We start from the raw sequence: 230,159 nt of genomic DNA, 5'->3' as shown, positions 1-230,159 counted from the left end.
CCGGTTCGGGCACTGGCGCGATCGAGTGCACCAGGTACTCGCTGCCGATCGCGCTCAGGTCGCGCTCGGTGCCGAACGACTGCTCGCCGTGAATTCCCTTGGCGCGCTCGTAGATCGTCGATCGGACCTCGCGATCGTAGGGACGTCCGTCGAAGTTGCGCTCCACGAAATACTGCTGGATCTCGGGCCGGATCTCTTCGAGCAGATACCGCAGATGGCCGAGCAGCGGATAGTTCCGCAGCAGCGAGTGTTTGCGCTGCAGCAGGTCGTAACTGCCGAGCAGCAGCAGCGCCCCGAGCAGGACGAGCACCACCGTCCAGGCCCAGCCGCCGATGACGGCGGCGAAGCCGACGATCAGCACGGCGGGCACCAGCGCGCCGAACAGGAAGAAACGCAGCATCGGCCATCCTTCGGATCGAACGCGGCTTCGGGCAGCACCCTCGACCGATCCTACTGAGCGACACCGTCCGAATGCGCGACCAAGACCAGGTCGGATTGTCGCGGCGGCGGTCGAACCGGGTGGGCGTGCTCGCGTATCCGACTGCGGGCTGATAGAAATTGCCGTAGTTCGGCCGAAAGCGGCCGAGTGTCGGCGGTTGGAGGAGGCACATTTTGTCGATGATCACGGTTACCCGCGAGATCGCCGTGCCACCGGAGCGGGTCTGGGCAGTGATCACCGATCTCGATCACACCGCCGAGGTGATCAGGGGTATCTCCCGGCTGGAACGCCTCGACGGCGGCACCGGCTTCGAGGTCGGCACCTCCTGGAAGGAAACCCGGGTCGCGTTCGGCAAGGAATCCACCGAGACGATGACCGTGACGGCCATCGTGCCCGGCCAGTCCTACACGATCGAAGCCGATTCGCACGGCACCCACTACCGTTCCCTCTTCACCCTCACGGCACAGGGTTCGAACACCCTGCTGGCCATGGGTTTCGAAGGGCGGCCACACGGCAAGGTCGGCCGCATGGCCGCCTTCATCGGCAAACTGTTCGAAGGCCCCACCCGTCGCATGCTCCGCCGCGACCTCGACGACATCGCCACCGCCGCCGAGCGCTGACCGACTACACCGCGGGCCGGATATCCAGGAGCTGCTCGAAGAAGCCGCCGATGTTGTTCGCGCGGTCCACCAGGTGGATCTCCAGAATCCAATGGCAGATCCGGCCTTTGGGATCGAGGCGCCGCATCGGCGGGGTCGAGCCCGCCGCGACATACGTGGCGACCTCGGTGCCGGAGATCTGCTTGTGCGGGAACTCGCCGACCAGATGCCCGGCGATCTCCGCGGTGACCGCCCAGCCTTGTTCGGCCGCCTGCTCGACGACCCAGGTGTAGAGCTGGTCGCCGGTGATATCGGGATGCGCCTCGAAGTGCGCCCGGCCCCGCTCCCAGAACGGCTCCAGCGCGTCCCGCAGGGCCAGCTTGGCCGGATCGTCGCCGAGCACATAGGTGCGGCCGAAGTCGGCCTCCCATTCGGCGAAGATCGGCCCGAAGTCGAGGAAGCAGATGTCGTCCGCGCCGATGATCCGGTCCGGCGGGTTCGCGCTGTACGGCTCGAGCGTATTGATGCCGGACCGCACGATCCGCTTGTGCCAGAACCGCCGCGTGCCGAACATCTCACCGGCCAGATCGCGCACCGCGTCGCTCACTACCGATTCGCGTATGCCCGGCGCGATGATTCCGCGAGCGACCACCTCATCGAACAATGCCACGGCATTGGCCTCCGCCGCCAACAGCGCGGAAACCCGCTCGGCCTCGACCACATCCAGCGTCTCCATGATTCGACCCTAGATCATTAAGACCACCTGGTCCGTACGCGATTCGCCACACGCGACAACCCTGCGGGCCCGCCCGGCGGTGGGCACGTTTCTCGCGTCGAGCGCGCCGCGAACGGGAAGAATCGACGCCATGCCCGTGTTGATGGACGACTTGGTCGCCGCCGAAATGTTCACGCAGTCAGCGCAACCGGTGCTCGCGACCGGCGATGGGTTGCTGCTCCGGCCATGGACGGTCGATGACGCACCCGAGGTCTTCGAGGTGTTCGCCGATCCCTCGATCCAGCGCTGGCATGTCCGCAGCGCGGACTCGGTCGACGAGGTGTGCGACTGGATCGAACGGTGGACGGGGACGTGGCGCGCGGGCATCGGCGCTCATTGGGCGGTCATCGCTATGGCGAGCGGGCGACTGGTCGCCCGAGCCGCGCTGAAGGACTTGCAGCTCGCCGGCGGCCAGGCCGAGGTCGCCTACTGGACCGCGCCCGCCGCACGCGGGCAGGGCGTCACGCCGCGCGCGGTCGCCACCCTGACGACCTGGGCTTTCGAGGTCGGCTTCCATCGCCTCCAGCTGAGCCACTCGGTGGCGAACCGGCAGTCGTGCCGGGTCGCCGCCAAGCTCGGCTATGCCCTGGAAGGGACCATGCGGAGCGCGGGCCTGCACGCCGACGGCTGGCATGACATGCATCTGCATGCTCGCATCGCGGACGGGTATCCGGTGGGCATGAGCGGACCAGAGAAGGACCGGACGACGGCCGAAATACAGCAGCAGGAACCCGATTTCGCGGAGGAGCACGCCAAATCGACGAACGCCGATGAGCATCCGACAGGGGCCGAGCTCGAGACCGACGAGTCGACCCCCGATGGTCACGGCGGTATGGACATTTAGCCGCGGCGGATCCGGGCAAGCCATGCCGGGACATCGATGGTGCTGCCTTCGGGCAGGCCGAGATCCGGCTTCTGCTCGAGCGCGGACGCGGTGACTCGGCCGCGATAGTGGGTGGACTGGAGATCCTCCAATTCCCAACCGTCGACAAATGATTCGCGGATCACCGAGTCACTGATCTGCGGACCGAAACCGGGCCCGGCATCGGACAGCGCGAGGATATTGACCACCCCGCCCGGCTTGCAGAGTGTGTGCAGGCTGCGCACGTAGGCGGCGCGTGGCTCGGGCTCGGTGCCGAAGACGTGGAACAGCGCGCTGTCCACGATCGTGTCGAAGGTCGGCGCGGCCGCGGCGGCGCCGAACGCGATGGCATCGGCCACCTCGAACCGCGCGCCCGGAACCCCTTGCGCGGCAGCGTTTCCGCGAGCGAACTCGACGGCGCTGGAGGACAGGTCGATACCGAGCACGTCATAACCGAGCCCGGTCAGCAGGATCGTGTGTTCGCCCGCGCCGGAACCGGGATCGAGCACTCGACCGCGAATCCAACCGTCGCGTTCCAGCGCGACGATCGCGGGCTGGGGTTCACCGATAACCCACGGTGCGATGTCGTTGTCATAGGCGGAATTCCAGAAATCGGCGGATCTCGTCATACCCGGATGGTTCACCCTGAACTGTGGTTGAGGTCAATGGGTTGGGCAGCGCGGGCGGCGTGTCGGACCGGGATCGTCGCCGGGTTTGACAGCATGCTCTGATGCGGACGGCGGTCGAGCTCACTGCGTTGCCGCTGACGCCCAACTGTGCCGAGCTCCTCGCGCGGAGAGAGCACGTCTTCTTGGGTATCAGCCCGTTCAACAGCTATTTCAAGCGGGCGCGGATCGCGGAACTGACGAGGTGGGCGGCCGCGGAGTTCGCCTACGTCCAGTTCCATCTGCCCGATGTGCCGTGCGTGTTCACGCTGCGGGCGCTCGGGTTGCCGGAGGACAAGGCGCGCAAGCGGGCCCACGAGAACGGGCTGAAGATGCGCAATCGGATCCGGGATGCGCTGGGGTCGGCGGGGCTGTCCGGGCTGGAGTCGCGGGTGATCGACTGGACCTATCTCGCGGAGAATCCGGTCTTCGCCGAATTGCACCGAGAAGCGCAGGACCTGTTCGCCACGCACCAGGAATTCCGGGACCGCTGCCTGGAGACCACCCGAAATGTCCTGCGGCACCGGCTACCTGACGGCGCCGAGCCGACCGCGGACCAGTGTCGCCTTGCGGCCCAATACTTTCTGGCCGACATACCGCTGCTCATCGATACCGCGGGCATCGTCGGCAGCGAATCCTCGCTGTACGCCTATCACCGGAACATCCCGTTCATCGACGCGCTCTTCCACCGCGAACTGCCGATGCAACCGGTTGCGCGGCAAGGATATTTGACCGTCCGCGGGCCCGGCGAGCTCGAAGGCCGGCCCAAACCGCAGGCCTGAGGGATCGAGCTCGCCGAGCGGCGCGCGGGTCAGGCGACGGCGACCAGGCGGGCGGCGTTCGCGGCCTCGTCGTCGGCGGCCCGGTTGGCGGCCAGTTCGGCCTCGACGCGGTCCCGGTAGCGGCTGAGCTCGCGCTCGGCGGTGTCGGCATCCCAGCCGAGCCGGGCGCCGATCAGGAACGCCACCTCGGGTGCGGCGATCAGGCCGCGGTCCGACGCCTCGATGGAGATGCGGGTGCGGCGGGTGAGCACGTCGTCGAGATGCAGTGCGCCCTCATGGGTTACGGCGTAGACGACCTCGGCGGCGAGGTACTCCTCGGCGCCCGCCAGCGGCTGGCCCAGTGCCGGATCCTCCGCGATCAGCTCGAACAGGTCGTGCACGGCGGAACCGTAGCGGCCGAGCAGGTGCTCGACGGTGGCCTTCGGCAGCCCGGAGCGCTGCGCGAGGCTGTCCAGATCGGCGGCCATCTCCTGGTAGCCGACCGCACCGAGCAGCGGCAGCTTGTCGGTCACCGACGGCGCGACGGCCCGACCGAGGCCGGCCACCGCGGCGTCCACCACGTCGGCCGCCATCACCCGGTAGGTGGTGTACTTGCCGCCCGCGATCACGAACAGACCCGGAACCGGTTCGGCCACCGCGTGTTCGCGCGACAGCTTCGCAGTGTCGCTGGACGCGCCGGACACCAGCGGACGCAGCCCGGCGTAGGTGCCGACGATGTCGTCGCGGGTCAGCGGGTCGCGCAGCACCGCGTTGACGTGATCGAGGATGTACTGCACGTCGGCGTTGCTGGCGGCCGGATGATCCTTGTCCAGCGACCAATCGGTGTCGGTGGTGCCGATGATCCAGTGCTGGTGCCACGGGATCACGAACAGCACGCTCTTCTCGGTGCGCATGATCAGCCCGGTGTCCAGGTCGAGCCGCTCGCGCGGCACCAGGATGTGCACGCCCTTGGACGTGCGCACGTGGAACGGGAATTCGACGCCGGTCAGCCGGTTCATCTCGTCGGTCCACACGCCGGTCGCGCTGATCACCCGGCGGGCGCGCACGGTGTATTCGCAGCCGGTCTCCAGATCGGTGACGTGCGCGCCGACGACCCGCTCGCCGTCCCGCAGCAGGCCGGTGACCTTGGTGCGGGTCAGCACGGTCGCGCCGTGCTGCGCGGCGGTACGTGCGATCGTCATGGTGTGCCGCGCGTCATCGACCTGTGCGTCGAAGTAGCGGATGGCACCGGTCATCGAGTCTGCGCGCAGCGCGGGCGCCAATTCCAGTGCGCGCGTACGGGTCAGGTGCCGGTGCATGGGCAGGGCCCGGGCGCCACCGATCGTGTCGTACAGGGCAACGCCCGCACCGATGTACGCGCGCTCCCACACCCGATGCTGCAGCGGCAACAGGAACGACACCGGGCGCACCAGGTGCGGCGCCAGCTTGTTCAGCAGCAGGCCGCGTTCCTTCAAAGCCTCACGCACCAGCCAGAAGTCGAGCTGTTCGAGGTAACGCAGCCCGCCGTGGATGAGCTTGCTGGAGCGGCTGGACGTGCCCGCCGCGAAGTCCCTGGCTTCCACCAGGGTGACGCTCAGTCCGCGCGCGGCGGCATCCAGTGCGGCGCCGGCGCCGACCACGCCGCCGCCGATCACCAGCACATCGATCTCGTCGTCGCCCAGGGCGTCGATCGCCTCCGCGCGGTAGTTGGGGTCTAATCGTGCTGACATGAATCTCTCCTTGTTCCAGTGATATTCGCGTCGGCGACTCAGTCGTCTACGTCTATCCAGTCGAGGGTGCGCGAGACGGCCTTCTGCCAGCGGGCGTAGCCGCGTTCGCGTTGCTCCTCGGACCAGGTGGGGTACCAGCGCTTGTCTTCGTGCCAGTTCTGGACGAGTTCGTCTGTGCTGCTCCAGAATCCGACGGCCAGACCGGCCGCATACGCGGCGCCGAGCGCGGTGGTCTCCGCGACCACCGGCTTCGACACCGGCACGCCGAGGAAGTCGGCCTGGATCTGCATGCACAGCTCGTTGGCGGTGACACCGCCGTCCACCCGCAGCACGTCGAGCTGCACGCCGGAGTCGGCCTGCATCGCCTCGACGACGTCGCGGGTCTGGTAGCAAATGGATTCCAGCGTCGCCCGCGCCAGATGGGCGTTGGTGCTGAACCGGGACAGCCCGACGATCGCGCCGCGCGCGTCCGAACGCCAGTAGGGCGCGAACAGGCCGGAGAACGCGGGCACGAAGTACACGCCTCCGTTGTCCTCGACCTGCCTGGCCAGCGATTCGCTTTGCGACGCACCGGAAATGATGCCCAGCTGATCGCGCAGCCACTGCACCGCCGAGCCGGTCACCGCGATCGAGCCTTCCAGCGCGTACACCGGCTTCTGGTCGCCGAACTGATAGGCGACCGTGGTGAGCAGCCCGTGCTGCGAGCGCACGATGTCCTCACCGGTGTTGAGCAGCAAGAAGTTTCCGGTGCCGTAGGTGTTCTTCGCCTCGCCGGGCCGGAAACACACCTGGCCGACCGTGGCCGCCTGCTGATCGCCGAGCACACCGGACAGCGGCACCTCGCCGCCGAACGGCCCATCGGCCCTGGTCTTTCCGAACAGCTCCGGATTCGACGACGGCGCGATGACCGGCAGCATCGAGCGCGGGATGCCGAAGATGGACAACAGTTCGTCGTCCCAGTCCAGGGTCTCCAGGTTCATCAGCATGGTGCGGCTGGCGTTGGTCGGATCGGTGACGTGCACGCCACCGTCCACCCCGCCGGTCAGGTTCCACAGCAGCCAGCTGTCGGTGTTGCCGAAGATGGCCTCGCCGCGCTCGGCCGCTTCCGCGACACCGGCGACGTTGTCCAGGATCCAGCGCAGCTTGCCGCCGGAAAAGTAAGTGGCCGGGGGCAATCCGGCCTTGTGCCGGATGGTGTCGCCGTGCCCGGCGCGCTCCAGCTCGGCGGCGATGCGGTCGGTGCGGGTGTCCTGCCAGACGATGGCATTGCAGTACGGGCGCCCGGTGTTGCGGTTCCACACCACCGTGGTCTCGCGCTGGTTGGTGACGCCGACCGCGGCGAGGTCGCTCGCCTGCAGATCGGCCTTGGTGAGCGTGCTCTGGATGACCGCGCGGGTGCGCTCCCAGATCTCGGTCGGATCGTGCTCCACCCAGCCCGGCTGCGGCAGGATCTGCTGGTGCTCGAGCTGGTGGCGGGCGACCTCGTTGCCGCTGTGATCGAACACCATGAAGCGTGTGCTGGTGGTGCCCTGGTCGATGGCGCCGACGTACTGGCTCATCGTGGTCCTTTCAAGAAAGAAAATTAGTGAGAGAGAAGGTGATTCAGAAAAGGACCTGTGCGGCCAGCCCGGCGAGGACGCCGCCCAGCAGCGGGCCGGCGATCGGCACCCAGGCATAACCCCAGTCGGAGTTCTTGCGACCCGGCAGATCGGTGGGGCCCGGATCGGCCAGCGGCGCGGCCGAGCCGCCACCAACGGTCGCGGGCTCAGCTACTCGAACCGCCGCACCCTTGTTCACCGGCAGCAGCGCGTGCGCCAGCCGAGGCCCGAGATCGCGGGCGGGGTTGATGGCGTAGCCGGTCGGCCCGCCGAGCGAAGCACCGATACCGACGACCAGCAGCGCAGCGGCCAGCGGGCCGAGCCCGGTCGCGGTGTGGCCCATGGCCAGCAGCACGATGACCAGAGCGAAGGTGGCGACCACCTCGGTGGCGAAGTTCCACGGCAGGCCGCGGATCGCGGGACCGGTGGCGAACACGCCGAGCTTCTTCGCCTCGTCGGTTTCCTCGTCGAAGTGCCGCTTGTAGGCGACATAGGCGAGGTTCGCACCAACGAACGCGCCGGCCAGCTGGCCGAGAATGTAGGCGAGGGTGGTCGCGACGGTGATCGAAACGCCGGGCGTGTACTCGTCCGCACCGCTGGCAAGCACGCCGATCGTGTACGCGGGATTCAGATGCCCACCCGTCTTATATGCGACGTACACGCCCGCGAGGACGCCGAGACCCCACCCGAAGTTGATCAACAGCCAGCCGCCGTCGAAGCCCTTGGATTTGGTCAGCAATACATTCGCGACTACGCCGACACCGAGTAAGACCAGCATCCCTGTGCCGAGTGCTTCACTCAGGAAGATCGAGCCGAAGTTCATCGTTGAGTCTCCGTTCGCCCGCGGTCGCGGACGCGACCCTGCGGAATCCGACGTTACGACGGCGACGCGAACCCGGACATAGCGTGCGTTCGACAATGCTGAACGGTGGGCCTGGCCGCCCCGAGCTGCTGCCGCTACTGTCGGGCGGCCGAGCAAGCGGGCATGACGCACGTCACACTGGACCCCGGGGGTGTTGCTCTTTGTTCACCGCATGTTCGACATTGTCGAATCCGGCGGCTAGTTTCGGGGCATGCCCGGTCCGATCCAGTCGATCGAGCGAGCGGCGGCCATCCTGCGGCTGCTGGCTCGCGGCGCAGGCCGACTCGGCGTCGGCGAAATCGCGGGCGCGCTCGGTCTCGCCAAACCGACCGCGCACGGCATCCTGCGCACCCTGCAGGGTGTCGGCTTCGTCGAGCAGGATCCGGCGACCGGCAAGTACCAGCTCGGCGCGGCCCTGGTTCACCTCGGCACCAGCTATCTCGATGGCAACGAGCTGCGCTCCCGGGCCATCAACTGGGCCGACGCGTTGGCCGCGCGCACAGGCGAATCCGTCCGCATCGGCGCTCCGGTCGACGGCATCGTCGTGGTGGTGCACCACGTGTTCCGCCCCGACAACACCGAACAGGCACTCGAGCTCGGGGAGTTGCTGCCGCCGCACGCGACCGCACTCGGCAAGGTGCTGCTGGCCTACGACGCCGACCTCATGGCCACCCTGCGCGGCGCCACGTTGCCCTCGCTCACCAGGCGCACCATCGTCGACCGCACAGTGCTCACCCGGTCCCTCGCCGCGGTCCGGCAGGTGGGCTGGGCGGGCGACACCGAGGAATACCGGCCGGGGGAGGCGGGCATCGCCGCGCCGATCCGCGCGCACGGCGGGCTCGTGGTGGGCGCCATCGGCATCAGCGGGCCGGTCGACCGGCTCTGTGATGCGCAATTACGACATCGACCCGCCCTGGTCGGGCACGTGCGTGACGCCGCCCATGCGGTCTCGCGAGATCTGGGCGCCGGACACTGACCCACTGACTGAAGGCAGGAGAGGATGCGGATGACGCAACGTTTCGTGCTGGCGATCGATCAGGGCACCACCTCGACCAGGTGCATTCTGTTCGATCAGCGCGCGCGCCTGGTCGGCGTCGCGCAACGCGAGCACAAGCAGCACTATCCGCGACCGGGCTGGCTCGAGCAGGACGCGATGGAGATCTGGCGCAATGTCGACCGGATCGTGCCGCAGGCGCTGCGCGACTCCGGCATCACCGCCGATCAGGTTGCGGCCCTTGGCATTGCGAATCAGCGGGAGACCACCGTGGTCTGGGATCGCCGGACCGGCGCGCCGATCCGGCGGGCCATCGTCTGGCAGGACACGCGCACCGAGGAGCTGGTCCGCGAGTACGAGGAAAGGCCTGGCGCGCACCGTATTCGGGAGCTGAGCGGGTTGCCGCTGGCCACCTACTTCGCCGCGCCGCGGCTGCGCTGGCTGCTCGACAATATTGCGGGACTGCGTGATCGGGCCGAACGCGGCGAGGTGCTGTTCGGCACCATGGAAACCTGGCTGATCTGGAATCTGACCGGCGGGGTCGACGGCGGCCTGCACCTCACCGACGTCACCAATGCCAGCCGCACACTGCTGATGAACATCGCCACCCTGGCCTGGGACCCGGAGCTGCTCGACTTCTTCGGCATCCCCGCCGCGATGCTGCCGCGCATCCAGCCCTCGACCGCGTCCTACGGCACGACCCGTCGCGTCGTGCCCGGTATCCCGATCGCGGCCGCGCTGGGCGATCAGCATGCCGCGCTGTTCGGCCAAACCTGTTTCGCGCGTGGGGAAACCAAGTGCACCTACGGCACCGGCGGCTTCCTCATGATGAACACCGGCCGCGAGCTGGTGCAGTCTTCGCACGGCCTGCTCACCACCATCGGCTATCAGATCGGCGACGAGAAACCGGTGTACGCGCTGGAGGGGCCGATCGCGGTGACCGGCTCGCTGGTGCAGTGGGTGCGCGACAACATCGGCTTGGTCGCCAGCGCGCCCGAGATCGAAACCCTCGCTCGCACAGTGCAGGACAACGGCGGCTGCTACATCGTGCCCGCGTTCTCCGGGCTGTACGCGCCGCATTGGCGCAGTGACGCGCGCGGCCTGATCGCCGGTCTGACGTCCTATATCACCAAGGGCCACATCGCCCGCGCGGTCCTGGAGGCCACCGCGTGGCAGACCCGCGAGGTGGTCGACGCCATGAACGCCGACTCCGGGTTACAGGCCCGCGCGCTGCGCGTGGACGGCGGCATGACCTCCGACAACCTGCTCATGCAGATCGTCTCCGACGTGCTCGACGTCCCGGTCATGCGCCCGTTCAACGCCGAAACCGTCTCGCTCGGTGCGGCTTACGCCGCCGGACTCGCCGTCGGCTACTGGCCGGACCTGGAGGGCTTGCGCAACAACTGGCGCCTGGCCGCGCAGTGGATACCGCAGATGGACCCGGTGCTTCGCGCGGACGAATACGAGAACTGGCAGCGCGCAGTGCAATTGACGTTCGGCTGGTTGCGCTCCAAGCGACGACGGGACGAGGCCGAAGTGCGCTGACGGCTAGCCGGCGACGGCGACCGGCCTGCGTAGTGAGCCCGCGATATTCGAACGCAACCGCTGCGCGGACCGGCGCAACCGGCCACCCTTGAGTCCCGCTTCCAGCTCGAGCCGCAAGCGCCCGTTGTGCAGCGCGGTGCGCAAACCCGTTGTCGCGTCGGAGAGTTCGGCGACGGCCTGAGCGGCGCTGGTCTGGAACTTGCGCTCCGACGCGGTCTCCGGCGCGTCGTCGGAGGTGGCGATCAGGAAGCGGTCGGGCACCGCCAGCTTGTGGATGGTCCGCATGGTGAGCAGGTACTGCCGCAACAGCGGCCCGCTGGTGTAGGGCAGGTCGTACTTGTCGCACAGCGCGCGAACCCGCACCGCGATCTCGGCATAGCGATTGCTCGGCAGGTCCGGGAACAAGTGGTGTTCGATCTGGTAACACAGGTTTCCGCTGGCGAAGGCGAGGGTCGGCCCGGCGTCGAAGTTCGCGGTGCCGAGCATCTGCCGCAGGTACCACTCGGATTTCGTCTCGTCCTCGAGCGCGGCGGGCGTGAACTTCTCCGCACCGTCGGGGAAGTGGCCGCAGAAGATGACCACGTACGTCCAGGCATTGCGCACGACGTTGGCGGTGAGGTTCGCGGTCAAGGCGCGGCGCCAGCGCTTGCCGCTCAGCGCGGGGAACAGCACGTAGTCCTTGAGCGCCTGGCGCGAGATCTTCTTCAGGAAAGCCATTGTCACGGCGGCCTTCTCGGACTTCGTCTCGAAACGGTCGCGGTCCGCGTACAGGCCGTGCAGGCCGATGCCCCACTCGAAGGTGGTGGCGAGCAGCAGGTTCTGCAGCGGCTGCAGCAGATGGCTGGGGTTCCACTCCTGATCCCTGGTCACCCGCATCACGCCGAAGCCGATGTCGTCGTCCATGTCGATGACATTGGTGTAGACGTGGTGGCGGAAGTTGTGCGAGTACCGCCACTGGGAAGACAGCCCGACCATGTCCCACTCCCAGGTGCTGGAGTGGATCTCCGGGTCGTTCATCCAATCCCACTGGCCGTGCGAGACGTTGTGCCCGATCTCCATGTTCTCGATGCACTTGGCCGCGGCCAGCGCCGCGGTGCCGAGCAGCCAGGTCGCCTTGTTCCGATTCACCGCGATCAGCAGCCGGGCCGCGATGTCGAGGGCCCGCTGGAAGCGAATGGTGCGCCGGATGTAGGCGGCGTCGCGGCCGCCGAGCGAGTCGCTGACGTCACGATGGATCGCGTCGAGTTCGGTGCCGAGGGCCTCGATGTCTTCCTTGCTCAGGTGCGTGTACACGGCAATATCGGTGATGGCCATTGGTCCTCTTCGGATGGATCGGTTGCGCAGGCGCAGAAGCCCGAGTCGGGCCGCCGACGCGTGTCGTGATCGGCGTTGCCCGGCTGAACCGAGCTCGATGGCCGGCCGAAGAAATGGCCGGCAATGATTCTTGCCTCGACGGTACCAGCGCCTCGGACACCGCAGCGGCAACAGCAGGGGGACGCCAGTACAACGGGACATGGCGGCACCGGATACCCGAGCCGGGACACGACAACATCCCAGTGGACCGGGATCATGCGCGGTTCCACGGGCGGACGGGGTTGAATAGGGGGGATTGGCTATTCGCGGCCGATCGGAGGAGGCTCGACGGATGAGTCAGGAAAGCGGGCAAGGGTCCGGGCTGTTCAGCCATGACACCATTCCCATTCAGGTGTATACGCCTGCCGAGAGCAGTGACGTACATCATCAGCCGGTATTCAGTAGAGCCGAAGACGGCTCCGGGGCTGTCGGGGAGGTCACTCCGCCGCACGCCTGACGCCGGACATGACGCGAGCCCCCGCATCTCTTCGAGAGATGCGGGGGCTCGCGTCGTTCTCGGGTGCCCAGCGCAGGATAAGTGAATCACCCGTAGCGTAATGCGCGTCACTGACCTGCGACTTTACCGAATGCTCTACCAGCTACCGGCGACTTGATGTTCAATAAGTGAATATCCACTAGTCACCGTTGATGGGAACGACATGAGCAGACGCGCCGTCGTCGCCGGTGTGGGAATGATTCCGTTCACCACGCCGAGCCGGAGCCAGACCTACGACATCATGGGCACCGGCGCGGCGCGGGCCGCGCTGCTCGATGCCGGGGTCGAGTACGACAAGATCCAGCAGGCCTACGCCGGCTATGTCTACGGCGATTCGACCTGCGGGCAGGCCGTGCTCTATGGACTCGGGCAGACCGGTATCCCGGTGATCAACGTCAACAACAACTGCTCGACCGGATCGTCGGCGTTGTTCCTCGCGCGCCAGGCGGTGGAATCCGGTGCCGCCGAGGCGGTTCTCGCCGTCGGCTTCGAGCAGATGCAGCGCGGCGCGCTGGCCCGCGGCTATGCCGACCGGCCCAGCCCGTTCGCCCGGTTCGACGAGGTGATGGACGAGATCCAGGAGCGCGACGAATCGCCCTTCGCGGCACAGATGTTCGGCGGGGCCGGGCGGCAGTACGCGGAAAAGTACGGCACCGCAGTCGAAACCTTCGCGAAGATCTCGGTGAAGTCGCGTCGGCACGCCGCCAACAATCCGTACGCGGTGTTCAAGGATCCGGTGACGGTGGCGGAAGTGCTTGCCTCGCCGCACATCTACGGTCCGCTCACTCGGCTGCAGTGCTGCCCGCCCACCTGCGGCGCGGCCGCCGCGGTCATCGTCAGCGAGGATTTCGCCAGGGCCAACGGCATCGATCCGTCGATCGTGATCAGGGCGCAGGCGATGACCACCGACTTCCCGTCGACCTTCACCGAGAAGGACATGACGAAGATCGTCGGCTACGACATGTCCAAGGCTGCGGCCCAACAGGTTTACGAGGCGTCGGGTGTCTCGCCCGACGACATCCGGGTGGTCGAGCTGCACGACTGCTTCACCGCCAACGAACTGCTCACCTACGAGGCGCTCGGGCTCACCCCGGAGGGCACGGCGGAGAAGTTCGTCAACGACGGCGACAACACCTACGGCGGTCGGGTGGTGACCAATCCGTCCGGCGGGCTGCTGTCCAAGGGGCATCCGCTCGGCGCGACCGGGCTGGCCCAGTGCGCCGAATTGGTGTGGCAGCTGCGCGGACAGGCCGAGGGACGTCAGGTGGCCGACAACTTGAAGGTCGCCCTGCAGCACAACATCGGGCTCGGCGGCGCGGCCGTGGTGACCCTGTACGAGAAGGTGAGCTGATCGAATGCCCTTGGACCAGAGCGTAATCGGCAAGCAGTTGGCGCCGAGCACCTTGACCGTCGACGCCGGGCGGCTGCGCTTCTTCGCCGAGGCGATCGGTGAACGGAACCCGATCTTCACCGATCTCGACGCCGCGAAGGCGGCAGGCTATGCGAATCTGCCGGTGCCGCCGACCTTCTTGTTCGGCATCGAGCTGGACAACCCCGGCTCGTTCAGCTGGCTCGCCGACCTCGGTGTCGATCTGCGCCGGATCCTGCACGGCGAACAGTCCTTCACCTATCACGCCACCGCGGTGGCAGGCGACGTGCTGACCGCGACGCCGACCATCGGCAACGTCTACAGCAAGAAGGGCGGTGCGCTGGACTTCATCGAGAAGACCTCCACCGTCACCCGCGCCGACGGCACCCTCATCGCCGAGCTGAAATCCGTGATCGTCGTGCGCAACCCGGAGGTCGCGAAATGACCGGCATCGCCTCCATCGAGGTCGGCACCGAGCTGCCGCCGCTGCGAATGAAGCCGATCTCGCGAACCACGCTGGCACTGTTCGCCGGTGCGTCCGGCGATCACAACCCGATGCACATCGACATCGATGTGGCGAAGTCCGCCGGACTGGACGACGTCTTCGCGCACGGCATGCTGTCGATGGCCTACCTCGGCCGACTGCTCACCGAATGGGTTGCCCCGCAGGCGATTCGGAGCTATCAGGTGCGATTCGCCGCGATCACGCCGGTGCACGCGCAGCCGACCGCGACCGGCACGGTCGTGGCGATCGACACTGTGGCCGGCGAACGCCGCGCCACCCTGAAACTCGCCGTCACGCTCGCCGACGGCACCGTCACACTCACCGGCGACGCCGTCGTCGCCCTCTGAAAGGACAGGCAGCACATGGGAACTCTGGATGGCAAGGTCGCCATTGTGTCCGGCTCGGGTCGTGGCATCGGCCGCGAGATCGCGCTGAAACTGGCCGGTGAAGGCGCGAAGGTCGTGGTGAACGATCTCGACGCCGAACCCGCCAAGGAGACCGTCGCCGCCGTTGAAGCGGCCGGCGGGCACGCTGTTTCGTGTGTCGGCAGCGTCACCGAGGACGGCTTCGCGGAACGCTTCGTGCAGACCGCCGTCGACGAGTTCGGCGGGCTGGACATCATCATCAACAACGCGGGCTACACCTGGGACTCGGTCATCCAGAAGATGACCGACGAACAGTGGGACGCCATCCTCGACGTGCATCTCAAGGCGCCGTTCCGGATCCTGCGGGCCGCGCAGCCGGTGATCGCGGCGGCGGTGAAGCAGGCCAAGGCGGCGGGCGAACCGGTGCCGTGCCGCAAGGTCGTCAACATCTCCTCGATGGCGGGCACCGGAGGCAATGCGGGACAGGCGAATTACTCGTCGGGCAAGGCGGGCGTGCTCGGCCTCACCAAGGCGCTCGCCAAGGAGTGGGGCCGCTACAACGTCACCGTCAACGCGGTCGCGTTCGGCCTGATCAAGACCCGGCTCACCGAGGCGCCCGCGGGCACCGGCGGCACCATCGATGTGCAGGGCAAGGAGATCAAGGTCGGCGTGAACCCGAACCTGCTGGCCGCGATGGAGCAGATGATCCCGCTCGGCCGCGGCGGCACGCCGGCCGAGGCCGCCGGTGCGGTGTATCTGCTCTGCCTGCCCGAGTCCGATTATGTCAGCGCGCAGACCCTGGTCTGTGGCGGCGGCTTCACTATCTAGGACCGGGCCGCCATGTACCTGACCCAATCCCTGCACCGCAATCTGCAGCAGAATCCGGATCGTCCGCTGACGATCTACCGTGACAGGGTGCGCGCCGTCGCCGAATCCGCCGACCGGATAGCGCGTTTCGCGGGTGCGCTGGCCGCGCTCGGCGTCCGGCCCGGCGATCGGGTCGGCATGCTGGCGCTGAATTCCGATCGCTACTACGAATATCTGTACGCGGTGCCGTGGATCGGGGCGGCGGTCAATCCGGTGAACATTCGCTGGAGTCCGGCCGAGATCGGGTACTCGTTGCGCGAATCCGATACCAGGGTGCTGCTCGTCGACGACGCCTTCGCCGCGATGATTCCCACACTGCGGCAAGACTTTCCGGAATTGTCCTCGGTGATCTTCTGCGGCGACGGCGAACCGCCCGCCGACGTGCTGCACTACGAGACGCTCGTCGCCGGGCACGCGCCCCTCGCGGACACCAGAACCGGCGGCGACACCCTGGCCGGTGTCTTCTACACCGGAGGCACCACCGGGCATCCCAAAGGCGTGATGCTCAGCCACGACAACATGATCATCTCCGCCCTCGGCAGCACCGCCGGCGGCGAATTCGTGAGCCGGGGCGGCACTGTGCTGCACACGGCGCCGATGTTCCACCTCGCGGATATCGCGATGATGACGGCGGGTAACCTGGTCAACTGCACCCACGTCATCGTGCCGATGTTCACCCCGGCCGGTGTGCTGCAGGCGATCAGCGAGCACAGCGTCACCAATGTTCTATTGGTGCCCACCATGATTCAGATGCTGGTAGACGATCCGGTCGTCGCGGACTTCGATCTCGGTACCGTCGAGACGGTGACCTACGGCGCCTCGCCGATCTCCGAAGCGGTCCTCGGCCGGGCCCGAAAGGTCTTTCCCACAGCGGGATTCACTCAGGCGTACGGCATGACCGAACTGGCGCCGGTGGCCACGCTGCTCTCGCCCGCCGACCACGACAATCCGGCGCTGCGGCGCTCGGCGGGCCGCGCCACGCCGCACGTCGAGGTGCGCATCGTCGACCCGGACGACAACGAGGTGCCGCGCGGCGAGGTCGGCGAGGTCGTCGTGCGCGGCGACAACGTCATGCTCGGCTACTGGAATCGGCCGCAGGACACCGCCGACGCCCTGCGCGGCGGCTGGATGCACACCGGCGACGGCGGCCGGATGGACGAGAACGGCTACCTGTTCATCGTCGACCGGATCAAGGACATGATCATCACCGGCGGCGAGAACGTGTACTCCGCCGAGGTGGAGAACGCCCTCGCGGCCCATGCCGCGGTGGCAACCTGCGCGGTGATCGGCGTGCCGGACGACGAATGGGGCGAGCGGGTGCACGCCGTCGTGGTGTTGCTGCCCGGCGCGCAGGCCACCGACGAGGAACTGCGCGCGCACTGCAAAACGCTGATCGCCGGCTACAAGTCGCCGCGCACGGTGGAGTTCACTGACGCGTTGCCGATGTCGGGCGCCGGTAAGATCCTCAAGCGCGAACTGCGCAAGAAGTACTGGGATCCCGGCGACAGTCAAGTTTCCTGAGGGAGCGATAGCGAATGGTGAACGGGCCGGGCGTGGTCCGTCCGGCCCGTGGCACCAGGCCGGCGAATCGGCGCGCACTGATCGTCGCGGCAGCGGCGGAGTTGTTCTGCCGCAACGGCTACGCGAATGTGGGGATGGGCGAGGTCGCCGAGGCGGTGGCCATCGGGCCGTCCGCGCTGTACCGGCATTTCCGCGGTAAGCAGAGCCTGCTGGCGACGGTGGTGGACGAGGCGTTGGCCGCGTTCGCCGCCGCGGTCGACACGGCGGCGCGCGAACCCGACGACATCGCGGGCACGCTGGCGACGACCGTGCTGGCCCGCCGCGACGTCGGGGTGCTGTGGCGGCGCGAAGCCCGGCACCTGTCCGAGGACGATCGGGTCGCCTTTCGCATCCAAGCCAGGCAGATCGGTGCCCGCCTCGCCGAGATCATCGCCGCCCGCCGTCCCGAACTGGATCCGGCTGCGGCCGACCTGCTCTCCTGGGCGACCCTGGCGGTCGCCAATAGCGTGTCGTTCCACGGGCTTTCGCTGCCCGAGCCCGAATTCAGCACGCTGCTCGGCGAATTCATCGCCGCGGTGATCTCCGCGCCCCGGCCGGTACTGGGCGAACGGCAGGACCGCCACGTGCTGCCGCCGCAGCTGGCCGCGCGCTCGCGCCGCGAAGCGCTCCTCACGGAGGCGACCGCGCTCTTCGCCGAACGCGGCTTCACGAGCGTCAGCATGGACGAAATCGGCGCCGCCGTAGGCATTGCCGGTCCGAGCGTCTACAACCACTTCCTCGGGAAAGTGGACATCCTGATGGCGGCCATCGTCCGCGGCGACGAATGGCTGCGCATCGATTTGAACCGCGCGCTCGCGCAGGCGGCCGACCCGCGCGACGGACTCGAACGCCTGCTCGCGGGCTACGGCGCGTTCGTCTTCGAGAATCCCTACCTCATGCAGACTCTCGTCTCGGAGGCCAGGTACCTCCCCGATGCGGACCGGCAGCGCACCAAGGCGGCACAGCGGGCCTACATCGCCGAATGGGTGCATCTACTGCGTAGACTGCACCCCGGCTTGGACCCGATCCCTGCCCGGATGAGAGTCCAAGCCGCGCAATCGATGCTGAACGATCTCGCGCTGATCCCGCACCTGCGCGCGTTTCCCGACCTCGTGTCCGCGTCGGCGGCGCTGGGCGCCGAGGTGCTCGGCCTTCGACTATGCGGCGCTTCGGGATAACAGCGCCACGGGCCGCACCGCGACGGCTTCGACCCCGCGCGGTCGCAATTCACAGGTGAACACGACCGGCTGGCCGGTGGTGAGCGTTTTGAAGCCGGGGGAGTCGATGCTGGAGTACTCCACGAAAACACCACCCGGATACTCCGCGGCTTCAAGAAAGCCGAAGCCCTTCTCGGTGTCGAACCAGAGCACCGTGCCACGCACCCAGGTCTCGCCCTCGGGCATCACACGGCCTCGTATGCGCCGTGCTCGCTGGAACCGGCCTGCATCACCTGTTGCCACCAGGACGCGAGCGGGCTCGGGTCGGGCCACACGACGGTGGGACCGGTTCGGACCGCACTGCCGGTAGGGACTTTGCTGCTATGTGTGAAGTTGTCTGGACGGACCACGACGGAGGATCTCCTCAGAATCGGTACGTTACGCGGGCACCCCGCGGTAGCCGGATGCCCACAACGGCGTTACCGAAACTGTAAGCAGCCGAACGAGTTTTCGTCACCGATTCATAGCCGATCGGTACTACGTCACATTCCGTCGACGACCCGGCGGCCGCAGTTCAGGCCTTAGCCGCCCAGTATCGCGATGACGAAGACGATCAGACATCCGGTCCACAGGTAGCCCAGAATCAGCGCGGCGATGGCGAGTCCGTCACCTTGCTCGCCTGTGGTTCGTATCTCGGAGCGAGCGATATGCCCCAACGGGATTGCGAGCGGGGCGATCAGGAAAACGCAGACGAACGCTGCCACCGCCCAAGAGTTGGTGCGAGTTGTCGATGGCACGACGCGGTGGATTTTGTCGGCCGGCACCGCCGTGCCGTCTCGGGTGTACCCGGCGACCGCGAATACCGGTTCGCCGTCGGCGGTGAATCCGACCGGTGCGGGCGTCGATACGAGTTCGACGGTTTGGTTCGAGGAGACGCGCTCCGCCCAGTCCGGGTCAGCCGGGTCGCCGTCTCGACCGGTTCCGCACTTCCAACAGGTGTCGAAAGCGGACGTATGACGTTCCGCACATGTTGGACAACTCCATTCGCCTACAGCCGTTTTCGCGAGCGACTTGCGGTCTGGTCGGCCGCGATCTGCACGAGTTCTGGGGCTCATCGGTTATCTCTTCTCACGACGCGCCCGACAGCCGTCAGCTGGTCGAGTTTCCGGTGTTTGTGCGTCGGCGACTAACCGGACCGCCGATGAGCAATTTTATTGCTTGCCATCCGAGCGACGCCGTCGATCGATCAACGGACAGGTTGTCAACGGCGGAATGCTCGACGTACGAGACCCGGATGGGTACTGAACAGAACTGGCCGGGCCCACGTGGGCCCGGCCAGTAATGAACTGTGCGGCTCGCTGATCGGCGGTCGATCAGGCGGACCAGGGGCCGATGCCGCCGACCTTTTCGATGCGGATGCGGGTCAGTAGGCCGGGGGGTGCGTCGGGGGGTGGGAAGGTGGCATCTGGGCTGGCCAGTGTCTTGGCCAGTTCGGTGAGGAGTTCGGGGGCGCCGCCCTCGACGATGCGGGCGGTGCCGGTGATCGAGAGGTAGGGGCGCATGACTTCGCCGCGTTCGGCGGAGAGGATGGTGACCGCTACCCGGTCGTCGCGGCGGACGTTGCGGACCTTCTTGTATTCGCCGAGGTGGGCGGTGACGAGTTCGTCGCCGTCCGGCGTCGATTGCAGGGCCACCCACACCACGCTCACCTGCGGGCTGCCGTCCGGGTTGATCGTGACCAGCGTGGCGTCGGCACCGGCCCCGATGAGTGCGCGAGCAGAGTCGTCGAGTTGCATGCTGTGTTCTACCACCGGGTCGGCGGATTCATTCCCGGCCGACATAGCCGAGGATCGTGTCGGGCCGCTGTACTAACGTCGCTGGCATGCGGCTTCACGTGGGCTGTGCGATGTGGACGCACGCGGCATGGCAGGACTGGCAACCGGCCTCGGGGGACCGGCTGGCCGCCTATGCCGAGCGGTGCAACTCGGTCGAGGGCAACACCACCTTCTATGCGATACCGGCGCGGCGCACGGTCGAGTCGTGGGCCGCGCAGACCGCGACCGACTTCCGGTTCGTGATCAAGTTGCACAAGTCGATCACGCACGAGCGCAGACTCACCGGCGTCGATGAGGAGATGCGCGCGTTCCTGTCGGCGATCGAACCGCTCGGCCCGCGGACACACGCGCTGTGGGTGCAGCTGCCCGGTTCGTTCGGTCCGAACGATCTCGGCGCGCTCGCACTCTTTCTGCGGCGGCTGCCGGAGCACTACCGCTCGGCGGTCGAGGTGCGTCATCCCGCGTTCTTCGAGAACGAGCAGGCCACTAGGCAATTGGAGAGCGTGCTCGGTCGCGTCGGCGCGGAATGGATTCCCTTCGACACCACCCTCCTTTTCGACGGGCTCCCGGTCACCGCCGCCGAGCAGGAGGCGTATTCGAAGAAGCCGCGCCTGCCGCGCCGCACCCGCGCGCTCACCGAGTTCCCGATCGTCAGATACCACGGCCGCGACTCGACCGAGCGCACGGTCGAGGGCTGGCAGCCGTGGATCGGCACGGTCGCCGACTGGCTGCGCGAAGGCCGTTCGCCCACCGTCTTCATCCACACTCCGGACAACGCCCAGGGGGTGACGCTGGCCCGCCGTTTTCACGCGGAGGTGGTGGCGGCGGTCCCAGAGTTGACGCCGCTGCCCGAACCGGCACCTACCGAGCCGATGACCCTTTTCTGACCGCCGAGGCACCGTAGGCGACGGCGAGAATCAGTGCGCAGCCGATGATTTGGACCGGCGCGGGCCGCTCGCCGAGGATCAGCGCGCCCAGCAGCAGCGAGCCGACCGGCGTCAACAGCAGCAGCGCCGCGCCGACCGAACTGGGCACGTGCGGCGAATACCGGGCGACGAGCAGCCAGCCGATCACCCCGTTGGTGAGCGCGGTGAGCGCGATCCAGCCGAGTGCCGCACCGCCGATGGACAGCGTCGACGGAAACCCGCGGAACAATGCCCAGGCGAGCGCGGCCACCGCAGGGACGGCGATCGACACCGCATAGGTCTGCAGGTTGCGCCCCTGTCTTCCGCTGCGCCGCAACAGAAACAGGAAACCGGAGTAGCAGATCCCCGCCGCGATGGCATGTACGGCACCGGCCATCGGCGCAGGCCCGGTACTGCCCTGCTGGAGCACCCCGCTGGCCGCGGTCAGCCCGACGATCATGATCGGCAGCGCCAAAAGCACACGCCTACTGGGTGTTTCGTGATCGATCAGCAACGCGAGCAGCGGAACGACCACCACCTGCACGTTCACCAGCACAGTGGTGAGCCCGGCACCAGCCTCCAAAATCGCCGCACCCCACCAGAACATATCGGCCGCGAAGAACGCCCCGCACAGCAGCGCGAGCCCCCACTCGCGCGCGTCGAGCCCGCCGCTACGCCGACTCTCCACCCACGCGAACACCGCGAGCGCAGGCAAGGCCAACGCGCAGCGATAGAACGTCGACACCTCGGTCGGCGCGCTCGCCAACGCGATGAGCACCCCCGACGTCGAAACCGCCAGCGCGCCAACGGCAATGGCGATCGTCGCGCCGGTGGTTCCCTCCGCCGCGACGATCTGCTGGACGGGTGTGTCCGTCCGCTGCCCGGTCATCCCACGACTGTGGCACGGTCGGCCAGGGATCGCGACGGATTATCGAGCGGGCTATCGGCTGCCGATGGGCTGTTGCAGTAACCCGGCGAGCAGCGTGCCCGCGCCTTGCAGCCAGATCGGCCAGCTTGCCGGGGCCAGCGCCATGGAGCCCTCGTCATGGATGGAGCAGCCAGGCTCGGCGGGGACACCGTCGAAGCGGTCCTTCATCCACAGCAGCACCCGCGCGATGCTGTCGATTTCCAGCGTGATGTGCTCGCTGAAGTGGTCGCGGGTGTAGTGGACCTGGGCGTTCGGGTCTCGGCAGTACTCGTCGACCAGGGTGTTGACCGGGCCGACCGGGGCGATCCAGTCGGGGTTGGAGTTGAAGATGAACATCGGCATCTTCGGCACCGAATGACCCATCCACAGCGCGTCGAACACCTTGGCAGGGATCGCATCGTTGAGTGCGTTGGGCACGTCGTACATGCCGTCGGTCAGGTTCATGAACGGGAGCAGCGCGGCGGAGTAGAGACACAACGAGTTCTTGACCGGAGCGAGCGCCTTGCCGATCGGTTTCATGTGCTGCTCGTTGTAGGCGGCCAATTCCGGATACTCCCGCGCGACACCGAGCAGTCCCGAAAAGATCAGTCCGGCACCCAGATTGCCGCTGGCCATCTGATACATCGCCTTGATGTCGGCCGGAACGCCGCCCTCGGACACGCCGACGATATTGAGCTCGGGCGCGTAGGACGCGGCCAGCTCGGCGGTATGCCCGGTGGTGATCGCGCCGCCGGAGTACCCGGCCAGGCCCACCTTGGTCTGCGGTTCGAGGCCCATCGGCTGGAAGTTCTCCGCCGCCCGGACACCGTCCAGGGTGATGCGCGCGCCGAGCGGACCGGCGGCGAACGCGGAGTCCGGACCCTCGTGGTCCGGCATCGCCACCGCCCAGCCCGCGCCGAGCGCGGTCAACGGCAGCACGAACTCGAACGGGATGTCGAACTGCCCGGTGATATTGCCCGGGATCGAAGCCTGTTGCAGCACATAGGATGCCGCGCAGTACTGCGCGTTCGAGTCCTGCGGGAACTGATACGACAGCAGCGGGCGGGGCGCGCCACCGTTGTCGCCGCGCGGCTTCATCAGCGTGGTGACGGCGGCGATCGGTTCGTCCCTGGTGTTGGTGGACCGGTACGACAGCTGCCAGGCGTCGATATTGAACGGAATGACCGAATAGAACGCCAGATGCACCTCGCGGGCCGCGATGATTTCGCCCGGCTTTTTCGCGGCGACGACGTCTGCGGGCGGTGCGTAGAATCCCGGATCGAGTTCCGGCGGTGCCGGCGGAATCGGGAACGGCAGCGGCGGTTGTACCGGAACCTGCTGCGCGGCAGGGTTTTGCTCGGCCGGTGCCGCAATTGCCGGTATTCCGACAGCTACCTGCAGGGAAGTCGCGATCAGAGCGATACAGGCCGCAGTGCGGAATCGCCCGATGCTTCCGGGTACGACAATATTCATTGAGCTACTTTCGCTGGTGAGCTGTGCTGATGAGATCCGAAATGGGATCTGTCGGGCGCAGAAATTATTCCGGCCACGACCGCGCGCCGTGCTACGGCGCGCCGCGCGTAACCCACCAGAATGTCTGTAAGGCTAAGTAACAGCAAATGCTAGAAGCGGTCACGGGTCCAGAGGCAAATTACTAATTTCTCCAGCCTTCGACTGTGCACATTGCACATATCGAAGATGGTCGGTCCGGTCTGTCCGAAGTCGATATCGTGCCCGCCCAATTTGCCCGATACCGGATATTGCTCGGCCGACCGGTCCCGAAAATTGGTATATCCATGGGTCTTTCGATCTCGGCGCGCCCGATCTTCCGGCCCGCGGCCGGAGCAAGGCGCGGACGGCGCGGAGTTGTGCTCGATAACAACCCAGCGTGACAGCGTTGGTGACTGGGCCAAGAGCCGCGGCCCCTGCTCTGGCACGCTCATAGGTGCGCTATCCCGGTTTTCGGTTGAGGCCATCCCCGAGGAGCCCCTCTTGTCCACGCTCGATCGCACCCATGACCAGATATCTCGCTTCGAAGCAGCGGCCGAGCCGCGGGTGGACCGGTGATGCTCTCCACGATCATCCGGACGATCGAGGTGAACGGCGCGCCGATCGGCTACACCGACACCGGCGACCTGAACGGCCGATCCGACACTCCCGTCATCGTTTTCGGGCACAGCCTCCTGTTCGGCAGCTGGATGTTCCGCGCACAGATCGCCGTGCTGCGCGAGCATTACCGCTGCATCGCCATCGACTGGCGCGGGCAGGGCGGCACCCAACCCACCCCGGACGGCTACGACATGGACACGCTGACCGCCGACGCGGTCGGGTTGATCGAGGCGCTCGGCCTCGCGCCGGTGCACTGGGTCGGCATCGGCATGGGTGGTTTCGTCGGGCAACGGGTCGCCGCCCGGCACGGCGAACTGCTGCGCTCGCTCACGCTGCTGTCCACCAGCGCGGGCCCCCAGGACCGGAGCAAGATCGGCAAATATACCCGGCTCACCTGGGCGGTGCGCCTTTTCGGCGTCGACGCGGTGCGCGGCAAGGTCGCGCGGCTGCTGTTCGGGCCCGCGTTCCTGGCCGATCCCGCCGCCGCGGCCACCATCGACGAATGGGCCGAGCGGCTCGATCGCGTCGACCGCGTCGGCACCCGCCGGGCGATCCGCGGCGCGATCGGCCGCGCGCCCGCCGATCGGGAGATCTCCGGCATCACCGCGCCGACGCTGGTCGCCGTCGGCGCCGATGACGCGGTGACCCCGATCGCCGACGCATGGCGGCTCACCGAGCTGATTCCCAAGGCGCGGTTCGAGGTGATCGAGAAAGCCGGGCACTGCTGCGTTTTGGAGCAACCCGGCGTCGTTACCGCACTGGTGCAGAGCTTTCTGGCCGATGTCGACGGATAAGGACCGGCGTGCCGCGTTTTCGTTCCTCAGGCAATTGCTCGATCCGGCTGCGGGGTAAGGATTCTGTCGCCATACGCCTGTGCGCAGCGCAGCGCCAATTCGATATAGGTCGCGCGTTCCTCGATGGAATGGCCGAGCAATTCCTCGGATTGGTTGATGCGATAGCGAACAGTGTTGGGGTGCACGTTCAATTGTTGTGCGGTGGCCGGTGCGTTGCGACCGCTGGCCAGGTAGGCGAGCAGCGTTTCGCGCAATCGAGCGGTGGTCTCGTCGGCGCTCGTCAATGCGCCCAATTCCCTGGTCGCCATGACGCGCATCGCCTCGACGCTGCCGTCACCGGTGGTGAGGCAGACCAATTCGACGTCGGCGTAACGGATCACCATCGGCACGTAATCGGTGGCGAGCGCCACCCGCTGCGCGGCGAGCGCCTCGCGGTGACTCTGCCGGAACCCGGCGATGTCCGGCGCCGACGAGCCGATGGCGGCATGCAGGCCCGGCTGCCCGACGGTGGGCAGGGTCGAGGGGTCCGGCACGCCCGTCGTGGCGATCCAGGCCCACATTCCGCGCACACCGGACGAGAGCATCAGTGGTCGCGGCGCGTCGAGCAGTGTGGCGATGTCGTTGCCGAACTTCTCCAGCGTGCGCACCGGATCCGCGGTGGTCACCGACTCGTCGGCCCACAGCACGATCGCGGTCTGGTGCCTGCGCAGCGAATGGCCGAGCTGCGTTTCGGCGTGATCGATGTCGATCGAGTCGCCGCGCAGCAGCGAACCGGCCAGCCCGAACCGGCGCGCCAGGGCGCCGCGCTGCCACTGCTCACGCTCGTCGGTATAGACGGCGACGGACGCCTCGACGCAGGTGTCGGTCCATTCGAGCACCCGATCCCAGAACAGCAGCAGGACCGCGCTGCGCAGCTGGTCGTCCTCGATCGCCTTGTTCAGGAAGTCGGTGATGAACTGCCAGAGCATGGCCTGCCCGACCCGGTAGGTGCGCATCACCACGTCGATCCCGAAGCCACGCCGGGCGACGGTCCGCGACAGCGCGAGCACCTCCGCGGGCGGGTGCACCTCGAAGACTTCCCGGCTCACCATGGCGAGGAAGCTGCGCCAGTGCGCGCGGGTCGCGGCGTGCAGCATCTCGTCGAGTTCGGCGTCGCCGGGCAGTTGCGCGTTGACCTCGTTGATCCTGCCGTCGACCAGGTCGACCAGCTGTTGGGTCTGCTCGTCGTTGCGAGCCTGCTCTCCGAACTGGACGAGCCAGTCGAGGGCTTCCTGATCCAAGGCAGTCATAGCCCACATTCTGCTGCGCTGGCTGCTCGGGCGCGGCGCATTCGTCCTATCGGTGCGACGAGATGTCAAGGAGTACTGCCTACTTGGGGCGTCGGCCGAGTTGTCGACGGCGATTACCGACTGGTCGGCATCCATGGTTGATTTTCCTGTCTGAAAAGTTCGCGACGCACACCGCGGAATGCGCCTCCGCGTACGGCGGATAGGTAATCTGAGCACGTTCCATTCAGCGCTGACCCAACATGCGGAGGGCCGTAATGAACGGATCGTCGATCAGCGAACTACCCAGCTCCGCCGAAACATATTGGTCGGTTTGTCAAGCGGACTCACGGGCATAACCCCGCCATGAAACCGGAGGAAGCCGCGCGCCGCTTGCTAGCCGACATTTTGGTGCGCTATACGTCGTTGGAAGAATTCATCGGCTTACTACGTGTCGACCCCCTTGTCGACACCACGGAACTCCCTCCGATATCTGCCTACCTCTGGACTATTCCGTCGTAGCGCGTGGCTCGAGGAAACTATCGGCGCCCGATGGATCGGGGTCGCCGCGACTCGATGTCGTGCGCGAGATCGGTCCACTGGATCGCGAGCGCGGCGAGCCGGGACCACGCGGCGTGCACCCGTTGTTCCGGCACGTTGTCGGCGGTCATCAGCAGGTGATCGGCGAGGATCTGGGCGGCGGCCATCCGGTCGACGGTGCTGCCGAGGGACTCGGCGGGCCGGTCCTTGGTGCGCCGCGGCGTCACCTGTTTGGCCACCCATTCGTCGATCACGGTGACGACTTCGCTACGGCGACAGTCGATTTCCACCAGGCGCTCGGGTTGTGCGCGGCGCGTGTGGTGCAGCTGCGCCAGGGCTCGCGCCAACTGGATGACGAGGTGGTCGCCGGGTCGGTCGCCGGTGTGTAAGCGCAACGCGGCGGACAGTTCGTGCCAGTCCGGCAGCAGCGGCGGGGTGCCGCCGTCTTCGATGGACATCGCTCGCGATCTCGGTCCCTCGGCGGTCTGCACGGTCACGTGACGGGGTCGGCGCTACCCGGTGCGTGCACCTGGCAAATGCGACCAGCTCGTGCCTCACTGCGGAGACTCTGCGTCATGGTCCGGACGCGCTGCCGCGCGTCCGCCATCTCCCGGTGGTCCAGCTGCGTGGGCAAGGTCGGCCTTCCCTAGCGACGGTCGAGGTGCATCCGACGTCGGCGACCAGCCATATTCCTCTGGGCAGACCGGCCGTTCTGCGCGTACCCGAGATAAGGGAGCAAACGCCCGGCGCCGGATGCACCTTCAAGTTTCGGCCATCGGGTGGCGTTGTGTAAGCCGAATTCAGGTCATTTCGCGCTCGGTTTGGCCTCTTTGGTTATGCCTGGGCAATCCGCGTCGAGTTGCTAAGGTAGGTTGATAAATATGCTTGATCAGGTAGCCTTAGCATGTGACCGACGATCTGGACGCCGCTGAGGTTGCCGCCGCCCTGCTGACGGGCCTCGGCGCGCTGTTGCGCAGGCTGCGTCATCTGCAACTGGAGGACGCGCTCACGATGCCCGAGCGCACCGCGTTGTCGCGGCTGGATCGGGAGGGGCCCGCCACCTCGGCGGAACTGGCGCGCAAGGAACAGATCACGCCGCAGGCCATGGGAGCGACGCTGAGCGCGCTGCAAGCTCGTGGCCTGATCGAGCGCAACTCGGACCCGGCCGATCGCAGGCGGGTCGTCCTGGCGGTGACGCCCGCCGGTGCCCAGGTACTGACTGAAAAACGCAGTGCGAAAACCGAATTGATGGCGCGCGTGCTCGCCGAGGAGTTCACGCCCGCGCAGTTGAAGCAGCTCGCCGTGGCCGCCCCGCTGATCGAGCGGCTCGCGCACAACATCTGATCCCTGACGTTCGATAGGCGCATTTGACGATGATCGATCTGCAACAGCAGCGCACCGACGATCGCGCGACCGACGGATACAAGTGGGCGGCGCTGACCAATACCACTGCGGCAGTGTTCATGTCGGCGCTGGACGGTTCGATCGTGCTGATCGCGCTGCCCGCGATCTTCCGCGGCATACATCTGGATCCGTTGGCGCCCGGCAACATTGCCTATCTGCTGTGGATGATCATGGGGTACCGGCTGGTGCAGGCGGTCCTGACGGTGACGGTCGGCAGGCTCGGCGACATGTACGGCCGGGTGCGGATCTACAACGCCGGGTTCGCGGTGTTCACCGTCGCGTCGATTCTGCTGTCGGTCGATCCGCTCGACGGCGGACACGCGGCCATGTGGCTGATCGGCTGGCGGGTGGCGCAGGCCATCGGCGGGTCGATGCTCACGGCCAACTCGGCCGCCATCCTCACCGACGCGTTTCCGGAGCGCCAGCGCGGTTTCGCGCTGGGCATCAACCAGGTGGCCGCGCTGGCCGGGATGTTCATCGGCCTGGTCGCGGGCGGACTGCTGGTCGCGTGGGACTGGCGGGCGGTGTTCTGGGTGAACGTGCCGATCGGGCTCTTCTTCACGGTCTGGGCCTACCGCACGCTGCGCGAGACCGGCCGGGCCGGCGGCGGGCGCATCGACTGGTGGGGCAATATCACCTTCGCGGTCGGGTTGAGCGCGATCCTGGTGGCGGCCACCTTCGGTTTGCAGCCGCACGGCGGGCACACCATGGGCTGGACCAGCCCGGTGGTGATCGGTCTCGGCGCGGCCGGACTCGGGCTGCTCGCGGCGTTCGTCGTCATCGAGCAGCGGGTGTGCATGCCGATGATCGATCTGAGCTTGTTCCGGGTGCGCGCCTTCACCGCGGGCAATCTCGCCAGTCTGGCCATCGCGATCGGTCGCGGTGGGCTGCAGTTCATTCTGATCATCTGGCTGCAGGGCATCTGGCTGCCGCTGCACGGCTACGACTACGCCGACACCCCGCTGTGGGCAGGCATCTTCATGCTGCCGCTGACCGCGGGATTCCTTGCGGCCGGACCCGTTTCGGGCTATCTGTCGGATCGGTTCGGCTCGCGTGGCCTGGCCAGCAGCGGCGCGTGGCTGTTCGGCGCCAGCTTCATCGGGTTGTTGCTGCTGCCGATCAACTTCAGCTACTGGATCTTCGCGGTGCTGATCGCGATCAACGGGATCGCCAGCGGCATGTTCGCCTCACCCAATTCCTCGGCGATCATGGGCAGCGTGCCCCCGGATCAGCGCGGCGTCGCCTCGGGGGTCCGCTCGACCTTCCAGAACACCGGCACCGCCGTGTCGATCGCGGTGTTCTTCGCCCTCATGATCGCCGGACTGGCGAACAGCTTGCCCAGTACGCTCGCCAATGGCCTGGAGCAGCAAGGTGTTCCGGCCGCCGTTGCCACCCAGGCCGCCACCTTGCCGCCGGTGGCCACCCTGTTCGCCGCTCAGCTCGGCGTCAATCCGATCCAGCACACGCTCGAGCCCAGCGGGGTGTTGCCCACCCTCACCAGCGCGCAGCAGCAGACCTTGACCGGGCGAGAGTTCTTCCCGCAGTTGATCTCCGGTCCCTTCCACACCGGCCTGGTCATCGTGTTCGCCTTCGGCGCGGTGCTGGCCGCCCTCGCCGCGATCGCGGTACTGCGCGGCAGCCGACGCAAACCCGAACCGCCACAGCGCGACTCGGTATCCAGCCCGGATCCCACGATTGTCTGACAACCATCTAGGAGAAATCGCCCATGGCACTCAGCACCCTCGACGCACGCACCGCGCTCGTCCTCATCGATCTGCAGCAAGGCATCACCGTGATGCCGGGCGCGCCGCACTCGATGCCCGAGGTCATCGCGCGCGCAACCGAACTCGCCGATGCTTTCCGTACCCATCAGCTGCCCGTCGTCCTGGTGCGGGTCAGCGGAGCTCCCGATGGCTCGGACTTCGCGCCGGGCCGCACCGCCGCCCCGCGCCGCACCGGCGGCATCCGCCCCGACGGCTGGGACCTCATCGTCGACGAATTGGCCGGGCACGCCGAGGATCTCGTGGTGACCAAGCGCAACGTCGGCGCGTTCTACGGCACCGACCTCGAACTGCACCTGCGCCGCCGCGGCATCACCCAGATCGTGCTGGCCGGCGTCGCCACCAGCATGGGTGTCGAATCCACCGCCCGCGCCGCGCACGACCACGGCTACCACGTCACCCTGGCCACCGACGCCAGCACCGACATGGACGAAACCATCCACCAGCACAGCATCGACCGAATCCTGCCGCGCTTCGCCGAAACCGGCACCACCGCCGAGATCCTCGAACTGCTGGAGAAAACCCGCTAGTCGACAGTGTCGGTCCGGCAGCAGCGCATTCGCGACACCGGGTGTGCTGCTGCGCGACGCAGGGCTCAGGGAGCGGTCTCGGGCAGGACCGTGAAGTGGCGGACGATGCCGGAGAGATTCGGCAGTTCGGTGGGGGCCGTCCAGGTGCGCAGGTCGGGGCTGTCGCTGTAGAAGTATCGGGGATTGTTCTCGTCGTAGTCGTCGAAGTAGATTCGCCAGCCGCCGTTGGGCATGGGGATGACGCATTGGCCCTCGCGGGGCGCGCCCCAGTTGGCCCAATCTCCGGTTGCGACAAAGACGTACGGGCCGAGCGGGTCGCGGGCTACCGCGAGTTCGATGAGTTTGCTGGTCTCGTTTTTGGTGAAGGCGAAGTAAAAGCCGTTGGTGTGCACGACGGTGGTGTCGATGTAGCCGAAGCCGTAGCCGGAGGTTTCGCAGATCTTGTGGTCGGTCGGGGTCACGTAGCCGGGGGCGGGGCCGAGCCCGGCCAGCGGGGTCAGTGGCGTCCAGGACCGCAGCGCCGGGTCGGTCGCGGTCATCAGGTGCGGCGTGAAGCGACAGCCGTCGGACAGGGACACGATGACGTTGACCCGGCCCTGCGCGTCGACCAGCCATTCCGGCGCCCAGCTCGACGTCACGTCGAACGCGCCCACCCGGGTCGGGTAGTCGTACATGTGCTGCCAGTCGACGCGGTTGGTGCTGCGCGCGAAGCCGATCGTCTGGCCCTCCCACCCGGTGGTGTAGGTGAGGTAGTAGACGCCGTCGATGTGCCGGAAGAGGCTCGGGTCGCGCAGCAGCCCGGACGGTGGGCGGTAGGCCGGGCCGCGCAGTAGCCGGAAGTTGGTCGCGTCGGTGGATTCGTAGACATACAAATCGGATTCGCTGTCATTGGTGAACGAGGTCATCGTGTACCGCACCACCGGCCCGGCGGCCGCGGCATGCTTCAGCGTCAGCAGGCTGAGGGGCAAACCTGCGGCCAACGCCAGCGCGGACCTGCGACGCATCGTCACCATTGCCACCTCCCGGATTATCCAGAGCATATTGCTATCGACCCGGCGACACGCCGCAGATGGCGTAGCGCCGAGTGGACCGACACGGCTGCCTGCGCCGTCGGCCGATCTGCGGCGAACGTCCGGGAGCGGCCCCGGCGCTGCACTGTCTGAGTCGAGCAATATCGAATGGCTGTGTCGGAGAACAAGTTACGCGGCCGATCTTGGGCGCCAGCCCAAGACAACCGGCCCACGGACCTGCGACGCTCAATGCAGGTAAGAGGTTCCGCCCGGCACATCGCGCCGATCCCCGGTCATCGACCGAGCCGAGCCCGCCACCTGCCTCGCTCGTTCGCCGAACGCCCACTGTATGGAGTCGGAACCATGCCCGAGCTCGCAGACCTACCGCCCCGCGGGGAGCGGCCATCGCCCATCTTGCCGACCGCCCGCGAACTTCTGGACGCGATGCATGACGTTGTCCCCGAACGACATCCGTCCGCGTCGATCCTGCGCGCCGCCTGCCTGCTCGCCGCGGTGGACGAGTGGATCCACCGGCACCGCGTCGAGATCGAACGCACGGCGCCCGCCTCGCGCCGGGTGAACGGTCCCGGGATCGAACGTGCGGCCCGCACGCTGCGCCGCTATCTGATCGAAGGCATCGCCGACGCAGCCCCCGGCGTCGACGGCGTCGGCAAGGCGGTGGACCAGCTGGCCGCCGCCTGGGTCGACTGGCGCAGCGTGACCGGCAACGACGACCCGTCCCGTCAGACCGACACCAGGAAGGCCCTGATCGCCGCTTGCGACGCCTACAACGACCTCACCGGGCACGGTCCACACGAGCCGTAGTGTCGGTCCTCATTCGTACTGCCTCGCGGAAAATAGGCGAAGTAACCGTGATTCGGGATCAGCACGGTTCTTGTTACTGATTTGCGTCAAGCGTTGCGTGTGTCGGTGTGTCACTTTTTGCGGAATGCAAGATTGCGTTTATCTAAGGCCGCACGGGTCAGCAGATCATTCCATCCGGAATCGCCACGCAAGAGCGACCGGCTATGTAATCTGATGGGGTCCCACGAACTTCGGGACAGCTCCGCAGAGTGAGTCGTGGTCGCCCCTGCGGCTCACTATCGCTGTACACACAGTCCAATGAGGTCCGGGAGACCCCCGGGCCTCATTGGTCGTGTATCCAGCAGTGGATATTGCGGCGCGGCCCGGTGTACTCGGGCAATTCAACGGCCCCAGCGAATATTTGTGCCGAATTCTCCGATCCATACCCGCCGTGGATCCGAATATGCCGTAGTGCCGACAAGTGTCTGACTTGCCGTCGGCCGCATGTACCGCATTCGATACGACAAGGGGTTACCTATGTTTCACAAAACCGCGACCGCCGCGGTGACCGGTCTGCTCGCCGTCGCGGCGACGCTCGCCGTTGCCACCGGCGCGGCCAGTGCCGCCCCGACGCCACCGGCATCGGGTTCATCGCCCAGCGAGACCGCACCGGGTGAGCAGAGCGGCCTGCTCGGACTCTTCGCGCCGGAAGGCGGCAAGAAGTCGGGCGAGAAGGGCGCCGAGGGGAAGAAGGGTAAAGGCAAGGACGGCAAGGCAGAGGAGGAGACACCCGCCGCCGACCCGAAGGTCGCTGCCGCGCTCGATTCCGCGCTCCGGGACTTCCTGCGCCCGCCGCACGGCGGCGCCGAGATGGGGCCGCTCGGCAAGACCTCGGACGAGTGGCTCGATTTCTTCCTCGGGCCCAAGCCGAGCCCCGACGGCGGCACACCAAAGGCCAAGCCGCTCCGGTCATGAGTTGAGCTGCACGCGTTACTGATTCAACCGCCGGCAGGCAGGTCCACTTCGCTCCCATGAGCGATCGGACCTGCCTGCTGTCGATTCAGCCGAGAAAGTCGGTGTCCCAACCCGTTCGGACGATTCGTCGACGCCCCGTGTAGAGCAGGCACGCGCTCTCCGAGAGCAGCAGTGCCCAGACGACGTGCCGGCTCGCCGCCAGTCGCTCGGTTTGTGCCTTGGCGGATTCCGGTCGAAGGTGACCGTGGGCCGGATCGGTCTTGTCCACCCGCACCGCCGTGCCCGCCCCGGTCGTGGGGGCTTTCGGCTTCGGCGAGTTGCGGTGCGGGGGTGGCGGTTCGGCGGCATTGCCGGCCGCCGGGGCTTGGGTGTTCTGGTCCGGCATCGAGGCGAGCACGCTGTCCGGCTGGGCGACAACCGGTTTGGGTTGGGTCGGCGCGGGTAGCGCGCGGGAGAGCGCGATGAACCAGTCGGCGACGAATTGCACCGACGGGCGGCCCGCGGCGACCACGGTCAGCGCGTAGGCGCCGTGCCGGGCCACCGCGTCCTGGTATCTCGACCAGACCTGAGTGTCGACGAGTTCGAGGTTGTCGCTGACCAGCCGCCCGATGGCGTTGAACGCCTGGGTGAGGACCTGGGTGAAACGCGGTGCGGCGGAACGTTTGGGCATCGCGGCGAACATCTTGGCGCCGAGGGCGGCCAGCCCGGCCAGCGGATCCTTCGCGCCGATGGTCCCGATCTGGCAGACGTCTTCTGGGCTGAGGACGACGCCGACGATGCTGGTCAGGGTGTTCAGCGTGATGGTGGCCAGCCGCACCGCGGCCGACTGCGCGGTGGGGTCGTCGATCACTGAACGCGGGTCGGAGGCCTCGGCGAGCCGCTCGCTGAGCGACTTGTCGCGGTTCAGTACGAGACTGCCCGGGGTCAGGCCGTGCAGGTCCTTGTCGACCACGTCGGTGGCGGTCTTGCTGACGGTGGCCTCCAGTGCGTCGGAGATCGAGGACAGCGCGGTCAGCGGGTCGTCCAGCGGCAGCAGTGCCTGGCCGGCGATGTTGGTGATCATGTGCAGGATCGGCGCATTCGACGGGGAGTCGCAGGCGAGATCGCCATCGATGCAGAACGACGCGACGCGACCGGTGAGCGCGCCGAAGTCCGGGGCGAGGTCGCGCAGCGGTCCGATCCCGCCACCCGAGGCGGGTGCGGGCTGGGCCTGCAGCGCGGACAAACCGGCGGCGACCGTGCCCGGTGCGGGATCGGGCGCGAGTTGGCCTGCGGCACCGGGGAACAGCGACGCGCCGGGGTAGCGGGTGGGGTCGGCGAGCAGGGCGACGCCGGCGATCCGGTCGGCCGGAATGGCGGACTGCCCGCGCCCGATCTCCTGCGCGAACAAGGAGGCGACGTGGGCGCCCTGGGAGTAGCCGACAAAGGCGAGGCGGGTGTTCTGGCATCGGTCGACGACCGATTGCGCCATCGACCGCAGTTCCGTCAACCCGCCGGTCACCGATTGCGAGTACGGGACCTGGCCGCCGGGCACGGCACCGCCGAAACCGGCTTCGTAGGGGACGTAGGCCCGATCGGTACGGTCGGGTTCGGCGGCCAGCATCGGCAGGAAGATCGATGACAGCATGCCGTGGTCGTCGGAGGGGTTCGCATCGGGGGAGGATTCGCCGGTGCCGGGTACGCCGATGGCGTAAAGGGCTGGGCAACGCAGTGATTGGCCGGGTGCCGGCTGTGCCGCGACCAGGCCGACTCCCGCGTTCATGACGAAGGCCGTACCTGCGACGAGTGTTCCTAGTCTCCGAATACCTGTTCTGGAGAACAGCATTCGACGCAACGTCCCCACCTTCACATAGATCCGCTCGGCCTGAGGCTGGTTCTGGTCAGGAAAAGTCTCCGGCGTCCGCCGGTCCGGGGTGGGCTTCGCCGCCACCCCGGACCGTGTCGAATCAGCCGCCGAGCAGCGCGGTTACGACGCTGGTGAGTCCCGAGGTGAGGGCGGTGACGACGGCGGTGAGGAGCGGTGCAAGCATGATCTCCCTTTCGTTTTCCTGTGGTTACAAGCCGTCCGGTCAGTCTTCGTGCGGTAAATCCGGCACCAAGTCTGAAATGCCGGTGGTGCTCCGCTGCGAAAACTCCAGACGGCGGGAACAACCCGGGTGGGTGTCCAACGCTGACCATGCCGGGAACCGTCAGTGGCAGGCGTCGATAGTGTCTTCGTTACCCAAGTGCGTTCGGATGGAAGAAATTTCGAATCAGTTTTGAACGGGCTGTGAGCTGGGGCAATGCCTGCCGCCGTTGGCCGGGTCGGCGAGGAACGCGCCGACGCAGGTGTTTTGTCCTTTTGGGGACCGGTGCGCTAGCCTTCCTCGGCGATCCAACTCGTGCTCTCGTTCGGCAAATGACACCGATCCGTCAATGGCGTATCACAGGAGCAAGTCATGTTGAGTGGTCTCTTCGGTCTAGTGAACAGCGTGCTCGCGGTAACGGAGAACCTGGTGGGGATTCTTACCTTCGGTATTTTGGGCTAGTCGGTACGCGCGCATTTTCGTTGGCTCCGGAGCGAATTCGGACAATCCGGAGATGCGCGCATTCCGCTTTCCGCGCTACCGCATTCGCCGGGGTTCACCGGCACCATCGTCGATCGAGGAGGTTCGCTGTGACGCGTCTGTCGAAGGAGCTGGCGGCGTTGGCGGTGCTGGCAGTCGTCATCTATTGCGCCGGAACGGATTCCCTGGCCTTCTGGAAGTCCGGCGCCGGGCCGGAGACCGCCGGTTCGGACTGGTTCGACGCGGACGACGACGCGGAGCAGCTCGACCACATCGGCGGGTTCCGTTGGTAGGCAAGGTCATTCCGCTGCTACCCGGCGGTGCCCGCGGGATCGCCGTGCTGGCGGCCGACGCCACCGGGGAACTGCTTGCCCAAGCCCATGCCAGGGCGAGCAGCGCGGCGGGCCGCGCCAGTGCCGCGGCCAAGCGAGCGGTGAACCGGGACAAGGCCGTCGACCACGTCGCGCGTGCGCACGGTGCCGCGCGGGCCGTGGCCGCCGCGGACACCACCCGTGATGCCGCGTGGCACGCCTATGTCGCCGCGAACCACGCGATCAAGGCGACCTTCTATGCGGTCGTCACCGCCGATGCGGCGGTCACCGTCCAGGAGGCGGCCGCCGCCGCGCTCGATGCCGCGAAGGCCGCCGCCTTCGCCCCCGACGACGTCACGGTCGCCGATGCCGCCGCGGCGGCCGAGGAGGCCGCAGCGGGTGCCAGCAATGGAGCATATGGCGCCCCGCCCATCGCGACGATCGCGCGGATCGGCCACCGCCTGTCCGTGAATTAGCCACCGAAGGTAGGCGTTCCTCGGTCGATACTCGCCGCAGGGACCGGAGTTGACGGGGGTTCAGCAATTAGTCGGTTAAGTTCTCGGTTTATGCGCACATGGACTCGACGTGCCGCGGTAGCGCTCGCGGCCTCGACGGCCGCGCTGCTGGTGCCCGGCGTGGGTGTTGCTGCTCCGCCGGGGCCGGTAGCGGGGGATTCCGCGCTGGGGCCCGGGTTCCTGTGGGGCGTCGCGGAGTCCGGCTTCCAGTCGGAAGGGCACGCGCCCGGCGGCGATGCGCCTAGTTCGGGCTCGCTCACCACGGGTTCGCTCGGCCCCAGTGCGCCGCCTCGGAAATCGCCGGGCAACGATGCGCCCGACAGCAATTGGGTGCGCTACATCGAGAATCACCCGGAGTACGACAGGTACCAGAGCTCGATCGACTTCTACAACCGGTACGCCGCCGATATCGATCTGGCGAAAGCGCTGGGGGTGAAGGTATTCCGGATCGGGATCGAGTGGGCGCGGCTGCAACCGACGAGCAGGCTGGAGTGGGACGCCGACGGATTCCGCTTCTACGACAAGGTGATCGCCAAGATCATCAATTCGGGGATGCGCCCGATGCTCACCCTCGATCACTGGGTGTATCCGGGCTGGGCTTACGACGGGGCGTTCCACGGGCAGCATTCGGATACCCCGGACACCGGTTGGGACAACCCGGAGATGGTGGACGCCTGGCTGACCAACATGCGCAAGGTGGTGGACCGATACGCGCCACGAAATCCGCTGTGGGTCACCATCAATGAGCCGGTCGCCTACATCATGCACGAGGTACGCAACAACGCGACCAACCAGCAGCGGATGGAGGACAAGATCGCGGACGCGCACAACCAGATCTACGACTACATCCACCAGCTTCGCTCCGATGCCCAGGTGACCAGCAATATCGGCTACGTCGCAGGCATCGATGATCAGGTCAACGGCCCGTTGTTCGCGAAGATCCGGGACCGGCTCGACTACATCGGCGTCGACTATTACTTCGCCTTCGAACCGCCGATGTCGAGCCCGCCCGCCACCGTCCGGTCCATCGCGGCCGTCGGGTCGCCCGGCATGTGGAATCTGCCGATCCGCACCGAGGGCATTTACTATGCGGTGAAACGCTATTCGGACATGTTCCCGCAGGTGCCCGGCAAGCCGCGCATTCCGATCTACGTGGTCGAGAACGGCATGCCGACGGAGAACGCCAATTCCGACGACGGCAACGTCCCCGGCACCGGAAACTACAACCGCAGCGACCATTTGCGCGACACCGTCTACTGGCTGCAACGCGCCAAGGCCGACGGCGTGAACCTCATCGGCTACAACTACTGGAGCATCACCGACAACTACGAATGGGGTAGCTACAGTCCACGATTCGGCCTCTACACGGTGAATGTGCGCGACGATCCCAAGCTGGAGCGGCATCCGACCAAGGCGGTCGCCACCTACACCGAGACCATCGCGGCGGGCGGTGTTCCGGCCGACTATCGCCCCACCCGCCCGCCGTCCGGTTGCCTCGTCGTCGACCCGACCCCCGGCTGCGTCGACCTCGCGGTGCCCTGAGCGCGGGCGCTACCGGCTGCCCGCCACCAGCACCGCGATCAGCGCGATCGCGCCGGGCAGCGCCTGCACCACCAGGATGCGGCGGCTGGCGGTGGCCGCGCCGTAGCAGCCCGCGACCACGACGCAGGCGGTGAAGAAGATCATCGCGGCGTGCCCGACCGGGTCGGCCGCGATGATGCCCCAGATCAACCCGGCCGCGAGGAACCCGTTGTACAGGCCCTGATTCGCGGCGAGCACCTTGGTCTGCTCGGCGAATTCGACCGTGCTGCCGAACGCCGCGCGCACCCGCGGCGTCGTCCACAGGAACATCTCCATCACCACGATGTAGACGTGCAGCGCCGCCACCAATCCGACCAGCACCTCGGCTACTACTCGCACGATCGACTCGCTTCCTCATGTACAGGCCGGGACCTGCCCGGATGGCCGATTTCAGGATGACCGCCCGGCGGCCGATACCGAGGCAGGCGCGCGGTGCGGGCCGGTCATCGCGGATACGGCACCTTGGACACCGCATTGTAGATGGAGACACCGCCCCAATGCGGGTACAGATCGTGGAACCACGTGGGCACCAGCACCATTCGCCCGTAGTCCGGGTGATGGTGCCAGGTCCATCCTTTCGGGGTCTCCGCGAGGCCCGCGGCCTTGTTCGCCGCCGTGAAGTCCTTGGCCCGGGTGCCGCGCAGCATGCCGATGTTCACATCCTTGATCGCCTGCTTCTCGAAGCCCTCGAACGGCGCACCGAACTTCGCCAGTTCGCGGCGCGCGTTGTTGTAAGCCTGCTTGAAGTCCAGGAAGGACCGGACTTCCTCCTCGGTGGCCGCGGCCTGGTAGACCCCCTCGGTCTTGTTGACTTCGTCGATGAGGTCGGCGGCGCGGCTCAACTCCTTCTTGTCGTAGCCGACCTTCAGCGCCCCGACCTCGTCTTTCGCGACGTCGGTCAGGGTGTGCCGCCCCGCGCCCTTGACGGCCGATTCCACGATCCCGGCCAGCGCCTTCACGTCGAGCAGCAGGAGCACCGTCGTGCCGACGCCCTTCGCGAGTTCGCCGAGGCCCTTGCCTGCCTGGCCGTGCATGTCGTACCAGATCCACCGCTGGGCATACCGTCCCGCCGTCGGCAGCGCGTTCAAGGTGTTGCGGAGCGCGGCCTCGCCGATCGCCAGCGGGGTGAGCAGGGTGGCATGCACTCGATCCTTCGTGGAACCGTGCTTCAGTTTTTCGCGCTGGTCGGTGTAGCCGTGCGGGCCGCCGTCGAAGTCCGGCACGGGCGGCGGACCCGACGCGGCGGTGGGCGGTCCCTCCGGCTCGTCCTTGGCGACGACGGTTTGTTTCACATCGATCGCGTAATCGCCGGTCTCGGTTCCCGCGGTCGGTCGCTGGTAGCTGCGCAGAATGTCCTTGATCTGCTCGCCGACGACCTCCGGGCTCGTCGGTGTCGATTGCGTCCCCTGGCTGTCCACGTTGCCGGTCGGGCAGTTCCGGCCATACGCATAGACATTCGTGCCGTCGGCCAATCCGGCCGGATCGGTACTGAGCCACCGACCGAGCCAGGGCAGCAGGTAGCGGGCGCTGTGATAACCGAACCCGGTCTCGTCGTCGCGCTCCTTGCCGGTGTAGCGATAGCGCTTCAGGCCGACCTCGGCGGCGCTGCGTCCGGCTTGGAACGCCGCGGTGCCGTACGGGTGGTAGTCCTCGTAGGCGATCAGCGCGCCGTTCTGGTCGAGCTCGACGCTCGCCGAGCCGAGGTTGTTGCCGAGCTGGTAGCGGATCCGTGGCGAACCGAGTGCGGTGGCATCGGTTTCGACCAGCGCGATGCGCTGATGATCGTCCATCACGTGCAGGGATCGGCGTTCGAGGGAGACGGTGCCGCCGCTGTGCTCGCGGTAGATCTCGAAGCCGCCCAGATATATTCGCTCGTTCTTGGGCGTGCCGTTGCGCGTCTCGGTGACCTTACGGATCCGCTCGCCGTTGGCGTCGTAGAGGTAGTAGGTGGTTTCGCGAGTGCCGCCGTTGACTACCTGCTGTGCGGTAGCGCTGAGCTGATCGCGGTAGTTCCATTGCATCAGCGGGAGGTGCGACATCTCCGCGATGTTCCCGCGGGTATCGTAGCCGTACTTTGCGGAATAGCCGCCTGTCGCAACATAATCCGGTAGATCATCCGGGTCGCCGGGGAGGCTGGTCGCGAGCAGTCGATTGCTGTCGAGCGCGTATTGATAACGGCGCTGCCACAACGTCGCGCCGGGCTGCTCGACGTTGCTTCCGGCGTGATGGGCCAGCTGAATGATGTTGCCGACGGCGTCGTAGCGGTAGCGCTCGATATAGCCGCGCAGCCCCTGTAGGTCGTTGGCGTGTACGCGGGCACCGGCGAAGGGGTAGTCGCGGCGAATGCTGTCGCTCGGGTTCAGCGCGAAATCCGTTTGGCCGCTGTGCTCGCGACCGCTCGCCGCGATGAGCTGGTAGCGGGCGTCGTACACGTAATCGCAAGTGGCACCGGCCTGTACGGTCGTCGCGAGTGCGGTGTCTTCGATACGGGTGACATTGCCGGAGGGGTCGTAGGTGTAGTGCAGGTCTTGGACCACGGCAGCGTTGGTGAACAGCAGGGAGGCGGTGGTGTCGGGGTCGGCGGGGCGGGTCGTGCGCAGCGTGGCCAGCCGGAAAGTGAACGGGTCGTGGGTGTATCGGGTGGCGGCACCGTTGCCGTAGTCGATGCCGGTCCGCTGGCCTTTGGCGTTGTAGTCGATGTTCGTCACGAATGGGGTGGCCGCCGCGCCGCCGGGCAGGGCGACCTCGACTCGTTCGATCAGGCCCGCCTCGTTGAACATCGCGCGGTAGACGCTCTCGTCCGGTGCGGTCACCGTCATCGGGCGGTTGAGTGCGTCGTACTCGGTACGGCTGGTGAGTGCTTCTGCGGCGAGCAACGGTGCTGCGGCAGCTTCGATTTCGTCGATGCCGGTCACGTGGGCGAGGGCCGACCAATCCGCGACGGTGGTGTAATCGCGGGTGAAGCGGCGGTCGCTGGTCAGCAGGTTGCCCTTGAAATCGTAGCGCGCGCTGGTCGCGACGCCGGCACTGTCGTAGATGCGAAACGGCTTGCCGCGCAGGTTGTTATCGGCGTTCGGGTGGGCTTCGCCGTAGATCCGTCGCTCGACGAGCACCTCGGCGGCAGGCAGTGCCGGATCGCGTGGTTGGCCGCCCGGCGTCGAATCGCCGGTAGCGGCGACGAATACGGCGAGTGGGCGGTGTAGTGCGTCGTAGGTCATCCGGTGGCGGAATCCCCGGCTGTTCCAGGCGAAGAATGGTTTACCCGCGGCGTCGGACAGTGTCCGGCGCTCTCCGGCGTCCATGGTGTGCCGGAACAGCTCTGCTCCGCTGATGTCGTAGCATGGCGCGAACCCTTGCAGGCTGATGTTCTGGGTGTCGTCGAACGGATGGACGCCACCCGGCAGCGGCGGGATGACGTATTGCATCACCCGGTTGCCTCGCGCATCTTGGATCCACAGCGGCTTGCCTTCGGCATCGAGTCTGGTGAAGGTGACCTGCTTTTCGTCGACGCCGTCGGTGCGATTGTGCACGACCGTCAGCACCGTGCGCGCGAGACTGTCCAGCACGGTCCGCGCGGGCGTGCCTGCGTGCGCGGCGGCGAGCTGTGCGGCGCGGCGCTCGGCGGGCACCGCGGACGTGCTCATCCGGGCGTACCAGGCGTTGCCCGGTTCCAGCACAGTGTCGTTCGCGTCGTAGGCGGCGAACTGCCACGGCGTATATTCCACCCTGGTGACGCTGCCGTCGGGGGAGTCGGTGCGGATCTGCCGTCCGATCGCGTCGTAGAAGAGTATCGGGGTCACGCCGAGGTCGACCGGTTCCTCATAGCGGTGCCCGACCTCGGGTGGGCTGAAATAGGGCTCGTATTGCTTGACCGGTTTTCCCTTGTTGTTCAGGATCGTCTTGCCATTCGCGATCCAGCGCAGCGGGCCGCCGGGTGTCGCGGGCTCGGCCTGAACCTTCGCGACGAGGACCGCCCCGGCACCGTCGGAGTATTCGAACTTCGTCTGTACCACGCTGTTCGGGGCCTGCGCGTGGTGCTGCTCGCGCATGATTCCGGCCGCGCACGGCGGGTGGGCGCCCCAGACCACGGTGCCGTTCCGCACGGTTTCGCCGAAGTAGTACAGGTGGCGGGCGGTCGCGCCACCGAGCAGCGTCTGTGCCGCTGCCGCGCGGTAGTCGTCGGTCACGAAGAATGCGAGCAGGGTGGCATTGTCGACATCCGTTGTCGCGTCGTCGAATCCGTCGAGGGTGTCGCCCTCGCCCTGCTTTCCGCTCAGTGCCGATGCGGTCGGCATGCCGAGTGCATCGAACTTCAGCCGGGAGTGGTTGCCGTTGATGTCCTTGACGTGGATCGGCGCCAGGACGCGAAAGTCGAATTCGATTGTCTCGGTGCGATTGCCGAGGGCGTCGGTGCTTGCCGACGGGAACAGATCACGCGAGTCATATTCGAGCACAGTGACATTGCCGAAAGGATCGATGTAGCGCTGCGCGAGATAGAAATGCTGCGCCGCGTCGGTACGGTAGCCCGCGACTCCGGCGCGCCGCCAATACTGGCCTGCGGCGTCCGGGCCGAGCAGCCGGACGGCTTCCGGTCCGCTCAGATAGCCGCTGACGGTTGCGTTGCCCAGTGCCGCAATCACCTCGGGTGTCAGCAGGTCGCCGAAGACCGTCGTCACGAGCGCGTCGGTCGATGCGAGGGTGTAGGTCTCATAAGGCAGGGCTCTGGCGTTCAGTGATCCGAACGGAAGTGGATCGTTCAGTACGTCGGAGCAGAACAGCGTGCGCGTGTGCTCGACCTGTCGTCGCTGAGGATGCGCGCGGTCGGGCAACTGCTGATACGGAATTGTCTCGACCGGTGTCCCGTTGCCCGGATAGTTGTCGCTGATCTCGAACCCGCGCAACTGGTCGATGTCGAAGTATCGAGCGCCCGGCGTTATCCCGGTGAGCTCGTAGGTCGTTGTCTCGCAGGATATGCGAGGCCGATACTGATCCGGGTCGGGGATCGCGTCATTGGTGAAGCGGTTCTCGACGTAGGCGAGGTGGAGCTCGTTCTGTACTGCGGCAACCAAGGTTTCGACCCCGGCGGGCAGTAGCGGGTCGTTCAGCGGTACCGCTTGCCACCGTGGGTAACCGACCGTGACGCTTTGCAGCACATTGCCGTACTCGTCGAAGCGCAGATTGAGCGTGTGGCTGATCCTGGGATCGGGCGTCAGCGTTGCCGGACGCAGGTCGAGTTCGTAGTGGTAGCTGACCGACTCGGCCTCGGTCGTGTGAAAGACCGCGTGCTGGTTATCTTTTCGTGGCTGGACCAATCGAACGTGTTGCCCGTGTGCGGTCGCGGAGAACAGCCGGATCGGTCGCTGCGTGCCGGTCGCCAGCGCCTCGACCGTCAATTCGTAAACCTCTTGGCGTACTGCCGTTCCGCGGCACGCGCGCAGTGCTTCCCGCCGCTCATCGGCGGTGAGGCCGAGTGCGTCGAGGTCCGGCTCCGGGACGGCACGCTCATGGAAGGTGCCGAGCACCTGGGTGCCGGGCTGCTGGTCTTCGAACCAGCGCGGGAAGTATTCGCGCTCGAACTGCGGCAGTGCCGGTGCACCGGTGTGGAACCAGGTGACCGTTTTGACGGGGGGTTGATAGAGCCGGTGGTCCTGAGTCAGGTACGGGCTGTCGGTGTTCGCATCGCCGAAGGTTCCGTAGTCCTCGGTATCGATCTGCTCGATGCGTCCGAAGCCGCGGAATTCGCGTTCGGGTCCGTCGAAGTAGCCGTGGTGATAGCTGTAGGTGCTCGCGAAGGTGGTGTTGCGCCAGCGATCTCGCACCGTGACCCGGTCGACGACGTGAACGGGGAAGGGAAGCTTTGTGGCCCAGGGATTTCCGGCCAGCTTGTCGGCTAGATAGAACGCGGTCGACGGTGTGTAACTGATCTCGGTTTCGGCCCCCAGGTTGTTCTTGACCGAGACGAGCAGGTGCGGCTTCTGCCCGCCCATCAGATCGAGGTAGCGCAATGGGGAGTGCGCATCACCCGCCAGCGGCGAAGACCACACCAGGCAGGCGGTGCCGTTGCCGAGCAGGTCGAGCGCCTGCACTCGAATCGGCTCGGCAACAGGCGGAAAGACCGGCAGTGCCACTGGATTTCCCCAGCTGTTGCCGGACTGGTTGCGGTAGACCCGGACGCCGTCGGCGTGCAGGTAGAGGAGATCGGTGGTGCCGGAACCGTCGATGTCGGCCACCAGGACGCGCTGGCTGTCGAACTGGTCCGGATTGTCGAACCACGGCGCGTGGTCCATGGTGATCTTCCCGCCGAAGCGACCGTAACCGAGGTTCGGCCAGTAGCAGACCTCGCCGTTGCGGATCCGGACCAGGTCGATGAGGCCGTCGCCGGTCATGTCGGCGAGCTGGACGGTCTGCTCGCCGTCGGCGAAAATCACCGCAGGACCGCGGTTTTCGTCCCCTCCGGTGGCGACGCGCTGTTCCGGGCCGAACCCGTCCTCGCCGAGCGACGGATACCAGACGAGGGCGTCCTGCTCGGCGATCAGCACATCGGAACGGCCGTCGCCGTCGAGATCGATGAAGCGCAGATTCGGGTCGTGCCAATTCTGGTTGGGCAGTTGGTCGAACAGTGTGAACGGCGACCAACTGTCGTCGGTGCGTCCGTAGAAGCCCGGATCGGGTCCGTCGAACCGTACGACGTCGGGTCGCCCGTCACCTGCCAGGTCGACGAATCGGGCGCCGGCGGCCGGCGAGGCTGCGGGCAGCGACGCGACGAGCTCAGGTGCCCCGAGGCGAGCATTTCCGGTGTGACCAACCGCGTTGGCAGGAATCAGGTTTCGCTTGTAGAACCAGCCGCCGCCCTGCTCGGTGAGGACGCCCGCGACGCCATCACCGTCGAGATCGACCCACTGATATCCGATACCGTCCAAGCCGATCGGCAAGCCCGACAGGCTGTCCCGGTCGAGTTCGCGCAGCTCGCTGTGAATCCGCGCCTCGCTGTAGCCGAATTCGACCGGCGGCAGCGCCCTGCTGCGGTATCCCTCATCCTGCCGCCGGTAACCGCGCTGGGTGACCGAAACGAGTTGGGCGTAGATCGGATTGCGCTCGTCGGCCGGGTCGGCGTCATGGGCGTAGCCGAAGTCGGTGGAACGGACCAGGCAGTCGGCGCCGACTTCGGCTTCGCCGGGAAAATGATGAAACATCAAGGCGCGCCGGCACAGTCGGTGGGTGCGCACCTCGAAACCGGAGCGGTAGGACGAGAACGGGTCCGGCCGATTACCCCAGCCCGGCCCGTCGGCGGGCAGCGGGTGCGCGAGATCGTGTTCGCCGTAATCGAAGACCAGCTCGAAATACCACTGGTCGTCGGCGGGCGGCGTCGGCCAGGCGGCTATTGGGTCGAGCGCAGGGAAGTACGGCGTGTGGTTTCCGTAGCGAATTCGCTTCGGGTATCGGTTGGCCCGGCGCTCGCGCGGCAGTTCGCTGGCCTGGCCGGCCGGGATCTGCTCGTTGTTCTCGGATTTGTACTCGTAACTGATGACGTTGCCTTTGTCGTCGTAGCTCAGGCAGATCAACCAGCTGAAGATGTGTTGCGGATGCGCAGGATCGGCGATACGTGACCGAGCGTCGCGGCCGTACCAGGTGGTGACGTTGTCCCGGGAGATCGAACGCCAGCTCACGTCGCGCGCGTCGGCGAGATTTGTCCAGCGCTCGATGCGCGCGAACAGCCCTTCGACGCGCGGCCGGTAGCGCTGAACGCGGTAGTCGTTCCCGCCTACGGTGCGGATCGGCAGCTCTTCGCGAACCCAATTCCCTTGTCGTTCAACCAGAACGGGGACCAGATCCTCCGCGCCGGACAGAATGAACACATCCGAATCGCCGGCATCGTCGTATCTCGGCAGGCCCTTGTCGGTTTTGCGGGTGATCGCGGGCAGCCCCAGACTCCAGCCCAACCCGAACGGGCCGTTGCCCGACCCCGAGTCGTAGCCGAGCGACAGTTGCGGCCCGAAACCGCCGCGGCCGGGGCTCACACTGATCGGGACGGTCAGCGAGCCGGTCCCGGTCACCGGATTCGCCGCGAACTTCTCCCCGATCCCTTTGATCGCGCCGCCGCCCTTCGGCAGAGCGATCGAGGGCGCCTTCGGTCCGCTCGGCTCGCTCGCCGCATCGGTCCGTGCCGCACCCTGCTTGCCTCGCCCGAAGTCGTCTGGCATCCCGCTACCCTCCATTGCCCACGGCCACGTCAGCAGCCCTGGCGCAATTCTGGGGAGCCGATCACCCTTGCCGGAACCCTCCGGTTCGCTGACCGGATCGGATCGATCCGCGGCGGGATCGGGCAAACAAAAACGGGATGCCCGTGCTGGGCATCCCGTTTATGCGATGAATGGAGTTACCGGATCACTCCACGACCTGGACGACATCACCGGGCTCGAGGTGGCGGTAAGTGGCCTCCGCGGCGTCCGGGTTCATCCGAATGCATCCGTGCGAGTTGGAATCGAGCGGTCCGATGTGGGTGGCGATATCGCCGTCGAAGAAGACGGCCCACTCCATCGGCGCGTTGTGCATTGTGCTCCAGAAATGTTCGCGCTTGAAAGCGACGTTGAAGACGCCGACGTGCGATTCGTATCCCGGCCTGCCGATCTCGATCGGCTGCGGACCATAGATGGTCTTGCCGTCCTCCATCAGCCACATTTCCTTGGTCGACAGCCGCATGCACGCGCGTGTCTTCGCCGCGGTGCACGGCGCGTAGACCGGTGCGGGCGGCGGCGGCTGAATGATGGCAGGAACGCCGGGAATGTCCGGTCCGCCGGGCCATAGCGGTTCGGCCTGTGCGGTTGCTGTCATTGCGAATCCGGCAATTGCGACCCCGGTGAGTACCGCGAATCTTGCCGACCACTCTCTAAAACGCTTGCTGCTCATCAATTTCAGGCCTCTCTTCGCCTTGCCGCCACGCTTGGTGCCGAATGCCAGGGTGAATAGGAGTACCTCGTCGCGAGAAACTGGAGAATGCGAGGTGATAGGGATCATCGCGGACCATGCGCGCCGGGTCAATCGCGGCGCGCAGGTGTTTCACTATCCGAACAATCCGCCGAGCGCGCCGCCGCTCTGTCCGGCCTGCTGGCCGCCGCCGGTGCCGCCGATGAGCCCGCCGGGCGGCAACTCCGAGGGCTGCACGATGACGAAGCCGCGTCCGGAGAAGGCGAGCGTGAGTCCTTCTCCGGTGCTGCGGCCGATCAACCGGCCGAGACCGAAGGAATCGTTGCGCTTGATCCCGGTCTGCAGGCTCGACGACCACGCCACCGCGGCCTGCGGATCGGCGTAGGTCGGCTGGTCGACCTGGAGCACCACCGGCGACCCGTGCGTGGTGATGGCGATCCGGCCGCGCCCGGTGAACACGCAGTTGAAAAGCCCGGCGTTGCTGGCGATGCCGGCCGCGCCCTGCACCCGGGCGATCCGGTAGGACAGGCTGGTGTCGAAGGCGAGCACGTTGGAGCCGTTGATGGTGAGACCGTCGCTGCCGTCGAGGTCGATGATGTGCACGTCGGCGGCGCTGTCGGCGAGGAACAGGTCGCCGCGGCCGGAGACGTTCATCAGCGGCACGCCCTCACCGGTGAGCCGCTGGGTGATGGCGCGGCCGATGCCGCCGGAGCCGAGCGCCTTGAACTGCATGTCACCCTGGTAGGCGACCATGGAACCGGCCCGGGCCAGCACCTCGCCGTTGACGGCGACCTTGATCATCTTGCCGCCCTGCTTCTGGATGCCGACGCCGTTGACCTCGGCGTGGTTCGGGTTGAACAGTTCGCTCTGCATCGGCAGTGCTCCTTGCTGAGGTGATGATGGTGCGGGCGGCGAGTATGCGGGGGCCGACGGGTACGACGGCGGGGGAGCGGGCGGCGGGTAGTTCTGGGCAGGCGGCGGGTAGTTCGGCGCGGCCTGCGGTGCGTAGGTGGGTGCCGAAACCGGTGCGGCGGCAGGTGGATTCGGCGCGGCGGCCGCCTCGGGCTCGTCGTCGATGTTCACGCCGAACGCCGTCGCGATGCCGGCCAGCCCGTTGTCGTAACCCTGGCCGACCGCGCGCACCTTCCAGGCGCCACCGCGGCGATAGATCTCCACGCACACCACGGCGGTTTCGGTGGTGAGCCCGTCCATCGGGAAAGTCAGTGCCCCCGAATCGGATCCGATCGTGGCGAGCAGCGTGCCCGCGGCGGCGAAGGTGGGCGGCCCGCTGCCGTCCAGGCTGGCGGTGACCACCACCTTGTCGACATCCGGTGGCAGCGCGCTGGTCTGCACGTCGACCATGTCGCCACGACCGCTGCCGTGCCGATAGGTGACGCCGGGACCGACCGGCTGATTGAAGAACACGAAGTCGGCGTCGGTCCGGACCCGGCCGTCGGCGTTGAGCAGCAGCGCGGAGACGTCGACGCCGGCCGCGCAGGTGACGGTGACGGTCATCCGGTCGGCGGGCGCGGGCCGGTTCTCGCCGCGGGCGAGGGCGGTCACCGCGGACCGGCCCGGTCGTCGGCGATCGGCCCGAATGGCATGCGATTCACGCCGTCAAGTGTGTCCCGAGTCGGGTCCGCGCGCTACCGAGTCGGCCGCACGCCACGCCGAATCGTTAGCTGGCAGCGGTTGTCGCCCGCCGTTTCTGGGCGATGGCGACGCCGACACCGAAGGTCGCCGCGACGAGGGCCAGCAGGGTGGTCGCGACGATCGCCGAGCTGCCGACCAAGGTGGTGAAATTGCCGATGACCAGGGCTGTTACCACAAATAACCCGGCCGTGCCGAGCGCCGGTGCGAGCACGGTGTGCCAGCGCCTGCGGTCCAGTCCGGTGCGGCGGAAGAAGGCGATGACCGCGACGCTGGTGAGCAGCATCAGCAGCAGGATGGCAACCGTGGCCAGGCCGGACATCCAGGTGAACAGCTGCCGCACCGGGGCCGCGCCCGCGAGGGCGAACGTGCCGACGACCAGTGCCGCCGACAGGGTTTGGGCGAGTGACGCCTTGTGCGGGGAGCCGTGGCGCGGATGGATATGGCCGAGGGCCGGGTGGCCGACGCCGTCGCGGGCCAGTGCGTAGCCGTAGCGGGAGATCGCGTTGTGGAAGGCGAGCAGGGCGGCGAACAGGCTGGTCACCAGCAGGATCGACATGAGCTCGGCGGCGGCTTCGCCGAGAAACAGCCGCGCGGCGGTGAAGGTCAGTCCTTCGGGATCGTTGCCCGCGGCCGCCGCGACGTCGTCGCTGCCGAACGCGAGCACCACCGCCCAGCTGGCCAGCGCGTACAGCGCGCCGATCGTGAGCACCGCGAGGTAGGTGGCCCGCGGGATGGTGCGGCGCGGGTCGCGGGTCTCCTCGCCGTAGATCGCGGTGGCCTCGAAGCCGATGAACGACGCGATGGCGAACATCAATGCCACGCCGGGCGAGCCGTCGAAGAACGCCGACGGACTGAAGGAGACGGTGTCGATGCCGTGCGCGCCACCGTGTATCAGCACGGCGGCGGACAACGCGACGATGATGCCGATCTCGACCACGAGCAGCACGCCGAGAACCTTCGCGCCGAGCTCGATGTTGCGATAGCCGAGCACCGCGACGACCGCCAGCAGCGCGAAAGCGTAGATATACCAAGGTAAGTCGGGCCCGCCGTAGTGCACGACGAGCTCTTCGGCAGTCGATGCCGCCAGTCCGTAGATTCCGGCTTGGATGGCGGTGTAGGTGAGCAACGCCAGCCCGGCCGCGCCGATTCCGGCGCTGACGCCGAGACCGCTGCGGACGTAGGCGTAAAACGCACCCGCCTCGTCCACATGGCCACTCATCGCGGCGTATCCGACGCTGAAGACGAGCAGGACGGCCGCCGCCACGAGGTAAGCCGTCGGCGCGCCCGCCCCGTTGCCGAGCCCGATCATCAGCGGCAGCGCGCCGCCGACGGCGGTCAGCGGGGCGGCGGCCGCGATGACGAGGAACACGATCCCCGTCACCCCGATCGAACCGCGTAATCGTGCACCGGCAGTGGCTGATTCAGTCATCGGGAGCTCCATGGCAGCAACTGGTCGATGCCGCGCCGTGGCTGGTGCGCGGCACATCGAGGGTGGGATTGCGGTCGAAGAAGCCGACCGGCTTCAGCACGAATCCGGTGTAGTCGACCGGCATGATCGGCCAGTCCTCCGGTCGCGGAAAATGGGTGAGGCCGAACGTGTGCCACACGACCAGGTCCTCGTTGTCGAGCGGTCGATCGGCGGCGACGTACTCCGGAAGACCGGCGCCGCCCGGGTGCTGGTTCACGAAATCCCCTGCGGCATAACGCTGTGCGGGATCGTAGCGGGTGACCCAGAGGCTCTTCGTCGCGAAGGCGGCCCGCTTGGCGATCGGTGCCGCGTCGTCGGCGAGCAGCGTTTCCTTGCCCTCGGGGTAAAGCGCGTAGGAGACGGGCAGGCCGAGGCGGTTGCGTACGTCGGGATTGCTGATGCGCCAGGTGCGGCCGACGCGGTTGTCCGCGAGCCGCTGCGCCGTCGATTCGCGGGCGAGCGTGGTGCGCCGCAGCGTGAAAGCGTTGCCGTGCGGGTTGTCCGGGCCGATCGGCACACGGACGCTGTCCACCTCTTCGACGCGATTGCGATGCCCGTCGACCATCATGTCCAGGCGCGCACTGAACAGATGTTGGTGATGTGGCGCGCCGAGACCGGGCGCCACCTGGGTGGAGAACGGGTGGTCGAGGCCGGGATAGGCTGCGGTGAAGACGATTCCGGTCGCCTTCACCTCGAAGCCGATGGTGCCGTCGAGGTACAGGTACCAGAAGAAGCCGTAGTCGTAGTTGCCCACCGTGGTGAAGAACGAGATCACCAGCCTGCGTTGCCTGCGCACCTCGCGCGACCCGGTCCACAGGTCGGTGTGCTTCCACAGCACGCCGAAGTCCTCCTCGTGCATGCAGATCGCGTTGCGCAGTATGCGCGGGTTGCCGGTCTCGTCGGCGATGACGGCGTCGAAATAGGTGATGTCGCCGAGGCAGTCGCAGCCGAGCTCGAGCGCGTTGGCGTAGCGTCCGACGAGGTACTCGCCGGTGTCGAAGTAGTTCTGCCAGGAGCGGATCGGCGACGGATCGGCATAGGGCACCACCATTTCCGCGATGGACGCGCGGTGGATTATCGGCCGGGTCCGGCCATGGTCGTGAAAGCCGATCTGGTGCAGCACAAGTCCCTCGCGCGCATCGAAACCCACTCGCACCGACCACTTTTCCCATTCGACGAGATTCCCGTGCACGGTGAAACTCGGTCCGTCCGGCTGGGTGATCTCGATCGGTTGCTGTGTGGTGCGCGGCGGGCCGGTGACGGCGGGGTCATCGAAGTTTCCGGATTCCTGCGGCACGTCGACCGGCCCGGTGTCGAGCACCCGCAACACCTCGCGGGTCATCACGTCGACGAACGCCACCAGCCCGTCGACCGGATGTGCCCAGGGATGGTCCTTCTCGTGCTGTTGATGGAACGCCAAGCCGCGCAGAATGCGGCGGCCTTCCTCGCCCGCGTAGTCGAACACGCCCGCCGACAGCGGGGCGACGCGCACCTGCGCGACGTCGAGCCCGCGGGCGGCCAGCGCGGCCAGCCAACCGGGGTCGGTCGACAACACCGCCTCGACCAGCTCGAACTCCTCGTCGAGCACGGGCAGTTGACCGTCGACGACCGCGTCCAGTCTGCGCTGGGACAGCACCGTTCGACGGCCGAGCGACACGAGCAGATCGATGGCGTTCGGACGGTCGATGTCGTGCAGCAGCACCCGGAAGCGGCGATCCAACGCACCGGACCACCGGTAGACCTCGTATTTGTCCGGCTCGTCCAGTCCGACGTAGACGAAACGTGTTGTCGGCGCGATCAGCCCGGCGTCCGCGACGACGGCGCGTACCTCGGCGATCTCCGTCTCGGTGGGCAGTGCGAGCGGATGATCGGCACGTCCCGGTGTGAGCGTGGGCATGGCCCCTCCATCTCATTGCTACGAATGTGGGAAACACAGGGGGTATTCGCCGAGAAAGTTGCGCCCGCTCATCATATTCAGCAACTATTCGGACAATTGGGTCGGAAATGCTACTTCCCTGTTCCTACATTTGCTGGTTAAGAATGGCGGGTATTGGTTGCGGCGTAGCGAGCCAGAAGTTACGGAGCAGCAAATCATTTCTCGCCGGTCATCGCGGTGAGGTGTGAGAACTGACCCTTGACGGTTAGCAACCGATCGGTTGCAATGTAGGAGTGAGCTACGACACGATCATCAAGGCCGGGCGCTGGTTCGACGGCGCCGGTTCGCCCTCCGGCACGCGCCACCTCGGCCTTCGCGGCGATCGGGTCGTCGCGGTATCGGCGGAGCCGCTCGACGAGACGGGCTGCCCGAATGTCATCGACGCCGCGGGCAAATGGGTGGTCCCCGGCATGATCGACATCCACACCCACTACGACGTCGAGGTGCTCAAGACGCCCGAGCTCGCCGAGTCGGTGCGGCACGGCATGACGACGGTGCTGCTCGGGTCGTGCTCGCTGTCGACCGTGCACGTCGGGGCGGTCGAGGCGGGCGATCTGTTCGGCCGGGTCGAGGCCATCCCGCGGCGGCACGTGATCGAGGCCATCGAGGAGACCAAGACCTGGCACTCGGCGCGCGAGTACATCGCGGCGCTGGAGGAGCTGCCGCTCGGTCCGAATATCGCTGCGATGCTTGGCCATTCGGATGTCCGCACGGCGCTGATGGGACTCGATCGCGCCACCCGCAAGGATGTCCGTCCCACGGCGGCCGAGCAGGCGGCCATGGAATCGGCGCTCAATGACGCGCTCGATGCCGGCTTCGTCGGAATGTCGGCCCAGCAGCTGCTTTTCGACAAGGTCGACGGTGACACCTGTCGCTCACGCACGCTGCCGTCCACCTACGCCAAGGCCCGGGAACGGCGTCGCCTCAACGCGATTCTGCGTCGGCGTCGGCGCGTTCTGCAGGCCGGTCCCGACATCGCCTCGGTGCGCAGCATCGCCGCGATGACGCTGAGCAGCTTGGGCATCTTCCGCAAAAATTTGAAGACCACGCTGCTGTCGGCCGCGGACATCAAGGCGAACCCGGCCCTGGTCTACATCATGGGGCCGATCGCGCGCGTACTGAACGCGCTGGGCGGCGACTTCCGCTGGCAGCACCTGCCGGTGCCGTTCGAGGTGTACGCCGACGGCATCGACCTGGTGATCTTCGAGGAGTTCGGCTCGGGCGCCGCGGCGCTGCACCTCGCCGACCAGGTCGAGCGCAACGCGCTGATGCAAGACGAGTCCTATCGGCGACAGTTCCGCAAGGACTACGACTCGAAGTTCGGGATGCGGGTCTGGCATCGCGACTTCTTCGACGCCGAGATCGTCGCCTGCCCGGACGATTCCGTGGTCGGCCAGACGTTCGGGCAGGTCGGTCTCGATCGTGGCGGCGTGCATCCGGTGGACGCGTTCCTCGACCTGGTGGTCGAACACGGCACCAAATTGCGGTGGCGCACCACGATTTCCAACCATCGGCCGAAGTTCCTGACCAAGCTCGGCGCGGATCCCGGTGTGCAGCTCGGCTTTTCCGACGCGGGCGCGCACCTGCGGAACATGGCGTTCTACAACTTCGGGCTCCGCTTCCTGCGCCGCGTGCGCGACGCCGAGCAGTCCGGCGCGCCGTTCATCTCGCTGGAACGCGCGGTGCACCGGCTCACCGGTGAGCTCGCCGACTGGTACGGCATCGACGCGGGTCACCTGCGCGAGGGTGACCGGGCGGATCTGGTGATCATCGACCCCGCACATCTGGATGCCTCGCTGGACGCCTATGCCGAAAGCACGGTCGCGCAGTATGACAACCTGTCCCGCATGGTGAATCGCAATGACGGGGCGGTCTCGGCCGTCTTCATCGGCGGCAAGTACGTCTTCGGCGACGGCACGCCCGCGCCGCTCCTCGGCACCGACCGCACCGGACGCTTCCTCAGGTCCCAGGTGCGGTGACCGAGCCGCGCCGCACCCAAGCCCAGCGCCGCGCCGCCACGATCGGCAAACTTGTCGAGGCCACCATCGAGGCCATCGCCGAGGTCGGCTACCACAACGCCTCGCTCGGCGAGATCAGCCGCCGGGCAGGCGTGTCCAAGGGCGGCATCTTCCGGCACTTCGACTCGCGCACCGACCTGGTCGTGGCCGCCGCCGAAGAGGTCGGCCGCAGGCACATGCGCGCGTTCGACAATATCCATCCGCGCGAAAACACCGGCCAGCCACTGGATTTGACGCATATCCTGCACCGTGCCCGCAATCAGATCCGCCAGGAAACCAACACGGTCTGGTTCGAGCTGCTCGTCGCCGCGCGCACCGAGCCGGAGCTGCGGGCCAGGCTCGCCCCGGTCGCCGAGGCGCTGCTCGATGATGTCGAGCGGGTCGCGATCGCGGCGCTGTCGCCCGCCGTCCCGCCCGATATCGCCCGCCTGCTGGCGACCTCGATTGTGCACATGTTCGACGGCGAGGCGATCTTCCGCTCCACCTACCCGCGGCCCCAGCTCGAGGACGCGCGAATCGAGTACGTCGCAAGCACCTTCCAGCGGCTGGCGGGCGAGATTCACGTCGAATCCGGTGCCTGAGCGGCCGACCTGATACTGATTATGGACTATTGCATAATTAATAGTCCTGTTGTTGACTGAGCTCATGGCCGACACCGTTACCGTCGAACGCGACGGACATGTCCTGCTCATCGGACTCAACCGCCCCGAGAAGCGCAACGCCTTCACCCTCGACATGCTCGCCGAGCTCTCCCGCGCGTACGCCCTGCTCGAGCACGACGACGAGCTGCGCGCCGGTGTCCTGTACGGGAACGGCGACCACTTCACCGCGGGCCTCGACCTGGTCGACGCCGCGCCCGCGCTGGCGACGGGCGCGATCAGCTATCCCGAGGACGGTCTCGACCCGTGGCGGCTGAACTACAACTGGACCAAGCCGGTGATCGCGGTGACCCAGGGGTGGTGCATGACGCTCGGCATCGAACTGCTGCTGGCCGCCGACATCCGGATCGCCGCCGAGGGTTCCCGATTCAGTCAGCTGGAGGTCCGGCGCGGCATCTGCCCGTTCGGCGGTGCGACACTGCGGTTTTGGCGGGAAGCGGGCTGGGGCAACGCCATGCGCTGGATCCTCACCGGCGCCGAATTCGACGCCGCCGAGGCCCACCGGATCGGCCTGATCCAGCAGGTCACGCCCGATGCCGAGTCGGCGCTGGCCGCAGCACGCACCCTCGCCACCGAAATCGCCGAGGACTCAGCACCATTGGGCGTCCGCACCATCCTCGCCTCCGCCCACCGAGCCCGCGACGAAGGCAACGCCGCCGCCGCCGAACACCTGGTCGGCGACGTCACCAAGCTGTTCGCGACCGCCGACGGCGCGGAGGGTGTCCAGTCGTTCGTCGAGCGCCGGAAGGCGAACTTCACCGGAAAGTGACGCACCGGTTGGCTTTTCGGCTGCCACGCGGAATCCGGCCGCTCAGGTCAGGCGCATGTCCATCTGAATGGTGGTGCCGTGTACGCCGGTGTGGATGCGGACCAGGTCGGTGAGGTGGTTGACGAGAAGCAGGCCGCGGCCGCCGAATTGGAAGGGTTTCGGTGGTACCCGGCCCGCCAGGGGGTTGGTGATGTGGCCCGCGTCGCGGACCTGGGCGCGCAGTTGCCTGCCGTCGATCCAGAGGGCCAGGGCGCCGCTGCCGCCGCCGTGCACCACCGAGTTGGTGATGGTTTCGGCGACGACCAGTTCCAGATCGATGATGCGGTCCTCGAGCATGCCCGCCTGGCGGGCGTATTCGCCTGCCCGGTGCCGGGTTTCGGTGAGCGAGGTGGCATCGAAGGCGAAGACGCGGGCGATCGCGGGCGGTGGGGACAGCGGTTTGTTGTACGAGGCGACGATGCGGTCGGGATCGTAGGCGCTACTCGGTCGTTCGCCGCTGCGGTCGATCAGGGTCGGGTGGGTGGCGTGCGCGTCGACCAGCACGGTCGGGTCGAGGCGTTCGGTGTCGTAGGGGCACAGGATGGTGACCGCGCGACCGGTGAACGCGGCGTTGATCAGCGCCTCGTGTTGGACGCAGGCCGGATACTCCGTCGCGGAACGGCCCGCCCAGATGGGTTCGCCGATGATCCGCACCCGTCCGGCCGGATAGGTGTCGGCGAAGGCGCGGAGCACGCCGGGAATGATCCGGCCGGGGTTGCGGCCTTCGACGGTCATGTCCATCAGCTTTACCGCGTCGGCGTCGCCCCCGAGTTCGGCGCGAATCAATTCCAGGTTCGGTCCGGGGACCGACACCGCGACAGGTTCGTTGTTGGCCAAGCCTTCTCGGATGAACCCGACGGTGCCCGCCAGGTACTCATCGGTGTCGCGGTAGAACAGAGCCGGATGCACGAAGGGATCGGTGTGGGGTGGTCCGGCGGTGGTGGCGGCGGTCATGGGCGGTCTACCTCGATTGTGGGGAGCGACGGCCAGAACAGCTCCAGGATGCGGACCAGGGTCTCGGGCGGGTTGTGCAGCACGACCCGGCGTCCCTGCGCCGCCTGGTTCGTCGCTTCCACCAGTATCAGCGTGCCGTGCGTGTCGATGAAAGTGAGCTCGGACAATTCCAGGTGGATGTCGGGGGTGCCGGGTAGCTCGGCCAGGGCCGTCTCCCACGCGTCGTGCGTCGAGAGATCGATCTGACCGACGCAGCGCAGGCCCGGCGGTCTGCTGGTCGAAAACGTCCGCAGCCTGGTCGAATCCGGCGAAATAGCGGGAACCCGATCGGCGGGTCTCGCTGACTCGGCCTGCACCCTCGCACCACCCTTCTGCCTGTTCGCGGCAGGGAAATTACCTACGCAACATACGCTCTCGCCAAGCCGGATCGATCAGGCGGCTATCCGGATGTCCGCAAGTTTATGACTTGGGCAGGATCGACGGATCGGTGCAGTACGCCCGCAGTCGGCCGAGCATGGCGGCGCGGGCCTGGGCGAACGCGGCGTCGCGATCCAGCAGCCTGGCGCGGGTGACCGCGGCGAAGCCGAGTGCGTCGAGCTCGAAGGCGAGGACGCCGGGGTCGGTGTCCGGACGCAGCTCTCCGGTGTCGAGTGCGGTGCGAATGATGGAGTGCACGAACGCATCCCACTCGTGGGCCAGGGTAACGAGCAGATCGTGTACCGGCCCGGGCTGGTCGTCGAATTCGTGCTGGATGGCCACGAAGAAGCAGCCGCCGGGCAGCACCAGGTCGGTGTAGAACGAGAGGCGCGATTGGTGCAACGCCCAGAGTTGGCCCACGCCCGCCGGGGCTTTGAGTGCGGGCGCGACGACCATTTCCGCCCACTGTGCTCGCGCCCGCTCGATGGCCGCGAGTTGCAGCTCTTCCTTGTCGCGCCACAGCGAGAACAGGCCGGACTTGCTCACGCCTGCCTCGGCGGCGACCTGTCCCATGCTCAGCGCGCCGAGTCCGGCGACCGAGGCCATCGAGACCACCGCGTCCAGCACGGCGGTTCTGGATCGTTCGCCGCGTGCTCGGCGCCCGTCGGCGGGGTGCCTGTTCGTCATGTCGACATCCTATCGCAATAAGTCCGACCGATCGGACGTAATAGCCGTGTGGGGGGCGAAGCGGCGTGCGAGTCGAGTCATGGAACGTGGCCGACGGGTTGCCCGGCCGTGTGATCCATCGGAAGGGTACGTCCCACGATGGATGGTGAAATGGGGGATTCCCCTGAGGCGGAAACGGATTCGTTTCGGATAAATTGGATATATAGCGGTTGCTGGCTGAAAACCACTGCAACCCAATGCATTAGATGCCTTGCCGCGACAGGAAAAGCTTCCGGTGGGAAGGGTTTATGTCGAATCCGAACGCGGTGTGCGCGTTCGCGGTGAACAAGAGGTCGATGGAGTCGATGGGGCGGACGGCTTCGGCAGGTTCGGCTACGACCGGCACGGCTACACGGCTCAGGGCTGCGCCCGAAACGGCGCGGACCGCCCCGACGTCGACCATGCCTTGTGGCGAGTGGCGGCGCTCGCGCCCGTCCACCGGCAGCGGCTCCTGAGGGTCAGGAGCCGTCTCCCGCGGCAGATCGGCGTTTATGGAGCAGCCGAGTTCAGTCGCGCGCGGCTACCGCTCGGGCGGCCGCCGCATCGAGCCGTCGCAGAATCGCATCGGGTACGAAACGTTCGGCGGTGCCGAGCAGTCCCTCGATGTCCATGAATCGGGCGGCCAGGCGCGCGCCGCCGGGCGAAACCCGGCCCGCCGTGCACGCCAGTCGCGCCTCGAAGGGGGTCGGCGCGACCGCGGGATTGCGCTCGGCGATCCGAACAATATTGTGCGCCACCGTTTCCGGGCTGCGGGCCACCAGGCCTGCGGCGAGCACCGAGATGTTTCTGCCGCGAATGCCCTGCTGCTCGTCCAGGCCGACGATCTGTGCGTTGGGATAGAACCCGGTGTTGATGAACGCGGGCAGTACTGCCGTGACGCCGACGCCGGTACCGGCGAACTCGAGCCGCAAGCACTCGGTGAGCATCTGTGCGGCGGCCTTGCTGGTGCAGTAGGCGGTGCTGAGTGGGATCGGCAGCACCGCCGCGGGTGAGGTCACGTTCAGGATGCGCCCGCCGCGCCCCGCATCGATCATCTGACGCCCGAACAGCTTGCTGCCGTGCACGACTCCCCAGAAGTTCACGCCCATGATCCGGTCCCAGTCCGCGACGCTGTGCCCGAGAAACGGTCCGGCCGTGGTGTAGCCCGCGTTGTTGATCAGGACATCCGGCGCACCGTGTGCGTCGTAGACCGTGGCGGCGAAGGCGGTCATAGCCGCATCGTCTGAGACGTCGACCGCGTAGGGGAGCGCGCGCCCGCCTGCCGCCTCGATCGTGGCGACCGTGTCCTGTGCGGTGTCTTTGTTCAGATCGCTGGCCACCACGCGGGCACCGTATTTCGCGAATCTGATGGCGGTGGCCCGGCCGATGCCGCTGCCCGCGCCGGTCACGATCACCAGCTTGTCATCGAACTTGGTCATCTCTTACCTCGGTTCCTGACGGCACGCCCTCGTGCTACTGTCCCAGACAACCTACACTGTGTTACACAGTGGGGACAACGGCAATGCTGCCGGGAAGAAGGAGACGCACATGCCGACCGCGCCACGGGCCCTGGCCCGGCCTCCCGCCTCGTCTGTGACGATCGAACTGCCACGCCGCGCGAGCCTCGTGCTGCGCATCGCGCACCCGCTGTCCTATGCGACGCTGCGGCTGGGGATGAATGTGATCGTGGCTCTCGTCGGCCGCGGGATTCCCTACCGCGACGTGCGTAATTTCCACCTCAGCAACCTGCTCGATCCGCTGGCCGCGCTGCTGCTGCCGCCGCGCGGAACAGTCCGGCGGTCAATGCTTTTCGACCGGTTCCGGGCGGAGTGGGTGTGGCATCGCGACATCCCGGACCCGACGCGGGTGAAGGACAGCGCCATCCTCTACTTCCACGGCGGCGGCCTGGTGGCGTGCGGCCTGAACTCGCATCGCCGGCTGGTCGCGCGGATCGGCAGGGACAGCGGCATGCCGGTGTTCAACGTCGACTATCGGCAACTGCCGAAGGCGCACCTGGCCGAGACCATCGAGGACTGCGTCGAATCCTACGAATGGCTGCTGTCGCAAGGCTTTCCGGCCGAGCGCATCGTCGTCGCCGGTGATTCCGCCGGTGGCGGACTGACTTTCGGGCTTGTGCTGGCCGCGCGCGAGCGCGGGCTGCCCATGCCGGGCGCGATCGTGGCGATCGCGCCGTGGGCCGACTACGACTCGACCCGCCGCAGCGCGCACCCCAACGACCGGCGCGATCCGATGCTCAGCGCTGCCGCGCTGGCGCTCCCGGTGCGGCTCGGCATGCTGGTGGACGGTGTGCTCGACCCGAAGTGGTCGCCGGTCAACCACCAATTCACCGGCCTGCCACCGGTATTGATCCAGGTGGGCGCCACCGAGGTGCTGCGCGCGGACGCCGAGGCGCTCACCGAACGCTGCGCCGAAGCCGGGGTGCCCTGCACGATGCAGGTCTGGGACAAGGGCATTCACGTCTTCCACGCCGCCGCCGACCTGCTGCCGGACGCCAGGCAGGCGATCGGCGAGATCGGCGCGTTCAACCAGCGCACCCTCAACGGTGCGGTGCAGCGGGCGTCGGCCAAGCGCCGGTTCACCCGCCGCACCCGCGTCGCATAACACCCCGTCGAATCGAGGACGAACATGAAACCCTTCTATCCGAGCATCGCGGTGGTCACCGGCGCGGGCAGCGGTATCGGCCGCGGCACCGCCAAGGCGCTGGCCGGCGTCGGCGCGGAAGTCGTTGTCGCCGATATCGATCTGGACTCCGCGCAGGACGCCGTCGCGGAAATCCGCCGGCTCGGCGGTCTCGCCGTGGCGTATCGGCTCGATGTGGCCGACACCGCCGCACTCGAGGACTTCGGCAAGGAGATCCGCAGCACGTACGGGGTGCCCGACGTGGTGGTCAACAACGCGGGCATCCTCGTCGGCGGGCCGTTCCTGGACGTCCCGATGGCGGACCTGCGGCGCATCATCGACATCAATCTGATGGCAATGATCCACGGCTGCCGCATCTTCGGCGCGCAGATGGTCGAACGCGGCCGCGGCGGCCACCTGGTGAACGTGGCGTCCATGGCGGCGTTCGCCGCCGCCCCGTACACCGCGCCGTACAGCATCAGCAAGTACGCGGTGAAGCATTTCAGCGAATGCCTGCGGGCCGAGTTGGCGGCGCACCAGATCGGCGTGACCGCAGTCTGTCCCGGCCTGATCGCCACCAACCTCTCGGCGACGGCCCGCATGTCGTCCGTGCTGGACGAGGAGCGATCCTCGACCACCCGCAAGACGATGCTCAAAGGACAAGCGCTGCTCGGCATGCACCCGGACAAGGCGGGCCGCATCATCGTGCGGGCCATCCGGCGCAACGTCGCCGTCGAGCCCATCCGCCTGGAGGCCCGGATCTCCTACCCGCTCGCCCGCTGGTTCCCCGGACCGGTGCGTGCGTTGATGACCGCGGCGGCCAAACCCGACATCCATGCCGCCGTCGCGGACAACGGCCTGCTCGACCGGCTCGACCGCCTCGCCGATCGGGTGCCGTTCCGGGCCGACCACGGTGTCGACCACCCGGCGGACCGTGGATGATGAATATCCCGGGCGCGATCGCTTCCAGCAACCCGTCACGAGAAAGACAACGACCGTGAGCTTTTCGACTCCTCTGTCCAATGAGACAAGCACGCCCGATCATCAGGTCGCGGTAATCGGCGCCGGGCCGGGCGGACTCGCGGCCGGCGTGAAACTGAAGCAGGCCGGGGTCGGCGACTTCGTCCTCATCGAGCGGGCCGACGAGGTCGGCGGCAGCTGGCAGGAAAACACCTATCCCGGTCTCGGCGTGGATATTCCGGCTATTGCCTACCAGTACTCGTTTGCCCGCAACTCCAAGTGGAGCCGGGTATTCCCGTACGGCGCCGAGGTCAAGCAGTACCACATGGACGTGGCTCGAAAGTTCGGGCTCTATCCACATTTGCGTTTCAACACGAACGTGCTGCGCGAAGAGTGGGACGACACCAACAGCTACTGGAAGCTGCACACCGACGACGGAAAGACCATTACCGCGCGATTTTTGATCAGCGCGGTCGGCGCTTTCGTTCGGCCCAAGGAAGATCCGGGCATCGCGGGCTGGAAGTCGTTCAAGGGCAAGATCCAGCGCCCGTCCAACTGGGACCACGACTACGACCACGCCGGTAAGAAGGTCGGCATCATCGGTACGGGCGCCAGTGCCGTGCAGATCATTCCGTCCATCGCGCCGGAGGTCGCCGAACTCGGTGTCTTCCAACGCACTCCGGTGTGGTCGCTGCCCAAGCCGGACTTCGCCATCCGTAACGTCGGCCAGCGCGTTCTGGGCGTGCCAGGGCTACAGGCGGCCGTGCACGGCGGTGTTCTCGTCGTGGCCGACCTCGTGCTGCGGGCCGCCGTCGCGGCACCGATGCGGGTGGTGCGCCCGACCGTCACCGCCTTCGACCGGTGGACCATCGCCGCCTATCGCCGATACCTGAAGATGATCATCGACGACCCGGCCACCCGGGCGCAGCTCGCGCCGAACTTCGGTGTCGTCGCCAAGCGCCCGACCATGTCCAACGGTTACCTCAAGGCGTTCAACCGCGACAACGTCACGCTGACCACCGACCCGATCGAGAAGATCACCCCGCGCGGCATCAAGACCCGCGACGGTGTCGAGCACAAGTTCGACATGATCGTGCTCGCCACGGGTTACGAGGTGTTCTCCGATCCGGAAACCTATCGGCCGGGAACCATCGTGGGGCGCAACGGATTCGATCTCGGCAAGTTCTACACCGAGAACGGCATGCAGGCGTACCAGAGCGTTGCGGTGCCGAGCCTGCCGAACCGGTGGACGCTGGTCGGGCCGTACTCGTGGACGGGCAGCGGCTGGCATGCCTTCGTCGAAATGACCGCCGACCACGCCGTGCGCGCCATCAAGGAAGGTATTCGCCGCGGCGCGACCACGGTGGAGGTGCGCCAGGACGCGCACGACGCCTACCACCGCAAGACGTTGCAGCGTGCCGAGGCGGTCCGGTTCTACTTCAACGAACTCAACGGGCACGTGCCGACCTACTACCGAAACTCGCAGGGGGACAGCACCTATCTGCGTCCGTCCGGCTTCTTCGAGGCCAGCCGCGGCAATCGCAAGTTCCCGCTCGACGACTACCGCTTCGAGCAGTCGCAGGTGGTCGCCGGGGAACTCGCGTCGGGAGCATAGGGATTCCGCCGGTGACCACGACGAGCTGGGCGGGTCGCGCGACACCGCCCGCTCGCTCGTCCGCGGCGGCCCGGGTGGCGCAGCCTCGACCGGAAGGCTGGAAGAATCCCGGCGTGGCAACACCAACGGTCGTGGACGACATCACCGAGCAGCTGGCCTATCGCATCGCGGCAGGCAGCTACCAGCCCGGTGAACTGCTGCCGTCGGTGCGCCAGGTGGCCGCCGAATTCGGCGTCAGCACGCCGACCGCGAACAGCGCCCTCGGCAGGCTGGCCGCGCTCGGTTTCGTCGAGGCGCGCCGCGGTCTCGGCTATCTCGTGCGCGACATCCAGCTCTACGGCGGCATCGACACCTGGCGTTTCATGTTCCGGTTCGCCCATCGGGTGCCCGACCGTGCCGCCACGATCTTCGCCGACATCATCGACGTCGACCACATGCTGGTCATGCAGGCCATCCGCGCGGTCGCCGCGGAGCCGCGTCGCTACGACATGTCGCGGGCCGTGCACGCGCTCGACCGGCTCGAATTGCTGGTCGGCGAGGACACATCCGAGCTGACCGAGATCATGGCCGCCGAGTTGCACATGCTGCGCTGCATGTTCGCCGCCCTCGGAAAGCCCGGATTCCTGAGCCTGTTCAACACGGTCGGCGAGATGCTGATCTCCATTCCCGAAGCGGGACAGGCCTTTTACGATCCGGTAGCGCCTGCGGGACACGTCGTGCTCTGCCGCAATCTCCTGGAGATCTGGGAGTCTGAGGTCGACATCGACCTTCCCGCGATCGGCATGATCGAGACACTGGTTCGGGAATACCATGATCAGGTCGTGCAGACTTTCGGTGAGCTCATCGGTGCGAAACCGGCGACCGATCCCGCCGACTGAGCGCTGACCGCCCGCGACAGAGAGGCTCCGCGATGAACGCTGACAAGCTCCGGTGGTGTGCGGGAAGACGCGGATTGCGGGTCGCGGTGGTCGTCGCCGCGATGGCGGCGGTGTTCAGCGGTGTCACCGCGTGCGGCGACGAGAAGGATCGACCGGCGACCGACTCGGTGGTGGTCGGGACGCAGTCCGGTCCGGTGCGCGGGAAGCTCGCGGGGGACACCCGATCGTTTTCGGGGATTCCCTATGCGGCGCCGCCGACCGGGGAGTTGCGGTGGAAACCGCCGGTGGCACCAGCCCACTGGACCCAGGAGCGGGATGCGACCACACCGGGGTCGCAGTGTATTCAGCCCCAACTGACCGGCGAGCTCGGTGGCAGTGAGGACTGCTTGTTCCTGAACGTGTCGACGCCGAGCGGTGCGGCCGCGCAGCGGCGGCCGGTGCTGGTGTGGATCCACGGCGGCGCCTTTGTCTCCGGCAGCGGTGCCGAGTACGACCCGTCGCGGCTGGTGCACACCGGCGACCTGGTGGTGGTCACGATCAACTACCGGCTGGGTGCGCTGGGATTTCTCGGGCACTCGGCGGTGGCGCACGAGGACGGGCAGGTGGGCAATTTCGGGCTGCTGGATCAGCAGGCGGCGTTGCAATGGGTGCATGACAATATCGCCGCGTTCGGCGGCGATCCGGCCAAGGTGACCATTGCCGGTGAGTCGGCAGGCGCGATGTCGGTCTGTGATCACCTGGTGTCGCCCCGGTCGGAGCGGCTGTTCCAGGGCGCGATTCTGGAGAGCGGGCCCTGCGAGCTGCAGGTCGACCGGCAGACCGCGGTCGACAAGAGCGAGCAGTACGCGACGTCGCTCGGCTGCCCCGGCACCGATGCCGCGACCGCGCAGTGCTTGCGCGCGATCCCCGCGGACAAGCTTGCCGCGACGACGTTGCAGTACACCGGATCGGACGGGAGCGGGCTGCCGAGCCCGGCCTTCGGCCAACCCTTGCTGCCCGAAGACCCGGTGACCGCTTTCCGGGAAGGTAAAGCCGCGAAAGTGCCGGTGTTGATCGGCGCGAACCACGACGAGTACACGAGTTTCGTGGCCAACCGGACGATTACCGCCGAGGAATACCCCCAGCTGTTGCAGACGTTCGGCGCACATGCCGACGCCGTGGCCGCCCGGTATTCACTGGACGCCTATCCGCAACCGGCGCTGGCCTGGTCGGCGGTCATGACGGACCACATCTTCGTCTGTCCCATCGCCGACGCGACCAAATCCCTCGTCCGCACCGGCCCCGTCTACGCCTACGAATTCGCCGACCAGAACGCGGCACCCCTGCCCGGCTTGCCATCGCCGCCGCCGTTCCCGCTCGGCGCGTCACACGCCTTCGAACTGCCCTACCTGTTCGACTTGGCGCACGCCACCCCGCCGGCAACACCGGCCCAAAAGATCCTGTCCGACAAGATGATCCGCTACTGGTCCGCCTTCATCCACACCGGCGACCCGAACTCCCGCGGCCTCCCCGACTGGCCCCGCCACACCGGCGACCAGTCCCTGGTCCTCAACCCGGAGAAGATCACCACCACCGACACCGCCCGAAACCACCACTGCGAACTCTGGTCCGGCATCCCCATTCCCTGACGGTCGGTTGCCGCAGCGACGTCCCGCTCGTCAGCCGGGGAGGGGGATGGGAGTGGTACAGGTGTTGTCGCGGAGGAGTTTTGGGGCGGTGTCGAGTGGGATGTCGTACCAGAGGTCCATTTCCAGGCGGTTGCCTGCGCCGATGGTGATCTCGTTCGGTTGGCGTTTGATTTCCATTGCGTCGACGCTGGTTTGGTGGGGGTGGTCGGCGGCGTCGTCGAGTTGGTAGTCGGTAGGGCGGGTGGTGTGGAAGGTGTTGTCGGTGTTGGTGATTGCTACCCGGATGCGGATGTACTGGCCCTTGGGGAGCCATTCGGCGTGGGTGCCGAAGATGTAGCCGATGCCGGGTTCGACGGTCAGGGCGGTGACCGTCAGCTTGCTGCAGTCCAGCGGTGTGCGGACGTACGGGGCGGCCGTGGTGGTCGTCGGGGGCGGTGCCGTCGTGGCCGGTTCGGAGCCGCAGGCGGCGAGGGACAGCAGCAAGAGGGGGAGAAGCCGGCGCACGAGATCAAGAGTAGGAGTGGTATGTCCCTGCTGTACGGCATATCAGGGACATCCAATTCGGCAGTGTCAGTTGACTTGTCGGGCCCGGCCCGCCCAGTACGGTGCGCGCAGTGCCTTCTTGTCGACTTTGCCGGACGGGTTGAGCGGGAGGGCTTCGACGAAGTCGAGGGTTTTCGGGGCCCAGACGCTGCCCTTGTCCTTGCCGGCATCGAGGTAGCCGGACATCCGGCCGGGCTGGCGGGCGCAGATTTCAACGACCTCGCCTACGGGCAGGTGCCTGTCGGCGTCGTCCTGGATGGAGATGTCGACGTGGAACAGCGGTCGGCCTGCGGAACTGAGGCGCGCCAGCGCCTCCGGGGTGTCGAGCCGATGGTCCTCTTTGCGCAAGCAGATGCGCCTCGCCTATCCGCTCGTGCCGTTGGTCATGCGGTCGCCCGCGCTGCGCCGCGCCGCGCCGCGATGCTGACCGTTGGCGAGCGCGGCGACCGGGTCAGCGCGCAGCAGGCGATTCTCGCGAGCCGGAACACGTTGCGCTGCACGGCGATCAGGGACTATCTGGCGCAGGTCATCGCAGCCGATTTCAGGGCGCAGAGAGATACCGTGCGCCGAAAGTGGTTGCTATTCGCACGGTTTGGTCGATGATCTCCTGACCATCGCAGTCGATGGTGCCCGCCTGCCACGCGCTGATCAGTTCGACGAAGCCGCCGACGCCGACGATGGCGTCCATCCGCAGCCCCATCCGGTCGACATCGGGCTTCAGAAACGGTTGTGCCGCAGCGACAACCAGTCCAGCGGTCAGCTGTAGCGCCGTGCTCCGGCACTGCTCGAGCGCGGTGCTGCCGCCGTGGTGCATCAGCAGGATGCGCGCGTAGTCCGGGTCTTCGGTCATCCGAGTGACCACCACCTCGGCCGCGATCCGCGCGATCTCCTGCGGCGTCCGATCGATGTTCTCGGCGAAGGCGACGGTGAGCCGGGACAGCATGTCGTCGCGCACCTGCTCCCAGGCCGCGACCAGCAGGCCGTCGCGGTCGGCGAACTCCTCGTAGAAGTAGCGGTCGTTGAGCGAGGCGCCCGCGCAGACAGCCCGCATGGTCACCGCGGTCCAGCCCTGCTCGCGCCAGAGCTCGATGGCCGCGCCGACCATGCGCTCGCGCCGCTCGGCGCGGCGTTGCTCGGCGGTGCGCCCGCCCCAAGTTCCTGCTCGTGCCACGTTTCCATCTTGACAAGCGGGGCGGCCGACCACAAACTGGTGGCACGCGCGGACAATGGTGTCATGCGACACCAAACTGGTGTGGGGCCTCGGTTCGCTCGACTCGGAGACGCGGGTCATCGCGGATCCGCCGTCTGCTCGAACAGGAGACTCGATGGCTGCCACCACGTACGACCACGACGCCGCGCCCGCCGATCCGCGACCGAAACCCACCGGGCACACCAGCACACTGGTCGCCACCATCGAGGCCTTGACCATCGGCCTGGACTACGAGGGCGGGATGATCGGCCGGACGAAGGGGCACGACATCCTTCGATTCCGGGCCGGCACAAGACGTTTCGTCGCCTTCACCAATCCCGACTACGTGGATCACGTACTGCACGCCGGTCGGCTGAAGTATCACAAGTCGTTCGAGTACGAGCTGCTGCGCGCGCTGCTCGGGGTCAGCCTGTTCACCGATGAGGACGAATCCTGGCAACGCCATCGGGCGATGATCACGCCGATGTTCGCCAAGCGGCACCTGCACGGGCTGATCGATCTGATGATCGAGCCGATCGAGGCCAGCGTCGCCGGCATCGACGCGCGGCACGGGCGGGTCGAGGTCGACATGGTCGGCGAGATGGTGGAACTCACCCTGAATGTCGTCGGCAACGCCCTGTTCGGCCAGCAGTTCGGGCGCATCGCGGTGGGCATGTCGCACCTGGTCACCGACGGGCTGCGGTTCGCCGAGCGGCTGGAACGGCTGTTCATCGTGGCCGCCCCGCCGAAGCAGGTCTGGCGCGCGGCCGCCGCGGTGGCGTTGACACCGATCCCGCTGCCGCCGCCGTTTCGCCGCATTCAACGCGTCGCGCAGACCCTCGACAAGGAGGTGTGGGATGTCGTCAACGAGCGGCGCGCGCACCCGACCGACAGCCCGGATCTGCTCAACCATCTGCTGAACGCGTCCGACGAAGCGGGCGGGCTGCCGGTGCGGCGCGTCCGCAACGAGGCGCTCACCTTCATGCTGGCCGGACACGAAACCACGGCGAACGCCCTGTCCTGGATGTGGTACCTGCTCGCGCTGAACCCTGATGCGCGAACCCGATTGCTGGCGGAGGTCGACACCGTGCTGCAGGGGCGCCGCCCGACGGCGGCGGATCTGCCCCGATTGCCTTGGACCGCAGCGTGTTTCCAGGAGTCGATGCGCTATTTCTCACCGGCGTGGGCGATTCCGCGGGTGGCGATCGAAGACGATGTGGTCGACGGTCACCACATTCGCAAGGGCACCACCGTGATCATCCCGACGCACCACATCCACCACGACGCGCGATGGTGGCCCAACCCTGAGGAATTCGATCCCGCGCGCTTCCTGCCCGGCGCGGGCCGGGACCGCGCGCGCTCGGCGTATCTGCCGTTCGGCGGCGGCAAACGGATCTGCATCGGTTCGAGTTTCGCGGTGATGGAGTCGGTGTTGATCACGGCGATGCTGAGCCAGAAGTTCGTCTTCGACCTGGTGCCAGGTCATCCCGTCGCGCCGGAGGCGACGCTGACGCTGCGGCCGCGCGATGGACTGCGAATGATCGCTCGGCGCAGGGTAATACGCCCGGTCGCCGAACAAACCGTTGCCGCGGCGCAGTCATGACGCGCGTCGACCCGCGCGGAGCGGTCGTCGTGATCACCGGCGCGGGCCGGGGGATCGGCGCGGCTACCGCGCGCAGATATGCCGCCCTAGGTGCCTGCGTCGTCGCCGTCGACATCGATGAGGCCGCCGCGAAGGCGACCGCGGCAGCCTGCCACGGCTCGGCTTTCGGCTGTGATGTCGCCGATGCCGCGGCGGTGGCCGACCTGGCCTACCAGATCGGTCCGGTCGACATCTTGGTCAACAACGCAGGCGTCGGCGTCGGCGGTCCATTCCTGGAGACCACCCTGGACGACTGGGCCTGGCTGCGCTCGATCAATCTCGACGGTGTCGTCAACTGCTGCCACCTTTTCGGCGCGGGGATGGTGGCGCGCAGGCACGGACACGTGGTCAATATCGCCTCCGGCGCGGGCTACCTGCCGAACCGGCGAATGGCGACCTACTGTGCCTCGAAAGCCGCGGTGATCATGCTGTCGCGGTGCCTGCGGGCCGACTGGGCGGCACGCGGAGTCGGGGTGAGCGTGATCTGTCCCGGCGTGATCAATACCTGCATTCATACCCGAAGCCGGTTGCGCGGCAGCGCGATTGCCGAACAGGACTGGATCGCCAAGGCCTTCGGATACAGCCACGACCCCGACGTCGTCGCCAAGTCGGTGGTCGCCGCGGTCGCGCACAATCGCGGGCTGGTGTCCTCGGGGTTCGAGGTGCGACTCGCCTACCAGGTGATGCGAGTGCTGCCCGGTCCGATCGTGGATTTGGTCGCGCGCGCGTGAGTCGAGCTCGGCCAGCGATCTCGCCGCGAACCATGTAGATATAGGGTGTAGACCTACGCTGTTGACACAACGCTCCGGACGGCGTGTACTCAATGAACGGCCGATTCGAGCGTTGGTTCCGGCCACCACGGCCACACCCGATCGGCACCGTTGTCCGCCGGAGCTGGCCATCGTCGACCTCAGCTGGATCCGAGGTAGCACCGTGACCGAAACGTCGACACTGACCCGCGCGCGAGCGCCTCGCACCTATCGCAGTTCGGATGACTACGCCCAGCTGGAGCCGCTGTTCGCCCGGCTCGCCACGCTGGAACCGAACGACCCGCACCGGATAACTCTGCGGGCCGACCTGATTACTCGATGTCTGCCGCTGGCCGAGCACATCGCCCGCAAGTACGCGGGCCGCGGCGAGAACTTCGACGACCTGTTGCAGACCGCCAGGGTGGGCATGGTGGCCGCGGTCGACCGATACGACCCCGACTACGGCGCGTCCTTCGTCGCCTTCGCGGTGCCGACCATCATGGGCGAGGTACGCCGCCATTTCCGCGACTACACCTGGTCGGTGCGGGTGCCGCGGCGGCTCAAGGACATCCAGCTGAGCATCGGTCCCGCGATCGACGTGCTGTTCCAGCGACTCGGACGGATGCCGAAGGCGGGCGAGATCGCGGCGGAACTCGGGGTCGACGTCGTGGACGTCACGCAGGCGATGATCGCGCACAACGGCTATCAGACCTCGTCGCTCGACGCGCCGACGGACAGTGCCGGGCCGGGCACGTCACTGCTGGACGCGCTCGGTGACGAGATGCCGGACTACCGGACCATCGAGGACGTCCTGGCCGTGCGGCCATTGATCGCCGCGCTGCCCGAGCGTGAGCGGGAGGTGCTGTTCATGCGATTCTTCGAGGCGAAACGGCAAATCCAGATCGCCGAGCAACTCGGCATCTCCCAGATGCATGTCTCCCGCATCCTGTCCAAGACCCTGGACACGTTGCGCGAAAAGGCTTTACGCGATTGACCCGTCAGTACCAGTGATGTATTTGCCAGAATTCCCAGGCGCCGATCGGGCTGCCGTAGCGCTTGTTCATGTAGTCGTAGGTCCAGCGGATCTGGGTCACCGGGTTGAACGGCCAGTCGGCCCCGTGCGTGCCCATCTTTTCCGGCGGCAGCGCCTGACCGAGGCCGTAGGCGCCGCTTTCCGGATTGACGGCGAAGACATTCCAGCCGCTTTCCCGGGTGATGATGTTGTCGAACGCCCAGAAATGATGCGGCGGCACGAGTGTCATCGCCAACGCCTTGACGGCGGCCCGCGGCATCGAGAGGACCGAGCCGGCCGGCTGGGTTTTCCAGGTGCTCGACGGCGTCGCGCAAATCGGCGGTGCGTCGGGCGCCGCGCAGTCGGTAGCGACCGCGTTTGCCGGAGCGGCGCAGAAGAAAAGGGCACAGACGGCTGCTGCGAGGGTAGGAATGAAGTACCGCATCGTCGATTCGGTCCTTTCGTATCCATGGATGAATCTCGAAGCCGGTAGTGCTAATTCAGCAAATCACTAGTGACCGTCGTTGCCGTGCAGCCGCTCCGGAGTGTCCGCCAAATGAATAGAATTCGCGCATGCGGGTATAGTCGGTGATCCGGCTCGGGTATGAAATCCACCCGCGTGCAATTGACTTGTGCGAAGCGGAATTGGTGCTTGCCGAGCGAAACCCCGACTTCTCCTGCGCTTGCCGCGGCGATGGTGGATCCGGCGGCGCGAGCCGGGCAAGCGCGTACGGCGTGTCGCAGCGCGAAGTGGAGGTGGGGAGCGGGCGACACGCCGGGGTCGCCGATCTTCCAGTGGTGCAGGTCAGCAAGTTCCGGCGTTCGCGGAAACCGTTCACTACCTGCGAAAACACTGCCGCGCGGCGGCGCGCGGCAGTGATGCTTTTCAGCTATTGTCCCTGTTCATGATGACTACCCCGGGTCGGACGCGAATTCGAAACCGTCTCGCCGCGTCGGTGGTGGGGGCGATCGTGGCAGTGCTGGTTTCGCCGTCGTCGGCAACCGCGGACGGCGCGCCGGAGCCGAGCACGGCACCGAATGCGGCACCGCCGAGTGCGAAGACGGAGGCGACACCGCCGCGCATTCGCGGCACGAACTGGGCCGGATATGTGGTCACCGGGAACTTCAAGAGTATTTCCGCGGAATGGATCGAACCGGAAGTGCAATGCTCCGATACCGGCGTGATTCAGCGCGTGGTGCCGTGGGTCGGTTTGAACGGGACACTGGTCAACGGAAAGCAGGCCTTGCCGTTGATGCAGACCGGTTCCGAGGCCATTTGCGTGAGCGCGGCGGGCGCCCTGGCGTCGCTGCCCGGGCTGGCGATCGTGAACCTGGCGAGCGCGACCGTGGCCAATAATCCCGCGTGGTTCCGCAATGCGATCCGGGCCGCCGAGAGCGTGAACACGCAAATGGGTCAGGCCGCGTCCGGCGCGTGCGCGACCACCGGCACCGGCTCGGCACCCGGCGCCGCGATGTGTGCGCAGCAGACGTATCGGATGGCGCTGTGGGAGGCGTATCCGGCGAACCCGGTGATCTACCCGGACGTGACGTCGGCCCCCGGCGACAAGATGCAGGCCTCGGTCGACTTCGATGGTCAGACCTACACGATGACGGTCGCGAACGTGACGCAGAATTGGACGCGGACCACGGTCGCGCATTCCGACGCGCCCGCGCAGACCGCGGAGGTCATCGTCGAGGGTCAGCTCAACAGTGCGCTGCCGGGATTCAGCCCGGTCGTGTTCACCAATGTGAAGGTCGACGGAAAGCCGTTGTCGGCCTTCAAACCGGTGAGCTATTCGATCGGCGCCACGAACGGTGAGCTGCACCCCGGGCCGATCACCAAGGACGGCACCAGCTTCACCATCGCCAAATAGGCCGCTACTTGCCCGCGGCGGCGGGCGGCGGGCCGGTCAGCGGCCCCGCGGCGTAATAGGCGCGGCAGACTCCGTCGCTGTCCAGATCGGTCGCGGCCTCGATGACCGACTTTCCGTCCGGTGCGGGCAAGAGCGCCGAACTGTAGTTCTTGCACGGCGCGTCGGTGATGCCGTCGATGACGATCGGTGCGGGGATTTCATACCAATCGCCTGCACCCATGGTGTCGTTGGCCAGGATGGTCCGCCCGGTTTCCGGCGTCACCGTGCCGTCCACGCTCGACACCATCTGACCGGACAGCAGGATGGTGCCGTTCGGGCCGGGCCCTGAACTCCAGGCCGGGTAGGGCGCGTGCTGGGTATAGCCGCCGTCGGTGCCGGTGCGCACCACCGTGCCGAGGAATCGTGGATCGCCGTAATTCCAACCGTCCGTTGATTTCCGGAAATAGGCCAGGCACTGATGCACCTTGTCGGTGTTGCAGATTTCGTAGCTCAGGAAGTAGCTGCCGTCCGGCAATCGGATCGCGTTGGCCATGCCGGGCCGGACGTATTCGACGTCGCTGACCACGGTGTCGGTGTGATTCACCCAGTGCACACCGTCGGGGGAGCGGACCTGCACCAATTTCTGGCTGTGGTCGCGGCTGTCGGTCTCGTCGGAGTAGAAGGCGACGAGTTGCCCGTCCGCCGAGATCGACAGGCTCGGTTCCCACGCGCTCGGTAGCAGCGGTCCCCAATCGGTGAAGCTGAACAGGCTGTTCGACGTCGCGATACTGGACACGAATTCCCACTGCGCGCCATGATCCCGGCTGGCCCATAGTCGTTGTTCGACATGGCGCAGCACGACGTCGAGCACATCGGAAAACACCGTGTCGGCCCACAGCAGGGTGCCCGCGGGCATATCGCCGACCGCCGTCGGCAGTTCGAACAGGGCGGAACAGCACAGCTGGCTGCCCTTCCTGGAAACGGAATCGCTGATGGTGCCGCGCTGCCGAAAGGTCTTGCCGCCGTCGATACTCGCCATGATCGCGCCGGTTTGTTGCAACGTATTGACGCTCGCCACAATGGTGCCGTTGGCGGCGCCGCTGTGTTCGAGGCGAATCATGCGCGGATAGAAGCTGCTCTCCGGATACAGCGCTTGGCGAGGCGGTGCGGCAGGCGGCTCGGCGCCGGCCGATGGCCAGCTCAGGCCGACACCGATAACGATCAGCAGCACACCGACTCGTCGCACAGACACTCCCTCGAGTTCGAAACAACGATGGCTCTGGCGAAATTCACGCTGGCGGAGATCAGTCGAAACCTTACCCAATCGCGGGCCCGCTCCGGCTGACCCGAACGGGTACTCGTGTGCCGTGTCCAGCGGAAATGGGTTATGGCGTGGCTAGCCTTCGGCAGTGGCGGAAACCGTTGATTCCGCCGATATTTCAGCGATCACCTGCGCGGCGCTGATAGCGTTGGCTTCCCTGGGCCGACAGCAGTACGGCTACCCGAGACCTGGAGATCACCGTATGCCCCATGCTGGAATCAAGGAACTGATCACCCTCGGTCACGAGCAGAAGTACATCACCCACGCCGAGATCAACGAATACGTTCCGGAGGCCGTCGGAGATCGCGATCAGTTCGTCGGCATCATCCAGATGCTGGACGCCAGGGGGATCCCGGTCTATGAGACGGATCCGGTGGACTAGCGCTCGACCCGATCGTCGCGCCGAGGGTTTTGTGCGCGAAACACGTTCCAGTTCAACGATTCTGGTTCGCCAGTAGGTCTTGCCGCAGCCCACTCCGAGCGTTGCGATGGACATCGACCCACTGCACCCGGTTTTCATCGCGGAGAAACCGCACGCACTGATTCCTGACTCGATGTTTCCACGTCGGTGGTGCTTCCGACCAGTGCGGTTGCCGCAGGATTGCGCATTTCCCCTCCGCCCGCATCGAACGCAGTGCCAAGTGCCGCCGATCCGAATGCCTCGCAGGTTCGAATACGGAATGGCGGTGATCTTGGCCGGGCAGGTTTTCGGTGCGACGGAGGGATGAGCTGTGGTGATTCGGGCGCGGTCGATCGTGGGAGTTTCCGCGTTGCTTGCGGGGATGGTGTTGGCCGGTCCGGCGCAGGCCGAGGGTTTGCCTGCCGGGTGCAGGGGAGCGGTGACGCCGAGCAACGACACCATTACCTGTACCGATAATCTGCCGGCCGGGGCGGTAATCGACGCGGGGGACGGCGACGACACGATCGTGATCGAGGGTGACGTGCTCGAGGGGGCGGTCGTGTTGGGCGGCGCGGGCAAGGACAAGATATCGGCGCGCAATGTCGGTCGATTCCTTTGCCCGGCAGACGGTCTCGGCGCCAACGACAGCAACGGCGGCGTCCTCGACGGCGGTCCGGGTGATGACGAGATCACGGTCGGCGGGCAAGACCGTCCCGCCGCCTGCGACGCGGCGATGCAGAAGGGCGCGGGCGGTAACGTCGGGCGCCACGGTGCTGTGCTGGGCGGCCCGGGCAACGACGTCATCAAGGTCGGCAGCGTCGGCTATGTCTTCCAGCCCGATCCGGCCAAGCCGGAGACCACTGCGGGCGCGCATGGCGGCCGGGTGTCCGGCGACGAGGGCGACGACACCATCACCATCGACACCGTCAGTCTCGGCGAGCGACCGCCGAGCGCCACCGCGCCGGACGCACCCGACGCGGTGTTCGGCGGTGTGGGCAAGGATACGATCGCGATCCACCGAACGGTCGGCGCGGCCGACATCTACGGCGACGCCTTCGCACCCATCCCGGACGCGGGCAACGACACCATCACGGTGGACGAGATGACCGGCGGCTGGATACACGGCGGACCCGGCGACGACACCATCACCGGCGGCACCCTCGGCGGTTCGGGCTCCGCGCTGTGGGGCGACGACGGCAACGACACCATCAAGGCCGGCGACATGTACCTGGGCGCCAGCGTTTTCGGTGGCGACGGCAACGACGTGCTGTCGGCGACCTCGCTCAACAAGGACGGAAACTCCCGCGCCGCCACCGTGATCGGCGGCAACGGCGACGACAGGATCGACGTCGGCACCGTCGGCACCACCGACTCCGTCGTCCTCGGCGACGGCAGCGACGTCGCCAGCGGCGCCGACCCCAACAGCGGCACCGGCAAAGACACCATCACCGCAATAGCCAACAACGGCAGCATCTTCGGCGGCAACGACGACGACACCATCACCATCGACGTCAACAACAACCTCGTCGACGGCAGCGCAGGCAAAAACACCTGCACCATCAAAGGCCAGGGCTCACGAGGCTCCGTCACCGCCTGCGAACAGAACTGACGCGGGCGACGTGCCGTGGCACAGTCTGTCAGGGTGCGGGTTCGAACCAGGTCGGCTCGTCGGACATCGCGTGCTTGATGCGCAATAGGTCATGCTCGGGCAGTTCCGGCAGCGCGGCGGCGTCGAACCAAGCGACCTCCAACGATTCGTCGTCATTGACCCGCGCCGTGCCGCCGACAGCCAGGCATCGGAAGGTGATGTCCATGAACTGGCAGATATCACCGTTCGGATAGGTGTGCGCCGGCATGGCTCGGACCAGGATGATGCGCTCGGCGACGCACCGAACGGCGGTCTCCTCGTACACCTCTCGCACCGCACAGGCCGCGGGCTGCTCGCCGGGTTCCGGCATCCCGGCGAGGATCGCCCAGTTGCCGCTGTCGGCCCGACGGCCGAGTAGCAATCGGCCGTCGTCGTCGAAGACCACGGCGCTGACGCCGGGCAGCCACAGCAGCTGTTTGCCCGCGTCGGCCCGGATGGTTCGGATGAAGTCGGGAGTTGCCATGGCTACGACAGTATTCGTGCGGCTGTTCGTAAACCATGGGCGAGCAGCCGCGATGGTGGATATTGCTCAGATATCTGCGCGTGATCGCAACGAAATGAGCGCAGTGATTAGTTCGTTATAGATCGCGTGTCGCGCTTGCTGTTGGCTTGAAGGTGCCGGAGAGTGGCATTCGGATCCGATGGAATTACGAACACCCGGTGTTCTCGAAATCCATTCAAGGCTCGGTGATCTTTTCGCACCGAGCGTCGACGGAGATCGGAGTAACGCACCATGGCATCCATCGATGAAGGCTCTGAGCAGGGTAAATGTTACCGCGCCCTGACGATATTGGTCGTCGCGACCGCCGCGACGAGTTCCCTGCTGCTGGCCGCGACGCCGGCGCATGCCCGGCCGATCGGACTGCCTGATATCGGAAGCCTCGAATTGCCCGGCGAGGTGACAATTCCCGTTATTCAGAACCCGCTGAACTCGGTCGCCGAACGCGCCTTCGACGCCGCACGCACTAAACTCGGCGCGCCATACGGCAGTGGCGCGGCGGGTCCCGACGCCTTCGACTGCTCGGGCCTGGTGCAATGGGCCTATCGCCGAGCGGGCCGCGAGGTGCCACGCACCAGCGGCGCGCAACTCGCCGCAGGCATCCCGGTCGCGCAGAGCGAACTGCGCGTCGGCGACCTCGTCTCGTTCTACGGCGGCGGCCACTCCGGTCTCTACGCGGGCAACGGCACGGTGATCCACGCTGGCACCGAGAGCACCGGAGTCGAACTCGCGCCGATCTCGTCGATGCCTTATGCGGGCGCGCGCCGGTTGTGATTCGCCGGACGTAGCCGAAAGTCGGCGATTGGATTCGATGTTTGCGGGGTATGCGGCCGGTAACGGGCTGTCTCGGACTCGGTCGGCAGATATGCGGGCCGAGTCCGCGGCGGCAGCGGTCGAAAAGATGCCCCCGGCAACGTCAACGGTGACGAGCCACTCGACGGCGAGCAGGCGCGACGGGAGCTATCGTCGACCGAACGCGGCTGAGCCCGGGCAAGTTTCGAGATAGTTAGGCGTTGCGGTAGCTGGATACCGTGGTCGCCCCTGAGAAAGGGGACACGGTTGTCCTTCCCGTTGCAGAATCCCGATGGCACGTTGCCCGAGCATGTCGCGGTCTCGTTGGGTTGGGATCCGTCCGACGAAAGCCTGTGGGTGGACGACGACGGCACGGTCACGCCCGGCGGCAGGATCGACTTGAACTCGGCGGCTTTGCTTTTCGCGGGCGAAGTACTGTTCGACGCCGTCTACCACGAGCAACTGGTGTCCCGAGACGGATCGGTCTCGCACAGCGGCGACAGCCCGATGGGCGACGGCGCGGGCGACAACGAGGTGATCACCGTCGATCTGACCCGGCTGGCGCCGGAGGTGACATCGGTGATCTTCCTCGTAACCTCCTACTCCGAACAGAGTTTCGCGCAGATCGAGAACGCGTACTTCCGCCTCCTCGACACCACCTCCGGCGCCGAGATCACCCGCTACGTGCTGAGCGGCGGCCCGCACACCGGCCTGGCGATGGGCAAACTCGTTCGGACACCGCAGTGTTGGTACTTCGTCGGAATCGGTGCAGGCCTCTACGCCCATCACGTGGCCGAAGCGGTCCCGCAGCTGGCGCAGTTCCTGCCGTAGCCCGACAACGTCAGAGTGGTTGGTACCCGGCGCCGATATCGCCGCGTGCGTTCAGATCGTTCATGATGGCGCTGATGTTGGTGCCGACCTCCGGCCCGAAGCAGCCGACGCCGAGATAGGCGTTCACCATGCCGACCAAGGTGCTGCCGATCACTACGGGCGCCCCGGAATCGCCCTTCATCACACACATTTGGGTCCAGGTCTCGGTGGCGGTCGCGCGGACATCGCCCCAGACGACACCGCAACTCGTCCCGCTGGTGCTGCCGCGTTTGCACACGACGTTCGGGAAGGCGGCGGGGCCGCCGAGACCGGTGATGGTGGTGCCGCCGACCTGGTTCACCGGAGTCACTCGCGCCGAATCGAATTCGATGACCGCGTAGTCCAGGGTGTGATCGGAGTAGACGAACCGGCCCACCGCCGCACCGTCGGGATCGCCCTCGACGACCACGGTCGCGCCCGGCTGTCCGCAGTGTCCGGCCGTCAAGCCGACCAGCCGTTGCGCGCTGTCCCGGCCGATGGTCGTCAGCGTGCATCCGACATGCGTGTCGACCAGGATGCCGGAACCGCCGCCGACGGTCGGCGGGACTTTGTCCGTTTGCGCTGCGGCGGAGGCGGTCCCGAGCGCCACGGCGGCGGTGGCGGCGGCGGTGGCGGCGGCGGTGGCGGCAAAGACGAGTGCGGTTCGTGTCACGAGCATGACTCCTCTGGTCGATCTCCCGGTACCGGCTGGCCGGGGTCTTCGCGTCATTCCCGCGTTGCGCGTTTCCAAACAGGCTACGCCACAATCGAATTCGCCTAGGCGTTATTGATAGCCAACAGCTTTCGAGCACCCGCGGCGAAGGCGTCGGGGTCCTCCAGCTGCGGATAATGGCCCAGGCCGGTGAGTTCGAGCACCGTGGCCGCGGGGCGCAGCGCGCGCAGTCCGTCGAGGACCGCCACGGTGGCCACCGGATCCGCAGTGCCCCACAGAAAGCCGAGCGGTTTGGTCCAGTCGCGGACCGCGCCGTGCCAGCGGTCGGCATAGGTCACCCGCTCATCGAGATAGGCCGTGAGCAGGTGCGCGATCCGATGACCGGCGTCGTGCGAGAGCAGTTCCCACTGCGCCCGAGCCTCGTCCGCCGTCAGCGGGTGAGCTGCCGAGAACAGTTGCGCGAACTCGCGAGTGAAGACGGGGCGGTTCGCCAGCCGCGCCGCCACCGGCCCGAGCGGGCCGCGCAGGATCTGCTGAATCGGGCGCAGCGACGCCTTCTCCAGGATCACGCTGCCGTTGCTCAGCACCGCGCGTTCGAGGGTGCAGGTCAGCGCGCCGTCGATATCCCTGGCCAGCAGCTCGGTGGCGACGGAGGTGCCCATGTCGTGCGCCAGCAGCACGATCGGGTCCGTCGTGGTGGCGGCGAGCACCTCCTCGACGATGTCGGCCTGCTCGAACAGGCTGTAGCGGTGCGGGCGCGGCTTCTCCGACAGGCCGAAGCCGAGGAAGTCGATGGCCAACCAGGCCCGGCCGCCGAGCCGCTCGACGACCTCGCGAAAGTCGTAGGAGCTGGACGGATAACCATGCAGCAGTACGACGGTCGGCCCGTCACCTGGCGCGGAGCGGACGAACACCGAGCCGGCCCGCGTGCGCAGCCTGCGCCCGCCGTCGCGCCACTCCCGCACTCGCATCAGCTGATCAGTCCGCGGCGGGTCAGTAGCGGCTCGATCTGGGGCGCGCGGCCACGGAAGGCTTCGAAGGCGACGAGCGGATCGACCGATCCGCCGCGGGCGAGCAGTTCGCGCCGGAAGACCGTGCCCTTCTCGCGGATCGAGGCGGCACCGTCGTCGAACCAGTCCACCGTGTCCGCGTCCAGCACCTCGCTCCAGATGTAGGAGTAGTACCCCGCGGCGTAGCCGCCCGCGAAGATGTGGGCGAAGTAGCCGGTCCGGTAGCGCGGCGGGATCGCCTCGATCGCGAGGCCCGCCTTTCGCAGCGCCTCCTCCTCGAACGTCTCGGCGTCCGTCCCGGCCAGCGCCGCGGCCCCGGGTACGCGGTGCCACGACCAATCCAGCAGCGCCGCACCGAGATACTCGACGGTCCGGAAGCCCTCGCCGAACTGTTCGGCCGCCGACATGCGCTCGACCAGTTCGGCGGGCATCTGCTCGCCGGTGTCGATGTGCTTGGCGTAGTTCGCGAGCACCGCCGGCCAGGCCATCCACATCTCGTTCACCTGCGACGGGAACTCGACGAAGTCGCGGGGCACCTCGGTTCCGGAGAAGAACGGGTACCGGACATCGGAGAACAGGCCGTGCAGCGCATGCCCGAACTCGTGGAACAGGGTCCGGACGTTGTCCCAGGTGAGCAGGGCCGGTTCGCCGGCCGGCGGCTTCACGATGTTGAGGTTGTTCACCACCACCGGCAGTTCGTCCAGCAGCCGGGACTGGCAGACCAGTTCGTTCATCCAGGCGCCGCCGTGCTTCGACGGCCGGGCGAAGAAGTCGCCGAGGAACAGTCCGAGCGCGCTGCCGTCGGCGTCGAAGACCTCGAAGACGCGGACCTCGGGGTGGTAGCCGACCAGGTCGTCGCGCTCGCGCAGGGTGATGCCGTAGACCTGTTCGGCGGCGAAGAACACGCCGTCGCGCAGTACCCGTTCGAGTTCGAAGTAGGGGCGCAAGGCGTCGGCGTCCACCGAGAACCGCTCGGCGCGCACCCGCTGGGACCAGAATTGCCAGTCCCACGAGCGGAGTTCGTCGCCGGCCTGCATTGCCGACGCCAACTCGGCGGCTTCTCGTTCCGCGTTGGCCACCGCGGGCGGGACCAGGCGTCCGAGCATCTCCTCTACTGCCTCGGGGGTCTTGGCGGTCTGGTCGGCCACGGCGTAGGACGCGTGGTCGGGGTAGCCGAGCAATGCGGCGCGTTCGGCGCGCAGGGCGGCGATGCGGACGGCGAGGCTGCCGTTGTCGAGGTCCGGGGTCAACCCGCGTTGCAGCGAGGCGGTCATCACGCGGCGGCGCACGTCCCGGTCGGCCAGCTCGGCGAGGACGGGCTGATTGGAGACGTTCTGCAGGCTCAGCGCCCAGGCGTCCGCGCGGCCGGCCGATCGGGCATTCTCGGCCGCGGCGGTCACCGCGTCCGGGCTGAGTCCGGCCAGTTCGTCCACGCTGTCGAGGACCACCGTCGCGGCGTTCCTGGCGGCCACGTTGTTCTGGCCGAACTCGGTTGTCGCCGCGGCGATTTCGGTATTGAGCTCGCGTAACCGGGCCTGACCCGCGTGGTCCAGCCCCGCGCCGGCGCGGACGAACCGGAGGTGATACTGCTCGACCAACCGCAGTTCCTCGGCGCCAAGGCCCAGCTCGGCGCGGCGTCGATAGAGCGATTCGACCTTGGCGAAGAGCGCGGGATCGAGGTAGATGGCGTCCCGGTGCGCGGCCAGCTTCGGGGACATCTCCGCCTCGATCGCGTCGGTGCCCGCGCTGGAGTCCGACGACGCGATATTGAAGAAAACATTGGACACCCTGGTGAGCAACGCCCCCGAACGCTCCAGCGCCTCGAGGGTGTTGACGAAGGTCGGCGCGTCGTCCACAGCGGTGATCGCAGCGACCTCGGCCAGTTGCTCCACCATCCCACGCTCGAACGCGGGCACATAGTGTTCCTCGCCGATCTCGGCAAACGGGGGCAACTGGTAGGGCAGCGCGCTGCGCTCGAAGAACGGGTTGCTCGTCATACCGAAACCCTATGCCGGATCGGCGTCCCGCCGCCGGTGGAATGTGCGCTTCGAGCTGCTGCGGCAGCGTGATTACGCGGCGCTGGCCAGTTGCTCGAGCGCTTCGCGATGCACGCCCGAGCCACCGGCGATCACCGGCTAGCGGTCGACTACGCCGCGCTGGTGTGCGGCGTGAAGCTGACCTGCGCGTCATCCTCGTCGATCGCGATATTGAGCGAAGCATCGAGGGCGCGCACCAGTTTCGCCAGCAGTGGGAGAGTGGGGACGGCATCTGCCCCCTCGATCCGGGAGATTTTTGCCTGAGTGAGTCCCGCGCGGTGGGCAAGCTCGGTCTGCGTCAAGTCGAGCTCGGTGCGGCGACGGTAGACGGCCTCGGCCAACGCCATCGACAGTCGGATCTCCTGCCGTACCTCGGTGACAGCCGCAGATTCGGTCAGCTCGCCGTCGTTTCGCCTCGTCCATCGACTGTGTGTCATCACAGCTCTCCTTTTTCGATCACGCGAACGAACTCGTCATGTGCGGGGCCATGTTCGGCCTCGCACACCATTCGCGCACGGATGGCACGCTTCACCTCAGCGTCCTCCCGGTCCTTGGTTTTTCGGAATGTCGTGAGTAACACGATCGTGCGGTCGGACCGGAACCAGTAGGTGATCCGGGTCGCGGCCCCATCGAGCGTCGGTCGTAACTCACGCACACCCTCGCCTAGGTGGCGCGCGAACGGTTCGCCCAGCGTACGAGCGCGCTCGGCGAGCAGGCCGACGTATTCGTCCACCTTGAGGAAGTGCTTAAGCTGCTCCAACCAGTCCCGCACTTCTGGCTCGATCTCGATCGAGTACGGCTTCACTCAATCAGTCTATATGTCGTTGGCGACATATGGGTGTCAGGATGCCCGGCGGGGTGAATTCGACGGCTGAGGGCTTGTCGCCTGCACTGCTGTTCTACGGTGAACGGCTCGTCGCGGACTGCGTGGCTCCGCCGGTCACCTCACAGCGGGCGGTGTGGGGTTGTGAGGTTGTCGACATCTCGAAAAGGGTTGATTACCAGTGTGTTTAGAAATGTAACGAGTGGGGTGTTTGTCTGGTTTTGCGTTGACAGGGGGTGGGGGTGGGCGGAGGCTGCTGCTGACTTTCCGTGTGCTCTGCGTGGGGCGATCGCGGTGTCGATCAGAGGAGCAGGTTGTGCGTTTGCCTCAGCGTTCGGAAATTCTCGGTGGTAGCACGGAAGTTGTTGCCGGAGTTGGTGGAGCGCGCAGCAGGATTGTGCGGCCCCGCACTATTCGCGGTCAATTGAGTCGAATTCTGATTGTTTCGCTGGTGCTGGTGTCGGTGCTGCTCGGTGTGATCGTGGTCCGGGAAGTCGGGTCGTATCGGCAGAGTGGGGACACCGTGGCGGGGGTTTCGCTGGCGCTGGCCGTGCAGGACCTGGTGCAGGAGGTGCAGCGGGAGCGCGGGCTGAGCAATGGGCTGCTCGGTGGTGACGCTCGGCTGGAGAAGTCGGTCGCCGATCAGCGGGTGAATACCGATCGGGCGTTGAACGTGCTCGATAGTGGCATCGGCGATACGCCGGGCGCGGCCGAATTGCGTTCGGCGCTGGACAGATTCGCCGCGCTGGCCAACACTCGCTGGCAGATCGATGGCCGCCAGATCAGCAGGCAGGCGGCCTTCCAGTTCTATACCGACGGCATCACCGTATTGAATCGCCTGACGCTCGGGCTGGATTCGGCGCGCGACTCGGAGGTCAGGCACGGACTGCGGGCGCTGTACGCGCTGGGCGACACCAAGGAACAGACGGCCAAGGAGCGCGGCTTCCTCAACGGAGTCTTCGCCGCCGACGAGTTCCGGGTCGACGAGTACGGGCAATTCCAGGAGATCCGTGCCGCCAAGACGGCCGGCCTCGCCGCGTTCGCCCGCGACGCGACCAGTCGGCAGCAGCATCTGCTCGACGCCGCGCTCGGTAGCGAAAACGCTACCAAGGCAGCGGAATCGGAGCAGATCGCGATCGCGTCCTACGCGGGGCCGCTGCTGCGCTCGATGGATCCGGTGACCTGGTGGGCGCAGATGACGGCGGTGATCGATGAGCAGCGCAGGGTGCAGCAGGCGATCGGTGATGACGTGCGCCAACGCGCGGTGGTGCTGCGCAAGCAGGCCGCGTTGATCCTCGGCGGTGTGTTGCTTGCCGCGTTGATCGCGGTAATCGCCGAGGTGACAATGGTTTTCGTCAGTGTGCGAGCGATCGTGCGCCCGCTGGCCATGCTGGCGTTCGAGGCCGACGACGTTGCCGATCGCAGGCTGCCCGGCGTCATCGCGGCCTGGCACACCTCCGACCAATCCCAGCCGCCCCCGCCCGAGCCGGTGCGCGCCGCGCCGGGGGCGAGCACCGAGATCACCGCGCTGGCAGCGGCATTGGACGGGGTGCAGAGCACCGCGTTCACCTTGGCTTCGGAGCAGGCATTGGTCCGGCGCAATACCGTCGAGTCGCTGGCCAATCTCGCGCGCCGCAACCAGAACCTGGTCCGCCGCCAGCTCAGCCTGATCAGTGAATTCGAGCGGCAGGAGCTCGATCCCAAGGGCCTGTCCAACCTGTTCGAGCTCGACCATCTCGCCACCCGCATGCGCCGCAACGCCGAGAACCTGCTGGTGCTGGTCGGCGAGGCCAGCCCGCGGCGCTGGGCCGAGCCGATCGCGCTCACCGATGTGATCCGGGCCGGACTGTCCGAGGTGGACGACTATCACCCGGTGGTGGTGCACCGGGTGGACGACGTCGCGATCGTCGGCGGGGCGGTCACCGCGCTCGCGCACATGCTCGCCGAGTTGATCGAGAACGGGCTGGCCTTCTCGCCGCCGGATCTCGAGGTGGAGATCTACGGGCGGATGCTGCCGACCGGTTATCTCCTCGCCGTGGTCGATCACGGCATCGGCATGCCCTCGGACCGGTTGGCCGAGGCCAACGCTCGATTGCGCGGCGAACAGGACTTTGTCGTCGCGCCGACGCGGTATCTCGGGCACTACGTGGTCGGGCGATTGGCGCGGCGGCTCGGTATCGAGGTCGAGCTGAATGTATCGCCGGTCAGCGGAATCGTCGCGCGGCTGCATCTGCCCGCGGAAATCATTGCGGGAGAAAAGGATCGGCGAGCGCCCGAGGGGGACGGTCAGATTGTTTCGGCCCTGCCGCCTGCTGTCGGACCCGAGGTCGACAGCCGCGTGCCCGGCGGGATGATTCTGCACCGCTGACCGGGCCGGTCCGGAGTTCTAGTTCAAGCAGTGTGATCGAGGGCTCAATGCCGGCCCGGATATGTCGTATGCCATATTGCTGACTCGAAATAGTGCCTGTTACCGTGCGTCACGGCAATACGCCGCCCTCCGCAGATCTCCGTGACTGTCGAATCGGCTGCCGACGTGTTGGCGAAACGAGGCCCGCACCGGAGTGCCGCGAACTCTGCGGAACAAAAGGACAAAGGGCTCGAACAGATAGCGGAGACCAGCATGAAAAGTGCCTGGGTATACGGCGTCGTATTCCTGGTCCTGGGTGTGACCACGATATTCATCGCCCGGCTGCGACTGAGTGAAATTCCCGATCTGGCGATCGGGCATTCGAGCGCGCCCCCGGTACTGGGGCGGCCGAGCGAGAAGGTCGTCGACTATGAGATCGACGGTCCGAGCGGAATGCCGGTACGGCTGTCATATCTGGACGGACAGGGCAACGTCAAGGATGTCTCGACCGATCTGCCGTGGCGGACTTCGCTGCGTACGCACCGACTGACGTTGTCGACCGGTGTGGTCGCACAATCGGAGGCCGACCGAGTCTCGTGCCGAATTGTCGTCGACGGGAAAGCTCGTGATTCGCAGGTGTCGAGTGGGCGCTCTGCCGCCGTCAACTGCGCGGTACCGGTGTCATGAGTACGCCGCAGTGGGTGCCGCGGGCTTCGATTCGCGCGCGTGAAGTGCTGGTCCGACTGCGCGCGGAGTTGTCGGTACCGTTCACCAGGACGCTGGCGCGGCGCGCGCCCGGCCGACCGTTGCCCGCGCGGCTGCTGTACAAGTTTTCGCTGCCGATCATCGCGGTGTGGTTGTTGGCCGCCGGTGGTCTCAACCTTTTTGTCCCGCAACTGGAAACAGTGGTCAAGGGACATGCTCGGTCCTTTCTGCCGGACCAGGCTTCCTCGGTCCAGGCGATCGCCAAGATGGGCAAGTCTTTCGGTGAGGCGGGGACGAACAATTTCGTCTACGCGCTGCTGGAAGGGGACAAGCCGCTCGGCAATGACGCCCACCGCTACTACACGACGCTGCTCGACCGGCTGGCCCAGGACAAAAAACACGTCAACTCGGCGATGGACCTGTGGTCGAACCCGAACTTCGCTCCGGCCAACGAGAGTTCGGACGGGAAGGCGTCCTATGTGCTGCTCAATCTGGCCGGAAATATGGGCACCGCGCTGGCCATGGAATCCACCCGGGCGGCCAGGGACATCATCGCCGATACGCCGCCACCGCCGGGGATCAAGGTGTACCTGACGGGTCCGTCCGCGGTCGTCAACGATGAACTCGTCGCGATCAACGACTCGATGCTGCTGCTCATCGGCGTGTGCGCGGGGCTGGTCGGCGCGGTGCTGCTGTGCGTCTATCGTTCGCCGATCACGGTGGCCATGCCGCTGCTGACGGTCGGGATGGGCTTGGCGGTGGCCAGGCCGGTGGTCGCCTACCTCGGCGAACATCAGGTGATCGGTGTCTCGATCTTCGCGTCCGCGCTGCTCGCGGTGATCGTGCTCGGTGCCGGCACGAACTACGGGATCTTTCTGCTCGGTCGATATCAAGAGGCCCGGCGTGCGGGCGAGGATCCGGAAACCGCGTATCACACAGCGCTGCACGGGGTTCTGCACATCATCGTGGCCTCGGGTTTGACGGTCGCGGGCGCGACGGCCTGTATGTCCATCACCAGGCTCGCGATCTTCAGCACCTCCGGCCTGCCGTGCACGATCGCGGTGAGCGTGACCCTTGCCGCCGCATTGACGTTGGGGCCTGCATTGCTGGCGCTCGGCAGCCGCCTCGGCTTTCTCGAGCCGCGCCCGCAGTCGTCGCAGCGCCGGTGGCGGCGGATCGCGACCACCGTGGTCCGCTGGCCCGGGCCGGTGCTGGTGGCCGGCCTCGCCGTGCTGGTGCTCGCGATACTCGTGCTGCCGACATTCCGGCCGAGCTTCAACGAGCGCATCGCGCAGCCGAGTGATTCCCTTGCGAACCAAGGGATTGCGGCGGCGGACCGGCATCTGCCGCCGAACATCATGGCGCCGAGCATGTTTCTCGTCGAATCCGATCATGATCTGCGCAATCCGGCGGATCTGATCGCGCTCGCGAAGCTGACCAACGCGGTGTTGCAGGTGCCCGGAGTCAGTGCGGTACAAGGTATTACGCGGCCGTTGACGACTCCGCTGGAGGAGGGCACGCTGACCAACCAGGCGGGCTACATCGGCAACCGCTTCACTCAGTTGAAGAGCATGCTCACGCCACGGCTCGACGACCTGACCGGCCTTGCCGGGCGCATCGATCAGTTGAATCTCACGATCAAAGGGGTGCAGACCGCGCTCGACACCGGCGAACAGGGGTTCGCGCAGGTGAACAGCAACGCCGTCGCGTTGCAGTCGGCCGTCGGCGGCGTGGTCGAGAAACTCGACTCGTTGCGCGATACCGCAGAACCTGCAAGGCAATTCGTGACGTCGATCCCGAATTGCCAAGATGTGCGGCCCTGTCAGGCGGCGGTCACCGGGTTCTCGCTGTTCGACGATGTGGGGCAGCTCGACAGCACTGTCGACGGGCTCGTCAGTGGTGTTCATGCTGCGTCGCAAGCACTTCCGCAACTCGGCGCGCAAATTGCCAGCCTGCGGGATTTCATCGGTCAGGTGAACGGTGTGCTCGCGCCGCTACAGGGCACCCTGAATATCCTGTTGCCGCAGATATCCGAGATGACCCAGTTCCTGGACGAAGTCGGAAAGGGCTTCACCGCGGGCGATCCCGACGGGTTCTTCTTCTTGCCGAGCCAAGCGTTCGACAGTCCGCTGTTCAAAAGCGCGCTGCCGTACTTCTTTTCGCCGGACGGCAAGGTGACGCGGATGGTGGTGACGCCGCAGATGGAGGGGTTCAGCCGGGAGGCGATGGATCTCAGCGCCAAGATCATCCCGGCGTCGTTGCAGGCGATGAAGGGTACGTCGCTGGCCGGAAGCACGGTCAGCATCGGCGGTCCCGGCGGCACGCTGCTGAATATCGAGGCCTTCGCCCGCGAGGACTTCATCACCAGTGTGGTCGCCGCGTTCGCCTTCGTGTTCTGCGTGGTCTTGATCCTGCTGCGCAGCCTGGTCGCGGCGGTCGCGGTGATCAGCACCGTCGCGCTGTCCTACCTGTCCGCCCTGGGGCTGACTGTCCTTATCTGGCAACACATCATCGGCAATCCGCTGCACTGGTCGGTGGCGCCGGTATCGTTCATCTTCCTGGTCGCCGTGGGTGCGGACTACAACATGCTGTTGGTGAGCCGATTCAAAGAGGAACTCGTGGCCGGGGTCAATACCGGCATCATCCGTTCGATGGTCAATACCGGCGGGGTGGTCACCACCGCGGGGCTCGTCTTCGGCGTGACGATGTTCGCCATGCTGGTCAGCTACGCGCACAATATCGCCCAGATCGGCACCACCGTCGGCATCGGATTGTTCCTCGACACCCTCATAGTGCGCTCGTTCGTCGTGCCCGCCATCGCGGCGCTGTCCGGTCGCTGGTTCTGGTGGCCGATCAATATCCTGCGGATTCAGCGATGAAGGTCAGGACCGGGTGGCGAGGTAGATCGTGTTGGTCGACCGGCCTCGGGTGAGCGGGTTGTCGAAGGGCACCTGTTCGGCTGTGACGTCGGTGAAGACGGATTCGAGGACGGACAGGAATTGGTCGTCGGGGGCGTCGTCGGACCACAGAGCGAAAGTGCCTTGCGGGGCAATATAATTGGACAGCGCCCGCAGGCCGTCCTGGGTATAGAACGCGGTGTGCGGGTCGTGCAGCACGTGACGCGGTGAGTGATCGATGTCGAGCAGGATCGCGTCGTAGGTCCGCCCCGGACTCTGCGGATCGAAACCCACCGTGCCCGTCGCTGCGGCGAAGAAGTCGGCCCGAACGAGGGCCACTCGACTGTCCGCAGCCAATCCGACTGTGTCAGGCAGCAAGTCGCGGCTGTGCCAATCGATCACCGCATCCGAATACTCGACAACAGTAAGAGTCCTGATCCTGGTGTCCCGCAACGCTTCCTGCGCGGTATAGCCCAACCCCAACCCACCGACAATCACATCCAAATCCGCCCCCTGAGTCCGCGCCAACCCCAACCGCGCAAGCTCACGCTCCGCCACAGTGAACAAACTCGACATGAGATACTCATCCCCAAGCTTGACCTCGAAAACATCAATACGCGCAGTCGGCTCGAACCGCCGCCGCAAACTGATCTCCCCCATAGCCGTCTGCTGCCAGCCCAATTCCTCGAAGTGTGCGCTCATCGCAGTGACAATAGGCCCTGCACGAGGCCCGTTTGCGCAGGTTGCGCAACGCGAGGGCCGACCGCTTGGTGCATGGTGGGCCGCAGTCGATTCGGTATGACGCGGCACGCCCCTTCGGCGCCGCAGTAGTTGGTCGACTGCTCAGGGGGAACTGATGCTGGTATCGCCCGAGAGGCTAACAGCACCAGTTCCTCGTGAGCGATTGTCCAGCAACGTATCTCGGGCGTTGTTAGATCAATGTGCGGAGTTCGGCGGTTACGGCTGCGCCGGAGGGGGCGTGGTCTGGGTCCAGTAGCCATTGCATCATCAGGCCGGTCAGTAGGGCCAGGGGGACTGAGCCGCCCACAGTGGGCGGTGGGTGGTGAAGTTTCGATCAGTGCTTGCCAGTGTTGCTCGGGTTCGTCGGTGGGGTCGCGCTGACCGAGCATGACTCGGGTGTCACGGTCGAGTTCGAGCACCGCCCTGCGCGCGAGTTCGACCTGGTGTTCGGCGCGGATGGCGTCTACTCGAAGGTTCGGCAACTGGTCTTCGGCCCGCACGACGAGATGGTTTGTCACCTAGGGCTTTCCGGCGCCGGTTTCAGCACCGGCAATCACCTCGGCCTCGACCGTGCCGGACTATTGCAGTCCGCGGGGAACACGGCGATCTACCTCTTCAGCGCGGCCGACCGAGACCGGCTGACCGTCAGCCTCTCGTTCGCCACCGACTCGGCCGAATTGGATCGGCGGGACCGGGCTGAGCAGGAGCGGGCGGTGCGCGACGCATTCGCCGGGAATGGTTGGCAGACACCACATCTGCTGGACGCGATGACCGCCGCCGATGACTTCTACTTCAGCTCGTCCGGCCAGGTCGGCCTCGACAGTTGGTCACGCGGCCGGGTCGCGCTCATCGGCGACGCCGGCTATTGCGCGGCGCCGACCAGCGGCGCAGGCACCTCGCAGGCCTTGATCGGGGCTCGTACGCTGGCCAGGGCGCTGGCCGACGCGGACGGCCACTACCCGGTCGCGTTCGACGCATACGAGCGGGAACTGCGCCCGTACGTCGCCGAGAACCAGAGCAACGGTCGAGCGGCAGCCGCGATGTTCGGCGGCCAGGCGGCTACTGATCGCGTTGACACCCAAGGAGATTCGATCCGGTCGACACGTATGACGAGCCAAACGAAAACGGGAGGAGTCCGATGGACTCCTCCCGTTCAGTGATCGACGATCAGTGCGGCAGTTCCATGCCCTGGGCGAGCATCGGCCACGAATTGTGCAGTGCCTCTTCCCAGTACGGCCAGTAGTGGGTGCCGACGGGGTTGAACTGGTAGGTCGCCGGGATGTTCAGCGAGTCGAGCCGGTTCTTCAGGTTGTTCGTGCAGCCGTTGACGGCGGCCTCGATGATCACGCCGAGGCTGAGGTTGACCGCACCGGAGGGGCCGGGCGAGCTGCCGAGGTAATACTTGACGTCGTCGAGCACCGGGATGCCGCTGCCGCTGGAGACGTAGAGCAGGGTGCCGCGCAGCTTCTCCGCGTTGATCACCGGGTCGTTCTCGGCCCACAGCGGGCTGTCGTCGGGGCCGTACATGTTCTTGGTGTCGCCACCCGCCCACGTCTCGGTGGCGAGCTTCACGAACTGCTTGCCCGCCGGGTCGGCGATCTGCGCGCAGCCGCTGTACGCGGCGACGGACTTGAACAGGCCGGGCTTGGCCTCGGCCAGCTGCAGCACCGAGGTGCCCGAGGTGGACAGGCCGGTCAACGCGTTGCGGCCGGTGGACTGCAGCGTCTTGTCCAGCAGCGGCGGCAGCTCCTCGGTGAAGAAGGTCTTCCACTTGTTCACGCCGAGCGCCGGATCGGGCTTGAGCCAGTCGGTGTAGTAGCTGCCGCGACCGCCGATCGGCTGGATGACGTTGACCGACTTGTCGGACAGATACTCCAGCGCCTTGGTCTGCGCCTGCCAGCTGGCGGTACCCTCGCCGCCGTCGAGGCCGTTGAGCATGTACAGGTTCGGCGCGGGCTTGGACTCGTCGGCCGGACGCTGCACGTCGATCGCGACGTCGGTGCCCATCGCGGCGGAGTAGACCTTGAGGTGCCAGGTGCGTCCGTCCTTGGTGATCGACGAGACGGCCGACGGTTTCTGCGGCTCAGCCGACGCGGTCCCGCCGAGCAGGCTCACGGACAACGTGGCGGCGAGCGCGACAACGGTGGTGCGCAGCGTGGCGGTGCTGCGTAGTGCGGTGAGCTTCATCGAACATGCATCTATCTAGTACTCCCTATCGGCTGTGCTTCGACCGGCGCGGGCCGCCCCAATCCCCACACAGTGCGTCTTCCGCAGCGGCAAAACTGTTACACAACAGCGCCGCTGAGTGACTGTACCCACGTCGGCGGCCGCATCGGGTCTCGGCGCCGGAACCGGGACACTCGGCTGCGGACTCGCTCCGCCCGCGGCCGCCCGGCGCGCGCAAGACTCGCGCTGAAAGGCCCTGACTGTCTTTTGCAGGGGTGTGCTATCACTTGGATTGATGGACGTAATCAAATCATCATAGAATCCTAATTATATCCAAATGGTATATGTGGGCTCAGTCACGGAGTTGCCCTGTAATATTGGTTATGGCAAATAGCAAGCAATGGAGCCTGCATGGAAGTGTTAGTAAATAGGATGCGGGCCGTTAACCTGATCCGGACGTGATCGCGCACGTCAGCCTGTCCGGTGCCTTCTGGGAATCGTTCCGGGACGATCATGGTTGGTGGCGGCCGAGATTGGGTCTTGGTTAACTGGCAGCGGTCGGCCCGGCTGTCCGCGATGAGCCATGACGCGCTGAAGCCGGGTGGCACTCAGGTGCCCTTTCGGTGCGGAATCCAAACCATTCCGGATAACATTCTGAGGAAAGAGCTATTGAGTGGCTACTTTCAATTGGAAGACACGGTGTGCGGTAGTGGGTCGGGTTCGTGATAGGAATCCGACGGTTGTGGGCGACGGCGACGCCGCTGACCCGGAAAAGTCTCCGTGTCGCGAACTGGTCAAGTGACCAATAGCAGGCGATGAGTTATGAGCAATCTGCTGGGGTAAGGCAAATGTGTAGGGGAGATAGGTGTGACGGATAACGCGTCCGGGCCGGTGCGAAAACCAGTGCGCACACGGCCGGTGCATACGCGACGGCGCAAGGCAGCGATCCTGCCGCGGCTGTTGGCGGTGGCGGCGGAGGCCGATCCCGACGGTGTCGCCGTGCTGCTGCCGGGCGCGGTGCTGCGTTATCGCGAGCTCGACGAGGTGTCGTCGCGGTTGGCCAGGCTGCTGATCGGGCGCGGCGTCGGGTCGGGGGACCTCGTCGCCGTGGCGATCGCCGCGCCGGTCGGGGCGGTTTCCGCGATGTGGGCGGTGGCGAAAACCGGCGCGGGTTTCGTCGTGGTGGACGCGAACGCGCCGGGGGAGCAGGCCGAGTACCTGCTGTCCGACACACGACCGGCGCTCGGTCTGACGGCGGGTACGCCGTGGCCTGGATCGAGCCGGACTTCCGGCTCGCTCGAGTGGCTGACGGTCGACGATGCCGGGATGCTCGCCGAACTCGATCAGCTGTCGGGCGATCCGGTGACGTACCAGGATCGCTTGCGCCCCATCCAAGAGGACGACATCGCCTATGTGACCGCAGGCTCAACGGGCATCTTCGACGCCGTGCCGGTGACCCAGGCGCAGGTCGCCGCGATCGGCGCGCAGCCGGATCCGCACCTGCCGGAACCACTCCGCGAGTTCTTCGCCACCGTGTTCCCGCGGGCCACGTCACCAAGGCCGGACCTGACGCTCACCGGGCTGTTCGACAGCGTGGTCGCGGCGCACCCGAACGCGACCGCGGTCAAATTCGGTACCGGAACACTGACCTACCGCGAACTGGATGCCCGGGCAAACAGGCTGGCGCGCAAGCTGATCGCGCTCGGCATCGGTCCGGAAAAGCTGGTGGCGGTGGCATTGCCCCGATCGCTGGACCTGGTGGTCGCGCTGCTCGCGACGGTGAAGGCCGGGGGTGGCTATCTACCGGTCGATCCGGCGTATCCGGCCGATCGGATCACGTACCTGCTCGCCGATGCCGATCCGTCGTGTGTGGTGACAGAGCCGGGCAGCACCCTGCCCACTGTGGCACCCTCGATCACGGTGCACGACAGCGACTTTCCGGATGACACTCCGGTGACCGACGCGGACCGGATCGGCGCGCTGCACCCGGACAACCTCGCGTATGTGATCTACACATCCGGGTCGACCGGGCGTCCCAAAGGCGTTCAGATCCCGCACCGCAATGTCGTGGCGCTCTTCGCGAACACTCGCTCGCAGTTCACCTTCGACCACCATGACGTGTGGACGATGTTCCATTCGTACGCGTTCGACTTCTCCGTGTGGGAGCTGTGGGGACCACTGCTGCACGGCGGCACGTTGGTCGTGGTGGACTACGAAACCTCGCGAGCGGCCGACCAGTTCCTGGAGTTGCTGCGCGACGAGCGGGTGACCGTGCTCAATCAAACCCCCTCGGCGTTCTACCAACTGGCCGAGGCGGACCGCGCGGTGTCCGCCGATCTCCCCGCATTGTCGTTGCGGTACATCGTGTTCGGCGGCGAGGCGCTGGAGTTCCGCCGACTCGACGACTGGCGCGTCCGCCACCGCGAGACGCAGCTGGTGAACATGTACGGCATCACCGAAACGACCGTGCACACGACCATTCATCGGGTCTCGGCGAGCAACCGCAGCGTAATCGGCACTGCCATACCGGCTTTGCGGATCTGGGTGTTGGATGACCGGTTGAATCCGGTACCGACGGGAGTGCCGGGCGAGATCTACGTCTCCGGCGTGCAGTTGGCGCGTGGCTATCTCGGCAATCCAGGATTGACGGCGGGGCGGTTCGTAGCGAATCCCTTTGCCGCGGACGGATCCCGGCTGTACCGCTCCGGCGATCTGGCCTCGTGGAACTCCGACGGCGACCTCGTCTACCTAGGACGGGCCGACGATCAGGTGAAGGTGCGCGGCTACCGCATCGAACTCGGCGAGATCGAGGCCGCCGTCCTGGCGTCGGCGCCGGTTCGCCAGGTCGCGGTCGTCGTTCGCGAGGACGTACCGGGTGACCAGCGGATCGTGGCGTATCTGGTCGGGCGACCCGAGGTAGCGACGTTGCGCACCGAGGTGGCGCGGGTGTTGCCCGAGTACATGGTGCCGTCGGCGTTCGTTGTCGTCGACGCGATACCGCTGACCGCGCACGGCAAGTTGGATCGCAAGGCGCTACCGGCGCCGGTCGTCGAGACCGCGGTGTTCCGCGCGCCGGCGAATGCCATCGAGGAAGCGGTGGCCGATGTGTTCGCGGCGGTGCTCGGCGTCGGCCGAATCGGCTTGGACGACAACTTCTTCGCGCTCGGCGGCAACTCGCTGCTGGCCACGCAGGTCGCGGCCCGGCTCGGCGCGGCGTTGGACGCGCGGGTGCCCGCGCGACTGCTGTTCACCGCGCCCACGGTGGCCGCGCTGGCCGTGGCGGTGGGGCGGCAGCTCGGCACCGGGCGCCAGGCGTTGGTGGCCGGGCCGCGGCCGGAGCGGATCCCACTGTCGATGGCGCAGCAGCGCATGTGGTTCCTCAACCAGTTCGATCGGGAGTCGGCGGTCTACAACATCCCCGTCGCGGTACGGCTGACCGGCGACCTGGATGTCGCGGCGCTGCGTCGAGCCATCGGCGACGTGATCGCGCGGCACGAGATCTTGCGCACGGTGTACCCGCAGCACAACGGCGTTGCCTATCAATCGATCCGGCCCGCCGAACAAGCGGCTGTCGACCTGGTACCGGAGCTGGTCGCGGTGGCCGACGTGCTGCCGCGGACTATCGAGGTGGCCGCCGCCGGGTTCGACGTGGCGGTGGAGATTCCGTTGCGGGCCAGTCTGTTCCGGGTCGACACGGACGCCGAGACCGAGTACGTGCTGGTGTTCGTCGCGCACCACATCTGCAGCGACGGTTGGTCCATGGCGCCGTTGACCCGGGACGTGATGGTCGCCTACGCGGCCAGATCGGCTGGTGCGGCGCCGGATTGGGCGCCGCTGCCGGTGCAGTACGCCGATTTCAGTATCTGGCAGCGGGAATCGCTCGGTGCCGAGACGGATCCGGACAGCCTGATCGCGCGGCAGGTCGACTACTGGCGTACCGCGCTGGCCGACCTGCCCGACGAGCTCGAGCTGCCCTTCGACCGCCCGCGCCCGCCCATGCGGTCGTTTGCCGGTGGGCACGTGCGGTTCTCGATCGACAGCGAAGTACAGCACGGACTGGCCGAGCTCGCCCGTGCGCACAATGCGACGGTGTTCATGGTGCTGCACACCGCGTTGACGATTTTCCTGGCCAGGTGGTCGGGGACCGACGACATCGCCGTCGGCACGGCGGTGGCGGGGCGGGGTGAGTCCGAACTCGACGCGGTGATCGGCATGTTCGTCAACACGCTGGTGCTGCGCGCGCGGGTCACCGGGCAGGAGGACTTCGGTGCGCTGCTGGAGCAGGTGCGCGAGGTTGACCTGCGGGCGTTCGAGCATGCCGATATCCCGTTCGAGCGGCTGGTGGAATCGCTGAGCCCGGATCGGTCGACGGCGCGTAACCCGCTGTTCCAGGTCGGGTTCGTCTTCCAGAATCTGCCGGAGGCCACCTTCGAGTTGCCTGGATTACGCGTTGCCGCAGTCGATTTCGAGGCCGGTATCGAGAAGTTCGACCTGTCGCTGGCGATCCGGGAGACGGCCGAGGGGATGGCCGCGCAGTTCTCGTTCGCGCGAGAGCTGTTCGACGAAGCGACGATTCGGGTGCTGGCGGACCGGTTCGCGCGATTGCTCGCCGCGATCGTCGCACGGCCGAACCTGCCGGTGGGGGATCTCGCGTTACTGGCCGACGACGAGTACGCCGCGCTCACCCGGGTCCATCCCGAGGCGACGGCAGGCGCGGTGATGCCGGATCTGCTGCTCCGCGGGATGCGGTGCGGGCGCGACCGTATCGCGGTGCGCGACCAGGGCCGATCGATCACCTACGGTGAACTCGACGAGTATTCGTCTCGGCTGGCGCGATTCCTCATCAGCCTCGGGGTGGGGCCGGAACGTCTTGTCGCGTTGGCTTTCCCGCGCTCCTACCAGATGCTCGCGGCGGTCTTGGCGGTCACCAAGGCCGGTGGCGCGTATGTGCCGGTCGATCCGGCGTATCCGGTGGATCGGGTGCGGCACATGGTGACCGATTCGGCGGCGGTGCTCGGCCTGACCACCGCCGAGCAGGTCGATCGCCTCCCCGAGGACGTGACCTGGCTGCTGCTCGATCATCCGGCCATCGAGGTGGTGTGCGCGCGCCGATCCGCCGCGCCGATCACCGACGCCGACCGGATTGCCCCACTGCGCCTGCACAATCCCGCGTATCTCATCTACACCTCTGGTTCGACCGGTGTGCCCAAGGGCGTCATGGTCACCCACGCCGGGCTCGCCGGGCTGATCGAACACACCGTCAGGGTCCTGGAACTGGAGCCGAATCACCTTCTGTTGCATTCGATTTCGCCGAGTTTCGATCCGGCGGCCTTCGAGTGGCTGTGTACGTTGTCGGTCGGCGCGACCTTGGTCATTCTGGCGCCCACCGTGGTCGGCGGTCCCGAATTCGCGGCGGTACTGCGTACCGAGCAAGTGACGCACTGCAGCGCCACACCCGCGGTGCTGAGCACCGTCGATCCGACCGGCGTGACCACCGAGACCTTGCTGGTCGGTGGCGATGTCACGACACCGGAGCTGGTGGCGAAGTGGCAGCCGGGCCGCCGCTATATCAATGCCTACGGTCCGACCGAGGCCACCATCGCCGTGACTCTGGGCGCACAGACCGCAGGCCGCGACATCACCATCGGCGGGCCGGTACCCGGCGTATCCGCGCTGGTGCTGGATGCGCGGTTGCGACCGGTGCCGCCCGGCGTCACCGGCGAATTGTATGTGGCCGGAGCGAACTTGGCCCGCGGCTACCACGCGCGAGCTGGGCTCACGGCGGATAGGTTCGTCGCGAATCCATGGGGCGAACCAGGTTCGCGGATGTTCCGCACCGGCGACCTGGTGCGCTGGAACGCGCCGCCGGAACAGCGGGCCGCCGCCGCCACCTTCACCCGAGTGCCCTGGGACCTGAAGTACGTCGGGCGCTCGGATTTCCAGGTGAAGATCCGCGGCTTCCGCATCGAGCTCGGAGAGATCGACGCGGTGCTTAGCGGTCACGAAGACGTCGGGTTCGCGGTCACCATCGGACACGAAACACATACCAGGGAAACGGTTCTGGTGTCCTACGTGCGCGCCGTGCCCGGCCGTGCGCTGGACGTGGATCGGCTCACCGAGTACGCCGAGCGCAGCCTGCCACGGCATATGGTGCCCGCCACGATCGTGCTGCTCGACGAGATTCCGCTGACGCCGGTCGGCAAGCTGGATCGAAAGGCGTTGCCGGAGCCGACCTTCGCAGCCGCGACCTTCCAGACGCCTGCCACCCGGACCGAAGCGATAGTCGCGGAGGTGTTCGCGGAGGTGCTCGGAGTCGAGCAGGTCGGTGCCGATGACGATTTCTTCGCCCGGGGTGGCACCTCGTTGCTCACCCTCACCCTGCAGCACGCGCTGGCGGCTCGACTCGGCCTCGAGTTGCCCGTCGCTACCCTCTTCAGTGCGTCCACCGTGCGCAGCCTTGCCGCACGCATCGATGGTCAGGACGTCCCGGTGCACAGCCCCGCCATGATCACCGCCGATGCTGTACTCGGACCGGAGGTTTCGAGCGTAGGCCTCGAACCGGTCCATCAGGGTCGTGCCCGCGACGTGCTGCTGACCGGCGCAACCGGTTTCGTGGGCGCCTACCTGCTGCGAGAACTGCTCGACCGCACCGACGCCGTCGTCTGGTGTCTGGTGCGTGCCGACAGCATCGATGCGGCGCGCGACCGGGTCTACCGGGCGTTGCGGCGATACCAGCTGTGGGGCGACCTACCCGAGGCCCGAATCGTGCTCGTGCCAGGCGATCTCGCCGAGCCGTCGCTCGGACTGTCCGAGGCGTGCCACGCCTGGCTCGCCGAGCGGATCGAGGTCATCTACCACAACGGCGCCCAGGTGAACCACCTCGAGCCGTACCCGCGCCTGTGTGCCGCCAACGTCGAGGGCACCCGAGAAGTGTTGCGCCTGGCGACAACTCACCGGGTCAAGCCGGTCCACTTCGTCTCCACGATCAACACGGTGATCTCGACCGTCCAGCCCGGTATGCCGGTCGTCGAGGCCACCCGCATCAGTGCCGACGAACTACCCGCGCAGGGATACATCGCGAGCAAATGGGCGGCGGAGCAACTGGTCCTGCAGGCGGCCGAGCGCGGCGTGCCCGCCCGGATCTACCGCCCCGGGCTGGTTTCCGGCGACCTGCAGATCGGCGTCAACAGCGCTGACGACTCGTTCTGGAACATGATCCGCGCGGCCGCCATCCTCGGCATGGCGCCCGAGGTCGGCGACGCGACGATCTCACTGGCGCCGGTGACCTACGTGGCCCGCGCCATCGTGGAGATCTCACTCATCACGACTCGCGATACTGCGTACCACCTGGTCAACGAAACCCCGCTGGCGATCCACGACATCTTCGCGTGCCTGCGCGAACACGGCCTGCCCATCGAGACCGAAACGCTGGAAACCATCCAGCTTCGCCTCGCCGACGAGGCCAACGCCCGCTACCTGGCCGGCGACGACTCCCTGGTCCGTGCCGCCCTTCTGGGCGGCAACTACGCGGCGGGCGCGGCCGACCTCGTGGTGGATTGCACCAACACCAGACGAGCCCTGGCCGGGAGCGCGATCACCTGCCTGCCGATCGATGCGAGCGTGCTCCACACCTATATCGGCGCCTTCCTGAAGTCGGGATTCCTGCCGACCCCGATCGGCAGCGCCAACGAATAGGTCAATCCACGACGCGCAGGTTTTCGATCTGCTGGCGTAGGTGATCGAGCAGCTTCTCGGGGTCGTCGAAGTCGGCCGGGTCGATGGGGTCGCCGAAATGGATCGTCACCTGTTGGCTGCGGTCGAAGGCGGGGCCGGTGCCGCGAGTGCGGCGCATGGGCAGTACCCGGTCGGTTCCGGTCGTCCCCACGGGGATGATCGGAACCCCGGTTGCCAGCGCCAGTTTCGCGACGCCGGGCTTGTAGGGTTCGTGCTCGCCCGGGGCGACGAGCCGCCCTTCCGGATAGATGAGCAGGACGCCGCCGTGGCGCAGGATCTGTTCGGCCTGAGACAGTGCGGACCGGCCGGATTCGCTGTCCCGGCGCAACACCGGGATCTGGCCGAGCCGGCGCACCAGCCAGCCCACCACCGGCCACGACCACAGTTCCGCCATGGCGATGGCGACGGCTCGGCGCCGCAGCGCACCCCAGAGGAAGACCGCGTCCAGCATCGAGATGTGATTGCTGGCCACGATCACCGGACCGGTCTTCGGCACCGATTCGCGGCCGATCACGGTGACCCGCACGACATTCGACCAGGCCAGCCCGCGCAGCAGGCGGCGTACCAGTTTCGTGGTCACCCACGCGCGCTTACCGAGCCCCTTCGGCCGCCGCACCGGTTCCTCGTTCATTGCCACCCCCACACGATTCGGCGTTCCAGCCCTCGAACCAGCCTACCGACGGGCTACCTGCTTTCGCCTCGTACGTGCGGTCGCGCGGGATATCACGTGCCGGAGAATGCCTGTGGCACAATCGATGCGCACCGTACACCGCTGTGCGGAGGGACGAATTATGGGTTCACTGATGTCCAGGCGTGTCGTCATCACCGGCGGCGGTCAGGGCCTCGGGCTGGAGATCGCCCGCGGCTGCGTCCGGCGCGGCGCCTCGGCAATCCTGATCGATATCGATGAATCCGCTCTCCGGGACGCGCGGCGCGAGTTGGGCGAACAGCACTGTGCGACGTTCGTCTGTGATATCGCTGATCGTGGGCAGGTCGCTGCCACGATGTCGGCAATCGCGGCAGCGGATTCCGGTGGTATTTCGGCCTTGGTGAACAATGCGGGAGTTTTCACCAACGACGCCATCGAGGCGGCCGACCCCGGTCGCGCTTCGCTCGCCATCGCGGTCAATATCAATGGCACCATCAACATCACCGATGCCGCCCTGGCGCATAACATACTGTGTCGCGAAACCGGTCAGATCATTTTCATCAACTCGTCCGCCGGAGATCCGCTGCACACCGGAACCGGCGCGAGTGAAAGAGTCTATGCCGCAACCAAAGGCGCGCTGACCGGGTACTCGAAAGCCATCGAAGGCGTAGCCAAAGGCACGCCACTGCGGGTGACAACGATCTTCCCCGGCGGCATGGACACGAACCTCTATGTGAACGCGGGTATGTCGGTGGCAGATGGTCACAACAAGCCATGGCTCATCCCACCCAGCCGTGTCGCCGAAGCCGTCACCTTCGTGCTCGAATTGCCCGTCGATACGAACATCAGCCGTCTGGCAATCGGGCCCAACCTCTGAGGGACGCCGGTAGAAAACGACTGCGGCGGGCCGTTCTGCTGGCCGGAACAGCCGGTATCCGGCCGGGCCCGGAACCGCCATCCTGGATCGACGGGGACGCCGCAGGCAGGCCGCGGCTGCGAGGAAGGCAGCTGTCACGCCGCCAAAGCCCATCCGCAACATCGGAAGGTAAAAGCACACAAGGAGATTCACCATGCCCGAGATCGCCATCCCGACCCAGGTCGCCCACCCCTGGCAGGCCACCGCCCGCACGGTCTTCGCCGTGCTGGTCGCACTCGCCTCTCTCATTCCCGTCGTCGCGGTCGCGGGCGGTGTCGATACCGTGCCCGCCGTCGCGCAACTGATCACCGTCTGCGCCGCGGTAACCCGCATCCTGGCGCTACCCGGCGTCGACGACTTCCTCTCGCGGTTCCTCCCGTTCCTGGCGACCGGAAGCGGCCGACCGGAACGGACCTCGGTGTACTGACTGTCTGGTCGCGGTGAGCAGCGAAATCGTCGGCTGGTGGCCCCAGCGCGCCGCTGTCCAGTCCGGGGCCTTCTCGAGCGCGCTCGAGGGCCGACAGGAGCTACACCGCTGGTACAGTCCCGGATTATTTTCGGACCAGCCGTTCACCGTGCAGGTCTGTCGCGGAGGAAGACGGCCAGTAGGGCCGCGGCTGCGGCGATGACGGCGGTGGCGGTGAACACGGTGCCGTAGGCGTGGGCGAGGTGGGCTGGTGGGGGTTGAGTGCCGGAGTCGCCGGTTACGGTGGCGATGGCGAGCAGTCCGGCGAGTCCGAGTGCGCCGCCGATTTGGCGGGTGGTGTTGATCAGGCCGCCGGCCAGTCCGGTGTGTTCGGCGGGGATGCCGGTGGTGGCTCGCGCGGTGAGCAGAACGAACGCGATGCCTTGTCCGGTGCCGATGAGTAGTGACGGGGCGGCGATGTCGGTGAGGAATCGACCGTCGACGGAGGTGCGTGCAAGCCAGGCCAGCCCGGCTGCGAGCAGTGCTAGGGCGGTGGCCAGCAGGGCGCGGGTGTTGAGGTGTCGAGTCAGTTTCGGTGTGATCGTGGAGGCTGCCGTGATCATGATCGCCAGCGGCAGTTGGGTGAGGCCGGCTTGGATCGGTGTGTAGCCGAGCACCTTCTGCTGGTAGAGCGGCAGGAAGTAGAACAGGCCCAGCCATACCGCGCCGAGCATTGTCATGACGATGTTCGCGGCCAGTACCCCGCCGATGCGCAGGATCGCGGGCGCGACGAGCGGCTGCGATAGCCGCCGCTGCGATCCGGCGAAGAGGATGAGCAGTAAGACCGCCGCGATCAGCGGGACGATGACGCGGGGCGCGGTCCAGCCGTATTGTCCGCCGACCGAGAGCGCGTAGGTGAGTGCGGCGAGGCCACCGGTCACGGTGGCCGCGCCCCATAGGTCGATCCGGCCGCCCGCCGGACGGTCGGCGGGCACCAGCGATATCGTGGCGGCCAGCACCGCGAACGCAACCGGTGCGCCGATGAAAAATACTGCGCGCCAGCCGAATACGCCGGTCAGCAGGCCGCCCGACAGCACACCGGCGACGCCGCCGATTCCCGATACCGCGCCCCATACGCCGATTGCCCGCGCGCGGCCGGCGCCTGCGGGAAACAATGTCAGCACCAGTGCGAGTGCGGTCGGGGCGAGCAGTGCCGCGCCCACCCCCTGTCCGACTCTGGCGGCGAGGAGAACCGCGGCGGTGGGGGCGAGTCCCGCCGCGATCGAAGTGGCCGTGAAAATCGCTGTGCCGGTGAGGAATACCCGTCGCCGTCCGAAAACGTCGCCGAGTCGACCGCCCAGGAGCAGCAGGGCCCCGAACGCGAGTACGTAGCCGTTGACGACCCAGGAGAGCCCGACGGGTGACAGTTCGAGCCCGCGCCCGATGTCGGGCAGGGCGACATTGACGATCGAGGTGGTCAGCACGACCAGGAACTGTGCGGTGGCCAGGACGGTGAGCCCGATCCATGCCCGGGCCGACAGGGTAGGGGTTACGGGGGCGGGCTGTAGTCGGGGATTCATGATCTGTCTCCGGGTCCATGCGCATGTGGCTGTCCGGCGGCTCGGTCGCCACCGGACGGCCACATGCGGTTGTCCTAACGAATTCGGTTGTGCCGCAAGGAGAAACGTCGATCAGTCCGCGATCCAGGATCCGTGGATGCCGCCGGGCACGTGCCGGGGCAGTTCGACGACCGCGACCGGCGGCGCGGTGAAGTCGTGGGCGTCGAGAACGAGCAGCTCCGACGCCTTGCCCGCGCGGTCGCCGACGAGGGTGAGCAGGTAGCCGTCGTCTTCGCCCGTGGCGTCGGTGGCTGGGACGAAAACGGCTTCACCGGGGATACGGCCCGCACCGGTCGGGGCCAGCAGGCGTGCGCCGGTGTCGTTGTCGTACTTGACGATTCCGACCCCGTCGTATCCGGAGCCGGGGTAGGCGACCGCGTAGCTGTAGCGGTTGCGGCGCCCGAGGTACTCGTGGTTGATGGTCGGGAATTCGGTGACCAGCGAGTCCATCATTTCCTCGCGTGCGGTGGTCTGCCCGGGGTCGAGGACCCAGCGGTACTGAAGAGCCCCGGCGACCGGGTCGGTCGAGTATCCGGGTGCGCCGATCCACCACTTCCACGTCGTCTCCCAGGCCGACCGGTCCAGCCGAGGGCCTTCCACGACAACCCGCCCGGCGGCGTCCTCGTAGGCATTCGAAACATGCAGCATCGCACTGGGTTCCACGTCGAACCAGCGCACCGGACCGGTGCTGGTGCGGGGCAGGATACCCATGCGTGCCTGGTAGGCGTCGTCCCACCGGTAAGGGATGCCGGAGGTTTCGGCGAGGTTGAAGGTCACCGACAGGTCCAGCCACACCGCGTAGTGCTCGGTGATCGCGAAGTCGTGCATCAGCGACGGGCCCGCCCCCTCGACGACCTGCTGGTGACGGATGTCGCCGTCGGCGGAGGCGATGTAGTAGATCAGGTGCGGCGCGACCGGGGAGTAGGCGAAGAAATGCAGTTCACCGGTGACCGGGTCCACCTTCGGGTGCGCGGTCATCGCGGTTTTCAGCTTCCCGCCGAAGTCGTAGGCGCCGACCGTATCCAGCTCCGGAGTCACCTCGAACGGCAGGTTCGACTCCTGCAGCGCCAGGATGCGGCCGGCGTGCTCGATGATGTGGGTGCCCGCCACACTGGCGGTCAAATCGATGCTGCCGTCCTCGCGGATATAGGGTGCGCCGTCGAGGGCGGGCGTCTTCACCCACCGGTTGCGATACCACTCGGCCTGACCGTCACGCAGCCGCAAGCCGTGCAGCATGCCCGCGCCTTTGAACCAATGTGTCGGTGTGTCACCGGGTTTCGGGTTGTGGCCGTTGCGGAAGTAGCGGCCGTTCAGTTCGGTGGGGATGGTCCCGCGCACCGGCAGGTTGTGCGCGGTCACCTCGTCCGGCACGGGCCGGTAGTGGCCGGTCAGGTAGGGCTTGGCAAGCGTGGTGTCGCTGTTCATCGGGTTTCCTCGTGATTCGGTCGAGCGGCAGGGGTGCGTTCCGAGCTATCCGGCAGTGCCCTCGATGTGGGCCTTCAGCAGTTCCAGTCCGGGCTGGATCCGTGCCGGGTGTTCGACCGGGTGCGGGCCGGGCGGCTCGGTGTCGGGGATCAGCCGCTGGAACAGCCGGCAGAACAGGGTGGTCCCGTCGCCGAGGTCGAAGGTGGTGAAGGTGGCGATGGCGTGCATCGCCCGGGCCAGGGCACCGTCGTCGAGCACGTCGCGGCCGACCACCGTCCACAGCTTGCCGGGCACCCGCGCCACCACGGTGTATTCCTTCGGCTTCTCGTTCAATTCCGGAAAGATGTACTCGAGCAGCACATCCCCGAGTTCGGCAGGGACGCCTTCCGTGCCGCGCCGCACCTCGGTTCCCGACGCGAATGGCAGCCACTTCGGCAGATTCGACCAGGTCGTCGCCCAGTCGTAGACGACCTGCGCGGGGCGGTCGACGACGATGTGGTTCTCGACGAACCGGATGTTCAGGTTGTCCGGGATCTGGGGCACGTACAGGTCAGACATGATCTCTCCTTGTCGGTTGGGCACGGAACCCTCAGGTCCCGCCTTCTGGTCGGTGGGTAGGCCGCTATCCGGCGTGGTGTGCGCCGGTCATCAGGGCGGCGAGGTCTTCGGGATGTAGGAACGACGGTGGCGGTGGCGGGCCCCAGCTGAACAGGCCCTGGGCGCCGGTGAAAACCTCCGGGGTCCAGAGTTGGTCGTCGATGATCGTGTCCATGTCGGAGTAGTACTCGGAGAAGTTGCCTGCTGGATCCTTGAGGTACCAGAAGAAATTCGAGCCCGCGTGGTGGCGCCCGAGCCCCCAGACGTGTCGCTGCGGGTTGCCTTCGAGCATGGCGGTGGCGCCGCGGCCGACGTCGTCGATGTCGTCGAGCTGCCACGAGGTGTGGTGCAGGAAGTTGACCGGCGCTTTGAGCACCAGCACGTTGTGGTGGTCGGTGGAACAGCGCAGGAACGCGCCTTCGCCCTGGATCTCGTCGGAAAGCTTGAAACCCAGGCCCTCGACGAAGAAGCGCCGGGTCGCCGCGTAGTCCACCGAGCCGAGTACCGCGTGGCCGAGCTTGCGCGGGCGGATCGGATCCTCGCGCAGCACACCGGGAGCGCGGGTGCCGCTGCGTTCGATGCGGCCGGGCCCGTTGTACGGGGTCGCCGGTGTGACGGGTTGGCTGAGGTGGTTCGAGATCCCTACCACGGCACGGAAATTGGCGATCGGTTCGGTGGTGGCGACCGAGTCGGCGGTGCGCTGCACCGGCAGGCCGAGCTTGTGCAGGCGGGCGGCCACCGCGTCGAGATCGTCGGAATCGTCTGCGCCGATGACGATTTCGGCCAGCCGCCGGGACGGTGCGCGGATGAGCCGGAGTTGGTCGCCGCCGTCGCGGGTGGACAGCCAGCCATCGGGTCGGGGTGCGAGCCCGAATTCGGTGTAGTAGTCGCGTGTCGCGGCCGGGTCGGGCACGCCGATCGTGACCGAGGACAGTCGGTGCAAAGCCATTGTCTCTCCAGGGAATTCGGGATCAGTGCCCGGCGACCATCAGGTGACGCATCTCGCCGACGCCTCGCACGTAACTGACCAGTTCGTCGCCGGGGGCGAGATAGCGCTGCGGGGTGCGGCCCAACCCGACACCGGCGGGGGTGCCGGTGAAGATGACATCGCCGGGCAGCAGCGGCGTGATCGCCGACAGCCGCGCGATCAGCTCGGGGACCGGGAAGACCATGTCGGAGGTCCGGCCCTTCTGCATCTGCTCGCCGTTGATCAGGCAGCCCAGTTCCAGATCGTCGGGGTCGTTGAACTCGTCCGGGGTGACCAGCACCGGTCCGATCGGCCCGAAGCCCGGATAGGACTTGCCCATGCTGAACTGGGCCGCCGGGCCCGCCTGCTGCCGGACACGTTCCGAAATGTCCTGGCCCACAGCGACACCCGCGACGTAGCGCCACGCGTCCGCGGCGGCGACGCGATGCGCCGGGCGGCCGAGCACGACGACCAGCTCGACCTCCCAGTCCACCTTGCCCGGCACCAGCGTGATCGTTCCGTACGGACCGGCCAGCGAGGTCACGAACTTGGTGAACACCGGCGGCTCTTCGGGCACCGTGAACGACGACTCCGCGGCGTGGTCGGCGTAGTTGAGGCCGATGGCGAATATCTGCCGGGGGCTCGGGGCCGGATTGCCGAATTTCGTTGCCGGAACGTCCGATAGCGGTATGCCCGCCTCGGTGACGGTCGTGCAGAACTCGAGCAGTTCGTCCCAGAGCTCGTAGGCGTCCTGGATATACGGGCCGAACCGGCCGCGGCTGGCGCGGGTGATGTCGATGACGGTGTCGGACGCGGTGATCAACGACAACCGGCCCGAGATGGTGGCGAAACGCATGGTGTGAACTCCTGACTGGTGTGAAAGGTCATCGCTGGGACACGGAGTTGCCGTGGCCGCCGAACACGAGCACGTCGTGGCCTTCGAGCACGGTACGGACGGAATCCGTGGTGAGGACGGTCCCGCCGCGGAGCACCGACGGACGGTGCAGGGTGCGCGAGCTCATGGCAACTCCTCGAATGACGGTGCTCAGCAAGGGTTTCCGGCTCTCGATCCGCCGAGCGGTGACACTTTCGAAACTAGACGCAAACTTTCGAAAGTTCAAGAGATATTCGTAAACTGCTAGAGTGTGCGCATGGCGAAGAGCGGCGGGACGACCCGCACCGACGGCATCCACCAGGCGTTGCGGGCCGACATCCTCGGTGGTCGGCTGGTGCCGGGCGAACGGCTCAAGTTCCCGGACCTGGCCGACCGCTACCAGGTGAGCGTCGGCGCCACCCGCGAGGTATTGACCCGGCTGGTCGCCGAGGGATTGGTGGTGACGAAAGCACATCAGGGCTACCAGGTCCGGCCGCTGTCGCATCGAGACCTGGCAGAGCTGACGCAGGCGCGAGCGGAGATAGAATCCCTGGTCCTACGGCTATCCGTACTGGAGGGCGATATGCCCTGGGAGGCCGAGGCCGTTGCGGCACACCACCTTCTGGAACGCACGCCATACCGGGACCCGGCGGATCCGGACCGGCTGACCGACGAATGGTCGCAAGCCCACGCCGCCTTCCACCACGCGCTGCTGACGGGCTGCGCCAACCAGCGGCTGCTCGACACGGCGCGGTCGCTGCGGCAGGAGGCCGAGCTGTACCGGCAGTGGTCGGTGTCCCTGGGTAACGAACCCGGCCGCGACGTGGCCGCCGAACACCGGGCACTGCTCGACGCCGTGCTCGCCCGCGACGCCGACCACGCACAGCAACTACTGCGCGACCACATCACACACACCACCCAACTACTGATCAGCTGCGCAACCGACCAACCGAACCGGACGAATGATTGAAAGATCTTCGAATCAGGGGTGATCGAAAAGTGTGACTACGCTCTGCGGTGCGTCCCGGCCGTAGAAGATCTCCAGGTTCTGCGCCGAGCGGCCCGCGACCTCGCTACTACGCAGGAATAGCCGCTTTTCGTACGCGGCGAAAGCGACCTCGATGTCGAGTTGCTCGACCAGCTCGCCGGCCAAGTCGGCGCCGTCGTACATGGCGAGGTTCGCGCCCTCGCCGGCAAAGGGCGACATCAGATGGGCGGCGTCGCCAACGAGCGTCACACCCGGTGTCCGGTCCCAGCTGAGCCCGACGGGAAGGGCATAGATGGGTCGCAGCAACGGTTTTGCATCGCTCTCGGTCACGAAGGCGGTGAGCAGCGGTGACCAGCCGTCGAACTCCTTGCAGACTTGACGGAGGCCAGCGGACGGGTCGCCGAAGTCGATAGACCGCATCCATTCCTCGGGCTTGTTCAGCATCACGTAGCCGCGCACGAGCCCGTTGGCGTAGCGATGGACGGTGATGCCTTTGCCCGGCGCGGCCGCAATCAGCGTGCCGCTGCCGATCGCGGCCACGCTGGCCCGATGGTTCGGATCGCCTGCGGTCAGGGCGATCTCGATGAAGCAGGTGCCGCTGTAGCGAGGCGTGGCGGGGGTTAGCAGCGGACGCACCGTCGACCAGGCGCCGTCCGCGCCGATGACGATGTCGGCGCGCGCGGCGGAACCGTTCGCGAAGGTGAGGTCGCAACCGCCCGCCGGACGTTGCCGGATCGAGGTGAGCTTGTGCCCCCACCTGATCGTCTCGGGCAGCAGCGAGTCCATGAGCAGGCGCCTGAGTTCGCCACGATCCACCTCCGGACGGGCCGAACCGGGGTCTGCGGGCCTGTCGAACAGGATCGTGCCGTCGCGGTCGACCACGCGCTTGGCGTCCTCGCCCGGAAGGATCAGCGTGCGGAACTCGTCGTACAGACCGGCTGCGCGAAGTGCGACCTGTCCGGTCTCTTCGTGGATGTCGAGCAGGCCGCCCTGCACGCGGGTCGTCGCCGAAGCCTCGCCCTCGTAGATCGTGACGGCAACGCCGTGAGCCTGAAGCACCCGGGCAAGCGTCAACCCGCCCAAGCCCGCTCCGACAATCGCGATGGTCTTCCGCATGATGCGCTCCTCTGTTGCACCGGCAAACGCCGGTGCTGGTCAGCGCCGGGAGCGGGCGGGATGCCCGATCTCGGCAAGGGAGACGCTCATCGAACAGAACCATCCTGCATCGATGTATGCGCGATGTTCGGCGGGCGTGAGACCCTGCGGAGCATCGTTTTTCGCGACCTCAACACTCTATCTCGGCATCCGCCTCGCCGGCGACCTGGGCCGGTGGATGGTCCGCCCCGCACGCCACCCAGCACCCAAGCGCGTCGAGCATGTGCTTGTCAGCGAACCGGCCACCTTCACTGACGGCCGACACTCTGGAGAGGCGGCAGGCTCTCGGGAATGAATCTCAGGGTCTTGTGGCTGTCGATCAGGTCGGGTGATCACAGCTGCCCGGCTCCGTGTATGCAGATTTGAGGGAGTGTCAGCACAATGTCGGTCACACAGCCTGCCGCCGAGCGCGTGCGCGTTTCCGCGGAACCCGACTGGTATGAGTCGGCGGGCATTTCGCTCGGCGTTCGGGTCGGGAACTTGGTCTTCACCTCGGGGCAAGCGCCGATTGATGCCCAGGGCGCCACGGTCGGCGCGGGGGACTTCGAGAGCCAAGTTCGTCAGGCGCTGGCGAACCTCTCGACGGTCCTCACCAACGCGGGCTCCAGTCTCGCCGAGGTAGTCAAGGCCACCGTGTTCGTCACCGACATCACACAGCAGGACATCTTCGCGAAGTTGCGTGCCGAACACTTCCCGGGCAAGCCGCACCTTGCGGAGTCGTTCGTGGAGGTCTCCGCACTCGCTGACCCTGAGTGGATGATCGAGATCGAGGCCATCGGGCTCGTCCGGTGATGCGGGGTACTACCCGCTCGTCGGCGGGCTTACGATCCAAGCCAACGGCGAATCGCTGAGATGTAGGCCCTCGTGGCCACTGCTCGGAAGTTCCTCAGCGCCTTGACCGTCACTCAACTTCGTTCCCGCGCTGGTAGATGAAGCTCTGACCAGGGGGCGTGCGCGACCGCGAAATGACCGCTCGTCACCGCACCGGCGCACGCCCTTCGACCTCACTGGGGCGCGATGGAATGAGACCCTAGATCGCCTGGCAGACGCTGCCGGTATTGATGCCGGTGCCGACGGTGAGCATGATGCTCTTGGAGTCGTTGCTCTGCGTGATCACGATCTCGTGGGTGCCGACCGTGGCCGGCGTCCATCGCGCCACCTGCGTGGTGTTGCCGCCCGGCGTGATGGCGAACCGGAGGCCGTTGTCGTAGAAATTCATGCCCTCGGGATCGGTGCCGTTGGCGACGACGCTGTAGGTGCAACCGGTGCCGTAACCGGTGCCGATGACACCGCTGGCGATCACCACCTGAATGCCGATCTCGGCGGACGCGGCGGGGGCGTTCCAGGCCACGCCAACGGCGGCCAGCGCGATCGTGACCGACATGGACCTACGCAGATTTCGCATCGAGTACCGACTCCTTTGGATTGGTGACTGAACGCCAGTCGTGCTGCCAGACAACGGCCCTGGACAGCTGCCCGCATTTCTGACGTCGTGCGGGCCCGGGTGTGATGATCCAGGGCATCGCACGGCATGTGCCGACGTTCGGCAGGTCTCCTGTCCAGGACAGCTGAACCAACGTATCGATATCCGAGCGATCCCCCCAGCCCCTACTTTTGCGGGCGCAGACCCGGCGCGACCGCTGTGTAGTGTCACCGCACGTGGCGCCGGATGTGACCTAGAATGTCGTTGTCTTCCAACTGAATACGAGCGAAACCTCATTACCGCGGCGGCGCCCGCGCAGGCTTCGAGCGTCCCGAGGATCGCCGAGCGCCCCGCCGGTAGCGGGCGGTCTCCTCAGAGCCGTGCATCACCCCCGGCGGTTCGGCATGACCGCGTATAGCAGCAGCGCCCCGGAATCGGTAGTGGCTACTTCCAGGAGAATGAGGTGAGCGTTTCTGTCCGGGGATCGATGTCCGCTAACGTGGGCGGCTATCTGGTTGGCCCGGTCGACGGACGACCCGTGTCCAATGGATCCTCGGCACGCCTCTTTGGCCACGACGCAGCAGTGGGTGGGCGAAACCCTCAGGCGGAACGGCAATTTCGGGTCAGGACAGCACGGCTTCGATCAGGTGCGGTCCTGGTTCTCGGGTCGCGGCGGCGAACTGGTCGGCGAGTTGTTCGGCTGTGGTGGCGCGGGTCGCGGGCATTCCCATGCCGTGGCTGAGGGCGACGAAGTCGAGATCCGGATGGGAGAGGTCGAGCATTCGGGTGGAAGCGCTGCCATTGCCTTGTGCGCCGACGCGATCGAGTTCCGAGCGCAGGATGGCGTAGGACTTGTTGTTGAGCACGACGGTGGTGATGTCCAGGTTTTCCCGGGCTTGGGTCCATAGGGCGGAAATGGTGTACATGGCGCTGCCGTCGGCCTCCAGGCACACGACCGGTCGATCGGGACAGGCCACCGCGGCACCGACCGAGAGTGGAAGGCCTTGGCCGACAGCCAATCCGACCAGTCCGAGTGCGTCGTGGGCAGGTGCGCCCGCGGTGGCCGCCGCCAACGTCTGCATGCCCGCGGTGATCGATTCGTCGCAGACGATCGCGTCCGGTGGCAGCAGTCCGCCGATGACCCACGCCCAGTTGGCTTGGGTGAGTACACCTTTGGGCAGGGCGGTGCGAGTCGCGGGTGCGGGGCGGGGTTTCAGCTCCGGTGCGATCCGGTCGGCGATACTGGTCAGGCCGGAGAGAATCGGGGTGAACTCGTCAGCAAGGACGTGCAGATCGATTCCCGCGGGAACGAGGTTTCCGTCCTGGCCGGGATAGCCGAAAGACGCTACGGGCGAACGGGCTCCGGCCAGTATCAGATGACGCACTCCCGCCATCTGGGCGCGCACGTCTTCGCTGCGGTAGGCGAGCGGAGCCACCGTCGGTATTCCCGCTCCTCGACGCAGCGCTGCGGGCCAGGTCGGACAGAACAGGAGTGTTCCGGTGGCCTGGGCGATGCGGTCGGCCGCGTTGAGCCCGTCCTCGGTGAGCGCGTCGCCGTCGAGCAGCAGGGCGGTCTTTTCGCCGGAACGCAGGATCTTCTCCGCGGCGTCGGAGGCGACGACGGCATCCCGGGCAGGCCGGTTCGGCAGTGCGGGCGCTGCCACGCCGCCCGTCGACCACGACAGGTCGGCGGGTACCACCACCGTCGCTATCGATCCGGAGGTACCGGTGCGCTGCGCGACCGAATCCTCGAATCCTCTCGTGGCGGCGATCGCGGCGGCGATGTCGCGGCCGAGTCCAGCGCTGTCGGCCGGACGGTACAGCCAGGCGGAGACCGATCCGGCGACCGCGTCGATGTCGGAGTCGAGCGGGGAATCGAGGGGTTTGTGGTCGCGCGAGTGGTCCCCGACAATATTGAGCACGGGGGTGCCGGCGCGGCGGGCGTTGTGGAGATTGGCCAGTCCGTTTCCGAGGCCGGGGCCGAGGTGCAGCAATGTCGCCGCAGGCCGTCGCGTCATGCGGCCGTATCCGTCTGCCGCGCCGGTCGCGACCCCCTCGAACAGGCAGAGGATGCCGCGCATCTGCGGGTATCGGTCCAGCGCGGCGACGAAGTGCATCTCCGATGTGCCCGGGTTACCGAAACATACTCGGACATCGCTGTCGAGCATCGTTTCGATGATTACTTCAGCGCCGTTCATTCTTTGCTCCAGTTGTTCCGCTTCACCAGCTCTTCCGCTCCTTGGCAGCGAACTATCCACCGATAACACCGGAGTCACCTGCCGAGGCCCCTGCCGCCGACCAGGAAACACCGTGCCGTAGCGGCACACTCAAACTCTGACTCCGCATGCGACAGAGCACATTTCACGCCGATTGAAGGTCGGACCTGTTGACCTTGCCGTTGCGGCACGGTCGAAACTGTCGTCCGAGCGTCGGATGGTTCGAGGGTTTCTTCGACATGGCCGAGGCGCATCGATCACGAAAGGCCCATAACTGTATGACTCGGAATTCGTCGGTTGTCGTGTTAATCCCCGGAGCTTGGCAGGGCGGCTGGGCGTGCAGCCGGTGGCTCGACGCCTTGTCGCGACGGCATAGCCCATCGGCGATTCGGACCGGCAAGATCATCAATTTTACCAACTTGACCACGCCGTAGCAGCAAGTTGTGTACTCCCGCAATGGGTTTCCACGACGACCATTTCCACGACGACCAGGAGTCATCATGAATGAGTATCCCGCTCCACCTTCGGTATCGCAGGACCGGCAATTCGTTCTCGGTCAGCATCTTCGCTTGTCCATCCTCATCTCGGCCCAGGAAACCGGTGGCCAATTCGACCTGAGCGATGTCACGTTGCCCGGTGGGGCGTGGACTCCGTTGCATCTGCATACTCGCTACGAGGAGCGGCTCTGGGTGGTCTCCGGTGCTCTGACCGTGTGGTCGGGACCCGACACGTTCACCCTGGGGCCGGGCGACTTCTACGCGATTGCGAAGAATACTCCGCACACCATCAATGCCGGTCCTGATGGTGCACGTGCGCTCAATCTGACCAATCCCGGTAAGTTCGCTGAACTCATCAGCAGGACTGGCACACCTGCGCACTTGGCGACGTCGGAGACCGAATGGGATATGGCATTGTTCCAAGCGGTGACCGACGAATTCGGCGACGTTATACTCGGCCCGCCCGGAATGACCCCGGCCGAGCTGGATTCGACGGCGCGTCAATAACGGGTCCGCGCACCGTCGGACCACGGTGTCCCCTCGGATCCGAGGGGCGACCGGCATGTTTGCGCCGATTTCTGACGCGGCATAGTCGATCGGTAATTCGGGTGGGCGCTCACCGCCATGACCGAGTTCGTCCGGTCAGGTCGACTTGACCCTGCCGTGGCGGCAGGGTGTGCACTCCCCACCAGCGAGCGTTCTCGTGCGACAGCGGGACGGCTGAAACATTTCTGGGAGCAACGAACTGATGTGGAGACTCCGGTGACCGAGAGTGAAGACCTGCCGACCAATTGGGGGAGATGGGGCGAGCACGACGAGCGGGGCACCCTCAATCTGATCACCGCCGAGGTGCGGGCCGCCGCAGTCGCCGAGGCGCGCAGCGGGCGGACCGTGTCGATCTCGCGGCCCATGCCGACGTCACCCTTGGTCGCCGGGCCCGGCGCGCCTCTGGGCGCGGACTCGATCGGGGTGATGCAGGCGGGGCTGTTCACCGGTACCGCCCCGCTGGCTACGGCCGAACTGGTCATCATGATGACGCACCATCCCGAAGTGACACACTTCGACTCCCTGGTGCATCAGGTCGTGGACGGCAAGGTGTACCCGGGGATCGCGTTGGAGCAGGCCGGTGGTGCGGAGGGCTACCGGCACGGGTCCACCGCGATATTCGCCCACGGTGTGGTAACCCGCGGCGTCCTGGTCGATCTGGCCGCCGATGGCCCATTGCCCGACGGCCACGGGGTGACCGGCGCGGAGCTCGAGCAGGCATGTGTGCGGGCCGGGGTGCAGGTGCGTAGTGGGGATGCGTTGGTGGTGCGGGGCGGCTGGGACTATGCGGCCAGCCGGCACCGGCGTATTCCGGGTCTGACTCTTGACGCGGTCGCCTGGATGCACCGGCATGACGTGGCTGTCTATGCCGGTGACATCGGCGACGGGCGTCCGCCGGTCGATCCCCGCGTTCCCGGTCCGTTGCACCGAGTGGCTCTGGCTCGCTTGGGGATGCCCTTGATCGATGTCGCGGACCCTGCCGAGCTGGCGGTCGCTTGTGTCGAGGAGGGCCGGTCGACCTTCCTGTTCGTTGCCGCGCCGCCGAGGCTCGGTGCCGCGAGCGGCGTGCCGGTCAATCCGCTCGCCATCTTCTGAAGAAGAGACTGTTTGTGAGTTTGATCGGTGGCTCCGTGTTTCCGGTGCGGTCCGATATTCCGGCTGCGGCAGGCTGACCTCGGCCGGGGCAGCTCGGTCAGCACGGTCGGGATGTTCCGCTGGTTGGAAGACGCATGCTATGAGTTGCTGGGTTGACTGTGCCGCAGCGACACAGTGTCTGCTGGTGAGGTGTGTTCGCGGCGGGCGGATCTGGTTCCGAAGGAGGGATTGTGATGGCTTGGAGTACGCGTGAGATCGCCGATCTTGCCGGCACCAGCGTGCGGGCGGTGCGGCACTATCACGAGATCGGCTTGCTGGCCGAGCCCGAGCGGCGGTCCAACGGTTACAAGCTCTACGGTGTGCCGCACCTGGTGCGCCTGCTGCGGATAAAACGCCTTGTCGATCTGGGTTTCTCGCTGGCCCGGATCGCGGAGATGGGCGATATGACCCACCATCCCGAACAGGCGCTGCGCACATTGGATGCCGAGCTCGCGGCGACCGTCGAACGACTGCAACGGATCCGCACCGAACTGGCCCTGAGCCTGAGCCAGGCCACACCGACCGACCTGCCGACCCCATTGGCTACGGCCGCCGTCGAAGTGGACCTGTCCGACGCCGATCGCGCACTGGCTGTCGTGCTGACCCGCGTGCTGAGCCCCGCGACGCTGGATGCTTACGCCGACATGCTGCAGTCGTACTTCACCCACCCTGCGGTCACCGAATTCGGCCGGTTGCCCGCCGATGCCGACGAGTGTGTCCGGCATGAATGCGCGGAGCGACTGGCCCGGCTCGTGCGTCAGCTGTTCGGTAGTCATCCGGACCTGAAGGACCTCACCGTCGGGGCGCCGCGTGGGGCACGGGTCGCCACGGAAACGATCGGCCTGGCTCTGAACGAGCTATACACCCCCGTTCAGCTCGATGTGCTCCGCCGCCTCGCCGAGCTGCTGGCCGCGAGTTCCAGCGGGGAGCACTGACCGGACTGTGCAATTCAGCCACCAACCCCGGGAGAGAACTCGGTGGGTTGATCCAGACCGAGCCGGATCAGGTTGCTGATCGAGTGGGATTGCGTAAGTGCTTCGACGGAGTCGAGATCCAATCGGGAGAGATAATCCGGGATTCCGCTGGTGTGCTGCAACAGATTTCGGACGGTTACCCGATTACCGTCGCCGCCGGGTCCGGTGACGATGCCGGGGAGATAGCGCGCCACGGGAGCGTCGAGTTCCACGCGGTTCTCCGCGACCAGTTGCAGCACGACCGAGGCGACGAATGTCTTGGTATTGCTCGCGATCCGCGCTCGGGCGGCGGCGGGGAAGACGGCTCCGGTGGTCGTGTCGGCCACACCGCTGGTGAGTTGGACATCACGGCCGTCGCGGGTGAGCACCAACTGCGCTCCGGGAACACCGGCGTCGCGCACGAGCTGATCCAGCAGTGCCTGCAGACGTGTGGGGGATTTCGGTATGCCGCCGTCGGCACACGCACCGATCCCGGCGGGTACGGCCAGCACAAGGACTGCCGCCACGGCGAGGGGCCACTTCAATTCTCTTTACCTCCAACAGATTCCGACCGTACCCAAGAAGTCCTGCATCGCCGAATTTCCATTCGAAGAGTCAGAGGTCGGGTTTGCGGACGAGGACGAGTCGTCCCAGTGGATTGTCGATGATCTCGGGGCGTTCGAACCCGGCTGTAGTTGCCTCGGCGGCGAGGGCTTGCGCGGACAGCCCGAAGGCAGCGTCCTGCTGCCGGAAGAACAGCCGGTCGAGCACAGTGCGGAGAGCCGGTTCGCCCGACGGCAGCGGTGGGAAGTCCTCTTGCATCAGCAGCAGACCGCCCGGGCGCAGTGCGCGCAGGATGACCGCGAGGGTGGCGGCGCGGGCGTCGGTGGTGAAAAAGGCTTGCGCCCAATAACACACAGGGAAGGCGGCTTCGTAGGTCAGGACACGGGCGTCGACGGTTCGGATCTCCACGCGGTCGGCGACATCGGCGTCTTCGGCGCGGCGGCGAAGCTCGGCAGCGACCTCCGGGACGACTTCGACTCCGACGGCGCGCAGTGTGTCGAACAGTGACAGCGTCGTCAGGAGCCCACCTCCTATTCCACTGCCGACGTCGAGCACGGGACCGCCCTGGTCGAGTCGGTCCCGAAATTCCGGTAGCGACTGGAACAGGAGCCGGTACAGCTGCTGTGCCCCGCCGTCGGGCCGCACGCCCCAGTCGCGGGCGAGGACCAGCGCGTGCTCCCCGGCGAGGCCGGGCGGGCCGGCGATCGGCCGCACCGCCCGCCCGACCTGGTGCCGTGCCAGGTCCAGCGCATCGAGTACGGCCGACATCTCGATGCCGGACACGCCCGCAACAAGAGCATCGAAGGTGGCGGTCAGCCGAAACGAGGCCTCGTCGGCCTCCACTATTCCGGCCACGGTGAACACTGCCAGGACATTCAAAGCCTGCTCGACCGCAACGCCCTGTGCGGCGGCTAGTTCCGCAGAGGTGGTCGCTGCGCGCAGCTGGTCGAGCCAACCCGCCTCGTGGGCGGATCGAACGAGCTCGAGCAGTTCCATACCCTCGGCCCAGCTCTTCAGAGCGGCTTTTGCCGCCAGTCCGGCCTGGATCCTGTCCACATCTTCTGTCTGTCCAACGTTTTCGTGCACTGCCACGTCCTCTCCACGGGAAATATCCGCCGACACCGGATGCTCACCGAACCCGGTCACAGTTCAGAACACACCCAGCCGCAGCGGCACACTCAACCTCGACTTCGCATGTGCTAGTGCGCATTTGCGTCAACTGACCGCTCCGCTGTGGGGCACCCGAAACTGTCGTTACTCGAGGTGCGGTACCAGAGGGTGTGGGCGTCGATTCGCTGGGTGCCCGGCGTGACCGCGGCGTCTTGACCGTGCCCCAACGGCATGCCAGACAGTGTCGTTTGGGGACAGGACATATAGGAGTCGAATTTTCATGTACGACGTCATCGTGGTCGGCGCGCGCTGTGCTGGTTCACCATTGGCCATGCTGCTTGCCCGCCGCGGGCACCGGGTGCTGGTGGTCGACCGGAATGCTTTTCCCAGCGACACCTTCGCACCCGGGCTGCGGTAGCGAAAGTCGGGAACGCTGCCTGACCTGCTCGGCACTATCCGGATTCAACGAGCGCCGACAACCTGCAAACGTACGCCGGCCTCCGCCGAAAGGCGGACTGTTCCAGCCGTTCAGCGGGTGTCTGGCCGCCTGCCGGCCTGGCTACGCTTCGGTTCGATCGCGGTACCGGCACCTCGATGGGCTGCGGTCAGCTTCCTGCACGACGCAGCGAAATGCGGGTGCAACTCCGGCGGTTCACTGCTCGCGCGGAGACGGACCGCGCCGCGCCCGGATACGAAGGATGAGTCGCAACAGTGAATCCGCACCACGACGAGGCAGACGAGCACCACGCTCATCGCAGGAAGCCCTCGACCGACACCTCGCCACACCAGAGATCAAAGCGCTCTTCACCAAATGGAGCCCCCATATGCGCAATGAGGTGCGCAAATTCGACGTGACCAACGAAAGAGACCCGCGTTCTCTCTGATCGTCGGCATTCACTCACCAGATGCACCGACACCGGAAAGCAGGAACAAAGTGGACAACTTCAAAGGCCGGACGGCCTTCATCACCGGCGGTGCGCGGGGCATCGGGCTCGGCATAGCACGTGCCTGCGCCAAGGCCGATATCACCGTGGCCCTCGTCGACGTCGACGAGAACGCACTCGCTCAGGCAAGGACCGAACTGTCGGACCTGACCAGAACCGAGACATACCTCCTCGACGTCCGCGACCGCGAGGCCTACGAACGCGTTGCCGACCAAGTCGAATCCGATCTCGGCCCCGTGTCGCTGCTGTTCAACAACGCCGGTGTGCACGAATTCATCTCGCCTACCCAGATGAACTACACCCTCTGGGACTGGGTGATCGGTGTCAACCTCGGCGGCGTCTACAACGGCATGCAGACCTTCGTGCCACGCATGATCAATCGGGGCGGTGATTCCTACATCGTGAATTCCGCGTCGGTAGCGGGATTGGTACTCGCCGGAACCGGGTTCCTGTATGAAACATCGAAATTCGGAATCGTCGGCCTGACCGAGTCGATGCGCGCGGAACTGGCCAGATTCGGCATCGGCGTTAGCCTCCTGTGCCCCGGCGCGGTCGCCACCGACATTCTCCGCAACGCCCATCGGCTGCGACCGGAGCACGCGCCCGCCCAGTCACAGCAGCACGCGGAGACACTCGAAAAAGCCCACGCGGTCCTGAACAACAGCAAGGTAACCAACGACGAGGTCGGGCAGCTGGCCCTCGACGCGATCCGCGAGGAGCGCCTCTACATCCCCACCGACGATTCCGTCGTGCCAGCTCTCACGGCCCGGACCGAGGCAATCATTGCCGCGATGTCGTCGGCTCGGCATGTGGCCGAGTTCGCCGGATGGGACGGGTCGACGACATGACAGTGCCAGCTCAACGGATCAGCTCATAAAACCGGTAAGCCACGCGCACCGCTTCACGAACTCGCCAGGTTCTTCCCCGGTTTCACCCCCGCGTCACCGCAGATCTCGGCCAACACGGGGTGGCCCGGCGACAACCGCTTCAAAGGGTGCTGAATTCAGCGTGGCGCAAGGCTGTTCAATTCGTCGGCGTACAGGAGAGCGGGGTCGAACTCCATGCCAGTGAAGTGGCCGGCGAGTTCGAGGGACAGAACGCCGTGAGTTCGGGTCCAGAACGACAGGGCGCGGTGCACGGTGGTGGTCGGTACGGAATCGTCCGGGGCCCAATGGCGATGGTGTTCGAGGTTGGTGTCGAACGGTGTCGCCTGCTCGTCGATGGGCTGCGCGGCGAATGCCTCGATCAACACCGCCATGATCTCCTGGGCAATCGAAACGGTGTCGTCGGGGGCGCGATAGCCGGGGATCGGCGTGCCGTACATGAGAAAGTATCGTTGAGGGTCGGCCAGCGCCCATTCCCGCGCGGCGTCGGCGAGCCCGACCACGTCAGCGCCGGAGTCTCGGGCCGTGCGGAGGGTGTCGGCCAGGCTCCGATAGGAATCGCGAATGAGCGCGGTGATCAACTCGTCGCGGCTGGCGAAGTACCGGTACAGGGCAGGGCCGCTCATGCCCATGCGCTTGGCGATCGCCTTGAGCGACAGCGCGGATGGACCGTCGGTAGCCATCTGTTCCCAGGCGCACTGCTTGATCTCTGCCTGCATCTGCACGCGATAGCGCTCGCGTGGACTCTTCACCGGCGTGTCCGTCACGACTGCCCCCTTTGCCTGGCTGTCCACCACCGAGGTTAGAGGCTATCACTTCGATGATTGCCTCAAACCAGATTTGATTATAGCCTATAACTTAAGTAATCAGCTATTACCGAAGCCTGATCGGCTCAGTGACAAGGAATGAACAACAGTGACCGACAACCACCCTTCCGATACGCCGGACGCGCAGTCCGCCCCCACTGACGCTGGCCGCGGCAGGCCGACAACCCTGCTCGGAGTCATCCTGACCGCCGCCATGAGCGGTACGCGACCGTCTCGTATGCCCTCCTCGGCGGCCCATCGGCGCGCGTCCTGACCAGCACTCTCACCAGCTGGAGGGCGGGTCCAGCTGCCAGCCGATCCCGTATGCGTGCTTGTTGTCGATCGCCGCCGCGTAAGCCCGGCCCGGCGTCTCATAGCCGGGGTTTCGCCATGTGAACGGCACCGCTGATGTGGTTGGGCGGGAGGGGATCCGGTGTGGGGAGGAGTCGGTAGCCCGCGTTCTGGTACATGCGGATGTTGCGTTCGCTGCGGGCGCCGGTGAACAGGATGAATTGTTCGATGTGCGGGGGTGCGAGAGTTTCGATCAGGTGCAGCAGATGGCGACCGATTCCCCGGCCGGTGAGGTCGGGGACGACCATGAGTCGGCCGACGTGCCAGTCGCTGTCTTCGACCTGGCCGCGTACCGCGGCGACCAGACGTCCGTGTTGTCGCACGACCAGAGTCGTCGATGTGGTCGCCCACGCCAGTACCTCGTCGTGGGTTTCGTGCAGTGGGGGGAGGTCGAGCATGTCATTGAGCACTGCCTCTGGGACCCAGCAGCATCGTTGCAGGACAACGAGTTCGGCGAGATCGTCGGCGGTGAAGGTGGACAGTGTGGAGTCAGGGAGTGCGTTCGACAGGGCGTCAGGGGGTAGATCTGTCTGGTTCGGCGACTGTGCGGCCATGAGCGGTTCCCAATCAGTGGTGCGGATGGACAATGCGGCGGGGGCGTCGACTCTGAGCGGTCGTCGGCAGCCAGTGCCTGGTCGAGCTGTGGCGAGATCGGTGCCTTGTACTGCCGCACTCAGCACGGTCTCCGTCGACTCGACCGACAGTGTCGGCCGTGACGTAGCGGCATGGTCAAGCAATGCTGAGCGAAGCGGGCCGCCGTGCGGAGGGTGCGCTTTTCTCCGTTACCGTGCACTTGCTCACCCGCCATACGCGCGCTCTGATCTTGGATCCCTGGTGGCTGTCAGCTGCTGACGCGATTTGACCGTGTCGCGGCGGCATGGTTTTGACTGTCACGCGAGGCGGTGAGCGTGGCTGACGCCCGGTTGTCGATACGTGAAATGGACAGGCGCACCTGGACGCATCCGCATGCGTGGGCTCCGTTTCCGCCGCTCCGACCGGTGACGATTACGGCGTGACCAGCACAATCTCTGTCCGGAAATACGTCGTCGGTCCACCGAGTGGCGGCCGCACGACAGGGAGAAGCAGGAAGGAATCGGATGTGCAGGTCAGCTAATTCAAGGCAGCACGCGCTGAGCGGTGGATCCGACGGCAGCGCACTCGTCGAGCTGCTTACCCGTGACCTCGAACTCGTCCCCAGAGAAGCCGGAAGTCCTGTGCTGCGGGCGGTGGTCTACATGCAGGATCAGATGGGGCGGACCGTGACTCTCGCGGAGCTGGCCGGTGTGGCGCGATTCAGTCCCTACCACTTCTTGCGAATGTTCAAGCGAGCCACTGGCCACACACCGCACCGCTATCTCACCCTGCTCCGCATCGCTGAGGTCAAACGACTGCTGGAACGGGGCGTCACGGTCGTCCGGGCAGCGCAACTGTGCGGGTTCTACAGCGCTGCACACCTTTCCGCGGTCTTCGTCCGCGAGACCGGTGTCCGCCCGTCACGCTGGCAACCGTCAGCTAAGCCAGCACGGCTCTAGCGATCGCGGACCTGGCGGAAGGCGTTTCTGAGCTCACCGACCAGCACACCGGGATTTTCCCAGCCTGGATAGTGGCCGCCGAACTCCATCTCGTTCCAGCTGATGAGATTGCTATAGCGCCGTTGCGCCCAGCTCCGGGCGACGGGGAACGGCTCGGCCGGAAACAATGTGCAGGCAGTAGGAACCGTCACCGTCTGCGCGTTCTGCGCCTCCGCGCTGCGCGGCGTCCATCGCACCGCCTCCCAGTACCAGCGAGCGGTGGAGGCGCCAGTGCCGGTGAACCAATACAGAGCAATGTCGTCCACTTGCTGCGCCACACTGACACCACCACCCGCTTCGGGCCGGGTGTCGGAGAAGGCGACCAGCGCCTGGCTCAGCCATGCGGCGAGCCCGGCTGGAGAGTCGAGCAGGGAGTAGCCGAATGTCTGCGGGAGCATGCCTTGGACAATCACATGGGTGGGGCCGGTCCGCATGAATCTGTCACGTTTGGCGAGCATGGCTTGTTCCGCGTCATCGGCTGTCGCCACATCCTCGGGCAGGGGAGAGGCGATCGGCATGGTCAGATGCAGGGCGGCAACACGTTCGGGTGCCAGGCGAGCCAGCTCGGTGCTTACGTGCGCGCCCCAGTCACCGCCGTGCGCCCCGAAGCGTTCGTACCCGAGCCTGGTCATCAGCTCTGCCCAGGCCCGTGCGGTGCGACCGGGGTGCCAGCCGGGTTCCTGGGGCCGCTCGCTGAACCCGAAACCGGGCAGGGCGGGTATGACCACGTCGAAGGCGTCGTCGGCGGAGCCGCCGTGCGCGACCGGGTCGGTCAGCGGTCCGATGACGCTTTCGAACTCCAGCACCGAGCCGGGCCAGCCGTGGGTCAACACCAGAGGAAACGCGTCGGGCTCGCGCGAGCACACATGCCAGAACGCGATGTTCAGGCCATCCAGACGAGTTCGGTAGTGCGGCAACGCATTCCATCGCTTCTCCAGAGCTCGCCACTCGTGCTGCCGCCAGGCGGCCAGCAGGCTCTGCAGACGTTCCAAGCCGATGCCCTGCGTACCGTCCTGAACCGTCTCCGCTTCGGGAAGCCGAACACGGTCGAGACGCTCGCGCAGGTCCTCCAGGTCACTTTCGGGAACGCTTATCGGAAAGGGTTCGATCTCAGTCACAACCGCGACACTAGGACGAAACTCCGAGGCGGACGATGCACAAAATTGCGCCAATCGGCGTCACAGCAGGGACAACAGGCGCTGGTCGACCTACGCCGCCACGAGCTGTCCGACGCCTTCCTGCGCCGCGCTTCCTGTTCCCCGCTCGAGCCGATGCCGACCACCTGCGACTGCTGAGTGCGCTGGTCACCGCCGCGCAGCAGGCCTGAACGACAACGAGGACGGCGTGAAGTTCTGATAGTGCAGGGTGGTTGGATGATCGGTTTCGATCGATCTTCGAATCCGATTCTGCAGCTTCTTGACGTACGCGGAAATCTTTGTTTGACTCCAAGGGGCGTCGAGTTGTATTCGACGCCCGAGGTGCGCCCAGCCGGTAATTGGTGAACAACCTGAGCCCGGCCCCAGTCGCCAGGATGGATTCTGATTCCGTCCGAGGCGGGGTCGCCACCCGCAGTAGTCAATGGGAATCAAGATGAGCATCAATCGTGTTCGGGTGGCTGCCGCAACTGCCTCGGCTATCGCTTGCGTATCGATCGTCCTCCTCGCTTCGGCCGGGCCGGCATCCGCTGCGCCACCCGTGGTGCTTCCGCCGCCGCATGCCGAATTCGATTACCAAATCGGCGCGCCGTACACCCCGCCTCCCGGAGTCGGCGTGATTTCGCGTGACTACACCAAGGAGCCGGCGCCCGGCGTTTACAACATCTGCTATGTGAACGCATTTCAAACCCAACCAGGCGCCCAAGGGCAGTGGGATCCAGATCTCTTGCTGCGCAACGAGAACGGTGAGGTCATCGAGGACGAGGGATGGCCCGGCGAGGCGATCCTGGATCTGCGCGAGGACGGCAAGCGTCAGCGCATCGCCGCGAAGGTCAACGGCTGGATCGACATCTGCGCCGCAAAGGGTTTCCAGGGTGTCGAACCCGATAATTACGACAGCTACGAACGGTCGCAAGGCCTGTTCTCCACGCAAGAGGCGCAGCTGTTCGTTCAGCTACTGTCGGCGCACGCACACGATAAGGGTCTGGCGATCGCACAGAAGAACACCTCCGATCTCCTCGGCGCCGCCCGGAAGAACGGCCTCGACTTCGCTGTCGCCGAAGAATGTGGGCAGTTCGGTGAATGTGACAAATACGCGGCGGCTTTCAATGATCATGTGGTCGTCATCGAATATACTGCCAAAGGTCTGACGGATGCGTGTGCGGGTTTCAAGGACCGGCTGAGTATTGTGCGGCGCGACAAGAAGGTGACCGCGCCCAATAGTGGCGAATATGTCCGCGAAACCTGCCGTAAGTGAATTCGGTGACCACGCTGAATCGTCGCACTGCACTTCGCGGCGGCGCCGCGATTGCGCTGGGGATGGTTTCGGCGGCGTGTAGTGGCGGATCCAAAGGCGGTGTCGGGCCGGACGGCCGGGTGACGATCCAGCTCTGGCACGGGCAGAACGAACGAAACCGTGTGGTGGTCGAAGAACTGGTCGCCGATTTCGAACGGACATATCCGAACATCCGGATCGACCTGGGCGGCGGCGGCGTGGTCGCCGACGAAATGCTGCAAAAGGTGCTGGCGGCCTTGGCTTCCGGAGCCTTCCCGGACGTCGCCTACATCTTCGGTTCGGACCTGGCCAGCATCGCCCGCAGCCCGAACGTCGTAGACCTCACCGACGCATTGCCCGGATGGAACGACCTCTGGAAGCCGGTGCAGACCGCGCTGACCCTCAATGGCCGGGTGCGTGCTGCTCCGGCTTTGACCGATTCCCTTGCGGTGGTCTGCAACAACGCGGTATTCGCCAATGCTGGTGTCGCGCTGCCGATCCCAGGGTGGTCGTGGAAAGACTTCACCGACACCGCCCGCAAGCTGACCGATGCCGACCGCGGAACCTTCGGGACCGGCTGGCCCGGCGTAGGCGACGAGGACACTACGTGGCGGCTCTGGCCGATGGTGTGGGATCTGGGCGGCGACGTGATCGCTGCCGACGGCAAGACCGTCGGGTTCGCCGACGTCGGCGAGCGCGCGCTACAGGTGGTTGCCGATCTCGCCCGGGACAAGAGCGCCTACATCGACGCCAAACCGGGCACCGACCAGATGTATCAGGTGTTCAAGTCCGGCCTGATGGGCATGGTGATCACCGGACAGTGGCAGCTGGCCGAGATCATCGACGCGAAGGTGGACTACACCGTGGCGCCGATGCCCAGCTTCAGCGGTAAACCGATAACGATTTCGGGTCCGGACACCTGGACACTGTTCGACAACGGCAAGGCCCGGGTCGACGCCGCACGGACATTCGTCACTTGGCTCAACGATCCGCAGCAGGACGTGCGCTGGGATATGGGGGCAGGCAGCCTGCCACTCAGTCGGCCGGCGCAAGCGCTGCCCGAATGGCAGCACCAGATCGAAGACATCAGGGGCCTCGATGTGTTCACCCGCGCCTTGGAGTATTCGCGAGCCCGTCCGGTACATCCGGCCTATCCACAGATCTCTCAGGCATTGGGCCAGGCGATCGTGTCTGTTCTGTACGGCCGGCGTAGTCCCGCGGAGGCGTTGCGTCGTTGTCGTCGCGATGCCGATGCCGCTTTGCATATCCCCCGTTGAGGAGTCCCGTGTCTCCCGTTCCTATTGCCCTGACACCGCGGCCGCAAGATATGCGCCGACGTCGGCGCGAGTCGAGGACCGCGTGGCTGTTCATCTCGCCGTCTGTGCTGATCATCCTCGGCCTGAGCATGATTCCGGTGATCTGGTCGCTGCTGTTGTCGTTCCAAGCCAACGACTTGGTCACACCCAGTCGCTGGGTCGGGATGGACAACTACAGCGCTTTGTTCCAGGACCCGAATTTCGGTCAGGCTGTGCGGAATACGCTGATATACACAGTGTTGTTCGTGCCGCTGAGCATCATCTTCGGGCTTGCGCTTGCGCTGGCGCTCAATCGACGCCTGCGGTTCGTAAGCCTGTATCGGACGCTGTTCTTCGTGCCGTTCGTCGTGTCGGCGACCGCTCAGGGCGTGTTGTTCTCGTTCATGCTCGACCCGCAGGTCGGCGTGGTGAATTCGTTGCTGCACCGCGTGGGGTTGTCTCCGCAGGGATTCCTCACCGACCCCGCACAGGCACTGTTCGTCCTGATCGCGATTACCTTGTGGAGCGGGTCGGGGTTTTGTGTCGTGGTGTATCTGGCCGCGCTGCAGGATGTGCCGCAGACCTTGCTCGAGGCCGCGCGTCTCGATGGCGCCGGTCGCTGGAACCTGCTGCGGCACATTGTCTTTCCCACGGTCATGCCGGTGACGATGTTCCTTCTGGTATGGCAGACGATCACTGCGCTGCAGGTGTTCGACCTGGTGTACGTATCGACCAAAGGAGGCCCGCTCGGCTCGACGACCTTGATCGTCTTCTTCATCTGGCAGCAGGCTTTCCGTAACTTCACCGCGGGCTACGGTGCCGCGGCGGCCTATGTCCTCGCGGTTGCCCTGTTCGGACTAGGCCTGGCACGACGGCTCATGGCGCGCCGCCGCTCTCCGGAAGGGAATTCGCGGTGATCACCCACGCGCGCAGTCGTATTCGACCGCCGTCCAACGGCGCCGCCGCTGCTGTTCGTCGGCTCCGGCTGCCGTTCAGTGCGTGGCACTTGCTGCTGGCTCCGTTAGCTTTGCTCTTCGCAGTGCCGCTGATCTGGTTGACGCTCAGCTCGGTGATGACCGACGCGGAGATCAACAAGTTCCCGCCCACGCTGTGGCCCTCGGGCATTCATCTCGACGGCTACCGGTTCGTGTTGTCGAACGCCAAGTTCCCGACCTGGTTCCTCAACTCGCTGATCGTTTCAGGTACTGCGGTCGTCTCGAATCTCGTCTTCGGAACGCTGGGCGGATACGCGTTCGCTCGGATGCGGTTCATCGGGTCACGAACGATGCTGGTGATGATGCTGGCGACGCTGGTCGTACCGTTCCAGCTCACGATGATTCCGACATTCATCGTGATGAAATGGCTGGGCCTCATCGACACCCTCGGCGCGCTGATCGTGCCGGCCCTGGTCACGCCGTTCGCGGTGTTCTTGATGCGACAGTTCTTCCTGTCGCTGCCCCGCGAGCTGGAAGAGGCAGCGTGGATCGACGGCTGCTCGACGTGGCGCGTGTTGTGGCAAATCGTGCTGCCACTGTCGCGCCCGGCGCTGAGCACCGTCGCCGTGCTGACCTTCCTGACCACGTGGAACGACCTGACCTGGCCATTGATCGCCCTCAACCACGACAGCACCTACACCCTGCAGCTGGGCATGACGACCTTCCACGGACAGCACCAGACGCACTGGTCCGCGGTGATGGCGGGCAACGTGATCACCGTGGCACCCGTGCTGCTGGCGTTCCTCGGTGCACAGAAGGCGTTCATCGAGTCCGTAGCCGGTAGTGGGCTGAAAGGATGACCATGATCGACCTGCTGGTCATCGGGGATGCCAACCCCGACGTGATCATCGGACCGATGGCCGGGCCGCTGGAATTCGGTCAGCGAGAACAGCTTGCGTCCTCCGGGGTGCTCACACTGGGCGGCTCCGGGGCGATCATGGCCTGCGGCGCCGCTCGCCTCGGACTGACCGTCGCTTTCGCAGGCCGCGTAGGGGCCGACGAAAGCGGGCGATTCGTGCGAGATTCCCTCGACGCGCACGGAGTGGACACCTCGGCCCTGATCACCGACCCCGAGCTGGCCACCCCGCTCACGGTGGTGATCACCCGTGACGACGACCGGGCGATCGTCACCGCGCCCGGGACGCTATCGGCGACCACCACGGCCGATGTGCCGCGCGCGCTGCTGCGGAGCTGCCGACACGTCCATGCCGCGTCGTACTTCCTGATGCCCGCACTGGCTATCCAACTTCCGGTGCTGTTCGCCGAAGTCCGGTCGCTGGGACACACCACGTCCCTCGACACCAACGACGATCCAGCCGGGCGGTGGCAGGTGCCGGGAATGTACTCCGAGGTCGATTTTCTTTTGCCCAATGCCGCCGAAGCCATGCGTTTGGCCGGCGCGGACACCGTCGAGGCCGCGGCCATCGCGCTTGCCGGGCATGGCCCGACCGTGGTGGTGAAGAACGGCGCCGCCGGAGCGCTGTCCTACGACGGCCGGAATCTGTTGAGAACCAAAGGAACACCTGTAATAGCAGTGGACAGTGTCGGCGCCGGCGACAGCTTCGACGCGGGCTTCGTCGCCGCAACCCTCGCAGGCAGCACGGCACAGCGAGCGCTCGAGATCGCGGCGATCTGCGGGGCACTGTCCACACGCGACATCGGCGGCACGACCGCCCAACCGACCTGGGACGAAGCGATGGCGACGTGCCACGGAATGGAAAGAATCCATGACTAAGATTGCATTCGTCGGCGCGGGCAGCGTTGAGTTCACTCAGGGATTGCTCACGGATCTGCTGGCATTTCCCGAGCTACAGCAAGCGCATATCGCATTGCACGACATCGACCAGGAACGGCTCGAAACTGCCGAGGCGGCCGCGAAATTCATCGCCGAGGCCCGCGGCGCCGCCCCGAACATCACTGCGCATATCAACCGGCGTGCCGCGCTGGAAGGCGCCGATTTCGTCATCAATACCGTCCAGATCGGCATGGGCGCGGCCACCGAGATCGACTTCGACATCCCGGCCCGCTACGGCTTGCGCCAGACAATCGGCGACACCCTCGGGATCGGCGGGATCTTCCGTGGCCTGCGTACGTTTCCTTTCCTGAAGGCGCTCGGCGCGGACATCGCGCAGGTGTGCCCGGAAGCGTGGTTGCTGAACTACACCAACCCGATGGTGATGAACGTGCAATACCTGCGCGAGGCCACCGGCCTGACCCGCGTTATCGGGGTGTGCCATTCGGTGTACTGGACAGTGCGGGGACTCGCGGAGCTGGTCGATGTGCCGTTCGAGGAGGTGTCCTACCGCGCGGCCGGGGTGAACCATCAGGCTTGGGTGCTGGAATTCACCCGTGCCGGGGAGGACCTGTACGACCGCCTCGACGCATTGATCGAGAAGGATCCAGAACTGCGTCGCCGCGTGCGCGTCGACATGTACCGGCGGCTCGGCTACTACCCGACCGAGACCAGCGAGCACTCGTCGGAATATGTGCCCTGGTACCTGCACCATGGCAGTGAAGTGCAGCGGCTGCGGATACCTGTCGGTGAGTACCTCGGCATCGTGGCCGAGAACGTCGCGGTATACGAACTCACCCGGCGTTTGCTGGCCGAAGGAAAACCGCTGGAGGTGCAGAACACGATGGAATACGCACCCCAGATCATCCACAGCATCGTCAGCGACACACCTCGAACCGTGTACGGCAATGTCCCGAACCGCGGCTTGATCACCAACCTGCCCCCCGACAGCGTCGTCGAAGTTCCCTGCATCGTCGACGGATCAGGCGTTCACCCCCAGCCGATAGGCGAACTTCCGCCGCAATTGGCGGCCTTGAACCGGGCTTACCTGAACATGACGGAACTGGTCGTGTCCGCCGCGCTCGACAACGAACCTCGCCACATCCGGCACGCGGCGATGGTGGATCCAGCTACCGCGGCGACGTTGACGGTGGAGCAGATCTGGGCCCTGTGCGATGAGATGGTCCAGGCTCACTCCGGTCTGCTGCAACCCTCGTTGCGCGGCACATTGGTGCCCTGAACTCGGACTATTCCGCAGGCTTCGGAAAAGGTGGTCCCACAAATGAACCGGCACGCGCGCCTGATCACACTGCTCGAGCTCATCACCTCGCAAGGGCATGCCGATGTCGACGACGCCGCCAAAAGGCTGGGTGTCTCCAGTGTCACGATCCGCCGGGACCTCAATTGCCTGCACGAACGCGGACTCGTGTGGCGCACGCACGGTGGGGCGGTCGACCGTTCGGGCGCACTCCAGGGTGCAGGCAGCGGCCAGAGTTCGAGTAAGCAGCGCATTGCTCAGGCAGCCGCGGACATGGTCGCGGCCGGTGCCACCGTGGGTCTCAACGGTGGTATCACGACCCTCGAAGTTGCCCGCGCGATCGCGAGTAGGGCGTCGCGGATGCCCGGGGACCGTCGTCGCGTCACTGTCGTCACCAACGCCATCGCCGTGGCCGCAGACCCGACGATCTGCGGGGGAGTGAAACTTGTGGTGACCGGTGGGATGGCAATGCCGGACTCGATGGAGTTGACCGGATCGGTCGCCGGCGACACCCTGCGCCAGGTCGACCTCGACCTGGCGATACTCGGAGTCGATGCGTTCGGCGTCGATATCGGGGCGCGAACGCGCTGGGCAGCCGAATCCAGCATCGGCAGGCTGATGACGACTCGGGCTCGCCGAGTCGTCATCGTCGCCGAAAGCCCCAAACTTGTCGCCGAAGCCGCATCGTTGATCTGCCCGGCGAGGGCAGTCCACGATCTCATCACCGACCGTGGCGCACCTGCAGATCTGCTCCGCCGCTTCGTGGGCATAGGCGTCGCTGTGTACGTGGTGTAGCCACGGCCGTTCCGCGACCTGCCCGACTCACGGTCCAGGTCGTGCGTGGCAACCACTCCTGGGCACGTCGAAACCCTCTCCCCGGCCGGGCATTTCATGCGCGAGCCCCATGTTTCATGGCAGCGGTTTGTTATAGATCATGAAGTCGCAGGGTGTGGCCAACAGCGGGGCAAGGTGCGGATAGTCGTCTTCGAGAGCACCGCGGCGGACGACGCGATAGCCGATGCGGGTGTACCACTCGGCAAGGAACTTCTTCGCCGGATGGGTCCAATCTCGCGGGACGAGAAGTTCCAATTGCATGGTGTGAGCACCATTTTCGGCGCTGCGCCGTTCCGCGAACCGGACCAGCTCGCGCCCGATACCGGTACCACGCCGACCGGGTGCGGCGACCAGCATGCCGAACTCACCGAGCCCGTCGCCGAGCCGCTGAATCCGCACCGAGCCCACGAGCTGCCCATCCGGATCGCGGGCCACCGCGATCTCACCCGCCGCGACGAGATCCGCCACCTCCGCGTGCGTGGTGCGGGCGGCGCCGTCCACCCATATCCCCGCCTCGGCGACCTCGTACACCTGATTGATCAGCGCGGTCAGTTCGGCAACCAGCTGGTCGTCCGAAGCCGCTGCGCTCGGAAGCATATCGATGCGAACCACGGTACCTCCACAAATGCGGGTGCGTCTGAGCGCACCTGGCCTTTTCACGTTTCTTAAACCCGAGCGTCGGCCACGTTCACCGTCTCGGGGAACAAGTTCAAACCACGCCGCAACGGCATGGTCAAGCCGTATCAGTAGCTGGCGTCGGCTGCTGCCCCGATGCGGGGGCCGATGAAAGTAGCCGGAGATGGAACCCCGTATATCCCTCGTCGGCGGCCTCACGACAGGCCGTCTGGTAGCCGGAACCCGATCCGGTGTAGACCATGCAAACCCGAGGTTTACCAGGAATATTGGCGCCGGTGTACCACGAGTTGGTGCTCGGTAGGAGTGTGCGTTCGGCCAGTTTGTTTGTGTGGGCGACCCATCGGTCCTGCGCGTGGCGTGTCGGCTCGATCGATACCGCATCGTGGTCGCGCAGATACGCGATGCAGTCGCTGATCCAGTCGACATGGTTTTCGATCGCGATCGGCGTGACCGAGAACGCGGCCGGACACTGTGGCCCGGTGATCATGAACAGATTGGGGAAGTCGTGGGTCATGAGACCGAGGTAGGTCTGCGGGCCCGCCGACCATGCCTCGTTGAGGGTGCGCCCGGCGCGGCCGGTGATGCCCATTCGGAGCAGCGGACCGGTCATCGCGTCGAAACCGAGCGCGAAAATCATTGTGTCCAGCGAGTATTCGGTGTTCCCGAGCTGGATGCCCCGCGCCGTGATTTCGGCGATGGGCTCCTTACCGACGTCGATGAGGTCGACGTGGTCGAGGTTGAATGTCTCGTAGTAGTTCGTCTCCAAGGGCGGGCGTTTGGTGCCATAGGCGTATCTGCGCGGAACGAGGAGTTCGGCGGTCTTCGGGTCGGTGACCCGCTCGCGAATCTTGGCCCGGATGAACTCGGCGGCGGTCTCGTTCGCTTCGCGGTCGCTCAGGATGTCGGAGAAGGAGCCGATGAAAAAGGCGAATCCGCCTTCGTTCCAACATTCTTCGTAGACGCGTTGGCGCTGTTCGGCGGTGGCCGCGAGCGCGTAGCCGTGTGCGCGGGCGTACGGGAGGCCGCCGAATGAGTCCCGCGAAGGCGCCCTGAGTTCCCGGTAGGAAGCCTTGATGCGGTCACTTCTGGCCCGCGCCAACGGAATATTGCGCAGCGGCGTGGCGTAGTTCGCCGTCCGTTGGAAGACCGTGAGATGTGCTGCCTGTTCGGCGATCTCCGGAATGATCTGAATACCACTGGATCCCGTCCCGATCACGCCGACTCGCAGTCCGGTGAAGTCGATCTGCTCGTGGGGCCATCGGGCGGTGGAGTATATCGGGCCCGAAAACTGTTCTACGCCTGCGAAATCCGGTTCCTTGATCGCTGACAGGTTACCCACGGCCGAGATGAGGTAGCGCGCCCGTGTCCGCTCGCCGTCATCGGTCTCGATATCCCACCGATCGGTCGCCTCGTCATAGGTTGCGGCGATGACCGCGGTGTCGAACTGGATATCTCGGCGCAGATCGAACCGGTCGGCCACGTGCTGTAGGTACCGCAGGATCTCCGATTGCCCCGCGAATCGCTCGCTCCAGGTCCACTCCTGCTGCAGTTCCTCGGAGAAAGAGTAAGAGTAGTGCCAGCTTTCGATATCACAGCGGGCACCGGGGTACCGATTCCAGTACCAGGTACCACCGACGTCGCCGGCGATATCGAAGACTTTGACCGTGAGACCGAGCGTGTCCCGAAGACGATGCAGCGCATAGAGTCCGGCGAACCCTGCCCCGACAACGACTGCTTCGTACTCGATGCCCCAGCTCATATCACCGGTATTCATCGACATGCCCTGTCTCCTTTGCGTGTGACCAGCACTCCGGTCGTGTCGAGCGATCCCGAGATCCGATGCTCGGACGACAGTTTGGAGTGTGCCGCGGCGGCATGGTCAACCGAATCGGTGCTGTTCGGTGCCGGCATCCTGGAGCAGCGCGTTCGTCGCCGAGAACATGTTCGTCCCAGGCGTGGGGACCGAGGGCCTTGCCCCCGGTCGCGGCCTTCAATGAGGGTGTCTGGAACAATCGCTGCGCCAAGCGCAGACCTTCGACCAGCCCGTCGCGATCGGCCTGAACGTCAAGGTTCGATTCCGCAGCCGTCGCCGCGCGGGCCGGGTCAAGACGCGCACTGGATCACGTCGACGACGCTGACCACGCTCACGGCTTTGCTGGACTAGTTACCACACCCCGCCGCGCCGACCGAGCCCGAGTGATCACGGAATAGGTTGCGCACCTTCGAGTATCAACAGCCGAACAGCGTGATCGGTTGCAGCACGATAGTTGTCGTAGAACAGAATGGAATCTGACTGTGGGACAAGCCTTTAGCATGCAGGTGACGTTGACCATCAAGCCAGAGTCGCGTACTGAGTTCCTCGCCGCACTGCGCGCGGTCCTGGTTCCCGCGCGATCAGAGCCGGGATGCGTCTGCTTGTACGCCAACGAATCCGTTGATGAACCCGGAAAGTTTGTCCTGCACGAGCGCTGGCGAGACATGGACGAATACGTCAACGAAGTCCTCCAGCGCGACTACTTCCAGCAGTACTTGAACCTCAGCGAAAACGCCTACGCGGCACCTCGTGTTGTTGTAATGCTCAATCCGATCGAGCCGCTCGATCAATAGAACACACCGTCGCCGCGCTGACATCGGCGATAAGTGGGTTCAGTCTCAGTCCGAGGAGTTTCGTGGCAGGCCCATGGTTCTGGTCAGGAGCGTGTCCATGGTTCGGGCCGGCAGCAGTCGCTTCAGCGCGACAGCTATTCGTGCGTCGGTACCGACGAGGTAGCGCGGTCGGGGACGGCGCGCGGTGAGGACTCGCTCGACGACGGTGGCGACCCGCTCTGGCGCTCCGGCTCCGGCCTCTATCTTCATGTTGAACTGGGTGGCGACATCCATGGCATCGCCGTACCGGTGCTCTGCGGTCTCGCCCATGATCGCGCGGTCTGTCTGCACCGTTGCCTCGGTCTTGGCCCGATTCCGCGATTTGAAGCTACCGGGGTTGACCACGATGACGGGCACACCCCATGGCGCCAGCTCTTGACGTAGCGTGTCCGCGATCGCTTCGACGGCGAACTTCGAGGCGCTGTAGGCGCCGAGGAAGGGTGTAGCTACGAGCCCGGCGGTCGAACTGATCATGACGAGGCGTCCGCGTCCAGCCCTGATCGCGGGCAAGAACGCCTGGGTCACGGCCAGGACCCCGACAACGTTGATCTCCAGCTGCTCGCGCAAACGATCGAGCGGTATGTGCTCCATGGGTCCGGAAAAGGTGACTCCAGCGTTGTTGATCAAGCCGCTCAGCGGACCGAGATCCTTCGCTGCCGCAGCCAGCTGCGCGGCGTCTGTGACGTCCAGCGCTACCGGCCGGATGCGCGGGTGGGCCGGCGCGTCGGCAATTCGCCGCACTCCAGCCACAACCTCATGGCCGCCCTCAGCAAGTCTGACGGCAATCGCTCGACCGATGCCGCTGGAGGCACCCGTGACGAGGAATCTCATTGTTGACCTCTAGTCCGATATGCGTGTTGGAAGTGGGTGCTCTTTCATCGGCCTGGAGTGTTCGCGGGCGCGGCGAGCACGCATACGGCGATAGCGCAGACGCCGATGACGAGCTCTCGTGCAATGGATTTCATGAATCTCTTTCTCGATGATCGGAATCGCGTTCGCGCGCTTCTCCGGTTTCGGTGCGCCGGAGGCAGTGCTTCGTACGTCACGGCACGTGAGTGCCGGGCGCTTGGCAGTTCAGTCCATGCCGCTGCGGCACAGTCAAGTTGGACGGTGCGGCGCAGGGTTGTCGGGCGCGGATCAGGTCATCTGTCGGCCGAGCTTCTCTGATGACGCGTGACGGCTGAATCGGTGACCCCGGGCGTCGGGATGGGGCACCGCTCACGTCTTTTCGCGTCGATAGGGGAAGGAATTTTCCGCTCAATCCGGCTCCTCACTCGACACAATGCAGCACATGAATCCTGACTACTGCATCGATGTCCCGCGCGGCTTCGACGACTCCAACGAAGACTCCCAGGTCCACCCCATTGCCTGCCGACAGTTCTCTGCCGACACCGCCGCAGAAGTGTTCGGGAAGGCACAGCGGTGGATCAGTCAGCACAATGTCTTCCTGATAGACGTCTCGTGGACCTGGGCATACGGTGAGCCGGAGCCGTTCATGCTGGCCGTCTACTTCAACTTCGAGGACGCGGAAGAGGAGCCCGCCTCGGCCTGACTGCATGAGTTGGGTGGGTCAGCGAGAAAGCGGTGATGACCCCGACGTTCGGCACCGTGGTCAAGGGAGATGAGGCAGGCGCAGGCGCTGTCGTCGCTGCTGGCGCCGTTGCGGGATCCGCAGAACCAGAGGGTGATTCCCGTGCTCGGTGCGCGCAACGGCTAGAGGGCTAGCTGTTGCGTTGCGGTGCCCGTTTTGGGGAGTTCTCGGTGGGCTGAGTGCCGGGGTAAAGGAGGTGCGGCCCTACTACACCGATGGTTGCTGGCTTCGCATGGATTCGCGGAAATCGGCTCGGTGGGACACGCCGGGCTCGTCGGTCTTCGTCGGGTGTTGGATCAGCGACCACCCCGTTATCCGGTAGAGGCCAGTCGGTCGGGTATGGAGTCGGTTGCTCGTTTGCTTCAGCAAACATCTCGCGTGTCTCAAGTGCGTCGCGGCGTGTGTTCAAGAGCGCGCAAGGGTCCACTCGACCACGCCGAAGCGTCATCGGTGACCTGACGGTGCGCTGGAAGAGGCCTGAATGGCGCATCTGTGACGTGCTCTAGAGCCCCTGAACCCTGAACGGGACATTCGTGACACATATACGTGTCAAAGCTGTGCGCGAGAGGGGACTTGAACCCCTACGTCCGTGGACACCAGAACCTAAATCTGGCGCGTCTGCCAATTTCGCCACTCGCGCGTGATGGTACGACCGTGCAAACTCTACCGGGCTTGACCGACTTCGCGAAGCTTCGGGCGGGCGTGGCGTACTGGTCAGTAACTCTACCAGGGATTATAACGATTAGATAACTGTCAACATGAGGAGCGCTCATGTTTCGTACGTGTTAGTAACCCGGCAGACCAGCGTGTTCAAACATGAGGAAGGGTCATGTTTGTCATGATTCTGGTACGGACGTACATGAATACTCGGGAGTATGCGCTCTGGCGGCGGAACAAACGTGAGGATTTCCTCATGATTTTGGCTATCCTCGCCGTTATCAGGCCCCAACGCTGAGGTTCACCTGCGCACCGGAGGGAGCGGCGTGTCTCGCCAGGGCGCGTCGCCAGGAGAAGGAAGTCGAATCGTCTTGACGATCAACGAGAGCACCGAGACCGGTACTGGACAGAGCGCGAAGGTCGGTGCGGCCCAGGGGGCTGGGACCCGATCGCCACTGTTGGATCGCCTGCTGAGCGGGACGCCGTACGCGCTCGCCTTCGGCGGACAGGGCGCCCAGTGGCTCGACGAACTGGAAGAGATCGGCCGCGACAGCGCGCTGGAGCCCGAATTGACCGCTTTGGTCAACGAGGCGGAAGCGCTGCTGGAACCCGTTGCGGCACAACTGCTTGTGGTCCGTCCCGTCGGCTTCGACCCGATCGGGTGGATGCTCGAGGACGAACTGGTCGACACCGACCAGGGTGAGGTGTCCGAGGCGCCGTCGGCGCTGGAGCTGCGTTCGGCCGCGGTGTCGATGCCCGGCGTGCTGCTCTCTCAGGTGGCCGCGATGCGCGCGCTGCGACTGCAGGGCCTCGACCCGACCGAACACGCGCCGGTGGCGATCGTAGGCCACTCGCAGGGCCGCCTGGCGGCGACCGCGGTGGAGTCCGGCGGGCAGCGTGACGCCGAGATCCTGGCGCTGGCGCAGTTGATCGGCGCGGCCGCCGGGCTGGTGGCGCGGCGGCGTGGGCTGATGCCGGTGGGCGAGCGTTCGCCGATGGTCGCGGTGTCGAATGTCGATCCTGAACAACTGCGCGCGGTGGTCGCCGAGGTGGCCGAGGGCGTTGACCCGGCGGCGGCCGCGGTGGTGTCCATCCGCAACGGGCGCAGGCGCGCGGTGCTGTCCGGCACGCCCGCCCAGCTGGAGCGAGTTCGCCAGCGCTGCAGCCAGATTCATGACGAGCAGGCGCGGGAGCGGGACACCAAGCTCCGCGGCGGCGCCATCTTCGCGCCGGTCTTCGAGGACGTGGCCGTCGATGTCGCGTTCCACCACCCGGCGCTGGCCGACACGGTGGATCTGGTGACTTCGTGGGCCAATCAGTGCGGACTGGACGCGGCGCTGGCCGGTTCGCTCGCGCAGGAGATCCTGGTCGATCCGATCGACTGGGTGGAGATCGTCGACGGCGTGGTTGCCGCTGGCGCGCAATGGATTCTGGATCTCGGCCCCGGCGACCTGCTGTCCCGGGTGACCGGCGGCTCGCTGAAGGGCACCGGCGTCGGCATGGTCGCCGCCGCGACCCGGGCGGGGCAGCGCAGCCTGCTCACCCCGGGTGCCGCGCCGGAGACGGCCGCACCGTGGACGGCGTTCGCGCCGCGGCCGGTCCGGCTGCCGAACGGCCGGATCGTGGTGGAGACCGCGTTCACCAAGCTGACCGGACGTTCGCCGATTCTGCTGGCGGGCATGACACCGACCACTGTCGACGCGAAAATCGTTGCCGCGGCGGCGAATGCGGGCCACTGGGCGGAGCTGGCCGGTGGCGGCCAGGTGACCGAGCAGATCTTCGCCGATCGCGTCGCCGAGCTGAAGACGCTGCTGCAGCCGGGCCGCGCGGTCCAGTTCAACTCGCTGTTCCTCGACCCGTACCTGTGGAAGCTGCAGCTGGGCGGCAAGCGACTGGTGCAGAAGGCCCGCACCGCGGGCGCGCCGTTCGACGGCGTCATCGTCACGGCGGGCATTCCGGAACTCGACGAATCCGTCGCGCTCATCAAGGAACTCACCGAGGTCGGCATCTCGCATGTCGCGTTCAAGCCGGGCACCGTCGCGCAGATCCGCGCGGTGCTGCGGATCGCCGCGGAGGTGCCGGACTATCCGGTGATCATGCACATCGAGGGCGGCCGGGCCGGCGGGCACCACTCCTGGGAAGACCTGGACGACCTGCTGCTGGAAACCTACGCCGAGCTGCGCAACCACGACAACGTGGTGGTCTGCGTCGGCGGTGGCATCGGAACCCCTGAGCGCGCAACGGAATACCTGACCGGCGAGTGGGCGACCCCGCACGGCTACCCGGTGATGCCGCTGGACGGCGTGCTGGTCGGCACGGCCGCGATGGCCACCCTGGAGGCGACCACCGCGCCCGAGGTGAAGCAGCTGCTCGTCGACACCCCCGGCACCCCCGACTGGGTCGGTGCGGGCACCGCGTCCGGCGGAATGGCCTCGGGCCGTAGCCAATTGGGCGCCGACATCCACGAGATCGACAACGCCGCCTCGCGCACCGGCCGCCTGCTCGACGAGGTCGCCGGTGACGCCGACGCCGTCGCGGCCCGGCGCGCGGAGATCATCGAGGCGCTGAACGCCACGGCCAAGCCGTATTTCGGCGATGTGGCCGCGATGACCTACCTGGACTGGCTGGAGCGCTACGTCGAGCTCGCGGTCGGCCTGGACCGCCGCAAGGACTTCGACTGCGGCAGTGACATCGGTGACGCGATCACCGACGCGACCCGCTCGGTGTGGCTCGACATCACCTGGCGTGACCGTTTCGCGGAAATGATGCGGCGCACCGAATCTCGGCTGCACTCGGCCGATCGTGGCGAGATCCCGACGCTGTTCGCCACCGACGCCGAGTTCGAGAACCCGGTCGGCGCGCTGTGCGCACTGAAGGCGCAGTACCCGGTCGCCGAGCAGACGCTGCTGCACCCGGCCGACGTCCCGTTCTTCGTGACGCTGTGCAAGACCCCGGGCAAGCCGGTCAACTTCGTGCCGGTCGTCGACGGCGACGTGCGCCGCTGGTGGCGCTCGGATTCGCTGTGGCAGGCCCATGATCCGCGCTACTCGGCCGACCAGGTGTGTGTCATCCCCGGCACCGTCGCCGTCGCGGGCATCACCCGCGTCGACGAGCCCGTCGGCGAGCTGCTCGACCGGTTCGAGCAGGACACGGCGTACTCGCTGGTGCGCGCCGGTGTGGTGCCGGTGGCCATCGACGCGCGTCGCGTCGCGGGCGTCACCACCGGCCCGATCGACACGGTGATCGCCGCGCCGGACATCGAATGGTCCGGTCGCACCACCGTCAACCCGGTGCACCGGCTCGGCGATCTCGCCGACTGGACCGTGGACGGCAAGGGTGCGGTGCACCCGCCGAGCGGCGCCACGCTCACCGAGACCACCGGACCGGACGCCGACAACTCCTACGTCGAGCTGACCGTTCCGCTGTTGGGCGGCAAGGTGGTTCGCATCCGCGTCACCGTGCCGACCGCCACCTACAACGGCGGCGCTCCGGTCGTCACCGAGGCCGACGCGCACGAGGCGATGGCCGCGCTGCTCGCCGTCGCCGCCGGGCAGGAGCTGCCCGAGGTGAAGGGCAACGTCGCCCACCTCAACATCGCGTGGTCGCCGGACCTCGTCGCCGACCACGCCGGCGTGACCGGCTCGGGTCTGCCTGCGGCACTGAGCACGCTCGGCCGCACCGTCCCCGACGTGCTGGTCGGCGCCTGCTGGCCCGCCGTGTTCGCCGTGCTCGGTGCCTCGCGTGCCGCCGATGGGGCGAGCGTCATCGAAGGCATGCTGGACCTGGTCCACCTGGACCATCAGATCGTGCTGGCGGGCGAACTGCCCAGCAGCCCAAGTGTTCTCGCGGTGCGGGCGGAGGCGGGCGAGACGCTCGACACCGACCTCGGCCGCGTCGTCGAGGTGCGGGTGCACATCGCGGGCCTGCTGGACCGGCCGGAAACCGGTCTGTCCATGCCAACCGTGGCCACCCTCACCGAGCGGTTCGCCATCCGCGGCCGCAACGGCGCGGGCGAGCTCACCGATCCGCCGCGCGCGGCGGGCACGGTCTCCGACGAGGCCACCGACACCCCGCGCCGCCGTCGCCGCGATGTCACGGTCGTCGCGCCGCGCACCATGCACGCGTTCGCCGCGGTCTCCGGCGACCACAACCCGATCCACACCAGCGATTCCGCCGCCAAGCTGGCCGGTCTCGGCAGCCCGATCGTGCACGGCATGTGGCTCTCGGCCGCCGCGCAGCACGCGGTCTCGGCGGTCGACCCGGACAGCGCGGTTCCGCCGCGCACCGTGACCGCGTGGACCACCCGTTTCCTCGGCATGGTTCGCCCCGGCGCGGAGATCGACGTGCGCGTCGAGCGGATCGCGGTGGACGGGGGCAGCGAGATCGTGGAGGTATCTTGCCGCGCCGCAGGCGATTTGGTGATGACCGCGACCGGTCGCACCGCCGCGCCGAAGACCGTCTACGCGTTCCCCGGCCAGGGCATTCAGCGCAAGGGCATGGGCCTGGACGCGCGTACCCGCTCGAAGGCCGCCAAGGCGATCTGGGACCGTGCCGACAAGCACACCCGCGACGCGCTCGGCTTCTCGATTCTCGCTGTGGTGCGGGACAATCCGACCTACCTCAAGGCGCGCGGTGTCGAACACCGGCACCCGGACGGCGTGCTGCACCTGACCCAGTTCACCCAGGTCGCCATGGCGGTCCTCGGTGTCGCCCAGGTGGCCGAGCTGCGTGAGGCCGGTGCGTTCGTCGAGGGCGCGATGCTGGCCGGGCACTCGGTCGGTGAATACAACGCGCTCGCCGCGGCCGCCGGCGTGCTGCCGCTGGAGGCGGTGCTCGAGGTGGTGTTCCAGCGTGGGTCCGCGATGCACGAGCTGGTGCCGCGTGATGCCCAGGGCCGCAGCGATTACCGGTTGGCGGCCATCCGGCCGTCGCAGATCGGGCTGCCCGACGACGAGGTGATCGACTTCGTCACCGGCATCGGCACGGCGACGGGGGAGTTCCTCGAGGTCGTCAACCTGAACCTGCGCGGCTCGCAGTACGCCATCGCGGGCACGGTCGCCGGGCTCGAGGCGCTGGAAACCGAGATCGACCGGCGCCGTGCGGAATTCGGTGGCAAGCGGGCGTTCATCCTGGTGCCCGGCATCGACGTGCCGTTCCACTCCACCGTGCTGCGCAAGGGTGTACCGGAGTTCCGGCACAAGCTCGAGCAGCTGCTGCCCGCTGACCTGCACCCGGAAGTCCTGATCGGTCGTTACGTGCCGAACCTGGTGCCCAAGCCGTTCTCGCTGGAACGTGAATTCATCCAGGAGATCGCGGATCTGGTGCCGTCCGAGCCGCTCGCCGCGGTGCTCGCCGACTTCGAGGGTTGGTCGGCGCGTCCGGTCGAGCTGTGCCGCGTCGTGCTGGTCGAACTGCTGGCGTGGCAGTTCGCCAGCCCGGTGCGCTGGATCGAGACCCAGGACCTGCTGTTCACCGACACCGCGCACGGCGGCCTCGGCGTCGAGCGGTTCGTCGAAATCGGTTTGGGCGCAACGCCTACCGTGGCCAACCTGGCCACCCAGACGCTGAAGCTGCCCGCGTTCAGCGCCGCGACGGTGGAGGTGCTCAACATCGAGCGCGAGGCCGGGATCGTCTACTCGACCGACACCGATCCCGCGCCGGTCGACGAGCCCGCCGACGAGACCGTCGAAACCGCTTCGGCCGCAACGCCTGCCGCGGCCCCGGTGGCGGCCGCCGCGCCGGTGGCCAGTTCGGGCGGACCGCGTCCGGACGACATCGCGTTCACCGCCGCCGACGCCACCCGCGTGCTCATCGCGCTGTGGACCAAGCTGCGACTGGACCAGATCGGCCCGGTCGACACCATCGAGGGCCTGTGCGACGGCGTCTCCTCGCGTCGCAACCAGCTGCTGGTCGACCTCGGCTCCGAGCTCTCGCTCGGCGCCATCGACGGTGCCGCCGACGCGGACATGGGTGCGCTGTCGGTCACCGTCGAGCGGCTCGCCCGCACCTACAAGCCCTTCGGCTCGGTGCTCTCCGATTCCATCGGTGACCACCTGCGCAAGGTCTTCGGCCCGTCCGGCAAGCGGCCCGCCGCGATCGCCGAGCGGGTGAAGAAGGTCTGGGAGCTCGGCGACGGCTGGGCCAACCACGTCACCGCCGAGGTCTCCCTCGGCACCCGCGAAGGCGCCAGCGTCCGCGGTGGCGACCTCGGCGGGCTGGTCTCCGGCGCGCTGGGCGATGCCGCCTCGGTCGACGCCGCCATCGACACCGCCGTGCAGGCCGTCGCCGCTCGTCGCGGCGTCGCGGTCTCGCTGCCCTCCACCGGTGGCGGCGGCGGTGGCACCGTCGACGCGGCCGCGCTGGGCGAGTTCACCGAGCAGATCACCGGCCGCGACGGCGTGCTCGCCACGGCAGCCAGGGTCGTGCTGGAACAGCTCGGCCTGGCCGAGCAGGTGTCCGCGCCGGAGGCGACCGACAACTCCCTCGTCGACCTGGTCTCCGCCGAATTGGGTTCGGACTGGCCGCGTTTGGTCGCGCCCGCCTTCGACCCCCGCAAGGCCGTGCTGCTCGACGACCGGTGGGCCACGGCCCGCGAGGATCTGGCCCGGCTGTGGCTCGGCGACGACGCCGAGACCGCGGAACTGCCGGTGGCCGGCTACCTCGGTGCGGGCGAAGCCGTTGCCGCGCAGGCCAACTGGTGGCGCGAGCGGGCCAAGCACGAGGCCCGTTCGGTGCTGGCCGGTGTGTACGAGCGCGTCGCCGAGGCCGCGCTGAGCAGCGACGACAACGGCATCTGGTCCGCGGACATCGCGGTGATCACCGGTGCCAGTAAGGGTTCCATCGCGGCGGCGGTCACCGGGCGGCTGCTCGGCGGCGGCGCGACCGTGGTGGTCACCACGTCGAGCCTCAACGACGATCGCCTGGGCTTCTATCGGAAGCTGTACCGGGACAACGCCCGCCACGGTGCCGCCCTCTGGGTGGTCCCGGCGAACATGGCGTCGTACCAGGACATCGACGCGCTGATCGAGTGGGTCGGCACCGAACAGGTCGACAACGCCGGTGGCGCGAAGATCAAGACCAAGGACGCGATGACGCCGACCATGCTGCTGCCGTTCGCGGCGCCGCGGGTGGCCGGTGACCTCGCCGACGCGGGCGCACGCGCGGAAATGGAAATGCGCGTGCTGCTCTGGTCGGTGGAGCGGCTGATCGGTGGCCTGTCCACCGTCGGCGCCGATCACGACGTCGACGCGAAACTGCATGTGGTGCTGCCGGGTTCGCCCAACCGCGGCCTCTTCGGCGGCGACGGCGCCTACGGCGAGTCGAAGGCCGCGCTCGACGCGGTGGTCGCCAAGTGGCGGGCCGAGAAGTCGTGGTCGACCCGGGTCACCCTGGTGCACGCGATGATCGGCTGGGTGCGCGGCACCGGGCTGATGGGCCACAACGACCCGATGGTCGCCGCCGTGGAGAAGGCGGGCGTGACCACCTGGTCCACCACCGAGATGGCCGACGAGCTGCTCAAGTGGTGCACCTCGCGGGCGCGCCAGGTCACCGCGACCGGCCCGCAGCAGATCGACCTGACCGGCGGACTGGCCAGGGCCAAGCTCGATCTGCCCGCATTGGCCAAGCAGGCCGTGGAAGACGCTGCCGCCGCGGAAGACGTGGAAGACGATGCGGCGGTGACGATTTCGGCGCTGCCCGCGCCGCCGACCCTGTCCTCGGTGCTGCCGGTGCCCGAATGGGGCACGGTCACCACCGATCTCGCCGACATGATCGTGATCGTCGGCGCCGGTGAGCTGGGCCCGTACGGCTCGGCGCGCACCCGGTTCGAGATGGAGGTCGAAGACCAGCTCTCGGCCGCGGGCGTGCTCGAGCTCGCCTGGACCACCGGCCTGGTCACCTGGGAGAACGACCCCAAGCCCGGCTGGTACGACGCCGAATCCGGTGACTATGTCCCCGAGGCCGAGCTGGCCGACAAGTACCACGACGCGGTGGTCGCCCGCTGCGGTGTGCGCCGCTACGGCGACGACGGCGCGATGGTCGACAACAGCGCGCCGCTGATGACGTCGGTGTTCCTCGATCAGGACCTGACGTTCACGGTCGGCGGCGAGGCCGAGGCCCGCGCCTTCCACGCGGCCGACCCCGAGCACACGGTCATTGTGCCGGTGGCGGATTCGGCCGACTGGACGGTGACGCGCAAGGCGGGCACCGAGATTCGGGTGCCGCGCCGCGCCAAGCTGTCGCGCACCGTCGGCGGCCAGATCCCGACCGGCTGGGATCCGACCATCTGGGGCATCTCCGCCGAGATGGCGAATTCCGTTGACCGCGTTGCCCTCTGGAACGTCGTCTGCACGGTGGACGCGTTCGTCAGCTCCGGCTTCAGCCCGGCCGAGCTGATGAGCTGGGTGCACCCGAGCCTGGTCGCCAACACTCAGGGCACCGGCATGGGCGGTATGTCCTCGATGCGCTCGCTCTACGTCGACAACCTGCTCGGCGAGTCGCGGGCCAACGACATCCTGCAGGAGGCGCTGCCGAACGTGGCGCTGGCGCACGTGGTGCAGTCCTACGTCGGTAGCTACGGCGCGATGGTGCATCCGGTGGCGGCCTGCGCCACCGCCGCGGTGTCGGTGGAAGAGGGCGTCGACAAGATCCGGCTCGGCAAGGCCGAACTGGTCGTGGCCGGCGGCTTCGACGATCTCGGCATCGAGGGCATCGTCGGCTTCGGCGACATGTCGGCCACCGCGGACTCGGCGGCGATGAGCGCCAAGGGCATCAGCGACCGGTACTTCTCCCGCGCCAACGACCGCCGTCGCGGCGGATTCGTGGAATCGCAGGGCGGCGGCACCGTGCTGCTGGCCCGCGGTGACGTGGCGGTGGAGATGGGCCTGCCGGTGCTCGGCGTGGTCGCCTTCGCTCAGTCCTTCGCCGACGGCGTGCACACCTCCATCCCGGCGCCCGGTCTCGGCGCGCTCGGTGCGGGGCGTGGCGGGCGCGAATCCCGGTTCGCGGCCGAACTGCGCAAGCTCGGCGTCGGACCGGACGACATCGCGGTCGTCTCCAAGCACGACACCTCTACGGCGGCAAACGATCCGAACGAGTCCGAGCTGCACACCCGGCTGGCCACGGCCATCGGCCGCTCCGACGGGGCGCCGCTGTTCGTCGTCTCGCAGAAGAGCCTGACCGGACACGCCAAGGGCGGCGCGGCCGCGTTCCAGCTGATCGGCCTGTGCCAGGTGCTGGAAAACGGTGTGGTGCCGCCGAACCGGAGCCTGGACTGTGTCGACGAGAAGATGCAGGCGTACCCGCACCTGGTGTGGGCGCGCGAACCGCTGCGCTTCGGCGAGAAGTTCGCGCTGAAGGCCGGCCTGCTGACCTCGCTCGGCTTCGGGCACGTCAACGGTCTGCTCGCGGTGGTGCATCCGGAGGCGTTCATCCAGGCGATCGACCCGGAGCGGCGCGCGGCCTACCAGGAGCGGGCGCAGCAGCGTCAGCTCGCCGGGCGGCAGCGGTTCACCGAGGCGATGTGCGGCGGGGCACCGCTGTACGAGCGGCCTGCGGACCGCCGGATGGGCGGTGACGGCACGCCTGCCAAGCAGGCGCGTCAGCTGGAAGCGGATGTGCTGCTGTCGGCCGAGGCTCGCCTCGGTGGCGACGGCGCCTACCGGGCCGACGGCTTCGGTTGCGGCGCAGGCCACATTGCGGACAGTTCGCGCACCGACCGCCAGACCAGGTCGTAGGCTCCCGGCCTATGACGATCCTCGGTATCGGCCTGGACTTGGTGACCATCTCCGAGTTCGCCGAACAGCTCGAACGCGCCGGAACAACCATGCTCCGAGAGAGTTTCACCGCGGGCGAGCGACGCTACTGTCAGAGCAAGGGGACCGATCCGGCGCGCAGCTACGCGGTGCGGTGGGCGGCGAAGGAAGCGGTGATCAAGGCTTGGGCCGCATCACGTTTCGCTCGCCGCCCGCAGATCGGCGACAATCCCTACCCGCTGATCGAGGTGGTCAACGACGCATGGGGCAGGCCGAGCATCAAGCTGCACGGCCTGGCCGCCGAATTCTTGCCGCGCGCAAGGGTTCACCTGTCGTTGACGCACGACGGTGACACGGCCGCCGCCATGGTGGTGCTGGAAGATCCGGGCGAGCTGGTCGACCTGATCGAGGGCCGCGAAGGGTAAGGCGGACAGTCACTCTCGGTGCGCGCGCCGCAGCCGCCTGCGCTGCAGCGCCCACCACGCTTCCAGGGCGCGGTCGGGATCGGCGAGATCGATCCCGACCAGCTCCTGGTAGCGGCGCAGCCGGTAGCGCACCGTGTTGGTGTGCAGCTGCATCTCCTCGGCGACGTGATCCACCCGCATGCCGTTGCTCAGATACTGCTGGGCGGTGTCGAGTAGCGCTGTGGCGCCGTCACTTTCGCCGAGCGGCGTGATGTAGCGATGGAACAGTTCCTCGCCGACTTCGGTGTCGGCCAATACCGCGGGCAGCAGGCCGAGATCGGCGAGTTCGTGCACGCCGGTCAGCTCGAAGGCGTCGGCGGTCGCCATCGCCCTGGTGGCGCGGCGGAAGGACGGCTCCATCCGGTCCAGCCGGGCGGCCGGGCCGATGCCGACCGCCGTCTCGATATCGGTCGAGGGGGCGGCGTCGACGATGCCTGCGACATCGCCGTCGATGACTGCGAGCAGCCCGTGCGGGCGGTCGCCGCCGACCGGCTCGAGCAGCTTGGCCAGCAGGTCGGCGGCCAGGTCGGCGCTCGGCCTGGCCCGGATCGCGTGGAATTCCCGGTAGGAATCCAAGCCGTAACGTTCCACCTGCAGCCGGATCTCGCCGGGGCCGAGCGTGCCGAACAGGATGCCGCGGACCAGGTCGGTGCGGTGCTGCTGGTCGTGGCGGGTCTGCTGGAATTCGGCGTCGAGGTGGCCGCGGGCCACCGCCAGGATCGCCGTATCGGTCAGCGCGAGGATGTCATTGGTCAGCTCGAGTAGCTGACCGTCCGACAAACCGAGCTGGCGGCCCGTCGTGACCACCTCGTCCACCGCGATCCGGACCGCGAGCCGCCAGCCGCGCAACATCTCGGTCACCGGAATGCCTTGGCGGCCACGGGTTTCGCCGTGCGCGGTGAAGACGGCCAGCTCGCTGTCGGTCAGGTCGCGCTCCGCGGCCAGGGTCCGCAACAACTGCTGGACGGTGCGCACCGCGTCGGGCAGCAGCACCGTCGGATCGATCCGCGCGTAGGTCGGTATCTCGGCACGCATCTTGTCGATCGTTCTGGCGGTCAGTTCGGTGGCGTGCGAGAACAACCGAGCCAATAGGGCACGGCGATCCGGAGGAGGTGGACGGCTGACCATTACTGTGCAGGGTAGTCCGATTGGATTCAGCGACAAAGGATGGGTGGGCAACTTCGACGGTTGCACCATAGTCAGCTGGCGTTTATCGCGTAATACTGAAGAGTCGGCAACGATGCCACGCGGCGCGGTTGTATTTTCGGACAAAAGCGGCGGTCGTTGTCGAGCAGCGCAGGCGGATCGAGGCTTGCTCGATCGGACGACGAAGGGGTTGTCGATGACCGGATGGAATCGCATCGAACGTGGTGAAGGCCGTCCACTGGTACTGCTGCACGGTGGTGGCGCGTCGGCACGGTGCTGGTTGCCCGTGCTCGACCGGCTGAGCGTGGACCGTCGCGTAATCGCACTGGATTTCCCCGGCTTCGGGCGCACCTCGGCCCCTGGTCCCGACGTGCACGTCGGCATGGACTGGATCGTCGACGGGCTGGCCGCCGAACTGCAGCGGCTCGGGATCTCCACGCCGGTCGATCTGGTCGGCAATTCCATGGGCGGCCTGATCGGCTTGGAGGCGACCAAGCGCGGCATGGCGAGCTCGTTCGTCGGCCTCGCCCCGGTCGCGTTGTGGCACAAGCGGATGCCGCTGGCGCTGCGGGCGCAGTTCCAGGTCGGCCTGGCGGGCGCGCTGTTGACGCGGACGCCGTTGGCTCCGGTGCTCGGCTGGGCCAGGTCCGTCGTCCTGTGGCCCGCCGTCGGCCACCCTGATCGGCTGACGGCCGCCGAGGCCATCGGCGTCGCACGCGATCTCGACCGGTCCGGGCCGACACTGCGCCGCGCACTGAAGATCGCGAAGAAGCTGCGATTCGAGGGCGGGCAGGGCATCACCGTGCCGGTCACCATCGCGTTCGGCACGCTGGACCGGATGCTGCCGCCGAGCACCTCTCAGGTCCGCGATCAGCTACCCGCGCACACCAAGTGGGTCACGCTGCCCGACTGCGGCCACATGCCCATGTGGGACAACCCGGAACTGATCGCGAACACCATCCTGGACGGCGTCTCGGCGACCCGATCGATCGGGGAGCAGACCGCCTAGCGCCCACTCGCCGAGCGCGACTCCTTCTCCGCGACCAGCAGATACGCGACCATCAGGCGCTTGAGTTCGGACACCGCCTCGGCGTTGCTCTGCTCGTCCTGGACGGAGAAGTTCAGCATCGAATAGACGACGTGCACCAGCACCTCGGCCATCATGGTGCGCCGCGGCCGCGGGGTGCGCGGCGTGAGCGGACGCAGCATCTGCGCGACGACCTCGGCGAACTCCTTCTCGTGGATCGCGCCCGTGGCCCGCGTCGAGGGCGTGGACTGCATGGCGAGCCACACCTCACGCCGGGACGGGTCGGTCATCCACAGATTCGCCATATGGTCGACGAACTGGTTCATGTGCCGCAGCCAGTCCAGCGACGGGATCTCGCCGTGAAAATCGGCGAGCTCCCGCGAAACGGCAACGAGGTCTTGCCGATTCAGTTCACAGACGATGACGTACTTGTTGGCGAAGAACTGGTAGAGCGTGCCGATCGGAACCTCGGCGCGGGCCGCCACTTCCTCACAGGTGAACGACTCGAACCCCACCTCTACGAGTAGTTCCCTTGACGCCTGCAACAGCGCGTCGAACTTCCTTTTGCTGCGTTCCTGCGTCGGCCGTCGCCGCGGCATGAGCTCCTGTGGGTCGTCCTGCAGCTCCAACGCAGGGTCCAGCCGTTGCTTCGACCTGGCCTCCGCGCGTACTTCCACGTATCCAGGCTAACGGTACGGACACACACACGACACGCGCACGGCTACTGCGTGTTCATCTTCTGTCCGATTCACCACCCATCCGGATCGAATCTGGCACCGAACACATACCGAGCGCGCGTGGCTTCTGACGCGCGAACGGACCAGGAAGGCGCGACCAGTGGTAGCTCGATCAGTGGTAACTCTCGGCGTTTCCACCGAACGCGGCGCCGTGCACGCGGTAGCTTTCGCCGACACCGGCGCCCGGCTACCCGAGCGCGTGCTGTTGCATCGGGTGAAACGGACGCCAGGCGACACCAAGGCGGACTTGGCCGAAGCGGTCGAGCTGGCGATGGACGAACTCGCCACCGAACTCGGCCCGGACCATGAGATCGCCGGTGCCGCGGTCGCCTACCGGGACGCCGCCGAGCGGCGTGCCATCGTCACCCGCTTGGCGACCGGCCGGTGGCACACGGCCTCCCTGGTGTCGTCCAAGTCGGCCCACCTCAGCGTGGCCGGAATGATGACCTGGCTCGACGAATTCGACGACCTGCTGATCTGCGAGGTGGTGCCCGGGTATCAGGCGTTCACCCTGATCGATCGCGACCGTCGCAAGATTCTCGCCTCGACCAGCCAGGCGGGTGGCTCGACCGCGGAGTCGATGGGTGCGGCGGTGACGGCGGCCTGGGATCAGTTCGAGGCGGCGGCGGTCCGGCCGGACGCGGTGGTGCTGATCGGCTCGGCCGCGGGAAAGCCCGCGGTGGTCGCGGCGGTGGACGCCTTCGGCGCGCCGGTGATCCCCTGCAAGACCTCGGCCGCCGCGTCCGCGGCCGGTGCCGCGCTGTACGCCATGGCCGACGTGGACGGTGTCGGCGAGACCGAAGAGCGGGTGCGCCGGGTGCGTGGCGGCGCCGCGGTGTTCGCGGCGGCCAGCGTGCTCGCGGGCGGGCTGGTGGTCGGCGGTGTGTACGCGGCGGGCGGTTCGGCGCGGACGCTGCCGGGTGCGGCCCTCAAAGACGCGCACGTCACCGCGGAGTCGAAGGTTGTGCGGGGCGAATCGGGTGTCAAGCCGGATCAGGTGCGCAACGATCCGCACGGTGCCGACGGCCCGGTGGTGGATCGCCGCGCACCGGTCGCCGTGGCGGACTCGGAGATATCGGTCGTCACCATCGATCCCGTCGACGCCAAGCCGGAGTACTCCGTGCAGCGGTGGGGCAGCCAGCAGGATCGGCCGGAGTCGCTGGTGCCCGCCGAACCCGCGCACGAGGCCGAGACGAATGCCGCGTCCTCGCTGCTGTCCGGCTCGGGCATCCCGGCCGCCACCACCAAGGTCGGCGCACCGAACGGTGCGATGCTCTTCCCCGGCGAGCTGCCACCGCCGGAGGCCTTCACCACGGCGTCGTACACCTGGTGGGACAACCACTTCCGCATGATGCTGCAGTGGGCGGCCCAGCAGATCATGCCTGCCTGAGCAGGAAGCCTCTGCGGGTCAGGCCCGGCGCTCCCCTCTAGCGCCGGGCCTGACCTTGTTTGCTCGATCAGGTCAGTCTCGTGTCCTGCGCCGGAACAGCATGCCCGCGGCGAGATATCCCGCCAGCGCGATCCCGCCGCACCACAGCACCGCCAACAGCGCACTATTACCGATCGGTGTGCCCATCAGCAGGCCGCGCATGGTCTCGATCACCGGTGTGACCGGCTGGTTCTCGGCGAACCAGTGCAACGCGCTCGGCATCGACTCGGTCGGGACGAACGCACTGCTCACGTAGGGCAGGAACATGAAGAAGAACAGGCACAGATTCGCCGCTTCGGGATTCTGCACCAGCAGTCCGAACGCGGCCGCGAGCCAGGACATCGCGAGCACGAACATCGCGATGATGCCGAAGGCGGCCAGCCAGCGCAGCGGATCGCCGGTCGGCCGGAAGCCGATCGCGACGGCGACCAGGATCACCACGGTGGTGGTGATCAGATTGCGCAGCAGGCTCTCCGCCACGTGCCCGGTCAGCACCGACGACCGGGCGATGGCCATGCTGCGGAAGCGATCGATGATGCCGTTGGTCAGGTCGGTGGCCAGGCTCACCGCCGTTGTCGCCGAACCGAATCCGGCACACAGCAGGATGATGCCCGGCACCACGTAGTCGATGTACGCGCCGTTGACCTTCATCGCGCCGCCGAACACGTACACGAACATCAACAGGATCAGCACCGGCAACATGATGGACGAGAGCATGGTGTCCGGACTGCGTAGCGTGTGGCGCAGGTTGCGGCTCAACATGGTGGCCGAATCCTGCACGGCCAGGCGGGAGTTGGTGATCGCGATGGTCACAGCGCCGCTGCTTTCTCGGTGGTGGGATGCCCGGTGAGCGCGAAGAACACGTCATCGAGGTCGGGGGTGTGGATGGCGAGCTGGTCGATGGTGATCGCCTGATCGTCGAACTGGTCCAGCAGCTGCTTGAGGGCGCCGACGCTGCCGTCGGAGGGGACCAGCAGCATCAGCTGCTCGTCGTCGATCTCGGCATCGGGTATCGCCGAGGCAGCGGCGGCCAGTCCGTGCGCGTCGGCGAACCGGAGCTGGATGTGCCCGCCGGGGGCGAGCTGCTTCAGGTCCCCCGGCGTGCCTTCGGCGACGATCTTGCCGTGGTGCAGCACCGCGATCCGATCGGCGAGTTGATCGGCCTCTTCGAGGTATTGCGTGGTGAGGAAGATCGTCACGCCGTCGGCCACCAGATTCCGGATGACCTGCCAGAGTTCGCGGCGGCTGCGCGGATCGAGACCGGTGGTCGGTTCGTCGAGGAAGATGATCCGCGGTGTACCCATCAGGCTCATGGCCAGATCGAGCCGCCGGCGCATGCCGCCGGAATAGGTCGCGACGCGTGCGTCGCCGGCGTCGGTGAGGTCGAATTGCGCGAGCAGTCGCGCGGTGCGGCGGGCGATTTCCGGCTTGGCCAAGTGCAGCAGCCGACCCATCAGCCGCAGGTTCTCGGAACCGGTCAACACGTCGTCCACCGCCGAGTACTGGCCGGTGACGCCGATGATGCGGCGGACCGCGTCGGGCTCGTGCGCGAGATCGTGGCCGCCCACCCGGATCTCGCCGCGGTCGGCGTCGGCCAAGGTGGCCAGGATGCGCACCATGGTCGTCTTACCCGCCCCGTTCGGGCCGAGCAGCGAAAAGACCGTTCCCGCTGCGACTTCCAGGTCGATTCCGGCCAGCACCGGCTGATCCCCGAAGGTTTTCGTCAACCCGCTGATGCTGACGGCGGGGATGGATGGGACTGTCATGGGGTTCCTCGCATCGAAACTGCGTATGGGTTAAACTTTGTTTAAACGGTACACAGTTTTCGGCGAGAGGCAAGAGGTAGTCGAGCAGAGAGGTCGAACGTGGCGGACACGCCGGAGGCGAACGCGGCGACGGCGCTGGCCAAGTCCTTCGCATTGATGTGGGGCCTGGACGAGCCGGGAACTCGCGGACCGAAACGCGGGCTGAGCCTTGATCAGGTGGTCGACGCGGCGATCGAGGTGGCCGATGCCGAGGGCGTCACCGCGCTCTCGATGAGCCGGGTCGCCAAGCATCTCGGCTTCACCACGATGTCGCTCTACCGATACGTGGACAGCAAGGACACGCTGCTACTGCTCGTGTCGGATCGAGCGATGGGTCTACCGCCGGAACTGCCGACCGGCGTCGGCTGGCGGGCCGGGATCGAGGCGTGGGCATCGGGAGTGGCAGTGACGATGCGACGGCATCCGTGGTACCTCGATCTGCCGTTGGCCGCGCCACCGATGGGGCCGTACAACATGGCCTGGCTGGACGCGGGCCTGGCCATGTTCGCCGAGACCGCCGTACCCGAACCGGTCAAACTGCAACTCGTACTGAACGTTTCGCTGTACGTGATCGGCCGCATGCGCGTCGCCAAGGAGATGGCCGACGGCGGCGCGACCGACGAGTACCCGGCCCTGCTGAGCCAGGTCCTCGATCCGCAGCGTTTTCCCGCACTGACGCGTGCCTTCGCCGCCCAGGCCTTCGAGGACGACGACGTCGACTGGGACGACGCCGACCTCCGCTTCGGCCTGGACCGCCTACTCGACGGCTACGAGCAGTTCGTCGGCTCGTACGAGAAGAAGTCTTAGACGGGCTCGACCCGTACCGAGGCGTCGTCAGGGCTTCGGCACGGCTAGACCGACAGGTCGCGGCGCAGTTTGGCGACGTGGCCGGTGGCGCGCACGTTGTACTGGGCGACCTCGATCTTGCCTGCCTCGTCGACCAGGAATGTAGAGCGGATGACGCCGGTGACGGTTTTGCCGTACATCATCTTTTCGCCGAATGCGCCCCACGCCGTGAGTACGGATCGGTCCGGGTCGGACAGTAGCGGGAAGGTGAGCTGCTCGGCGTCGCGGAACTTGGCCAGCTTGGCGGGCTTGTCCGGCGAGATGCCGAGGACGTCGATGCCCGCGCCGTCGAGGTCGGCGAGGTTGTCGCGGAAGTCGCAGGCCTCTTTGGTGCAGCCGGGGGTGCTCGCGGCGGGGTAGAAGTAGACGATCACCTTGCGGCCGCGGTAGTCGGCGAGCGACACGTCCTTGCCGTCGGCGTCGGGCAGCGTGAAATCGGGGGCGGTGTCGCCGGGGGAGAGTCGTTGGTTGTCGGTCACGTCCTGCACCGTAACCGAAGGCTCGGACATCGCGGGGACAGACCGAACGACACTGTATGGACCGACAAGACCGGCACCGCGCAGCGGCCCGAAGCACTGTGCGGAAGGACAGACCCGGGGCAACTCCGCGCGGACCGATAGACTCGTCCGGGAGCTGAGGGTGACCCGCGAAGGCCGAACACGCACCGCGATTCGAGCCCTGGCGCGGCACATCAAACACAGGAGGCCTGAACGTGGCGAAGGATACCGAGCGGATCGAGCAGGAGATCGAGGCCGCGCGCACGCGGCTGGCGAGCACGCTCGACGAACTCGCGGTGCGCGCGGATCCGCAGCGGATCGCGAGCGACAGCAAGCAGATCGTGCTGCGGAAGCTGAACGAGCCCAAGGTGAAGTACAGCCTGATCGGCGCGGCGGCCCTGGTGGTCGGGCTGGTGCTGCTCAAGATCTTCCGCTGATCGGTCCCCGGACAGCAAAACACCCGGTGTGCCTCGCACACCGGGTGTTTCTGTTTCGTGAATATCAGACCGTGGGGCAGGCGAACCCGTCGCCATCGGGGTCGAGTCCCGGCTGAAAACCGGGCTGCCCGCGAAACAACGGTTGGTTGCCGTTGAGCCGGTGCGCCTCATCGCAATTCGCATAGCCGCCACCGGCCGAACCGGTCTGCGACAGGTTTGCGGAACCGGTTGCGGCCGAGCCGGTGTCGATCGCGGAGGAGCCGGTTCCGGAGGAACCCGTGGGAGGCTGAGCCAGCGCGGCCGGCGCCGCGAACAGGGTCAGTCCCGCCACGGCAGCGCTGAAGGTAAGCCGACGAACGTTCATGTATTCCTCTAGATAGTTGCTGCGGTGGATAGGGCGTCCGACCGGACGCCGCATCCACTGTCGTGACGCCTCGCCCGCTTGTCAACCGGATCGCCGGAGAACTAGGGCATTAGGGGATGACGTTCACTCGCCGAGACGATGGCCCGCCAAGTGCTCGGCGGGGATGTTTCCCATGCGTCCTGCCTGGTAGTCGTCCATTGCCTGGATGATTTCGGCGCGGGTATTCATAACGAACGGCCCGTATTGAACGACGGGTTCCTGAATCGGTTGTCCGCCGAGCAGCAGCAGTTCGAGCTCGCCGCTCCGATTGTCTTGGCGCACATCGGCACTCACCGTGATCGCGTCGCCGGGGCCGAAAACCGCCAGTTGCCCCTCGTGCAGCGGCCTGCGCTCGGCGCCGACCGTCCCGCTGCCGGACAGCACGTACGCCATCGCCGTGAAGTGTTGCGGCCATGGCGTTTCCAGCTGTCCGCCGGGGGTGATCGAGGCGTGCGCGTAGGCGATGGGGGTATAGGTCGAGCCGGGGCCGTCGAAGCCGCCGACCGTGCCCGCGATGAGGCGGACCAGTGCGCCGCCGTCGTGCGAGCTGACCAGGGTCAGTTCACTGCCGCGCAGATCCTGGTACCGCGGCGCGGCGAACTTGAGCGCGCGCGGCAGGTTCACCCACAGCTGGATCCCGTGGAACCAGCCGCCGGTCGTTACCAGGTGCTCGGTCGGCAGCTCGTCGTGCAGGATGCCGGAGCCCGCGGTCATCCACTGGGTGTCGCCCTCGCCGATCACGCCACCGCCGCCGTTGGAGTCGTGGTGCACCATGGCGCCGTCCATCACGTAGGTGACGGTCTCGAACCCGCGGTGCGGATGCCACGGCGCGCCCTTGGCCTCGTGCGGCTCGTAGGCGACCGGGCCCATCTGGTCGAGCAGGATGAACGGGTCGGCGGTGCGCAGGTCCACGCTCGGGAACGGCCTGCGCACTTCGAAGCCCGCGCCCTCGCGCTGTTTCGGCGCGCTGACCACGGTGCGCACCGGGCGCTCGCGCATGGTCTCGGTGGGCTTGGGCAGGCGCGGCAGCACCATGAGGTCGGGGACGGTGATGGCTGGCATCGGAACCTCCTGGGAGGGGAGTTGGTGTCCATGTCAACCAAAGGTGAGTAGACTTCATTCCCATGGAGTGGCTGAGCGACGACGAACAGGCGACGTGGGGGGCTTACATCCGCCTACGTCAACGGCTGGACGCGGTGATCGCCGCGGGACTGACCAAGGACGGCCTGTCCGCAGCGGACTACGAGCTGATGGTCGCCTTGTCGGCCGCGCCGGGCGACTGCCTGCGAGCCAAGGACCTCGCGGCCGAGGTGTGCTGGGAGAAGAGCCGGTTGTCCAAACATCTGGCCAGGATGGACGCCCGCGGTCTCGTCGACCGCCAGCCGGTGGCCGAAGACGCACGCGGAGTGCTCGTCCAACTGACCGCCGCGGGCCGCCGCCTGCTCGAACGCGCCGCCCCAAACCACGTACGACTGGTACGCGAAGTATTCATCGACTGCATCACCCCGGCAGAAGCCCACGCGATGCAGTCACTATCCGACAAAGTCGTTGTCGCAGTAGAGAACTCAACCCAACCCGCAATAGGTGCCTGACCCGCCGCGGGTTGATTGATTGAGTCGAGTCGAATGGTCGCTGTTGGAGATCATCCAGCGACCATTCGACTCTGCTCGATGCAGGTAACGGGGTGTGGTCAGGTGGCGCGGGGTTTGCGGAAGAGGGTGCGCCATCGGCTGGGGGGACGGTTCGGCTGCGGAGGGGTGGTTGTCGGCGGGGCCGGGCGCTTCGGCCGGCGTTCCGCGCGCCATTGGGCGACGGTCTGTTCGGTGTCGACCGGCGCGATGCGGACGTAGGGGCCGTGCGGCAGGCGCAGCCACTCGACCACCCGCTTGTTGAGTTCGCGCACTGTCTCGCGGACCGCCCGCTCGGAGTTCAGTTCGCGTACGGTCTCCGGCAGTCGCTCGATGTCCCGGCGCAGCAGTAGTGACGGCGGCAGTAGTGCGTCGCCGCTCACGCCTTCTTTCCGGAGATAGCCGTTCAGCCACCAGTTCTCGTCGTCGCTGCCGCGCGGAATGGGCTTGCCCGCGCCGGGCAGATTCTCGAATTCACCGCGAGCGGTGGCCTCGCGGATCTGCTTGTCGATCCACGATTCGAAGTCCAGGTTCGCTGGTTTGCGCTCGGTCATCTCGTCACCTTTGACGGGGCGGGTGCAGTGCCACCATGCTACCGAAAGCGCCGGACCTGCTGTCCGGCAACGGGTCACGACCAGGGCGTGATCGGCGGCTTCACCCACATCAGCTTCTCGTCGGTGTGCGTGCGCCGCGCCGCGGGATGATCGGGGTGCCTGGCGGCCCAGTCGTCCTTCTCGGCGAGTAAGTCCGCCACCGTCACCCAGGTCTCCTCGGTGCTCGGCGGGTTCGTGTCGGCCGCCCTGGCGAGCTTGCGCCGCGTCGCCGCGGGCATCGCCAGCAGCTCGGGCCCGGTGACGCCGAGGTGCCAGAGATAGCTCGCGAGGCGCCGGGCCTTCTCGGCGCGGCTCTTGGCCGCCGTATCGCTGTGCGCGTAATCGGTCATCGCGGGAGTCCAAAGGTCGGTGGTGAACGACCCTAGCCGGAGGTCGGGCCGGATGCGACGACGCCTCCCCGCGGTCGAGCGGGGAGGCGTCGTCGATGCGTGGCTCAGTATGCGCTGTTGACGTTGTCCATCGAGCCGTAGGTGCGCGCGGCGTAGTTGCAGGCGGCGACGATGTTGGCGACCGGGTCGTAGATGTCCCAGGAGGTGCCCTCGACGTGGTACGAGCGGAAGGTCGGGTCGATCACCTGGAGCAGGCCCTTGGACGGGATGCCCGCCGCGGCGTTGGAGTCCCACAGGTTGATCGCGTGCGGGTTACCGGTCGACTCGCGCATCACGTTGCGGTGGATGCCGTCGTAGCTGCCGGGGATGTTGTTGGACTGCATGATGTCGAGGGCCTGGCGGATCCAGCCGTCGAGGTTGTCCGGGTAGCTCGGGGCCGGCGCGGGCATCGGCGCCGGAATCGGCTCGGGCACCGGAATCGGCAGCGGCAGCGGCAGCGGCGCGGGCATGGGCGCGGGGGCCGCGACCTCGGCGGCCTTGTGCACCTCGGCCACCATCGCGATGCGAGACGGAACGCTGTCGTCGGCCACCGACACCGCCGAAGAAGCGGCAACGGCCACGACGCCTGCGGCGGCGATGGCGAAAGTTACGCCCTCACGAAGCGTCGAGCGGCGAAGAGAAGAAAAGCGTCTGTCAGGCATTACGAAATCGGTTCCTTTGTCGGGGACAGGTTTCGATCCGGGCGCGCGCAGGCAGCACGGATCCAGGGCGGGCGCGCGGTGGGCGCTCGCCGGTACGGGCTGATGTGCTGTTGTGGGGTTTTGTTGTGGGGGACGCTCGTGGTCCCCGGAACGCGACGTTCAGTGGTGCGGTGCCGGGGCGCTCAACAGCGAGCCCGGCCGCGATGTCGCGCGGGACTCCGCATCTCGATGCGGAGAAGAAACGGCCTCTCGGCGCGTCCACTCGGCGGAAGGTTGGGGTTAGCGGGTCCATTGCCGGATCCCGATCCGCCGACCGCGGCGGGCATAGGGCCTGCCGTTGCGGTCGTTTTCCGAATGTGGGTGAAAAACTCCTCGGTGTTACCAAACTCCAGGTCGCTTTATGACCTGATCGCAGAATGGTCACAGTAAGTTAACGTGAGGTGAACGAACAGTGAATGCAAGGCGCAACCGATCTTGGAACCCGCCCCGGCTAGTTGCCGAACCGTTACCTAAGCAGGGAGTTTGCTGCTAAACCCAATGTGCGCCACGTCACAGAAGTTTTCGGGTAACGCAACCCACTTCTGTTGTCGGAGCGCGCTGTTGGTCCGGATTGGGACCCGTGAGACCGCCGCGGCCATCGCCCATCAGGTGGTTTGAGCCGGAATCGATCCGGCGCGTGCCCGGGACCGAATACAGGGGAGCAGCTAGCCGTCGACGCCCCTTTACCGGGGAGACAGGGAACTCCCGTCCATGAACTCGAACAGCCTGGTGTGCCGCACCGGCGCCCTCGCCGCGGGAACCGTGATCGCGATGCTGCCGTCCCTGGGCGTCGCAGCCCTCACTCTCGGCACCCTCGCCGCCGTGGACCTGCCCGCCGGAACCGGCCAGGACCTCGCCGCCCGCCAATACGCCGTCGTCCCCATCGCCGCCCCCTCCGACTTCTGCCAGACCAAGAACGAGGGCTACTACGCCGACCCCGACGACCGAGCCGTCTTCTACCGCTGCCTGACCTCCCGCACCCACCGCATGGCCACCTACCAATTCCGCTGCGCCGACGAAGCCTGGTACGACGACGAACGCTCGGTCTGTATCGCCCATCCCCACTGAGGGTGAAAGTTGACTGATGCCAAGGTGTTCCAGCTGAGGAAGAACGTTTGATGCGTTAGACGAGTTGGTCGAGGGCGATCTCGAAGGCCGTGCTCGCCACATTCGTGGTCAGGTTCGAGCGGGCGTGGCAGCGGTCCAGGGCGGTGGCGATGGTGGCCGAGATATCGCCGAAGATGGCCTCGTCCGATACCTCGACATCGCCTTGCATCAGCAGCGCGAAAGCACGTGCCATGCCGCAGTTGGCGATGAAGTCCGGCACCACCGCGACGCTCTTGTCGGCGTGTTCGTAGATCGGGCCGTAGAAGATCTCGGAGTCGGCGAAAGGCACGTTGGCGCCGCTGGCGATCACCTGCAAACCGTTCGCGGTCATTCGATCGATCTGGTCGTGGGTGACCAGACGCGACGCCGCGCACGGCAGGAACACCTCGGCGCCGAGATTCCAGATGCGATCGTTGATCTCGTCGAACGGCAGCGCGTCGTCGGCGTGCAGCGCGTTACCTTGCTTGGCGGAGAACAACTCTCGGGTTTCCTCGAGGGTGTAGCCTGCCGGGTTGAGCACACCGCTGTCGCGGTCGATGATGCCGACGATCCGGGCGCCCGCCTGCGCCGCGTAGTAGGCCGCGGCCGCGCCGACATTGCCCCAGCCCTGCACGATCACCCGTTTCCCGGCGAGATCACCACCGTAGATCCGGTAGAAATGGCGGACCGATTCGGCGACGCCCCAGCCGGTAATCAGGTCCGCGACAGTGTATTTGCCGTTCGGATTCGGGGTGAAGCGCCGATCCTCGACCACCTTCGCCACCCCGAGCCGAAGCTGACCGACCCGCTGGACGAGTTCGCGGTCGTCAGTGCCGTAGTGCCCGTTGACCACGCCTTGCTGCGGATGCCACAGCCCGTAACTCTCGGTGATCGGCACCACCTCGGCCATCTCGTCGACATTGAGATCGCCGCCGGTGCCGTAATAGGCCTTCAGCAGCGGCGCGACCGCCCGATACCACCGGCTGAGCACCTCGCGTTTGCGTGGATCGCGCGGGTCGAAATCGATCCCCGATTTCGCGCCGCCGATCGCGGGCCCGGACACGGTGAACTTGATTTCCATGGTCTTGGCCAGCGATTCCACCTCATTGCGGTCGAGTCCGCGGCGCATCCGCGTCCCGCCGCCGGCCGCGCCGCCGCGCAACGAGTTGATCACCACCCAGCCCTTCGCGGTCGTCTCGGAGTCCTGCCACTCGAACACGATCTCGGGTGCCTTCTCCTCGAACTGGGCAAGCAGGTTCTTCATGCGCGTGTTCCTCACCGTTCGGACTGTGGCGTCGAGCAAAGGGGCAGGGCGGCAACCCAACTCGACATGGGCCGAGCCGAACGGCACCCGTTGTGTCAGCAACTGTGAATTCCCGACGATTTCCGCGCAACCTGTCTAGCGTCTCCCGCGCAACCTGCGCAGAATGCCTGCCGTAACCGCGATGTGGTTGGACAAGATGCCTAGCTATCCGGCGAAACGTTCGACCTGGCGTCCGCCGTGGCTCCCAGCAACTTCACGGCGGGCTCCCAGGGCGTTCGCCGTCGCGGTTGCGTCAATGGTGAGGTGACCACAACCATCGGGACGACGCCCGAGCTGAGTGCGACACCGCCGCGAATCGACCGGGATCGCACCGTCTGGGACCGGATCGCGCTGATGGTGCTGCTCGTGGGGACCGCGGTGCTGTATCTGTGGAACATCACCAGCAACGGCATGGGCAACCAGTTCTATGCCGGTGCGGCGCAAGCGGGTTCGAAGAACTGGGAGGCGCTGCTGTTCGGGGCGGTCGACCCGGAGAACTTCATCACCGTCGACAAGCCGCCGGTCTCGCAGTGGGTGATGGGGCTGTCCGGGCAGATCTTCGGATTCAGCAGTGCCAGCATGCTCATCCCCGAGGCACTGATGGCGGTCGCCGCCGTCGCGTTGCTCTACGGCGCGGTCACCCGGATCAGCGGCCGCACCGCCGGACTGCTCGCCGGCGCGTGCCTGGCACTGACACCGGTGGCGGCGTTGATGTTCCGATTCAACAATCCCGACGCGGTGATGGTGCTGTTGATGATGGCAGGCGCGTACTGCACGGTCCGCGCGCTGCAACGCGGGTCGACGCTGTGGATCACGCTGGCCGGAGTCGCCCTCGGCTTCGCGTTCCTGGCGAAGATGCTCGAAGGGCTGATGGTGCTGCCCGCGCTCGGGCTGGCCTACCTGATCGCGGCGCCGAACCCGATCCGGACCCGCCTGCTGCAGTTGGTCGCCGCCGCGGTGGCGTTGATCGTGTCGTCCGGCTGGTACGTGCTGGTCACCTTGCTGTGGCCGGCCTCGTCGCGGCCTTACATCGCGGGTTCGACGGACAACAACTTCATGAATCTGGTGCTCGGGTACAACGGGTTCGCGCGGGTGCTCGGGCGTAATCACGGGCAGGGACGTGGTGGGCCGGGCCCGACACCCGGTCGGAATCCGGTTGTCCCCGAGCAGAACCCCGTCGCCGTCGGCCAAGTCCCTAGTGCGACATCGGGTCCGGTTGCTCCCGGGCAAATCCCTGGTGTGACACCTGGTCAAAACCCTGCGGCCCAGCGTGGTTTCGGCGGTTTCGGCGGCGGTCAAAGCCACGGCTTGAGCCGATTGTTCGGCGGCGAGTTCGGTTTCGAGATCGCCTGGCTGCTGCCCGCCGCGCTGCTGGCCTTCGTCCTGGTCCTGATCGCCCGGCGCAAAGCCCCACGAACCGATCTAATACGCGCGGGCGCAATCGTTTTCGGCGGCTGGACGATCATCGACGGCCTTGTCCTCAGCTATATGCAGGGCACCATCCACCCCTACTACAGCCTGTCCATCGCCCCCGCGATCGCCGGCCTGTTCGCCATCGGCGTCTTCGAGATGTGGCACACCCGGCACACCTGGTTCGGCCGCATCGGCCTGGCGGCCCTGATCGCGGTCACCGGCAGCTGGAGCTTCTGGCTGCTCCAGCGCAACTCCGCCTGGCAGCCCGAACTCCGCATCGCAATTCTCGTCGTCACCGTACTGGCAGCGGCCGCACTGCTGATCCCATGGACACCACGGCTGCGACAGCGAATAACGACCGTAGCGCTGATCGCCGGTCTACTCGGCGCCATCGGCGGCTCAGCCGCCTACGCAGTCGAAACAGTCGCCACGCCACACCTCGGTGGCGGCCCGACCGTCGGCCCCGCCGCCCCGCACGACAACCGTGGCGGATTCGGCACCGGCCAGGACAACCCCCAACTGGACACCATGCTGGAACACACGACAACCAAATGGTCAGCGGCCACCAACGGCTCATCCACCGCGGCTGGCCTCGAATTGTCCACCAACACACCGGTAATGGCGATCGGCGGCTTCAGTGGCAGCGACCCGGCACCCACCTTGAACCAGTTCATCGACTACGTCAAGAACCACCAGATCACCTACTACCTGGTCCAGAACAACAACCGTGGCGGCAACGGCGCGCGCCCAAACCCGTCCGAAAACCCCAGTGGCACAACGCAACCCAACGTCACCCCGGCACGTACTCCCGGCGCCCCGGCATCCGGCAGCCCCGCCCCGGCACCTGGCGCTCCCGCCCCGGGCAGCATCCCCGGCTTCGGCCGCGGCCACACCGACATAACCACCTGGGTAACAACCAATTTCAAACCCGAAACCGTAGGATCCACCACCTTCTACAACCTCTCGACCTACCAAGGCAATTGAGCCACGTGAGGATCAGCGTGCGGGCAATTGGCGCGAGATCGCCTGGACACAGGGTGAATTCGAGGCCGAAACCAGGATCGATGCCGACCGTAGGCGCGGTCAGACCAGCAAGGCTCGGACCTGCGGTACCGCTTCGGCGGGATGCTGGGCGCGGATGGGGTCGCCGATCGACGCGAACTGCCACCCTCGGTCGGTCCGGAACACCTTGCCCATCACCAGGCCGGTGTGCGACCCACCGCCGCTCAGGTCGTACCGGGCGATCTCGACCCCGGTGACGCTATCGATCAAGCGACAGAACGCATTCTCGATGTGTTCGAAGGTTTGCCCCGTGTAGCACGTCACGATGAACACCACCGCGTCGATCCGCGGCGCCATCCTGGTCAAGTCGACGGTGATGATCTCGTTGTCGCCCTTGCCTTCTCCGGTGGTGCTGTCGCCGAGATGGCGCACCGCGCCGTCGCGTGAGATCAGCTGCTCGTGGTAGACCACGTCGACGATCTGATCGTCGGCGAACAGCAGCGCGGCGGCATTGAGATCAATGTCCTTGCCGGGCGCACCGAACCAGCGCCGGGCGCGGACCGGATCCCACCCGAGCGCCATGGTGACATAGTCGAGCGCGATGCCGCCCTCGTCGTGCAACGTGATGAACATGGGTTTCCCCCTCTTTCCTGGCGACCGCGGCGTCGCTGCCGCCCCGCCGAACCGTGCCTGACTCGGCCTTCACCACCACTGCGTCACCGCGCCGATCTGCCGGCCGAGTTCCGGCGCGAGTGTGCGGGCATAGCTGGCGGTGAGATGGTGTTCGTCGCGGTAGACCAGGACGTTGCCCTCGACGACGCGGCACCGATCCGCGCGGCAGACGGCGTCGCTCAGATCGAGCGGATAGACCTGCGGGTAATCGGCGGCGAGCGGTTCGGCCGGGTTGCCGGGTTCGAGGGCGTCGGTGCGGTCCATACCGCAGCTGTCGGCCGAGCCGCGGTGCGCAAGACAATCGACGGCGCGGTAGGCGACCCCGTCGCGACGCAGCCACGGGGTGTCGCGGATGGCGAGGGTATTCAGGCCGCGGTCCGACAGCGCCGACCAGACGTCCAGATATTCCGGCGGCACGTCGTCTCCGCTGTCGGTGCGTGGGCGGGTGGCGGTGACGAACACCCAATCCGGTCGCTCGTCGGCCAGCCGGTCCAGCACTGCCTCGGACCATTCATGGCATTCGGGAAACGGCGCGCGAGCGTAGGACGGCTCGTCGGAGAAAGTGAGTGGGCAGCCTTCCTTCAGGAAGGTCAGAATACGAAAATGACGTTCGCGCGCAAGCACTTCGAGCGCGGGCAACCAATGCTCGGAATGCGATCCACCCACCACCGCAATGGTGCGGGACGCGGACTCGTCGCCGTAGACACAGCTGCGCAGCTCCCGATTCGGCGTGATGCACCCGTCGAAGGTCGGTCGCGGCGCGTCTTTCGAGCCCTCGAAAACCGTGGGCCGCATCCGCTCCGGTGTGCTGCCCGCGGCGGCGGCGAGCACCGCCGCGCCGGGGTACTCGGCGGCATCCAGCGCGGCCGGCGGCCGGGCCGGATTGGCTTTCAGGACGGCTTGCCAACCGAACGCCGCGATCAGCACGCTGACGCCGAGCGTCACCACGATGGATCCGGTGCCGCGGCGGCGCCACTCCGCGACAGGCGTCGCCACGCGTAGTGGTGTTTCGATCAGCAGGTACGTCGCGTAGGCCAGCACGAGCGAGGCGGCGATCACCAGCAGCCCGCCCTCGAGGCCGGGAGCCGGTTCGCCGTATTCGGCCAGATAGAAGATCAGAATCGGCCAATGCCATAGATATAGGGCGTATCCCAGGTTGCCGAGTTCGGTGAGCGGCCGGGTAGCGAGCAGCTTGTTCACCACCGGTAGCCGCGCGGCGGGGGCGTTCATGCCGGAGACGATCAGCGCCGCCGCCGCGGCGACGGGGAACAGTGCTGCGGCTCCGGGGAATCGGGCACCGCCATCGATCAGCAGCCCGCAGGAGAGGACCCCGGCGAGGCCGAGTATCGCCAGCACGGCCCGCAGGCGTCCGGGTAGCGAGATCCATGGCGCCGCCACCGCGAGGGCCGCCCCGACGAGCAGTTCCCAAGCGCGGGCGCCGCTGTCGTAGTAGGTCCACGCCTGGTGCTCGGCCGTGCCGACCATCGCATACCAGAACGACATCGCTGCGACGACGCACAGCAGCGCGAGTAAACCGAAGCGGGGGAGGCGTTTCCGTGCCGTGCGTCGATACAGCCACAGCCAGATCGCGAGCACGGCCGTCATCGCGAGATAGAACTGTCCCTGCACCGCCATCGACCACAGGTGCTGCAGCGGGCTCACCGACGGATCGGGCGCGGCATAGTCCAGCCCGGCGTACGCGAGCTGCCAGTTCTGGTAATACAGCGCCGACGCCACGGTCTGATCCGCGATGTCGCCCCACTGGGTGTATGGCCGCAGCACCACCGTCCCGACGACCACTGCCGCGAGCACCACCGCCAACGCGGGCAGCAGCCTGCGCGCGGTTCGGCGCGCCACCCGCGCGACGTCGATCGTGCCGCGCGCATCACCGCCGCGCAGCAGCATGCCGGTGAAGAAGAACCCGGACAACACCAGGAACACATCGACGCCCCCGGAGACCCGGCCCATCCACACGTGGAACAGCACAACCAACGCGATGGCGATGCCACGCAGCCCGTCCAGATCATGCCGATACTCCGGCACCGGCGGGCCGACGGTTCGGTCGCCCGCGCTCGCCGAAGGCTGATCGTCAATATCGGATGCGACCCCGGTCTCCTGGATGCGCTCGGTGCCGATCAACGAACACGCCACCCCGAACACACACGAACAAGCAACAGAAATCTCCCACGACCAGCCTCCCGACCCGCGATCACGAGCCGGGTTCGCCGACCAGACTTCCCGGCACACCTCCTGTAAAGATGCCGTAAAAACGCAGCCAGAGCAAACAAGGCAGATGGCAATGAGGTCCCCGTCACGCTGACCCGGATCGGTCAGTCGGCCGTGGGCAGCCGGAGATCAGGTTCGGTCAACAGTGCACCGAAGCCGTCGCTGAACCCCCTACCCGCGGAGGTGTTCGCGCGCTTACTATCTCGGCCGCAGCAGGCAGTTGCGCCAGTGGGCGAACGATCCTGCGGGCATGGTCGATGAACGCACCGATCTCCGGACGACGGTTCGCACTCCAGATCAGGGAGGAGACGACAGACGGAGCGTGCTGCAGGGGAATGTAGGCAACGGCGGGGTGCTGATAGAAGTCAGCGGTCGAAACGGGGGTAATACCAAAGACCGAACGCGTTGTGGCGATGGTGGTGACCCAGTCCTCGACGTCGCTGGTGGTTCGGTCGCGCAGGGTGTTGTGCGGATGACCCCAAAGATGTTGCGGCGTGGTGCCACCGTGGGTGTTGCGGACCAGCCCATAGCCAGCGAGGTCGGCGAAGGAGACGGCGGCACGGGTGGCAAGCGGATCGACGGCGCTGATCGCGACGACGCGCGGTTCGCGGTCGATGGGGAGGTGTTCGTACCGCGGGGATGCGGTCCATTCACGCACGAGCGCCAGATCGGCGGTGGCGGTGTCGAGCGCGACGAGTGGAGTCGGTACCCGGACGAGTTCGATGTCCTGGTGCAGGTTCTGCGCGTGCCAGGTGCTCAGGAGCGTCTCCATCGCGGGGATCAGCCCGGACCAGGCATATGCGATGAGCAGGGGTGATGTCTGAGATGGTGCGTCGAGAGCACCATCGAACGCCTTCACGAGCCGGCGCGCGGTACCGGCGAATTCACGACCGACGGTAGTCGGGGTGGCGCCACGACCCGTGCGGATGAGCAGGGTCGTGGACAGTCGGTGCTCGAGTTCTTGCATGGCGCGGGTGATCGAGGGCTGGGTCAGGCCGAGCCGCTGTGCCGCACGGACCATGCTGCCTTCCTCGACGATGGTCACGAAGATCCGAAGATGCCGCATTTCTACCTGCATACCTGAAGTTATACATCCTACGTATCCGGCATTCGCAGATCGCCGTGTCGCCGGAAGTGCCGACGCGGCACCCTGATTGCGGAAGCACCACCTGGGACAACGGAGGGGAAGTCTCATATGCGTTCGCATGTCATCGCCCGCATCGATCTCGACAGCAGCCGGCTGAAGCCGGATCTCGAGTATCTGGCCATGACTCCGCGGCTCGAAGAGGAGTACGACGAGTTCGCCTCGGGCTATTGGAAGAATTTGTCGCTGGCCAACGCGAGTGGCACCGCTGAAGACAGCGCCTACCGCGACATCGCAGGCAGCGCAATCACTACCGACCACCGGAATGCCGGGGATGAACTGCTCGCCGCCAAAGCCGACATGCTCGCCGGCTACATGATCGACGACCGCGCGCTGACCGAGCGATTCTCCATCAACGACTGGGCGTCTTAGCTTCCATGACGACCGACGCTCGCGCGCTCGCATCGGAACACGCGAACAGCGCGAAACGAACAGCGCGGAATGCCTTGGTACCCGCGCTGTTCGTAGTGATGTGGTCCTCCGGGGCGATCGCCACGCCTTTCGGCCTGACCCAGGCCTCCCCGCAGGCCTTCCTCGCCGTCCGAGCCGTCGGTTCTGCCACGATCGCATGGCTGATCTGGGTGGTTGTGCGTGACCGGTTGCCGTCCACCCGGCGGCAATGGGCGCACACAGCCATCGTGGCGGTGCTCATGCAAGTGGCCTACCAGGGATGCTTTTTCGTGGCGCTGGACCGCGGCATTACCCCCGGTCTACTTGCCCTCATCGTGTCCGCGCAACCGTTGCTCACGGCAGTCCTCCTGCAGGCGCGGAGCCTGCGCGTGTGGACGGCGCTGGTACTCGGCCTCGTGGGCGTCACTATTGCGGTGTCCGCCGAGCTGAGCTCAGGAGCCAATACCGCCGCCGGGATCGGTGTTGCAGTAGGCGCGTTGGCCGCCATGACCGTCGGTACCGTCGCTCAAGCTCGGGCCGACGACAGTGTGGGGTTATGGGCGGTGCTCGCCGTGCAATCCACCCTGAGTGCCGTCATGTTCACGGCGGCACTACCGCTGCTCGGCACCGGTTGCTGGCAGCCGGGCCGCGTATTCGTCGAATCGGCCGCCTGGATGGTCTTGGTGATCAGCATCGGCGCTACGGCATTGCTTTACACGTTGGTTCGTACCCGCGACAACATCTCGGTAACCGGACTGTTCTTCACAATGCCTGCGGTTACCGCGGTACTCGACTTTTTTGTCAACGGCGCCAGATTGGCCGTTCCGGTTCTTTTCGGATTAATTCTCACCATCAGCGCGCTGTGGATCGTTCAGCATCGAGCGGGTACAGCACGACCGGCCTAGGGGTGTATTAGCGCCATGTTGATCGATAAAACCGAGGCGGGGACGGGATTCAGTCATCGTCAGGCCATGGGGCTGCTCGTGTTGTCCGCCGCATTGTTCATGGGTGGCATGGACAGTACCCTGCTCAACGTTGCGCTGCCGCAGCTGACTCAGGTGTTGTCTGCGAATCCGGCCGAAACAGTATGGGTGGTGAACAGCTACACCTTGACGATTGCGGCGACAATCGTTACTTTGACGGACATCGGATCGCGCTACGGTCAGAAGCGAATTTTTTTGATCGGCCTCGCCGGTTTCGCAATAGCGTCGCTCGCTGCAGCGTTCGGTAGTTCCCCGGTGGAAATTATTGTGCTGCGCTGCGTCCAGGGAGTATTTGCGGCAGCGCTGATGGCTACCGCAATACCACTGCTGGGCGCAGTATTCGCTGGGAGCGCACGACGGAGATTGGCGATTTCCATCTGGACCGCGAGCGCAAGCCTCGGTGCTGCGTTGGGCCCGGTTATCGGCGGCATGCTGCTCGAACACTTCTGGTGGGGTGCTAATTTCCTGGTGAATGTCCCCATTGCGGTTGCGGCCGCCATTGTCGGATTGATCTATCTGGAAGACACGCCACGGATCGCCCGGCGGGTCGACCTGCCGAGCCTGGTGTGCAGCATCCTCGGCATCGGCGGTATCGCCTATGCGCTGCAGTCGTTGACCGAACCAGACCTTCGCAATGCGGTCGGGGTCGTAGCGATTCCGGTGAGTGTGCTGGCCGCTGCGATATTTATCAGGCGACAGTTGGTTTCGCGAATGCCGATCCTGCAATTGCGGTTGTTCCGTAACGCCGCGTTCACCACCGCGACGGTGGCAATCATGCTGTCCTGGGGGCTGTATGCCGCGGCGATCTTCTCGATCACGCAGTATCAGCAGCTCGGGCTGGACAGAACTCCGCTGGTCGCCGGGCTGTTGATCGTGCCCTTGGCCGCCGCCAACACCCTTGGCGCAGTGACAACCTCACGACTATTGACGAAATGCCGACCGACGACAGCCTTGGTGATGGCGCTTGTCATGGGAGCCGCTGGATTCTTGCTCCTGGCCGGGTTGGGGCTGACTACCGGATTGTGGTCTATTGTCGTCATCGGCGTCTCGACGGGCATCGTCACCGCATCCGGCACCACATTGATGGTCGAAAGCGTCGGCCCCGCCGGCCAGTCGGATGTCGGTGCGATACAGGAGACAGCATTTTCGCTCGGATCCGGTTTCGGGGTCGCCTCGATCGGTCTGAGTGTCAGCCTCATCTCGAATCAGATCAGTGATCGACACGACACGGCCGTTATTCGAGAACTGGCGACACGGTACTCGTATCTACTTCCCGCGATCGCACTCCTCGCAATCTCGTTTGCGGTCCGGATGTCGTCACGTCGGCAGCAGCCGACGGCAGATGTGAATGTGTAGCAAGAGGGAGATCGAAATATGACAATAAGCACCTACGAAGGCGGCACCGTAGAAACTACGGAATCCGGTCGGGTCATTGTCTTCAGTCCGTCCCTGTGGGAGCCGCAGATGGGGTATTCGCGGGGGGTGCGACAGGGCGGTCATGTCTATGTTGCCGGGACGGTGGCAACTGACGGTGACGGCGTTGTCCAGGGTGTGGGCGCATATGAACAGACCATGTATATCCTCTCAAAAATCGAAGTTACTCTCCTGCAATTGGGCAGCCGCTTGCAAGATGTCGTCAGCACGACCACGCACCTTTCGGCACCTCGGTTAGCAGGAGTTGCGCAGTTCGATGTGGGCTGCGGCGTTGAAGTCCTCTGGGGCGTAGGTGGCTCGGAAGGCCCAGGGGTACTGGTGTTTGCTGCTGGGCAGGTTGAGGACGAATTTGGTGAGGTCGCCCGGAATGGGGTTGGCGTTGTTGATCGTGCTCAGGTATCTGTTGTCGGCGCTGACCAGGCGGGCGTGCATGATCCAGGCGTCGTTGTCGTCGCTACTGGTGACCTCGGCGTAGAAGTAGGCGTAGCCGTCGGCGACGAGGCTGAAGTTGGCGCCGTGGAACATCGTGCAGTCACCGGCGTGCAGGTCGTGGTCCCAGCGGAATGATTTGTGCGGCGTGTCGTCGGCCTGGGCGATGGGGGTCGGGCCGAGGGCGACGGCGGCCAAGAAGGCACACGCGGCCAGTCTGCTGATACTGCGGTGCACGGATACGGCCATGGCGGCCTCCTGAATTCGCTGCTACTGAGAGACATCCAGTATCGGTCGCGATCGCGCCGCCGACCTGCGTACCGGACTACCCGAATCTGTCGGCCCGGCGTGTTGGCAGTGGGCCGCCGATTACCCGGGGAGTCCGCGGCGCGGAATCGAGAAGTAGCGCCATCAGGACTTTGAGCTCGAATGGCGCACTACTTTTGACGATGGTTGGTTCCGTTCCCGCGCAGATCGGTTAGTCCCGTCACGATGAGTCGGAGCCCGAAGGCGAACTCGTCTTCGAGTGTCATCGTTGGCAAGGAGCCGGCGACGGCGATGGTGGCGGGGAACATGGTGGGGTCGAGCCCGCGGTAGCGGGAGCGCAGGTCGGTGGGGTCGACGTCGGCTGCGGTGCCGTGGCCGTGGAGTTGGGCGGCGAAGCCGAGCACGTATCTGGCGATGGTGGCGTAGGCGCGAGCGGCGGCTGCTGGCGCGAAGTCGTTGTTGAGCAGCATGGCGAGGAACCGCTCTCGGTAAGCCATCGCGTTGGGGCCGGTAGGCACCTGTTCGATGAGCAGGGGTGCCACGCGGCGGTGGCGACTCAGGGTGTCGAAGGCTGCCTGCCCGCCGATGAGGCAGGCTTGCTGCCAGTCGGCACCGCGGAACACTTGCGGGTCGAACTCGACTTTCCCGAAGACGTGATCGACGACATGGGCGATCAGCTCGGCGCGGTTGGCCACGGCGCGATAGAGAGTCGCTGTCCCGGTGTCGAGCCGCTGGGCGAGGGTGCGCATGGATAGTGCGTCGGCGCCGTCTTCGTCGACGATACGCAGTGCGGTCTCGATGATCCGATCGAACGGGACCCGAGGGCGGCCGGGGGACCGGCGCTGGGAGCTGTCGGGTTCGTTGGCGGATTGCTCGGCGGTGCTCACGCCCACATTGTCGCCAATCCGCGTCCATGACATCATTCCACCCCGCTATAACGGTTACATCGTAGCCGAATATTGACCAGAGCGGACCTTTGGGCTCTTGACGCTGGACATAATAACGGCAACACTGTAACCATTATGGTGAGAAGGCAAGCTGCAGACGACTACATCGACGCGGATTCCCGCTTCACGACCGTCGAGGGCCTGAATGTGCACTACAAGCGGACCGGGACCGGCTCGCCGGTGCTACTGCTGCATGGGAGTGGTTCCTCGCTGCACAGCTTCGATCGAGTGACGACGCTGCTGTCGTCGTCGTTCGATGTGATCCGCCCCGACCTGCCAGGATTCGGCCTCACCGGACCCCGGCCCGACCGCGACTACCGCATCCAGACCTTCGCGAAAACGATGGTGGCGTTCCTGGACTCCCTCGACGTGCGGGCCGCGTCGATTGTCGGCAACTCACTCGGTGGCAACATCGCCTGGAATTTCGCGCTGGACTTCCCGCAACGGGTCGAGCGGCTGGTGCTGATCAACGCAACCGGCTACCCGGACAAGTCACTGCCGCTGGGATTGCGGCTGGCACGCAATCCGTTGACGCGGGCGTTGTTGCGGCGCATGACTTCTCGGGCGGCAACCGAGCGCAACCTGCGTTCGGCGGTCGGGCCCGGTAGCGCGATCGTCAACGAGGCGATGGTGGATCGGGTGCACGCGATGCTGAACCGGTCCGGAAATCGTTCGGCATTCATAGATTTCGCCAACACCGATCAGCTCGATCGCACCGCCGACCTCACGCGCATCACTGCACCGACGCTGATCCTGCGCAGTGGCATGATCGACGGCCAGCACTTCGCCCACGATATCGCGGACAGTGCGGAAGCCACCTACGCAAACGGTGGGCACCTGCTGCCGGAGGAGGCGCCCGAATGGGTCGCGGGTGCGATCCGGGACTTTCTGACCGCCGGCTCCCTCGGCGCACCGAAAGGCAAACGGCCATGAGGTATTTCACCGCGCGCGGCGAGGACCGCCGCCTCGATCAGGTCGGTCGCGACGAACTGCGCGGCAGCTTCGTCCAGTGCTCCGACGGCAGCACCCATTACGAGCTCACCGGTCCCGGCGACGGTGCGGTGGTCATCCTGGCCGGCGGACTGACGATCCCGCTGTTCTACTGGGACCGGCTCGCAGAAGAGCTGCACGGCAAAGGCTTTCGCACGCTCGCCTACAGCGGCTACGGGCGCGGCTACTCCGAACGGGTCCGGACCGGATACGACGAGGCACTATTCGTGCGCCAGCTCTCGGAACTGACCGACCGGCTCGGGCTGACCGATCGTTGGCATGTGCTGGGGACCTCGATGGGTGCCCTGGTCGCAACGGCGTTCGCCGAACGGCACCTCGCGCAGACCGCGACGTTGACCTTGGTCGGGCCAGGCGGATTGGCCGCGAAACCACCGGCGGGGGCCCGACTGCTTCGCCACGACCGGTTGAGCGTGCTGCTCGGCAAATATCTGGGCAGCCGGATGCTGGAGCAGCATCTTTCGCACAACGTCCGCGACGCCGGGCAGTCCGCGGAACTGTCGGCGATGGTGCGCGACTGCTACCGATTCGAGGGCTCGATGTATGCCCTGTTCGCCACGATCGCGGACTTCCCGCTGACCGACCGCCAAGACCTCTACGCGCGCGCCGGGCACTGGCCCGTGCCGTCGATGCTGTTATGGGGTGCGCAGGACCAAGTCACCCCGATCGCCGGGTTCGACGAGGTGCGCAGCCTGCTGATGCCCGCGGAATGCCACATTTTCGAAGAGTGCGGACACATGGCCCCCTATGAGCGGCCCGCGCAGGTCGCCGCGAAATTCGGCGCTTTCGTCGAGCAAGCCGGACGGTGGTCACAGCGATGAGCGACGAGATGATCGATGTGCTGGTCGTCGGCGGCGGCCCGACCGGCACCGCCCTGGCTATCGACCTGACACGTCGCGGGCTGGCCGTGCGGGTCGTGGACAAGGCCGCGTACGCCTTCGACGGCTCGCGCGCCAAGGGCATTCAGCCCCGCAGCCTCGAGGTGCTCGACGACCTCGACGCGCTCGGCGAAATCCGGACCGGCGGCGGCAACTATCCGCTACTGGGAATTCATCTGGGGCCGTTGATGATTCCGTGGCGCATGCAGCCACAGAACGACGCCACAACAGATGTGCCGTACCCGAACACGTGGATGATTCCGCAGCACCGCACCGACGCGGCCCTGCACGCGCGACTGCGGCGACTCGGCCGCCACGTCGAATTTGGCTGCGAGTTAACGGGATTCGAACAACATGACGACGCGGTCGTAGCGACAGTGGTCGGCGCGGAAGGGGCACGGGAAATCGCCGCCCGCTACCTCGTCGGTGCCGACGGCGGATCGAGTGCGGTGCGTCGCGCACTCGGGATCGGCTTCCTGGGTTCCACCGACGAGCAAGACCGGATGCTCATCGTCGATGCCGCCGTCGAGGGACTCGCGCGGGACCGTTGGCATGTGTGGCCCGGGCCCAGAGGCCAGTTCATCGGCGCCTGCCCGCTGCCGCATTCCGACCAGTTCCAGTGGATGATCCGGCTGCGCCCGGACGAGGAACCCCCGCTGGACGAGGCCGGGATCAACGAGCGGATCCATGCGCACGTCCGCGACAAGCACATCCGCATCCACGACATCGGCTGGAAGTCGGTGTTCCGCCCCAACATTCGGATGGTCGACCGGTACCGCTCGGGACGGGTGTTCCTCGCCGGGGACGCCGCCCATGTGCACACCCCGGCCGGAGCCCAAGGACTCAACACGGGCCTGCAGGATGCCTACAACCTCGGTTGGAAACTGGGCCAGGTCCTGGCCGGCGCGCCCGACACCCTGCTGGACACCTACGAGGCGGAGCGCCTGCCGATCGCGGCCGCCGTGCTGGGATTGTCGACGAAGAAGTATCAGGGCATGTCGAAACTCGACCCGTCCAGCATCAAACGCGGCAAGGACGAACGCCAGCTGGGTCTGCATTACCGCGGTGGACCACTGACGCCGCCGAACAGTGAGCGCACCGAAACACTGCAGGTGGGTGACCGCGCCCCGGACGCGAAACTGCTCGACGCGCTGGGCGGGCCGCTGCGTTTGTTCGACGCGATGTCCGGCCCGCACTTCACTGCCATCGCCTATGGTCGCGAAGCTGTCGCGGATCTGAAAGCTTTACGCTGGAACGTATTCGGCGCGCAACTGAAGCGGCTGGCCGTCGACGCGGGCAGCGACGCCGACGTCGATATCGTGCTCGCCGACATCACCGGCATCTTCCGTCAGACCTACGGACTACAGACCTCGACACTGCTGCTCGTCCGCCCTGACGGCTACCTCGCTTCCATCGCGACCACCGACCGCGCGGCCGTCACCCAGGCGCTCGTGCGGTTGCTGACCCCTGCCCAGGATGAGGCCACCGGCCGTGCCGTCACCATCTGATTCGACGCAAGGCCGCCAGTTCGCAGCGGTCGTGTACGCCTTCGCCGTGGTGATGCTCGGCACGACGATGCCGACACCGATGTACGCCAGGTACGCCGACGAGCTCGGCTTCGGCCTCGCGATCTCGACGGTCGTGTTCGCCATTTACGCGGCGGGCGTCATCACCGCTCTGCTGGTGTTCGGCCGATGGTCGGACACCCTCGGTCGGCGACCGCTGCTCTTGGCCGGAATCGCCTGTGCGGCAGCTAGTTCCGCGGTCTTCCTGACCGCGGGCCCGGTCTGGCAACTACTGCTCGGCCGGGCACTGTCGGGGCTGTCCGCCGGGATCTTCACCGGAACCGCCACCGCCACCATCGTCGAGACCGCACCGCGGTCGTGGCGGTCCCGTGCCGTCGTAGTCGCGGCCATCGCCAATATCGGCGGCCTCGGCCTCGGGCCGACCGTGTCGGGTCTGCTGGTGCAGTACGCGCCCTGGCCGCTGCGCCTCGCGTTCATCGTGCACCTGGCGTTGGTGGGTCTGGCTGGGCTCGGGTTGATCCGTCTGAGCGAAACCTCAGCCGCGACGTCGGGCGCTCGACTGACCGTCCAGCGGATATCCGTGCCTGCCGAAGCGCGATCGGATTTCGCGCGTGCCGCGCTGACCGCGTTTGCGGGGTTCTGTGTGTTGGGGCTGTTCACCGCGGTCGTGCCGACCTTCCTGCGGCAATCCCTCGGGGTCGGCAACACTGCGGTCGCCGGGGTGCTGGTCTCGGCTCTGTTCGTGGCCTCTGCTGCGGCACAGCTGCTCACCTGGTCCGTATCCACACCCGTGGCAATGATTCTGGGATGCGCCGGTCTGATGGGCGGGATGGTGCTGATCGTCATCGCGCTGGCGGCGAACTCGATAGGTGCGCTACTGGCGGGGGCGCTGGTGGCGGGTGCGGGGCAAGGCGCGAGTTTCGGCAAGGGCCTGAACTCCGTCATCCGAGCGGCGCCGCCGCCGCGTCGCGGTGAGGTTGCCTCGGCCTATTTCGTCGTCGCCTATATCGCGATTTCCCTGCCCGTGGTCGGAGTGGGCTTGGCGGCCCAACGATGGAGCCTGGCCGGTTCCGGGATAGCCTTCGCCGCGATCGTCGCAGGGCTGGCCGCGTTTTCGCTGATCGTCACCCTGCGCGTGCACCGTGGGCGCGTCGCTCCGAGTTCTCTTTCTGGGTGATCGAGTCCAGGCCCTGGCCGTGGCAACGGTCAGTTGGCCGGCAACGGCGGCATGTCCGCGGTAGCGATCCGACGTGCCTGCTCCGCATCCACTCCGAGCGCCCGCAACTGCAGTTCCGCTGCGGAGGAGCCGGCTTCTCGCCAGCCTTGATGGCCTTCCAGAACCATCCAGATGGCGCTGACCGCAACGCCGATCATCAGCGAGGCGACCGATACGTCGGGCACCCCGTCCAGGACGTACCGGTGAGCGGCCTTCCCCGCGGCGACATCCTTCATCGGCGGGCCGGAAAGGATGCCACGCAGCGAGTCATCGGTGAGACCGAAGCGCACGATGAACTTGCCCATCGACGGATTCTCGTGGGCCATCCGCACGAACATCCGCAGCGCCATCGCCAAGCGCACCGCCGGATCGTCGTCACCGTGGTTGTCCAACGCCACCGCGATTCGCAGGTGCGTTTCCGTGGTCAGCTCCTGCACCACATCCGCATAGAGCCGTTCCATGGACTCGATATTGCGATACAGCGTGCCGCGCGCGACCTGCGCCTCGGCCGCCAGCTCGCTCATCGTCAGATCCAGCGTGCCTTTCTCGCCGAGTAGTTTGATCGCCGCCGTGAGGACTCGCTTATCCGTTGATCTCATAGGTGATTCCTCGTCGGTGTTGTGACGCTGGCGCCCTGGTCACGGTAGCTGGTTGTGTTCCAAAGTGATCATACTTGTTCAACACGAGACAGGCGGCACGCAGTCGCCTCCAGCGGACCCGGCGTGCGGCCGAGCGTGGTGGTACGCCTGTCCGGCGCGGCCTGAAACGCCGATCGGGCGCCGGACATGTTGTCCCGCACCCGATCCGCAACGCATTTCGTCGATATGGCTGGTCCGCACCATCTTTCACTTGCCGAAGTACATCAGCTCCCACACCGCGGTCGGGCTCGAGTACTCCTCGGCCAGATTGCCGCCCTGATAGACCCGGACCGTGGCCGGGCCGGTGAAGCGGTGGTAGGCGCCGTCGAAGCCGGTGATCCGAGCGACGAACCCTCGCACAACGGCGTTCGGGATCATCTTGTCCAGGAACTTGGCGACCAAGAGGTTCTTCTTGCGCTGCAGTGTGATCTCGTAGCGCACATCCGAGTCGGGCGCCTGGTACTCGAAGAGCAGGCCGTCGCTGATCGGTTTGGGGCTGTCGGGGCCGAACCTGGGATAGGTGCGATAGACGGTGACGTTCTCCTCCTCGTCGGCGACGGTGTGCCCGTCGCGCGCGAGGTTGAACACGACGATGGGCACATTGTCGAATTCGGACTCGGCGATGATCTCGGCGACAATGAAGGTGAACGGGCCGATTTCGGCGCGACCCCAATACCAATGGTTGATCACCTTCGGCATCATCACGGTGCCCCAGTTGTGGTCGTGGTAGCACGATCCCTGCGCGGTGAACGACGTCTGCGCGCTCTTCACGCTGACGTTCGCCTTGCCCTGTGGCACGGCGACGACCCAGCCGAAGAACTTGTCGTCCTCGCCGAAGGTGATGATGCCGGTCTTGGGTCGCCAGCTGTTGGTCGTGCGCTCGATGCTGACCTCGATGTCGAGCTCGGCGTCGGCAACCTTGATCTGGTAATGCTCGAGATCGCCACGGAAGTAGTTGTCGCCGACCTGTACATCGCAGGTGGTCTCGCTCGCCGACCACGCGGACGCATCGAACTTGAACTCCCGCTCGAGGTGCGTGCCGTCGGGCCGGTCGATCTCGACGGTGATCATCGGGCCCATGCCCTTGAACGGGGTGTTGAAATCCTTGGTGTAGAAGACGATCACGACGGTGCTGCCATCTTCGAGATGGCTGTCGAAATACCACCACTCCCAGGTGCCGGGCGCACCGCTGGTACGCATGCCGTCCTCGGCGACCGCGGGTGCGCGGTTGTCGGTCCCGATGTTCAAGGCGCGGTAGTGCTCGGCGTCGGACAGCAGGCCGGCGGGTAGATCCTTGCGGGCTCGGTGGAGCGGCAATGCGGGTGCGGGCATGACTTTCTCCTTAGGTGGGGTTTGCGACTGTGATTTCCAGAAAAGTCAATTGGCTTCCTTCGGTTAAAGGCATCTACCTGGAGATATGGCTGACGTATCGAGTCAACCTAAGCTCGAGCGTCGAAGCGAAACGACCAGTTTGCTGAATTTCGGCTCGCTGCCAGGGCCTGGCTCCACGATTACGCACCGAGGCCATCATCAATGGGTGTCTGCTCGGGTTTCAGCTCCAGCCCGGATGCCTGAGCCTGCAGGTCGAGCAGGATCGCGAAATCCTCGTCTACCCGCCCGCTGCCGACGGTGGCCTGCACCAGCTGAGCGGTGATCGCCGCTACCGGCATCGGGACGTCGAGCTCGCGGGCCGCCGCCAGGCCGAGGTCGAAATCCTTGCGCAGCAGCACCGGAGTGAACGTCGGCGTGTAGTCCAGATGCACGAATGCCGGCGACTTGTAGCGGGTGAACACCGAGCCCATCACGCTGTCGTTCAGGAACTCCAGGAACGCGGCCCGGCTCACCCCGCCTTTCTCGGCGAGCACGGTGATCTCGGCCAGCGACTGGGTGACGACGCCGAGCATCAGGTTGTGGCAGATCTTCACCAGCCGTGCCACCTCCCCTTCGCCGACATAGGTGACCGACTTGCCGATCTGGCGCAGCAGCGGTTCGACCCGTTCGTAGGTGTCGAGCGGTCCCGATGCCGCGATCGAAAGACCGCCCGCACGAACCACTTTCGCGTTGCCACTGACCGGCGCGGCCAGGAATTCGACGCCACGCTGTTCGCATACCGTCCGCAGTTGCGCCGATGCCTCGGTCGAGACGGTCGAACAGTCCACTACGACCGCCGGTGCGATATCCGGATCGGCCAGCAGACCGCCGTCGCCCAGCAGCACCTGTTCCAGATCCGCCGGGGTGGACACCATCGTGAACACCACGTCGAGGCCGCGCAGGTGCGCGATGTCGCCGGCGATGAGACAGCCGTATTCCGCCAGCGGCTCGGCCTTGCTGCGGGTGCGGTTCCAGACCGTCGGCGCGGAGCCCGCCAGCGCCAGCCGGGTCACCATCGCCGCACCCATCCGGCCCGTACCGATCCAGCCCACGGCGGGGCCGTTGCCGTTCGTAGTCATGCACGTCTCCTCGGCGTTGACTGTACAATAACGGATACATCGTATCCGAAAACCGCTCAACTGGGAAGATGTGTCGTTGAATGACCCTCGCGTCGCAGTCGTGCCGGTATTCGTAGGTCGGCCCGGTGGGCTCAGGTAGGTCAGATCGGCGTAGGTGGTCCGACAGTCCGGCGTTCGCCACGCGGTCGCGGCGGTAGCTTCGAGGTGGCGCTGGGATGACTGTCGATTGCGGACAGAAGACCTCCACACAGCTCATCGGGGTTATTGCCGGCGTCGAAGATGTAGTGATCTGGGCGTACCAGCACTGCGGACACCCGGCTTTTGGCGAACCAGCGCCGCAGTTCTCCTGCTGGGCAGTCGACGTCGTGTCCGATGACCCGGATCCGGCCCGAGAGACGGTCGGCAAACGCGTCGACCTGCGGGCCCAGTGGCGGCGAGGTCGTCAGTAGCAGGAAGTGGTTGCCGGCCACGTGATCGAGCGTGGTTGTCCCGTCGGGGGTGCTCACCTCGGGCGAAATCATCAGTGCCCCAGAGGTTTTGTGTGTGCCACCGAGCAAACCCTGCTTATACGGCTGCTTCCGCACTTCCGCACGGGCGCGCACCCGGACGGCGTAGTGGCTGTGGCGCCCGGCGAACAGCAGCACCGAGCGCAGGGCCGCGGTGGTGCGGCGGTGGGAGGTGATGAGCTTTCCGGTTGCCGCTGATGCCTTGATCACCGTCGCGCAGTTGTCCCACCGTTCCTGCTGGTAGGTGTCGAGCAGGTGGTCGGGAGCGCGACCGTTCAACACGAGATCGAGCTTGAACGCGAGGTTCATGGCATCGCGCAGCCCCATATTGAGGCCTTGGCCGGCGAACGGCGGTGTCTGGTGCGCGGCGTCTCCGGCGAGAAGCAGTCTGTCCTGGCGCCAGCGCTGTGGCATGCCCGCGTAGAAGGTGTAAGGCGACACGCGTTCGATGTCGATCATGGACAGATCGAGGTATTCGGTGATGTGGTCGTAAGCATCCGGGGTCCAGTCGGTCTTGCCCGGGGTGGGTGTGACCTGGAAGTCGAATCGCAGATGTTGTCGGCAGCCCTTCGCGAAGATCGCCGCGCTGCCGGGGCGGCACATGAACTCCGACCCGTCGGGCAGGGAGCGGAAGTAGTCCGCATCGCGGGCGCGGGCGTCTACGACGACCCAGGATTGGGAGAACCCGAAGTCGGTGCGCGCCGCTCCTATCGAGCGCCGGACCGTGCTGGCTGCTCCGTCGCAACCGACGACATAGCGCGCACCGAATTCGCCCGGTTGTCCGGTGGCAGTCTCGGTGGCGCGGACTCGCGCCGTGTCGGGGCCGCTGACCACCTGGTCGACCTCGTAGCCGAAGTACGCGTCAACCGCGGGATCGCCGATAAACCGCTGACGCAGAAGGGATTCGAGGGTCGGCTGGTGGAACATCCATCCGAGGGAAACGCCGACATCTCGCAGATTCACATCCAGCAGCGGTGTGCGCCGCTTGCCGACGATGCGATGGTTCTCGAGACGCACCAGGTCGTGCGGCACCATCGCGTCACGGATGCCGAGATCGCGAATGATGCGGTCGCTTTCATCGTCGAGAAGCATCGCGCGCGGCGCGTCGAACACCTCGGTACGGCGATCGAAGACGGCGATGCGGTGCCCGTTGGCACGCAGCAGGTTGGCCAGCGTCGCGCCGGTCGGACCGCAACCGACGATGATCACGTCGTGGTCGGTGTGGGCGGCTGGTGGTGCGGGTTCGTCCAGGTTCACGAACTCACCTCGGCCAGCGAGTCGGACAAATCGGGGTAGTAGTACAGGGTCAACGCCGCGCATAGCACGGCCAAAACCGTCACGCCGATCGTTTTCCAGGGTTTCCGGCGCGGGTAGCTGACGATGGCTGCGCAGATCATGACCAGGGTGAGGACCGCTGCGGCGGGCGCGACCAGCCACTGCACCCAGATTCCGGCGAGCAGAGCTGGGCCGCAGATGATTTCGGCGGCCGCAGACAGGTAAGCCGTTAGGTATGGCAGCCGCATCTGCTGGAAGTCCTCGACCATGTGCGGGTGTCGCGCCAGCTTGAAGCCCGCGGTGGCGGTGTAGAGCATGCCGAGAACGGACTGGATCGCGATCACCGTCGCCGTCATCGACGCACTGTCCTGGCGATGGACTGGAACATGTCGAAGCTCTCCTTTGAGTGGGTGTCGGTTGTGGTGCCGACCGCACCTGACTGAACACTACTGTTCAAATACTGTCAATTACTGTAGTCAAATAACAGTGTTGACCTATTATGTACAGAGATGTACCGTCAGCACTACTGGTCCTGGAAGGGCTGCGCGAGTTCGCAGGAGCCAGGATCGGCGGACTCGGCGTCGCCACTGCCCGCGCGGGCAAAGTCTCTGACGCTGAGCATGATTGACAACAAGGGAGTGGTCGGATGATCGACCAGCACGATCCGCACAGCGGATTGCACAGCGAGAACGGTGCGTTATCCGGCGAACACCCTGGTCGCGCGGCCGACCCGATGGTGAAAGTCCACGATCTGGCCTGGCTGGAGTTCGAGAAACCCGATCTTGAGCGGGCCGCGCTTTTCGCCGGTGATTTCGGCTTCATCGTCAGCCTGCGCACTGCCGACGAGCTGCATCTGCGCGGCACCGACGCGGGGTCACCGTGCGTGCTGATTCGGCGCGGCCCGCGCTCACGGTTTGTCGGACCGGCCTTCCAAGCCGCCGATACCGCAGATCTGGTCCGGCTCGCCGAGGCCACCGGGCAGCACCTGACGGCATTACCGGAGACGCTCGGCGGTTCCACCGTCGACCTGACCGATCCCAATGGTTTGCGTGTGCGCGTGGTCGGCGACACCCATCGGTTGCCCGAGCTGCCCGCGCAGCTGCCGCTGACCGTCAACACCGGTCACGGACTGCCGCGCGTCAATGCCACTCAGCGGCGGCCCCGCGAACCCGCGCGGGTGCAGCGGCTCGGGCACGTGGTCTTGCAGAGCACGCGCTACCGGCAGACGCTGGACTGGTTCCTGAAACATCTGGGGTTGATCGTCAGCGATTTCCAGTTCCTCGCCGATCAACGCGAACGCGGGCCGGTCATGAGCTTCATCCGGTGCGATCGGGGGGCGACACCGGCCGACCACCACACGCTCGCGCTGACGCTGGGCCCGACAAATCGTTACGTGCACTCGGCCTACCAGGTCTGTGATATCGACGCCCTGGCCGCCGGGGGAGAGTACCTGCACGACCGCGGGTATCACCGGTCCTGGGGCGTCGGCCGCCACATTCTGGGCAGTCAGATCTTCGATTACTGGCGGGACCCAGACGGGTTCATGGTCGAGCACTTCAGTGACGGGGACATGTTCGATTGCACGCTCGAATCGGGATGGTCGCCGATGACCGTGTCGGGCCTGGCGCAGTGGGGGCCGCCCGCGACGAAGGACTTCCTCGGGTTGGCAGCGAACCGGGAATCGCTTCGTGAGCTGCGCGGAATGCTCGGCACCCTGCGCGAGGACAACGAATTCGACCTCCGCCGCCTACGCGGCCTGATGAAAGTGACCAACAAATGAGCATCTCCTTGCTGCGTACGGCCGATTCCTGGTGGGTGCAGACCTCCTCGACCACCGCGGCCCGGGTCGACACCACCGCGACCACGACCGCCGAGATCCTGGCCGACCGTGCGGCGATCGACGCGGCCGGTGCGGACACCACACCGATCGGCGACCTCGCATTGCTGTCGCCGGTGACGGCCCCGTGCCGGGTGATCGCGCAGATGACGAACTACGCCTCGCACGTTCGTGAATCGGGCGGCGATCCCGAAAAGGTGCTGCTGACGTTCTTCCGTAAGTCGTCGGCCTCGATCAGCGGGCCCTGCGACGATGTCATCCGGCCAGGTCATGTCCGGCTACTGGACTACGAGGCCGAGATCGGGGTGGTGCTCGGACGTGCGGTGCCGGTCGGCACCGACCTGACGGCCGAGAACTACACCGGTTATCTCGCGGGCCTGGTGGTCACCAACGATGTCTCCGCGCGTGACGTGCAACTGCCGCAGACACAGTTCTACGAAGCCAAGTCCTACCCCACGTTCACCCCGACCGGGCCGGCCCTGGTGCTGCTGGACGAGGACGAGTTCAAGCGGTTCACCGACCTCCGGCTGCGGTTATCGGTCAACGGCGAAAAACGCCAGGATATGACCGCCCACGACATCATCTTTCCGCCGCTGCAGGCGTTGCGGTCGCTGACCCGATTCCAGCGGCTCGACGCCGGTGACCTGCTGCTGACCGGTACGCCCGGCGGGACGGCACTGCGCGCACCGGGCAAAGCCGCGCAACTGCTCGGCTCGCTGCTGCCCGCAGCTACGCGCTGGAAGTTGTTCTTCGACAAGCAGGCCCAGAATCCGAAATATCTGCGCGATGGCGACCTCGTCGAAATCACCGTCGCCACCGATGACGGTGCGATCGATCTGGGGCGCCAGCGAACCGTAGTGCGGACCGCGCGATGACCGAGCAAGCGAGCACACCCGCCATCGATGACGAGCCCCTGCTGTGGCCGCGCAATCTCGGCCCGCACGACCTGACCGACATCGAATCGGTCCCGCTCGACCACCGCGGGCTGCCCGCGTCGACCTATGCCTTGCTCGTCCGCGCGGCCACCCGGTGGCCCGACCGCACCGCCGTCACCGTGCTTCCCGACGCTGTGCGCTGGCGAGATCCTTACCAGCGCACCTACTCTCAGTTGCTTGCCGACGTCCATCGTTATGCCAATCTCCTGCACGCCCACGGCGTCGGTCGTGGCGACGCGGTAGCGCTGATCGGTCCTAACTGCGCCGAACTGATCGCGGCCACCGTTGCCGCCCAGCTGGCTGGAATCGCGGCACCCATCAACGGCGCCATGTCCCCGCCGCATATCGGTGAGCTGTTGCGGCGTTCAGGCGCGCGCGTGTTGATCAGCGCAGGCCCGGAGTTGTCGGCCTCGATCTGGGAGACCGCTCGGAGCCTTGCGAGCGCGGGCATGGTGGATATCATCCTGGTCCTGCGTCCGACTACACCGACGGAGACCCCGCCCGCCCTACCGGTCATCGATGGTGTGGATATCGGCTACCTCGACGAGCGCTCTGCCGACCACGATCGGCGAACCTTTGCCGGTGTGGCACCTGCCGCAACCGATTTGGCGGCGCTGTTCCACACTGGCGGCACCACCGGGGTACCGAAACTGGTGGCGCACACCCACGCCAATGAGGTCGCCAACGCGTGGATGATCGCGGCGAACGAACTGCTGGACCAGGATTCGGTCGTTTTTGCCGCACTCCCGTTGTTCCATGTCAACGCGCTGGTCGTCACCCTGCTCTCACCCCAGTTCAAAGGACAACCGGTGGTGTGGGCGGGTCCGCTGGGCTACCGCGATCCGGCGCTGTTCACCATGTTCTGGCGGATCGTCGAGCATTACCGCATCGCGGTCATGAGCGCGGTACCCACCGTGTACGCCGTGCTGAGCCAGTTTCCGGTCGACGCCGACATCACCTGCCTGCGCTACGCGGCGGTCGGCGCTGCACCGCTACCCCCGGCGGTGGGCGCGGCGTTCCACACCCATACCGGTGTCACGCTGGTGGAAGGCTATGGCCTCACCGAGGCGACCTGTGCCAGTGCTCGCGGCTTCCCCGAATACCCGCGGCCGGGTGCGGTCGGTCAGCGAATGCCCTACCAGCGCATCACCGTGATGCGCGGCCACGACGGAGATCGGAACGTGGCCGCACCGGGGGAGATCGGTGAACTGGCTATCAGTGGTCCGACCGTGTTCGCCGGCTACGTCGCCGGACGCGACGACAGTGGCGGCTACCTGCTCGACGGGATGGGCGCCCTGCGCGACGGCCGGCTCTGGACCGGCGATCTCGCGCATATCGACGACGAGGGATTCATCCACCTGCACGGTCGCGCCAAGGACCTCATCATCCGTGGTGGGCACAATATCGATCCGGCGATGATCGAGGACGCGTTGCTCGAGCATCCGGATGTCGTCGCCGCGGGCGCGGTCGGCCGGCCCGATGTGCATGCCGGGGAAGTTCCCGTCGTCTATGTCGCCTTGGCGGCGGGCGCGACCGCGACCGACACCGAACTGCTGGAATGGGCCGGTCGACGGGTACCGGAGCGTGCCGCCGTTCCGAAAGCGGTGGTGTTGGTGGACGCGTTGCCCGTCACCGATGTCGGCAAACCCGACAAACTCGCACTGCGCGCCGATGCCACCCGCCGCGAAATCCACACCGCCGTCGACGATCTCGACGGGATCGTCGCGATCGCCACCGAGATCGTCGACGGCACGATCCGCACCACCATCGACGTCACCGGCGGCCCGGCCGCGGTCACCGAACGCCTCGGTCGGTACGCCATCACCTGGGAACTGCGCGTCGGCGCCACGGATCGCGATCCCGCCCCTTCCCACTAGACCTGTCTTCGCCACACGATTCTTCGCACGGAGTACCTATGGACTTCTCGTTGTCCCCGCGCGCGCAGTCCTACCTGGAACAGCTCGACGCCTTCATCGACGCACACGTGCGAGACGCACTCGACATCTATCACGAGCAACGCCGGTCGCTGACCGACCGAGGTCGGCCGCACGAAGTGCCTCCGGTGGTCGAGGAGCTCAAAGCCGCCGCCCGTGCTCGCGGATTGTGGAATCTGTTCCTGCCCGAGGCCGACGATCCCGCACACGGCCTGACGGTCCTCGACTACGCGCCGATCGCCGAACGCACCGGCTGGTATCCCGATGTGCTGCCCGAAGTGCTCAACTGCAGCGCTCCCGACAGCGGCAACATCGAGCTGCTGCACCTGTTCGGATCAGCGGAGCAGAAGGCCCAATGGCTCAAACCTCTACTGGCCGGTGATATTCGGAGCGCGTTCGCCATGACCGAGCCCGATGTCGCCAGCAGCGATGCCACCAACATCCACACCTCGATCGTGCGTGACGCCGACACCTATGTCATCAACGGCCGCAAATGGTGGATCACCGGCGCCGCGGACCCACGCTGCCAGGTGTTGATCGTCATGGGTGTAACCGATCCCCAGGCACCGTCTCCTGCGAAACAGTCGTTCATCCTGGTTCCCCGGGACGCGCCGGGTGTCGAATTCGCCCGCAACCTCACCGCCTACGGCTACACCCATCAACCGGGCCACGCGGAGCTCATCTTCAGCGACGTGCGGGTCCCGGTCACCAACCTGATCGGTGAACCGGGCAGCGGATTCGCGCTCGCGCAAGCTCGGCTGGGCCCGGGCCGAATTCACCACTGCATGCGTGCCATCGGGATGGCCGAACACGCCCTGGCACTGATGAGCGACAGAGCAAAGGAACGCGTCGCTTTCGGACGCCCGCTCGCGCACCAAGGTGTGATTCAGCAGTGGGTGGCCGAGGGTCGCATCGCGATCGAGCAGGCGCGGCTGCTCGTGCTGAAGACCGCCTGGCTGATCCAGCACGGCGGCCCCGACGCCGCTCGCAGCGAGATCGCCGCGATCAAGGCGAGCGTGCCGCGCACGGTCTGCGGCGTCATCGATCACGCGATCCAACTGCACGGCGCGGCCGGTGTCGGCCCGGACACCACCCTGGCGGAGTTGTGGGTGCACGCACGCACCATGCGTTTGGCCGACGGTCCCGACGAGGTCCACCTGCGATCGGTGGCGCGGGTGGAAATGAGCCGTCGCTAACCCCGGTCACGTTGTACCACAGGAAAGAAGTTCCACATGACGACCCACGACACCTCGGTGATCGACGCCGGCAACGTCACCGAATGGCTGCGCCGGCGGATCCCGGATCTCAGCGACCCGGTCGAATTCGAATTGATCACCGGCGGCCGTTCCAACCTCACCTTCATCGTCCGCGATCGCACCGCGCGTACCTGGGTGCTTCGGCGACCACCGGTCGGCGCACTGCTGCCCACCGCGCACAATGTCGTGCGCGAGGCGCAGATCCTGACCTACCTGCAGGAAAGTGATGTGCCGGTGCCCGCCGTGATCGGTTCCTGCGCGGATCCGCTCGTCACCGGTTCCGATTTCTATGTCATGGAGTTCATCGACGGGATCGTGCTGGACAGCGCGGCCGCCGCCGCGAAGTTGCCAAACCCCGTCCGCCGCAAGGCCTCTCGCAATATCGTCGACACCCTGACTCGCATCCACGACATCGATTGCACCACACCAGATTTGGAATCCTTCCGACGTTCGGGCGGCTACGTCGAACGGCAGCTCGCGCGCTGGACCCGGCAACTGGCGGCGTTACCGGAGCAGCGTGCGGCGTTGACCACGGTGCGCGGCCTGCTCGAACAGCGCACACCCCCGGAGAAGCAGACCGGACTCGTGCATGGCGATTTCCGTCCCGGCAACCTGATTGTCGACACCGAGGGCAGCGTGCGGGCCGTCCTGGATTGGGAACTGTGCACCGTCGGCGATGTTCTCGCCGACCTGGGCTGGCTGGTGGCGATGTGGTCGCCCGGCGACCTGGTCGGCTGGGCGCCCGATCCCACCGAGGGGTTCGCCACCGCGGACGACGTCATCGAGTACTACCACTCGCGGTCCAGCCGCGACGTCTCCGATATCGCCTTCTACGAAGCGTTCGCGCTGTGGCGGTTGGCCTGTATTGCCGAGGGTGTGCACGCACGCTTTCGCGCCCAGGCGATGAGCGGTCAGGCGATCGACCTCGAGCGGCTCGACACCGCCATCGCCGAAATGGCCGAGCGGGCGCGGCGGCTGCTGGCCCATCGGTAACCCGGTACCCCCGCGTCACACCACCGGCGTTCGCGAGTTCGGACGTTCCGGACGGGCGAATCGAAAGGAATCACCATGATGGATAGCGACGAACGACGCGCGTTCGTTCGAGAGAACAGTTTCTGCGTGTGGGGCTACAACCGACAGAAACACGGGCCCGCCATGACCATCGGCTACTACGTGCTGGACGGCGAGGACATCTGTTTTCTGACGATGGCCGCTCGCGCGAAGGCCAAGGCGGCACGGCGCGATCCGCGAGCCTCGGTGTGCGTCATCGACATGGCTGAACCACCGTCCTATCTGCTGCTTTACGGATCGGTACAGGTCGAGGACGACCCCGAGTGCGTGCTGCGGATCGGCACCGAAATCGCCCGCATCGAACTCGTGCGCGAGGGAAATCTGGGACCGGACGAACCGCTGGTCCTCGACCGAGAACCCACGCTGGCCTGGATTGTGGCGGAAAGCCGAGTGGTACTGCGCTTCACCCCGGAGAGCACCTTCTACTCGCCCCCGACCCGCGGCAAGAGCGCGGAAGAGAAGTTCGAGTACCGGGCGTCCCTCGGGGCGGTCGAAGCCGGAAGCATCCGGATCGGTCAGAGCCTGTCCTGGTGATCAGCCAGCGGTAACTAAGCCGGAAGAGTGCGGTGTAGAGCAGCCGCACCGGACAGTTTCAGAAGCTGTCAGGTGGTCGTCGGTGCTTCGGTGACGATCGGGATGCGCGCGAAAAGGGTTGTTCCGCATCCGGGATGGCTGGTGATCTGCAGTTGACCGCCTAGGGCCTCGACGCGGTCGATCAGGCCGATGAGTCCGGACCCACCGGTGGCATCGGCGCCACCGACTCCGTCGTCGCGAACCGAAAGGTGCAGGTGTGAGCTCTCGGTCCGGGCTTCGATGTCGATCCCGGATGCCTGGGCATACCTCGCCGCGTTCGTGAGTGCTTCTGCCGCAACGTAATACGCGGCCACTTCGGCGGACTCGGGCATTCGCTCGGTCAAGTTCAGGTCCAGCTCGACCGGGACGATGGAGCGGCGCGCCAGCGCCTTGAGTGCGGGTCCGAGCCCGCCCTTGGACAGGATCGCCGGGTGAATGCCGCGGGAGATCTCGCGTAACTCCGCCGAGACGTCGACCAGTCCAGCCACCACCGCCGACAGCTGAGTGTGCAACGCGCTCAACTCAATTGGCACCGACGCCTGCGCGGTGCGCAATGCCAGCCCGAGCGAGACCAGGCGTTGTTGTGCGCCGTCATGGAGGTCGCGTTCGAGGCGCCGTCGCGCCTCGTCGGCGGCGGTGATGATCCGGGCGCGCGACGCGGTGAGTTGTGCGTGCGCTTCGGCATTAGCGATCGCGGTCGCGACCAGGTCTGCGAATTCGGCCAGGCGGGCCTCGGTATCGGCGGGCAGCGGTTCGCGCCGCGACGTGCCCGCGACGATCACCCCCCACAGCTGCCCATCGACGACGATCGGCGCGCCGACTCCCGCGCGCAGACCGAGCTCGCGGATGCGCGCCGCGGCGGAGCCGGCGGCCTGGTCGTGATTGTCCATCCGGGCCGGGCTGCCGCTGTGCAGCACCATCGCCGCGATGTTGTCGCCTTCCAGGGTGAGGCGCGCACCGACCGGCATCTTCGGCAATCCGGGTTCGTCGCGAGCCGCGACGATCGTTCCCGAGCCGTCGGCCTCGTAGCGGAACAGCGTCGCGTTCAATACGCCGAGGCAGCGGGCAGTTTCCTCGGTGACCGCCGAGAACACCAGCGGCGAGCTCGCCCCGCGCGCGACGAGCGTGGCTACTCGGCGCAGCGCGGCTTGTTGCTCGGCGACCAGATCGGCCTGCACGCGCCGTCGATCCGCTTCGGCGGCGTGGGCTTTTGCCAGTCCCGCGAGGGTATTGGCCAGCAGTGCGACGACCAGGAACACGGCGACGGCGGCCAGGTCGTCGGCACCAAGGACGAAGGGCGCGGGCCAGTTGCGGAAGTAGTCGAAGGCGATCGCGCTGGCCACCGAGGTGGCTATCGCCATCCCGAGACCCCAGATCGTCGATACCACCAAGACACCGAGCAGGTAGACCACACCGAACGCGTCCCCGGGGGCGAGCTGTTTGAGCCAGTAGACCAGCCCCGATTCGATGACGATCAGCGTTGCGGCGACCACGATTCCGAGCCAGCACGGCGGGGACATCGAGCGCAGCGACGACGACACCAACTGTCCGCGTAACGAGGTCGGCGCGATATCCGTGCGATGGCGCGCAGCGACTGCGGCTGGCGTGCCCGCAAGCCAGCCGCGCATCCGGGACAGCTTCTGCATCATGACGTGCTGCTCACATCGACTGTCGGCGAACTCGGACGACACATCGATGTCGATCGTAACCGTCCCGGCGGCCGCGGCTACCCGCGCACGAGGTCGGCGGTGGGCGTGGTGATCACCGAGGCGACGTCGTCGTCGCCATGTCCGGCCGCGATGGCCTCGTGCCAGCGTGGTAGCAGCGCACCGGTGAGGGCGAGCGCTATGCCGTGTTGTTGGGCTGCGTGTGCCGCGAGCTCGGCGTCCTTGACCGCGAGGTGCAGGGGAAAGCCGGGTGTGAAATCGGCATCGAGCATGACCGCGCCTTTGGCCATCGCGTAGTTCGAGGCCATCGGCCCGGCCGCGACAGCCTCCAGAAATCGTTTCGGGTCGAGTCCGAAAGCGGCACTGAGCGTGAGTGTTTCGGCCATGCCCTCGACCAGAATGCCAAGCCAGTTGTTGAGCGCGAGTTTGAGCGCGCTCCCCGCACCGGTGTGGTCCAGCCAGATCGTCCGGTGGCCGAGAACATCGAAAATCGGTTCGACGCGGGACCGGACCTTGCCTGCGCCCGCGGCCAGGATGATCAGCTCGCCCGCCTCGGCGGGGCCGGAGCTGCCCGATACCGGGGCGTCGACGAATGTGATGGCATGGCGCCGGGCGAGGTCGGCGAGACGAGCGCAGGCATCGAGGCCGACGGTGCTCATCTGGATCCAGATCGCTTCCGGCGCAACGGCTGACAGCGCGCCGGTCAGCACCACCTCGACGGCCGGGCCGTCGGTGAGCATGGTGATCACCGCGTGGGCTCCCGTCACGGCCGCAGCCGGATTCGCGGCGTGCCGGGCACCGTCGGCGACCAGTGCCGCGGCCTTGGCGGGGTTGCGGTTCCACACTCGCACTTCGTATCCCGCGCGCAACAGGTTGCGCGCGATCGGTGCGCCCATCGTTCCGGTGCCGAGCACGGCGACACTGTGCGCGGCGCTCATCGGACTTTCTCCGGGGATGGTCCGGCGACGGGGGTGGCCCAGGCCATGATCTTGTCGATCGCGTCGAGGTCGTCCTCGCTCAGTGACACGTCGGCGGCACCGAGGCTGTCGCGCACGTGATCGGCCTGGCGGGCGCCGACGATGGCGACCTGCACGGCCGGGTTGGCCAAGGTCCAGGCAATCGCCAACTGGCTCACGGTGATTCCGCGTTCGCCCGCGAATTCCTGCAGCGCCTGCACGGTTGCCAGATTGCGTTCGTAGGTGTCGCCGGTGAAGACCGAACTGTGGCTGCGCCAGTCGTCGTCGGCGAACAGTGAGTACGTGCTGAGTGTTCCGGTGAGCAGGCCGTGTGCCAAGGGCCCGTAGACCAGCACCCCGAGGTGGTGCGCGCGGCAGTACGGCAGCAGTTCGTCCTCGATCCCGCGCCGGAACAGGTGGTACGGCGGTTGCACGGTTTCCACCGGCAGGGTCGCCGAGAATTCCGCGATCTGGCCCACGTCGTAGTTGGAGACGCCGACGTGCCGGATTTTGCCCGCGGCGACGAGCTCGGCCAACGCGCCCGCGGTCTCGGCGGCGGGCACGGCCGGGTCGGGCCAGTGCACCTGGTAGAGGTCGATGTGGTCGATGCCGAGCGCGGTCAGGCTGGCGTCCACGCCGCGCCGCAGCCAGTCCGGGCTCGCGTCGCGCACCATGCCGGACTCGGTCCGGCGCAGCCCGCCCTTGGTGGCGATCACGAGTTCGTCTCGGGCAGTGCGCAGTTCGGGGCGCAGCGCCTTGCCGAGCAGGTGCTCGGAGGCACCGAAGCCGTAGGCCTGCGCGGTGTCGAAGAAGTTGACACCGAGGTCGCGGGCGCGGCGGATCGCGGCGATCGCCGCGTCTTCGTCGAAGTGACCCCATTCGCCGCCGAGTTGCCAAGTGCCGAAGGCTATTCGCGAGACCTGGAGTCCGCTGGTTCCCAATGTTGTTGTTTTCATAGCAATCACCCTCGCGCGCAGTCGGTCGACTGTCGCCACCGCTGGCGGCAATCGCTACTTCCGGCCAGCGGTAAACCTGGGCTACTCGCCAGCTGCAAGATCCAGACGATGCCCGCTAGCAGCAATGCGATCCCCGAGCGCGCGCAGGCAAGCTGAGGTGATGACGTGGGATTCGCCGCTCCGCTGCCTCATCGTCGATGACAGCGCGGATTTCCTCGCTGCCGCTCGTGGTTTGCTCGAGCAGCAGGGAGTCCTCGTCGTTGGCGTGGCATCGACCGGCGCCGACGCACTCGCGCAGGTCGCGCGGGCGCAGCCCGATGTCGCCTTGGTCGATGTCGATCTCGGTGTCGAGAGCGGGTTCGACCTTGCCGAGCGCCTCACTGTGCCGGTGATATTGATTTCGACGCACTCGGGGGAGGACTTCGCTGACCTGGTCGCCGAGAGCGTGGCGGTGGGGTTTCTGGCCAAGTCCGCGCTGTCGTCCGCAGCCGTTCGCGGTTTGCTCGGCGGCGGGGATCAGCTCAGCGCGACTCCAGGAACCTGACCACCGCGAGGACCCTGCGGTGGTCGTCGCCGGTCTCGGGCAGATCCAGTTTGGTCAGAATGCTGCGGACGTGCTTTTCGATGGTCCCCTCGGTCACCCACAGTCGACGGCCGATCCCGGCGTTGGAACGCCCCTCCGCCATCAACGCCAAGACCTCGCGTTCGCGCACGCTGAGTGCGGCGAGGGGGTCGTTGCGGCGTTGCGCCGAGACCAACTCGGTGACCAGTGCCGGGTCCACGACCGAGGCGCCTTTGGCGACGCGATGCAGGGTGTCGACGAAATCCTCGACATCGGTGACCCGGCTCTTGAGTAGATAGCCGATTCCTCGGCCGCTGGCCAGTAGTTCCATCGCGTGTTCGACATCGGCGTGCGCGGACAGCACGAGGATGCCGGTGCCGGGGAATTCCGCGCGGATCGCGCGGGCGGCATCGAGGCCCTCGGTGGTGTTGGTCGGTGGCATGCGAATATCGACCACCACCAGCTCGGGGGTCTGGTCCCGAACCAGTTTCAGCAGGTGCACGGCGTCGCCCGCCTGGGCGACGACCTCGAACCCCGAACGCTCGAGCAAGCTCGCCAAGCCTTCGCGCAGCAGCACATCGTCCTCGACCAGAATCACCCGCAAGCGGGTTCCTGCATCGTCGGGTCCGGGCGTCGTCGACGCCATCCAGTCACCTCCTGGCTGCTCGAATTCGAGCATATCCGCGCTCGGCCGCCGCGCTGCGGACCAGGCCGCAAACGTGCGAGTTGCAGCTAGCAGGTATGCGCGGTCTGTGGCTGGCGGGCAGCGGTAACGGCCGCCAGCACTGACGACATCGGCGCGGGACCGGGCGATTCTGAAAGTCGCACAGCGCAATTGAAAACCACAGCGCAATTGAAAACCACAGCGCAATTGAAAACCACAGCGCAATTGAAAACCACAGCGCAATTCGAGGAGTCGTGACATGGTCACATCCCAAGACATCACCGCAACCTCCGCCCGCGCCGCGACCAGTCCGGTGACCAGTGCCGCTCACCGGTTCGATGCGCGGTATGCCGTTGAACTGATCGGAACCTTCTTCCTGGTTCTCACTGTCGGCACCGCCGCCGGCAGCGGCAGCCCGTTCGCACCGCTGGCCATCGGCGCGGCACTCATGGTGATGATCTACGCCGGAGGGCATATCTCCGGTGGTCATTACAACCCCGCCGTCACCCTGGCGGTGCTGGTGCGGCACCGGATCGGACTGCGCACCGCCATGGGTTACTGGACCGCGCAACTGGTCGCCGGGCTACTCGCCGCGGTGGTGGTGCGCTGGATCATCGATCCAGCGCGGGTCGGGACCACACCGACTCTGACGCTGAGCGGTCGCACTGTCGGGGCTGCCTTCGTCGTGGAGCTCCTGTTCACCTTCGCCCTGTGCTACGTGGTGCTCAATGTGGCCACGAGTAAGAGTCATCCGGACAACTCGTTCTACGGGCTGGCCATCGGATTCACCGTCGTGGCAGGCGCTTTCGCCGTCGGCGCGATTTCGGGCGGCGCATTCAATCCGGCCGTCACCGTGGGTGCGGCCGTGCTGGGCATGTTCGCCTGGCCGACTCTCTGGGTGTACCTGGCCGCGCAACTCATCGCGGGCGCGGGCGCCGGAGCGGTCTTCCGCGCACTCAACCCCGACGACAAATGAACCAGCCGCATCTAGGCATCGAAAGGCACGAAAATGACTGATAACCAAGCTGTTCCGACAACGACGGACGCCGGCATCCCGGTGCAGAGCGATGACCACTCGCTAACCGTCGGCGCCGACGGACCGATCCTGCTGCACGATCACTACCTGATCGAGCAGATGGCCCAGTTCAACCGCGAGCGCGTACCGGAGCGCCAGCCACATGCCAAGGGCGGCGGCGCCTTCGGCCGATTCGAGGTCACCGACGACGTCAGCGCCTACACCAAGGCCGCCCTGTTCCAGCCGGGGGCCGAGACCGAATTGGTGATCCGGTTCTCCACCGTGGCCGGGGAGCACGGCAGCCCCGACACTTGGCGAGATCCCCGCGGTTTCGCGATCAAGTTCTATACACCAGAAGGCAACTACGACATGGTCGGGAACAACACCCCGGTCTTCTTCATCCGTGATCCGATGAAGTTCCAGCACTTCATCCGATCGCAGAAACGCCGCGCGGACAACAACTTACGTGATCACGATATGCAGTGGGACTTCTGGACGCTGTCCCCGGAATCGGCGCATCAGGTGACCTGGCTGATGGGCGATCGCGGTATCCCGCGCACCTGGCGGCACATGAACGGCTACAGCTCGCACACCTACATGTGGCTCAACGCGGCCGGCGAAAGGTTCTGGGTCAAATACCATTTCATCAGCGACCAGGGCATCGAATGCTTCACCCAGGACGAGGCGGACCGGATGGCGTCGGTCGATACCGACTATCACACCCGCGATCTGTTCGAGACGATCGCGCGGGGCGAGCATCCGAGTTGGGTCCTGAAGGTGCAGATCATGCCCTTCGACGAAGCGAAGACCTACCGGTTCAACCCCTTCGACCTGACCAAGGTGTGGCCGCACGCCGACTACCCACTCATCACGGTGGGCCGCATGACCCTGGATCGCAACCCGACCGACTACCACTCCCAGATCGAGCAACTCGCTGTCGAGCCGAGCAATCTCGTCCCCGGCATCGGTCCGAGCCCGGACAAGATGCTGCTCGGGCGGATGTTCGCCTACCCGGACGCGCACCGCGCCCGGATCGGTGCGAACTACAACCAACTACCGGTGAACGCACCTATCGCGCCCGTGCACAGCTACAGCAAGGACGGCGCGATGCGCTACAACACCGTCTCGGATCCGGTGTACGCACCGAACTCCAAAGGCGGACCCCGCGCCGACACCGCACGTTATGGCGAACCCGCGGGCTGGCACAGCGATGGCGATATGGTGCGCACCGCTTACACGTTGCGCATCGAGGACGACGACTGGGGACAAGCGGGCACCCTCGTCCGCGACATCTTGGACGACGCCGCACGCGCCCGGCTGGTCGGCAACATCGTCGGCCACCTCCGCGACGGCGTTACCGAACCAGTCCTGCAACGCGCCTTCGAATACTGGCGCAATGTCGACAAGGACCTGGGTGATCGGATCGAGCACGGGGTGCGTGCATCATGAACGAACAGATCGCAGGCATCGTGATCCCGGACAGCCGACTGGTCACCGAGGCCACCGAGTTGGTGCGCACCGTGGCACCACCGCTGCTGTTTCATCATTCGCGCCGCGTCTACTTGTTCGGGATGTTGCAAGGGCAGCTGCGTGGTCTGAAGCCCGATCCCGAACTGCTCTATGTCGGTGCGATGTTCCACGACCTCGGGCTGACCGATACCTACCGCAGCACCACCCAACGGTTCGAGGTCGACGGCGCCGACGAAGCCCGCCGCTTCCTCACCTCCCACGGCATCGATAACGAAGCAGCGCAACGAGTATGGACGGCCATCGCGTTGCATACGACCCCGGGCATCCCGGAACATATGGCCCCCGAGATCGCCTGCGTCACCGCGGGGGTCGAGACCGACGTGCTCGGCATCGGATACACCGATCTCGATCCCGCCGATCTCGAAGCCGTCACCGCGGCCCATCCGCGACCGGACTTCAAACGCCACATCCTCGCCGCCTTCACCAACGGCTTCGCCGACCGCCCGGACACCACCTTCGGGACCGTCAACGCCGACGTCCTCGCGCACTTCCTGCCCGGCTTCACCCGAACGGATTTCGTCGAAGTCATCCAATCCAACCCGTGGCCCGAATAGCCCACCACCCCAACAGATCAGGAGCACCATCATGACCACTCACCTGGAATCGGACATCGGTTTTCGCGCATCGGCACAACTGGCGGGCAACCTGCAGCAGGTCCTCGTCGACCTCATCGCGCTGCACTTGAACGGTAAGCAGGCGCATTGGAACGTCGTCGGTCACAACTTCCGCGACCTGCACCTGCAACTCGACGAAATCGTCGACTCCGCAAGGGAATTCAGCGACACCATCGCCGAACGCATGCGCGCCCTCGACGCCGTCCCCGACGGCCGACCACAGACCGTCACCTCGACCACTACCGTGCCGATCCTGCCGGCCGGTGAACAAGACACCACCGCCGTCGTCGACCTGGTCACCACCCAGATCCGCGCGGCCGTGGCGACCGTGCGCGCGGTGCACGACGACACCGACGCCGAGGATCCGTCCACCGCCGACCTGCTGCACGCCGTCATCGATCAACTCGAAAAGCAGGCCTGGCTACTCAGCAGTGAAAACCGCACTCGCGGATAACCTCTCGGATATCGAGCGGGATGCGTTGCTAACGCATCCCGCTCGATGTGTCTATCACTGAGTCGGCGGCGAGTTCCGTAGCGAACGGACTGCGCGGCCGGTGCGGCCAGGGTGTCCGCGCTGGCCGGTGCGTGGGTGCCGACCGGGAGTTGTTGTCCGGGTGCGTGCTGTACGTCGAAGGCCTGATAGATCAGTTCGAGCCGTCCGCATCTTTTGGCCTTGCGACCCAACCCCTGGACGTCGTTGTCGTGCCACAACGCCGCGAATTCGGTGCTGGTGGCAAGGAGTTGGTCGATCAGCGCCACCGTCCGGGTGTCGCGGAGGTGTCCGGTGATCAGCCGTAGCGCGTGCACCGCATCACAGGCGACGGTCGGCCAGTCGGCGAACAAGGTCCGGGCGGCTGGATCGTGGAACAGCGTGAACATCATGTTGCGGGGGTCGGCCAACGGTTCGAGTAACGCGTCGGCGAGAGAGGATGTCGAGTCGACGGTTGACTATGTAGGCGACCGCGGTAGGGAAGGCGTCCATGAGACGGCCCAGTTCAGGGTCGACCACGTCCGGTTCGGCGGCCACTTCGGGGTGTGGGAGCAGGCCGGCGAGCCGGAAGACATGCCAGTGCGCGTCGGCGTCCAGGCGTAATGCCCGCGCGATCGCGTCGATCATCTGCACCGATGGTTTGGTTTATCGCCCTTGTTCCAGCGGCGGTTGCGCAGAAACTCGCCGAGTTCATTGCCGGTCATCCCCCGTCCTACGTCCGCCGTTCCTGGGTGCCGCACACCCAGGAAGCCACGACCTGGGCTAATCGCCGCGGTAGCCGCATGCTCGATACCGGCGCTGGAAGCACCGGTGCCGAAGTCGAGACAAGGGGTCATTGTGGGTGCGGTGTCGAGCAAGGTTGTCCTGATTACCGGGGCGAGCAGCGGGATCGGCGAGGCGACGGCACGAATCCTGGCCGCCGCGGGTCACCAGGTGGTCCTCGGCGCGCGGCGCGCGGATCGGATCGAGGCGATCGCCGAACAGATCCAGGCCGACGGCGGCAGTGCCGACCACCACATCCTTGATGTCACCAGCGCGGCGGGGATGGGGGAGTTCGCCGCGCGGGCGCAGGAGCGGTACGGGCGGATCGACGTGCTGGTCAACAACGCCGGTGTGATGCCGTTGTCGAGGTTGGACGCGCTGGCAGTGCCGGATTGGGATCGGATGATCGATGTCAATATCCGTGGTGTCCTGCACGGCATCGCCGCGGTGTTGCCGGTGATGCGGGACCGCGGGCAAGGACACATCGTCAACCTCGCGTCGGTGTCCGGACATCGAGTCGACCCGACTGCGGCGGTCTACAGTGCCACCAAGTTCGCGGTGCGGGCCATCTCGGAGGGGCTGCGACAGGAGAGCCGCGATATCCGGGTCACCGTCATCAGCCCTGGTCTGACCCGCAGTGAACTGACAGATGGCATCGGCGACAACGACATTCGTGCGGCGGTCCGCGACAGCATGTCGGCGGCGATTCCCGCGTCCGCGATCGGCGCGGCGATCGAATACGCGATCGCTCAGCCGCCCGAGGTCGACGTCAACGAAATCGTCGTCCGGCCAACGGTCCAGGGCTGACCCGATGACGATCACCGAAGAACAACTACGAGCATGGGTCGACCGATACGTGCACGCGTGGAATACCAACGCGGCCAAAGACATCGCAGCACTGTTCAGCCCGGACGCCGAATACCACGAATGGCCCTACCGTACCGACTGGATCGGCCGCGACGCCATCGTCGAGGGCTGGCGCGGCCGGCAGGAATGGCAGCAGGGCGGCTGGAATTTCGAGTGGTCGACCCTGATGATCACCGGCGACACCGCCGCGATCGGTGGCACCGGGCACTACAAAGAGCTCGGTGACTTCGCCAACCTGTGGACCGTCACCTTCGACAAGCGCGGCAATTGCACGATGTTCCGAATGTGGAACAACCAGTTGTGAATCGGTCACGAAACAGCAGCGATATCGGTACTGAGCGCGACAACCAGGCCTACCACGATGCTCGTTTGGCAGACTCGTAGAGGCTGGCTCGATCGGGCATCTCGTCGAATTCGCACAACCCGCAAGGCGATGTCGATGCACGACAACACCGACTCGCCGAGTGGATTCGAAGACGTCAGAACCACCCAACGAGAGGAACGGCAATGCAGCTCCGCAGGACAGCAACGACCCTCGTAATCTACTCTTTCGCACTCGGCGCGCTCACCACCGCTGGACCGGCGACCGCAGAACCTGCGGCGAGTTGCGGTGCCTCTATCCGGCAAACCCAGGCCGACCTCAGCCAAGCCGGTAGGCCGACGAACAGCAACGACTACCAGGGCGTTCGAGCGGCCGCCGTGGCAGCCCGCGACGAGGACAACGGCACCACCCGCGACGTGTTCAGCAGAGACATCGACCAGCTGGACGCCACCTGCAAATAACGGCAGCCAGGCGTGAGCGTCCGACTGAACTGCGGCGACCCCGGATCCTGTGGTGGTCGGGGCGTCGCTCCGCCGCCGACGCATCCACCGGACCGGTCGACAACCAGTGCAGCCGCGACATCCCAGCTCGGAATCAAGATCCCCGCGCTCGACCGCGACGGCTTCCACCAGCTCGCGCGTGTGCGCGCCGCAGGGACCGGCTGACGGTATCGGCTGTGCCGCGACCTGGCCGACATCCTGGCCGTGCGCGATTGGTACCAGCAGGGTGTAATCGGCGGTGCGGTAGCAGGCGCTGGACAGCGATGAAATACCCGGCGGCGCTACCGTTTCGCACAACATCCGGGTCAAGACCCCATCGGGTCCGGGCAGCGGCCGGTTTGTTCACCGATGCTGTTGATTTCGGCGTTCGAGCGCGGGTCGTTGCCGTAGTTGATCTGGTCGGTGCACTTCGCGGGTGCGGGTGGCGGGGGCTGTGGTGGCGGGCATTGGCCGGTTTGTTCGCCGATGCTGTTGATTTCGGCGTTCGAGCGCGGGTCGTTGCCGTAGTTGAACTGGTCGGTGCACTTCACCGGCGCGGCCGGTGCCGGCAGTGGGCTCGTGGAAGCCGCTGGTGGCGGCGGCTGAGTGGGGGATTGCGGTCTTCCCTGCGTCGGAGTTCCCACGCCGGGCGCCGGGGCAATCCGCGTGGAGGTCGGCGCGGGCGCACTCGTCCTCGGTGCGGAAATACTGGTTGTCGGCGTGGGTGTGCTGGTACCGGGAACGTCGGCACCCTTTCCGCATCCGGTCCCCAATTGTGCGAGCACCGCCGTGGCAAGCACGCCGAGCATCACTTTCGCACGAAACATGTGTCCCTCCATTTTCCATTCCGGCAGTGCTGCGGCCTGCTCACGGCGTATGGCAGGTTCGAAATCCAACCGACGTGGGCGAGGCACGTTCTCGCCATTCCCGCAGCGCCCGCCCCGGATCCACGTGTACAGCGCTCACACAATCGAAGAATAGATCAAACAACGGACCACTAGCCTGGGCCTAACAGGCCCAGGCTCCGTCGACCTATAGCCCAGCCTCCGGCACCATCGGCGTGGATCAGATCGCATGTCGAGAAAACACACACCGGCATTCATACGCCGCGCTCGACATTGCGGTCATATTTCACACGATTCGCGCAGAGTTGCCCATGTTTGACTGGGCGAGGCACATTCATTCGGCAGCGTTCAGCCTCGGGAAGACGGTCGCTATGCATCGCATCGAGTTTTGCGATGGTCGCGCCTTTTCGTGTGGTGTGTAGGCAACCGTTGTTCACCGTCCGCATCGGCGCCTCCCCGCCTCGAACTGCTCACCTCGCGTGGTCCCGCGGTCGGATCCGTTCAGTACGTGAAGGTCGCGCATCGCACGTGCTCGTCTCCGACCCATTCCAGTACCGAGCGGGTCAGACCTGGCGGTGCGCACAGGTGGAAGCGCCGCTGTCCGGCGGTGCCTGCGGACCGGACGTCGGCCGGCTCGATCCGTCGTGTGTGGACGTGCGCGCCGAGCTTGCGCAGTTCCGCGATCTCCGGCTCCGATCCGGTGCCTGCGGCGCGGGTGACAAACAGGTCGGTCACGGCCGCCACCTCGTCGAGAGCTCCGAGGACGTCGATCGCCAGCGGCAGGTCGTCGGCCCGCACGCTCCAAAGGAGCTTCAGTCGTTGGCCTTTCGCCGCCGCGGACGCCGCTTGTGCCTGCGCCATGAGCGGTGTGATCCCCACCCCGGCAGCCACCACGACGACGTCGTCACCGTCAGGGTCGGCGCCGAACTCGATCTCGTCGCCGGTTCCGAACCCCAGCACGGCGACGTCGACCGACCGGCCCGGACGCCACCGTTTGAGGAAGGCCGTCACCGGTCCCTGCGCGCGGACGGTGATGTCGAACTCGGTGCCGTCCAGCACCGCCGAGTGGTCCTCGACGGGCCGGCTCGAGATTGTGAACGACCTGATGTGGTCGTCGTTGAGCGATCGCGGATCATGGTCGCGCATATGCGACCAGCCGCGATCGAGGTGGGCGGAGAAATCCAGGGTGACGTGCTGCCCCGCACGCCACGGTGTCAGCTTTGCGAACGCGGCTCGCGAGGACGCGGTCGACGGATCGGGGCCGAGCCGGAAGGTATACCGCGAGATGGTCGGCGTGACGGTCGATTGCCGGAGCAGCGTCGCCGTAGCGACGGCCAGCGGCTTCCCGTCGGGATCGGTCGTTCCGATGGCGGGAGAACCGTCGATTTCCTGGGCCAACCGGTGGGCCGGCGGGTTGTAGGGGGACGGATCCAGCAGTGTGCCGCGGAACGGCAATCCGTCCCGCACGAGACGGGCCGCGTCGACGTGGACCCGGACGGCAAGCCTGCTGTGCGGCAGCAGCGCCGCGGCGTCCGCGCCGACGAGGACGTCCGCGCGTCCGCTGAGGTACAGCACGGCACCGGTTTCGACATCGGGGAAGGTCACGCCGACTGCGGGGTCGGCCCGCAGGTTGCCCAGGGTCTGGAAGAGACGATTCCCGGAATACTCGGGATAGACGAGTGTGACGCCCGCCGCGGCCGAGTTGGCGAGGACCCGCACGAAACCGGGTGACCCGCCCCGGACGTTGGTGTCCATGCTTGCCGTGCCGTGGCGGCTGGAGATCGCGAACAGGTCGGATCTGCCGATGAGGTCGATCGCTTCGGGAACGAGCGGGATTTGCTCGCTGACCAGTGTCGGCGACGAGTCGTGCGGTCGAACCGACTTCCGGTTCAGATACTTCGGGCAGTTGCCCAGCGATTCCTCGACGGCGACGGCCAGCTGCACGCCGGCCGGTGTCTCGGCCTGCGGATCGGTCGCCACGACGGCGCCGCCCAGCACCCGGCCCGAGATCTTGACCCGTGACCGGGTCTCCAGATCGATCGCCAGCCCGCCGACCAGCTTCCCATCGCCTGGGTGCCGGGCGATTCCGCCGTCGCGCAGATCGTGCCCGGCGAACAACGCTTCCAGAACAGGATCGAAGCCCATCAGTGGCTCACGCGAGCGGGCATTTACTCCGAGGACACCGGCCGCGACGGGCCGGACGACCCCGGCGTCGCCACCGAGCACGGTGGTCCAGACGCGGTCGTGCGCGTCGACCGTGCCCAGCGCGAGGAGTGGGCTCTCGGCCATCCAAAGCCCGTACGCCGCAGGCAGACCGGGGATCGTGGGGTTGCCGCCGTGCACTACCCGCAGGAGCCGGTGCATCGTCTCCTCGCCGGGATGCCACGTCGTGTGCGCTGGATTCGCGGACATCGTCGCCTCCTACCGGGCCGCAGTCTGGGTGGTCTGCCGCGGCAGCTCCGGTGTGCGGAGTCCGTCGGCGCTGTCGCGTCGCGGGTGCTGCAGGGCCAGCATGACCGCGGCGAGCACAGCGAACACGCTGCCGGTCCACATGGCCACCGCCGGGTCGTCGCCGAACGCGCCGATCGTGGCCGCACTGACGGCCGTGCCGACGGTGATGCCCAGGGTGATGATCGAGGTGTGGACGGTGCTGACGAGGGCCCCGCTGCCACCGACCTCGACGACCCGTGTGACCAGCGGCGGGTTCATCGTGACACCGGCGAGGCCGACGGCGAGGACCATGACCAGGACCACCGGCTGCGCATGACTAGCGATCGCGATCACGGCCAGCGAGACGGCGAGCAGGGCGTGGCCGAACCGCAGAACGCCGACGGCGTGCCGGTCGGCCAGCTTCCCGACGGCCAGGTTCCCGACAAGTGCGCACATACCGTATGCGAGCAGGATCAGCGTCGTCGCCGACGAGCTGAATCCGGCGCTCTGCTCCAGGAGCGGGGTGAAGTAGGAGAAGGCCGCGTATGCGGCGCCGATCGTCAGGAAGCTGACCAGGTAGCGCGACCACAGGCGGGGCAGGCGGAGGTTGCGGATGTCCTGGGCCGCGTCGTCGGCCGTCGCCGCCGCTCGCGGCGGCAGGGCGAGCAGGCTCACGACGAAGACGACGATAGCGGCGGCACCGAGAACATAGAAGGTGGCCTGCCAGCTCCACCGGTCGGCGATGAAGTGCGACACCGGAAGCCCGACGACGGTGCCGACCATGATTCCGCTCAGCACGATCGAGACGGCCTCGCCGATCGTGTCCTGGCTGCGGGCGAGTCTGGTGGCGTAGGCGATCGACAGGCCGACGGCCGCTCCGGCGAGGCATCCGGTCAAGAGGCGCATCAACGCCACCCACCAGTACTCGTGCACGAGGGGGACGAGCAGTTCGGGGATTGCGTACGCCGCGACCACGGTGAGCAGTGCCCGTTTCGGCGGGCGGTGCCGTAGGACGAAGGCGATGGCCGGGCCGCCGATCGCCATGCCCAGCGCGAAGATCGAGACGAGCATCCCGATCATGCCCGTGTCGACTCCCAGGTCATGTGCCATCACCGGCATCATCGCCGGGATCTGCAGCTCGCTCGACACAACGATGAGCATGGTCAGCATCAGCAGGTACAGGTGTCTCGTCATCAGTGCTCTATCCCCATCGTCGGACTAAATTTGTATTCGAAAGTACAAAAATAAAAGACGCAAAAATACTGTTCAGGTGCCTGCGCGCAAAGAATCGAGGTGTAGATCGGCCACCCGCCCGAGCTCGGCGACCCCGGAGCCGGACTGTGCGAGGACGCGCAGCCCCGAGATGGCCGACGAGACCATCAGTGCCGCGTCGCGTGCCGCGATGCCCTTGCGGAGGGTGCCGTCCAACTGGCCGGCCCGCACGGCACCGGCCAGCAGGGCAAGTTGAACGTCCGCGTAGCGGTCGAGGAGGCGCTGCACGCGCGGGTCCCTGGCGCCGAGATCGGGTGCCATCCGCGACGCCACGATCATGCAGCCCGCGGCGTGGCCGTCCAACTCGGCGGCACGTTCCTCGGCGAGGGCGAGATCGAAAAGGGCGGCCAGGCGCCCGGCTCCCGACAGCCGCTGATCGGTCAGGACGGCCTCCTGCTGCGCGAGAGCGAGAGCAGTGTGCCGCTCCAGCGCGCGGACGAACAGCTCGTTCTTCGAGGTGAAGGTGTTGTACAAGCTGCTCCGCCGCACCCCGGCCGCCTCGCACAGCTGCTCGGTCGAGGTGTCGGCGAACCCGCGAACGCGGAACCGCCCAGCGACTGCGTCGAGAACGGCCGCTTCGTCGAATTCGCGCGGTCTGCCAGCACCCATGGCGACCATGGTACCTTTTCTGTACTTTGAAATACAAATTAGGAACTGGAAAGGGTCGCCCGCATGTGCGCAAGGCGGCCAACGCCTTTGCCTTGGACGGCGAATCGACGACGCTGATGCAACGCGGCGCCAACCTGTTCACTTCGGTGCTGCGCCGACCGGGAGCTGAATCCAGAGTGGACCAGGGAGAAGTCAATGGTGCCCGCTAGGCCCGTGCTCGAGGTCACCGATGCCGAACTCGGCGAGCTGCGAGCGCGGTGGCCGCCACGCGATGGCCTGCGCCATGGCCGGTGACCGGCTGGTCGGCGGGAACCGATCCCGGTGAGCTGCGGCGACTGGTCACCTACTGGGCAGCCGGCTACGACTGGCGGGCGCACGAAGCCGCCATCAACGCACTTCCGCACCACGTCGCCGACATCGCCGGGACACCGGTGCACTACCTGCGATTCGACGGCGAGGCTCCGGACGCGCTGCCGATCATCCTGACCAACGGGTGGCCCAGCTCGTTCCTGGAGTTGACCGACCTCGCCCAGCGGCTGGCCACCCCGTCCGAGCACGGTGGTCATGCGGCGGACTCGTTCACCGTCATCGTCCCTTCTTTGCCAGGATTCGCCTTCTCCCCGCAACGGCCTTCGCTCACGGATCCCTTACAGACCCAAGAACTTTGGCACTTGCTCATGCGAGAGGAACTGGGTCTGGCCCGGTACGGGGCGCACGGCACGGACCTGGGCGCGGGCATCACCTCCCGGCTGGCCGAAGCCCATCCTGATGCTCTGGTGGGTATCCACCTGACGGCCATCGCCAGCCCGGTCGCCTACGACGACGAGAGCGTCACCGCCCAGGAGAGCGTCTATCTGGACTCCGTGACGACCTGGTCGACGAAGGAAGGCGCCTATCAGCACCAGCAGAACACCCGCCCGATCACCTTGAGCTACGGATTGGCCGACTCGCCGACCGGCTTGCTCGCCTGGATGATCGAGAAGCACCGCGCGTGGAGCGACTGCGGCGGCGACCTGTCCTCGCGATTCAGTGACGACTTCCTGCTGACCCAGGCGTCGCTCTACTGGTTCACCAACACCATTTCGACCTCGTTCCGGCCGCACTACGAGTACAGCGAGAACATCACGCGCAGAGTCGAGCGGATCGAAGTCCCCACCGCCCTCGCGCTGTTCCCAGCCGACCTCACCCTGCCGCCGCGCAGCTGGGCCGAGCGCACCTACAACATCACGAGGTACACGCAGATGCCCCGCGGTGGTCACTTCCCCGCATACGAAGAACCCGAGTTGCTCGCGCACGACCTCACCGACTTCTTCCGGCCGCTGCGGTGACTGCCGATCGTGGCGGGAACGTGGTCAGTGTTGGTGGGGCTCGGTTGCGGAGAAATCCTGCAGGCCGATGACATGGGCCAGGGCGAGTCGCTGGGCGTCGTCGCTGTCGGGCTCAGCGGTGAACACGGCTACCCTCAGGTCACCGCTGTGGATGGTCAGGATGTCGTAGTCCAAGTGAATCGGTCCGACCTGTGGGTGCAGAATCACCGCGCGGTGGACCGAATGCATGGTCGGTGGGGCCGTGTCCCAGGCTTGCGCGAAACAGTCGCTGACCGAGCGTAACGCCGCGATGAGCTTGGTCAGTTCTTGGTCGGCTGGATAGCGGGCGGCGGCGGCCCGCAGGTCGGCCACCAGGGACGCGCGGAAGCGCTTGTTCTCCTCCGGGTCGACGACACACTGGTTCAGTCCGGTGAACTCGCGCCAGGCCAAATTGCGTTCGTGACCGCGCTGGGCGTTGGGGTCGTAGAACAGTGTGGTCCAGGAGGGGTTGGCGGCGAGCTGTGTCCATGCGGCGGTGAAGACACCAACTGGGCCGTTGTCGAGTCGGTCGAGTAGTCGGCGTGCGCCGGGGCCGAGGTGGGTCGGCGCGCAGCCTTCACCGGCTGGGGCGTAGCCGGCCAGTGTGCACAAGTGCTCGTACTCGGCGCGTGACAACCGCAGGGCCCGGCTCAGTGCGTCGAGAACCGCCATCGACGGGCGTGCCCTGCCTTGTTCGAGCCGTTTGATGTAGTCGGCGGAAACTCCCGCCAACCCGCCGAGCTCCTCACGCCGCAAGCCCGGGGTGCGCCGCCCGAGGGTGGATTCGGAAACTCCCGCCAGGGCAGGCGTCACTCGCTCTCGCCACTCCCGGAGCATCCGCCCTAGATCGCCGTGTTGTGCGCTCACATAGCCAAAGGTAATTCAAGAACGAGCCGCGAGCCTGGGCCAATCAGTCCCAGGTGCGCAGACCACCGATGTGCGCGGGCTTCGCGGGTCCACACTGAGCGCGACGATCCGTACGCCGCGGCCGATCTTACGGTCATGTGCTACGGCAATCGTCCGGAGTTTCCTGGGACAGATTGGGCCAGGCACATTTCGTCGGCGGTGTTTAGCGTTGTGATGACGAATGGATTTCGAGGATTCGAATGGGCTTCGGTGGGAGCGTGCGAATTTTCGGCCCACACGTCGGCGTGATTTCTAAGCTTATCGAAAGGCAATTCGATGATCAGTTCGTCGTACCGTGGTGTGCTGCTGGTGCACGGTGCGCGGCATACCGGCAAGGGGTGGGATGGTGTTGCGGTCCGATCAGCAGCGACGACGGCCGCGGTGCCGGGCGGAGAGTGGACACGGGAATTGAACGGCCGGCGATGCGTACGCCGGTACCGCTGACGTTCTTCGGCGTCGGCATTGTCGTCGCCGATCTGGAGCAGGCTGTCCATCGACTGTCCACCGGGCTCGGTATCGGGTTCACCCGTCCCGCAACGGTATTCGGGCTGACTATCGCGATATCGCGCATCGAGCCGCCCCGCTATCAGCTCATCCAGGCCGCCGGCGGCGACGGACCGTTCGCTGCCGCGGACACCGATCGGGTGCGGTATTACGGCTGCTGGGAACAGGATACGGAGCATCGGCTGACCCAGCTCGCGAGCAGGGGAGTGGTGACCGAACGCGTGCTGCGAAAGTCGTCGCAAGCGCCGCCCTCGGCCATCATCACCGGTCCTGATCTGGCCGGCGGCCGGATCGCCTACGTGACCGCACGGCTTCAGCCTGCCATCGAGGACTGGGCTCGCTCGGGAAAACTCGTGGCGTAGTACGGAATTCCGACAATCAGTCGTCGCTTCGGTGTGCGAAGCCGACGCTCATATCGATCATTTCAACGCTCACCATTTGAGCAACCGACTCGTAGGAAGTACAGGAGACAGCATGACCACGAAGGACACCGATATGCCCTCGGAGAGCGCGCAGGCAACAGCGCCCATCGCTGTGATGTCACAGATGCTGGGTGGGTTTCAGGTATCCCAGGCGCTGTACGTCATCGCCAAGCTCGACATAGCGACTTTGCTGGACGATGGGCCGTTGAGCCAGGACGAGCTGGCTCGCCGGACCGGAGCGAATCCCGGGGTTCTTCGGCGCCTGTTGCGGACGCTCGCGTCGATCGGGGTGTTCGCCACCGACGGTGATCTGGTCCGCACCACCCCGCTGGGCGCGGTCCTGTCCCGGCGCCACCCGGCGTCGTTGCACGCGGTCGCGCACTTCTGGATGGAAACGCACTACCGCCCGTTCGGCGAACTGCTGCGCACGGCGCGCACCGGTGAGACGGCAGCGACCTACCAACTCGGTGAGCACTTCTTCAACTGGGTCGCCGCAGACCCGGATCGCTCCGCACTGCAGAGCCGGGCGATGGCCGAAATTACCACGGGGCTTCGGGCGGGGATGTTCGACAACTACGAACTGCCCGACGGAGAAATCGTCGCGGACATCGGCGGTGCCGACGGCGCCATGCTGCTCACACTGCTGGCGTGGCACCCCGGGCGCCGGGGCATTGTCTTCGACCTCCCTGCCATAGTTCCCACCGCCGAAGCACGTATCCGCGCGGCCGGACTCGCCGACACGATCGTGGCCTCGGGTGGAGACTTCTTCGCCGAGGTGCCTGAAGCCGATATCTACATCCTCGCCTACATCCTGCACGACTGGGACGATGTCTCCGCGCTGCGCATCCTCGGTACTATCGCGGCCGCCGCGAAACCCGGTGCGCGCCTGTTGATCGTCGAAGGCATCGTTCCCGAAGGTGACGTTGCGCACCTGACGAAGATGGTCGACCTGACGATGCTCGCGGTGAACACCGGCGGCGAACGGACCGCCACCGAGTACCGAGACCTGTTGAATACCGCCGGATTTACCGTCGACAGCATCGTGAACACCCCCAGCCCGTTCTCGATCATCGAGGCAACTCTTTGAACCGAGTACTCACCTAGTAGGTCACGATGACAGGCGTCGCGCCGTCCCGCAGTTGTCTTTCGGTGTGACTCGCGGTGAAGCGTGGCGGTGTTGTCGCGTTGTCAGGTGGCGCCGATGACGAGGGTGCTGCGGGCGACCGCGGCGAGGGCTTGGGCGTCGGTGAAGTCGTCAGCGTCGAGTTGCAGGCCGAGTTTGTGCCGATGCCGGGACAGCACGAAGGTCAGTTCCTCTCGGCCGCGGCCGAGGTTCGGTGGCGACTACTTGATCCGCAGGCCAGGCACCGAATTCACACTGCCGGTACCGGCAGGGGCGGGAAGCGCGAGGACATCTATCGGCCCGTATCTGTCGCCATCGCCATCTTCGGCGAGGAAATCGTAGTAGCCCGGTTTGCCGGGGGTCCACTGGATACTGGCCGAAGTGGTTCCCGGAGACGTTGTTACGGAGCCGACAAGGGTGGCGCGGTCAGGGTGAAGAACCGGATCGATGGGAGCGTCCGGATCGTATGTGGCGAGCAAATTGACAGGCCTGTCGTACCGGTGATGTGCCGGATCCGGGAAGTCGACCATGAACGTATACACCCCGTTCACATAGTAGGCATCGCGGCTAGTTGTCGGCACTCCTCCGCACACCTTCAGGTTCTGGCCAGTGCTACCGGCACTCCAATCGCAGGCACCGGCCTGCGGTGCCAGTAACACCGTCGCGACAGCAGCGGTCGCGACGAGCCCTGCGACACCGGAACTCAACCGACGGACGCGTGTATTCATCGATCAACTCCATTTACCTGAGCCAGAACTTCCCACCCGGCCCGAGGAGATGCCTCGGACAGCCGAAATCATCCCATCATCGGGTGTCGGGCCAATAGCTCCGCGACTGGGGAGTTCGTCCCCAGTTCGGCCGATGGTGCGCGGCGGATTCCGCAGCAGCAGCCATACCGCCCAGGGCACAGCTCCACCGGAGGCCAGCACCTCGGCAGTGGCAACAAACTCGGTCATCGGCGGTCCATCCTTCTCGTCGGCAGGTAGCGAGAAGGATTGTGGCGGCGCGGTTCTCCGCCCAATAGATCAAGAACGAGTAGTCAGCCTGGCCCTGAAACGCCCAGGCTAAGTGCCTGTTTCGCGTGATAGAACCGACGTTATGGCTGCTGAATTTCGCTTCGGTATGAACATGGCGTTCCCGGGTTCGCGTGCGGAGTGGGTGGACAAGGTCCGTCGCGCCGAAGCGCTCGGTTACGATGTCGTGGCAGTGGCCGACCATCTCGGCCTGTCGGCTCCGTTTCCGAGCTTGTCGCTCGCGGCGGAGGTCACCGAGCGAATTACGCTGGGCACCTTGGTGTTGAATACGCCGTTCTACAATCCGACGCTGCTGGCCCGGGATGTTGCCGCGCTGGATCGGTTCAGCGGCGGCAGGCTGGAACTGGGGCTCGGCGCAGGGAATGCGAAGGAAGAATTCGACGCAACCGGGATACCGATGCCCGGCCCGGGCGCGCGCGTCGCGCATGTCGAGCAGACCGTGCTCACCATGCGGAAGCTGTATGCCGACGCGAATTACCAGCCTGCACCGACACGGCCGGAAGGGCCGCGGCTGTTGATCGCTGGATCGGGAAACCGGTTGTTGCGCTTGGCCGCTGAGCACGCCGACATGATCGCGCTGCCCGGTGTCGTGACGTCGAAGACCGGCGTGATGGACGTGATGATCGCAGCCGAGATCGACGAACGCTCCGACTATCTACGCCGCTTGCTCGGCGAGCGCAACGACCAGGTGGAACTCAGCCTGCACATTTACGCAGTAGCGCGCCCCGCCGAACGTGACAGCGTGGGCGATATGGTGCGCCAATTGATGCCCGGTTTCACCGACGACCGCATCCGGCAGTCACCCAGTATTCAGGTCGGCACGCCGCAACAGATCGCCGACAGCCTGCGTGAATGCCGAGACCGATACGGGATCACCTATTTCACGATAATCGAGCCTTTCATGGACGCCTTCGCGCCCGTGATCGAAATTCTGAAGTAGCTGCACGGGTCCAGTTGGGCGTGCCGTCCCGGGTGACGACGGCAGCGCTAGGAATTCGACATCACGGCCAGGCTTCAGTACCAACGCTGCCGCGTTCGGCGCGGGGGTGGCAGCGCCTGCGTTGGGCTGCCCTGGCACCGCGGCGCGACGTCGACTACGCCGTGCAGCGGGTAGCCGGCCCCACGAACGATGTCGGTGCAGCGGGCTGAGCGCTCGGGATGCGGAGGTCGCTTGTGTGCGTTGGGTGTTCGGGTACGCGTGGCAGGTCGGACGCGGTGGCCAGCGCGCTGGTGCTGATCGGGGTGAACTGAACGATCAGCGCTGCGGTGTCGGCCTCGGGGAGATGTCGCCGGAGTGTGGCCGACTGGACCAGGGCGGTGTCGGGCATGCGCTGTTCGAAGTCTGTGAGGAACTGGTTCAGCTCGGTCGCCGACAACGGTCGCTGAAACGAAATGAGCATCGTGTGTGGCTTCATCGGCCAGCTTCTTTCTTTCTTCGTTCGGTCGCCGGTCCGGCACGGCAATCCGAGCCATCTCGTGCTTCTCCCATTGCTTCGTAGATGTGGCCAGCACACAGGGCGATCGTCGTGCTGTCCAAGGCCCGAGGGTTATGGCGGCATGTCTACCCGGCATAGCCGCTGATCTGACATGCTGAACGCGTGCTGCCAGAGATCGAGTTGCGACACTTCCGCTATGTTCTCGCCGTGGCCGAGCACGGCACATTCACCGGAGCGGCAACGCAATTGGGAATTACCCAGCCTGCGCTGTCCCGCGCGGTCCGGGCATTGGAGACCACGCTCGGGACGGAACTTTTCGTGCGGGACCGGCACGGCGTGACACTGACCGAAGCGGGCAGGACGCTGGTCGACGACGCCCGCGTCGTCGACGATGCCGCACGGGCGGCCGTCGCCCGGGCCACCGCGCCGCGTGCTGCGGTCCGGCAGTTGCGGGTCACCGCGCGCGGCTGTGATATCGAGGCGCTCGAGACCGTGGTCGTCTCCTACAACGCCATCCACCCCGATCGCGTCCCCGCGCTGGCGGTGATGGTGGACGGGCCGACGCAGGTGGAGGAGGTTCGCTCCGGCGTGACCGACGTATCCCTGGTGCGTTCACCGATGGACTTGCAGGGCCTCGACAGTGAACTGTTCCGCGCCGATCCCCGTGTCGCGCTGCTGCCGAACGCTCATCCGCTGGCTACCCGCCGGGTGATCGAACGCGCGGAACTCGAGGGCGAGACTATCGCGACCTGGTCCGGTGACACTCCCGCTGGGATCGCGTACTGGACCGCAACGGACCTGACCCCGCATGCGTGGAAGCCGGGTCCGGTCGTTTCGGATGTGGCGCAGTACGTCGGCTCCATCCGACTGGGCGAGGCGATCGGCTTCGTCCCCGAGTCGCTGCTGCATGAACTGTCTTTGCGCGGCATCTCCGTCGTTCCGGTCGCCGGAGTGTCGCCCAGTGAGCTGCGGATCGTCTGGGCGCCCACGGCAACCTCCCGCGAGATCGCGAGCTTTGTCCGGCACGCGACGCCTTCGCCCAGCCGCCGATAGCCAGGCGGGCGATGGCCGCCGTGGAGCGCGTCGGTGGATCAGCTGTCGGCTGTGAACTTGTCCGAGAGGCCCTCGAATTCCCATTCCTCGGGCAGGTCACTGTAGAACAGCTCGGGTTCGGCCTGTTCCTTGTGCAGGCGCCAGTAGGACTCGGCGATGACGTCGGGTTCGGAGCCCGGGCGGCCTTGTCCGATATGTGCCGCGAGTGCGACGTGAGCGACGTAGACACCGCGGTCGGCGACGGAGGCGTGCAGGTTGAGTAGCCAGTTCCGCAGTCCTGCGGTGGCCACCTGAACGTTGGCGACCCCCGGAACGACCATCGGCCCTGATCCGGCACCGGTGGTTGCGATGATCGTCCCGGATCGGCGCACCAGCATGCCGGGCAGCACCTGCTGCACAGCGGTGATACCGCCGTAGACATACATCTCGAGCTCGGGGAGTACAGACTCGACCGTGACCTCCGATGCCTCCACGATCGGCCGGTCGGTCATGTCGGCGGCGGTGGGCGCCGGCGAGTACTCCAAGACGTCGATGGCCCCGAAATGCTGTTCGGCCGCGGCCAAAGCAGCGCGCAGACCCGGGAGATCGGTGACATCGGCAGGAAAGGCGGCCACGTTCGTACCGGACGCGGCGAGGGCGTCGCTGACGGTGTGCAGGGTCGCGGGGTTACGTGCGACGAGGGCGACGCTGAAACCTTCTGCGGCGAAACGGCGTCCGATTGCCAGACCGAGTTGGGGACCTGCACCCACGATCGCAATTGTGCTCATCCGCATCTCCTCTGAAGCTGTTAAAACGAATTCGCCGCATAGCTTTTCACGTCCAATCTCGAAGATCAACCACTCGGTCCGGCCAGCTTGTGCCCGTCCTGATTCGATTGGTCGATGTCTTGACCACGCACGCCTGGAGCGTCCATTTCATGGCCGCGGAACTACCTGCGCGTATGGGTTCAGCGAAACATCGGCAAGGCTTCCGCGCACGCGGGTTGACCTGAGTTCGGAACCGTTACAGGCGGTTTCCGCGGACGCAACCGCACATTCCTGGGACTGATTGGGCCACGCATATTTTGTCGTCGGCGATTAGCGTCGTGAGGGCGAGTGGGCATCGGGATTCCCGCAGCGCATTTCGTACCATGCCGCGGGCTTGTCCGTAGCCCCGGCGCGGGTGGTGTCGGAACTGGACCCGTCAGCTACCCGGCCAGGCAACTCGCCGCCATGGCCGGCTACGACCGGCGCCTGTTCGAACGGGCCGGCGATCTCGTCGTGCTGGTCCGCGAAGCGGCCCGCACCGAACCGGATTTCGCCGACATCGACCGCCACGGTCGACAATCGGCCGACCAGGCCCGGGCCGACATGTTCTCCGCCTGGCCGCCGGGCACACTACGCGCGGATCTGCCCGCAGCCGTCGATGTCTATGCCGCGCTGTGCAATATCGACGTCTACACCAGCCTGGCCGTCGAACGAGCCTGGCACCCTGATCGAATCGAGCACTGGTGGAGCGAGACCCTGGCCCGCGAACTCCTCACCAGCTGAGTGACGTCTTCGAGGACGTCCGGCTGCCTGAGGGAAGTACCAGATTATCGTGCGGGGTTTCCTGGGACTGATTGGGCCAGGCACATTTCATCGGCGGCGTTTAGCGTCGTGATGACGGGTGGGTATCGAGGATTCGAATAGGGCTTCGGTTGGAGCGTGCGAATTTTCGGCCCGTGCGTCGGCGTGATTTCTGAGCTTATCGAAAGGCAATCTGATGACAAGTTCGTCGTCGTATCGTGGTGTGTTACTGGTGCATGGTGCGTGGCATACCGGCAAGGCGTGGGATGGTGTTGCGGCCGGGTTGCGTGCGCGCGGTGTCCCGGTGGCTGTGGCTGAGTTGCATCGTGGTTCGCTGGCAGCGGATATCGCGGCGGCCGAGGCGGCGTTGGACGAGATTCTGGAGTTCGGCCCGGCCATTGTGTGCGGCCATTCATACGGTGGCGCAATAATTTCCGGTCTTCCGGCGGAGAAGATCGCTCACCTGGTGTATCTGGCCGCGGTCATGCCCGATCTCGGCGAGTCCGCTCTCGGGCTGCTCGCCAGTGGGCCGGCGGGCGAACTCAGCGCGGCGATGGTGGGTGACATTCTCGGTACGGTGACGCTGGATCCGGAGCGTGCGGGGATGCTGCTGCATGCCCATCTCGACGAGGAGCAGCGTGCGGCGCACGTCGCTGAACTCGTGCCACAGGATATGGCGGCCGGGCATGAGACGGCGACTAGTGCCGTATGGCGTTCGCGGCCGAGTACGTACGTCGTCTGTAGCGATGATCGCGCCATGGATCCGGTTTTGCAGCGTCGTTTCGCCGATCACGCGACGCATACGCTGACCTGGAACAGTGATCACGGAGTGATGGCCTCGCACGAGACCGACACCGTCGAACTGCTTTCGCGCCTGGCGGCCGCCACCCCGGAGTCTCTCCTCGCCGGAAACCCGGCGCGAATCAACAAAGCGGACCGCACCTCGCACATCCTGGTGCTCGGCGGCGGCATCGTCGGCCTGACGGCCGCCATGCTGCTCGCCCGCGACGGGCATCGAGTCACGGTGCTGGACAAGGACGCTGGAAGCGCGGGCAGCGAGCCCGAAAGCGCGTGGGAGCAGTGGCGGCGACCGGGCGTCAACCAGTTCCGGCATCCGCACCTGATGTTGCCCAGCGGTTATCACCTGCTGGTGCGGGAACTACCCGACGCCGTCGAAGCGCTCACGGCATCGGGCGCGCGCCCGCACAATATGCTCGACGGAACCTACAAGGTGGCCGCCATCGGCGGCCGGGTGCCCGGTGACGAGCGGTTCGACACCCTCGCCGCGCGCAGACCGGTCATCGAGGAAGGGCTCGGCGCGGCCGCCGCCCGAACCCCCGGACTCACGATCCGTCGTGGCACGCCGGTGACCGGATTGCTGACCGACGGCGCGGCGGGCGGGGTGCCGCGGGTGGTCGGCGTGCTGACCGGGCACGGCGAGGAGATTCGCGCGGACCTGATCATCGACGCGCTGGGCCGCAACTCGCCGACGAGCAAGCTGCTGACCGATATCGGTGCGACCGAACCCGCGCAGCAGCGCCAGGAGACCGGGTTCCTTGCGTACAGCAGGTATTTCCGCTCCACCGACGGCTCGCTGCCCGCGCAACCGGCCTGGCCGCTCGAGCATCACGACAGCCTCACCATGATCACCATCCCCGGCGACGCGGGCACCTGGGCGGTCGCGCTCTTCGTCGCCGGCCGTGATCGCGCGCTGCGCGCGCTGAGCGAGCCGGCGACTTGGCAGCGCGCCGCCGCGCTGTATCCCGATATGGCGCACTGGGCTTCGGCAGGTGAACCGATCACCGGCGTGCTCGCCATGTCCGGGATCGAGGCCAAACATCGCAGCCTCGTCGTCGACGGGCGACCGGTGGTGACCGGCCTGGTGAGCGTCGGAGATGCCTGGGCGACCACGAATCCCATCTTCGGTATGGGAATCACGATGGGCATGTTTCATGCGGAGCTGTTGCGTGATGTGGTGCGCGAGTTGGACATCGATGACAAGGAGAAGCTGGCGTTGCGGTTCGACGAGGTCACCGACGCGAAGCTGGAGCCGGTCTATCAGGCGGTAGCCGAGTGGGACCACCACAGGCTCGCCCAGATCGACGGTGACATCGCGGGTGTCCCTTACGAAACCGACCATCCGGGGTGGAACCTGCGGCAGGCGATGGAGGCGGCCAAGCTGAAAGATCCGGAGGTGATGCGCGGTTTCAGCGATATCGGCTCCATGCTGCGTGGCGCGGATGAGGTCCTGGCCACACCGGGGCTGCAAGATCGGATCATCGAGCTCGGTGCCGGAGCTGCCCGCTATCCGGAGTCGGGGCCGTCCCGTGCCGAGCTGCTGGCAGTGGTTGGGGCCGAGTGATGCGTTTCGAAACCACCGGCATCGAACTCGAAGTACAAGTCAGCGGGTCAGGCCCGAATGTCCTACTGGTGCACGGTTACCCGGACACGCACGAGGTGTGGCGGCACCAGGTGGCCGCGTTGAACGCCGTCGGCTATCGCACCATCGCCCCCGACCTGCGCGGCTTCGGCGCCTCGGAAAAGCCGGCAGAGCTGGCGGACTACGAACTCGATCACTACCTGGCGGATCTGGTCGGCCTGCTCGACGAGCTGGGCGTGCAGCGCGCGCACGTCGTCGGACACGATTGGGGCGCTTCGCTGGCTCTGCTGCTGGCGGGCGTGTACCCGGATCGGGTCACCAGCCTGACGCTGCTTTCCGTGGGGCATTCCGCCTCGATCGTGGACGCGGGCCTGCGGCAGCGCGAAATGTCGTGGTACTTCCTGCTGTTCCAGTTCCAAGGCATCGCCGAACGTTGGCTCTCGCAGGATGATTTCGCCAACGCCAGACAGTGGCTGGCCTCCCATCCCGACCTCGATGAGGTGATCGAGCGGATGCGCGATCCACAAGCGCTGAGCGCTGGGCTCGGGCTGTATCGCACCGGGGCCGGGCCCCAGTTTCTCGTCGAGCCGCCCGCGCTACCGCCGGTCCACGCACCGGTGCTCGGCGTCTGGAGCAGTGAAGACAGGTACCTCACCGAGGAATCGATGACCGGCACCGAGAGATATGTCAGCGGGTCGTGGCAGTACGAGCGGCTCGACGGAGTCGGGCACTGGCTGCAACTGGAGGCACCGGACAAGGTCAACGAACTGCTTGTCGGCTTTTTGTCCCGGTAATGGGCCGGTCGACGCAGGACCCCGGATGGCCGAGCGGCCACCGGGGTCCGATCGGCTCGATCAGCAATGCTGGTAGAGGTATCCGGTGTTGCCGTGCGGCACGAGTTTGCGGTCGCGGAGGATGGTGGTGGCCGCTCGGGACGGGTCTGTGCAGACCCGGTCGAACGGGGTGCTGAGGTTGTCCGGGTATTCGATATCGATGACCAAGTCCCCGTACACCTTTCGGTAGCTGTCGCATTCGCGGAACTGGAAACACTCTTCGGTGACGGCGAAGTCGAATCCCGCTCGGGTCTTGGCGCGGACGCTCAATTCCGCAGCATTCTTCTGTCCGACGGCGAGATGCGCTTCGTGTGCCACCCCGACCAGCTTGGCGGCGAGGTCGAAGTTCATTTCTGCAGTGAGTTGCCCGCGCGATCGGCTGTAGGAGTCGAGATTGTCGAACTCGACAGCGCGGAAACCGGCGTCGCGGCACTGTCGAATGGTCGGTGCAAGGATGTCGGTCAGCCGTCGGCGCTTCGCTTCGGTCGAGGTGTCCAGGATCAGTTCGTCGGGCCAGTCGGGATCAATGACCGGTCTGCCGGACTTGTCGGCCAGGACGAGATCGCGGCGTTCGCTCAACCAGTGCTCGCGATCGGCGGGCTGGGTTTGAAAACCGTTGATATAGCAGATGTTGTAGAGGCCGGGCGCCGGCTGTGCGGTGCTGTCCCGGGTGACCACTTCGACTCCGGTGGGCGGTGGGTAGGCCCCGCCGAGTTGGTAGTCCGCGATCGCCCGGGTGGGCGGAAGCTGTACATTCGCTGTCACCGGCGGGCTCGGCGGTGTGCTCACCTCATCCCCGTCACTGTTCGTCCCGCAACCGGATGTCACGGCGAGCACGGTCACGACGACCGCCAGCACCGCGTAGGCCAGTAGTGACGGTCTTGTACTTCTCATGGGGAGTCTCCCTGCCGGTGCTGGCGAATCATGGTCGGCGGCGCATCGCTCGGCATGACTGTACTGATGGTCAGTTGTCCGACGGCGGCCGTGATTGCCGCGTTCATCCTTACCGGATGTGTTGCGGCAGTGGAAAGCCGAGTGCTTCGGCGGCTTGGGCCGGTGTCGGCTGCGCCCAGCGCGACTTGTACATTTCGTTGCTGGCCAGTGAGCGGGTGAGTGCTTTGTCGATATAGATCGTGCCGACGAGGTGATCGGTTTCGTGCTGGAAGATGCGGGCGGGCCAGCCGGTGATTCGTTCGACATGACGAACACCGTCGAGATCTTCGTATTCGGCATGGACGGTTTCCGGTCGGGGTACGACGGCCTGGTATCCGGGCAAGCTGAGGCAGCCCTCGTAGAAGCCGACCGAATCTCTCTCTGCGGTATACATCGGGTTGATGATCGTGTAATCGGGCACCGGAATTCGTTTCCGCGCCGCCGCGACGTCCTCGGGCACCTCGGCCGTGTCGCCGATAACGGCGATACGCAACGGGATTCCGATCTGCGGCGCGGCCAGTCCGACGCCGTGGGTGGCGTGCATGGTCGCCAGCATGAGCTCGCTCAGTTCTTTCAGTAGCGTGGTGTCGATCTGGCCGGTCACCGGGTCGGCGGGCCGCCGAAGCACGGGATCACCCATCGAGGTCAAGGGGGCGGCACCGCCTCGACATTTATCCAATATTTCGACAATCATGTCGATGACATCCATAGCGACCTTTCCAGCTGTGGGTACTTCGGTTGTGGCAGAACATGTTTGCGTCAGGGGTATCCGGTGGATTGGGTGGCGCCGTTGTGGGCGTAGGCCTCGGCGAGTGGCACGACATGGTCGATGGTCGCCATTCCCTCGCATTCCTTCCTGGCCGCGGCGGACCTGGCCCGCAGCGCGGAGTCGTACAGTGCGCGAGACGCGGTGTCAGCGATCGTGTCGGCGTCGATCTCGGCCGAGGTGAGGGCGAGCGCCAGCCCGGCCTCGGCGGCGCCGGCGAGCGTGGCACCGTTCTCGGCGGATTCGCGGACGATGACGTCCGGTCGCCACCGGTCGAACGAGGCGATCGGGTCCCGAGCTGAGTCCAGATTCCATACAGCCCAGCTCAATTCGCTGGAATACTCGAGCTCCTGGTCCCCGCATGCGTTGCCGAAGAAGACAGGAAACATCGTCTCCACGTCTTCCCAGGTGAAATGCGTTCCGATCGCCGTGAATTCGAAACCGGCGGCCTCGACGACTCGGGCGAACGGCGCGCTGCTCGCGACCCGTACTTCATGACCGGCTGCCTGGAAGGCTGCGGCGTAGGGAACCATCGAATCGAGATACCGGCGTCCGGGCTGGGTGGTGAAAAGAACACGCATGAGCTTCCTCCGATGGAACTGAGTCGGCTTCTCAGTGCAGGCGACACCTGCTGTCCCCGCCGCCGGAGTACGCGCTCGAGATTGCTCTGTACTGCACTCACCTGACGACCGTAGATCAAGAACGAGTAGTCAGCCTGGGCCTGATATGCCCAGGCTGATCGCCCTTTCCGGGCGGTAGAGCGGCAATACGGCTGAATTTCGCCCGCGGTCCCCGCCCGGATCGCTGTCCCACTCACGCGCTGACCCGAAGACCTATGGGCGGCTCGCCTGCGGGTCGCGCACGCCGCGGCGGGATTCGGAGACCCCAGGTGGCCGCCGGTCACCCGAGAAAGCTGTCCCCGTCGACGCGTGCGCAGTAGACCCGGCGCCGCCATCCTGGTCAGGAGCCTCCTCCAGGGCGGGGATCTTGTGTCCGAGCCGACCGGTTGCGACGTTTGTCGATGCGATGCCGGGGTCGGTGGTAGCCGGGAAATTTAGCGTACGGTCGTTCATCGACGACAATAGAGTACGCACGTACGCTATTCTTGTCACCTGTTGACCGCGACTGGAATTTGTTGTCGCCCAGAAGATCAGGCGGTGCTCTTCACCGTGGTGAGGTGAAAGGTGTTGAGCCGTAGCAGGGCTGGGGAGTTCCTGCAGGTGCGCTGGATCTGCTGTCGCACGTCCTGAAACATCGAAATGTGGTCGCCCGCGACTTTCGCATCCTGTGGATTCGATGCGAAACCTACTGTGAAGCAACATGTCTCGGTGGACAATTCCCTCGTTATGTCGTCGCGGGGAGCGGTGTTGCGGTGAATAGATTGCCGGGGTCGAGGCGGTTCTTGACCGCGTGGAGGCGAGTGTTGTTGGTGCCGTAGGCGTGCGCGGCCTGTTGCTCGTCGTCGGGGCCGAGGAGGTTGGGGTAGCCGCCGGGCAGCGCGTGCTGGGCCAGCATGGTGCTGGCCTTCTTGGGCCAGCCGACCGATAGCGGGTCCGCGTCCGGGGCGCCGATTTCGATGAGCTCGACCATGAAGTGGTCTCGGCGTAGTCCGAAGGCGCTGGTGTCAGGGGAGATTCGGGTGGCGGCGCCGTGGAAGTGGTGGATGTTGATGAATGTCGACGGGGAGGTGCGTGCGTCGTAGGCCTCGATCAGCGCCGAAACGACCTCGGGGGTGAACGCGGCGACGTTGCGGGTGCGGATCGCGTAGCGGGCTCCGTCGGGGAACGCACCGTCGAATTCGCGCAGTTTCGCCAGCGGCGATTTCGAACTGACCGCGGCGGTCAGCGGCGAGCCGAGCGCGGCGAATCCGCTCAGCGCGGCCGCGCCGTCGGCGGGTGTTCCTGACCAGGTCGGGGCGATGGTGATCACCGGGTTGCCGTCGGGGCCGGCGACGATAGCGATGACAGAGGTGAGCTCGTCGGATGCGTGTTCGAGGAGCTCGCCGTAACCGCGCAATACCTGCTCGGCCTGTTCCCACGGGAACGTGAACGACCCGGCCAGCACCTCGGTCAGCGGATGCAGGGCCACTTCGGCGGAGGTGACCACGCCGAAGTTCCCGCCTCCACCGCGCAGCGCCCACAACAGTTCGGGATCCGCACCGTCGCTACGGCCCGCGCGCACAACGCGTCCGTCGGCGAGCACGACCTCGGCAGCCAGCAAGTTGTCGGCGGCGAGACCGAAGCGTCCGTTGAGCGGACCGTAGCCTCCGCCGAGGGACAGCCCGAGCATGCCCACGCTGCCGACCGTTCCGGTCGCTACCGCGAGTCCGTGGCGGTCCGCTTCTTCCGCGACGTCGGCGGAGGTGGCGCCCCCGGCCACAGTGGCGACGTTGTCGCGCACCGAGACCTGCCGCATTCGAGTGAGGTCGACGACCAGGCCGCCGGGCCGGATCGCGCGCCCCGCCCAATCGTGGCCGCCGCCGCGGACCGACAGCGCCAGCCCGCTCTCGCGTGCCGCGCGGACCGCGTGCTGCACGTCTGCGATGGACTCGCAACGCACGATCAGCGCTGGGCGATTGGACACCGCGCCGTTCCACACGGTCGCTGCCGCGTCGAGTTCGGGTCCTGCGGTGACGAGGCGATGCGGGTCAACCGCTGGGGCGAGTATTTCGAGCGCAGCGTTTACGCGGTCGGAGCCCAAAGATGTGACCATGATAATCCTTTCAGCACCACAAAAGGCACTCGGAATAAGCGGAACGAGAAAGACGCTCGGGCGGATCGGCCACCCAAGGGCCGGAAAGTGAGCCTGTCGTCGCGGCGTGCGAGCAATTCTGGAGGCTGAGGGCGTCAACCGGGTCAGTCGGCTGGGTGATTCGGCCGATAGATATCAGGGGAGAGCCGCTCGCGTACCGTCGTCAAGTTGCGGGCCCGGTCCATGTTCGATTCGCTTCGTGTGCACAGCGGAAAATCGGCCAGTGCGCCGAGTTCCTGGCGCCACAGCCCAAGAGCTCTCAACTGGATGCTGAATCGGGGCATCTCTGCCGGAACAGACGGCGCCTGTTCTCTTCGCACCTGAAGCACACGCTCGGGATCGATCTGTACTGCACTCACATAACGACGGTAGATCAGGAATTCGCAGTCAGCCTGGGCGAGAAATGCCCAGGCTAGCAGGCCTGTTGCTCCGGGAGGTGCCGGTCGACCAGAGTGCTCGCAATGGAGATTTATGGCTGCGAGCGTGCGCCCGGGGGGCTTCGCTCAGGAATTCGGCCCATTCGCGCTGATAATGCCGAGGGTGCGGCGGTTGGCCGGTTGCGCCTCGCCTGTTGGTGACCGTGACGAGGCGCGAACAGGGTGGGCATGATTGGCCCTGGCTGTCTGAGTCGAGGATTATGATCCTGGAGCTTGTGTCGATAAACGATAGTGAGAACGCGGTGCGCGGTGATGTGGTGTGGCGCATGGAGGAGGCGATGAACGCGCACGACTTGGATGCGCTCGTCGATTGTTTTACCGAGGACTTTCGCTCGGATTTGCCGATCCATCCGGGGCGGTCGTTCGTCGGGCGTGAGCATGTGCGCAATAACTGGGCGGGAATCTTCGCGCGTGTTCCCGATCTGTCGGCGACGGTCCTGCAGTCGGTTGCTGAAGGTGGCCAGGCGTGGGCCGAGTGGGAGATCGGGGGCACCACGGTGGCGGGCGAGCGGTACCTGTCGCGCGGTGTGTCCATCATCGAGTTTCGTGACGGGCGGGCTGCCTCGGTCCGCTTCTACCTCGACGACGTCGATCCCAGCGACGGCTCGGAGGCCGGCCGTTGACCTGAGTTCGTCCGTTGCACAACCACCCGGCTGCCGCCGCATCGCGCGCCCACGTCGGCCATGACTGGTCTGCTCCACACGAGTCATCGAAACTGTGGCGGAGCGAACGCCTGGCGAGGATGGCCGTCCTGATCTCCGGGTGCAGGATCGGTTGGTTCCGGCGTATGCGTTGCGTCCTCGCGCCGACGATCGCTAGCCAGCCTGGAGGGTATGTGCCTCCTACCGTCCGCTCGGCCGGAAAGGGTTCGGTGCGGGCGGTAGGGGCTGTCCCGGTTAGTCAGTAGACCGGGTTCTGGAGTCGGCGTCGCCGGGCGCCACCAGCGCGGAACGGCACGATGACATCCGGCCACCCGCTGATGTCACCCCGTACCGGCCGCGGACACCTACGGCTGAGCGGCGCGTGGGCTCAGTGCTTCGCTCAGGAAATCGGCCCATTCGAGTAAGGCAACCGCTGCGGCAGGTACCACCGCAGCTTGGCCCTGCGCGACATGCCACAGCCCGTGGCTTTCGGTGAACCGCACTCGAACGCCCGCCGCGTCGAGTGCGGCAGCAAGTTCGACGCATTGCTCGTGCAGCAGTTCGCTGACATCCACCTGCAGATAGGTTGGTGGCAGTCCAGCGAGAGTGTCGCGCAAGGGTGCGTAACCCTCGACATCCGCAGGATTGTCGCCGAGATAGGCGGCAGCGCAAACCTTTGCCCACGCTTTGGTGATGACCAGGTCGCTTTTGCGGTCGGGATTCAGGTTCGGATCCACCCACGGTGCTATCAAGCCAAGCGCGGCCGGTGTCAGACCGTGCCGCGCGATCAGGCGCTGCGCTGTCGCCAGGGACAATCCGCCGCCGGCCGAATCACCAGTGATCGCAATGCGATTCGCGGGGATGCCGCCCTCGACCAACTCGAGAAACGCGGACTCCGCGTCGTCCAATGCCGCAGGGAACGGGTGCTCCGGCGCCAGCCGGTAGTCCAAAACATAGAAGGTACAACCGGTTTCCAGTGCCAACGCGGCCACGAGCGAACGATACGTCGCGGGCGAGCCGAGGGTGTAGGCACCGCCGTGCAGGTACAGCACGGTGCCCGCATCGGCACCGGTGCTGAGACGCTCGGCGGGCCGCCCGCCCAAGTGCAGTTTCTCGACCCTGACATCGGCGGGCACCGGTCCCGCAGCAACCTTTTCGAGCAACCTTCGCTGTGTCCCCCACGACAGATGCCTGTTGAACGTGACCCGGTAGGTCAGTTTCAGCATTGCCTTGATCACCGGCAATGGCGGAACGAAGTTGCCCACGATTTCAAACTCTCCATCAGGTAGGACGCGGCGGTGCACCGCAGTCAGAAGCGTCGATTGCCAGCTGGATCTGGAAATGCCCACCAGGACAACGGCACTCGTCCTAGCCACCCCCGGAACATTCGGCCGAGATCGCTGGGTAGCGCACTCACGAGATCGAAGATAGATCAAGAATGGGCCGCCGGCCTGGGCCAATTAGTGCCAGCCTGGATGTCCGCCGTGGCTTCGCCGTCTTCAGTACCGGTCTACGAATCCCGCACGCGGCGTGAGCGATTCACGGGCGAACCCATCGGCCGTCAGGTCAGCGCATGAGGGGGACGGCGATCCGGCCGAGGAACCGCGGGTTCTCTGCTTCGTCAAGCATGGCGGCGGCAACGGTGTCCCGGCTGACCATGATGCGGAGGATGCTCTTGGGGGCGGCATCGAGCCCGACGGTGCGACGGTACGGGCTGATCGGTTTGTTCGACAGGGGGCCGGCGTGGAAGACCGTCCCGCCGGCTGCGGTGATCAGAGCGTCCGCCTCGACCTTGTCGGCGACCTCCGCGCCGAGTCCCTTGAGGACCAGCCGGTTGAGCGCGCTCGCCACCGCGGCCGAGGGGCCCGTGCCGTAAGCGCCCAGCCAAATGATGTGAGCGCCCGACGCCACCGCCGACCGGGCGCCCGCGGTCAGCACGCCCGGCTTCGTCCCCTTGGGCACACCCAGTCCGGACAGCACCAGTGCACTGCCTTCGAGCGCCGAGTCGATTCCGTCTGTGTGGAACACATCCGCGCCGATCTTGGTCAGCCCCGGGGCGTCCGGAACGGTGATCCGGTCAGGATTGCGGGCGATGGCTCTGACGATGTGGCCACGTGCGAGTGCCTGCCGGGTGAGGGCGAGTCCGGTCGGGCCGGACGCGGCGAGAACCGTGAGGTGCATGAAAATCTACTCCTGGGGGTAATGCGAACGATGTTTCCAGTTCGCGCGCCGCCGAATTCCGCACCGGGCCATGACGACGCTCGGCGGGAGTGCGCGAGCTGCGGTGTACAGGGCGATCTCGTAAGTCGTGATCCGCCGAGCCGGATTTCAGTCGAGGATGTTCAGCCGTGCCGATGCGTCCGGGGCGTCGACCGGATCGAGGTAGAAGCGGACCGCTCGGGCGCGGCCGTCCTCGACCCGGATGATGACTGTGCCGCGGATGGTCTCGACGACCCCGTCGGCCCGCGTGCCGATCATCTCCCATTCCGTCCACACCCGGTCACCGTCCACCACGGAGTCGATGACCCGGGCGTCCAGGCCGTTCGAATACCGGGCGAAGATCATCGTGTAGTTCGCGCGAACCTGGTCGGCACCGCGGAAGGAGCGATCGGGGTGCATTGGCATCACGCAGTCGAAGTCGTCGGTGTAATTGACCACCAGCTTTTCGACGTCACGTTCGGACATTGCCGCAGCCATTCGAAACGGAACGGCGCGCACTTCGTCGGTCGATGCAGCCACTTTCTCGCCCGCCTTGTCTGCGGACCCTGCTGCGATCGCGTAAAGCTCGGGGTTGCCCGTGAAAGGGGCCTTCCGCACGACGCGGATGCGCCGCAACCGCCATTCATTATCGACCCGCTGCAGATCGACGTGCCAGAAAGCACGCACGACGAGCCAGTCGACCTCGGCGGCGGGAACGTGGTGGTAGGCCACCACGAAACTCCGGTAGGTAGCGCGGTCGCCCTCGAGCTCGACGATGACGTTGGAGGTCGAATGGTGCGTACTCTGGAACCCTTCCAGCACCGCCCGGCTGGCGGCCACGAAATCATCGGCACTCAATTCTTGCGACGGCACGCCCAGGTGCTCGGAAACGTCCATCGTGACGGTATCGGCGACGATCGCACGCAGACCTTCCCAGTCCTTGAGATCCTGTGACCAAGCGAAACGGGCCACGGTCTCGGTGACAGCGACCCGATCGGCGAGGTGGTTGACATCAGGCATGAAATTCCTTCATCGAGAACACGATTGGTAAACATCGAGAGAGGAGCGCGTGTCAACACAGATTCGCGTGCGCTGTCTCCGCCTCCTGGTGGAAATTCTTCCGGGTTTTGGCCGCTGTAGCAGGGGCCAGGATGTCCCCTCCTGGCCGATGCCGTTGATATTCTTCGGTCATGCTGGACGCGAGCACTTTGGGAACGGTGTTGCGGGAGCGACGTGAACGCACCCGCCCCGAAGAGGTAGGCGTCGTCAGTCACGGCCGCAGGCGCACAGGCGGCCTGCGCCGGGAAGAGCTCGCCGAATTGGCCGGCGTGTCGCCCGATCACCTGAAACGCATGGAGCAGGGTCGTCGGCATCCCTCGCCCGCCGTGTTGAACGCCTTGGCCCGAGCACTGCGGGTGAGCAGGACGGAATACGAGCACCTGTGCACGCTGGCCGGTTACGCGCCGACGGAAGGGCGGGTGCCACGGCGGCTCAGTGATGGCGCGTGCCGGCTCGTGGACCGGATAGCGGGCACGCCGGTGTGCGTGCTCGACGCCACGTGGACGGTCGTCGGCTGGAACCGGGCTTGGGAAGCGCTGGCCTGCGGGGTGCCCTCGCTCCACCCGCGCGAGGGCAACATCCCCTGGCGGGTGTTCGCCGGCCAGGGCAGCGAGGTGATGCGCTCGCCGGGTGACGACGCGCGCTTCAAGCGCCTGCTGGTGGCCGAGCTGCATGCGGCCTCGGCCCGCTACCCCGCGGACGAAGACCTGGCGTCTTTGACCGCCGACCTCCAGCGCGCCAGCGCCGAGTTCGCTGAGCTTTGGGCGAGCACGCCCGCCGCCGGGCAGCACGACAGCCGGATGCTGCTGCCGCATGCGGATATGGGCCAGATCGCACTCGACTGCGACACCATCCACATTCCCGACGGTGACCTACGGGCTGTGGTGTTCACGGCAGACCCAGGCTCGGCCGACGCCACAGGAACTCGTGAACGCAGCGAAGATGCGTCGAGTCAAGTTGTGCCGCAGGCGCGCCCACAGGGTGCCGCGTAATCCGATCCCGCGCGGTGAGGCCCTCGGGCAGTTCGGAATTCGAGTACAACGGTCAACTCCACCGGCACGGGACGCGGCCCGTGCCGGACAGCAGGCCACCCTCATCGCATCGGGTCGTCCGCCGATGTGTCGCGCGGTTGTAACGAAAAGTGGTATGCCCTACGTTCCCCAGCCCGGACGTATGCCGGGCACCGGATTGTCGCGCTTCCGGAGTTCACGACCCGCATGTTGAAGCAGCTGCGAGCCGATCCGGAGTACGGCGGGATGTGCGAGGTGAAGGCGCTGCGCGAGGTCGATGGCGAGGTTGCGGACGGCTGCGAAGCAGTTGGGGCACTCGCGGGAGAGCAGCACGGAGCGGGCACTACATCGCTTCGCCCGCACAGGCACCGGACTCATCGGCCGTGCGCGAGTTGGGGTTTGGCGGAACCAGCTGACGGACATGTCGTCGCTGAATTCTTGTAGTATTTTTGGAAATCGCCAGACCTGACCGGCCTGGTCTAACCGGTAACCCGGTTCTGACCTGCTGTTTATTGTGCGCCATCAGGGACTCGAACCCCGAACCCGCTGATTAAGAGTCAGCTGCTCTGCCAATTGAGCTAATGGCGCTTGCTCCGTGTTCCGGTGCGGGACAAACCTTAACAGGCCGAGGCGGCAGTTGTGAAATCGCCTGCTGACCGGGGCTGATGAGCGGGTCGGGCGGGGTGTTAACGCCGAACCCGGCAGTTCGGATCTATCCCGTGTAACACGTCTGTGTCGACGCGGCATTCGCGTTGGTGCGAGCACCTCGCGCTGGCAGAATGACCGAACGTGGTTTCGATCACGCCGCGGGCACGGCGAGTTGAGCTGTAAGCGGTCGGGATCCGAAGCCATCGGTGTGCTTCTGGTGCGCCGGGACTTGAAACGGGGTTGAGATGAGCGTTGGTCGAGGTCGGTGTCGGTGGGTCCGACATATCACCGGACCTGTTGTCGTGTTCGCGGTGGCCGCGCTGGCATTGTCGGGGTGTTCGTCGTCGAAAGCGCCGGATACGTCGTCGGTCGTCATCGACCGTAACCCGCTGTTGGAGCTGATCAAGCCGAAGTTGTTGTCCCCGATCAAGGATGGCGCGATGGGGGTCTCGCCGGGCCTGCCGCTGACGTTCCGGGTCGAGGACGGCAAGTTCACGAACGTCACGCTGGTGAACGCGCAGAACCAGCCGGTGGGTGGCAGGCTGGCCGCCGACGGGCAGTCGTGGGAGAACACCGAGGTGCTCGGGTACGGCAAGGCCTATCGGTTGCAGGCGGATGCGATCGGCCTCGGCGGTGCGAGTTCCGCGTCGGTGAACTTCACCACCAGTTCGCCGAAGGGCCAGACGCATCCTTATCTGTTGCCGGGCGAGGGCGAGGTGGTCGGGATCGGCCAGCCGGTCGCGATCTCGTTCGACGAGACCATTCCGGACCGTCAGGCCGCGCAGGATGCGATCAAGATCACTACGGAGCCTGCCGTCGAAGGCGCGTTCTACTGGGTGAACAACCGTGAGGTGCGGTGGCGTCCCGAGCGTTTCTGGGCGCCTGGGACCAAGGTCACCATCAATGTGAACGTGTATGGCCGTGATCTCGGCAACGGGCTGTTCGGTCAGGACAATCTGCAGTCGTTCTTCACGGTCGGCGACGCCATGGTCTTCACCGCGGACGACAACACCAAGGAGGTGGTCGTCGAGCAGAACGGTCAGGTGGTGCGGACCATGCCGACCTCGATGGGCAAGGACAGCACGCCCACCGACAACGGCGTCTACATCGTCAGCGACCGGTTCGACAAGATCATCATGGATTCCTCGACCTACGGTGTGCCGGTGAACTCACCGGCCGGATACAAGACGCCGGTCGACTACGCCACCCGAATCTCCTACAGCGGCATCTTCTTTCACTCCGCGCCGTGGTCGGTCGGGCAGCAGGGGTACAGCAACACCAGCCACGGTTGCCTGAACCTGAGCCCGGCGAACGCGCTGTGGGTCTATCAGAACGCCAAGCGCGGTGACATCACCATCGTCAAGAACACCGTCGGCGGAACCCTTTCCGGCGTAGACGGTTTGGGCGATTGGAACATCCCGTGGCCGGAGTGGAAGGCGGGTAACGCCGACCCGCGTTGAGCGACAACGGAAACGGGCCACCAGTTGAGCACTGGTGGCCCGTTCGTCGTCTTCGGTCAGGGGAGCATGTTGCAGCCCAGATGCGCGTCGCCGATGATGGCCATCGCGCTGCCGGTCGCGACGCACGCCAGCTTGCCGCTGGACCCGCTGCCCGCGGACCCGGTGCCGACGAGCCCGCCCGCCGACCCGCTGGAGGCCGAACCGGAGTCCGGCATCCCCGGCAGCCCGATACCCGCGGTCGCGGTCCCGGTAGCTGCGGTGAGAAGGCTGGCGCCGAAGAAAGCTGCGATAACCGCGGAACGCATCACGACCTGTTGTCTCTCTGGTCAAACCGAGGTGGTGTCCCAGTGACACCGCCCACGCGCCGGAGTCTACGGACGGGCCGGGCGATCCGTCCCGCAATCGGAAGAAGCGTGTTTCACATTGTGACCTGGCCGCGGACCGGGCAAATGAAAAGGCCCAGGTTGGGGATTTCTCTCCAACCTGGGCCTCTCAGGGTGACCGACGGGACTCGAACCCGCGACAGCCAGGATCACAACCTGGTGCTCTACCAACTGAACTACGGTCACCATCACCGGCTTGAACACCGGCGCCGTCGATATTAGCGTGTCACCCCGTCGAGTCCCTAATCGGTTTCCGACGCGGCGTTGACCTGGGCCGATTCGGCGGGTGTCGCGGCGCTGCCGATCTCGGCGGCGACCGCGGCGATCTCGGTGGTGGACGGCCCGGGCGGCGCGACGAACGCGGTGCGGCGGTAGTACTCCAGCTCGCGGATGGATTCCTTGATGTCGGCCAGCGCGCGATGAGCCAGGCCCTTCTCCGGCTGGCCGAAGTAGATGCGCGGGTACCAGCGGCGGCACAGCTCCTTGATCGAGCTCACATCGATCATCCGGTAGTGCAGATGGGCGTCCACCGCGGGCATGTCGCGGGCGATGAAGCCGCGGTCGGTGGCGATCGAGTTACCGGCCAGCGGCACGGTGCCCGGCGTCGGCACGTACTGCTTGATGTAGTCGAGCACCTGCTGCTCGGCCTCGGCCATGGTGACGGTGGAGCGGCGCACCTCTTCGGTCAGCCCGGAGCGCGCGTGCATGTCGACGACCACCTGCGGCATCGCGGCCAGCGCCGCGTCGTCGGCGTGGATGACCACGTCGACACCCTCACCCATGATGTTGAGATCACTGTCGGTGACGAGCACAGCCACCTCGATCAGCTTGTCGCTGTCCAGGCGCAAGCCCGTCATTTCACAATCCATCCACACCACGTATTTATCCGACACGGCAGCAACACTAGCTGTGTTGGATTTGCAGCACCTGCGGTGCTGCGTGTTCGCGGCCCCCGGCTGTCTCGCGTCCGAGCGGCCCCCGAAATCCCCAGAGGCCCAATCGCGGGGGGCCCACGGGGCCGGGGAGGGGCCCGTACAGGCCAATCAAAGTAAACCGTAC

General features: G+C 66.3%; 206 protein-coding genes, 3 tRNA genes and 2 pseudogenes (1 of these 211 cut by a window edge). 106 read left to right on the top strand and 105 right to left on the bottom strand.

Annotated features, from left to right (window positions below):
• Positions 1-400, bottom strand: partial view of an FMN-binding glutamate synthase family protein gene (locus ACFWF1_RS13635; RefSeq protein WP_379284890.1) — the 5' portion only. 1,208 nt of this gene lie to the left of the window's left edge; only the first 400 of its 1,608 coding nucleotides appear in the window; the start codon lies at positions 398-400; its stop codon lies beyond the left edge, outside the window.
• A gap of 218 nt (positions 401-618) precedes the next feature.
• Here ACFWF1_RS13635 and ACFWF1_RS13630 point away from each other — a divergent pair, with 218 nt between their 5' ends.
• Positions 619-1,059 carry an SRPBCC family protein gene (locus ACFWF1_RS13630; protein ID WP_379284891.1) on the top strand — a complete coding sequence of 147 codons (441 nt, stop codon included), beginning with the start codon at positions 619-621 and terminating at the stop codon, positions 1,057-1,059.
• 4 nt (positions 1,060-1,063) lie between these two features.
• On the opposite strand, the gene ACFWF1_RS13625 is transcribed toward ACFWF1_RS13630, so the two are convergent.
• Complete coding sequence (locus ACFWF1_RS13625; protein WP_379285194.1) at positions 1,064-1,765, bottom strand: M24 family metallopeptidase; 702 nt, start codon at positions 1,763-1,765, stop codon at positions 1,064-1,066.
• A gap of 139 nt (positions 1,766-1,904) precedes the next feature.
• On the opposite strand from ACFWF1_RS13625, the gene ACFWF1_RS13620 reads away from it, so the two are divergent.
• Positions 1,905-2,657 carry a GNAT family N-acetyltransferase gene (locus ACFWF1_RS13620; RefSeq protein WP_379284892.1) on the top strand — a complete coding sequence of 251 codons (753 nt, stop codon included), beginning with the start codon at positions 1,905-1,907 and terminating at the stop codon, positions 2,655-2,657.
• Here the strand turns inward: ACFWF1_RS13620 and ACFWF1_RS13615 are convergent.
• Positions 2,654-3,304 (bottom strand): class I SAM-dependent methyltransferase, encoded by a 651-nt coding sequence (locus ACFWF1_RS13615; RefSeq protein WP_379284893.1) that lies wholly within the window; start codon positions 3,302-3,304, stop codon positions 2,654-2,656. The two genes, ACFWF1_RS13620 and ACFWF1_RS13615, sit on opposite strands and share 4 nt — an antisense overlap.
• Before the next feature lie 101 nt (positions 3,305-3,405).
• Here ACFWF1_RS13615 and ACFWF1_RS13610 point away from each other — a divergent pair, with 101 nt between their 5' ends.
• A complete protein-coding gene (locus tag ACFWF1_RS13610; protein WP_379284894.1) occupies positions 3,406-4,122 on the top strand; it encodes a tRNA-dependent cyclodipeptide synthase in 717 nt (238 codons plus the stop codon).
• Positions 4,123-4,151: 29 nt separating this feature from the next.
• Here the strand turns inward: ACFWF1_RS13610 and glpD are convergent, their stop codons facing one another.
• From glpD to ACFWF1_RS13595, 3 genes are read right to left on the bottom strand one after another with little or no spacing between them, the layout of a single operon-like run.
• A complete protein-coding gene (gene glpD, locus ACFWF1_RS13605; RefSeq protein ID WP_379284895.1) occupies positions 4,152-5,831 on the bottom strand; it encodes a glycerol-3-phosphate dehydrogenase in 1,680 nt (559 codons plus the stop codon).
• Between the two features lie 38 nt (positions 5,832-5,869).
• Entirely contained in the window at positions 5,870-7,390 is a 1,521-nt protein-coding gene (gene glpK, locus ACFWF1_RS13600; protein WP_379284896.1) for a glycerol kinase GlpK, read from the bottom strand.
• A 43-nt stretch (positions 7,391-7,433) separates the two neighbouring features.
• On the bottom strand, positions 7,434-8,252 hold the full coding sequence (locus ACFWF1_RS13595; RefSeq protein WP_379284897.1) for an MIP/aquaporin family protein: 819 nt from the start codon (positions 8,250-8,252) through the stop codon (positions 7,434-7,436).
• Positions 8,253-8,502: 250 nt separating this feature from the next.
• Here ACFWF1_RS13595 and ACFWF1_RS13590 point away from each other — a divergent pair, with 250 nt between their 5' ends.
• Both ACFWF1_RS13590 and glpK (ACFWF1_RS13585) read left to right on the top strand, forming a co-directional pair.
• Complete coding sequence (locus ACFWF1_RS13590) at positions 8,503-9,267, top strand: IclR family transcriptional regulator (protein WP_379284898.1); 765 nt, start codon at positions 8,503-8,505, stop codon at positions 9,265-9,267.
• A gap of 30 nt (positions 9,268-9,297) precedes the next feature.
• Positions 9,298-10,830 carry a glycerol kinase GlpK gene (glpK, locus tag ACFWF1_RS13585; RefSeq protein WP_379284899.1) on the top strand — a complete coding sequence of 511 codons (1,533 nt, stop codon included), beginning with the start codon at positions 9,298-9,300 and terminating at the stop codon, positions 10,828-10,830.
• Between the two features lie 3 nt (positions 10,831-10,833).
• On the opposite strand, the gene ACFWF1_RS13580 is transcribed toward glpK (ACFWF1_RS13585), so the two are convergent.
• Positions 10,834-12,144, bottom strand: coding sequence for a fatty acid desaturase family protein (locus ACFWF1_RS13580; protein ID WP_379284900.1), 1,311 nt, complete (start codon positions 12,142-12,144; stop codon positions 10,834-10,836).
• A 698-nt stretch (positions 12,145-12,842) separates the two neighbouring features.
• Here ACFWF1_RS13580 and ACFWF1_RS13575 point away from each other — a divergent pair.
• The 6 genes from ACFWF1_RS13575 to ACFWF1_RS13550 are packed head-to-tail and all read left to right on the top strand — an operon-like array spanning position 12,843 to position 18,523.
• On the top strand, positions 12,843-14,030 hold the full coding sequence (locus tag ACFWF1_RS13575) for a lipid-transfer protein (protein ID WP_379284901.1): 1,188 nt from the start codon (positions 12,843-12,845) through the stop codon (positions 14,028-14,030).
• Positions 14,031-14,034: 4 nt separating this feature from the next.
• Positions 14,035-14,493: a MaoC family dehydratase N-terminal domain-containing protein gene (locus tag ACFWF1_RS13570; protein WP_379284902.1), complete on the top strand. Its 459-nt coding sequence runs from the start codon at positions 14,035-14,037 to the stop codon at positions 14,491-14,493.
• On the top strand, positions 14,490-14,900 hold the full coding sequence (locus ACFWF1_RS13565; protein ID WP_379284903.1) for a MaoC/PaaZ C-terminal domain-containing protein: 411 nt from the start codon (positions 14,490-14,492) through the stop codon (positions 14,898-14,900). The genes ACFWF1_RS13570 and ACFWF1_RS13565 overlap by 4 nt, the downstream gene beginning before the upstream one ends.
• A gap of 15 nt (positions 14,901-14,915) precedes the next feature.
• Positions 14,916-15,746 (top strand): SDR family NAD(P)-dependent oxidoreductase, encoded by an 831-nt coding sequence (locus tag ACFWF1_RS13560; protein WP_379284904.1) that lies wholly within the window; start codon positions 14,916-14,918, stop codon positions 15,744-15,746.
• A 12-nt stretch (positions 15,747-15,758) separates the two neighbouring features.
• On the top strand, positions 15,759-17,306 hold the full coding sequence (locus ACFWF1_RS13555) for a long-chain-fatty-acid--CoA ligase (RefSeq protein ID WP_379284905.1): 1,548 nt from the start codon (positions 15,759-15,761) through the stop codon (positions 17,304-17,306).
• 14 nt (positions 17,307-17,320) lie between these two features.
• Complete coding sequence (locus ACFWF1_RS13550) at positions 17,321-18,523, top strand: TetR/AcrR family transcriptional regulator (RefSeq protein ID WP_379284906.1); 1,203 nt, start codon at positions 17,321-17,323, stop codon at positions 18,521-18,523.
• Here the strand turns inward: ACFWF1_RS13550 and ACFWF1_RS13545 are convergent.
• From ACFWF1_RS13545 to ACFWF1_RS13535, 3 genes are all read right to left on the bottom strand, one after another.
• Complete coding sequence (locus ACFWF1_RS13545) at positions 18,503-18,748, bottom strand: cold shock domain-containing protein (protein WP_379284907.1); 246 nt, start codon at positions 18,746-18,748, stop codon at positions 18,503-18,505. The two genes, ACFWF1_RS13550 and ACFWF1_RS13545, sit on opposite strands and share 21 nt — an antisense overlap.
• A 335-nt stretch (positions 18,749-19,083) precedes the next feature.
• On the bottom strand, positions 19,084-19,266 hold the full coding sequence (locus tag ACFWF1_RS13540; protein WP_379284908.1) for a DUF4190 domain-containing protein: 183 nt from the start codon (positions 19,264-19,266) through the stop codon (positions 19,084-19,086).
• A gap of 609 nt (positions 19,267-19,875) precedes the next feature.
• Positions 19,876-20,298: a PPOX class F420-dependent oxidoreductase gene (locus ACFWF1_RS13535; RefSeq protein WP_379285195.1), complete on the bottom strand. Its 423-nt coding sequence runs from the start codon at positions 20,296-20,298 to the stop codon at positions 19,876-19,878.
• Between the two features lie 86 nt (positions 20,299-20,384).
• Between ACFWF1_RS13535 and ACFWF1_RS13530 the strand changes: the two genes are divergently transcribed.
• Positions 20,385-21,224 (top strand): DUF72 domain-containing protein, encoded by an 840-nt coding sequence (locus ACFWF1_RS13530; protein ID WP_379284909.1) that lies wholly within the window; start codon positions 20,385-20,387, stop codon positions 21,222-21,224.
• On the opposite strand, the gene ACFWF1_RS13525 is transcribed toward ACFWF1_RS13530, so the two are convergent.
• Complete coding sequence (locus ACFWF1_RS13525; RefSeq protein ID WP_379284910.1) at positions 21,199-22,131, bottom strand: DMT family transporter; 933 nt, start codon at positions 22,129-22,131, stop codon at positions 21,199-21,201. The two genes, ACFWF1_RS13530 and ACFWF1_RS13525, sit on opposite strands and share 26 nt — an antisense overlap.
• Before the next feature lie 51 nt (positions 22,132-22,182).
• Positions 22,183-23,622 carry a lipase family protein gene (locus ACFWF1_RS13520; protein ID WP_379284911.1) on the bottom strand — a complete coding sequence of 480 codons (1,440 nt, stop codon included), beginning with the start codon at positions 23,620-23,622 and terminating at the stop codon, positions 22,183-22,185.
• A 593-nt stretch (positions 23,623-24,215) separates the two neighbouring features.
• Between ACFWF1_RS13520 and ACFWF1_RS13515 the strand changes: the two genes are divergently transcribed.
• On the top strand, positions 24,216-25,052 hold the full coding sequence (locus ACFWF1_RS13515; RefSeq protein WP_379284912.1) for an alpha/beta fold hydrolase: 837 nt from the start codon (positions 24,216-24,218) through the stop codon (positions 25,050-25,052).
• A gap of 26 nt (positions 25,053-25,078) precedes the next feature.
• Here the strand turns inward: ACFWF1_RS13515 and ACFWF1_RS13510 are convergent, their stop codons facing one another.
• Positions 25,079-26,341, bottom strand: a complete 1,263-nt coding sequence (locus tag ACFWF1_RS13510; protein WP_379284913.1) for a PucR family transcriptional regulator — start codon at positions 26,339-26,341, stop codon at positions 25,079-25,081.
• Between the two features lie 515 nt (positions 26,342-26,856).
• Positions 26,857-27,315, bottom strand: coding sequence for a DUF4254 domain-containing protein (locus ACFWF1_RS13505; RefSeq protein ID WP_379284914.1), 459 nt, complete (start codon positions 27,313-27,315; stop codon positions 26,857-26,859).
• Positions 27,316-27,763: 448 nt separating this feature from the next.
• Here ACFWF1_RS13505 and ACFWF1_RS13500 point away from each other — a divergent pair, with 448 nt between their 5' ends.
• From ACFWF1_RS13500 to ACFWF1_RS13490, 3 genes are read left to right on the top strand one after another with little or no spacing between them, the layout of a single operon-like run.
• On the top strand, positions 27,764-28,201 hold the full coding sequence (locus ACFWF1_RS13500; protein ID WP_379284915.1) for a MarR family winged helix-turn-helix transcriptional regulator: 438 nt from the start codon (positions 27,764-27,766) through the stop codon (positions 28,199-28,201).
• Between the two features lie 29 nt (positions 28,202-28,230).
• Entirely contained in the window at positions 28,231-29,964 is a 1,734-nt protein-coding gene (locus ACFWF1_RS13495) for an MFS transporter (protein ID WP_379284916.1), read from the top strand.
• A 23-nt stretch (positions 29,965-29,987) separates the two neighbouring features.
• Positions 29,988-30,572, top strand: coding sequence for an isochorismatase family protein (locus ACFWF1_RS13490; RefSeq protein WP_379284917.1), 585 nt, complete (start codon positions 29,988-29,990; stop codon positions 30,570-30,572).
• 65 nt (positions 30,573-30,637) lie between these two features.
• On the opposite strand, the gene ACFWF1_RS13485 is transcribed toward ACFWF1_RS13490, so the two are convergent.
• Positions 30,638-31,585: a glycoside hydrolase gene (locus tag ACFWF1_RS13485; protein WP_379284918.1), complete on the bottom strand. Its 948-nt coding sequence runs from the start codon at positions 31,583-31,585 to the stop codon at positions 30,638-30,640.
• Positions 31,586-31,945: 360 nt separating this feature from the next.
• Between ACFWF1_RS13485 and ACFWF1_RS13480 the strand changes: the two genes are divergently transcribed.
• Together ACFWF1_RS13480 and ACFWF1_RS13475 are read left to right on the top strand one after the other, a co-directional pair.
• Positions 31,946-32,407 (top strand): hypothetical protein, encoded by a 462-nt coding sequence (locus ACFWF1_RS13480; RefSeq protein WP_379284919.1) that lies wholly within the window; start codon positions 31,946-31,948, stop codon positions 32,405-32,407.
• Between the two features lie 516 nt (positions 32,408-32,923).
• A complete protein-coding gene (locus ACFWF1_RS13475; protein ID WP_379284920.1) occupies positions 32,924-33,361 on the top strand; it encodes a hypothetical protein in 438 nt (145 codons plus the stop codon).
• Positions 33,362-33,446: 85 nt separating this feature from the next.
• Here ACFWF1_RS13475 and ACFWF1_RS13470 read toward each other — a convergent pair whose 3' ends face one another.
• Entirely contained in the window at positions 33,447-35,123 is a 1,677-nt protein-coding gene (locus ACFWF1_RS13470) for a cutinase family protein (RefSeq protein WP_379284921.1), read from the bottom strand.
• Positions 35,124-36,017: 894 nt separating this feature from the next.
• Between ACFWF1_RS13470 and ACFWF1_RS13465 the strand changes: the two genes are divergently transcribed.
• From ACFWF1_RS13465 to ACFWF1_RS13455, 3 genes are all read left to right on the top strand, one after another.
• Complete coding sequence (locus ACFWF1_RS13465) at positions 36,018-36,200, top strand: hypothetical protein (protein ID WP_379284922.1); 183 nt, start codon at positions 36,018-36,020, stop codon at positions 36,198-36,200.
• On the top strand, positions 36,194-36,694 hold the full coding sequence (locus tag ACFWF1_RS13460; protein ID WP_379284923.1) for a hypothetical protein: 501 nt from the start codon (positions 36,194-36,196) through the stop codon (positions 36,692-36,694). The genes ACFWF1_RS13465 and ACFWF1_RS13460 overlap by 7 nt, the downstream gene beginning before the upstream one ends.
• A 90-nt stretch (positions 36,695-36,784) precedes the next feature.
• The gene (locus ACFWF1_RS13455; protein ID WP_379284924.1) at positions 36,785-38,275 is read left to right on the top strand and encodes a family 1 glycosylhydrolase; all 1,491 of its coding nucleotides are present in this window, start codon (positions 36,785-36,787) and stop codon (positions 38,273-38,275) included.
• Between the two features lie 9 nt (positions 38,276-38,284).
• Here ACFWF1_RS13455 and ACFWF1_RS13450 read toward each other — a convergent pair whose 3' ends face one another.
• The 6 genes from ACFWF1_RS13450 to ACFWF1_RS13425 form a co-directional block, all read right to left on the bottom strand.
• Positions 38,285-38,653 (bottom strand): DUF1304 domain-containing protein, encoded by a 369-nt coding sequence (locus ACFWF1_RS13450; protein ID WP_379284925.1) that lies wholly within the window; start codon positions 38,651-38,653, stop codon positions 38,285-38,287.
• A 104-nt stretch (positions 38,654-38,757) separates the two neighbouring features.
• Positions 38,758-46,515 carry a SpvB/TcaC N-terminal domain-containing protein gene (locus ACFWF1_RS13445; protein WP_379284926.1) on the bottom strand — a complete coding sequence of 2,586 codons (7,758 nt, stop codon included), beginning with the start codon at positions 46,513-46,515 and terminating at the stop codon, positions 38,758-38,760.
• A gap of 184 nt (positions 46,516-46,699) precedes the next feature.
• Positions 46,700-47,146, bottom strand: coding sequence for a L,D-transpeptidase (locus ACFWF1_RS13440; RefSeq protein ID WP_379284927.1), 447 nt, complete (start codon positions 47,144-47,146; stop codon positions 46,700-46,702).
• Positions 47,147-47,374: 228 nt separating this feature from the next.
• Positions 47,375-48,802 (bottom strand): AIM24 family protein, encoded by a 1,428-nt coding sequence (locus tag ACFWF1_RS13435; RefSeq protein ID WP_379284928.1) that lies wholly within the window; start codon positions 48,800-48,802, stop codon positions 47,375-47,377.
• Between the two features lie 115 nt (positions 48,803-48,917).
• Positions 48,918-50,321, bottom strand: a complete 1,404-nt coding sequence (locus tag ACFWF1_RS13430) for an APC family permease (RefSeq protein WP_379284929.1) — start codon at positions 50,319-50,321, stop codon at positions 48,918-48,920.
• Positions 50,314-52,257, bottom strand: coding sequence for a primary-amine oxidase (locus tag ACFWF1_RS13425; protein WP_379284930.1), 1,944 nt, complete (start codon positions 52,255-52,257; stop codon positions 50,314-50,316). Before ACFWF1_RS13425 ends, ACFWF1_RS13430 begins: the two co-directional genes overlap by 8 nt.
• A 272-nt stretch (positions 52,258-52,529) precedes the next feature.
• Here ACFWF1_RS13425 and ACFWF1_RS13420 point away from each other — a divergent pair, with 272 nt between their 5' ends.
• The 3 genes from ACFWF1_RS13420 to ACFWF1_RS13410 all read left to right on the top strand — a co-directional run bounded on the left by ACFWF1_RS13420 (position 52,530) and on the right by ACFWF1_RS13410 (position 55,742).
• Complete coding sequence (locus ACFWF1_RS13420) at positions 52,530-54,275, top strand: amidohydrolase family protein (protein WP_379284931.1); 1,746 nt, start codon at positions 52,530-52,532, stop codon at positions 54,273-54,275.
• Positions 54,272-54,895 (top strand): TetR/AcrR family transcriptional regulator, encoded by a 624-nt coding sequence (locus tag ACFWF1_RS13415; protein ID WP_379284932.1) that lies wholly within the window; start codon positions 54,272-54,274, stop codon positions 54,893-54,895. The genes ACFWF1_RS13420 and ACFWF1_RS13415 overlap by 4 nt, the downstream gene beginning before the upstream one ends.
• A gap of 64 nt (positions 54,896-54,959) precedes the next feature.
• Complete coding sequence (locus ACFWF1_RS13410; protein WP_379284933.1) at positions 54,960-55,742, top strand: crotonase/enoyl-CoA hydratase family protein; 783 nt, start codon at positions 54,960-54,962, stop codon at positions 55,740-55,742.
• Between the two features lie 42 nt (positions 55,743-55,784).
• Here ACFWF1_RS13410 and ACFWF1_RS13405 read toward each other — a convergent pair whose 3' ends face one another.
• The 5 genes from ACFWF1_RS13405 to ACFWF1_RS13385 all read right to left on the bottom strand — a co-directional run bounded on the left by ACFWF1_RS13405 (position 55,785) and on the right by ACFWF1_RS13385 (position 59,296).
• The gene (locus ACFWF1_RS13405; protein WP_379284934.1) at positions 55,785-56,735 is read right to left on the bottom strand and encodes an anti-sigma factor RsbA family regulatory protein; all 951 of its coding nucleotides are present in this window, start codon (positions 56,733-56,735) and stop codon (positions 55,785-55,787) included.
• Positions 56,732-57,091 carry an STAS domain-containing protein gene (locus ACFWF1_RS13400; RefSeq protein ID WP_379284935.1) on the bottom strand — a complete coding sequence of 120 codons (360 nt, stop codon included), beginning with the start codon at positions 57,089-57,091 and terminating at the stop codon, positions 56,732-56,734. The genes ACFWF1_RS13405 and ACFWF1_RS13400 overlap by 4 nt, the downstream gene beginning before the upstream one ends.
• A 103-nt stretch (positions 57,092-57,194) precedes the next feature.
• Positions 57,195-57,839, bottom strand: coding sequence for a TetR/AcrR family transcriptional regulator (locus tag ACFWF1_RS13395; protein WP_379284936.1), 645 nt, complete (start codon positions 57,837-57,839; stop codon positions 57,195-57,197).
• Positions 57,840-58,080: 241 nt separating this feature from the next.
• A complete protein-coding gene (locus ACFWF1_RS13390; RefSeq protein ID WP_379284937.1) occupies positions 58,081-58,317 on the bottom strand; it encodes a hypothetical protein in 237 nt (78 codons plus the stop codon).
• Between the two features lie 67 nt (positions 58,318-58,384).
• On the bottom strand, positions 58,385-59,296 hold the full coding sequence (locus ACFWF1_RS13385) for an SDR family NAD(P)-dependent oxidoreductase (RefSeq protein WP_379284938.1): 912 nt from the start codon (positions 59,294-59,296) through the stop codon (positions 58,385-58,387).
• Positions 59,297-59,405: 109 nt separating this feature from the next.
• Here ACFWF1_RS13385 and ACFWF1_RS13380 point away from each other — a divergent pair, with 109 nt between their 5' ends.
• From ACFWF1_RS13380 to ACFWF1_RS13360, 5 genes are read left to right on the top strand one after another with little or no spacing between them, the layout of a single operon-like run.
• Complete coding sequence (locus ACFWF1_RS13380; protein ID WP_379284939.1) at positions 59,406-60,479, top strand: alpha/beta hydrolase; 1,074 nt, start codon at positions 59,406-59,408, stop codon at positions 60,477-60,479.
• 24 nt (positions 60,480-60,503) lie between these two features.
• Positions 60,504-61,439 (top strand): SDR family NAD(P)-dependent oxidoreductase, encoded by a 936-nt coding sequence (locus tag ACFWF1_RS13375; protein WP_379284940.1) that lies wholly within the window; start codon positions 60,504-60,506, stop codon positions 61,437-61,439.
• Between the two features lie 55 nt (positions 61,440-61,494).
• Positions 61,495-63,072 carry a flavin-containing monooxygenase gene (locus tag ACFWF1_RS13370; RefSeq protein ID WP_379284941.1) on the top strand — a complete coding sequence of 526 codons (1,578 nt, stop codon included), beginning with the start codon at positions 61,495-61,497 and terminating at the stop codon, positions 63,070-63,072.
• 11 nt (positions 63,073-63,083) lie between these two features.
• Entirely contained in the window at positions 63,084-63,950 is an 867-nt protein-coding gene (locus ACFWF1_RS13365; RefSeq protein WP_379284942.1) for a FadR/GntR family transcriptional regulator, read from the top strand.
• Positions 63,951-63,982: 32 nt separating this feature from the next.
• Complete coding sequence (locus tag ACFWF1_RS13360) at positions 63,983-65,578, top strand: carboxylesterase/lipase family protein (protein ID WP_379284943.1); 1,596 nt, start codon at positions 63,983-63,985, stop codon at positions 65,576-65,578.
• A 30-nt stretch (positions 65,579-65,608) separates the two neighbouring features.
• Here the strand turns inward: ACFWF1_RS13360 and ACFWF1_RS13355 are convergent, their stop codons facing one another.
• The 3 genes from ACFWF1_RS13355 to ACFWF1_RS13345 all read right to left on the bottom strand — a co-directional run bounded on the left by ACFWF1_RS13355 (position 65,609) and on the right by ACFWF1_RS13345 (position 67,292).
• A complete protein-coding gene (locus ACFWF1_RS13355) occupies positions 65,609-66,082 on the bottom strand; it encodes a hypothetical protein (RefSeq protein ID WP_379284944.1) in 474 nt (157 codons plus the stop codon).
• A gap of 66 nt (positions 66,083-66,148) precedes the next feature.
• Positions 66,149-66,469, bottom strand: coding sequence for a hypothetical protein (locus tag ACFWF1_RS13350; protein ID WP_379284945.1), 321 nt, complete (start codon positions 66,467-66,469; stop codon positions 66,149-66,151).
• A 193-nt stretch (positions 66,470-66,662) separates the two neighbouring features.
• On the bottom strand, positions 66,663-67,292 hold the full coding sequence (locus ACFWF1_RS13345) for a TetR/AcrR family transcriptional regulator (protein ID WP_379284946.1): 630 nt from the start codon (positions 67,290-67,292) through the stop codon (positions 66,663-66,665).
• Between the two features lie 154 nt (positions 67,293-67,446).
• On the opposite strand from ACFWF1_RS13345, the gene ACFWF1_RS13340 reads away from it, so the two are divergent.
• The 3 genes from ACFWF1_RS13340 (at position 67,447) to ACFWF1_RS13330 (ending at position 70,695) form a co-directional block, all read left to right on the top strand.
• The gene (locus ACFWF1_RS13340) at positions 67,447-68,913 is read left to right on the top strand and encodes a cytochrome P450 (RefSeq protein WP_379284947.1); all 1,467 of its coding nucleotides are present in this window, start codon (positions 67,447-67,449) and stop codon (positions 68,911-68,913) included.
• Positions 68,910-69,683 (top strand): SDR family NAD(P)-dependent oxidoreductase, encoded by a 774-nt coding sequence (locus ACFWF1_RS13335; RefSeq protein WP_379284948.1) that lies wholly within the window; start codon positions 68,910-68,912, stop codon positions 69,681-69,683. Before ACFWF1_RS13340 ends, ACFWF1_RS13335 begins: the two co-directional genes overlap by 4 nt.
• A 202-nt stretch (positions 69,684-69,885) precedes the next feature.
• Positions 69,886-70,695 carry an RNA polymerase sigma factor SigF gene (locus tag ACFWF1_RS13330; RefSeq protein WP_379284949.1) on the top strand — a complete coding sequence of 270 codons (810 nt, stop codon included), beginning with the start codon at positions 69,886-69,888 and terminating at the stop codon, positions 70,693-70,695.
• 4 nt (positions 70,696-70,699) lie between these two features.
• Here ACFWF1_RS13330 and ACFWF1_RS13325 read toward each other — a convergent pair whose 3' ends face one another.
• Complete coding sequence (locus tag ACFWF1_RS13325) at positions 70,700-70,963, bottom strand: lytic transglycosylase domain-containing protein (protein WP_379322178.1); 264 nt, start codon at positions 70,961-70,963, stop codon at positions 70,700-70,702.
• A 10-nt stretch (positions 70,964-70,973) separates the two neighbouring features.
• On the opposite strand from ACFWF1_RS13325, the gene ACFWF1_RS13320 reads away from it, so the two are divergent.
• Together ACFWF1_RS13320 and ACFWF1_RS13315 are read left to right on the top strand one after the other, a co-directional pair.
• Positions 70,974-71,228, top strand: a complete 255-nt coding sequence (locus ACFWF1_RS13320; protein WP_379322177.1) for a hypothetical protein — start codon at positions 70,974-70,976, stop codon at positions 71,226-71,228.
• Positions 71,229-71,618: 390 nt separating this feature from the next.
• The gene (locus tag ACFWF1_RS13315; protein WP_379284951.1) at positions 71,619-72,587 is read left to right on the top strand and encodes a G1 family glutamic endopeptidase; all 969 of its coding nucleotides are present in this window, start codon (positions 71,619-71,621) and stop codon (positions 72,585-72,587) included.
• Between the two features lie 4 nt (positions 72,588-72,591).
• On the opposite strand, the gene ACFWF1_RS13310 is transcribed toward ACFWF1_RS13315, so the two are convergent.
• The gene (locus tag ACFWF1_RS13310) at positions 72,592-73,812 is read right to left on the bottom strand and encodes an exo-alpha-sialidase (protein WP_379284952.1); all 1,221 of its coding nucleotides are present in this window, start codon (positions 73,810-73,812) and stop codon (positions 72,592-72,594) included.
• Between the two features lie 163 nt (positions 73,813-73,975).
• Between ACFWF1_RS13310 and ACFWF1_RS13305 the strand changes: the two genes are divergently transcribed.
• Entirely contained in the window at positions 73,976-74,269 is a 294-nt protein-coding gene (locus ACFWF1_RS13305) for an RNA polymerase sigma factor region1.1 domain-containing protein (RefSeq protein ID WP_379284953.1), read from the top strand.
• 349 nt (positions 74,270-74,618) lie between these two features.
• Positions 74,619-75,896 (top strand): hypothetical protein, encoded by a 1,278-nt coding sequence (locus ACFWF1_RS13300; protein WP_379284954.1) that lies wholly within the window; start codon positions 74,619-74,621, stop codon positions 75,894-75,896.
• 28 nt (positions 75,897-75,924) lie between these two features.
• On the opposite strand, the gene ACFWF1_RS13295 is transcribed toward ACFWF1_RS13300, so the two are convergent.
• Positions 75,925-76,398: an NUDIX domain-containing protein gene (locus tag ACFWF1_RS13295; protein WP_379284955.1), complete on the bottom strand. Its 474-nt coding sequence runs from the start codon at positions 76,396-76,398 to the stop codon at positions 75,925-75,927.
• 270 nt (positions 76,399-76,668) lie between these two features.
• Between ACFWF1_RS13295 and ACFWF1_RS13290 the strand changes: the two genes are divergently transcribed.
• Both ACFWF1_RS13290 and ACFWF1_RS13285 read left to right on the top strand, forming a co-directional pair.
• A complete protein-coding gene (locus ACFWF1_RS13290; RefSeq protein WP_379284956.1) occupies positions 76,669-77,208 on the top strand; it encodes a C40 family peptidase in 540 nt (179 codons plus the stop codon).
• 228 nt (positions 77,209-77,436) lie between these two features.
• Positions 77,437-78,057, top strand: a complete 621-nt coding sequence (locus ACFWF1_RS13285) for a TerD family protein (RefSeq protein ID WP_379322181.1) — start codon at positions 77,437-77,439, stop codon at positions 78,055-78,057.
• A gap of 10 nt (positions 78,058-78,067) precedes the next feature.
• Here ACFWF1_RS13285 and ACFWF1_RS13280 read toward each other — a convergent pair whose 3' ends face one another.
• From ACFWF1_RS13280 to ACFWF1_RS13260, 5 genes are all read right to left on the bottom strand, one after another.
• Positions 78,068-78,754 (bottom strand): serine protease, encoded by a 687-nt coding sequence (locus ACFWF1_RS13280; RefSeq protein WP_379284957.1) that lies wholly within the window; start codon positions 78,752-78,754, stop codon positions 78,068-78,070.
• Positions 78,755-78,852: 98 nt separating this feature from the next.
• Positions 78,853-79,719, bottom strand: a complete 867-nt coding sequence (locus ACFWF1_RS13275) for an alpha/beta fold hydrolase (protein WP_379284958.1) — start codon at positions 79,717-79,719, stop codon at positions 78,853-78,855.
• Positions 79,719-81,755 carry a M3 family metallopeptidase gene (locus tag ACFWF1_RS13270; protein ID WP_379284959.1) on the bottom strand — a complete coding sequence of 679 codons (2,037 nt, stop codon included), beginning with the start codon at positions 81,753-81,755 and terminating at the stop codon, positions 79,719-79,721. Before ACFWF1_RS13270 ends, ACFWF1_RS13275 begins: the two co-directional genes overlap by 1 nt.
• A gap of 149 nt (positions 81,756-81,904) precedes the next feature.
• The gene (locus tag ACFWF1_RS13265; protein WP_379284960.1) at positions 81,905-82,231 is read right to left on the bottom strand and encodes a helix-turn-helix domain-containing protein; all 327 of its coding nucleotides are present in this window, start codon (positions 82,229-82,231) and stop codon (positions 81,905-81,907) included.
• Positions 82,231-82,599 (bottom strand): type II toxin-antitoxin system RelE/ParE family toxin, encoded by a 369-nt coding sequence (locus ACFWF1_RS13260; RefSeq protein WP_379284961.1) that lies wholly within the window; start codon positions 82,597-82,599, stop codon positions 82,231-82,233. Before ACFWF1_RS13260 ends, ACFWF1_RS13265 begins: the two co-directional genes overlap by 1 nt.
• A gap of 442 nt (positions 82,600-83,041) precedes the next feature.
• Here ACFWF1_RS13260 and ACFWF1_RS13255 point away from each other — a divergent pair, with 442 nt between their 5' ends.
• From ACFWF1_RS13255 to ACFWF1_RS13245, 3 genes are all read left to right on the top strand, one after another.
• On the top strand, positions 83,042-84,985 hold the full coding sequence (locus tag ACFWF1_RS13255; protein ID WP_379284962.1) for a nitrate- and nitrite sensing domain-containing protein: 1,944 nt from the start codon (positions 83,042-83,044) through the stop codon (positions 84,983-84,985).
• Between the two features lie 252 nt (positions 84,986-85,237).
• On the top strand, positions 85,238-85,651 hold the full coding sequence (locus ACFWF1_RS13250) for an MmpS family transport accessory protein (protein ID WP_379284963.1): 414 nt from the start codon (positions 85,238-85,240) through the stop codon (positions 85,649-85,651).
• Positions 85,648-88,548 carry an RND family transporter gene (locus ACFWF1_RS13245; protein ID WP_379284964.1) on the top strand — a complete coding sequence of 967 codons (2,901 nt, stop codon included), beginning with the start codon at positions 85,648-85,650 and terminating at the stop codon, positions 88,546-88,548. Before ACFWF1_RS13250 ends, ACFWF1_RS13245 begins: the two co-directional genes overlap by 4 nt.
• 3 nt (positions 88,549-88,551) lie before the next feature.
• Here the strand turns inward: ACFWF1_RS13245 and ACFWF1_RS13240 are convergent, their stop codons facing one another.
• Positions 88,552-89,268 (bottom strand): spermidine synthase, encoded by a 717-nt coding sequence (locus ACFWF1_RS13240; RefSeq protein WP_379284965.1) that lies wholly within the window; start codon positions 89,266-89,268, stop codon positions 88,552-88,554.
• 386 nt (positions 89,269-89,654) lie between these two features.
• Between ACFWF1_RS13240 and ACFWF1_RS13235 the strand changes: the two genes are divergently transcribed.
• Positions 89,655-90,467, top strand: a complete 813-nt coding sequence (locus ACFWF1_RS13235) for an FAD-dependent monooxygenase (RefSeq protein WP_379285197.1) — start codon at positions 89,655-89,657, stop codon at positions 90,465-90,467.
• A gap of 7 nt (positions 90,468-90,474) precedes the next feature.
• Here the strand turns inward: ACFWF1_RS13235 and ACFWF1_RS13230 are convergent, their stop codons facing one another.
• Positions 90,475-91,494 carry an alpha/beta hydrolase gene (locus ACFWF1_RS13230; RefSeq protein ID WP_379284966.1) on the bottom strand — a complete coding sequence of 340 codons (1,020 nt, stop codon included), beginning with the start codon at positions 91,492-91,494 and terminating at the stop codon, positions 90,475-90,477.
• Between the two features lie 846 nt (positions 91,495-92,340).
• Between ACFWF1_RS13230 and ACFWF1_RS13225 the strand changes: the two genes are divergently transcribed.
• Positions 92,341-99,168 (top strand): amino acid adenylation domain-containing protein, encoded by a 6,828-nt coding sequence (locus ACFWF1_RS13225; protein WP_379284967.1) that lies wholly within the window; start codon positions 92,341-92,343, stop codon positions 99,166-99,168.
• A gap of 1 nt (position 99,169) precedes the next feature.
• Here ACFWF1_RS13225 and ACFWF1_RS13220 read toward each other — a convergent pair whose 3' ends face one another.
• On the bottom strand, positions 99,170-99,838 hold the full coding sequence (locus tag ACFWF1_RS13220) for a lysophospholipid acyltransferase family protein (protein WP_379284968.1): 669 nt from the start codon (positions 99,836-99,838) through the stop codon (positions 99,170-99,172).
• Positions 99,839-99,944: 106 nt separating this feature from the next.
• On the opposite strand from ACFWF1_RS13220, the gene ACFWF1_RS13215 reads away from it, so the two are divergent.
• The gene (locus ACFWF1_RS13215) at positions 99,945-100,733 is read left to right on the top strand and encodes an SDR family oxidoreductase (protein WP_379322180.1); all 789 of its coding nucleotides are present in this window, start codon (positions 99,945-99,947) and stop codon (positions 100,731-100,733) included.
• 193 nt (positions 100,734-100,926) lie between these two features.
• A complete protein-coding gene (locus tag ACFWF1_RS13210; RefSeq protein ID WP_379284970.1) occupies positions 100,927-101,199 on the top strand; it encodes a hypothetical protein in 273 nt (90 codons plus the stop codon).
• Positions 101,200-101,342: 143 nt separating this feature from the next.
• Here ACFWF1_RS13210 and ACFWF1_RS13205 read toward each other — a convergent pair whose 3' ends face one another.
• From ACFWF1_RS13205 to ACFWF1_RS13180, 6 genes are all read right to left on the bottom strand, one after another.
• A complete protein-coding gene (locus ACFWF1_RS13205) occupies positions 101,343-102,758 on the bottom strand; it encodes an MFS transporter (protein WP_379284971.1) in 1,416 nt (471 codons plus the stop codon).
• Between the two features lie 111 nt (positions 102,759-102,869).
• Complete coding sequence (locus ACFWF1_RS13200) at positions 102,870-104,222, bottom strand: carotenoid oxygenase family protein (protein ID WP_379284972.1); 1,353 nt, start codon at positions 104,220-104,222, stop codon at positions 102,870-102,872.
• A 45-nt stretch (positions 104,223-104,267) separates the two neighbouring features.
• Positions 104,268-104,780, bottom strand: coding sequence for an SRPBCC family protein (locus ACFWF1_RS13195; protein ID WP_379284973.1), 513 nt, complete (start codon positions 104,778-104,780; stop codon positions 104,268-104,270).
• A 64-nt stretch (positions 104,781-104,844) separates the two neighbouring features.
• Positions 104,845-105,768, bottom strand: a complete 924-nt coding sequence (locus ACFWF1_RS13190; protein ID WP_379284974.1) for a VOC family protein — start codon at positions 105,766-105,768, stop codon at positions 104,845-104,847.
• A gap of 22 nt (positions 105,769-105,790) precedes the next feature.
• Positions 105,791-106,642 (bottom strand): fumarylacetoacetate hydrolase family protein, encoded by an 852-nt coding sequence (locus ACFWF1_RS13185; protein ID WP_379284975.1) that lies wholly within the window; start codon positions 106,640-106,642, stop codon positions 105,791-105,793.
• 28 nt (positions 106,643-106,670) lie between these two features.
• On the bottom strand, positions 106,671-106,808 hold the full coding sequence (locus tag ACFWF1_RS13180; RefSeq protein WP_379284976.1) for a hypothetical protein: 138 nt from the start codon (positions 106,806-106,808) through the stop codon (positions 106,671-106,673).
• A 129-nt stretch (positions 106,809-106,937) separates the two neighbouring features.
• Here ACFWF1_RS13180 and ACFWF1_RS13175 point away from each other — a divergent pair, with 129 nt between their 5' ends.
• Positions 106,938-107,630, top strand: coding sequence for a GntR family transcriptional regulator (locus ACFWF1_RS13175; protein ID WP_379284977.1), 693 nt, complete (start codon positions 106,938-106,940; stop codon positions 107,628-107,630).
• A gap of 12 nt (positions 107,631-107,642) precedes the next feature.
• Here the strand turns inward: ACFWF1_RS13175 and ACFWF1_RS13170 are convergent, their stop codons facing one another.
• Entirely contained in the window at positions 107,643-108,764 is a 1,122-nt protein-coding gene (locus ACFWF1_RS13170) for an FAD-dependent oxidoreductase (protein ID WP_379284978.1), read from the bottom strand.
• Positions 108,765-109,184: 420 nt separating this feature from the next.
• On the opposite strand from ACFWF1_RS13170, the gene ACFWF1_RS13165 reads away from it, so the two are divergent.
• Positions 109,185-109,595, top strand: coding sequence for a RidA family protein (locus tag ACFWF1_RS13165; RefSeq protein ID WP_379284979.1), 411 nt, complete (start codon positions 109,185-109,187; stop codon positions 109,593-109,595).
• Positions 109,596-109,833: 238 nt separating this feature from the next.
• Here ACFWF1_RS13165 and ACFWF1_RS13160 read toward each other — a convergent pair whose 3' ends face one another.
• The gene (locus ACFWF1_RS13160; RefSeq protein WP_379284980.1) at positions 109,834-110,208 is read right to left on the bottom strand and encodes a hypothetical protein; all 375 of its coding nucleotides are present in this window, start codon (positions 110,206-110,208) and stop codon (positions 109,834-109,836) included.
• 641 nt (positions 110,209-110,849) lie between these two features.
• Positions 110,850-112,424 (bottom strand): acetolactate synthase large subunit, encoded by a 1,575-nt coding sequence (locus ACFWF1_RS13155; RefSeq protein ID WP_379284981.1) that lies wholly within the window; start codon positions 112,422-112,424, stop codon positions 110,850-110,852.
• A 518-nt stretch (positions 112,425-112,942) separates the two neighbouring features.
• Between ACFWF1_RS13155 and ACFWF1_RS13150 the strand changes: the two genes are divergently transcribed.
• The 3 genes from ACFWF1_RS13150 to ACFWF1_RS13140 all read left to right on the top strand — a co-directional run bounded on the left by ACFWF1_RS13150 (position 112,943) and on the right by ACFWF1_RS13140 (position 115,554).
• Positions 112,943-113,446 (top strand): cupin domain-containing protein, encoded by a 504-nt coding sequence (locus ACFWF1_RS13150; RefSeq protein ID WP_379284982.1) that lies wholly within the window; start codon positions 112,943-112,945, stop codon positions 113,444-113,446.
• Between the two features lie 255 nt (positions 113,447-113,701).
• Positions 113,702-114,580: a cyclase family protein gene (locus ACFWF1_RS13145; RefSeq protein ID WP_379284983.1), complete on the top strand. Its 879-nt coding sequence runs from the start codon at positions 113,702-113,704 to the stop codon at positions 114,578-114,580.
• 233 nt (positions 114,581-114,813) lie between these two features.
• Complete coding sequence (locus ACFWF1_RS13140) at positions 114,814-115,554, top strand: MerR family transcriptional regulator (protein ID WP_379284984.1); 741 nt, start codon at positions 114,814-114,816, stop codon at positions 115,552-115,554.
• 14 nt (positions 115,555-115,568) lie between these two features.
• On the opposite strand, the gene ACFWF1_RS13135 is transcribed toward ACFWF1_RS13140, so the two are convergent.
• Positions 115,569-116,117, bottom strand: coding sequence for a serine hydrolase domain-containing protein (locus ACFWF1_RS13135; protein ID WP_379284985.1), 549 nt, complete (start codon positions 116,115-116,117; stop codon positions 115,569-115,571).
• Positions 116,118-116,187: 70 nt separating this feature from the next.
• A complete protein-coding gene (locus tag ACFWF1_RS13130; RefSeq protein WP_379284986.1) occupies positions 116,188-117,192 on the bottom strand; it encodes an SAM-dependent methyltransferase in 1,005 nt (334 codons plus the stop codon).
• 334 nt (positions 117,193-117,526) lie between these two features.
• Between ACFWF1_RS13130 and ACFWF1_RS13125 the strand changes: the two are divergent.
• Positions 117,527-117,649: pseudogene (locus ACFWF1_RS13125) on the top strand (FAD-dependent monooxygenase); the annotation flags it as partial.
• Positions 117,650-118,180: 531 nt separating this feature from the next.
• Entirely contained in the window at positions 118,181-119,038 is an 858-nt protein-coding gene (locus tag ACFWF1_RS13120; RefSeq protein ID WP_379284987.1) for an SDR family NAD(P)-dependent oxidoreductase, read from the top strand.
• Between the two features lie 155 nt (positions 119,039-119,193).
• Here ACFWF1_RS13120 and ACFWF1_RS13115 read toward each other — a convergent pair whose 3' ends face one another.
• Positions 119,194-119,871, bottom strand: a complete 678-nt coding sequence (locus ACFWF1_RS13115) for a TetR/AcrR family transcriptional regulator (protein WP_379284988.1) — start codon at positions 119,869-119,871, stop codon at positions 119,194-119,196.
• A 380-nt stretch (positions 119,872-120,251) separates the two neighbouring features.
• Positions 120,252-120,785 (bottom strand): GNAT family N-acetyltransferase, encoded by a 534-nt coding sequence (locus ACFWF1_RS13110; protein WP_379284989.1) that lies wholly within the window; start codon positions 120,783-120,785, stop codon positions 120,252-120,254.
• Positions 120,786-121,328: 543 nt separating this feature from the next.
• Between ACFWF1_RS13110 and ACFWF1_RS13105 the strand changes: the two genes are divergently transcribed.
• Positions 121,329-121,763 carry a helix-turn-helix domain-containing protein gene (locus ACFWF1_RS13105; protein WP_379284990.1) on the top strand — a complete coding sequence of 145 codons (435 nt, stop codon included), beginning with the start codon at positions 121,329-121,331 and terminating at the stop codon, positions 121,761-121,763.
• Here the strand turns inward: ACFWF1_RS13105 and ACFWF1_RS13100 are convergent.
• Complete coding sequence (locus ACFWF1_RS13100) at positions 121,760-122,920, bottom strand: epoxide hydrolase family protein (protein WP_379284991.1); 1,161 nt, start codon at positions 122,918-122,920, stop codon at positions 121,760-121,762. The genes ACFWF1_RS13105 and ACFWF1_RS13100 overlap by 4 nt on opposite strands.
• A gap of 472 nt (positions 122,921-123,392) precedes the next feature.
• Here ACFWF1_RS13100 and ACFWF1_RS13095 point away from each other — a divergent pair, with 472 nt between their 5' ends.
• From ACFWF1_RS13095 to ACFWF1_RS13065, 7 genes are all read left to right on the top strand, one after another.
• Positions 123,393-124,214 carry an endo alpha-1,4 polygalactosaminidase gene (locus ACFWF1_RS13095; RefSeq protein ID WP_379284992.1) on the top strand — a complete coding sequence of 274 codons (822 nt, stop codon included), beginning with the start codon at positions 123,393-123,395 and terminating at the stop codon, positions 124,212-124,214.
• Positions 124,215-124,219: 5 nt separating this feature from the next.
• Positions 124,220-125,509 carry an extracellular solute-binding protein gene (locus ACFWF1_RS13090; protein WP_379322176.1) on the top strand — a complete coding sequence of 430 codons (1,290 nt, stop codon included), beginning with the start codon at positions 124,220-124,222 and terminating at the stop codon, positions 125,507-125,509.
• Positions 125,510-125,637: 128 nt separating this feature from the next.
• Positions 125,638-126,444 (top strand): carbohydrate ABC transporter permease, encoded by an 807-nt coding sequence (locus tag ACFWF1_RS13085; protein ID WP_379285198.1) that lies wholly within the window; start codon positions 125,638-125,640, stop codon positions 126,442-126,444.
• Positions 126,441-127,322 (top strand): carbohydrate ABC transporter permease, encoded by an 882-nt coding sequence (locus tag ACFWF1_RS13080; protein WP_379284994.1) that lies wholly within the window; start codon positions 126,441-126,443, stop codon positions 127,320-127,322. Before ACFWF1_RS13085 ends, ACFWF1_RS13080 begins: the two co-directional genes overlap by 4 nt.
• Positions 127,319-128,257, top strand: coding sequence for a carbohydrate kinase family protein (locus ACFWF1_RS13075; RefSeq protein WP_379284995.1), 939 nt, complete (start codon positions 127,319-127,321; stop codon positions 128,255-128,257). The genes ACFWF1_RS13080 and ACFWF1_RS13075 overlap by 4 nt, the downstream gene beginning before the upstream one ends.
• Positions 128,250-129,554, top strand: a complete 1,305-nt coding sequence (locus ACFWF1_RS13070) for an alpha-glucosidase/alpha-galactosidase (RefSeq protein ID WP_379284996.1) — start codon at positions 128,250-128,252, stop codon at positions 129,552-129,554. Before ACFWF1_RS13075 ends, ACFWF1_RS13070 begins: the two co-directional genes overlap by 8 nt.
• Before the next feature lie 42 nt (positions 129,555-129,596).
• Complete coding sequence (locus ACFWF1_RS13065) at positions 129,597-130,367, top strand: DeoR/GlpR family DNA-binding transcription regulator (protein ID WP_379284997.1); 771 nt, start codon at positions 129,597-129,599, stop codon at positions 130,365-130,367.
• Between the two features lie 114 nt (positions 130,368-130,481).
• Here ACFWF1_RS13065 and ACFWF1_RS13060 read toward each other — a convergent pair whose 3' ends face one another.
• On the bottom strand, positions 130,482-131,018 hold the full coding sequence (locus ACFWF1_RS13060) for a GNAT family N-acetyltransferase (RefSeq protein WP_379284998.1): 537 nt from the start codon (positions 131,016-131,018) through the stop codon (positions 130,482-130,484).
• Positions 131,019-131,139: 121 nt separating this feature from the next.
• The gene (locus tag ACFWF1_RS13055) at positions 131,140-132,822 is read right to left on the bottom strand and encodes a flavin-containing monooxygenase (protein ID WP_379284999.1); all 1,683 of its coding nucleotides are present in this window, start codon (positions 132,820-132,822) and stop codon (positions 131,140-131,142) included.
• A gap of 539 nt (positions 132,823-133,361) precedes the next feature.
• Here ACFWF1_RS13055 and ACFWF1_RS13050 point away from each other — a divergent pair.
• Positions 133,362-133,649: a putative quinol monooxygenase gene (locus ACFWF1_RS13050; protein WP_379285000.1), complete on the top strand. Its 288-nt coding sequence runs from the start codon at positions 133,362-133,364 to the stop codon at positions 133,647-133,649.
• 45 nt (positions 133,650-133,694) lie between these two features.
• Here the strand turns inward: ACFWF1_RS13050 and ACFWF1_RS13045 are convergent, their stop codons facing one another.
• Positions 133,695-134,519, bottom strand: a complete 825-nt coding sequence (locus ACFWF1_RS13045; RefSeq protein ID WP_379285001.1) for an SDR family oxidoreductase — start codon at positions 134,517-134,519, stop codon at positions 133,695-133,697.
• A gap of 460 nt (positions 134,520-134,979) precedes the next feature.
• Between ACFWF1_RS13045 and ACFWF1_RS13040 the strand changes: the two genes are divergently transcribed.
• Positions 134,980-135,240: a hypothetical protein gene (locus ACFWF1_RS13040; protein WP_379285002.1), complete on the top strand. Its 261-nt coding sequence runs from the start codon at positions 134,980-134,982 to the stop codon at positions 135,238-135,240.
• A 597-nt stretch (positions 135,241-135,837) separates the two neighbouring features.
• On the opposite strand, the gene ACFWF1_RS13035 is transcribed toward ACFWF1_RS13040, so the two are convergent.
• Positions 135,838-135,919: transfer RNA gene (locus ACFWF1_RS13035), tRNA-Leu, on the bottom strand.
• A gap of 388 nt (positions 135,920-136,307) precedes the next feature.
• Between ACFWF1_RS13035 and ACFWF1_RS13030 the strand changes: the two genes are divergently transcribed.
• Together ACFWF1_RS13030 and ACFWF1_RS13025 are read left to right on the top strand one after the other, a co-directional pair.
• Positions 136,308-145,670: a fatty acid synthase subunit beta domain-containing protein gene (locus ACFWF1_RS13030; protein WP_379285003.1), complete on the top strand. Its 9,363-nt coding sequence runs from the start codon at positions 136,308-136,310 to the stop codon at positions 145,668-145,670.
• An 11-nt stretch (positions 145,671-145,681) separates the two neighbouring features.
• Positions 145,682-146,113 (top strand): holo-ACP synthase, encoded by a 432-nt coding sequence (locus ACFWF1_RS13025; RefSeq protein ID WP_379285004.1) that lies wholly within the window; start codon positions 145,682-145,684, stop codon positions 146,111-146,113.
• A gap of 9 nt (positions 146,114-146,122) precedes the next feature.
• Here the strand turns inward: ACFWF1_RS13025 and ACFWF1_RS13020 are convergent, their stop codons facing one another.
• Positions 146,123-147,187 (bottom strand): PucR family transcriptional regulator, encoded by a 1,065-nt coding sequence (locus ACFWF1_RS13020; RefSeq protein WP_379285005.1) that lies wholly within the window; start codon positions 147,185-147,187, stop codon positions 146,123-146,125.
• 307 nt (positions 147,188-147,494) lie between these two features.
• Between ACFWF1_RS13020 and ACFWF1_RS13015 the strand changes: the two genes are divergently transcribed.
• Complete coding sequence (locus tag ACFWF1_RS13015) at positions 147,495-148,307, top strand: alpha/beta fold hydrolase (RefSeq protein WP_379285006.1); 813 nt, start codon at positions 147,495-147,497, stop codon at positions 148,305-148,307.
• Here ACFWF1_RS13015 and ACFWF1_RS13010 read toward each other — a convergent pair.
• Positions 148,304-148,924, bottom strand: coding sequence for a TetR/AcrR family transcriptional regulator (locus tag ACFWF1_RS13010; RefSeq protein WP_223885232.1), 621 nt, complete (start codon positions 148,922-148,924; stop codon positions 148,304-148,306). The genes ACFWF1_RS13015 and ACFWF1_RS13010 overlap by 4 nt on opposite strands.
• Positions 148,925-149,162: 238 nt before the next feature.
• Between ACFWF1_RS13010 and ACFWF1_RS13005 the strand changes: the two genes are divergently transcribed.
• Positions 149,163-150,452: a hypothetical protein gene (locus ACFWF1_RS13005; protein WP_379285007.1), complete on the top strand. Its 1,290-nt coding sequence runs from the start codon at positions 149,163-149,165 to the stop codon at positions 150,450-150,452.
• Between the two features lie 72 nt (positions 150,453-150,524).
• Here ACFWF1_RS13005 and ACFWF1_RS13000 read toward each other — a convergent pair whose 3' ends face one another.
• Both ACFWF1_RS13000 and ACFWF1_RS12995 read right to left on the bottom strand, forming a co-directional pair.
• Positions 150,525-151,253 (bottom strand): ABC transporter permease, encoded by a 729-nt coding sequence (locus tag ACFWF1_RS13000; RefSeq protein WP_379285199.1) that lies wholly within the window; start codon positions 151,251-151,253, stop codon positions 150,525-150,527.
• 47 nt (positions 151,254-151,300) lie between these two features.
• Complete coding sequence (locus tag ACFWF1_RS12995; protein ID WP_379285008.1) at positions 151,301-152,257, bottom strand: ATP-binding cassette domain-containing protein; 957 nt, start codon at positions 152,255-152,257, stop codon at positions 151,301-151,303.
• A gap of 99 nt (positions 152,258-152,356) precedes the next feature.
• On the opposite strand from ACFWF1_RS12995, the gene ACFWF1_RS12990 reads away from it, so the two are divergent.
• Positions 152,357-153,103, top strand: coding sequence for a TetR/AcrR family transcriptional regulator (locus tag ACFWF1_RS12990; protein WP_379285009.1), 747 nt, complete (start codon positions 152,357-152,359; stop codon positions 153,101-153,103).
• A 44-nt stretch (positions 153,104-153,147) separates the two neighbouring features.
• On the opposite strand, the gene bcp is transcribed toward ACFWF1_RS12990, so the two are convergent.
• On the bottom strand, positions 153,148-153,621 hold the full coding sequence (gene bcp, locus ACFWF1_RS12985; RefSeq protein ID WP_379285010.1) for a thioredoxin-dependent thiol peroxidase: 474 nt from the start codon (positions 153,619-153,621) through the stop codon (positions 153,148-153,150).
• A gap of 233 nt (positions 153,622-153,854) precedes the next feature.
• Between bcp and ACFWF1_RS12980 the strand changes: the two genes are divergently transcribed.
• Positions 153,855-154,076, top strand: a complete 222-nt coding sequence (locus tag ACFWF1_RS12980; protein WP_218474887.1) for a DUF3618 domain-containing protein — start codon at positions 153,855-153,857, stop codon at positions 154,074-154,076.
• A gap of 64 nt (positions 154,077-154,140) precedes the next feature.
• Here the strand turns inward: ACFWF1_RS12980 and ACFWF1_RS12975 are convergent, their stop codons facing one another.
• The gene (locus ACFWF1_RS12975; protein WP_379285011.1) at positions 154,141-154,440 is read right to left on the bottom strand and encodes an excalibur calcium-binding domain-containing protein; all 300 of its coding nucleotides are present in this window, start codon (positions 154,438-154,440) and stop codon (positions 154,141-154,143) included.
• A gap of 123 nt (positions 154,441-154,563) precedes the next feature.
• Positions 154,564-155,541 (bottom strand): pirin family protein, encoded by a 978-nt coding sequence (locus ACFWF1_RS12970; RefSeq protein WP_379285012.1) that lies wholly within the window; start codon positions 155,539-155,541, stop codon positions 154,564-154,566.
• Positions 155,542-155,603: 62 nt separating this feature from the next.
• On the opposite strand from ACFWF1_RS12970, the gene ACFWF1_RS12965 reads away from it, so the two are divergent.
• The gene (locus tag ACFWF1_RS12965; RefSeq protein WP_379285013.1) at positions 155,604-156,071 is read left to right on the top strand and encodes a MarR family winged helix-turn-helix transcriptional regulator; all 468 of its coding nucleotides are present in this window, start codon (positions 155,604-155,606) and stop codon (positions 156,069-156,071) included.
• 98 nt (positions 156,072-156,169) lie between these two features.
• On the opposite strand, the gene ACFWF1_RS12960 is transcribed toward ACFWF1_RS12965, so the two are convergent.
• From ACFWF1_RS12960 to ACFWF1_RS12950, 3 genes are all read right to left on the bottom strand, one after another.
• Positions 156,170-156,661, bottom strand: a complete 492-nt coding sequence (locus tag ACFWF1_RS12960; RefSeq protein WP_379285014.1) for a DUF1992 domain-containing protein — start codon at positions 156,659-156,661, stop codon at positions 156,170-156,172.
• Between the two features lie 74 nt (positions 156,662-156,735).
• A complete protein-coding gene (locus ACFWF1_RS12955; protein WP_379285015.1) occupies positions 156,736-157,050 on the bottom strand; it encodes a hypothetical protein in 315 nt (104 codons plus the stop codon).
• A 104-nt stretch (positions 157,051-157,154) separates the two neighbouring features.
• Positions 157,155-157,751 (bottom strand): transglycosylase SLT domain-containing protein, encoded by a 597-nt coding sequence (locus ACFWF1_RS12950; RefSeq protein WP_379285016.1) that lies wholly within the window; start codon positions 157,749-157,751, stop codon positions 157,155-157,157.
• Positions 157,752-158,501: 750 nt separating this feature from the next.
• On the opposite strand from ACFWF1_RS12950, the gene ACFWF1_RS12945 reads away from it, so the two are divergent.
• The gene (locus ACFWF1_RS12945; protein ID WP_379285017.1) at positions 158,502-158,858 is read left to right on the top strand and encodes a chitin binding peritrophin-A domain-containing protein; all 357 of its coding nucleotides are present in this window, start codon (positions 158,502-158,504) and stop codon (positions 158,856-158,858) included.
• 55 nt (positions 158,859-158,913) lie between these two features.
• Here ACFWF1_RS12945 and ACFWF1_RS12940 read toward each other — a convergent pair whose 3' ends face one another.
• Entirely contained in the window at positions 158,914-160,140 is a 1,227-nt protein-coding gene (locus ACFWF1_RS12940; RefSeq protein WP_379285018.1) for a Glu/Leu/Phe/Val dehydrogenase dimerization domain-containing protein, read from the bottom strand.
• A gap of 303 nt (positions 160,141-160,443) precedes the next feature.
• On the opposite strand from ACFWF1_RS12940, the gene ACFWF1_RS12935 reads away from it, so the two are divergent.
• Positions 160,444-162,576: an ArnT family glycosyltransferase gene (locus ACFWF1_RS12935; RefSeq protein ID WP_379285019.1), complete on the top strand. Its 2,133-nt coding sequence runs from the start codon at positions 160,444-160,446 to the stop codon at positions 162,574-162,576.
• A 99-nt stretch (positions 162,577-162,675) separates the two neighbouring features.
• On the opposite strand, the gene ACFWF1_RS12930 is transcribed toward ACFWF1_RS12935, so the two are convergent.
• The 3 genes from ACFWF1_RS12930 to ACFWF1_RS12920 all read right to left on the bottom strand — a co-directional run bounded on the left by ACFWF1_RS12930 (position 162,676) and on the right by ACFWF1_RS12920 (position 166,558).
• Positions 162,676-163,227 carry a TerD family protein gene (locus tag ACFWF1_RS12930; RefSeq protein ID WP_379285020.1) on the bottom strand — a complete coding sequence of 184 codons (552 nt, stop codon included), beginning with the start codon at positions 163,225-163,227 and terminating at the stop codon, positions 162,676-162,678.
• A 69-nt stretch (positions 163,228-163,296) separates the two neighbouring features.
• On the bottom strand, positions 163,297-165,405 hold the full coding sequence (locus ACFWF1_RS12925; RefSeq protein ID WP_379285021.1) for an acyltransferase family protein: 2,109 nt from the start codon (positions 165,403-165,405) through the stop codon (positions 163,297-163,299).
• Positions 165,406-165,631: 226 nt separating this feature from the next.
• Positions 165,632-166,558 (bottom strand): LysR family transcriptional regulator, encoded by a 927-nt coding sequence (locus ACFWF1_RS12920; RefSeq protein WP_379285022.1) that lies wholly within the window; start codon positions 166,556-166,558, stop codon positions 165,632-165,634.
• Between the two features lie 129 nt (positions 166,559-166,687).
• On the opposite strand from ACFWF1_RS12920, the gene ACFWF1_RS12915 reads away from it, so the two are divergent.
• From ACFWF1_RS12915 to ACFWF1_RS12900, 4 genes and pseudogenes are all read left to right on the top strand, one after another.
• Entirely contained in the window at positions 166,688-167,008 is a 321-nt protein-coding gene (locus ACFWF1_RS12915; RefSeq protein WP_379285023.1) for a hypothetical protein, read from the top strand.
• Positions 167,009-167,082: 74 nt separating this feature from the next.
• Positions 167,083-167,931: a DMT family transporter gene (locus ACFWF1_RS12910; RefSeq protein WP_379285024.1), complete on the top strand. Its 849-nt coding sequence runs from the start codon at positions 167,083-167,085 to the stop codon at positions 167,929-167,931.
• Between the two features lie 15 nt (positions 167,932-167,946).
• On the top strand, positions 167,947-169,365 hold the full coding sequence (locus ACFWF1_RS12905; RefSeq protein WP_379285025.1) for an MFS transporter: 1,419 nt from the start codon (positions 167,947-167,949) through the stop codon (positions 169,363-169,365).
• An 18-nt stretch (positions 169,366-169,383) separates the two neighbouring features.
• Positions 169,384-169,653, top strand: a pseudogene (locus ACFWF1_RS12900) (Rid family hydrolase); the annotation flags it as partial.
• Between the two features lie 24 nt (positions 169,654-169,677).
• Here ACFWF1_RS12900 and ACFWF1_RS12895 read toward each other — a convergent pair.
• Positions 169,678-170,121, bottom strand: a complete 444-nt coding sequence (locus ACFWF1_RS12895) for a DUF6294 family protein (protein WP_379285026.1) — start codon at positions 170,119-170,121, stop codon at positions 169,678-169,680.
• A 188-nt stretch (positions 170,122-170,309) separates the two neighbouring features.
• Positions 170,310-171,026, bottom strand: a complete 717-nt coding sequence (locus tag ACFWF1_RS12890) for a TetR/AcrR family transcriptional regulator (RefSeq protein WP_379285027.1) — start codon at positions 171,024-171,026, stop codon at positions 170,310-170,312.
• A gap of 135 nt (positions 171,027-171,161) precedes the next feature.
• Between ACFWF1_RS12890 and ACFWF1_RS12885 the strand changes: the two genes are divergently transcribed.
• The 4 genes from ACFWF1_RS12885 to ACFWF1_RS12870 are packed head-to-tail and all read left to right on the top strand — an operon-like array spanning position 171,162 to position 175,675.
• A complete protein-coding gene (locus ACFWF1_RS12885) occupies positions 171,162-172,019 on the top strand; it encodes an alpha/beta fold hydrolase (protein ID WP_379285028.1) in 858 nt (285 codons plus the stop codon).
• Positions 172,016-172,915 (top strand): alpha/beta fold hydrolase, encoded by a 900-nt coding sequence (locus tag ACFWF1_RS12880; RefSeq protein ID WP_379285029.1) that lies wholly within the window; start codon positions 172,016-172,018, stop codon positions 172,913-172,915. Before ACFWF1_RS12885 ends, ACFWF1_RS12880 begins: the two co-directional genes overlap by 4 nt.
• On the top strand, positions 172,912-174,480 hold the full coding sequence (locus tag ACFWF1_RS12875) for an FAD-dependent oxidoreductase (RefSeq protein WP_379285030.1): 1,569 nt from the start codon (positions 172,912-172,914) through the stop codon (positions 174,478-174,480). Before ACFWF1_RS12880 ends, ACFWF1_RS12875 begins: the two co-directional genes overlap by 4 nt.
• Complete coding sequence (locus ACFWF1_RS12870) at positions 174,464-175,675, top strand: MFS transporter (protein WP_379285031.1); 1,212 nt, start codon at positions 174,464-174,466, stop codon at positions 175,673-175,675. Before ACFWF1_RS12875 ends, ACFWF1_RS12870 begins: the two co-directional genes overlap by 17 nt.
• 29 nt (positions 175,676-175,704) lie before the next feature.
• Here ACFWF1_RS12870 and ACFWF1_RS12865 read toward each other — a convergent pair whose 3' ends face one another.
• The 5 genes from ACFWF1_RS12865 to ACFWF1_RS12845 form a co-directional block, all read right to left on the bottom strand.
• The gene (locus ACFWF1_RS12865) at positions 175,705-176,313 is read right to left on the bottom strand and encodes a TetR/AcrR family transcriptional regulator (RefSeq protein WP_379285032.1); all 609 of its coding nucleotides are present in this window, start codon (positions 176,311-176,313) and stop codon (positions 175,705-175,707) included.
• Between the two features lie 246 nt (positions 176,314-176,559).
• Entirely contained in the window at positions 176,560-177,684 is a 1,125-nt protein-coding gene (locus tag ACFWF1_RS12860) for a hydroxyneurosporene dehydrogenase (protein WP_379285033.1), read from the bottom strand.
• A gap of 179 nt (positions 177,685-177,863) precedes the next feature.
• Positions 177,864-178,802 carry an NAD(P)-dependent oxidoreductase gene (locus tag ACFWF1_RS12855; protein WP_379285034.1) on the bottom strand — a complete coding sequence of 313 codons (939 nt, stop codon included), beginning with the start codon at positions 178,800-178,802 and terminating at the stop codon, positions 177,864-177,866.
• 140 nt (positions 178,803-178,942) lie between these two features.
• Positions 178,943-180,565, bottom strand: a complete 1,623-nt coding sequence (locus ACFWF1_RS12850) for a bifunctional 3-(3-hydroxy-phenyl)propionate/3-hydroxycinnamic acid hydroxylase (RefSeq protein ID WP_379285035.1) — start codon at positions 180,563-180,565, stop codon at positions 178,943-178,945.
• Positions 180,562-180,939 (bottom strand): DoxX family protein, encoded by a 378-nt coding sequence (locus ACFWF1_RS12845; RefSeq protein ID WP_379285036.1) that lies wholly within the window; start codon positions 180,937-180,939, stop codon positions 180,562-180,564. Before ACFWF1_RS12845 ends, ACFWF1_RS12850 begins: the two co-directional genes overlap by 4 nt.
• Before the next feature lie 290 nt (positions 180,940-181,229).
• On the opposite strand from ACFWF1_RS12845, the gene ACFWF1_RS12840 reads away from it, so the two are divergent.
• The 6 genes from ACFWF1_RS12840 to ACFWF1_RS12815 all read left to right on the top strand — a co-directional run bounded on the left by ACFWF1_RS12840 (position 181,230) and on the right by ACFWF1_RS12815 (position 188,150).
• On the top strand, positions 181,230-182,363 hold the full coding sequence (locus ACFWF1_RS12840) for a VOC family protein (protein WP_379285037.1): 1,134 nt from the start codon (positions 181,230-181,232) through the stop codon (positions 182,361-182,363).
• Positions 182,360-183,295: a fumarylacetoacetate hydrolase family protein gene (locus tag ACFWF1_RS12835; protein ID WP_379285038.1), complete on the top strand. Its 936-nt coding sequence runs from the start codon at positions 182,360-182,362 to the stop codon at positions 183,293-183,295. Before ACFWF1_RS12840 ends, ACFWF1_RS12835 begins: the two co-directional genes overlap by 4 nt.
• The gene (locus ACFWF1_RS12830) at positions 183,292-185,232 is read left to right on the top strand and encodes an acyl-CoA synthetase (protein ID WP_379285039.1); all 1,941 of its coding nucleotides are present in this window, start codon (positions 183,292-183,294) and stop codon (positions 185,230-185,232) included. Before ACFWF1_RS12835 ends, ACFWF1_RS12830 begins: the two co-directional genes overlap by 4 nt.
• A gap of 38 nt (positions 185,233-185,270) precedes the next feature.
• The gene (locus ACFWF1_RS12825; RefSeq protein ID WP_379285040.1) at positions 185,271-186,485 is read left to right on the top strand and encodes an acyl-CoA dehydrogenase family protein; all 1,215 of its coding nucleotides are present in this window, start codon (positions 185,271-185,273) and stop codon (positions 186,483-186,485) included.
• A gap of 36 nt (positions 186,486-186,521) precedes the next feature.
• Positions 186,522-187,538: a phosphotransferase family protein gene (locus tag ACFWF1_RS12820; protein WP_379285041.1), complete on the top strand. Its 1,017-nt coding sequence runs from the start codon at positions 186,522-186,524 to the stop codon at positions 187,536-187,538.
• Between the two features lie 75 nt (positions 187,539-187,613).
• The gene (locus ACFWF1_RS12815) at positions 187,614-188,150 is read left to right on the top strand and encodes a pyridoxamine 5'-phosphate oxidase family protein (protein ID WP_379285042.1); all 537 of its coding nucleotides are present in this window, start codon (positions 187,614-187,616) and stop codon (positions 188,148-188,150) included.
• 68 nt (positions 188,151-188,218) lie between these two features.
• Here ACFWF1_RS12815 and ACFWF1_RS12810 read toward each other — a convergent pair whose 3' ends face one another.
• The 3 genes from ACFWF1_RS12810 to ACFWF1_RS12800 form a co-directional block, all read right to left on the bottom strand.
• Entirely contained in the window at positions 188,219-189,838 is a 1,620-nt protein-coding gene (locus ACFWF1_RS12810; protein WP_379285043.1) for a GAF domain-containing protein, read from the bottom strand.
• A 77-nt stretch (positions 189,839-189,915) separates the two neighbouring features.
• Positions 189,916-190,794: an NAD(P)-dependent oxidoreductase gene (locus tag ACFWF1_RS12805; RefSeq protein WP_379285044.1), complete on the bottom strand. Its 879-nt coding sequence runs from the start codon at positions 190,792-190,794 to the stop codon at positions 189,916-189,918.
• On the bottom strand, positions 190,791-191,768 hold the full coding sequence (locus tag ACFWF1_RS12800; RefSeq protein WP_379285045.1) for an aldo/keto reductase: 978 nt from the start codon (positions 191,766-191,768) through the stop codon (positions 190,791-190,793). The genes ACFWF1_RS12805 and ACFWF1_RS12800 overlap by 4 nt, the downstream gene beginning before the upstream one ends.
• 160 nt (positions 191,769-191,928) lie before the next feature.
• Here ACFWF1_RS12800 and ACFWF1_RS12795 point away from each other — a divergent pair, with 160 nt between their 5' ends.
• Entirely contained in the window at positions 191,929-192,312 is a 384-nt protein-coding gene (locus ACFWF1_RS12795; protein WP_379285046.1) for a response regulator, read from the top strand.
• Here the strand turns inward: ACFWF1_RS12795 and ACFWF1_RS12790 are convergent.
• Positions 192,290-192,976 carry a response regulator gene (locus ACFWF1_RS12790; RefSeq protein WP_379285047.1) on the bottom strand — a complete coding sequence of 229 codons (687 nt, stop codon included), beginning with the start codon at positions 192,974-192,976 and terminating at the stop codon, positions 192,290-192,292. The genes ACFWF1_RS12795 and ACFWF1_RS12790 overlap by 23 nt on opposite strands.
• A gap of 277 nt (positions 192,977-193,253) precedes the next feature.
• Here ACFWF1_RS12790 and ACFWF1_RS12785 point away from each other — a divergent pair, with 277 nt between their 5' ends.
• The 4 genes from ACFWF1_RS12785 to ACFWF1_RS12770 are packed head-to-tail and all read left to right on the top strand — an operon-like array spanning position 193,254 to position 196,607.
• The gene (locus tag ACFWF1_RS12785; RefSeq protein ID WP_379285048.1) at positions 193,254-193,970 is read left to right on the top strand and encodes an MIP/aquaporin family protein; all 717 of its coding nucleotides are present in this window, start codon (positions 193,254-193,256) and stop codon (positions 193,968-193,970) included.
• 33 nt (positions 193,971-194,003) lie between these two features.
• On the top strand, positions 194,004-195,458 hold the full coding sequence (locus tag ACFWF1_RS12780; RefSeq protein WP_379285049.1) for a catalase: 1,455 nt from the start codon (positions 194,004-194,006) through the stop codon (positions 195,456-195,458).
• Entirely contained in the window at positions 195,455-196,093 is a 639-nt protein-coding gene (locus tag ACFWF1_RS12775; RefSeq protein ID WP_379285050.1) for an HD domain-containing protein, read from the top strand. Before ACFWF1_RS12780 ends, ACFWF1_RS12775 begins: the two co-directional genes overlap by 4 nt.
• A gap of 31 nt (positions 196,094-196,124) precedes the next feature.
• A complete protein-coding gene (locus ACFWF1_RS12770; protein WP_379285051.1) occupies positions 196,125-196,607 on the top strand; it encodes a Dps family protein in 483 nt (160 codons plus the stop codon).
• Here ACFWF1_RS12770 and ACFWF1_RS12765 read toward each other — a convergent pair.
• Positions 196,553-197,035 (bottom strand): hypothetical protein, encoded by a 483-nt coding sequence (locus tag ACFWF1_RS12765; RefSeq protein WP_379285052.1) that lies wholly within the window; start codon positions 197,033-197,035, stop codon positions 196,553-196,555. The genes ACFWF1_RS12770 and ACFWF1_RS12765 overlap by 55 nt on opposite strands.
• On the opposite strand from ACFWF1_RS12765, the gene ACFWF1_RS12760 reads away from it, so the two are divergent.
• The 4 genes from ACFWF1_RS12760 to ACFWF1_RS12745 all read left to right on the top strand — a co-directional run bounded on the left by ACFWF1_RS12760 (position 197,025) and on the right by ACFWF1_RS12745 (position 199,055).
• Positions 197,025-197,246: a hypothetical protein gene (locus ACFWF1_RS12760; RefSeq protein WP_379285053.1), complete on the top strand. Its 222-nt coding sequence runs from the start codon at positions 197,025-197,027 to the stop codon at positions 197,244-197,246. The genes ACFWF1_RS12765 and ACFWF1_RS12760 overlap by 11 nt on opposite strands.
• A 234-nt stretch (positions 197,247-197,480) precedes the next feature.
• Complete coding sequence (locus tag ACFWF1_RS12755) at positions 197,481-198,212, top strand: SDR family oxidoreductase (protein WP_379285054.1); 732 nt, start codon at positions 197,481-197,483, stop codon at positions 198,210-198,212.
• 4 nt (positions 198,213-198,216) lie between these two features.
• Positions 198,217-198,576, top strand: coding sequence for a nuclear transport factor 2 family protein (locus ACFWF1_RS12750; protein ID WP_379285055.1), 360 nt, complete (start codon positions 198,217-198,219; stop codon positions 198,574-198,576).
• Positions 198,577-198,779: 203 nt separating this feature from the next.
• Positions 198,780-199,055: a hypothetical protein gene (locus tag ACFWF1_RS12745; RefSeq protein ID WP_379285056.1), complete on the top strand. Its 276-nt coding sequence runs from the start codon at positions 198,780-198,782 to the stop codon at positions 199,053-199,055.
• A 344-nt stretch (positions 199,056-199,399) separates the two neighbouring features.
• Here the strand turns inward: ACFWF1_RS12745 and ACFWF1_RS12740 are convergent, their stop codons facing one another.
• The 4 genes from ACFWF1_RS12740 to ACFWF1_RS12725 form a co-directional block, all read right to left on the bottom strand.
• The gene (locus ACFWF1_RS12740) at positions 199,400-199,900 is read right to left on the bottom strand and encodes a hypothetical protein (protein ID WP_379285057.1); all 501 of its coding nucleotides are present in this window, start codon (positions 199,898-199,900) and stop codon (positions 199,400-199,402) included.
• 519 nt (positions 199,901-200,419) lie between these two features.
• Positions 200,420-202,330: a pyridoxamine 5'-phosphate oxidase family protein gene (locus ACFWF1_RS12735; RefSeq protein ID WP_379285058.1), complete on the bottom strand. Its 1,911-nt coding sequence runs from the start codon at positions 202,328-202,330 to the stop codon at positions 200,420-200,422.
• A 9-nt stretch (positions 202,331-202,339) separates the two neighbouring features.
• Positions 202,340-203,542 (bottom strand): MFS transporter, encoded by a 1,203-nt coding sequence (locus tag ACFWF1_RS12730; RefSeq protein ID WP_379285059.1) that lies wholly within the window; start codon positions 203,540-203,542, stop codon positions 202,340-202,342.
• 72 nt (positions 203,543-203,614) lie between these two features.
• A complete protein-coding gene (locus tag ACFWF1_RS12725; RefSeq protein WP_379285060.1) occupies positions 203,615-204,229 on the bottom strand; it encodes a TetR/AcrR family transcriptional regulator in 615 nt (204 codons plus the stop codon).
• A 65-nt stretch (positions 204,230-204,294) separates the two neighbouring features.
• Here ACFWF1_RS12725 and ACFWF1_RS12720 point away from each other — a divergent pair, with 65 nt between their 5' ends.
• Entirely contained in the window at positions 204,295-204,438 is a 144-nt protein-coding gene (locus ACFWF1_RS12720; protein ID WP_379285061.1) for a hypothetical protein, read from the top strand.
• A gap of 48 nt (positions 204,439-204,486) precedes the next feature.
• On the top strand, positions 204,487-205,557 hold the full coding sequence (locus ACFWF1_RS12715; protein WP_379285062.1) for an epoxide hydrolase family protein: 1,071 nt from the start codon (positions 204,487-204,489) through the stop codon (positions 205,555-205,557).
• Positions 205,558-205,581: 24 nt separating this feature from the next.
• Here ACFWF1_RS12715 and ACFWF1_RS12710 read toward each other — a convergent pair whose 3' ends face one another.
• Positions 205,582-206,442, bottom strand: a complete 861-nt coding sequence (locus tag ACFWF1_RS12710) for a helix-turn-helix domain-containing protein (protein ID WP_379285063.1) — start codon at positions 206,440-206,442, stop codon at positions 205,582-205,584.
• Between the two features lie 461 nt (positions 206,443-206,903).
• Here ACFWF1_RS12710 and ACFWF1_RS12705 point away from each other — a divergent pair, with 461 nt between their 5' ends.
• Positions 206,904-207,347 carry a VOC family protein gene (locus ACFWF1_RS12705; RefSeq protein WP_379285064.1) on the top strand — a complete coding sequence of 148 codons (444 nt, stop codon included), beginning with the start codon at positions 206,904-206,906 and terminating at the stop codon, positions 207,345-207,347.
• Between the two features lie 112 nt (positions 207,348-207,459).
• Positions 207,460-208,494, top strand: coding sequence for a methyltransferase (locus ACFWF1_RS12700; protein ID WP_379285065.1), 1,035 nt, complete (start codon positions 207,460-207,462; stop codon positions 208,492-208,494).
• Between the two features lie 257 nt (positions 208,495-208,751).
• Here ACFWF1_RS12700 and ACFWF1_RS12695 read toward each other — a convergent pair whose 3' ends face one another.
• On the bottom strand, positions 208,752-209,258 hold the full coding sequence (locus ACFWF1_RS12695; RefSeq protein ID WP_379285066.1) for a hypothetical protein: 507 nt from the start codon (positions 209,256-209,258) through the stop codon (positions 208,752-208,754).
• Positions 209,259-209,628: 370 nt separating this feature from the next.
• On the opposite strand from ACFWF1_RS12695, the gene ACFWF1_RS12690 reads away from it, so the two are divergent.
• Positions 209,629-210,504 carry a TIGR03621 family F420-dependent LLM class oxidoreductase gene (locus ACFWF1_RS12690; protein WP_379285067.1) on the top strand — a complete coding sequence of 292 codons (876 nt, stop codon included), beginning with the start codon at positions 209,629-209,631 and terminating at the stop codon, positions 210,502-210,504.
• A gap of 154 nt (positions 210,505-210,658) precedes the next feature.
• Here ACFWF1_RS12690 and ACFWF1_RS12685 read toward each other — a convergent pair whose 3' ends face one another.
• On the bottom strand, positions 210,659-210,979 hold the full coding sequence (locus tag ACFWF1_RS12685) for a hypothetical protein (RefSeq protein ID WP_379285068.1): 321 nt from the start codon (positions 210,977-210,979) through the stop codon (positions 210,659-210,661).
• 183 nt (positions 210,980-211,162) lie between these two features.
• Here ACFWF1_RS12685 and ACFWF1_RS12680 point away from each other — a divergent pair, with 183 nt between their 5' ends.
• Positions 211,163-212,053, top strand: a complete 891-nt coding sequence (locus ACFWF1_RS12680; protein ID WP_379285069.1) for a LysR family transcriptional regulator — start codon at positions 211,163-211,165, stop codon at positions 212,051-212,053.
• Positions 212,054-212,091: 38 nt separating this feature from the next.
• Here ACFWF1_RS12680 and ACFWF1_RS12675 read toward each other — a convergent pair whose 3' ends face one another.
• Positions 212,092-212,820 (bottom strand): SDR family NAD(P)-dependent oxidoreductase, encoded by a 729-nt coding sequence (locus tag ACFWF1_RS12675; protein ID WP_379285070.1) that lies wholly within the window; start codon positions 212,818-212,820, stop codon positions 212,092-212,094.
• 444 nt (positions 212,821-213,264) lie between these two features.
• On the opposite strand from ACFWF1_RS12675, the gene ACFWF1_RS12670 reads away from it, so the two are divergent.
• The 3 genes from ACFWF1_RS12670 (at position 213,265) to ACFWF1_RS12660 (ending at position 216,774) form a co-directional block, all read left to right on the top strand.
• Positions 213,265-213,582 (top strand): hypothetical protein, encoded by a 318-nt coding sequence (locus ACFWF1_RS12670; RefSeq protein WP_379285071.1) that lies wholly within the window; start codon positions 213,265-213,267, stop codon positions 213,580-213,582.
• 214 nt (positions 213,583-213,796) lie between these two features.
• A complete protein-coding gene (locus ACFWF1_RS12665) occupies positions 213,797-215,962 on the top strand; it encodes an alpha/beta fold hydrolase (protein WP_379285072.1) in 2,166 nt (721 codons plus the stop codon).
• Positions 215,962-216,774 (top strand): alpha/beta fold hydrolase, encoded by an 813-nt coding sequence (locus ACFWF1_RS12660; RefSeq protein ID WP_379285073.1) that lies wholly within the window; start codon positions 215,962-215,964, stop codon positions 216,772-216,774. The genes ACFWF1_RS12665 and ACFWF1_RS12660 overlap by 1 nt, the downstream gene beginning before the upstream one ends.
• 60 nt (positions 216,775-216,834) lie before the next feature.
• Here the strand turns inward: ACFWF1_RS12660 and ACFWF1_RS12655 are convergent, their stop codons facing one another.
• The 5 genes from ACFWF1_RS12655 to ACFWF1_RS12635 form a co-directional block, all read right to left on the bottom strand.
• Positions 216,835-217,707, bottom strand: coding sequence for an endo alpha-1,4 polygalactosaminidase (locus ACFWF1_RS12655; RefSeq protein ID WP_379285074.1), 873 nt, complete (start codon positions 217,705-217,707; stop codon positions 216,835-216,837).
• Positions 217,708-217,816: 109 nt separating this feature from the next.
• Entirely contained in the window at positions 217,817-218,440 is a 624-nt protein-coding gene (locus ACFWF1_RS12650) for a peptide deformylase (protein WP_379322175.1), read from the bottom strand.
• Between the two features lie 65 nt (positions 218,441-218,505).
• The gene (locus ACFWF1_RS12645; protein ID WP_379285076.1) at positions 218,506-219,093 is read right to left on the bottom strand and encodes a hypothetical protein; all 588 of its coding nucleotides are present in this window, start codon (positions 219,091-219,093) and stop codon (positions 218,506-218,508) included.
• Between the two features lie 763 nt (positions 219,094-219,856).
• Entirely contained in the window at positions 219,857-221,224 is a 1,368-nt protein-coding gene (locus tag ACFWF1_RS12640; RefSeq protein WP_379285077.1) for an FAD-binding oxidoreductase, read from the bottom strand.
• 143 nt (positions 221,225-221,367) lie between these two features.
• Positions 221,368-221,622 carry a hypothetical protein gene (locus ACFWF1_RS12635; protein ID WP_379285078.1) on the bottom strand — a complete coding sequence of 85 codons (255 nt, stop codon included), beginning with the start codon at positions 221,620-221,622 and terminating at the stop codon, positions 221,368-221,370.
• 278 nt (positions 221,623-221,900) lie between these two features.
• Between ACFWF1_RS12635 and ACFWF1_RS12630 the strand changes: the two genes are divergently transcribed.
• Positions 221,901-222,323, top strand: a complete 423-nt coding sequence (locus ACFWF1_RS12630) for a nuclear transport factor 2 family protein (RefSeq protein ID WP_379285079.1) — start codon at positions 221,901-221,903, stop codon at positions 222,321-222,323.
• A 383-nt stretch (positions 222,324-222,706) separates the two neighbouring features.
• On the opposite strand, the gene ACFWF1_RS12625 is transcribed toward ACFWF1_RS12630, so the two are convergent.
• From ACFWF1_RS12625 to ACFWF1_RS12615, 3 genes are all read right to left on the bottom strand, one after another.
• Complete coding sequence (locus tag ACFWF1_RS12625) at positions 222,707-223,567, bottom strand: alpha/beta hydrolase (RefSeq protein ID WP_379285200.1); 861 nt, start codon at positions 223,565-223,567, stop codon at positions 222,707-222,709.
• Between the two features lie 340 nt (positions 223,568-223,907).
• Complete coding sequence (locus ACFWF1_RS12620; RefSeq protein WP_379285080.1) at positions 223,908-224,522, bottom strand: NAD(P)-dependent oxidoreductase; 615 nt, start codon at positions 224,520-224,522, stop codon at positions 223,908-223,910.
• A gap of 147 nt (positions 224,523-224,669) precedes the next feature.
• Positions 224,670-225,560, bottom strand: a complete 891-nt coding sequence (locus ACFWF1_RS12615) for a nuclear transport factor 2 family protein (protein ID WP_379285081.1) — start codon at positions 225,558-225,560, stop codon at positions 224,670-224,672.
• Between the two features lie 170 nt (positions 225,561-225,730).
• On the opposite strand from ACFWF1_RS12615, the gene ACFWF1_RS12610 reads away from it, so the two are divergent.
• On the top strand, positions 225,731-226,591 hold the full coding sequence (locus tag ACFWF1_RS12610) for a helix-turn-helix domain-containing protein (RefSeq protein ID WP_379285082.1): 861 nt from the start codon (positions 225,731-225,733) through the stop codon (positions 226,589-226,591).
• Positions 226,592-227,124: 533 nt separating this feature from the next.
• On the opposite strand, the gene ACFWF1_RS12605 is transcribed toward ACFWF1_RS12610, so the two are convergent.
• Positions 227,125-227,197 (bottom strand) — tRNA-Lys (locus ACFWF1_RS12605).
• Between the two features lie 305 nt (positions 227,198-227,502).
• Here ACFWF1_RS12605 and ACFWF1_RS12600 point away from each other — a divergent pair.
• Complete coding sequence (locus tag ACFWF1_RS12600; RefSeq protein ID WP_379285083.1) at positions 227,503-228,717, top strand: Ig-like domain-containing protein; 1,215 nt, start codon at positions 227,503-227,505, stop codon at positions 228,715-228,717.
• A 56-nt stretch (positions 228,718-228,773) separates the two neighbouring features.
• Here ACFWF1_RS12600 and ACFWF1_RS12595 read toward each other — a convergent pair whose 3' ends face one another.
• The 3 genes from ACFWF1_RS12595 to orn all read right to left on the bottom strand — a co-directional run bounded on the left by ACFWF1_RS12595 (position 228,774) and on the right by orn (position 229,993).
• Positions 228,774-229,022: a hypothetical protein gene (locus ACFWF1_RS12595; protein ID WP_379285084.1), complete on the bottom strand. Its 249-nt coding sequence runs from the start codon at positions 229,020-229,022 to the stop codon at positions 228,774-228,776.
• 191 nt (positions 229,023-229,213) lie between these two features.
• Positions 229,214-229,286: transfer RNA gene (locus ACFWF1_RS12590), tRNA-His, on the bottom strand.
• Positions 229,287-229,342: 56 nt separating this feature from the next.
• Positions 229,343-229,993, bottom strand: coding sequence for an oligoribonuclease (orn, locus tag ACFWF1_RS12585; RefSeq protein ID WP_379285085.1), 651 nt, complete (start codon positions 229,991-229,993; stop codon positions 229,343-229,345).
• Positions 229,994-230,159 lie beyond the last annotated feature (166 nt).

This window comes from Nocardia sp. NPDC060255 (assembly GCF_042727395.1).
Lineage (GTDB): Bacteria > Actinomycetota > Actinomycetes > Mycobacteriales > Mycobacteriaceae > Nocardia.
Note: the sequence above shows the minus strand (reverse complement) of the source record. Positions and strands in the feature narration are given on the sequence as shown.

Coding starts and splice junctions, on each gene's coding strand:
- ACFWF1_RS13580 (WP_379284900.1), bottom strand. CDS start 12,144: ATGGCCATCACCGATATTGCCGTGTACACGCACCTGAGCAAGGAAGAC.
- ACFWF1_RS13195 (WP_379284973.1), bottom strand. CDS start 104,780: ATGTCTGACCTGTACGTGCCCCAGATCCCGGACAACCTGAACATCCGG.
- ACFWF1_RS12825 (WP_379285040.1), top strand. CDS start 185,271: ATGGACTTCTCGTTGTCCCCGCGCGCGCAGTCCTACCTGGAACAGCTC.
- ACFWF1_RS12885 (WP_379285028.1), top strand. CDS start 171,162: ATGGTGAGAAGGCAAGCTGCAGACGACTACATCGACGCGGATTCCCGC.
- ACFWF1_RS13340 (WP_379284947.1), top strand. CDS start 67,447: ATGGCTGCCACCACGTACGACCACGACGCCGCGCCCGCCGATCCGCGA.
- ACFWF1_RS13190 (WP_379284974.1), bottom strand. CDS start 105,768: ATGGCTTTGCACCGACTGTCCTCGGTCACGATCGGCGTGCCCGACCCG.
- ACFWF1_RS13440 (WP_379284927.1), bottom strand. CDS start 47,146: ATGACAGCAACCGCACAGGCCGAACCGCTATGGCCCGGCGGACCGGAC.
- ACFWF1_RS12790 (WP_379285047.1), bottom strand. CDS start 192,976: ATGGCGTCGACGACGCCCGGACCCGACGATGCAGGAACCCGCTTGCGG.
- ACFWF1_RS12840 (WP_379285037.1), top strand. CDS start 181,230: ATGATCGACCAGCACGATCCGCACAGCGGATTGCACAGCGAGAACGGT.
- ACFWF1_RS12620 (WP_379285080.1), bottom strand. CDS start 224,522: ATGCACCTCACGGTTCTCGCCGCGTCCGGCCCGACCGGACTCGCCCTC.
- glpK (WP_379284896.1), bottom strand. CDS start 7,390: ATGAGCCAGTACGTCGGCGCCATCGACCAGGGCACCACCAGCACACGC.
- ACFWF1_RS13530 (WP_379284909.1), top strand. CDS start 20,385: ATGCGGCTTCACGTGGGCTGTGCGATGTGGACGCACGCGGCATGGCAG.
- ACFWF1_RS13515 (WP_379284912.1), top strand. CDS start 24,216: ATGCTCTCCACGATCATCCGGACGATCGAGGTGAACGGCGCGCCGATC.
- ACFWF1_RS13455 (WP_379284924.1), top strand. CDS start 36,785: ATGCGCACATGGACTCGACGTGCCGCGGTAGCGCTCGCGGCCTCGACG.
- ACFWF1_RS13410 (WP_379284933.1), top strand. CDS start 54,960: ATGGCCGACACCGTTACCGTCGAACGCGACGGACATGTCCTGCTCATC.
- ACFWF1_RS13535 (WP_379285195.1), bottom strand. CDS start 20,298: ATGCAACTCGACGACTCTGCTCGCGCACTCATCGGGGCCGGTGCCGAC.
- ACFWF1_RS12765 (WP_379285052.1), bottom strand. CDS start 197,035: ATGATGTTCACGCTGTTCCACGATCCAGCCGCCCGGACCTTGTTCGCC.
- ACFWF1_RS13560 (WP_379284904.1), top strand. CDS start 14,916: ATGGGAACTCTGGATGGCAAGGTCGCCATTGTGTCCGGCTCGGGTCGT.
- ACFWF1_RS12845 (WP_379285036.1), bottom strand. CDS start 180,939: ATGACGGCGACGGTGATCGCGATCCAGTCCGTTCTCGGCATGCTCTAC.
- ACFWF1_RS13520 (WP_379284911.1), bottom strand. CDS start 23,622: ATGAATATTGTCGTACCCGGAAGCATCGGGCGATTCCGCACTGCGGCC.
- ACFWF1_RS12645 (WP_379285076.1), bottom strand. CDS start 219,093: ATGCGTGTTCTTTTCACCACCCAGCCCGGACGCCGGTATCTCGATTCG.
- ACFWF1_RS13430 (WP_379284929.1), bottom strand. CDS start 50,321: ATGACTGAATCAGCCACTGCCGGTGCACGATTACGCGGTTCGATCGGG.
- ACFWF1_RS12815 (WP_379285042.1), top strand. CDS start 187,614: ATGATGGATAGCGACGAACGACGCGCGTTCGTTCGAGAGAACAGTTTC.
- ACFWF1_RS12875 (WP_379285030.1), top strand. CDS start 172,912: ATGAGCGACGAGATGATCGATGTGCTGGTCGTCGGCGGCGGCCCGACC.
- ACFWF1_RS13380 (WP_379284939.1), top strand. CDS start 59,406: ATGCCGACCGCGCCACGGGCCCTGGCCCGGCCTCCCGCCTCGTCTGTG.
- ACFWF1_RS13480 (WP_379284919.1), top strand. CDS start 31,946: ATGCCCGAGCTCGCAGACCTACCGCCCCGCGGGGAGCGGCCATCGCCC.
- ACFWF1_RS13275 (WP_379284958.1), bottom strand. CDS start 79,719: ATGCGAGTGCGGGAGTGGCGCGACGGCGGGCGCAGGCTGCGCACGCGG.
- ACFWF1_RS13555 (WP_379284905.1), top strand. CDS start 15,759: ATGTACCTGACCCAATCCCTGCACCGCAATCTGCAGCAGAATCCGGAT.
- ACFWF1_RS13395 (WP_379284936.1), bottom strand. CDS start 57,839: ATGACGAACAGGCACCCCGCCGACGGGCGCCGAGCACGCGGCGAACGA.
- ACFWF1_RS13085 (WP_379285198.1), top strand. CDS start 125,638: ATGATTCCGGTGATCTGGTCGCTGCTGTTGTCGTTCCAAGCCAACGAC.
- ACFWF1_RS12865 (WP_379285032.1), bottom strand. CDS start 176,313: ATGAGATCAACGGATAAGCGAGTCCTCACGGCGGCGATCAAACTACTC.
- ACFWF1_RS12625 (WP_379285200.1), bottom strand. CDS start 223,567: ATGCTGAAACTGACCTACCGGGTCACGTTCAACAGGCATCTGTCGTGG.
- ACFWF1_RS13160 (WP_379284980.1), bottom strand. CDS start 110,208: ATGCGAAATCTGCGTAGGTCCATGTCGGTCACGATCGCGCTGGCCGCC.
- ACFWF1_RS13375 (WP_379284940.1), top strand. CDS start 60,504: ATGAAACCCTTCTATCCGAGCATCGCGGTGGTCACCGGCGCGGGCAGC.
- ACFWF1_RS12820 (WP_379285041.1), top strand. CDS start 186,522: ATGACGACCCACGACACCTCGGTGATCGACGCCGGCAACGTCACCGAA.
- ACFWF1_RS12930 (WP_379285020.1), bottom strand. CDS start 163,227: ATGTTCATCACGTTGCACGACGAGGGCGGCATCGCGCTCGACTATGTC.
- ACFWF1_RS13290 (WP_379284956.1), top strand. CDS start 76,669: ATGGCATCCATCGATGAAGGCTCTGAGCAGGGTAAATGTTACCGCGCC.
- ACFWF1_RS12650 (WP_379322175.1), bottom strand. CDS start 218,440: ATGATTGTCGAAATATTGGATAAATGTCGAGGCGGTGCCGCCCCCTTG.
- ACFWF1_RS13215 (WP_379322180.1), top strand. CDS start 99,945: ATGCCTGTGGCACAATCGATGCGCACCGTACACCGCTGTGCGGAGGGA.
- ACFWF1_RS12770 (WP_379285051.1), top strand. CDS start 196,125: ATGACCACTCACCTGGAATCGGACATCGGTTTTCGCGCATCGGCACAA.
- ACFWF1_RS12730 (WP_379285059.1), bottom strand. CDS start 203,542: ATGACGAGACACCTGTACCTGCTGATGCTGACCATGCTCATCGTTGTG.
- ACFWF1_RS13425 (WP_379284930.1), bottom strand. CDS start 52,257: ATGCCCACGCTCACACCGGGACGTGCCGATCATCCGCTCGCACTGCCC.
- ACFWF1_RS12610 (WP_379285082.1), top strand. CDS start 225,731: ATGCTGGACGCGAGCACTTTGGGAACGGTGTTGCGGGAGCGACGTGAA.
- ACFWF1_RS13055 (WP_379284999.1), bottom strand. CDS start 132,822: ATGTCGATGAATACCGGTGATATGAGCTGGGGCATCGAGTACGAAGCA.
- ACFWF1_RS13220 (WP_379284968.1), bottom strand. CDS start 99,838: ATGAACGAGGAACCGGTGCGGCGGCCGAAGGGGCTCGGTAAGCGCGCG.
- ACFWF1_RS13595 (WP_379284897.1), bottom strand. CDS start 8,252: ATGAACTTCGGCTCGATCTTCCTGAGTGAAGCACTCGGCACAGGGATG.
- ACFWF1_RS12955 (WP_379285015.1), bottom strand. CDS start 157,050: ATGACCGATTACGCGCACAGCGATACGGCGGCCAAGAGCCGCGCCGAG.
- glpD (WP_379284895.1), bottom strand. CDS start 5,831: ATGTCAGCACGATTAGACCCCAACTACCGCGCGGAGGCGATCGACGCC.
- ACFWF1_RS13165 (WP_379284979.1), top strand. CDS start 109,185: ATGTCGGTCACACAGCCTGCCGCCGAGCGCGTGCGCGTTTCCGCGGAA.
- ACFWF1_RS12780 (WP_379285049.1), top strand. CDS start 194,004: ATGACTGATAACCAAGCTGTTCCGACAACGACGGACGCCGGCATCCCG.
- ACFWF1_RS13575 (WP_379284901.1), top strand. CDS start 12,843: ATGAGCAGACGCGCCGTCGTCGCCGGTGTGGGAATGATTCCGTTCACC.
- ACFWF1_RS12920 (WP_379285022.1), bottom strand. CDS start 166,558: ATGCGGCATCTTCGGATCTTCGTGACCATCGTCGAGGAAGGCAGCATG.
- ACFWF1_RS13610 (WP_379284894.1), top strand. CDS start 3,406: ATGCGGACGGCGGTCGAGCTCACTGCGTTGCCGCTGACGCCCAACTGT.
- ACFWF1_RS13040 (WP_379285002.1), top strand. CDS start 134,980: ATGAATCCTGACTACTGCATCGATGTCCCGCGCGGCTTCGACGACTCC.
- ACFWF1_RS13265 (WP_379284960.1), bottom strand. CDS start 82,231: ATGACACACAGTCGATGGACGAGGCGAAACGACGGCGAGCTGACCGAA.
- ACFWF1_RS13180 (WP_379284976.1), bottom strand. CDS start 106,808: ATGAGCTCGCGCACCCTGCACCGTCCGTCGGTGCTCCGCGGCGGGACC.
- ACFWF1_RS13445 (WP_379284926.1), bottom strand. CDS start 46,515: ATGCCAGACGACTTCGGGCGAGGCAAGCAGGGTGCGGCACGGACCGAT.
- ACFWF1_RS12965 (WP_379285013.1), top strand. CDS start 155,604: ATGGAGTGGCTGAGCGACGACGAACAGGCGACGTGGGGGGCTTACATC.
- ACFWF1_RS12960 (WP_379285014.1), bottom strand. CDS start 156,661: ATGACCGAGCGCAAACCAGCGAACCTGGACTTCGAATCGTGGATCGAC.
- ACFWF1_RS13405 (WP_379284934.1), bottom strand. CDS start 56,735: ATGACCGCCGCCACCACCGCCGGACCACCCCACACCGATCCCTTCGTG.
- ACFWF1_RS13205 (WP_379284971.1), bottom strand. CDS start 102,758: ATGAATCCCCGACTACAGCCCGCCCCCGTAACCCCTACCCTGTCGGCC.
- ACFWF1_RS13240 (WP_379284965.1), bottom strand. CDS start 89,268: ATGAGCGCACACTTCGAGGAATTGGGCTGGCAGCAGACGGCTATGGGG.
- ACFWF1_RS12835 (WP_379285038.1), top strand. CDS start 182,360: ATGAGCATCTCCTTGCTGCGTACGGCCGATTCCTGGTGGGTGCAGACC.
- ACFWF1_RS13175 (WP_379284977.1), top strand. CDS start 106,938: ATGGCGAAGAGCGGCGGGACGACCCGCACCGACGGCATCCACCAGGCG.
- ACFWF1_RS12655 (WP_379285074.1), bottom strand. CDS start 217,707: ATGAGAAGTACAAGACCGTCACTACTGGCCTACGCGGTGCTGGCGGTC.
- ACFWF1_RS13000 (WP_379285199.1), bottom strand. CDS start 151,253: ATGTTGAGCCGCAACCTGCGCCACACGCTACGCAGTCCGGACACCATG.
- ACFWF1_RS13385 (WP_379284938.1), bottom strand. CDS start 59,296: ATGACCAAGTTCGATGACAAGCTGGTGATCGTGACCGGCGCGGGCAGC.
- ACFWF1_RS13105 (WP_379284990.1), top strand. CDS start 121,329: ATGTGCAGGTCAGCTAATTCAAGGCAGCACGCGCTGAGCGGTGGATCC.
- ACFWF1_RS13360 (WP_379284943.1), top strand. CDS start 63,983: ATGAACGCTGACAAGCTCCGGTGGTGTGCGGGAAGACGCGGATTGCGG.
- ACFWF1_RS12750 (WP_379285055.1), top strand. CDS start 198,217: ATGACGATCACCGAAGAACAACTACGAGCATGGGTCGACCGATACGTG.
- ACFWF1_RS12660 (WP_379285073.1), top strand. CDS start 215,962: ATGCGTTTCGAAACCACCGGCATCGAACTCGAAGTACAAGTCAGCGGG.
- ACFWF1_RS12745 (WP_379285056.1), top strand. CDS start 198,780: ATGCAGCTCCGCAGGACAGCAACGACCCTCGTAATCTACTCTTTCGCA.
- ACFWF1_RS13065 (WP_379284997.1), top strand. CDS start 129,597: ATGAACCGGCACGCGCGCCTGATCACACTGCTCGAGCTCATCACCTCG.
- ACFWF1_RS13095 (WP_379284992.1), top strand. CDS start 123,393: ATGAGCATCAATCGTGTTCGGGTGGCTGCCGCAACTGCCTCGGCTATC.
- ACFWF1_RS13250 (WP_379284963.1), top strand. CDS start 85,238: ATGAAAAGTGCCTGGGTATACGGCGTCGTATTCCTGGTCCTGGGTGTG.
- ACFWF1_RS12860 (WP_379285033.1), bottom strand. CDS start 177,684: ATGCCCGCACCCGCATTGCCGCTCCACCGAGCCCGCAAGGATCTACCC.
- ACFWF1_RS13570 (WP_379284902.1), top strand. CDS start 14,035: ATGCCCTTGGACCAGAGCGTAATCGGCAAGCAGTTGGCGCCGAGCACC.
- ACFWF1_RS13200 (WP_379284972.1), bottom strand. CDS start 104,222: ATGAACAGCGACACCACGCTTGCCAAGCCCTACCTGACCGGCCACTAC.
- ACFWF1_RS13475 (WP_379284920.1), top strand. CDS start 32,924: ATGTTTCACAAAACCGCGACCGCCGCGGTGACCGGTCTGCTCGCCGTC.
- ACFWF1_RS13335 (WP_379284948.1), top strand. CDS start 68,910: ATGACGCGCGTCGACCCGCGCGGAGCGGTCGTCGTGATCACCGGCGCG.
- ACFWF1_RS12705 (WP_379285064.1), top strand. CDS start 206,904: ATGCGTACGCCGGTACCGCTGACGTTCTTCGGCGTCGGCATTGTCGTC.
- ACFWF1_RS13140 (WP_379284984.1), top strand. CDS start 114,814: ATGGCTTGGAGTACGCGTGAGATCGCCGATCTTGCCGGCACCAGCGTG.
- ACFWF1_RS13245 (WP_379284964.1), top strand. CDS start 85,648: ATGAGTACGCCGCAGTGGGTGCCGCGGGCTTCGATTCGCGCGCGTGAA.
- ACFWF1_RS12740 (WP_379285057.1), bottom strand. CDS start 199,900: ATGTTTCGTGCGAAAGTGATGCTCGGCGTGCTTGCCACGGCGGTGCTC.
- ACFWF1_RS13075 (WP_379284995.1), top strand. CDS start 127,319: ATGACCATGATCGACCTGCTGGTCATCGGGGATGCCAACCCCGACGTG.
- ACFWF1_RS13495 (WP_379284916.1), top strand. CDS start 28,231: ATGATCGATCTGCAACAGCAGCGCACCGACGATCGCGCGACCGACGGA.
- ACFWF1_RS13185 (WP_379284975.1), bottom strand. CDS start 106,642: ATGCGTTTCGCCACCATCTCGGGCCGGTTGTCGTTGATCACCGCGTCC.
- ACFWF1_RS12995 (WP_379285008.1), bottom strand. CDS start 152,257: ATGACAGTCCCATCCATCCCCGCCGTCAGCATCAGCGGGTTGACGAAA.
- ACFWF1_RS12785 (WP_379285048.1), top strand. CDS start 193,254: ATGGTCACATCCCAAGACATCACCGCAACCTCCGCCCGCGCCGCGACC.
- ACFWF1_RS13070 (WP_379284996.1), top strand. CDS start 128,250: ATGACTAAGATTGCATTCGTCGGCGCGGGCAGCGTTGAGTTCACTCAG.
- ACFWF1_RS12670 (WP_379285071.1), top strand. CDS start 213,265: ATGGCCGGCTACGACCGGCGCCTGTTCGAACGGGCCGGCGATCTCGTC.
- ACFWF1_RS13170 (WP_379284978.1), bottom strand. CDS start 108,764: ATGCGGAAGACCATCGCGATTGTCGGAGCGGGCTTGGGCGGGTTGACG.
- ACFWF1_RS13010 (WP_223885232.1), bottom strand. CDS start 148,924: ATGCCGCGGCGACGGCCGACGCAGGAACGCAGCAAAAGGAAGTTCGAC.
- ACFWF1_RS12685 (WP_379285068.1), bottom strand. CDS start 210,979: ATGAAGCCACACACGATGCTCATTTCGTTTCAGCGACCGTTGTCGGCG.
- ACFWF1_RS13280 (WP_379284957.1), bottom strand. CDS start 78,754: ATGCTCGTGACACGAACCGCACTCGTCTTTGCCGCCACCGCCGCCGCC.
- ACFWF1_RS13505 (WP_379284914.1), bottom strand. CDS start 27,315: ATGTCCATCGAAGACGGCGGCACCCCGCCGCTGCTGCCGGACTGGCAC.
- ACFWF1_RS13230 (WP_379284966.1), bottom strand. CDS start 91,494: ATGAAGCTCACCGCACTACGCAGCACCGCCACGCTGCGCACCACCGTT.
- ACFWF1_RS12615 (WP_379285081.1), bottom strand. CDS start 225,560: ATGCCTGATGTCAACCACCTCGCCGATCGGGTCGCTGTCACCGAGACC.
- ACFWF1_RS12970 (WP_379285012.1), bottom strand. CDS start 155,541: ATGCCAGCCATCACCGTCCCCGACCTCATGGTGCTGCCGCGCCTGCCC.
- ACFWF1_RS13155 (WP_379284981.1), bottom strand. CDS start 112,424: ATGAACGGCGCTGAAGTAATCATCGAAACGATGCTCGACAGCGATGTC.
- ACFWF1_RS12595 (WP_379285084.1), bottom strand. CDS start 229,022: ATGCGTTCCGCGGTTATCGCAGCTTTCTTCGGCGCCAGCCTTCTCACC.
- ACFWF1_RS12975 (WP_379285011.1), bottom strand. CDS start 154,440: ATGAACGTTCGTCGGCTTACCTTCAGCGCTGCCGTGGCGGGACTGACC.
- ACFWF1_RS12800 (WP_379285045.1), bottom strand. CDS start 191,768: ATGAAAACAACAACATTGGGAACCAGCGGACTCCAGGTCTCGCGAATA.
- ACFWF1_RS12950 (WP_379285016.1), bottom strand. CDS start 157,751: ATGCCTGACAGACGCTTTTCTTCTCTTCGCCGCTCGACGCTTCGTGAG.
- ACFWF1_RS13525 (WP_379284910.1), bottom strand. CDS start 22,131: ATGACCGGGCAGCGGACGGACACACCCGTCCAGCAGATCGTCGCGGCG.
- ACFWF1_RS12855 (WP_379285034.1), bottom strand. CDS start 178,802: ATGACTACGAACGGCAACGGCCCCGCCGTGGGCTGGATCGGTACGGGC.
- ACFWF1_RS12700 (WP_379285065.1), top strand. CDS start 207,460: ATGACCACGAAGGACACCGATATGCCCTCGGAGAGCGCGCAGGCAACA.
- ACFWF1_RS13270 (WP_379284959.1), bottom strand. CDS start 81,755: ATGACGAGCAACCCGTTCTTCGAGCGCAGCGCGCTGCCCTACCAGTTG.
- ACFWF1_RS13015 (WP_379285006.1), top strand. CDS start 147,495: ATGACCGGATGGAATCGCATCGAACGTGGTGAAGGCCGTCCACTGGTA.
- ACFWF1_RS13485 (WP_379284918.1), bottom strand. CDS start 31,585: ATGGTGACGATGCGTCGCAGGTCCGCGCTGGCGTTGGCCGCAGGTTTG.
- ACFWF1_RS13110 (WP_379284989.1), bottom strand. CDS start 120,785: ATGGCCGCACAGTCGCCGAACCAGACAGATCTACCCCCTGACGCCCTG.
- ACFWF1_RS12695 (WP_379285066.1), bottom strand. CDS start 209,258: ATGAATACACGCGTCCGTCGGTTGAGTTCCGGTGTCGCAGGGCTCGTC.
- ACFWF1_RS13510 (WP_379284913.1), bottom strand. CDS start 26,341: ATGACTGCCTTGGATCAGGAAGCCCTCGACTGGCTCGTCCAGTTCGGA.
- ACFWF1_RS12940 (WP_379285018.1), bottom strand. CDS start 160,140: ATGAAGAACCTGCTTGCCCAGTTCGAGGAGAAGGCACCCGAGATCGTG.
- ACFWF1_RS12805 (WP_379285044.1), bottom strand. CDS start 190,794: ATGAGCGCCGCGCACAGTGTCGCCGTGCTCGGCACCGGAACGATGGGC.
- ACFWF1_RS12915 (WP_379285023.1), top strand. CDS start 166,688: ATGCGTTCGCATGTCATCGCCCGCATCGATCTCGACAGCAGCCGGCTG.
- ACFWF1_RS13545 (WP_379284907.1), bottom strand. CDS start 18,748: ATGCCCGAGGGCGAGACCTGGGTGCGTGGCACGGTGCTCTGGTTCGAC.
- ACFWF1_RS12690 (WP_379285067.1), top strand. CDS start 209,629: ATGGCTGCTGAATTTCGCTTCGGTATGAACATGGCGTTCCCGGGTTCG.
- ACFWF1_RS12630 (WP_379285079.1), top strand. CDS start 221,901: ATGATCCTGGAGCTTGTGTCGATAAACGATAGTGAGAACGCGGTGCGC.
- ACFWF1_RS12895 (WP_379285026.1), bottom strand. CDS start 170,121: ATGGCCGTATCCGTGCACCGCAGTATCAGCAGACTGGCCGCGTGTGCC.
- ACFWF1_RS12675 (WP_379285070.1), bottom strand. CDS start 212,820: ATGAGCACAATTGCGATCGTGGGTGCAGGTCCCCAACTCGGTCTGGCA.
- ACFWF1_RS13620 (WP_379284892.1), top strand. CDS start 1,905: ATGCCCGTGTTGATGGACGACTTGGTCGCCGCCGAAATGTTCACGCAG.
- ACFWF1_RS12665 (WP_379285072.1), top strand. CDS start 213,797: ATGACAAGTTCGTCGTCGTATCGTGGTGTGTTACTGGTGCATGGTGCG.
- ACFWF1_RS13615 (WP_379284893.1), bottom strand. CDS start 3,304: ATGACGAGATCCGCCGATTTCTGGAATTCCGCCTATGACAACGACATC.
- ACFWF1_RS13295 (WP_379284955.1), bottom strand. CDS start 76,398: ATGGCAACTCCCGACTTCATCCGAACCATCCGGGCCGACGCGGGCAAA.
- ACFWF1_RS12735 (WP_379285058.1), bottom strand. CDS start 202,330: ATGTCCGCGAATCCAGCGCACACGACGTGGCATCCCGGCGAGGAGACG.
- ACFWF1_RS13590 (WP_379284898.1), top strand. CDS start 8,503: ATGCCCGGTCCGATCCAGTCGATCGAGCGAGCGGCGGCCATCCTGCGG.
- ACFWF1_RS12905 (WP_379285025.1), top strand. CDS start 167,947: ATGTTGATCGATAAAACCGAGGCGGGGACGGGATTCAGTCATCGTCAG.
- ACFWF1_RS13565 (WP_379284903.1), top strand. CDS start 14,490: ATGACCGGCATCGCCTCCATCGAGGTCGGCACCGAGCTGCCGCCGCTG.
- ACFWF1_RS13325 (WP_379322178.1), bottom strand. CDS start 70,963: ATGACACTCGTGCCGCCGCATCATTTCTGGGCGTTCGACAACATCATC.
- ACFWF1_RS12810 (WP_379285043.1), bottom strand. CDS start 189,838: ATGATGCAGAAGCTGTCCCGGATGCGCGGCTGGCTTGCGGGCACGCCA.
- ACFWF1_RS13045 (WP_379285001.1), bottom strand. CDS start 134,519: ATGAGATTCCTCGTCACGGGTGCCTCCAGCGGCATCGGTCGAGCGATT.
- glpK (WP_379284899.1), top strand. CDS start 9,298: ATGACGCAACGTTTCGTGCTGGCGATCGATCAGGGCACCACCTCGACC.
- ACFWF1_RS12830 (WP_379285039.1), top strand. CDS start 183,292: ATGACCGAGCAAGCGAGCACACCCGCCATCGATGACGAGCCCCTGCTG.
- ACFWF1_RS13315 (WP_379284951.1), top strand. CDS start 71,619: ATGATGACTACCCCGGGTCGGACGCGAATTCGAAACCGTCTCGCCGCG.
- ACFWF1_RS12640 (WP_379285077.1), bottom strand. CDS start 221,224: ATGGTCACATCTTTGGGCTCCGACCGCGTAAACGCTGCGCTCGAAATA.
- ACFWF1_RS13490 (WP_379284917.1), top strand. CDS start 29,988: ATGGCACTCAGCACCCTCGACGCACGCACCGCGCTCGTCCTCATCGAT.
- ACFWF1_RS12795 (WP_379285046.1), top strand. CDS start 191,929: ATGACGTGGGATTCGCCGCTCCGCTGCCTCATCGTCGATGACAGCGCG.
- ACFWF1_RS12775 (WP_379285050.1), top strand. CDS start 195,455: ATGAACGAACAGATCGCAGGCATCGTGATCCCGGACAGCCGACTGGTC.
- ACFWF1_RS13210 (WP_379284970.1), top strand. CDS start 100,927: ATGCCCGAGATCGCCATCCCGACCCAGGTCGCCCACCCCTGGCAGGCC.
- ACFWF1_RS12600 (WP_379285083.1), top strand. CDS start 227,503: ATGAGCGTTGGTCGAGGTCGGTGTCGGTGGGTCCGACATATCACCGGA.
- ACFWF1_RS12880 (WP_379285029.1), top strand. CDS start 172,016: ATGAGGTATTTCACCGCGCGCGGCGAGGACCGCCGCCTCGATCAGGTC.
- ACFWF1_RS13020 (WP_379285005.1), bottom strand. CDS start 147,187: ATGCGTGCCGAGATACCGACCTACGCGCGGATCGATCCGACGGTGCTG.
- ACFWF1_RS12945 (WP_379285017.1), top strand. CDS start 158,502: ATGAACTCGAACAGCCTGGTGTGCCGCACCGGCGCCCTCGCCGCGGGA.
- ACFWF1_RS13630 (WP_379284891.1), top strand. CDS start 619: ATGATCACGGTTACCCGCGAGATCGCCGTGCCACCGGAGCGGGTCTGG.
- ACFWF1_RS13550 (WP_379284906.1), top strand. CDS start 17,321: ATGGTGAACGGGCCGGGCGTGGTCCGTCCGGCCCGTGGCACCAGGCCG.
- ACFWF1_RS13150 (WP_379284982.1), top strand. CDS start 112,943: ATGAATGAGTATCCCGCTCCACCTTCGGTATCGCAGGACCGGCAATTC.
- ACFWF1_RS13470 (WP_379284921.1), bottom strand. CDS start 35,123: ATGAACGCGGGAGTCGGCCTGGTCGCGGCACAGCCGGCACCCGGCCAA.
- ACFWF1_RS13025 (WP_379285004.1), top strand. CDS start 145,682: ATGACGATCCTCGGTATCGGCCTGGACTTGGTGACCATCTCCGAGTTC.
- ACFWF1_RS12725 (WP_379285060.1), bottom strand. CDS start 204,229: ATGGGTGCTGGCAGACCGCGCGAATTCGACGAAGCGGCCGTTCTCGAC.